Source organism: Paenibacillus ottowii, assembly GCF_050516475.1.
In the GTDB taxonomy this organism is placed as follows: domain Bacteria; phylum Bacillota; class Bacilli; order Paenibacillales; family Paenibacillaceae; genus Paenibacillus; species Paenibacillus ottowii.
In genome coordinates this window covers 478,452-709,137 of the sequence record NZ_CP191577.1, presented here as the reverse complement: position 1 = coordinate 709,137, position 230,686 = coordinate 478,452, and the positions used below count along the sequence as shown (strand labels likewise).

At 46.3% G+C, this 230,686-nt stretch carries 209 protein-coding genes, 5 tRNA genes, 2 rRNA genes, 1 pseudogene, 2 riboswitches and 1 other annotated feature (2 of these 220 only partly in view); of the genes and pseudogenes, 96 read left to right on the top strand and 121 right to left on the bottom strand.

What is annotated here, in order from left to right:
• From ACQQ6X_RS03215 to ACQQ6X_RS03185, 7 genes are all read right to left on the bottom strand, one after another.
• Nucleotides 1-87 carry the start of a Gfo/Idh/MocA family protein gene (locus ACQQ6X_RS03215; RefSeq protein WP_305168086.1) on the bottom strand. Its footprint begins 978 nt before the window's first position, so the window shows 87 of its 1,065 coding nt (coding positions 1-87); its start codon is at nt 85-87; the stop codon falls past the left edge of the window.
• A 539-nt stretch (nt 88-626) separates the two neighbouring features.
• Nucleotides 627-2,213: an alpha-amylase family glycosyl hydrolase gene (locus ACQQ6X_RS03210; RefSeq protein WP_305168085.1), complete on the bottom strand. Its 1,587-nt coding sequence runs from the start codon at nt 2,211-2,213 to the stop codon at nt 627-629.
• Between the two features lie 193 nt (nt 2,214-2,406).
• Nucleotides 2,407-3,249, bottom strand: coding sequence for a carbohydrate ABC transporter permease (locus ACQQ6X_RS03205; protein WP_305168084.1), 843 nt, complete (start codon nt 3,247-3,249; stop codon nt 2,407-2,409).
• A 28-nt stretch (nt 3,250-3,277) separates the two neighbouring features.
• Nucleotides 3,278-4,156, bottom strand: a complete 879-nt coding sequence (locus tag ACQQ6X_RS03200) for a carbohydrate ABC transporter permease (RefSeq protein ID WP_063211085.1) — start codon at nt 4,154-4,156, stop codon at nt 3,278-3,280.
• Nucleotides 4,157-4,235: 79 nt separating this feature from the next.
• Nucleotides 4,236-5,537, bottom strand: a complete 1,302-nt coding sequence (locus ACQQ6X_RS03195; protein ID WP_305168083.1) for an ABC transporter substrate-binding protein — start codon at nt 5,535-5,537, stop codon at nt 4,236-4,238.
• A 196-nt stretch (nt 5,538-5,733) separates the two neighbouring features.
• The gene (locus tag ACQQ6X_RS03190) at nt 5,734-6,840 is read right to left on the bottom strand and encodes a response regulator transcription factor (protein ID WP_305168082.1); all 1,107 of its coding nucleotides are present in this window, start codon (nt 6,838-6,840) and stop codon (nt 5,734-5,736) included.
• Nucleotides 6,833-8,641 (bottom strand): cache domain-containing sensor histidine kinase, encoded by a 1,809-nt coding sequence (locus ACQQ6X_RS03185; RefSeq protein WP_305168081.1) that lies wholly within the window; start codon nt 8,639-8,641, stop codon nt 6,833-6,835. The genes ACQQ6X_RS03190 and ACQQ6X_RS03185 overlap by 8 nt, the downstream gene beginning before the upstream one ends.
• 176 nt (nt 8,642-8,817) lie before the next feature.
• Here ACQQ6X_RS03185 and ACQQ6X_RS03180 point away from each other — a divergent pair, with 176 nt between their 5' ends.
• Nucleotides 8,818-9,816, top strand: a complete 999-nt coding sequence (locus ACQQ6X_RS03180; RefSeq protein ID WP_305168080.1) for a LacI family DNA-binding transcriptional regulator — start codon at nt 8,818-8,820, stop codon at nt 9,814-9,816.
• 70 nt (nt 9,817-9,886) lie between these two features.
• Nucleotides 9,887-12,160 carry an alpha-galactosidase gene (locus ACQQ6X_RS03175; protein ID WP_305168079.1) on the top strand — a complete coding sequence of 758 codons (2,274 nt, stop codon included), beginning with the start codon at nt 9,887-9,889 and terminating at the stop codon, nt 12,158-12,160.
• A gap of 192 nt (nt 12,161-12,352) precedes the next feature.
• Here the strand turns inward: ACQQ6X_RS03175 and ACQQ6X_RS03170 are convergent, their stop codons facing one another.
• The 3 genes from ACQQ6X_RS03170 to rrf (ACQQ6X_RS03160) form a co-directional block, all read right to left on the bottom strand.
• Complete coding sequence (locus ACQQ6X_RS03170) at nt 12,353-13,075, bottom strand: YjjG family noncanonical pyrimidine nucleotidase (protein WP_305168078.1); 723 nt, start codon at nt 13,073-13,075, stop codon at nt 12,353-12,355.
• A gap of 486 nt (nt 13,076-13,561) precedes the next feature.
• Nucleotides 13,562-14,413 (bottom strand): alpha/beta fold hydrolase, encoded by an 852-nt coding sequence (locus ACQQ6X_RS03165; protein ID WP_305168077.1) that lies wholly within the window; start codon nt 14,411-14,413, stop codon nt 13,562-13,564.
• Between the two features lie 278 nt (nt 14,414-14,691).
• Nucleotides 14,692-14,808: ribosomal RNA gene (rrf, locus tag ACQQ6X_RS03160) — 5S ribosomal RNA — on the bottom strand.
• A 58-nt stretch (nt 14,809-14,866) separates the two neighbouring features.
• On the opposite strand from rrf (ACQQ6X_RS03160), the gene ACQQ6X_RS03155 reads away from it, so the two are divergent.
• The 5 genes from ACQQ6X_RS03155 to ACQQ6X_RS03135 all read left to right on the top strand — a co-directional run bounded on the left by ACQQ6X_RS03155 (nt 14,867) and on the right by ACQQ6X_RS03135 (nt 17,337).
• Nucleotides 14,867-14,943, top strand: a tRNA-Arg gene (locus ACQQ6X_RS03155).
• A gap of 12 nt (nt 14,944-14,955) precedes the next feature.
• Nucleotides 14,956-15,035, top strand: a tRNA-Leu gene (locus ACQQ6X_RS03150).
• An 8-nt stretch (nt 15,036-15,043) separates the two neighbouring features.
• Nucleotides 15,044-15,120 (top strand) — tRNA-Pro (locus ACQQ6X_RS03145).
• Between the two features lie 8 nt (nt 15,121-15,128).
• A tRNA-Gly gene (locus tag ACQQ6X_RS03140) sits at nt 15,129-15,199 on the top strand.
• A gap of 1,175 nt (nt 15,200-16,374) precedes the next feature.
• Nucleotides 16,375-17,337, top strand: a complete 963-nt coding sequence (locus ACQQ6X_RS03135) for a glycoside hydrolase family 26 protein (RefSeq protein WP_305168075.1) — start codon at nt 16,375-16,377, stop codon at nt 17,335-17,337.
• Between the two features lie 356 nt (nt 17,338-17,693).
• Here the strand turns inward: ACQQ6X_RS03135 and ACQQ6X_RS03130 are convergent, their stop codons facing one another.
• Together ACQQ6X_RS03130 and ACQQ6X_RS03125 are read right to left on the bottom strand one after the other, a co-directional pair.
• Complete coding sequence (locus ACQQ6X_RS03130; RefSeq protein WP_305168074.1) at nt 17,694-18,191, bottom strand: CcdC family protein; 498 nt, start codon at nt 18,189-18,191, stop codon at nt 17,694-17,696.
• A 164-nt stretch (nt 18,192-18,355) separates the two neighbouring features.
• Nucleotides 18,356-18,832: a disulfide oxidoreductase gene (locus ACQQ6X_RS03125; RefSeq protein WP_149035194.1), complete on the bottom strand. Its 477-nt coding sequence runs from the start codon at nt 18,830-18,832 to the stop codon at nt 18,356-18,358.
• Nucleotides 18,833-19,061: 229 nt separating this feature from the next.
• Here ACQQ6X_RS03125 and ACQQ6X_RS03120 point away from each other — a divergent pair, with 229 nt between their 5' ends.
• On the top strand, nt 19,062-19,688 hold the full coding sequence (locus ACQQ6X_RS03120) for a nitroreductase family protein (protein WP_063213906.1): 627 nt from the start codon (nt 19,062-19,064) through the stop codon (nt 19,686-19,688).
• 106 nt (nt 19,689-19,794) lie between these two features.
• Here the strand turns inward: ACQQ6X_RS03120 and mprF are convergent, their stop codons facing one another.
• Nucleotides 19,795-22,437 (bottom strand): bifunctional lysylphosphatidylglycerol flippase/synthetase MprF, encoded by a 2,643-nt coding sequence (gene mprF / locus ACQQ6X_RS03115; RefSeq protein ID WP_305168073.1) that lies wholly within the window; start codon nt 22,435-22,437, stop codon nt 19,795-19,797.
• A 210-nt stretch (nt 22,438-22,647) separates the two neighbouring features.
• Here mprF and ACQQ6X_RS03110 point away from each other — a divergent pair, with 210 nt between their 5' ends.
• Together ACQQ6X_RS03110 and ACQQ6X_RS03105 are read left to right on the top strand one after the other, a co-directional pair.
• Entirely contained in the window at nt 22,648-23,409 is a 762-nt protein-coding gene (locus tag ACQQ6X_RS03110) for an AAA family ATPase (protein ID WP_149035197.1), read from the top strand.
• 413 nt (nt 23,410-23,822) lie between these two features.
• Complete coding sequence (locus ACQQ6X_RS03105; RefSeq protein WP_305168072.1) at nt 23,823-25,025, top strand: MFS transporter; 1,203 nt, start codon at nt 23,823-23,825, stop codon at nt 25,023-25,025.
• Between the two features lie 444 nt (nt 25,026-25,469).
• Here the strand turns inward: ACQQ6X_RS03105 and ACQQ6X_RS03100 are convergent, their stop codons facing one another.
• Together ACQQ6X_RS03100 and ACQQ6X_RS03095 are read right to left on the bottom strand one after the other, a co-directional pair.
• Nucleotides 25,470-26,426, bottom strand: coding sequence for an ArsR/SmtB family transcription factor (locus ACQQ6X_RS03100; protein ID WP_063213911.1), 957 nt, complete (start codon nt 26,424-26,426; stop codon nt 25,470-25,472).
• 273 nt (nt 26,427-26,699) lie between these two features.
• Nucleotides 26,700-27,668: a hypothetical protein gene (locus ACQQ6X_RS03095; protein WP_305168071.1), complete on the bottom strand. Its 969-nt coding sequence runs from the start codon at nt 27,666-27,668 to the stop codon at nt 26,700-26,702.
• A gap of 142 nt (nt 27,669-27,810) precedes the next feature.
• Between ACQQ6X_RS03095 and ACQQ6X_RS03090 the strand changes: the two genes are divergently transcribed.
• The 3 genes from ACQQ6X_RS03090 (at nt 27,811) to ACQQ6X_RS03080 (ending at nt 30,685) form a co-directional block, all read left to right on the top strand.
• Nucleotides 27,811-28,284, top strand: coding sequence for a GNAT family N-acetyltransferase (locus tag ACQQ6X_RS03090; RefSeq protein ID WP_305168070.1), 474 nt, complete (start codon nt 27,811-27,813; stop codon nt 28,282-28,284).
• 85 nt (nt 28,285-28,369) lie between these two features.
• On the top strand, nt 28,370-29,002 hold the full coding sequence (locus ACQQ6X_RS03085; protein WP_305168069.1) for an NAD(P)-dependent oxidoreductase: 633 nt from the start codon (nt 28,370-28,372) through the stop codon (nt 29,000-29,002).
• A gap of 36 nt (nt 29,003-29,038) precedes the next feature.
• Complete coding sequence (locus tag ACQQ6X_RS03080; RefSeq protein ID WP_305168068.1) at nt 29,039-30,685, top strand: NAD(P)H-hydrate dehydratase; 1,647 nt, start codon at nt 29,039-29,041, stop codon at nt 30,683-30,685.
• Here the strand turns inward: ACQQ6X_RS03080 and ACQQ6X_RS03075 are convergent.
• Nucleotides 30,669-31,163 (bottom strand): hypothetical protein, encoded by a 495-nt coding sequence (locus ACQQ6X_RS03075; protein ID WP_305168067.1) that lies wholly within the window; start codon nt 31,161-31,163, stop codon nt 30,669-30,671. The two genes, ACQQ6X_RS03080 and ACQQ6X_RS03075, sit on opposite strands and share 17 nt — an antisense overlap.
• 171 nt (nt 31,164-31,334) lie before the next feature.
• Between ACQQ6X_RS03075 and ACQQ6X_RS03070 the strand changes: the two genes are divergently transcribed.
• Nucleotides 31,335-32,177: an HAD hydrolase-like protein gene (locus ACQQ6X_RS03070; protein ID WP_305168066.1), complete on the top strand. Its 843-nt coding sequence runs from the start codon at nt 31,335-31,337 to the stop codon at nt 32,175-32,177.
• Between the two features lie 222 nt (nt 32,178-32,399).
• On the opposite strand, the gene ACQQ6X_RS03065 is transcribed toward ACQQ6X_RS03070, so the two are convergent.
• From ACQQ6X_RS03065 to ACQQ6X_RS03055, 3 genes are all read right to left on the bottom strand, one after another.
• Nucleotides 32,400-34,154, bottom strand: coding sequence for a methyl-accepting chemotaxis protein (locus tag ACQQ6X_RS03065; RefSeq protein ID WP_305168065.1), 1,755 nt, complete (start codon nt 34,152-34,154; stop codon nt 32,400-32,402).
• 169 nt (nt 34,155-34,323) lie between these two features.
• Nucleotides 34,324-35,355 carry a ribonucleotide-diphosphate reductase subunit beta gene (locus ACQQ6X_RS03060; RefSeq protein WP_305168064.1) on the bottom strand — a complete coding sequence of 344 codons (1,032 nt, stop codon included), beginning with the start codon at nt 35,353-35,355 and terminating at the stop codon, nt 34,324-34,326.
• Between the two features lie 20 nt (nt 35,356-35,375).
• Nucleotides 35,376-37,709, bottom strand: coding sequence for a ribonucleoside-diphosphate reductase subunit alpha (locus ACQQ6X_RS03055; protein WP_305168063.1), 2,334 nt, complete (start codon nt 37,707-37,709; stop codon nt 35,376-35,378).
• A 524-nt stretch (nt 37,710-38,233) separates the two neighbouring features.
• On the opposite strand from ACQQ6X_RS03055, the gene ACQQ6X_RS03050 reads away from it, so the two are divergent.
• Nucleotides 38,234-38,581, top strand: a complete 348-nt coding sequence (locus ACQQ6X_RS03050; protein WP_305168062.1) for an MTH1187 family thiamine-binding protein — start codon at nt 38,234-38,236, stop codon at nt 38,579-38,581.
• 74 nt (nt 38,582-38,655) lie between these two features.
• Nucleotides 38,656-38,727: transfer RNA gene (locus ACQQ6X_RS03045), tRNA-Thr, on the top strand.
• Between the two features lie 90 nt (nt 38,728-38,817).
• Here ACQQ6X_RS03045 and ACQQ6X_RS03040 read toward each other — a convergent pair.
• Nucleotides 38,818-39,969, bottom strand: a complete 1,152-nt coding sequence (locus ACQQ6X_RS03040; RefSeq protein ID WP_058830757.1) for a site-specific integrase — start codon at nt 39,967-39,969, stop codon at nt 38,818-38,820.
• A 141-nt stretch (nt 39,970-40,110) separates the two neighbouring features.
• The gene (locus tag ACQQ6X_RS03035; RefSeq protein ID WP_058830756.1) at nt 40,111-40,488 is read right to left on the bottom strand and encodes a helix-turn-helix domain-containing protein; all 378 of its coding nucleotides are present in this window, start codon (nt 40,486-40,488) and stop codon (nt 40,111-40,113) included.
• Between the two features lie 191 nt (nt 40,489-40,679).
• Between ACQQ6X_RS03035 and ACQQ6X_RS03030 the strand changes: the two genes are divergently transcribed.
• The 56 genes and pseudogenes from ACQQ6X_RS03030 (at nt 40,680) to ACQQ6X_RS02755 (ending at nt 77,398) form a co-directional block, all read left to right on the top strand.
• Complete coding sequence (locus ACQQ6X_RS03030; protein WP_305168061.1) at nt 40,680-40,889, top strand: helix-turn-helix domain-containing protein; 210 nt, start codon at nt 40,680-40,682, stop codon at nt 40,887-40,889.
• The gene (locus ACQQ6X_RS03025; protein WP_305168060.1) at nt 40,886-41,080 is read left to right on the top strand and encodes a helix-turn-helix transcriptional regulator; all 195 of its coding nucleotides are present in this window, start codon (nt 40,886-40,888) and stop codon (nt 41,078-41,080) included. Before ACQQ6X_RS03030 ends, ACQQ6X_RS03025 begins: the two co-directional genes overlap by 4 nt.
• Entirely contained in the window at nt 41,077-41,754 is a 678-nt protein-coding gene (locus ACQQ6X_RS03020; RefSeq protein WP_305168059.1) for a Rha family transcriptional regulator, read from the top strand. The genes ACQQ6X_RS03025 and ACQQ6X_RS03020 overlap by 4 nt, the downstream gene beginning before the upstream one ends.
• Before the next feature lie 2 nt (nt 41,755-41,756).
• A complete protein-coding gene (locus ACQQ6X_RS03015; RefSeq protein ID WP_305168058.1) occupies nt 41,757-42,023 on the top strand; it encodes a hypothetical protein in 267 nt (88 codons plus the stop codon).
• A gap of 2 nt (nt 42,024-42,025) precedes the next feature.
• Nucleotides 42,026-42,190 (top strand): hypothetical protein, encoded by a 165-nt coding sequence (locus ACQQ6X_RS03010; RefSeq protein ID WP_305168057.1) that lies wholly within the window; start codon nt 42,026-42,028, stop codon nt 42,188-42,190.
• A gap of 133 nt (nt 42,191-42,323) precedes the next feature.
• Nucleotides 42,324-42,515: a hypothetical protein gene (locus tag ACQQ6X_RS03005; protein WP_068505895.1), complete on the top strand. Its 192-nt coding sequence runs from the start codon at nt 42,324-42,326 to the stop codon at nt 42,513-42,515.
• A gap of 96 nt (nt 42,516-42,611) precedes the next feature.
• Nucleotides 42,612-43,298 (top strand): hypothetical protein, encoded by a 687-nt coding sequence (locus ACQQ6X_RS03000; RefSeq protein ID WP_305168056.1) that lies wholly within the window; start codon nt 42,612-42,614, stop codon nt 43,296-43,298.
• Between the two features lie 184 nt (nt 43,299-43,482).
• A complete protein-coding gene (locus tag ACQQ6X_RS02995) occupies nt 43,483-43,701 on the top strand; it encodes a hypothetical protein (RefSeq protein WP_305168055.1) in 219 nt (72 codons plus the stop codon).
• A gap of 42 nt (nt 43,702-43,743) precedes the next feature.
• Nucleotides 43,744-44,364: an ERF family protein gene (locus ACQQ6X_RS02990; protein ID WP_305168054.1), complete on the top strand. Its 621-nt coding sequence runs from the start codon at nt 43,744-43,746 to the stop codon at nt 44,362-44,364.
• Nucleotides 44,365-44,366: 2 nt separating this feature from the next.
• Nucleotides 44,367-44,798, top strand: a complete 432-nt coding sequence (locus ACQQ6X_RS02985; RefSeq protein ID WP_305168053.1) for a single-stranded DNA-binding protein — start codon at nt 44,367-44,369, stop codon at nt 44,796-44,798.
• 9 nt (nt 44,799-44,807) lie between these two features.
• Nucleotides 44,808-45,137: a hypothetical protein gene (locus ACQQ6X_RS02980; RefSeq protein ID WP_305168052.1), complete on the top strand. Its 330-nt coding sequence runs from the start codon at nt 44,808-44,810 to the stop codon at nt 45,135-45,137.
• Between the two features lie 13 nt (nt 45,138-45,150).
• Nucleotides 45,151-45,537, top strand: a complete 387-nt coding sequence (locus ACQQ6X_RS02975) for a hypothetical protein (RefSeq protein ID WP_305168051.1) — start codon at nt 45,151-45,153, stop codon at nt 45,535-45,537.
• On the top strand, nt 45,530-46,345 hold the full coding sequence (locus ACQQ6X_RS02970; protein WP_305168050.1) for a DnaD domain-containing protein: 816 nt from the start codon (nt 45,530-45,532) through the stop codon (nt 46,343-46,345). The genes ACQQ6X_RS02975 and ACQQ6X_RS02970 overlap by 8 nt, the downstream gene beginning before the upstream one ends.
• Nucleotides 46,254-47,033 (top strand): ATP-binding protein, encoded by a 780-nt coding sequence (locus ACQQ6X_RS02965; RefSeq protein ID WP_305168076.1) that lies wholly within the window; start codon nt 46,254-46,256, stop codon nt 47,031-47,033. Before ACQQ6X_RS02970 ends, ACQQ6X_RS02965 begins: the two co-directional genes overlap by 92 nt.
• Nucleotides 47,034-47,050: 17 nt before the next feature.
• On the top strand, nt 47,051-47,371 hold the full coding sequence (locus tag ACQQ6X_RS02960) for a hypothetical protein (protein WP_305168049.1): 321 nt from the start codon (nt 47,051-47,053) through the stop codon (nt 47,369-47,371).
• A gap of 161 nt (nt 47,372-47,532) precedes the next feature.
• Nucleotides 47,533-47,754, top strand: coding sequence for a hypothetical protein (locus ACQQ6X_RS02955; RefSeq protein ID WP_305168048.1), 222 nt, complete (start codon nt 47,533-47,535; stop codon nt 47,752-47,754).
• A gap of 3 nt (nt 47,755-47,757) precedes the next feature.
• Nucleotides 47,758-48,069: a hypothetical protein gene (locus ACQQ6X_RS02950; protein WP_305168047.1), complete on the top strand. Its 312-nt coding sequence runs from the start codon at nt 47,758-47,760 to the stop codon at nt 48,067-48,069.
• Nucleotides 48,062-48,400 (top strand): hypothetical protein, encoded by a 339-nt coding sequence (locus ACQQ6X_RS02945; RefSeq protein WP_305168046.1) that lies wholly within the window; start codon nt 48,062-48,064, stop codon nt 48,398-48,400. The genes ACQQ6X_RS02950 and ACQQ6X_RS02945 overlap by 8 nt, the downstream gene beginning before the upstream one ends.
• A 223-nt stretch (nt 48,401-48,623) precedes the next feature.
• The gene (locus ACQQ6X_RS02940) at nt 48,624-48,839 is read left to right on the top strand and encodes a helix-turn-helix domain containing protein (RefSeq protein WP_430493531.1); all 216 of its coding nucleotides are present in this window, start codon (nt 48,624-48,626) and stop codon (nt 48,837-48,839) included.
• Between the two features lie 34 nt (nt 48,840-48,873).
• Nucleotides 48,874-49,296, top strand: coding sequence for a RusA family crossover junction endodeoxyribonuclease (locus tag ACQQ6X_RS02935; protein WP_305168043.1), 423 nt, complete (start codon nt 48,874-48,876; stop codon nt 49,294-49,296).
• A gap of 36 nt (nt 49,297-49,332) precedes the next feature.
• Complete coding sequence (locus ACQQ6X_RS02930; protein ID WP_305168042.1) at nt 49,333-49,545, top strand: hypothetical protein; 213 nt, start codon at nt 49,333-49,335, stop codon at nt 49,543-49,545.
• 9 nt (nt 49,546-49,554) lie between these two features.
• Nucleotides 49,555-49,797, top strand: a complete 243-nt coding sequence (locus ACQQ6X_RS02925; RefSeq protein WP_305168041.1) for a DNA-entry nuclease — start codon at nt 49,555-49,557, stop codon at nt 49,795-49,797.
• Between the two features lie 26 nt (nt 49,798-49,823).
• Nucleotides 49,824-49,979 (top strand): hypothetical protein, encoded by a 156-nt coding sequence (locus ACQQ6X_RS02920; protein ID WP_305168040.1) that lies wholly within the window; start codon nt 49,824-49,826, stop codon nt 49,977-49,979.
• A gap of 44 nt (nt 49,980-50,023) precedes the next feature.
• Complete coding sequence (locus tag ACQQ6X_RS02915; RefSeq protein WP_305168039.1) at nt 50,024-50,269, top strand: ASCH/PUA domain-containing protein; 246 nt, start codon at nt 50,024-50,026, stop codon at nt 50,267-50,269.
• A gap of 38 nt (nt 50,270-50,307) precedes the next feature.
• Nucleotides 50,308-50,493, top strand: a complete 186-nt coding sequence (locus tag ACQQ6X_RS02910; RefSeq protein ID WP_305168038.1) for a hypothetical protein — start codon at nt 50,308-50,310, stop codon at nt 50,491-50,493.
• Nucleotides 50,494-50,537: 44 nt separating this feature from the next.
• Nucleotides 50,538-50,915, top strand: a complete 378-nt coding sequence (locus ACQQ6X_RS02905) for a hypothetical protein (protein ID WP_305168037.1) — start codon at nt 50,538-50,540, stop codon at nt 50,913-50,915.
• Nucleotides 50,916-50,966: 51 nt separating this feature from the next.
• The gene (locus ACQQ6X_RS02900; RefSeq protein ID WP_305168036.1) at nt 50,967-51,350 is read left to right on the top strand and encodes a YopX family protein; all 384 of its coding nucleotides are present in this window, start codon (nt 50,967-50,969) and stop codon (nt 51,348-51,350) included.
• Nucleotides 51,343-51,612 carry a hypothetical protein gene (locus ACQQ6X_RS02895; RefSeq protein ID WP_305168035.1) on the top strand — a complete coding sequence of 90 codons (270 nt, stop codon included), beginning with the start codon at nt 51,343-51,345 and terminating at the stop codon, nt 51,610-51,612. Before ACQQ6X_RS02900 ends, ACQQ6X_RS02895 begins: the two co-directional genes overlap by 8 nt.
• 54 nt (nt 51,613-51,666) lie before the next feature.
• Nucleotides 51,667-52,026: a hypothetical protein gene (locus tag ACQQ6X_RS02890; RefSeq protein ID WP_305168034.1), complete on the top strand. Its 360-nt coding sequence runs from the start codon at nt 51,667-51,669 to the stop codon at nt 52,024-52,026.
• 56 nt (nt 52,027-52,082) lie between these two features.
• Nucleotides 52,083-52,313: a hypothetical protein gene (locus ACQQ6X_RS02885; RefSeq protein WP_305168033.1), complete on the top strand. Its 231-nt coding sequence runs from the start codon at nt 52,083-52,085 to the stop codon at nt 52,311-52,313.
• Entirely contained in the window at nt 52,310-52,861 is a 552-nt protein-coding gene (locus ACQQ6X_RS02880; RefSeq protein ID WP_305168032.1) for a hypothetical protein, read from the top strand. Before ACQQ6X_RS02885 ends, ACQQ6X_RS02880 begins: the two co-directional genes overlap by 4 nt.
• Nucleotides 52,862-52,981: 120 nt before the next feature.
• On the top strand, nt 52,982-53,194 hold the full coding sequence (locus ACQQ6X_RS02875; protein WP_305168031.1) for a hypothetical protein: 213 nt from the start codon (nt 52,982-52,984) through the stop codon (nt 53,192-53,194).
• Nucleotides 53,195-53,256: 62 nt separating this feature from the next.
• Nucleotides 53,257-53,580, top strand: a complete 324-nt coding sequence (locus ACQQ6X_RS02870) for a hypothetical protein (RefSeq protein WP_430493530.1) — start codon at nt 53,257-53,259, stop codon at nt 53,578-53,580.
• A gap of 983 nt (nt 53,581-54,563) precedes the next feature.
• Nucleotides 54,564-54,812 carry a hypothetical protein gene (locus ACQQ6X_RS02865; RefSeq protein ID WP_305168029.1) on the top strand — a complete coding sequence of 83 codons (249 nt, stop codon included), beginning with the start codon at nt 54,564-54,566 and terminating at the stop codon, nt 54,810-54,812.
• 99 nt (nt 54,813-54,911) lie between these two features.
• Nucleotides 54,912-55,631, top strand: coding sequence for a terminase small subunit (locus ACQQ6X_RS02860; RefSeq protein WP_305168028.1), 720 nt, complete (start codon nt 54,912-54,914; stop codon nt 55,629-55,631).
• Complete coding sequence (locus ACQQ6X_RS02855) at nt 55,624-57,078, top strand: phage terminase large subunit (RefSeq protein WP_305168027.1); 1,455 nt, start codon at nt 55,624-55,626, stop codon at nt 57,076-57,078. Before ACQQ6X_RS02860 ends, ACQQ6X_RS02855 begins: the two co-directional genes overlap by 8 nt.
• Before the next feature lie 221 nt (nt 57,079-57,299).
• Nucleotides 57,300-57,533: a hypothetical protein gene (locus ACQQ6X_RS02850; protein WP_165144821.1), complete on the top strand. Its 234-nt coding sequence runs from the start codon at nt 57,300-57,302 to the stop codon at nt 57,531-57,533.
• Nucleotides 57,533-59,650, top strand: coding sequence for a hypothetical protein (locus tag ACQQ6X_RS02845; RefSeq protein WP_305168026.1), 2,118 nt, complete (start codon nt 57,533-57,535; stop codon nt 59,648-59,650). The genes ACQQ6X_RS02850 and ACQQ6X_RS02845 overlap by 1 nt, the downstream gene beginning before the upstream one ends.
• Before the next feature lie 58 nt (nt 59,651-59,708).
• Complete coding sequence (locus tag ACQQ6X_RS02840; protein WP_305168025.1) at nt 59,709-60,668, top strand: hypothetical protein; 960 nt, start codon at nt 59,709-59,711, stop codon at nt 60,666-60,668.
• Nucleotides 60,669-60,680: 12 nt separating this feature from the next.
• Nucleotides 60,681-61,100 carry a hypothetical protein gene (locus ACQQ6X_RS02835; RefSeq protein WP_305168024.1) on the top strand — a complete coding sequence of 140 codons (420 nt, stop codon included), beginning with the start codon at nt 60,681-60,683 and terminating at the stop codon, nt 61,098-61,100.
• 14 nt (nt 61,101-61,114) lie between these two features.
• Nucleotides 61,115-62,077 carry a Mu-like prophage major head subunit gpT family protein gene (locus ACQQ6X_RS02830; protein ID WP_305168023.1) on the top strand — a complete coding sequence of 321 codons (963 nt, stop codon included), beginning with the start codon at nt 61,115-61,117 and terminating at the stop codon, nt 62,075-62,077.
• 503 nt (nt 62,078-62,580) lie between these two features.
• Nucleotides 62,581-62,673: pseudogene (locus ACQQ6X_RS02825) on the top strand (head fiber protein); the annotation flags it as partial.
• A complete protein-coding gene (locus tag ACQQ6X_RS02820; RefSeq protein WP_305168021.1) occupies nt 62,673-63,254 on the top strand; it encodes a hypothetical protein in 582 nt (193 codons plus the stop codon). The pseudogene ACQQ6X_RS02825 and the gene ACQQ6X_RS02820, both read left to right, overlap by 1 nt.
• 3 nt (nt 63,255-63,257) lie before the next feature.
• The gene (locus ACQQ6X_RS02815; protein ID WP_305168020.1) at nt 63,258-64,913 is read left to right on the top strand and encodes a pyocin knob domain-containing protein; all 1,656 of its coding nucleotides are present in this window, start codon (nt 63,258-63,260) and stop codon (nt 64,911-64,913) included.
• Nucleotides 64,913-65,272 (top strand): XkdW family protein, encoded by a 360-nt coding sequence (locus tag ACQQ6X_RS02810; protein ID WP_305168019.1) that lies wholly within the window; start codon nt 64,913-64,915, stop codon nt 65,270-65,272. The genes ACQQ6X_RS02815 and ACQQ6X_RS02810 overlap by 1 nt, the downstream gene beginning before the upstream one ends.
• The gene (locus ACQQ6X_RS02805) at nt 65,269-65,409 is read left to right on the top strand and encodes an XkdX family protein (RefSeq protein ID WP_305168018.1); all 141 of its coding nucleotides are present in this window, start codon (nt 65,269-65,271) and stop codon (nt 65,407-65,409) included. The genes ACQQ6X_RS02810 and ACQQ6X_RS02805 overlap by 4 nt, the downstream gene beginning before the upstream one ends.
• Nucleotides 65,406-65,963, top strand: a complete 558-nt coding sequence (locus tag ACQQ6X_RS02800; protein ID WP_305168017.1) for a hypothetical protein — start codon at nt 65,406-65,408, stop codon at nt 65,961-65,963. The genes ACQQ6X_RS02805 and ACQQ6X_RS02800 overlap by 4 nt, the downstream gene beginning before the upstream one ends.
• Nucleotides 65,960-67,360: a hypothetical protein gene (locus tag ACQQ6X_RS02795; RefSeq protein WP_305168016.1), complete on the top strand. Its 1,401-nt coding sequence runs from the start codon at nt 65,960-65,962 to the stop codon at nt 67,358-67,360. Before ACQQ6X_RS02800 ends, ACQQ6X_RS02795 begins: the two co-directional genes overlap by 4 nt.
• Nucleotides 67,361-67,370: 10 nt before the next feature.
• Nucleotides 67,371-68,228: a hypothetical protein gene (locus tag ACQQ6X_RS02790; protein WP_305168015.1), complete on the top strand. Its 858-nt coding sequence runs from the start codon at nt 67,371-67,373 to the stop codon at nt 68,226-68,228.
• Nucleotides 68,229-68,292: 64 nt separating this feature from the next.
• Nucleotides 68,293-68,901 carry a 2,' 3'-cyclic nucleotide 2'-phosphodiesterase gene (locus ACQQ6X_RS02785; protein WP_305168014.1) on the top strand — a complete coding sequence of 203 codons (609 nt, stop codon included), beginning with the start codon at nt 68,293-68,295 and terminating at the stop codon, nt 68,899-68,901.
• A 61-nt stretch (nt 68,902-68,962) separates the two neighbouring features.
• Nucleotides 68,963-70,573, top strand: coding sequence for a hypothetical protein (locus ACQQ6X_RS02780; RefSeq protein ID WP_305168013.1), 1,611 nt, complete (start codon nt 68,963-68,965; stop codon nt 70,571-70,573).
• A gap of 32 nt (nt 70,574-70,605) precedes the next feature.
• A complete protein-coding gene (locus ACQQ6X_RS02775; RefSeq protein ID WP_305168012.1) occupies nt 70,606-70,986 on the top strand; it encodes a glucosaminidase domain-containing protein in 381 nt (126 codons plus the stop codon).
• Nucleotides 70,987-70,990: 4 nt separating this feature from the next.
• Nucleotides 70,991-75,538, top strand: coding sequence for an LPD38 domain-containing protein (locus ACQQ6X_RS02770; protein WP_305168011.1), 4,548 nt, complete (start codon nt 70,991-70,993; stop codon nt 75,536-75,538).
• Between the two features lie 111 nt (nt 75,539-75,649).
• Nucleotides 75,650-76,099: a phage holin family protein gene (locus tag ACQQ6X_RS02765; RefSeq protein WP_305168010.1), complete on the top strand. Its 450-nt coding sequence runs from the start codon at nt 75,650-75,652 to the stop codon at nt 76,097-76,099.
• Complete coding sequence (locus ACQQ6X_RS02760) at nt 76,068-76,841, top strand: M15 family metallopeptidase (protein ID WP_305168009.1); 774 nt, start codon at nt 76,068-76,070, stop codon at nt 76,839-76,841. The genes ACQQ6X_RS02765 and ACQQ6X_RS02760 overlap by 32 nt, the downstream gene beginning before the upstream one ends.
• 2 nt (nt 76,842-76,843) lie before the next feature.
• A complete protein-coding gene (locus tag ACQQ6X_RS02755) occupies nt 76,844-77,398 on the top strand; it encodes a phage holin, LLH family (RefSeq protein WP_305168008.1) in 555 nt (184 codons plus the stop codon).
• A 494-nt stretch (nt 77,399-77,892) separates the two neighbouring features.
• Here the strand turns inward: ACQQ6X_RS02755 and ACQQ6X_RS02750 are convergent, their stop codons facing one another.
• Nucleotides 77,893-78,300: a hypothetical protein gene (locus ACQQ6X_RS02750; RefSeq protein ID WP_305168007.1), complete on the bottom strand. Its 408-nt coding sequence runs from the start codon at nt 78,298-78,300 to the stop codon at nt 77,893-77,895.
• Nucleotides 78,301-78,466: 166 nt separating this feature from the next.
• Here ACQQ6X_RS02750 and ACQQ6X_RS02745 point away from each other — a divergent pair, with 166 nt between their 5' ends.
• The 5 genes from ACQQ6X_RS02745 (at nt 78,467) to ACQQ6X_RS02725 (ending at nt 80,581) form a co-directional block, all read left to right on the top strand.
• Nucleotides 78,467-78,799 carry a YolD-like family protein gene (locus ACQQ6X_RS02745; protein WP_305168006.1) on the top strand — a complete coding sequence of 111 codons (333 nt, stop codon included), beginning with the start codon at nt 78,467-78,469 and terminating at the stop codon, nt 78,797-78,799.
• Nucleotides 78,800-78,920: 121 nt separating this feature from the next.
• The gene (locus ACQQ6X_RS02740; protein WP_305168005.1) at nt 78,921-79,559 is read left to right on the top strand and encodes a hypothetical protein; all 639 of its coding nucleotides are present in this window, start codon (nt 78,921-78,923) and stop codon (nt 79,557-79,559) included.
• Nucleotides 79,552-80,067 (top strand): accessory gene regulator ArgB-like protein, encoded by a 516-nt coding sequence (locus tag ACQQ6X_RS02735; RefSeq protein WP_305168004.1) that lies wholly within the window; start codon nt 79,552-79,554, stop codon nt 80,065-80,067. Before ACQQ6X_RS02740 ends, ACQQ6X_RS02735 begins: the two co-directional genes overlap by 8 nt.
• Before the next feature lie 8 nt (nt 80,068-80,075).
• A complete protein-coding gene (locus ACQQ6X_RS02730) occupies nt 80,076-80,198 on the top strand; it encodes an AgrD family cyclic lactone autoinducer peptide (protein ID WP_155617185.1) in 123 nt (40 codons plus the stop codon).
• Nucleotides 80,199-80,209: 11 nt separating this feature from the next.
• Nucleotides 80,210-80,581 (top strand): LytTR family transcriptional regulator DNA-binding domain-containing protein, encoded by a 372-nt coding sequence (locus ACQQ6X_RS02725; RefSeq protein ID WP_305168003.1) that lies wholly within the window; start codon nt 80,210-80,212, stop codon nt 80,579-80,581.
• Nucleotides 80,582-80,917: 336 nt separating this feature from the next.
• On the opposite strand, the gene ACQQ6X_RS02720 is transcribed toward ACQQ6X_RS02725, so the two are convergent.
• Both ACQQ6X_RS02720 and ACQQ6X_RS02715 read right to left on the bottom strand, forming a co-directional pair.
• Entirely contained in the window at nt 80,918-81,139 is a 222-nt protein-coding gene (locus ACQQ6X_RS02720) for a helix-turn-helix transcriptional regulator (protein ID WP_058830676.1), read from the bottom strand.
• Nucleotides 81,140-81,638: 499 nt separating this feature from the next.
• Nucleotides 81,639-82,382 carry a site-specific integrase gene (locus tag ACQQ6X_RS02715; protein WP_430493529.1) on the bottom strand — a complete coding sequence of 248 codons (744 nt, stop codon included), beginning with the start codon at nt 82,380-82,382 and terminating at the stop codon, nt 81,639-81,641.
• A gap of 230 nt (nt 82,383-82,612) precedes the next feature.
• Here ACQQ6X_RS02715 and ACQQ6X_RS02710 point away from each other — a divergent pair, with 230 nt between their 5' ends.
• Nucleotides 82,613-83,746 (top strand): fibronectin type III domain-containing protein, encoded by a 1,134-nt coding sequence (locus ACQQ6X_RS02710; protein ID WP_305168001.1) that lies wholly within the window; start codon nt 82,613-82,615, stop codon nt 83,744-83,746.
• A gap of 283 nt (nt 83,747-84,029) precedes the next feature.
• On the opposite strand, the gene ACQQ6X_RS02705 is transcribed toward ACQQ6X_RS02710, so the two are convergent.
• Entirely contained in the window at nt 84,030-84,341 is a 312-nt protein-coding gene (locus tag ACQQ6X_RS02705; protein ID WP_326403672.1) for a GNAT family N-acetyltransferase, read from the bottom strand.
• A gap of 10 nt (nt 84,342-84,351) precedes the next feature.
• On the bottom strand, nt 84,352-84,474 hold the full coding sequence (locus ACQQ6X_RS02700; protein WP_305168000.1) for a hypothetical protein: 123 nt from the start codon (nt 84,472-84,474) through the stop codon (nt 84,352-84,354).
• A gap of 1,989 nt (nt 84,475-86,463) precedes the next feature.
• Between ACQQ6X_RS02700 and ACQQ6X_RS02695 the strand changes: the two genes are divergently transcribed.
• Complete coding sequence (locus ACQQ6X_RS02695; RefSeq protein WP_305167938.1) at nt 86,464-87,498, top strand: alpha/beta hydrolase; 1,035 nt, start codon at nt 86,464-86,466, stop codon at nt 87,496-87,498.
• A 115-nt stretch (nt 87,499-87,613) separates the two neighbouring features.
• Here the strand turns inward: ACQQ6X_RS02695 and ACQQ6X_RS02690 are convergent, their stop codons facing one another.
• The 44 genes from ACQQ6X_RS02690 to pth all read right to left on the bottom strand — a co-directional run bounded on the left by ACQQ6X_RS02690 (nt 87,614) and on the right by pth (nt 158,273).
• Entirely contained in the window at nt 87,614-111,343 is a 23,730-nt protein-coding gene (locus tag ACQQ6X_RS02690) for a non-ribosomal peptide synthase/polyketide synthase (protein ID WP_305167937.1), read from the bottom strand.
• A gap of 94 nt (nt 111,344-111,437) precedes the next feature.
• A complete protein-coding gene (locus tag ACQQ6X_RS02685; RefSeq protein WP_305167936.1) occupies nt 111,438-111,845 on the bottom strand; it encodes a 3-hydroxyacyl-ACP dehydratase FabZ family protein in 408 nt (135 codons plus the stop codon).
• A 4-nt stretch (nt 111,846-111,849) separates the two neighbouring features.
• On the bottom strand, nt 111,850-113,094 hold the full coding sequence (gene fabF / locus ACQQ6X_RS02680; protein ID WP_063208419.1) for a beta-ketoacyl-ACP synthase II: 1,245 nt from the start codon (nt 113,092-113,094) through the stop codon (nt 111,850-111,852).
• 20 nt (nt 113,095-113,114) lie between these two features.
• Nucleotides 113,115-114,815: a thiamine pyrophosphate-binding protein gene (locus tag ACQQ6X_RS02675; protein ID WP_305167935.1), complete on the bottom strand. Its 1,701-nt coding sequence runs from the start codon at nt 114,813-114,815 to the stop codon at nt 113,115-113,117.
• Nucleotides 114,812-116,035 carry an aldehyde dehydrogenase family protein gene (locus ACQQ6X_RS02670; protein WP_305167934.1) on the bottom strand — a complete coding sequence of 408 codons (1,224 nt, stop codon included), beginning with the start codon at nt 116,033-116,035 and terminating at the stop codon, nt 114,812-114,814. Before ACQQ6X_RS02670 ends, ACQQ6X_RS02675 begins: the two co-directional genes overlap by 4 nt.
• Nucleotides 116,036-116,079: 44 nt before the next feature.
• Nucleotides 116,080-117,537 carry a class I adenylate-forming enzyme family protein gene (locus ACQQ6X_RS02665; RefSeq protein ID WP_305167933.1) on the bottom strand — a complete coding sequence of 486 codons (1,458 nt, stop codon included), beginning with the start codon at nt 117,535-117,537 and terminating at the stop codon, nt 116,080-116,082.
• A gap of 12 nt (nt 117,538-117,549) precedes the next feature.
• Nucleotides 117,550-118,320 (bottom strand): enoyl-ACP reductase FabI, encoded by a 771-nt coding sequence (gene fabI / locus ACQQ6X_RS02660; RefSeq protein ID WP_305167932.1) that lies wholly within the window; start codon nt 118,318-118,320, stop codon nt 117,550-117,552.
• A gap of 418 nt (nt 118,321-118,738) precedes the next feature.
• Complete coding sequence (locus ACQQ6X_RS02655; RefSeq protein WP_305167931.1) at nt 118,739-119,272, bottom strand: hypothetical protein; 534 nt, start codon at nt 119,270-119,272, stop codon at nt 118,739-118,741.
• Between the two features lie 290 nt (nt 119,273-119,562).
• Entirely contained in the window at nt 119,563-120,900 is a 1,338-nt protein-coding gene (locus tag ACQQ6X_RS02650) for a TrkH family potassium uptake protein (protein WP_305167930.1), read from the bottom strand.
• 87 nt (nt 120,901-120,987) lie between these two features.
• Nucleotides 120,988-122,514, bottom strand: coding sequence for a lysine--tRNA ligase (gene lysS / locus ACQQ6X_RS02645; RefSeq protein WP_063208406.1), 1,527 nt, complete (start codon nt 122,512-122,514; stop codon nt 120,988-120,990).
• 110 nt (nt 122,515-122,624) lie between these two features.
• The gene (gene greA, locus ACQQ6X_RS02640) at nt 122,625-123,101 is read right to left on the bottom strand and encodes a transcription elongation factor GreA (RefSeq protein ID WP_007428055.1); all 477 of its coding nucleotides are present in this window, start codon (nt 123,099-123,101) and stop codon (nt 122,625-122,627) included.
• 214 nt (nt 123,102-123,315) lie between these two features.
• Entirely contained in the window at nt 123,316-124,344 is a 1,029-nt protein-coding gene (gene dusB / locus ACQQ6X_RS02635) for a tRNA dihydrouridine synthase DusB (protein WP_305167929.1), read from the bottom strand.
• A 44-nt stretch (nt 124,345-124,388) separates the two neighbouring features.
• Nucleotides 124,389-124,589: a helix-turn-helix domain-containing protein gene (locus tag ACQQ6X_RS02630; RefSeq protein WP_063208402.1), complete on the bottom strand. Its 201-nt coding sequence runs from the start codon at nt 124,587-124,589 to the stop codon at nt 124,389-124,391.
• Nucleotides 124,541-125,089 carry a 2-amino-4-hydroxy-6-hydroxymethyldihydropteridine diphosphokinase gene (gene folK / locus ACQQ6X_RS02625; protein ID WP_305167928.1) on the bottom strand — a complete coding sequence of 183 codons (549 nt, stop codon included), beginning with the start codon at nt 125,087-125,089 and terminating at the stop codon, nt 124,541-124,543. Before folK ends, ACQQ6X_RS02630 begins: the two co-directional genes overlap by 49 nt.
• Nucleotides 125,090-125,098: 9 nt before the next feature.
• The gene (gene folB / locus ACQQ6X_RS02620) at nt 125,099-125,461 is read right to left on the bottom strand and encodes a dihydroneopterin aldolase (protein ID WP_063208398.1); all 363 of its coding nucleotides are present in this window, start codon (nt 125,459-125,461) and stop codon (nt 125,099-125,101) included.
• 162 nt (nt 125,462-125,623) lie between these two features.
• On the bottom strand, nt 125,624-126,490 hold the full coding sequence (gene folP / locus ACQQ6X_RS02615) for a dihydropteroate synthase (protein ID WP_305167927.1): 867 nt from the start codon (nt 126,488-126,490) through the stop codon (nt 125,624-125,626).
• A complete protein-coding gene (locus ACQQ6X_RS02610; protein WP_305167926.1) occupies nt 126,487-127,383 on the bottom strand; it encodes an aminotransferase class IV in 897 nt (298 codons plus the stop codon). The genes folP and ACQQ6X_RS02610 overlap by 4 nt, the downstream gene beginning before the upstream one ends.
• A gap of 3 nt (nt 127,384-127,386) precedes the next feature.
• The gene (gene pabA / locus ACQQ6X_RS02605) at nt 127,387-127,962 is read right to left on the bottom strand and encodes an aminodeoxychorismate/anthranilate synthase component II (RefSeq protein ID WP_063208392.1); all 576 of its coding nucleotides are present in this window, start codon (nt 127,960-127,962) and stop codon (nt 127,387-127,389) included.
• Between the two features lie 5 nt (nt 127,963-127,967).
• Complete coding sequence (locus tag ACQQ6X_RS02600; protein WP_305167925.1) at nt 127,968-129,590, bottom strand: anthranilate synthase component I family protein; 1,623 nt, start codon at nt 129,588-129,590, stop codon at nt 127,968-127,970.
• A 127-nt stretch (nt 129,591-129,717) separates the two neighbouring features.
• Nucleotides 129,718-130,656, bottom strand: coding sequence for a cysteine synthase A (cysK, locus tag ACQQ6X_RS02595; RefSeq protein WP_063208388.1), 939 nt, complete (start codon nt 130,654-130,656; stop codon nt 129,718-129,720).
• Between the two features lie 240 nt (nt 130,657-130,896).
• Nucleotides 130,897-131,847, bottom strand: coding sequence for a peptidyl-prolyl cis-trans isomerase (locus ACQQ6X_RS02590; RefSeq protein ID WP_305167924.1), 951 nt, complete (start codon nt 131,845-131,847; stop codon nt 130,897-130,899).
• 20 nt (nt 131,848-131,867) lie between these two features.
• Nucleotides 131,868-132,752 carry an Hsp33 family molecular chaperone HslO gene (hslO, locus tag ACQQ6X_RS02585; RefSeq protein WP_305167923.1) on the bottom strand — a complete coding sequence of 295 codons (885 nt, stop codon included), beginning with the start codon at nt 132,750-132,752 and terminating at the stop codon, nt 131,868-131,870.
• A gap of 218 nt (nt 132,753-132,970) precedes the next feature.
• A complete protein-coding gene (locus tag ACQQ6X_RS02580) occupies nt 132,971-133,738 on the bottom strand; it encodes a type III pantothenate kinase (protein WP_063208382.1) in 768 nt (255 codons plus the stop codon).
• A 6-nt stretch (nt 133,739-133,744) separates the two neighbouring features.
• Nucleotides 133,745-134,635 carry a carboxylating nicotinate-nucleotide diphosphorylase gene (gene nadC / locus ACQQ6X_RS02575; protein ID WP_305167922.1) on the bottom strand — a complete coding sequence of 297 codons (891 nt, stop codon included), beginning with the start codon at nt 134,633-134,635 and terminating at the stop codon, nt 133,745-133,747.
• Entirely contained in the window at nt 134,625-136,238 is a 1,614-nt protein-coding gene (nadB, locus tag ACQQ6X_RS02570) for an L-aspartate oxidase (protein ID WP_305167921.1), read from the bottom strand. Before nadB ends, nadC begins: the two co-directional genes overlap by 11 nt.
• Before the next feature lie 277 nt (nt 136,239-136,515).
• Entirely contained in the window at nt 136,516-138,555 is a 2,040-nt protein-coding gene (gene ftsH / locus ACQQ6X_RS02565; protein WP_305167920.1) for an ATP-dependent zinc metalloprotease FtsH, read from the bottom strand.
• A gap of 97 nt (nt 138,556-138,652) precedes the next feature.
• Nucleotides 138,653-139,192 (bottom strand): hypoxanthine phosphoribosyltransferase, encoded by a 540-nt coding sequence (hpt, locus tag ACQQ6X_RS02560; RefSeq protein WP_305167919.1) that lies wholly within the window; start codon nt 139,190-139,192, stop codon nt 138,653-138,655.
• A 47-nt stretch (nt 139,193-139,239) separates the two neighbouring features.
• Nucleotides 139,240-140,688: a tRNA lysidine(34) synthetase TilS gene (gene tilS, locus ACQQ6X_RS02555; RefSeq protein WP_305167918.1), complete on the bottom strand. Its 1,449-nt coding sequence runs from the start codon at nt 140,686-140,688 to the stop codon at nt 139,240-139,242.
• A 65-nt stretch (nt 140,689-140,753) separates the two neighbouring features.
• Nucleotides 140,754-141,692 carry a protein kinase domain-containing protein gene (locus ACQQ6X_RS02550; RefSeq protein WP_305167940.1) on the bottom strand — a complete coding sequence of 313 codons (939 nt, stop codon included), beginning with the start codon at nt 141,690-141,692 and terminating at the stop codon, nt 140,754-140,756.
• Nucleotides 141,676-142,425: a vWA domain-containing protein gene (locus ACQQ6X_RS02545; protein WP_305167917.1), complete on the bottom strand. Its 750-nt coding sequence runs from the start codon at nt 142,423-142,425 to the stop codon at nt 141,676-141,678. The genes ACQQ6X_RS02550 and ACQQ6X_RS02545 overlap by 17 nt, the downstream gene beginning before the upstream one ends.
• A gap of 125 nt (nt 142,426-142,550) precedes the next feature.
• Nucleotides 142,551-145,058 (bottom strand): stage II sporulation protein E, encoded by a 2,508-nt coding sequence (spoIIE, locus tag ACQQ6X_RS02540; protein WP_305167916.1) that lies wholly within the window; start codon nt 145,056-145,058, stop codon nt 142,551-142,553.
• Nucleotides 145,059-145,565: 507 nt separating this feature from the next.
• Entirely contained in the window at nt 145,566-146,081 is a 516-nt protein-coding gene (locus tag ACQQ6X_RS02535) for a S1 domain-containing RNA-binding protein (RefSeq protein ID WP_063208367.1), read from the bottom strand.
• Between the two features lie 123 nt (nt 146,082-146,204).
• On the bottom strand, nt 146,205-146,534 hold the full coding sequence (locus tag ACQQ6X_RS02530) for an FtsB family cell division protein (protein ID WP_063208365.1): 330 nt from the start codon (nt 146,532-146,534) through the stop codon (nt 146,205-146,207).
• 4 nt (nt 146,535-146,538) lie between these two features.
• Nucleotides 146,539-147,117, bottom strand: coding sequence for a spore cortex biosynthesis protein YabQ (gene yabQ, locus ACQQ6X_RS02525; RefSeq protein ID WP_305167915.1), 579 nt, complete (start codon nt 147,115-147,117; stop codon nt 146,539-146,541).
• Nucleotides 147,114-147,398, bottom strand: coding sequence for a sporulation protein YabP (gene yabP, locus ACQQ6X_RS02520; protein ID WP_149034930.1), 285 nt, complete (start codon nt 147,396-147,398; stop codon nt 147,114-147,116). Before yabP ends, yabQ begins: the two co-directional genes overlap by 4 nt.
• A 179-nt stretch (nt 147,399-147,577) precedes the next feature.
• A complete protein-coding gene (locus ACQQ6X_RS02515; protein ID WP_016818913.1) occupies nt 147,578-147,856 on the bottom strand; it encodes an RNA-binding S4 domain-containing protein in 279 nt (92 codons plus the stop codon).
• Nucleotides 147,856-148,128 (bottom strand): HU family DNA-binding protein, encoded by a 273-nt coding sequence (locus tag ACQQ6X_RS02510; protein WP_007428028.1) that lies wholly within the window; start codon nt 148,126-148,128, stop codon nt 147,856-147,858. The genes ACQQ6X_RS02515 and ACQQ6X_RS02510 overlap by 1 nt, the downstream gene beginning before the upstream one ends.
• A gap of 334 nt (nt 148,129-148,462) precedes the next feature.
• The gene (gene mazG, locus ACQQ6X_RS02505; protein ID WP_305167914.1) at nt 148,463-149,962 is read right to left on the bottom strand and encodes a nucleoside triphosphate pyrophosphohydrolase; all 1,500 of its coding nucleotides are present in this window, start codon (nt 149,960-149,962) and stop codon (nt 148,463-148,465) included.
• Nucleotides 149,963-150,123: 161 nt separating this feature from the next.
• The gene (locus ACQQ6X_RS02500; protein ID WP_305167913.1) at nt 150,124-151,782 is read right to left on the bottom strand and encodes a putative polysaccharide biosynthesis protein; all 1,659 of its coding nucleotides are present in this window, start codon (nt 151,780-151,782) and stop codon (nt 150,124-150,126) included.
• A gap of 139 nt (nt 151,783-151,921) precedes the next feature.
• Nucleotides 151,922-152,464 (bottom strand): stage V sporulation protein T, encoded by a 543-nt coding sequence (gene spoVT, locus ACQQ6X_RS02495; RefSeq protein WP_305167912.1) that lies wholly within the window; start codon nt 152,462-152,464, stop codon nt 151,922-151,924.
• A gap of 167 nt (nt 152,465-152,631) precedes the next feature.
• Nucleotides 152,632-153,750: a peptidylprolyl isomerase gene (locus tag ACQQ6X_RS02490; RefSeq protein WP_305167911.1), complete on the bottom strand. Its 1,119-nt coding sequence runs from the start codon at nt 153,748-153,750 to the stop codon at nt 152,632-152,634.
• Nucleotides 153,734-157,261, bottom strand: coding sequence for a transcription-repair coupling factor (gene mfd, locus ACQQ6X_RS02485; RefSeq protein ID WP_064795718.1), 3,528 nt, complete (start codon nt 157,259-157,261; stop codon nt 153,734-153,736). Before mfd ends, ACQQ6X_RS02490 begins: the two co-directional genes overlap by 17 nt.
• Before the next feature lie 134 nt (nt 157,262-157,395).
• On the bottom strand, nt 157,396-157,626 hold the full coding sequence (locus tag ACQQ6X_RS02480) for an anti-sigma-F factor Fin family protein (RefSeq protein WP_007428020.1): 231 nt from the start codon (nt 157,624-157,626) through the stop codon (nt 157,396-157,398).
• Nucleotides 157,627-157,712: 86 nt separating this feature from the next.
• Nucleotides 157,713-158,273 (bottom strand): aminoacyl-tRNA hydrolase, encoded by a 561-nt coding sequence (gene pth, locus ACQQ6X_RS02475; protein ID WP_305167910.1) that lies wholly within the window; start codon nt 158,271-158,273, stop codon nt 157,713-157,715.
• 75 nt (nt 158,274-158,348) lie between these two features.
• Here pth and ACQQ6X_RS02470 point away from each other — a divergent pair, with 75 nt between their 5' ends.
• The gene (locus ACQQ6X_RS02470; protein WP_063208345.1) at nt 158,349-158,549 is read left to right on the top strand and encodes a hypothetical protein; all 201 of its coding nucleotides are present in this window, start codon (nt 158,349-158,351) and stop codon (nt 158,547-158,549) included.
• A gap of 69 nt (nt 158,550-158,618) precedes the next feature.
• Here the strand turns inward: ACQQ6X_RS02470 and ACQQ6X_RS02465 are convergent, their stop codons facing one another.
• From ACQQ6X_RS02465 to ACQQ6X_RS02405, 13 genes are all read right to left on the bottom strand, one after another.
• Nucleotides 158,619-159,572 (bottom strand): ribose-phosphate diphosphokinase, encoded by a 954-nt coding sequence (locus ACQQ6X_RS02465; RefSeq protein ID WP_010349537.1) that lies wholly within the window; start codon nt 159,570-159,572, stop codon nt 158,619-158,621.
• 59 nt (nt 159,573-159,631) lie between these two features.
• Entirely contained in the window at nt 159,632-161,029 is a 1,398-nt protein-coding gene (glmU, locus tag ACQQ6X_RS02460) for a bifunctional UDP-N-acetylglucosamine diphosphorylase/glucosamine-1-phosphate N-acetyltransferase GlmU (protein ID WP_305167909.1), read from the bottom strand.
• 345 nt (nt 161,030-161,374) lie between these two features.
• A complete protein-coding gene (spoVG, locus tag ACQQ6X_RS02455; protein ID WP_007428016.1) occupies nt 161,375-161,662 on the bottom strand; it encodes a septation regulator SpoVG in 288 nt (95 codons plus the stop codon).
• A gap of 163 nt (nt 161,663-161,825) precedes the next feature.
• Nucleotides 161,826-162,665, bottom strand: a complete 840-nt coding sequence (gene purR / locus ACQQ6X_RS02450; RefSeq protein WP_013368673.1) for a pur operon repressor — start codon at nt 162,663-162,665, stop codon at nt 161,826-161,828.
• Between the two features lie 181 nt (nt 162,666-162,846).
• A complete protein-coding gene (gene ispE, locus ACQQ6X_RS02445) occupies nt 162,847-163,701 on the bottom strand; it encodes a 4-(cytidine 5'-diphospho)-2-C-methyl-D-erythritol kinase (protein ID WP_149034923.1) in 855 nt (284 codons plus the stop codon).
• Nucleotides 163,702-163,845: 144 nt separating this feature from the next.
• The gene (locus ACQQ6X_RS02440; RefSeq protein WP_063208337.1) at nt 163,846-164,025 is read right to left on the bottom strand and encodes a small, acid-soluble spore protein, alpha/beta type; all 180 of its coding nucleotides are present in this window, start codon (nt 164,023-164,025) and stop codon (nt 163,846-163,848) included.
• 159 nt (nt 164,026-164,184) lie between these two features.
• Nucleotides 164,185-164,466 (bottom strand): biofilm formation stimulator Veg, encoded by a 282-nt coding sequence (veg, locus tag ACQQ6X_RS02435; protein WP_063208335.1) that lies wholly within the window; start codon nt 164,464-164,466, stop codon nt 164,185-164,187.
• Nucleotides 164,467-164,665: 199 nt separating this feature from the next.
• Complete coding sequence (gene yabG, locus ACQQ6X_RS02430; protein WP_063208429.1) at nt 164,666-165,562, bottom strand: sporulation peptidase YabG; 897 nt, start codon at nt 165,560-165,562, stop codon at nt 164,666-164,668.
• A 55-nt stretch (nt 165,563-165,617) separates the two neighbouring features.
• Nucleotides 165,618-166,502 carry a 16S rRNA (adenine(1518)-N(6)/adenine(1519)-N(6))-dimethyltransferase RsmA gene (gene rsmA / locus ACQQ6X_RS02425; RefSeq protein ID WP_305167939.1) on the bottom strand — a complete coding sequence of 295 codons (885 nt, stop codon included), beginning with the start codon at nt 166,500-166,502 and terminating at the stop codon, nt 165,618-165,620.
• Nucleotides 166,503-166,509: 7 nt separating this feature from the next.
• Nucleotides 166,510-167,055 carry a ribonuclease M5 gene (gene rnmV, locus ACQQ6X_RS02420; RefSeq protein WP_063208331.1) on the bottom strand — a complete coding sequence of 182 codons (546 nt, stop codon included), beginning with the start codon at nt 167,053-167,055 and terminating at the stop codon, nt 166,510-166,512.
• Nucleotides 167,056-167,201: 146 nt separating this feature from the next.
• On the bottom strand, nt 167,202-168,353 hold the full coding sequence (locus ACQQ6X_RS02415; RefSeq protein WP_305167908.1) for a 3D domain-containing protein: 1,152 nt from the start codon (nt 168,351-168,353) through the stop codon (nt 167,202-167,204).
• A 271-nt stretch (nt 168,354-168,624) separates the two neighbouring features.
• A riboswitch (cyclic di-AMP (ydaO/yuaA leader) is annotated at nt 168,625-168,905 on the bottom strand.
• Nucleotides 168,906-169,105: 200 nt separating this feature from the next.
• Nucleotides 169,106-169,876 (bottom strand): TatD family hydrolase, encoded by a 771-nt coding sequence (locus tag ACQQ6X_RS02410; protein WP_305167907.1) that lies wholly within the window; start codon nt 169,874-169,876, stop codon nt 169,106-169,108.
• A 42-nt stretch (nt 169,877-169,918) separates the two neighbouring features.
• Complete coding sequence (locus tag ACQQ6X_RS02405) at nt 169,919-171,202, bottom strand: HD domain-containing protein (RefSeq protein ID WP_305167906.1); 1,284 nt, start codon at nt 171,200-171,202, stop codon at nt 169,919-169,921.
• Nucleotides 171,203-171,533: 331 nt separating this feature from the next.
• On the opposite strand from ACQQ6X_RS02405, the gene ACQQ6X_RS02400 reads away from it, so the two are divergent.
• On the top strand, nt 171,534-171,788 hold the full coding sequence (locus ACQQ6X_RS02400; protein ID WP_007428005.1) for an AbrB/MazE/SpoVT family DNA-binding domain-containing protein: 255 nt from the start codon (nt 171,534-171,536) through the stop codon (nt 171,786-171,788).
• A gap of 124 nt (nt 171,789-171,912) precedes the next feature.
• Here ACQQ6X_RS02400 and rsmI read toward each other — a convergent pair whose 3' ends face one another.
• The 10 genes from rsmI to ACQQ6X_RS02350 all read right to left on the bottom strand — a co-directional run bounded on the left by rsmI (nt 171,913) and on the right by ACQQ6X_RS02350 (nt 179,934).
• Nucleotides 171,913-172,794 (bottom strand): 16S rRNA (cytidine(1402)-2'-O)-methyltransferase, encoded by an 882-nt coding sequence (gene rsmI, locus ACQQ6X_RS02395; protein WP_305167905.1) that lies wholly within the window; start codon nt 172,792-172,794, stop codon nt 171,913-171,915.
• The gene (locus tag ACQQ6X_RS02390; protein WP_305167904.1) at nt 172,791-173,549 is read right to left on the bottom strand and encodes a tRNA1(Val) (adenine(37)-N6)-methyltransferase; all 759 of its coding nucleotides are present in this window, start codon (nt 173,547-173,549) and stop codon (nt 172,791-172,793) included. Before ACQQ6X_RS02390 ends, rsmI begins: the two co-directional genes overlap by 4 nt.
• Nucleotides 173,550-173,637: 88 nt before the next feature.
• Nucleotides 173,638-174,012, bottom strand: coding sequence for a DNA replication initiation control protein YabA (yabA, locus tag ACQQ6X_RS02385; RefSeq protein WP_305167903.1), 375 nt, complete (start codon nt 174,010-174,012; stop codon nt 173,638-173,640).
• Nucleotides 174,013-174,039: 27 nt separating this feature from the next.
• Nucleotides 174,040-174,840, bottom strand: a complete 801-nt coding sequence (locus ACQQ6X_RS02380; protein WP_013368662.1) for a PSP1 domain-containing protein — start codon at nt 174,838-174,840, stop codon at nt 174,040-174,042.
• 138 nt (nt 174,841-174,978) lie between these two features.
• Entirely contained in the window at nt 174,979-175,974 is a 996-nt protein-coding gene (holB, locus tag ACQQ6X_RS02375; RefSeq protein ID WP_305167902.1) for a DNA polymerase III subunit delta', read from the bottom strand.
• Between the two features lie 249 nt (nt 175,975-176,223).
• A complete protein-coding gene (locus ACQQ6X_RS02370; protein ID WP_149034914.1) occupies nt 176,224-176,667 on the bottom strand; it encodes a YaaR family protein in 444 nt (147 codons plus the stop codon).
• Nucleotides 176,668-176,867: 200 nt separating this feature from the next.
• Nucleotides 176,868-177,197, bottom strand: a complete 330-nt coding sequence (locus ACQQ6X_RS02365) for a cyclic-di-AMP receptor (protein WP_007427998.1) — start codon at nt 177,195-177,197, stop codon at nt 176,868-176,870.
• A 73-nt stretch (nt 177,198-177,270) separates the two neighbouring features.
• On the bottom strand, nt 177,271-177,918 hold the full coding sequence (tmk, locus tag ACQQ6X_RS02360; RefSeq protein WP_305167901.1) for a dTMP kinase: 648 nt from the start codon (nt 177,916-177,918) through the stop codon (nt 177,271-177,273).
• Nucleotides 177,919-178,021: 103 nt separating this feature from the next.
• The gene (locus ACQQ6X_RS02355; protein ID WP_305167900.1) at nt 178,022-179,605 is read right to left on the bottom strand and encodes an aminotransferase class I/II-fold pyridoxal phosphate-dependent enzyme; all 1,584 of its coding nucleotides are present in this window, start codon (nt 179,603-179,605) and stop codon (nt 178,022-178,024) included.
• Between the two features lie 143 nt (nt 179,606-179,748).
• Complete coding sequence (locus ACQQ6X_RS02350; RefSeq protein WP_013368656.1) at nt 179,749-179,934, bottom strand: sigma factor G inhibitor Gin; 186 nt, start codon at nt 179,932-179,934, stop codon at nt 179,749-179,751.
• Nucleotides 179,935-180,335: 401 nt separating this feature from the next.
• Between ACQQ6X_RS02350 and ACQQ6X_RS02345 the strand changes: the two genes are divergently transcribed.
• Nucleotides 180,336-180,863: a hypothetical protein gene (locus tag ACQQ6X_RS02345; RefSeq protein WP_063208426.1), complete on the top strand. Its 528-nt coding sequence runs from the start codon at nt 180,336-180,338 to the stop codon at nt 180,861-180,863.
• Nucleotides 180,864-181,248: 385 nt separating this feature from the next.
• Here ACQQ6X_RS02345 and ACQQ6X_RS02340 read toward each other — a convergent pair whose 3' ends face one another.
• The 3 genes from ACQQ6X_RS02340 to map form a co-directional block, all read right to left on the bottom strand.
• A complete protein-coding gene (locus tag ACQQ6X_RS02340; RefSeq protein ID WP_305167899.1) occupies nt 181,249-181,668 on the bottom strand; it encodes a hypothetical protein in 420 nt (139 codons plus the stop codon).
• 232 nt (nt 181,669-181,900) lie between these two features.
• Nucleotides 181,901-182,017 (bottom strand): 5S ribosomal RNA (rrf, locus tag ACQQ6X_RS02335).
• A 91-nt stretch (nt 182,018-182,108) separates the two neighbouring features.
• Nucleotides 182,109-182,192 (bottom strand) — a sequence feature (23S ribosomal RNA rRNA prediction is too short).
• 990 nt (nt 182,193-183,182) lie between these two features.
• Entirely contained in the window at nt 183,183-183,929 is a 747-nt protein-coding gene (gene map, locus ACQQ6X_RS02330; RefSeq protein WP_013369117.1) for a type I methionyl aminopeptidase, read from the bottom strand.
• A 191-nt stretch (nt 183,930-184,120) separates the two neighbouring features.
• Here map and ACQQ6X_RS02325 point away from each other — a divergent pair, with 191 nt between their 5' ends.
• Together ACQQ6X_RS02325 and gntK are read left to right on the top strand one after the other, a co-directional pair.
• Nucleotides 184,121-184,810 (top strand): GntR family transcriptional regulator, encoded by a 690-nt coding sequence (locus ACQQ6X_RS02325; RefSeq protein ID WP_305167896.1) that lies wholly within the window; start codon nt 184,121-184,123, stop codon nt 184,808-184,810.
• Between the two features lie 258 nt (nt 184,811-185,068).
• Nucleotides 185,069-186,616: a gluconokinase gene (gene gntK, locus ACQQ6X_RS02320; protein ID WP_305167895.1), complete on the top strand. Its 1,548-nt coding sequence runs from the start codon at nt 185,069-185,071 to the stop codon at nt 186,614-186,616.
• Nucleotides 186,617-186,830: 214 nt separating this feature from the next.
• Here gntK and ACQQ6X_RS02315 read toward each other — a convergent pair whose 3' ends face one another.
• From ACQQ6X_RS02315 to ACQQ6X_RS02305, 3 genes are all read right to left on the bottom strand, one after another.
• Entirely contained in the window at nt 186,831-186,941 is a 111-nt protein-coding gene (locus ACQQ6X_RS02315) for a YjcZ family sporulation protein (protein ID WP_208738441.1), read from the bottom strand.
• A gap of 114 nt (nt 186,942-187,055) precedes the next feature.
• Nucleotides 187,056-187,637 carry an RNA 2'-phosphotransferase gene (locus tag ACQQ6X_RS02310; RefSeq protein WP_305167894.1) on the bottom strand — a complete coding sequence of 194 codons (582 nt, stop codon included), beginning with the start codon at nt 187,635-187,637 and terminating at the stop codon, nt 187,056-187,058.
• A 312-nt stretch (nt 187,638-187,949) separates the two neighbouring features.
• Nucleotides 187,950-188,765, bottom strand: a complete 816-nt coding sequence (locus ACQQ6X_RS02305) for a MerR family transcriptional regulator (protein ID WP_305167893.1) — start codon at nt 188,763-188,765, stop codon at nt 187,950-187,952.
• 538 nt (nt 188,766-189,303) lie between these two features.
• Between ACQQ6X_RS02305 and ACQQ6X_RS02300 the strand changes: the two genes are divergently transcribed.
• On the top strand, nt 189,304-190,260 hold the full coding sequence (locus ACQQ6X_RS02300) for an L-lactate dehydrogenase (protein WP_305167892.1): 957 nt from the start codon (nt 189,304-189,306) through the stop codon (nt 190,258-190,260).
• A gap of 107 nt (nt 190,261-190,367) precedes the next feature.
• On the opposite strand, the gene ACQQ6X_RS02295 is transcribed toward ACQQ6X_RS02300, so the two are convergent.
• From ACQQ6X_RS02295 to ACQQ6X_RS02275, 5 genes are read right to left on the bottom strand one after another with little or no spacing between them, the layout of a single operon-like run.
• Nucleotides 190,368-191,096 (bottom strand): ABC transporter permease, encoded by a 729-nt coding sequence (locus ACQQ6X_RS02295; protein WP_305167891.1) that lies wholly within the window; start codon nt 191,094-191,096, stop codon nt 190,368-190,370.
• Complete coding sequence (locus tag ACQQ6X_RS02290) at nt 191,096-191,812, bottom strand: ABC transporter permease (RefSeq protein WP_305167890.1); 717 nt, start codon at nt 191,810-191,812, stop codon at nt 191,096-191,098. The genes ACQQ6X_RS02295 and ACQQ6X_RS02290 overlap by 1 nt, the downstream gene beginning before the upstream one ends.
• Nucleotides 191,809-192,726 carry an ABC transporter ATP-binding protein gene (locus tag ACQQ6X_RS02285; RefSeq protein ID WP_305167889.1) on the bottom strand — a complete coding sequence of 306 codons (918 nt, stop codon included), beginning with the start codon at nt 192,724-192,726 and terminating at the stop codon, nt 191,809-191,811. Before ACQQ6X_RS02285 ends, ACQQ6X_RS02290 begins: the two co-directional genes overlap by 4 nt.
• A gap of 59 nt (nt 192,727-192,785) precedes the next feature.
• Nucleotides 192,786-194,216: a HAMP domain-containing sensor histidine kinase gene (locus ACQQ6X_RS02280; protein WP_305167888.1), complete on the bottom strand. Its 1,431-nt coding sequence runs from the start codon at nt 194,214-194,216 to the stop codon at nt 192,786-192,788.
• Nucleotides 194,216-194,890, bottom strand: a complete 675-nt coding sequence (locus tag ACQQ6X_RS02275) for a response regulator transcription factor (RefSeq protein WP_149036177.1) — start codon at nt 194,888-194,890, stop codon at nt 194,216-194,218. Before ACQQ6X_RS02275 ends, ACQQ6X_RS02280 begins: the two co-directional genes overlap by 1 nt.
• Before the next feature lie 148 nt (nt 194,891-195,038).
• Here ACQQ6X_RS02275 and ACQQ6X_RS02270 point away from each other — a divergent pair, with 148 nt between their 5' ends.
• Complete coding sequence (locus ACQQ6X_RS02270) at nt 195,039-196,841, top strand: alpha-glycosidase (RefSeq protein ID WP_305167887.1); 1,803 nt, start codon at nt 195,039-195,041, stop codon at nt 196,839-196,841.
• Nucleotides 196,842-196,972: 131 nt separating this feature from the next.
• On the opposite strand, the gene ACQQ6X_RS02265 is transcribed toward ACQQ6X_RS02270, so the two are convergent.
• From ACQQ6X_RS02265 to ACQQ6X_RS02240, 6 genes are all read right to left on the bottom strand, one after another.
• Nucleotides 196,973-197,125, bottom strand: coding sequence for a hypothetical protein (locus tag ACQQ6X_RS02265; RefSeq protein WP_305167898.1), 153 nt, complete (start codon nt 197,123-197,125; stop codon nt 196,973-196,975).
• Between the two features lie 233 nt (nt 197,126-197,358).
• Nucleotides 197,359-198,201 carry a PTS mannose transporter subunit IID gene (gene manZ / locus ACQQ6X_RS02260; RefSeq protein ID WP_305167886.1) on the bottom strand — a complete coding sequence of 281 codons (843 nt, stop codon included), beginning with the start codon at nt 198,199-198,201 and terminating at the stop codon, nt 197,359-197,361.
• An 11-nt stretch (nt 198,202-198,212) separates the two neighbouring features.
• On the bottom strand, nt 198,213-198,983 hold the full coding sequence (locus tag ACQQ6X_RS02255; RefSeq protein WP_305167885.1) for a PTS mannose/fructose/sorbose transporter subunit IIC: 771 nt from the start codon (nt 198,981-198,983) through the stop codon (nt 198,213-198,215).
• Nucleotides 198,984-199,014: 31 nt separating this feature from the next.
• On the bottom strand, nt 199,015-199,503 hold the full coding sequence (locus ACQQ6X_RS02250; RefSeq protein WP_013369100.1) for a mannose/fructose/sorbose PTS transporter subunit IIB: 489 nt from the start codon (nt 199,501-199,503) through the stop codon (nt 199,015-199,017).
• Nucleotides 199,504-199,505: 2 nt separating this feature from the next.
• Nucleotides 199,506-199,925: a PTS sugar transporter subunit IIA gene (locus ACQQ6X_RS02245; RefSeq protein ID WP_013369099.1), complete on the bottom strand. Its 420-nt coding sequence runs from the start codon at nt 199,923-199,925 to the stop codon at nt 199,506-199,508.
• A 200-nt stretch (nt 199,926-200,125) separates the two neighbouring features.
• Entirely contained in the window at nt 200,126-202,918 is a 2,793-nt protein-coding gene (locus ACQQ6X_RS02240) for a sigma-54-dependent transcriptional regulator (protein ID WP_305167884.1), read from the bottom strand.
• A 255-nt stretch (nt 202,919-203,173) separates the two neighbouring features.
• On the opposite strand from ACQQ6X_RS02240, the gene rpoN reads away from it, so the two are divergent.
• Nucleotides 203,174-204,511, top strand: coding sequence for an RNA polymerase factor sigma-54 (gene rpoN, locus ACQQ6X_RS02235; protein WP_305167897.1), 1,338 nt, complete (start codon nt 203,174-203,176; stop codon nt 204,509-204,511).
• A gap of 120 nt (nt 204,512-204,631) precedes the next feature.
• On the opposite strand, the gene ACQQ6X_RS02230 is transcribed toward rpoN, so the two are convergent.
• The 3 genes from ACQQ6X_RS02230 to ACQQ6X_RS02220 all read right to left on the bottom strand — a co-directional run bounded on the left by ACQQ6X_RS02230 (nt 204,632) and on the right by ACQQ6X_RS02220 (nt 212,710).
• Nucleotides 204,632-205,783 (bottom strand): response regulator, encoded by a 1,152-nt coding sequence (locus ACQQ6X_RS02230; protein WP_305167883.1) that lies wholly within the window; start codon nt 205,781-205,783, stop codon nt 204,632-204,634.
• A gap of 155 nt (nt 205,784-205,938) precedes the next feature.
• Complete coding sequence (locus tag ACQQ6X_RS02225; RefSeq protein ID WP_305167882.1) at nt 205,939-209,082, bottom strand: ATP-binding protein; 3,144 nt, start codon at nt 209,080-209,082, stop codon at nt 205,939-205,941.
• 157 nt (nt 209,083-209,239) lie between these two features.
• Nucleotides 209,240-212,710 carry an S-layer homology domain-containing protein gene (locus tag ACQQ6X_RS02220; protein WP_430493528.1) on the bottom strand — a complete coding sequence of 1,157 codons (3,471 nt, stop codon included), beginning with the start codon at nt 212,708-212,710 and terminating at the stop codon, nt 209,240-209,242.
• 276 nt (nt 212,711-212,986) lie between these two features.
• On the opposite strand from ACQQ6X_RS02220, the gene ACQQ6X_RS02215 reads away from it, so the two are divergent.
• The gene (locus ACQQ6X_RS02215; RefSeq protein WP_305167880.1) at nt 212,987-213,967 is read left to right on the top strand and encodes an aldo/keto reductase; all 981 of its coding nucleotides are present in this window, start codon (nt 212,987-212,989) and stop codon (nt 213,965-213,967) included.
• Between the two features lie 89 nt (nt 213,968-214,056).
• On the opposite strand, the gene ACQQ6X_RS02210 is transcribed toward ACQQ6X_RS02215, so the two are convergent.
• Nucleotides 214,057-214,722: a methionine ABC transporter permease gene (locus tag ACQQ6X_RS02210; RefSeq protein ID WP_063212335.1), complete on the bottom strand. Its 666-nt coding sequence runs from the start codon at nt 214,720-214,722 to the stop codon at nt 214,057-214,059.
• A complete protein-coding gene (locus ACQQ6X_RS02205) occupies nt 214,719-215,741 on the bottom strand; it encodes a methionine ABC transporter ATP-binding protein (protein ID WP_063212336.1) in 1,023 nt (340 codons plus the stop codon). Before ACQQ6X_RS02205 ends, ACQQ6X_RS02210 begins: the two co-directional genes overlap by 4 nt.
• Before the next feature lie 267 nt (nt 215,742-216,008).
• On the opposite strand from ACQQ6X_RS02205, the gene pdaA reads away from it, so the two are divergent.
• Both pdaA and ACQQ6X_RS02195 read left to right on the top strand, forming a co-directional pair.
• Entirely contained in the window at nt 216,009-216,806 is a 798-nt protein-coding gene (gene pdaA / locus ACQQ6X_RS02200) for a delta-lactam-biosynthetic de-N-acetylase (RefSeq protein WP_305167879.1), read from the top strand.
• A 162-nt stretch (nt 216,807-216,968) separates the two neighbouring features.
• On the top strand, nt 216,969-217,736 hold the full coding sequence (locus ACQQ6X_RS02195; RefSeq protein ID WP_305167878.1) for an HAD-IIB family hydrolase: 768 nt from the start codon (nt 216,969-216,971) through the stop codon (nt 217,734-217,736).
• A 74-nt stretch (nt 217,737-217,810) separates the two neighbouring features.
• Here ACQQ6X_RS02195 and ACQQ6X_RS02190 read toward each other — a convergent pair whose 3' ends face one another.
• Nucleotides 217,811-219,511, bottom strand: coding sequence for a glycoside hydrolase family 13 protein (locus ACQQ6X_RS02190; protein ID WP_305167877.1), 1,701 nt, complete (start codon nt 219,509-219,511; stop codon nt 217,811-217,813).
• Nucleotides 219,512-219,781: 270 nt separating this feature from the next.
• On the opposite strand from ACQQ6X_RS02190, the gene ACQQ6X_RS02185 reads away from it, so the two are divergent.
• Nucleotides 219,782-220,873: a hypothetical protein gene (locus tag ACQQ6X_RS02185; RefSeq protein WP_305167876.1), complete on the top strand. Its 1,092-nt coding sequence runs from the start codon at nt 219,782-219,784 to the stop codon at nt 220,871-220,873.
• 131 nt (nt 220,874-221,004) lie between these two features.
• Here the strand turns inward: ACQQ6X_RS02185 and ACQQ6X_RS02180 are convergent, their stop codons facing one another.
• The 3 genes from ACQQ6X_RS02180 to ACQQ6X_RS02170 all read right to left on the bottom strand — a co-directional run bounded on the left by ACQQ6X_RS02180 (nt 221,005) and on the right by ACQQ6X_RS02170 (nt 225,100).
• A complete protein-coding gene (locus tag ACQQ6X_RS02180; protein ID WP_305167875.1) occupies nt 221,005-222,066 on the bottom strand; it encodes an EAL domain-containing protein in 1,062 nt (353 codons plus the stop codon).
• A 278-nt stretch (nt 222,067-222,344) separates the two neighbouring features.
• Complete coding sequence (locus ACQQ6X_RS02175; protein ID WP_305167874.1) at nt 222,345-224,447, bottom strand: bifunctional 2',3'-cyclic-nucleotide 2'-phosphodiesterase/3'-nucleotidase; 2,103 nt, start codon at nt 224,445-224,447, stop codon at nt 222,345-222,347.
• A gap of 218 nt (nt 224,448-224,665) precedes the next feature.
• Nucleotides 224,666-225,100, bottom strand: a complete 435-nt coding sequence (locus ACQQ6X_RS02170; protein WP_305167873.1) for a pyridoxamine 5'-phosphate oxidase family protein — start codon at nt 225,098-225,100, stop codon at nt 224,666-224,668.
• A gap of 266 nt (nt 225,101-225,366) precedes the next feature.
• Nucleotides 225,367-225,476: riboswitch (TPP riboswitch) on the top strand.
• Between the two features lie 194 nt (nt 225,477-225,670).
• Between ACQQ6X_RS02170 and ACQQ6X_RS02165 the strand changes: the two genes are divergently transcribed.
• Nucleotides 225,671-226,714 (top strand): ABC transporter substrate-binding protein, encoded by a 1,044-nt coding sequence (locus ACQQ6X_RS02165; protein WP_305167872.1) that lies wholly within the window; start codon nt 225,671-225,673, stop codon nt 226,712-226,714.
• Between the two features lie 64 nt (nt 226,715-226,778).
• On the opposite strand, the gene ACQQ6X_RS02160 is transcribed toward ACQQ6X_RS02165, so the two are convergent.
• A complete protein-coding gene (locus ACQQ6X_RS02160) occupies nt 226,779-226,916 on the bottom strand; it encodes a hypothetical protein (protein WP_305167871.1) in 138 nt (45 codons plus the stop codon).
• A gap of 302 nt (nt 226,917-227,218) precedes the next feature.
• On the opposite strand from ACQQ6X_RS02160, the gene ACQQ6X_RS02155 reads away from it, so the two are divergent.
• Genes ACQQ6X_RS02155 through ACQQ6X_RS02140 form a run of 4 tightly spaced genes read left to right on the top strand, consistent with a single transcriptional unit; the run spans nt 227,219 to nt 230,121 of the window.
• Nucleotides 227,219-227,512 carry an MTH1187 family thiamine-binding protein gene (locus ACQQ6X_RS02155; RefSeq protein ID WP_064796898.1) on the top strand — a complete coding sequence of 98 codons (294 nt, stop codon included), beginning with the start codon at nt 227,219-227,221 and terminating at the stop codon, nt 227,510-227,512.
• On the top strand, nt 227,509-228,285 hold the full coding sequence (locus tag ACQQ6X_RS02150) for an ABC transporter permease (RefSeq protein ID WP_305167870.1): 777 nt from the start codon (nt 227,509-227,511) through the stop codon (nt 228,283-228,285). The genes ACQQ6X_RS02155 and ACQQ6X_RS02150 overlap by 4 nt, the downstream gene beginning before the upstream one ends.
• Nucleotides 228,286-228,329: 44 nt before the next feature.
• Nucleotides 228,330-229,283, top strand: a complete 954-nt coding sequence (locus tag ACQQ6X_RS02145) for an ABC transporter ATP-binding protein (RefSeq protein WP_305167869.1) — start codon at nt 228,330-228,332, stop codon at nt 229,281-229,283.
• Nucleotides 229,276-230,121: a TatD family hydrolase gene (locus ACQQ6X_RS02140; RefSeq protein ID WP_305167868.1), complete on the top strand. Its 846-nt coding sequence runs from the start codon at nt 229,276-229,278 to the stop codon at nt 230,119-230,121. The genes ACQQ6X_RS02145 and ACQQ6X_RS02140 overlap by 8 nt, the downstream gene beginning before the upstream one ends.
• Before the next feature lie 174 nt (nt 230,122-230,295).
• On the opposite strand, the gene nfsA is transcribed toward ACQQ6X_RS02140, so the two are convergent.
• A protein-coding gene (nfsA, locus tag ACQQ6X_RS02135) for an oxygen-insensitive NADPH nitroreductase (RefSeq protein WP_305167867.1) crosses the window boundary here: on the bottom strand, nt 230,296-230,686 show its 3' portion. The gene runs 353 nt beyond the window's last position; only the last 391 of its 744 coding nucleotides appear in the window; its start codon lies beyond the right edge, outside the window; the stop codon is at nt 230,296-230,298.

Here is a 230,686-nt window from a genome sequence, read left to right as displayed (position 1 = left end):
AATAGGTTCAATTAATTGAACATGGTAGCTTCCCATACCTCCATAACCGACAATAACTACATTATATTTCCGATTGTCCATTTCCATTTTCCTTCCACTCCTAAATTGAGCCACCACATATCAAACGGTTGCTCCTGGATCGAATTCAATTGTAAATCGGTTATTGCCAAGCAGGTCATCCGTAAGATGTTATCCTGCATACGCTTTCATTATAAAGCAAATCTCCCCCCAAAAAAAGGGGATATTATGATCTACGAGATTTAGCATTGGATAAATACTCACTCAAAATTTCCTGCATTGACTTTTTACAAAATTGGGGATCAAATTAAGGAAGTTGTATGTAACAACGAGCAATCTGAATCAAATAGTTTAGAAAGCAATTTTTATCTGCCTCCAACCAGGTATAATACCAACTAGCACTACTTTCGCAGAGGAATTGATGTATTCATTATGCGGGGAATAGAACATTTCAACGTCTCCCGAAGACTTTAATTTGGGAAATCATGAATCAGTAATTCGTGTTTAAGTTACTACCTCCTCACGAGGGGGGTCTCCACCCCCCACATGAACTCACCAATAAATATCCATCTTTATTGAGGCTGTAAGGCTGCGTATGCCCAGCTCTTCTATTTGGTAATTAGAGAGCTGAATGAGGGAATCGTCACCGTATCTTTCTTTATTTTTACACCCTTGGAGCTGGAAAAGACTACTTTCCTTTTCTGCTTATCCCCATCTTTCATCTGGAGCGTAACCGGCTCCCCTGACAAATTATGATATATATACAATGTTTCTTTGCCAGAAGAACGTTGGTATGCCGCCACGTTGTCAGAGCCTGCTTGGATTGGTTCTAGATTATCGCTACGAAGAGCTTCATGTTCTTCCCTCAGACGGATGAGCGTGCGGTAGCTTTGTAGCAGGGAATCATTGTCCCGCATCTGCACTTCTACCGATACTTCGCCTCGGTTATATTTGGGTACCTCCCACGTCGTTTGACCGCGGCCTTCTCCCTTGTACCAGCGCATAGGCTCTCGAAGATACTCATCGGGCTTCTCTCCCTTCATGCCGATTTCTTCTCCGTAATAGAGAAACGGCTGACCTGGCAGCGTCAAAAGAATGGATGCAGCCAGCTTGGCTTTTCGCACATCCCCGCCCAGCTCGCTCATAACACGGGTCTGGTCATGATTGCTTAGGAACGGAGCATCAAGTGCCGCCTTATTGTATGATTTGTACAGCTTCAGCGTTTTCTCAGCGAATGTTGCGATACCCTGATCCCGGCCGTTTTTCACAGAGTTCAATATCGTTCCGCCTAGGTCAAAATTAAACAGGGAGTGGAGTGATTCGTAATAAGGAGCTATGGTCTCCGGTTTATCCCATACCTCTCCAGCCAGATATACATTTGGATTTATCTTTTCCATCTCGGAACGAAACTCATTCCACCACGCAATGTTTTTATCGGCACCATCTTTCGTTTGCCCTTTAAAAATATGCATCGCCGCATCAAGCCGGAAGCCGTCTGCACCCTGTTGCAGCCAATACTTACCGACTTTAATCATTTCCTTACGGACTTCTGGATTGTCAAAGTTCAGATCTGGCATCCCCGACCAGAAGGTACCATAGAAATACCCTTCGCCATTCGGATTCTTATGCCATACCTGCTGGCCCCATGATCCCTTTTCATCCAGATTTGTCTTCTCATTTGCCCATACGTAATAGTCATGGTATTTGCTTTGTGGATTGGTGCTGGCCTCCTTGAACCAAGGGTGCTCGCTGCTCGAATGATTGATAACAAGGTCGATGATCACCTTGACACCCTTTCGTTTTGCTTCTTTCGTCAAGGTGCGAAAATCATCCAGATTCCCATACTGCGGGTCCACTTGATAATAGTCGGTAACATCATATTTATGGTAGCTTGGAGACGGATTCATGGGCATGAGCCAGAGGCCACTAACCTGCAAATCCTTGCCCGAACGGGAGTTGCCGTCGTTTAAGTAATCAAGCTTTTGTGTAATCCCTTTCAAATCACCGTGCCCGTCCCCATTCGAATCATAAAAAGAATTAATATAAATTTCGTAAAACACGCCGCTTCCAGCAGAATCCGGAGGCTTATGCCCATTCATTTCTTGCTCGGCCATTGCACCTGAGGCGAACATCGTGAGCATAGGCACCGTTAACAGGATCATGGACCAGTTTCTTAAGCGTTTGTTACGAATCAAAATATATCAGCTCCTTTAATTGTTATGGGTGCGCCTTCATTATAAAGAAAACCCATCCAAAAAAAGGGGATATTATTATCTATTATAGTGGAAAATATCGATTTTATTGTTTGATGTCTGTAACGAACAAACTGCCTGGGTCAGAGGATCTGTTGGTGATCCTTAACCCAGGCAGTTTGTCTCATATCCGTTCTTATCCTTTTACAGCGGACCCTACCGTCATCGCCCGTTCTACTTGTTCACTCAAGAACAGATAGACGAGCACCATTGGCAAGGAGGCCATGGTCATCACAGCACCCATAGCTCCCCAATCCGTGCTGTAAGAGCCTTGGAAGAAAAGCAATCCGAGTGGCAGTGTCTTCATATTTTCATCAGAAATGAGAATATAGGCCAAAGTGAACTCATTCCAGTTGTTCAAGAATTGAAAAATGGCTACAGTTGCAATGGCAGGTAATGCAAGTGGCAAAATGATCTTCAGGAACAGTCTATAAATATTAGCTCCATCCATGCATGCCGCCTCTTCGATCTCCTTAGGAATTCCTATAAGGAACCCGTAAAAAATCATTGAAGAGAAAGGAAGCCCAATTGCGATATAGGGAAGAATAAGAGCTCCGTACGTATTTGTAAGATGAAAATCGCGAACCAGAATCGCCAGCGGGATCATGATAACCTGCAGTGGCATAAACATTCCTATGATCATATAAGTCCGGACTGCAGAACGGAACCTCCATCTCATACGAGCTACTGCGAAGGCAAACATCAGAGCTAGCAAAAGAATGAACAGAGTCGAAATCGTGGATACGACCAGACTGTTCAAAAAGTAACGTGGAATATTAAACTGCGTCCATGCATTGATGTAATTTTCGTAGCGAAAATGCGTGGGCAGTCCAAATGGGTTAGAGACAAAGATCTCATCGTTATTCTTGAACGAATAAGAAACCATCCAGAACAACGGGTAGACCGAAATAATAAAATACAACCACAGCGGTATCTGCAGAACAGCTTGTCTGAATTTGCTCAAAGCGATTTTACTCATTTCGTTCTCCTTTTCAATACACGCCTTATCAGGCGGTTTGTCCGCGGTCGAACAGCTTATTGATAACTACAGTTGCCAATAGCGAGATTAGTACAAGCAGCACGGATACAGCACACGCATACCCATAATTGCTTTCCATAAAAGCATAGCGGTATATCATGAATGTCAATGTATAGTTTGTAGTTCCAGGCCCGCCGTTTGTCATAATCAGCATCTGCACAAAGGCCCCAATTCCAGAAGTAATCGCAATGATGAAGCAAAATTTGTATGTCTCTCTCATTAGAGGAAGCGTGACATGCCAGTGCGCTCTCCATTTGCTGCAGCCATCAATCGTGGCAGCTTCAAAGTAATCCTCGGGTACTGATTTCACTCCTGCATATAGCAACGCAAATTGGTATCCCATAAACTGCCAGGCATTAACGAAGGCGATGGCAATAATGGATGCTGTCGGGGAACTCAGCCAATTTTGCTGATAGGGAATATTTAAGAGATCAAACAGCCGATTAATTAATCCGTTGGTGGGATCATAGATTGCGATCCACAGCTGACACACCACGGTGACCGATAGGACAACTGGGATAAAATAAGACGTTTTCAGTATTTTTCGCCCGCGTGTGCGTGGATCGGCACAGATTAGCGCTAATAGCGTTCCCAGTCCGATCTGAAAGACCGCCAGCACAATGGCAAAGATTAATCCGTTCTTAAGCGAAGTAGCAAGTAAAGGATCGGAGAAGAGCTCTCTGTAATTACTCAATCCAGAGAAGGTCAGCGTGCTCAGGCCATCCCAATCATAAAAGCTGCGAATGACGGTTTGTAGCACAGGATATATCAAAATCACGCTATACAGTATCAAAGCAGGGAGGAGAAACAGTGCGAGCGCTGATTTGTTTCCCATATATTTGTTCATGTCTTGCTTCCACCCCTTATCTTTGGAACGTCATCCCCAGGCACCTTACGCTGCCAAGGGATGACGATTCCATGAATTCTCAGTTTTCTTTATTCAATGTGCTATTCAGATTGCTTACAAAATCGTTTTCAGAAAAGTTGTCTACCATCATATTCTGAGTATTGTCATTAATCGTGTTCTGAATTTTTGTATTACTCAGAAGTTGCGCATATTCCTGCGCATTTGGCAGCAACTCTTTGACAACTCGCTGCATCATTGCTGGAACGTTGGAGGCCATTGGCTTATCAACTTTCACTGGAACAATTGGACTTCCAAGTTGGGTATATCTGTACTCTGCTGACTTTGAGGCAAGGAATGCCGCTACCTTTACGGCGGTTTCCTTATTTTGGCTATTCGATGATACTGCGTAACCCTGTGGGGAACCTGAGCCGTCAATAAAATATTTGGACTTCTCATAGGTTGCTTCGTCCTTTGCAGGCCAGTACATCCAGTCGACTTGATCGCCCAGCTTTTCCTGGGAGCTGTAAATTTCCCATTGTCCATTCACGAACATAGCAGCTTTGCCCTGATAAAATAGGGACGATGCCTGATCATAATTGGTGTTCGTAGCGTTTGCATCAAACAATCCAGCTTTTTGCAGTTGCTTCATCTGCTGTGCCGCTGTTACGAATGCTTCTGGCAATGCTTTTACACCTTTTTCATCAAGTGCTCCGAATCCACGCGGCTGCTCCCTTGTCACCAGTCCATTATAAAAAGCAGTCGTAATCCATTTTTCTTTTGCAAAAATTGACATTGGTACATAACCAGCAGCTTTCAACTTTTTCGCTGCATCGGCCATCTGATCAATCGTCTTAAGCGGTGTCTTGATTCCTACCTTCTCAAAAATGGACTTATTATAATAAATCATTTGGAATTCTATACCAGTTTCAGGGTAGGCATACACATGATTATCAGGAGCTACCAAACGCGATTCAACACCCGGGTTAAGATTCTTCTTAAATTCGGCTGTTGTATCATAGTTGTCCAGCACCTCAACATTTTTCGATTTTGCAAAAGTTTGCAGAACTGACCAATCTGCTAAATAGACATCCGGCATGTTGCCTGTTGCTGCATATGTTTTAAGCTTCTGACCTCCGTCCTGCACGGCAGGATCCAGTTCAATTTCTACGTTTGGCATCTTCTTTTTGAGCTCTGCCACCGCATAATCAAACGGCTTTATGGTATCTTCATCGAAATGCTGCGCATACACCTTCAATTTGATCGTTCCGTCCCCTGATCCGTTTTTGGTAGAGGCTGAGTTATCTCCACCACAAGCGACCAATCCGACGGACATGGTGAGCACTAGCAAAGCTGCACTCCAAATTTTGAATTTTTTTTTCATTTGTTTATCCCCCTCTTGTAGAGTCTTTGATGATTGCGCTTTCATTTGTTTGACTACAGTATACTGCTGCTTCTTTTCTTCTTTAAGGAATAAAACGGGTATTATCAGTAAAAAACGGGACAAATAGAGCAGCGGTCCTCCAAAATAGGAAAACCGCCAGACTTAATCGGTGTGCTTGAACCCCGTAAGGAAGATGCTACCTTTTTTTGAGTTGCTCATATTCAGTTGGTGTCATACCAAAACGTTTCTTGAAACATTTGCTGAAATAATTAGGGTCACTGTATCCGACACTTTCAGCGATTTCTGACAGCTTCCGATTTCCATTCAGCAAAAGCTCCTTGGCCTTTTTCATCCGGATGTGTGTAATATGATCCACGATGGAGAAGCCAGACTCCTTGCGAAAAACACGCCGCAGATAGCTGGGATCGACGAATACTCCGCAGGAAACCTGCTCGGCAGATAACTCTGCGTCTGCATAATGTTCCTCAATATAGTTGATCGCCGCCGCAAACAAATTGGAAGCCTTTGTAGGGCGCATATTCTCCATCAACTGGATCAGCTTGCGGTACAGGGCGAGCATCCAACCTTCAGCAGCCATCCAGGAATCTAACTCCCGCAGCCGATCGTAAGGAGACTTGTCTCCTCCGTCATCCCATAGCCGGTCATAAGGAATGCCTCGTTCACTCGCAAAGGAAAGTGCCAGAGATACAATCCCCATAAGCATTGCATCTGCATATTCGTCTCCCCATTTATATATGCTAAGCTGACGAATTGCCTTACGGATCTCCTCTAACGTTTCACTGTCTTTCATTCGGAGGTCAAGCACAACCGCATCGCGTAGATGTCCCAAATCAGGCATACTCGCTCTGCTCTGCAGCGCTTCACCGCCATGTCCTCTTAGCTCTGCGTTTTCGCTCTCCTGTGGAAGCACTGGTAATTTCGGCTTAATACGCTCCAACATGGAGAGCATCTCTTCTGCATTGAATGGTTTTAGTAAATAATCCTGCACTCCAGTTCGAACGGCCTTCTGTAGATATTCAAACTCGTTATGTCCGGAAATGAATACAATCACGATTCGTTCGAACTTGACTTTCAACCTTTCGGCTAATTCAATTCCATCAATAAATGGCATATTGATATCAACGAGGGCGAGATGCGGCTGATGCCGATCGGCTTCCTGAAGTGCCTCCTGCCCGTTCCTGGCTTCGCAGCAAACCCGAAAGCCGTGACTTTCCCAGTCTATCTTTATACGCAGAAAGTCTCGGAACAGCGGCTCATCATCAACAATCATCACTTTATACATCTTGGTGTTCACTCCCCCTTGGCAGCATTGGTAGCGATAGGTCAACAATGGTTCCCTCTCCGAGAGCACTTTGTACGGATATCCCATACTCATCGCCAAAATACAGACTCAGCCGTTGCTGAACACTGTAGGTACCGATTGATCGTATTCCTTCTTTAGGTAAATGTCTGGACATAATGTTCTGAACTTGAATTTCATCCATCCCCACACCGTTGTCCTCCACCCGCACGATCACCCTATCATTCTGTTTAAAAGCAAATATACGGATAAATCCTTTTGTTCCTTTCTTCTTAAGTCCATGGTAAATTGAATTCTCAACAAGTGGTTGGAGTGAGAGTTTCGGGATCGGTGTACCCGCAAGTTCTGAAGGGATATCCACTTCATAGCGGAATACATCGGGATAACGAATTTGCAGAATTGTCAGGTAATCATCCGTAATCTGAGCTTCTTTCTCTAAAATAATGAGTTCCCGTCCCTTATTTAGCACCATTCGATAGAAATCTGCCAGTGCTTTCGTAGTATCGCGAGCCTCATCATTACGATCTAGCTCATTAAGTGCATAAATGGTATCTAAAGTGTTATACAGAAAATGCGGTTTTATTTGAGCCGTCATCAGCGCAAGTTCATATTCACGCTTGCGGTTCTGTTCCTGCCTTACTTCATCCAGCAGTTCCCGAATCCGTTTTATCATAAAGTTAAAAGCTTCAGCGATGGTACCGATTTCATCCTCTGTTCGGACTGTCGCAACCGATTGCAAGTCGCCGGCTACTACTTTCCGCATTGCTCTATTCAGTTGTTCGAGCGGGCTAACGACCATTTTGGACAAAAAGCTAGCGCCTAGCCAGGAAAAGGCAAGACACAATGCGCCGATTAAGAGCGTAAGCCTTACATTTTGCCGAACATCAGCTGTAAGTAGACTAAGAGAAACAATATTGACTAACTTCCAGCCCATTCGGTTATAATCATTGACCGTCACCAGGTTGCCATCATTCTCAAATGAGCACGTTTTTTGGGACACATTAGCCCCACAACGTTGGATCGCCTTCACCAATTGTGAATTCACTGGCTTCATCAGCATCCCATTGTCTTCTGCCACAGCCACACGCATTTTGTTATCTAAAAAATAATAAGATTTGGGTGCATCGGGATCGCTGGAACGAAAATAATCAGACAAAGCTTCTTCTTTCACTAACAGAAAAAGCGTTCCATACGGTTCGCCGGTGTCAATATTAATGACCATCTTTCCCAGTGTCAAAACCGGAGAGTTTGGATCTGGTGTCAGGAAATCTCTCTTCTCCATATCAAACCAGAGTGCCTGTCCATAACTTTCGGATTCCCTCACTCGCTTGAGCATGCTATCGACTTTTCTATCATCCCCACTTTCGGTATAAGAAGCGAAAATTGTCCCTTCATTATCAATAAATACCGCTGCATCCACCTCGCGAAAAATTGACAAATCAATAGATAGGCGGCTTTGCATCAGGTTTCTAAATTGAACACGATCCACGGCAGTATTGGGTCTAACACTGTAGGAATCATACATCCGGTTAATATTCGTGACCATAATATTGGCCGCTGTTTCCACACTACTGAATATGTAGTCTGTTCGGGACAAGATAAGCTGAGATTCGTCCACTACATTACTGGTAGTTTTCTCTATCAATGAACGGCTAAAAAGTTGGTTGGACAGAAGTCCAAGAATAAGCAGAGAAATAATAATGAGCGGGAGAAATACTGCGATAACCTTGCTTTTAAAACGAAGACGACCAAACCACTTGCGAGCTAGTGACAGAACTTCCACATAGAACCCCTCCGGCATCAAGAGAATATTCATCATGTTAACATAACTAATCTGAACAGTAATAGAACTAAATTAATGTTAAAAAAATTCAACAGCCCATCTTGAAAGTGCCAAAAGGATATGTTAGGATAAAGTCGATTTTTAGTAAAATTATTAACTAAAAAGGTGTGAGCTCTTTGGCAACCATTAAAGACATTGCCCGCGAAGCGGGTGTGTCTGCCGCAACCGTTTCAAGGGTTTTAAATAACGATCTGTCACTGTCCGTGAGCCCAGACACCAAAAACAGAATTTTTTTAATTGCTGAGCAGATTGGGTATAAGCCCTCCCGGCTGAGGCAGTTAAAGAGGAACACGGAGCGTGCCGGGAAAACGGTTTCACTCCTGCTGTGGTGTTCCATTGAGGAGGAAAGGGATGATCCGTATTATGCCTCAATCCGCCGTGGAATTGAATTACGCTGTGAAGAGCTTGGTTTGACATTGGGGCAGACGCTGCGAGGCCGCTCCTCTCTCGGCACCTTGCAGAAGGCAGACGGGCTGATTGTAGTGGGAGGCGTTGATCCTGAGGAGGTGTCCAAGCTATATCCAGATAAGAACACCATTGTCCTTGTTGATCAGTACCATGAGCAGCTGGAATACGATTCCGTGCGACTCCATTTCCGGCAAGCGGTCGATCAGGCGCTCGAACATCTGCTTGAGCTTGGCCACCGACAAATCGGATTTATCGGCGGCAAAAGCGATGGAGAACGAAGGGCGCATTATTTTGAACGGTTCATGCGGGAACGAGGACTGTACAATCCTCAGTTCGTCCGTATAGGTGCCTGGAGTACCGCGGATGGCTATCTCATGATGAACGAGCTCCTAGCCGAGCAGGAACGACCGACAGCCTGCTTCGCCGCAAGCGACCCGCTCGCCATCGGTGCCCTCCGCGCCCTTCATGGACATGGAGTCAAGGTACCGGAAGATATGGCTATTGTCGGCTTCGACGACATTGAGATGGCTGCCTTCGTGCAGCCTCCGCTAACTACTGTGCGTGCCTATCCTGAACAGATGGGAAAAGCTGCCGTGCAGCTGCTATCTGAACGGTTTGAAGGACGTGAACCACCTGCGTACAGCGTGATCGGGACTAAGCTTGTCATACGGGAAAGCTCATGCTTAAACAGTAAAACCAATACTTGAGAGTCATTTGTCATTGATAAGTATCCTTACGTAAAACAATCGAGATGATAACCCCTAAGGAGTGAATATCATGAACATTCATGTTAACGAGGCGCTTGGTTTGTTTCACCTGCAGTCCAAGGATTGCAGCTATATTATCCAACTTGTAGAAGGATATCCTGCACATGTCTATTGGGGAGCTCAACTTCATCATGACGAAAGCCTTGCAAGTATATTGGAGCTTAGAGAGCGCTGCTCCTTCTCCCCTACTCCCGATTCTTCCAGTCGTACGCTTTCTTTGGATACGCTTCCACAAGAATATCCACAGTATGGAACAAGCGACTTCCGTCAACCGGCTTATCAGGTTGCGCTTGCCGATGGAACTCGAACTACGGAGCTAAAATATAGTAGTTACCGTATTGAACCAGGTAAGCCCAAGCTCGAAGGACTTCCTTCCGTCTATACCGAATCGGATGATGAAGCAACAACTCTCTTGTTGTTCCTTGAGGACCAGCACTCTGGCCTTAAGACTACACTGCTTTATACTGTATTTGCGAACCACAGCGCTATTGCTAGGTCTACTCTTTTTGAATATAAGGGAAGCGCTGTCATGAATATTGAGCACGCAATGAGCGCTTCTGTCGATTTCGCCGATTCCAATTACCAAGCTCTCTATCTATCTGGTGCCTGGGTTCGGGAAAGACATATCCAACGCCGCGATCTCGGGCCTGGCGCCATTCGCTTGGAGAGCCGACGGGGCTCCAGCAGTCACCAAATGAATCCTTTTCTGGCACTGCTTCGTCCTGATGCAACTGAAGATCGTGGGGATGTGTACGGCTTCAGTCTGATTTACAGCAGCAACTTCGTCGCACAGGCAGAAGTAGAGCAGTTTGGTCAGACCCGCGTAAGTATCGGAATCAATCCTTTTGACTTTTCTTGGCGGCTTGAACCGGGTCAGTCATTCCAGACCCCTGAAGCTGTATTAGTCTTTTCTGAAGAAGGTCTTGGGGGCATGTCACGCACCTATCACAGACTCTACCGCACACGTCTGTGCCGTGGGGCTTACCGCGACAAAGAACGTCCGATTCTCGTGAACAATTGGGAAGCCACATATTTTGACTTCGACGCCGATAAAATCGAAGCAATTGCCAAAGAAGCGGGACCTCTTGGCATTGAGCTATTTGTTCTTGATGACGGTTGGTTTGGCAAGCGCGACAGCGACAACAGCTCGCTTGGGGATTGGTTTGAGGACCGTCGCAAGCTACCCGGCGGTCTTACCGACCTAGCCAAGCGGGTGAATGAACAAGGATTACAGTTTGGCTTGTGGGTTGAGCCAGAAATGATATCACCAGATAGTGAACTGTATCGCAGCCATCCCGACTGGTGCCTGCATGCGGAAGGACGGCGGCGGACGGAAGGTCGATCCCAACTGGTGCTCGATCTCTCCCGCAAGGAAGTGTGCGATTACTTGTACGAGACGCTTAGCTCCGTATTCTCGATCGCTCCAATTACTTATGTCAAGTGGGACATGAATCGTAATATGACAGAGATTGCTTCAGCTACCGCTACTAGCGAACGTCAAAAGGAAACTGCGCACCGTTATATGCTCGGACTTTATGATCTGCTGGAACGCCTGACCTCACGGTTCTCGGATATCTTGTTTGAAAGCTGTTCCGGCGGAGGCGGACGATTCGATCCGGGGATGCTCTACTATATGCCGCAGACATGGACCAGTGATGATACTGATGCTATTGAAAGATTAGCGATACAGTATGGCACCAGTATTGTATACCCAGCCAGTACTATGGGAGCACACGTATCGAATGTGCCAAACCACCAAGTGGGTCGAATCACCTCTCTCGCCATACGTGGCGACGTGGCAATGAGCGGAAATTTTGGCTACGAGCTTGACCTTACTGCATTTACGAATGAAGAAAAAGAGCTCGCTGCCAAACAAATTGCCCAGTATAAAGAAATCCGCTCCCTTGTACAGCAGGGAGATATGTATCGACTTCTTAGTCCGTTTGAAGGCAAAGGCGATACAGCCTGGATGTTTGTCAGCGAAGATCAGTCTGAAGCTTTTGTCGCTTATTTCCGTGTGCTGGCTGAGCCAAATGGACCTATTCGGCGATTAACTCTCAAAGGACTTGACCCAGCTAAAAAGTATACCATCGAAACTGGAGCTACTGGCAATGCTTCCAGCCCTATCAGTACCTTGGCCGAAGATGGCGTTTCTCCCTTCCGTCTGGCGTTTGACGGTGAAATTTTTGGAGGTGACCGTTTAATGAAAATTGGGCTTGTTGTCTCGGATCTTGCTGGGGATTTTGCCAGCTCTACGTTCCGCCTTAAAGCGATCCCCTGTTAATCAAAATCTGCCTTACGAAATTAATGGTCTCCCAATATCGTAATAGAAAATTAAAAGAGAAACGGATTCGTTGCAGAACGAATCCGTTTCTCTTTATTCAGACATCTAAGTTCATAACAGCCCTTGATTATCTTTTTCTATATCATACCCTACAATTTAACCTGCTAGAGTCTGATTTCAATTTCTTATTATCTAGTATTCTAGAGATTTGTGATTCAGCACAGGACGCATTGAAAGTACACTACTCAGTAGTTCCATCAAACTTTTTATTTCATAAGTGGGTTGAATGCCAGACGTATTTGTTTTTCTAGAAGGGTTGAACCAGCAGGTATCAATTCCGTACTTATTCCCTCCTTGAATATCCGAGGTTAAAGAATCGCCGACCATAAGGACCTTACTTTTATCTGAGATAGCTAGCTTGGTAAATGCGTAATCAAAAATTTCAGCCTGTGGCTTTTGATAACCCACTTCTTCTGAAATAATTACCTGTTCAAACACATGACGCAGCGGGGAAAGCTGAATTCTGGAGGTTTGAACCTCTTTTATTCCATTCGTAATAATCCCCAAACGGTACTCAGATAGTACGTCACATAATTCAACCGCTCCGTCCATCAAAAAAGCTCCTTCACCCAAATAACGTAAATAAGCAGTACTAAAGGCGTCTGGATTGAAGTCTAGCTTATGGACAGCAAACAATCGTTTAAATCTTTCCACCCGTAGCTGTGCTGAGGTAATAGATCCTTCCTCTGCCTCACGCCACAACGCACCGTTGATCTCATCATAGCTAGATTTATACTCAGTGGCCCCTTGCGGCAATCCAAATTGGGCAAACGTATTACGTAGCGCATGACTCTCTGCCATTTTAAAATCAAACAACGTATCATCAACATCAAACAAAATAATTTCGTATTTCATGACGACTTCCAACCTCCATGTCATAGCTTTTCTATATGGTTAAGTTCCATGAGCCATAGATTTGTTCCAGATAAGATATAAAAACGGAAAATAAACCATCAATGCAGTATGATCTCCCGGTAATTATACAGGACCTCATTGATCCGTCAAGTCATGACAAAAAGAATGGAGTAACATTTAATTCTTTAGAAATCCATGCCTCTATAACAGATTGATTGGAATTCACTAAGTATGTTAGTACTTTTTTCCAGGTTTGAGGGTAATCTTATCTCTTCTTCTTTAAGCATACTTATCAAAAGGTTTCGCCATTGAAATGAAGGACACAGTAGTGCCTAAATGCCTAATTTACAGTATCATAATTTTGTTCTCTGTCCAACAAAGTCATTGAACACGCTATAATTGAATCAATCTCGCCGATCTATCTTACTCCTTTCCAGACATTAGAAAAGTCGACTCCTTTTGATAGGAATCGACCGTTTTAATATCCTAGTGATTTTCATTAATCCATTCGGTTAATGTTTGATTAAAATAATGCGGTTCTTCAAACATCGGGTTATGCCCACTATGCTCAAAAACCACCTTTTTTACGTTCGTATAGCTACCATTGACCCGATCCCATGATGAAACAGGCGCGACCAGGTAATCAGTTCTTCCCAAACCAATCAATACAGGTTTACGGACATTCGCCAAAGACTGTATCAAATCCATGTTTCCGAAGGCTTCTCCCCATAAATAATCGATGATAGGCATGTTCGTGTACACATTATTCCACATGTAAGCTGCATCATAGGTATAATCATAAAAGCTTTGGGCTCCCATACGTATACACATGTGAACGAATCTTCTGTCGGGATCTCTTTTGATATCATTCTCTAATAAAACAATTTCCTTTTCAAAACGTTCTTTTCTGGCTGGACTGGCCGTTTCGTAAAAGTATGAAATGCTTTGCCGCTGTCTTTCTTGGCTGTTCGTAGGTGCTGAATTTAATAACACCACCTTTTCAATATAACCAGGGAATTGTTTAGCATATTCCAAAGCCATAAAGGCATGCCCAGAATGTCCTAATATGATAAATTGATCTAAATGAAGGCATTGTCTTGCTACTTCTATGTCATTGATGACTTTATCCAAAGTATAGTCTTCTGGTTTTAAAGCTCGAATCGGTTTTGCAAACCCTCTATGATCCAGAAAAATAAACTGAAAACTTTTATACAAATGGTTTGAGAATAAGCGAGGGTAATATATACTACTGCCAATCACTAATATCGGCTTCCCGCTACCTCTTATAGTATATTTCAGCTCAAATCCATCACTAATAATCGTTTGATAAGTGCTCATGTATAATCTCCTTTTCTTCTTTAAATCACTCCCTTTCCATTGTTTAAATCCCTCGTATTCTCCATAGATCGCTCCAGCACTACAACTCATCTCTGAAAGTACGTTCATTTTTATGAGAAAAGTTTAACATGGTTTTTTCAAAAACAAAACTGATTTACATTTTTTTTATTTGTCCTGATTTATAAAATTCACATTGAATTTTTGAGAAGCACATCTATTTGGAAATGAAAAAAACCGCGATAATCGCGGTTTACTATGTAGAGGTTATACTATGATTTGCTTGGCGGCGTCCTACTCTCCCAGGACCCTGCGGTCCAAGTACCATCGGCGCTGGAGGGCTTAACGGTCGTGTTCGGGATGGGTACGTGTGGAACCCCTCCGCTATCGCCACCAAACATGAATTTNNNCAAGGCGAGGGTCGCGGGTTCGATTCCCGTCGTCCGCTCCATATTTGCGCCCTTAGCTCAGCTGGATAGAGCGTTTGACTACGAATCAAAAGGCCGGGAGTTCGAATCTCTCAGGGCGCGCCATTAATTTCATAAGCCGGTGTGGCGGAATTGGCAGACGCGCGCGACTCAAAATCGTGAGGGAAACCGTGGAGGTTCGAGTCCTCTCACCGGCATTAATTTTCGGGATGTAGCTCAGCTTGGTAGAGCACCTGGTTTGGGACCAGGGGGTCGCATGTTCAAATCGTGTCATCCCGACCATTTTTTTTGCGGGTGTAGTTCAATGGTAGAACTCCAGCCTTCCAAGCTGGTAGCGTGGGTTCGATTCCCATCACCCGCTTTATATAGATGAAAGAAGAGATGGCTTAAGCCATCTCTTCTTTTTGTATTTTTAAAAAGCATTATCCTTAGTCAATGAAACTCAAGAGTTAGAACATTATATTCTAAATCGATGATGGCTCTGAGAAGCAATTGCTATTGTTACTACTTAAAGAATGGGCAGTGCGCAACCTAAATGTAACTCGCTTGACTCCAATGGCTCGCGGCGGACATTTTACCGCTATGGAAGCACCTGAGCTTTTAGCCCAGGACCTTAGCGCCTTCTACACGCCTTTTAGAGCGAAAAATAAATGAATCATGATTTAACTAGTGCATTGACTGGATGAAGAATAGGAAACTAGGGAATAATAGTTTCACCTCGGAAAACCGAATTTGGCCCAAAGGCCGAATATCGGTTTTTTTCGTTTTATGAGTGCCACGCCAACATTTTAAAAAATAAACGCTATGCCTTCAGAGTGGCAGTGTAGTCCTGATAGACGCTAATGATCCACCGTTGCTAACTATTCTGCACATGTGTTTATTTTCTAGACTACTGATAACAGGATACGTTAAGTGTGTGATTATGAACCTTCCATATAGTCCGAAAATAGCAATAATTTGAATCCAAATTCATAAGAGTGAAATAAGCAAATTCCATTTATTACATACTTAGTCCCTACCACACTTTACATGGGGCGTTTGTTTATTGTTATATGAACTAATTTTTGATCTAATAGAACTATTTCAACCTTTTTTCTTGATGCCGATATAATGGAGGGCCGCAAAAGCATAGTCCTATAGGCAGATGGAGATCGACTCGTTAAAACGGAAAACTTGAAGGTTGCGAATCAGAATTGTCTTACTGAAAAGGAGGGGGTTTACTAGAAAAAGACTCATTACGGAACTCAGAATTAAGGAAAAACGGAGGTTTTGTTATGGACAAAAAGAATGATAAAAGTTGATAAAAGTTGATAAAAGTTGCTTGATGAAGCGATTGACCATAAGCCACCGGAAGATTGAGGCCGATATGGGTCTCTCTAAAGATTGTACATCTAACTTATGATTGTGTCAGAATGTCAAAATTATTGTGGAAAATAAGAGAGCCCTGGGTTCTTGATAATTTCTTGTTTCCCGCATACAAATCTTACGTCTTGCGATTACAAGCGGCAAGATATAAGCATTAGGAGGAGAACCAATATGAATTCATTTAAGAAAACGAAGAGCTTGATCAGCGCCCTGACCGGGGCTGCACTATTATTCTCGCTACCACTGACGGCAGGCGCGGAGAGCAATATCAACTATACTGGCATGTTCCTGGGCTATGATGGAAGTGTAAACACCAGTCCTGTCTGGACCTACAACCCTGACATTGTCTCCTATGACCTGCTGAACTGGAACCAGGGGGGAGCCGATGCAGCCTCCATTACCTCAAATAACGCTTCCACCATCCAAGCCTTGGGGAAAATCGTCACCGTTTCCACCCACATGCCCAATCCACAGGGAGGAAATGTAAACGCCCCGATGTCTGATTCCGATTTTAATATTTTGGCCAATACAGACATTTCATCCATCAATTCGTCCAGCCCCGCATGGCTGCAAAATTATAAGGTTCAGGTTGACAATGTTGTGACCGGGCTGCAAAAGTTTAACTCATCCCCCGTGTACTACAGACCCTTTCATGAAATGAACGGAGGTTGGTTCTGGTGGGGAAACAAGAACACGGCAGACTATAAGAACCTGTACATCAATCTGTACAATTACATCGTGACGACCCGTGGCATGTCCAACGTCAATTTTGTCTATGCCCCAAATAAAGGAACCAACGCGGCTGCTTATTACCCCGGCTCTAGCTATGTCACATGGATTGGTATCGACGCTTACAGCGACGATCCGTCCAATGACAATGAAATCAAGATGGCTTACAATGACATCAAAGGACTTGGCAAAACGTATGGCTTCTGCGAAATTGGACCAGCCGTGGGCGGCGACCATGTGGATCGCAACAATAATCAGCTCAAGGAATTCGATTATTCGCTTTGGAACAACGCCCTGAATGAAGTCTACACTGGTGCAAGCTTCTTTATCACCTGGGATGGCGCTTATGCTCCGCAGAACAATACAAACGGCAGCACGCTGTTTACAAAGGAGAGCTCTCAGTAATTGCCTAGCTCCCAGCGTTCAGGCAGTACGGCATCAACGCGTTAGTCCCAGGCTGACCGTAGAGTCTTGGGAGAGTAAGATGTTTTCAAGAACGACAACAAAAGCACCACCTTAGTGAGTTGGCCCTGTCATATGGACAGTAATCAAAAAGCAATATTAAGCAACCTGAGTTCGATATTCATAAGGACTTAGGTTGCTTAGTTTTTGTCGAAAACGTTGAGGTAATCTCCTTTTCTAGCGAAGTGTAATTTAGACTCTGATAGACTAAAAAATCAAAAGACACGGCCTCCTGTTAGGAGAACGTGTCTTTTGGATCTACACAGCAATATGCAATACGCACGTTAAATATCTGTTGGTCAGATGCGGAGTTCCTTCTCGTCCGGAGCGAACTGACGATATTGAAAATACATACTAAGCCGCCAGTGTAACAAGGTCCCGAAGGCTAGTATGAAAAATAGCCCTGCTGTTTGCGGGATGGTAATGTAATGCTGAATAAATTCATGCAGCAGCAATCGGATGATCAGCAGGCTGATCAGGATAAAAAAGAAGGCGCGTGAGCGTTGCACGAAAACCAGCCCTTCTTGCAACTCAAACTTGGTGCTGCGGATCAACGGGTAGGAAAAAATAAACCAGCCGATCAGAAAAGCGCCCAGCGCCCAAGCCCAGGGAACCCGTACCTCTGGCACCACAAACATCATAAAACCAGTGCTCATGCCGAGCGGAGGAATGATGATTTTTTTGGCATTAATCGGGCGATGCCCTGTCTTCATACGGATGAAAATAGCCGATATAGCGATTAAAATCATGCCAAAAGTTGCGCCATATTGCAGCAATGGGGTGCTGATATGAAACATGGACTGGCCCCCTCTATAAGGAATATAAGCGTTATTGGACAGACTGCAAACCTTTTACATTATAGCACATATGCAATGGATATATTTAGTTACAGTCTGTCCTCCGGCAAGCGGATTATACGCCTCTGGGTGGTAACCGGCCCTATAATCGGGTCTCTTTTATCTTATGCGAGCTCTTGGGCTTGTACCTCACCTGCGGCTGATTTTTTCTCTTGGCGCATGATATAACCCATCGCTGCAATAATAAGGATAAAAGCAATGAGTGCGAGAAACGGAATGGTGATGAAATCCAACCAATTCAAGTAATCCTGCTCACAGGATACTCTGCCGCAGGCCGTTGAAGTTTGCGTGGCTGCTTTGGCGGCTGCATGGATACGCTGAATAATAAAATGATAGGCTGAAATTGCACCTCCGATAATAGCTAACGGCATAACGTAAATGCGTATTTTCGTATCGCCTCGAAAATATGCGATTCCAAGCAGAAGGGTCAGGGGGTACATCAGAATACGCTGGAACCAGCACAGCTTGCAAGGCTCATACCCCAGGATTTCGCTGAGATACAGACTGCCCAATGTGGCCACACAGGCTACAACCCAGGCGGCAAATAAAGCAATATCCGTTTTTTTAAACGATCCGATCATAGTAACGCTCCTTTTTAATTCAAATGAGAACAGGATGAACTCATTATGTCTTGTCCCATCGGCAGGCATGTACCGATATGCATGTCTTTATCCGTATTGTACTGTATTTTGAGTGTAGGGTCATACTTAAACATATTGACATCATTCACTATCATTTTTATAATTGCAGTAGTTTGGGAAGTGAATAAAGGTTCAAGATATATATTAAGAAATTAGGAGTGTGCCCAGAATGTCGAGCAGCCGTAAAAATGAAACCCTATCTGTTATTAGTGAAAGACATGCGGTAAAAAGTTATGTAAAAGATTTTAAAATGCCAGAGGAAGATCTGGAGGCTATTTTGACTGCCGCAGTGGAAGCTCCTTCCGCTTGGAACCTGCAACATTGGAAATTCCTTGTTATCGAGAGCGAAGCGGACAAACAGAAATTGCTGCCTATCGCCTACAACCAAGGTCAAGTAGCAGAGAGCTCTGTTACGATTGCCGTACTGGGTGATCTGGAAGCGAACCGCAATGCTGTCATTTATGATCAAGCCGTAGAAGCAGGCACACTGCCAGCGGAAATCCGTGACGCCTTGGTAGGCCAAATTAATGGCGCGTACCAAAACCCACAGGTGGCTCGTGATGCAGCAATCCTGAACTCTGCTCTTGCAGCACAAAACATTATGCTGGCTGCTAAATCTTTGGGCTACGATACTTGTGCAATGGGCGGCTTTATTCCAGCACAATTGATCGAGCAATTTAATATTCCGGCACGTTACCTGCCAACCATGCTTATTAGTGTAGGTAAGGCACAAGTGCCAGCACGTCCATCTGGACGCTTCCCACTGTCTGATGTTGTTGTAAAAGGCAGCTTCTAAGAAAAATAGCGAATATAAAAGGGTGTTCCCGCAATCATTTTGTGGTGGGGAACACCCTTTTTTACGTATTTTTACTGTCAAATTCCTTTTGATTTTTGTCTCTAATTTAGTCTGAGCGTTTGGACACGAGGTATACCAGTTCCAGCGTCAGGATCGGTAGAAAAACTGAAGCCGGATAGGCCAGATAGCGCGGCTCCCACTGCGGTTTGAACTTATCCTTAAAGCGTCGAAGTCCCTGAAAGCCGTAAAAATGTCCACCGTATTGAAAAACGAGTCGAGCCAGCTTTTCCTCTCGCAATGCCTTTTCGCTTTGTCCTACCTGAGATAACGGTGCCATGCCCAGATTAAAGGTCGTATATTCATTTTCCTTGGCCCACTCAATGACCCGTGTGAATAAGTAATCCATCGTTCCGTTTGGTGTGTCGGGCAGGTGACGCATGAGGTCGATAGAGACCGTCTGTCCATGATCATAAGCAGGGGCCATCGTGGCAAAAGCAATGACCTTCCCTTCAGAGTCCTTAAGCAATGCAATGGGAGCCAACTGAAGGTAAGATTCTTTGAACCAGCCAAGGGAATATCCCTTCTCCTTGCGCCCATCCAGCCAAATATCGGAGATATGACGCATCTCCTCAATCAACGCCGCGTCTAGAGGCGGCTGGATCATTTCGAACGAGTAGCCTTCGCGGTCAAAGCGGTTTTTGGCGCTGCGCAGCGCCTGATTGCTTTTGCCTGTCAGTGTAAAGGACTTCAGCGGCACGAGCGCTTCCTCTCCCAATTTAAAAAAGCGATAGCCGTTCTCGTGGTAGATGGACAAATACTCCGGTGATGCCTGATAAAATACAGCCGTCAACGCATATCGATCCGCAAACCGTTGGAATTCCTGAATGGCCTCACTTACACGTTCTTTCGGACCGAGGGGGTCTCCTAATACAATCAGTTTGTCCCGGCTGCGAGCATAGGGGAGAACCACCTGGTCGTCCTTGGTCCAATACAGGTATTTATCGCCCAGAAAAAGCATATGAGAAACGAGATTACCACCTTGCCGTTCCAGAAATTCTTTCAACTTAACCAGTTCCTGTGCGTCGGGGAGTTTGCCGATGCTACGCTGAGGACGAAGAAAGAAATACACTGTCAGGAATACCCATGCCAGAATCAAACTAAATACGGCCGTAACTCCGTAATCGCTGCGGTTCATAAAAAAGTCCAGGTGGACCTTGGCATGTATATGACGCATAAATGGAGTGTTGGAGCCTGCCCCAATCATAAAATAAGCTCCGGTTACGAGTAGAGATAATCCGCCCCATATTAAAATGTTGTGTCGATTCAGCGGCGCACTGACCCGGTAAAACCGTGAACGTGAAATCCACAGCATTAACGCCACGAACAGCAGGAATAAGGCTTCTTCAAAATCCAGACCTTTAGTGAAGGTGAAAATGGCGCCTGTCAGCAGCAGTATCAATGTCAGCCGCAATGCTCTGCGAATACGCAGAGAAATTCCGTGAGACAGGACGACCAGCATAATTCCGATGATGACCGAGATTTCATGCGATAAGCGCATAACGGGCAGGCTGAGCAAATGTTCAGCAAAACGGAGCCGATACAATAGACCGGGCGTAGCGGCTGACAATAGAAGCACCACGCCGGAGATGAGTACTAGCTTCCCGAGCGCCCACACTCCCAGATCGGCCAAGAACCGAAATTGACCAGGCCAGCTCCATACTTTCTGCCAGGCATTCAGGGAGTAATCCCAGCCTGTCTCCGCGAGCTGGCTCAGGCGCTCGTTACGCGGAATCATTTCCAGTGCAGCTAATACCAAGCCGATGAGCCACGGGATAATGAAATAAAAGACGCGAAAGACCAGCAGCACAGCCAGCGCCCGGTCCGAGTTGGCCCCTGCCATTTGCAGCCCAAGCAGAGCAATAATATCAAATGCGCCCACGCCTCCGGGTGCAAGACTGATTAACCCGGCAATTGCGGCTATCACATAAATACCGAACACAGCATGGAGCGGCAGTTCATGGAGCAAGTGTGTGCCGATCCATGCAAAGGTAAGACCGGCCAGCAGCCATTCCAGCAGAGAGGCGCCAATGGAGGCAGAGATGGTGAACCAGGAGAGTTGTCCTTCTCCCTTGTTGAACCAGGTGGCATACCTTTTGGAGCGCTGCATGATCAGAAATAGAGGCAGGTATAGTGCCATTCCCCACAGCGCCCAATGAAGCCATGGATGAGCATCCAGCACAGGCTGCACCGGATACAGATGGACAATAGCTCCCCAAGCCAGCAAAGATAGTCCGGTAATCACGACAGGCGAAAGAAATACGACTGCCGAGGTGATGACACCCAATGGCACACCGCTCTTTTTATACAGCACTGTGCGTAGTCCAGCGCCTGTAAAACCTGCAAAGCCGAATACATTATTGAAGGTATTGGAGATCCATGCGTACCGGAACGTCGCTCCAGGCTTGACTTGAAGCTTAAAATGATGCCTGATTACATAATCGTATGCACTCATAGCTGCCACCGCTGCCAGTGAGAACAAGCCGATTTCAATGAGAAACATGGCATCCATTCGCCGCAGCTCATGAAGCATCCTTGCCAGATTAAAGTTTTTTAGCTCTCGTCCAGCCTCCCATATAATAAAAGCCAGTACAGCCAGCGGTAGCAAAATACGTGTCAATCGCTGCCTGTAGATGGTCATTAAGTACTGTACGATTTTAAAGGATTGGATCGGTTTGTGATTTGACTTCATAGATTCACCTGCTTGAAAAGAATGAGATATACATGGAATGAAGAGCTTGGATGTCATGACTGATGAACATTACTATATATTATACCTATAATAATGGCTTGAATAACAACAGAAGGGTTACGAAATGGGAGTTTAGATTGATTGCTGTAAATAATTCCAATATAATGATGGAATACCTAGTAAATTGCTTGGCAATGGAGCTGACTGGATATGAGTATATGGGATCGCAATCTTTTTATACGTCGATTGGAGCTTTTGTGGCCTCCAGATGCTGACAGGAGCCAATACCCTTTTAACCTAAAGGCCCTTCATCAGTGGAATGAACTCAAATTTCATCCCTCCGTTACCTATATTATTGGCGAAAACGGCGTAGGCAAATCGACGCTGATGGAGGCAATCGCGGTTGCGTGGGGATTTAATCCAGAAGGTGGCACTAAAAACTTTAATTTTTCTACACAAGCCACGCATTCCTCGCTGCATGAGCATATCCGGCTGGTGAGAGGGATCGAAAAGCCGAGAGATGGCTTCTTTTTTCGAGCGGAAAGCTACTACAATGTAGCGACCCATATCGACGAGCTGGATCGCGAGGGGGGAGGTCGACCCATTCGAGATTCTTACGGAGGGAAGTCGCTGCATGAGCAGTCGCATGGCGAGTCTTTTTTTGCGGCATTTGTACATCGATTTGGAGGTCACGGATTGTATATTTTGGATGAACCCGAGGCAGCACTATCGCCCTTACGTCAGATGGCCATGCTTGCACGGATTCATGAGCTTGTGCAGCAGGGATCACAGTTTATCATTTCTACCCATTCCCCCATCTTGATGTCTTATCCAGATTCGATCCTGTATCATCTGACACATGAAGGGATCGACACACGGACGCTGGAGGAAACCGACCATTTTATCATCACCAAACAATTTCTGAATAACAAGGAAAGGTTATTGCAGGAACTATTCGAAGATTCACAATAAGGATTAGGGAGTTGGCAGAATCCACTTTGATGAGGAGAAAAACCGTATGAGTTAAAAACTCGATGTAATTATTCAGCGGATATCGGCTTTCAAGGTAGCAGCGCTGACTGCGCAAGCCCCTTGAAGTCCGTGAATCCTTTTGATATTCCATCTGCAGAAATTTGATTACGATATTGCGATAGCAATTGTACGAAAATAAAAGGGTGGTGAATCGTAGAAGGGGGACAACCTCATTATTTATGGTTGTTCCTTTTTGCTACCTCTGTCCAAGGAAAAATTCAGAGGTGTCGGAAGTATTTTATGATTGTTATTTGCCGCCCGCTCTATTAATATAATGAAGAGTTTTGCTAAAATGGTTGCAAAATAAGTATTTCGTATACGAAATAAAGAACCTGAGGAGGACAAAACGCAACATGTCGGATTCACAACAGTTGAAAATGGGCCCGCTCGTCATTTTGATGGTTAATATGTTTATTGCCATGCTGGGAATTGGACTCATTATTCCAATCCTCCCCAAGTTCATGGGTTCCTTGGGCGGCAGTGGTGAAACGGGAGGTTATCTGGTTGCCGTGTTTGGCTTAACCCAGTTTATGTTCTCACCGTTAGCTGGGGAATGGTCCGATAAATACGGACGTAAAAAAATGATTATTATCGGTTTGATCATCATGACAGTGTCTTCTGCGTTGTTTGCGATTGGAAACTCGTTGACCATGCTGTATATTTCCCGTTTGCTCGGAGGCGCGGGCGCGGCATTTATGATCCCTCCAATGATGGCTTATATTGCTGACATTACAACAGTCCATAACCGAGGCAGAGGAATGGGGCTGCTGGGGGCCGCTATGTCGCTTGGCTTTGTGATTGGTCCTGGGTTGGGCGGCTTTTTGGCACATACCTCGATGCGCACGCCCTTATATGTTTCGGCGGGGGTATCGGCCGTGGCTGCGCTAATCTCTTTGATTTTACTGCCTGAAACCTTGTCGTTGGAGAAACAGTTGAAATTTCGGAATGTTAAGGTGAAACGGGACAATGTGATTAAACAGTTTGCCCTTTCTTTCCGCAAGCCTTACTTTTTGCTACTGATTATGATATTCACGTTAACCTTTGGCCTGACGCATTTTGAAACGATGTTTCCTTTCTTTGTAACAGGCAAGTTTCACTATAATGAGGGTGATATTGCCACCATCATTACGGTAGGCGCGTTAGTCGGAACTATAATTCAAGCGGTGGTTATTAGTCCGATGTTGAACCGTTTTGGTGAAAAAGGTGTGATTATCGGTTCTTTCCTCTTTTCCGCAATTTCTCTTGTGCTAATGTTGCTCTCTGGTAACTTTTATTATGTACTCGGAGTATCGCTTGTTTTCTTTACCGCGACGTCGTTGCTGCGACCAGCCATTAATACTGCTTTATCCAAAATGGCAGGCGATGAGCAGGGAGTTGCAGCCGGGATGAACAATGCTTATATGAGTATTGGTAATATTCTGGGACCTGCGCTTGCTGGTACATTATTTGAGGTGCATATCAATTTGCCGTACATTTTTGGAGCGGTCATTCTCATGCTTAGTTTGGGGCTGGCGGTAAAATGGAAAAGCAGAGATACGCAATCCACAGCGGTTTAATGTAATTTCCACTGTAAAATAGTCTCTTTTGGTGTGAACTGTGACGTTCTTCTTATGAACCACAGATTGCAGCGGAAGAGGCTATTTTTTTATATACATAGCCATACGTTAATGAAACGACAAAATCCTGGGTAATAATGCATGATGAGTTTACAACCAGACAAAAAGTAGAAGTACAAAGCCAGATAATTTGTGAGTAATACGCTAAAAGGAGCTGGGATTAGATGGAAGAGCAGAAAGAGCAGTTATTTTATATAGGAACTTATGCGGCTCGTGAGGAAAGAGGAATTTACCTTCACCGGTGTGTATTGAACCTGCACGTTAATTACACAGCGTATGGCAAAAAGGGGTCAAAAAAGACGATGCGAAAGTAAAACACGGCGCTTTGTCCCACAATAAAGGCGTGGGCAAAACGCCGTGTTCAGATTTTGAAGGGGCTCATGATTACTTGCTGCTATCGCCAGCTTCTACCGTTGCTGTTTTGGTATGGTTTTCGGCAGGTTTGTAGTACAACCGGAACAGGATATCCTGATTGTAGTTACCGAACCCGGTACCGAACAGAGTTACCCCTCCAATATGCTGGGCATCATCCAAAATGGCGATACGGAATTTCCATTGCTTCTGATCAATCAGCACATCGTTTAGAGTCACATCGGATATCTGCTTCCCATCCATAAAGGTACCTTCGGACGTCACGCGAAGTCTCTTCAGTAGACCGTATTGATTGATAAAATCAGGCCACCATGAAGGTGTATATTTACCACGGTTATCACCAAAATCTCCCGGGCTGGTCCATGTGCCCAAGTTCACATCATTTAAGAAAAATGTGATGTCTGAAGGCCAATTATCATTGGTAAAAGGGGCTTCCGATGATAATTCCATCGAAATCTCCAGTTCCTCAGCTTTTTGACTGGACAATAGGAAATTCGGTACTTTATAATCCATATACCCTTGACTAAACCACAGAATTTTGGAATTGAAGCGCTCAGGGTCCAGAAACGAACGAGGCTCATCGAATTCTCCAATAATCTTTTCGACGGTGGCCAGGCCGCAGGTTGGCTGAATCTCAAAATCTGTAAAGTGCCCGACAGAAATTTCTGTCTGATGAAACTGCCGTACATCCTGCTGGTAGCGTGGCATGGCAATTTCAATTTTGTCCGTGGCCAATGAGCATACCTTCTGAACCCCGCCTCGTCCTGGCAGCATTTTAGTCGAAATAATGGATGCTCTCTCCAGTTTCTTGACATGCATCGTCATAATCGCACTACTGAGTCCCAGCGCTTCCGCCAGCTCACGTATATTCATAGGCTTCTCCGCAAGCAGAACAATCATGTTCAGCCGAACCTCACTGGCCAGCGCTTCATAAACGGGAAGTGATTTTTCAGAAATGTCCAGTTGCATAGTTCCTCCAATTCTAACGCACATCATAAATTGATGGTAGTTTAACATATATGGATTTTTTTCAATATTCATACATATAAAACGATATGATTTACATTTATATAAACAATATACCCTTTCCTTGATCGTTGGCACAAGCCTAACCCTGCAAAAAGGCAAAAATTGTTCAAAAAACAGGACATCCCATGAAATCTTTCTTTGTTTGTTGGGATGTCCTGTGATGGTATGTGTTTTACGGGATGTATACGGGAGCTATTCCAGGTGTAACTGATATTAGGACCGCATATGTTCGTCAGCTAAAGAAGAATCTGCGGTTGTATCTTTGTCAGGTGTGTATAATTCCTGGTGCTGTGAAGCATCGACCCTCATCAAGCCGGGATGACCCACATAAGGGCGATCACTTCGCGAGCGGCCTCGAGTAAGCCGGAAGCCGATCAGGAACAGCACAAGCTGTGCAGCCAGTATGTAGGGGGACGCTTCTGGTCCGAGCCACTGAAACAGGGAGACCACGGCAATGACCATGCACAACAGGCTTGTTGGGAAATGAGATGCTGTCACGTCCAAATCATTTTGTCTACGCAGGGTCATTAGACGATAGACATACAGCAGGGCGATCAAGCCGGAAACGAACCTTATCCATGCATACCCTATAAGCCATGAGGCAGATTGGGTAGTGTCGGGTAGACTAACATTGACATTGCTATAGGTTATCAGTTCCACAACGAGTCTTGAGATCAACCAGACGATTCCTGCCAGTGCCAGCGGTCCAGCTGCTGGGCGCAATAGTTTCCATAATGCCGTTCCCCAGCCTGGAGCATGGGATTCCAGCAGAACAAGTCGCCGTTCCTCAATAAGTTTGTTCATTTCACGCTCCAGTGATTTGAGAAGCAACTCCCGGCGGAACGTATCACATTCCCGGAGGGATGCTTGAACCTGCTCCTGAAGGTGAGGGGTCAAATAGGGAGCGGCTTTAGCCTCCTGAAGAGCATGGATTAGTCCCTTCTGGTGCTGCTGCTTATCGCTGTTGCTAAGAGCGTTCTGGGTAGCTGTCTGGAGATAACCAGCTAGCCGGCCATAGATACGGAGTGATTCCTGTAATTCTTCCAGCCGCTGCTGACGCGAATTTCGGAGCTGGGCTGCACTGTGAACATACAGCCATACCAGCAAGGACAACGCCAGCAGGCAGGCGATCAGACCGGGTGAGATATATGCGGCTAATGCCGCAAAGTCCGTTGGGGACACCCGCAATCCCTCCTTCCATTGTTCTTTCTACACTATTGCACAGACTACACAGGCATTTCAAGGGCTTGTATATCTCTAACCAAGAACTATAAAGTATTTTTTGGTAAAATAGATAAGATTACAGCAAGAAGGGGAGTCCGGCATGAATAAAAATATAAAAATTGTAACAGAACATCATGAGACATCGAATCAACCGAACGAGCTGCTTCGCGTAGATTACGTCATCCCAACCGTCGAGGAATATCGGGCTTTACGCAAAGAGGCCGGTTTGTCGCAAATTACGGAAGAAGCGGCAGCCAAGGGCCTGGCGAACAGCCTATTTGCTGTAACGCTACGGCTTGGACAGGAATTGGTCGGGATGGGCCGGGTGAGCGGTGATGGCGGTGTGTTTTTTCTGGTTACGGATATTGCAGTCAAGCCTTCGCATCAGGGGAAGGGCTATGGGCGTAAGCTTATGGAAGAGATTATGGAGTATTTGAGACGGGAGGTTCCGGCGGGCAGCTTTGCAACACTGATTGCGGATAAGCCAGCCGACCGATTATATGGGCAGTTTGGCTTCCAACTGGTCGGTCCAGGGTCAGAAGGGATGTACTGGCGACAGCCGGGGGGACTGTAAGCTGAAATCCTGCACGAGTTTGAGCTGGTTATAAAACGGATAAATAACAGTAAGAAAATTATAGATAGGAAGAAGGCACGTTAATATGAAGGTTATTATTTTCGGAGCAACAGGAACAATTGGTAAAGCGTTAGTAAAGGAAGCAATCAAACGTAAGTATGAGGTGACGGCAGCAGTGCGCGATCCGCAACGTGTGACAGAACAAAGTGAATATCTGACGGTGGTTCAGGCAGATATTCTAAACCCGAACTCCGTTACGGAGGTAGCCAAAGGGCACGATGCAATCATTAGCGCATATGGTCCCAAGTTTGGTGCTGAGGAGGAACTGCTAGAAGCGACTCGGTCTTTGCTGGAAGGAACCCGACGGTCTGGCGCAGAGCGCATCCTTGTGGTTGGCGGAGCGGGCAGTCTGAAAACAGAAAACGGTGAACGCCTCATGGATACCGCTGAGTTCCCGGAGGAACTCAAGCCACTGGCTGCTGCGCACGCTGATGCACTGGAACTGTACCGTGCTACGGATGTAGACTGGACATATTGTAGCCCTGCCGCAATTATTGAACCGGGAAAACGTACAGGACAGTTCCGTATTGGTTTGGATCACTTGGTGGTTGATGAGTTAGGTCATAGTCGTATCTCCGTTGAGGATTATGCGGTAGCCCTGATAGATGAATTAGTGGAAGGGGAATTTGTCAATTCCCGCTTTACCGTCGGATATTAAATCAAGAGGGATTGGCTATAGGGGAGGCGAAAAAGCATGTATATGGTGACCGCAGAACAAATGCGGCAACTGGATCGGTACACGATTGACAAGCTGGGCATCCCGGCCCTTACCTTGATGGAAAATGCCGGACGTGCAGTAGCGGACGAGGTTCTGAAGCTTGGTGCAGAGGGAGATAGGAAGAGCGGTGTCATAAAAAAGGTCACACACACAGGGTCGGGAGATGTACCAGGTCATGGTGGTGTTATACGGACGGATACATGGAGTCGAGAGCAGCATGACGTACGTGAACGAGCACACTGGTATATTCTCGTAGGTAAAGGCAACAACGGTGGTGACGGACTGGTAGCAGCGCGCCATTTGACCGATGCAGGTCTGCGCGTCACCGTTGTGTATGCCGAGCCGCCTGAAGCGCTGCGCGGTGAAGCGGCTGCCCAGCCCGACATCATCGCAGCGCTGGATATCCCGGTTATCCTTTATGGTCAGGATAACCTCGACCTGCGCGGTGCCTCCGGCATCGTCGATGCCCTGCTGGGCACAGGTACGCAAGGACCACCGCGCGAACCTTACGCCTCGCTGATCCGCGAGGCCAATGCCAGTGGCGCGCCGCTCGTGTCGGTAGACGTGCCTAGCGGTCTTGACGCCGACACAGGTGCGCTGCACGAGCCGTGCATTCGTGCGAGTGTCACCGTATGCCTCGCCTACTTGAAGGGTGGGCTCGTCCAATATCCGGGCGCCGGAACCGCTGGTGATGTGGTGGTACGCTACATCGGTATCCCGCCTGGTCTCGCCCGTGAGTGCGGCGTGCAGGTGCAGCTCCTGACCGGCGATACGCTGCACGATGCGCTGGGCGTAGATGTCAGCCGCAGCCGTGAGCCGGACGGGCACAAGGGCACCTATGGCCACGTTCTGGTCGCGGCCGGCAGCCTGCGCATGAGCGGTGCCGGTCTGCTGGCCGCACGTGCCGCCTTGCGCATCGGCAGCGGCCTTGTGACGTGGGCCGTGCCCGAGGCGCTGCTTCCGCACGTCATTGGCGCCGCGCCGGAGTTGATGCTCGCTGCCGCAGCAACAGGCGAAGACGGCGAATGGAACGCCGACTCCGCAGACGAGCTGCTCCAGCTTGCGCAGGCGCGCGATGTGCTGGCCGTCGGGCCCGGTCTCGGCCGCTTCGCAGGAGACACTGGCTGGCTGCGCCGCCTGTGGGAGGAATACAGCGGTCCGCTTGTGCTTGATGCGGACGCCTTGAACATCCTCGCCTCGGTGGGGCCTGAGCTTGAGGCCTGGAAGCCGAGGAATGCGGCGGTCGTGCTGACGCCGCACCCCGGTGAAATGGCTCGTCTGCTGGGCATACCGACAGCAGAGGTGCAGCGTGACCGAATCAGCCATGCACGGGATTATGCCCGGACACGCGGAGTCACGCTGGTGCTCAAAGGAGCCCGCACGGTCATCGCGTGTCCTGACGGAACGGCCTACGTCAATACCACAGGTCACGCCGGGATGGCGACAGGCGGTGCGGGCGATGTGCTGACAGGCATCATCGCAGGTTTGTTGGCTCAAGGCTTGAACGCTTCCCAGGCAGCAGCCTTTGGTGTGTATTTGCATGGGGCGGCTGGAGAAACGGCCGCGCGCCATCGTCAGCATCCCGCCTCAGTGGTAGCTGGCGACATTATTGAAGCCCTATAATCCATAGCAGTAGTGGCAGGAGGAAGGCCAGTATGATCTGTACTCCATATTCACGGTTCAGCCAGTGCCTTCCCCCATAATACAGCAGTGTAATCCCTGCACCTGCCATGCCGTTGCTCCATAATATGCCTGTTCCCGCAGACGACATCAAAGATCCTAGCAGAAGAAAGACACTGAATCCTACGGCAAGGTATAGTGTGAATTGCTCAGGCTTGCGAAGCCAGGGTAAAAGATCATATAGCGCATCAGCGGCAAGAGCTGCCGGTAGGGCAAAGCCATAGGCCCACAATTGTGCGGTCAGTTCACCGCTATTACCTGCTATAGTTACCGGCAGTCCCGTGATTTCCTCTGTCAGATAGCAGTAAAGCCATAAGAGACCAAAAACCAATCCTCCACAGGCTAGCTTATTCAGGGCATAACATCCAAGCTCCATACGCCAAGGCATTTTGGAATTGAATTCATTCCAAGGCTGTCTCATATTGGCGATTCCCTCCTCATTCGATTTGGTGAATCAAAACCATTCCAGGGATTTATTATCAATTACAATCCGCTTACCGTTTATGACATTTCTGTTTACGTTAGCTGTGTATCATGTTCCTAAGCGAAATAAAGATTGCGGATAGCCGCGGAACGGAAAGGCGGGGATTGCATGATACAGGCGGTTATTTTTAATCTGGAAAGTACTTTGCTAGACCCCGGAGGACGGGGCTTGATTCAGGGAATGCGCGATATTTTCAGGTGGAAGGGTATACAGCTAACTGAAGAACAGGTATCTCATGGACGGGGACTGCCCATCCGGGATCATATTGCAAATGTGCTGGGGCTTGCAGAGGTTCGTAGAAAATGGCTGGAGTGCTTTGGTGCGCATCCTGGCAGAGTGGATATCGAGCATATTTATCTTGAGCTTGTCCCTGTTCTTCGCTCTTTGATCCAGGGGGCTGAGACTGCTGCTGGTATAGATAGGGCGCTGCAGGAGTTGCAAGATCGCAATATTCAGTCAGGCGCTACTGCCTCCTGCCCGATGGAAATGCTGAGTCATGTGTTCACGCCTGTACAGTCACCCTATACGCTGGATTGTATGGTAGCCCCTTGTGAAGTTTCGCAGGGGAGGCCTTATCCGTGGATGATCTATGAAATTGCACATCGCTTACAGGTATTCCCGCTTAGCGATATTGTGAAGGTAGGAGATACAGCAGCCGATATGCAAGAAGGACGAAATGCTGGCGTTTGGACGATTGGTGTGTTGAACCATAACGTGGGCGATCTGAATACAGATCACACAACCAGTACAAGCTGTGAAACGGACGACAGAGTGGCTGAGGAACGACGCAGACAGAATATATATGGTTTGAAAAGGGCAGGGGCCCACCTTGTGATGAACTCGGTCGCTGATCTGCCGCGTATTTTGCGTGAAATTGAAATGCTCCAGCATACGGGAGGCTATCCTTCGTATATGAAACCGAAGAAAACAGCTGCGATTCCCCCATCATGAGAATAACGGCGTAACTTTTAAGTACTTGATAGACCTTCTATGTTATATATGTATGCATCTAGCTGGGTAACGGTGTACACCTGGTTATCTACACTGAAAAGGAGCATTCGCTACGTTAGCGGATGCTCCTTTTCAATATACTCCTTTTCGTCTATAAAATGACCCGTAGAAGGACACTTTGAATCAAGTGTCCTTCTTACGGATCACAGTTCACCGACATTATTACTGGGCTGCACTTTTCACTCGGAACTGATCAGCATGACGCTGTAGATTGTTTGATAGTGTGGTCAGATTACGGGCTATATCGGATAGTTCTTTTACCGCTTGAGCCTGCTTCTGTGCGCTGGCGGATACATCTTCCGTCATTCCGGCCGTCTGCTGCGCCGCGCTGGCTGTGTGATTCAGATGCTGATCTACGCTGTGACGTACCTCCTGCATTTCTGTCGTCAGTTGGGCCAGATGTGCAGCTAATTCCTCAACTTCCTCTGATACCTGAGAGACCTTGTCAACAGACTGTAGGCATAACGCGATTTGTTTTTCTTGTTCATTGACGGTGTTTATATTTTCATCAAATTGATCGCCCATTTGCTCAATTTGCTCGACAAAACTACTTAGAATTTCATCGATTTCACGAATAGAAATAGCAGATTGTTGGGCAAGTTGCCCCATTTCGTTAGCTACGACGGAAAACCCTTTGCCGGCTTCGCCTGCACGCGAGGCTTCAATCGAGGCATTAAAGGATAAAATTTGCGTCTGCTTTACGATGCCCTGTACCTGCTGCCCGATGTTAGCTGCTTCGCGCGATTTTTCGGTTAGTGCATGTGACATCTGCTGCATCTGCTTGATCCGCAGGGCGCTTTCTCGTCCCTTCTCCAATAGCAGTTCATGTTCACTGGCTACCTGATTACGGACCTCATTAAGATGACGCGCCGTATCCGCAAATTGATGTACATGGCTTCCAACCTCATCCAGTGTTTTTCCTAAGCGGTCAGATTGCTGAACCGATTCTACCGTTTGAGCCGCTTGACTTGTAGATACATCGGCAATTTGCTGGAGTGTACGGGACAATTCCTCCGTTTGGTGGAGTGTTTCTTCTGTTGTCACGACGATATTCTCCGATGCTTGCTGAAGCGTACCTGAACTGCTCTGAATATCCACAATCATATTGGACATGGCTTTCACCATCCGGTTCGTCAAGCCGCTGATTTCACCTAGCTGATCATATGTAACTTGCTGCGATGTAACTGTAAGATTGCCGTCAGCTACATGCTCCAGTGTATCTTTAATGAAGCGCACCTGACGCAGTATTCGACGGGTTACCAACATCATTACCGCAATGGAGATGATCAGAATGATGGAGACCACAGGGATAACTAGCCGGTAGGCCTCAGGCAGTGTTTTCTCGTATACTTCAGTTACAGAGGCGAGGGATCTATCAATTCCCAGATAACCTATGATGGTTCCATCTGTATCCTTAATGGGTGTAAAGGAAGAAAACATCGTTCCCCAATCAGGGTCAACTGTGATATCTGTAGTTACCGTCTCCCCTTGTTTCAATCTATCTGCCGTTTCTTGGCGGGTGAAACTTACAGGGCTTCCGAAAGGGCTGTATTCTTTGTCGTCCCAATCTGCTCCGTCCACCGTAAGCTTCCACTCATCGCCAGCACGATTGAACATATACATATACAGGACTCCGCTTTGCAGCCTAAGCGTATTTAACTCGTTCCGAAGTTCTTTATACTCGCTGCTCTGCTCGGATGGATTCGTGTTTAAGCTTTTGACGGCTGATTTGTCCAGTAGCTTGGCTGTATTCACCGCCAACGTTTCATTGTTGAGCTGCATGGTTGATAGAGAAGCATTCTGAATCGATTGTTTGGTCGTCCACAGGATCATGACGCCAATCACAACTAAAGGAATGAGCAAGATTAAGTAGAGTTTTGATTGTAATCCCATTCTTTTTTTGACTTTGCTTTTCATAATATGCTCCTTACTATATGATTTCACCTTCATATATATCGTGTTTAAATAGGAATATATGAATAGTAATTCAAATGTTTCATGAATTTTTTGCACATTTACGCAAATTTCATCCCATGGAAAAAAGCCTTAGCTCAGTAATAACTGAGTTAAGGCTTTAGTGTATAACTTATAAATCATCAAATCCGTTGTCGTCTCCGACCTTGCCGTAATTGCGTGATTTTGCTTCAAAAAAGTCTGTTTTTGTTGCATTCAAGGCTTCATCCGAAAATGGCTTGATCCAAGGCATACTATTTACATCTACACCCTCATAGGCTTTGTCCATACCCAGAAGTCTTAGACGCATATTTGCCATGTATTTGATATAATCGCTCAGCTCGCTCAAATCAATGCCGCGAACCTCTTTGAGCGTATAGTGCGCCCAATTCGTTTCCAGCTCCACAGCGCGGTCGATCATACGATAGACATAGTCCATGTTCTCTTTCGTGTTGAGCTCAGGGAAATCAGCCAAAAGCTGCTTGAACACTTCGGCAAAGAAATAGCAATGCTGATTTTCGTCGCGCTGAATATACGAGATCATCTGGCTGGTAGCCATCATTTTTTGGTCACGGGCCAAGTTGTAAAAGAAAGCAAATGTACTATAAAAGAAAATACCTTCCAGAATCAAATCGGCTACCATTGCTTGGAAAAAGGTTTGCGGATTCTGCTTATCGCGGAATTCCTGATAGATCGCCGAGATGAATGTGTTGCGCTCCAGCAGGACGGGATCGTTTTTCCAATATTCAAAAATTTCCTTCTGCTCCTGATCCGATACTAGGGAAGATAGCACGTAAGAGTAGGACTGGTTATGCACGACTTCCTGTTGTCCGATAATGGCCGAAATGGCTTCCAGCGAGGAATCGGTAAAATATCGTTTTACATCTCCGACAAACATGGTTTGCATGGAATCCAGCACGGCCAGTAGACCGATATTAATTTTAAAGGTGCGCTGTTCTTCGGCATCCAGCATAGGGAACTGGGACGCATCCTTGGACATTGGAATTTCATCCGGAATCCAGTGATTCAGCAATAACACTTTATATAGCTTGTACATATGTGGCATCCGAATATCATTCCAGTTCAGAATACCGGAGTTTTCGCCTTCAATAATACGGGTAGAGCGGTTAGGCGCTTCTGTGTTAAAAATCTTTTGTAACTGCATGAGAGCCTCTCTCCTTTAGTTTAGGATGCGCAGCTTTCGCATTCTTCAATCGTCAGCGCGCGGCTGCGTACATAATAGGTCGACTTCATACCCGATTTCCAGGCATGGATGTGCAACGCTAAAAATTCGGTAGCTTTGATATCTGGACGTACATACAGGTTAAAGCTTTGACCTTGGTCAATATGACGCTGACGTGCAGAAGCCATATTGATCGAAGCATGCTGATCCAGCAAGAAAGCCGTTTTGTAGTACCAGATGGTTTTTTCATTCAAGTCTGGTGCAGGGTTTGCGATCTTGTAAGTTGTTTTCTCTTCATAGGAAAGCAATTCATACAATGGATCGATGCTAGCAGTAGAGCCTGCGATGATGGATGTGGAACCGTTAGGCGCGATGGCGAACAACCATGCGTTGCGGACTCCGTTTTGTTTGACTTCTTCCGCAAGCTCGCTCCACTCAGACGTAGTGACGAATTTGCCTTCACGTGTACCGTCTGTATAGCCACGGGAAGTGAAATAATGTCCAGTCGACCAGTCAGAACCCTCGAATTTGGCATAACGGCCTTTTTCCTTCGCTAGCTCCATGCTGGATTTAACAGCCAGGTAGTTGATTTTTTCATATAAATGATCGTTATACGTTACCGCTTCATCGGACTCCCAACGGATGCCTTCAAGTGCAAGCAGATGATGCAGTCCAAATGTACCCAGACCAACTGCACGATACTGGCTGTTCGTGTATTGTGCTTGCAGCACTTCAATGTTGTTGATATCAATAACATTATCCAGCATACGTACCTGAATCGGCACGAGACGATCCAGCACACCAGCCGGAACGGCACGAGCCAGATGAATGGAGTTCAGGTTGCATACAACAAAGTCGCCAGGAATTTTGGAAATAACAATGCGTGTTTGTCCGTCCTTGGTGACCAGTTCTTCTTTCTCCACTACCGTAGCAGATTGATTTTGCATAATTTCCGTGCACAGGTTGGAGGAATACACCATACCATGAGCGCGGTTCGGGTTAGCCCGGTTTACTGTATCGCGGTAGAACATGTACGGCGTACCCGTTTCCAGCTGCGACTTCATCAAACGCTTCATGATGTCAATGGCAGGCACTGTAATACGAGAGAGAATCGGATGCTGTGACGCTTCCTCATATTTCTCGCGGAAGGAGCCTGAACCAAAGGATTCATCATAAAAATCTTCCAGTCCCAGTGGACGACCCTTGTCATCTTTCCAGCCCATGACCTTCTTCACTTCATGTGGACAGAACAGATTCCATTCGCCCCGTGCTTCGACCCGCTCCATGAACAAATCGGGCAGACATACGCCGTGGAACACATCATGTGCACGCATCCGCTCGTCACCGTTGTTCAGCTTCAGGTCAAGGAATGCCAGAATGTCTTTGTGGAATACGTCCAGATAAACGGCAATTGCCCCTTTGCGTGTACCCAACTGGTCTACGCTAACCGCTGTATTGTTCAACTGGCGAATCCAAGGAATAACACCAGAGCTTGTATTTTTATGTCCGCGGATATCGGAGCCGCGCGCCCGTACTTTACCGAGGTATACGCCGATGCCGCCGCCCATTTTACTAAGACGGGCTACATCGGTATTGGAATCGAAAATACCTTCCAATGAGTCATCTACAGTGTCAATAAAGCAGCTGGAGAGCTGTCCGGCCACCTTTTTTCCTGCATTAGACATGGTTGGTGTAGCTGCTGTCATGTACATGTTGCTCATCGCCCAGTATGCCTCTTTGACCAGCTCCATACGCTTGTCGGCAGGCTCTTGATGCATCAGGTACATTGCAATAATCATGTAGCGTTCCTGTGGAAGTTCCATTACGCGTCCGTCAAAATCATTGGCCAAATAGCGCTCAGACAGCGTCAACAGTCCGATATAGTCGAACAGCAGGTCATTCTGAGGCATAATGGAATCGCCGAGCTCATCAATCTGCTCCTTGGTGTAGCAATCAAGCAGTTCTTGACGGTAGATTCCTTTTTGAACTAAATCGGTGATCAGTGGATAAAAGGCACCGTAAGGCTCGTCTGCATACGATTTGTAACGGCGGTGAGTAGCTGCTTTTTTATATAAAGAAGTGAGCAAAGCACGCGCAGCGGCAAATTTCCAGTCGGGTTCTTCCTTGCTAACCAGTTCTAGGGCAGCCATTGCAAATGCATTGCTAATTTCATCCCCCGTGACTTCATCGCGGCGCAGCTTACTGGTTACACCTCGAATGAGTCGCTCTTTATCCAGCTTGTCCAGCCCGCTGAGTACACGGTCAGCGTATACAGATATACGTATTTCATCAAAAGCCAACTGGCGATTGTTAGGTTTGGTTACGAGTTGTGGCATAGGATTAATTCCTCGCTTTCTTGAATTGAAATTCATACTTAGGGATAGGCATGAAAATGATCTGAGAAAAGAAAATGGTGAAAAAAAAGCGATGATCAGACAGCATTTTGGGGCTGTATGTAATCCAATAACATAGAAATAGCGATGCGTCTGCCAATGAAGGGGAAGAGGATGGTTCCCGTAGAGTTTATCGGCTACATCACTATATTTAGAGGTGTTATGAATATTTAACCCAACATATTGTATATATAAACTTAAAATTTCAAATAAGTGCAAGGAGTATTATAGCAACATTCGAAGCCATACGTAAAGGAAAAGGAATGGAAAATTAAAATTTAAAGAGAAGTCGCGGACTGTATTTGAATTGAGACGGAGTGAACGGTACAATAAATGATATAGATGTTTTATACAGAAACAAGCAGTATACATATGATGCTTTTTTCGCAAAACAGGGTTGCTTTATGGACCTGAGTTTTAAAATTAAATAAAAGACTATTTTTCTTAATTAAAGGAGGAACTTGGTGATGGCCATTGCAGAAGTGACAGTGATCCCGATTGGGACGGGGAGTACGAGCCTGAGCGACTATGTTGCTCAAATGCAAAAAGTGTTGAAGACACAAAAGGGAATTACCTATGAGCTTACCTCCATGAGTACGATTATTGAAGGTTCGTTGGACGATGTGTTCACCGCGATTGCTGCGCTGCACGAAGCGCCATTCCTGGCAGGAGCCAAGCGTGTGTCCACCTCGGTCAAAATTGATGATCGCCGTGACAAGCCTTCCTCCAGTCGTCAAAAGCTCAGATCCGTCGCAGAGAAGCTATCTGGAGTTACGGCAGGGAATGTTACAGAATTAAATCCAAATCCTAGTTGATAAAGTTGATGTAAGTGATTGATTTTTATGTAACTAAGAGTATAATAGTTTTTGTTGTCAGATCACACTGGCCTGCTGGTGTAGCTCAGGGGTAGAGCAACGCACTCGTAATGCGTAGGTCGGGGGTTCAATTCCCTTCACCAGCATAGCTAAAAATCCTTTAGTGGCGCGGTTTTCCGGTCGGACGGTAACCGCGTCTTTTTATGACTGCAAACCAATTGCAAACATTCGTTGAGTTAAAGCGTTGAATCATCATCGAAAATATCCTTCCCCAGACCTTTCAAAGCGGCCTCTTGCAATCCAGGTAAAACATGAGAATAAGTGTCTAAGGTTATTGTTATAGACGAATGACCTAACCTCTCTTGAACGATTTTAGCGTGTATTCCTCTCTTTAATAGGAGAGTGGCGTGAGTATGTCTAAGATCATGAAACCTTATTCGTGGAAAGTTCTGAATATTTTCATCCTCGTCAATTTTGTCTAGTATCTTATAATATGATCTAGATAAATTTCTCGGACTTAATGGAGTCCCGATGTGTGTTTGTATAACTAATCCATGATCGTTGTAAAAATCCTTGTTGGACTCTTTCTCCATTTCCTGCTCTACATAATGATCTCTTAACATAGTTACCGTAGATGGGAATAAGGCTACTGACCTTTCCCCGCTGGCTGTTTTAGGTTCATGAAATTCATATCCAGAATCTGCTTTAGTGTACGCTTGCCGAACAGATAACTTTGAGCCCTCTAAATCAACATCCTTCCAACGTAACCCTAGTATTTCACCAATTCTCATTCCGGTAGATGCAGCCAATTCAAAAGCTACATAGAATCGATCCTTTCTTGCGAAATCAAGGAAGATTTTCAATTGGTTCTCATTCCAAACTTCAAATTTGACCTTTTTAACCCGTGGCGGAGTAACTGCTTGAGCTATATTCCTTGGTATATCTCCATAGCCAACTCCTTCTTCGAGTGCATCTTTTATAAGGCTGTGGAGTTTCTTTATGCTGTTTGCAGATATTTTAGATAGAAGTTTTTTGTTGTATAGGTCACTCAAATGTCGTGGTTTTAGTTCGAATATCTCTAGTTTCCCGAGATGTGGGATTAGGTGGGTTTTAATAAGCCAAGAGTATGCCTTGAATGTTCCGGGCCGAACTTGGTTTTTTTTATTTTCCAACCAACGAGTCATGAACTGCTCAACTGTTTCGTCTGTTTCTTCAATGTATGTTCCGTCATTTATCTCCTTGATTTTTTCTATCATGGCTCGTTCAGCATCTCTCTCTTTGTCATAGCCGGAGAACCATTTTTGTATTCTCTCTCCCGTTATTCTATCCTTGCCGATAGTTACAACGAAACACCACTTATTTCCTCTTTTTCTAACATGACCTTTCATTTTTACCATCCTTTCTCTATTTAAATGAGTACCAGTATTAAAATCACATAAAAACCACCCCTTTCACTGAAATTTCAGGCATGACTAAACAGGCCCGCTCGAATACAAAAGTGGGCCTCAATTTTTTTATGTATTTAATTCTTATTTTCTTCTTTTTTCTTCAAGGCGTTTCCAAAACAAACCTGTAAGCATGTCGTTGACAGACTTCTTATCTTCGTCTGTCAAAACAACTCCATTATATGTTACTTCTTCTTCTTTCAAAAGCAGATCACTTAGGTCATTCTTGTCCGTTTCATCAGCCCACTCTGGTGTTTCAACTTCACTTTTACCCCGTAATTCATCAACTGTTGTATTTAAGTAATCAGCAATCAAACTCAATGAATCTATTTGTGGGTTTTTCGTCTTGCCATTAAGTATTTTATTGAGTGTTGTATATGGGATGTTTGTATCTTTGGCTAGTCTATACGCAGTAATATCCTTCTTGCTCATTAAGTCCTTTATTTTCTCAGAAATATCCAACGTTCTAACCTCCAAAGTATAACTGAATAGGGTTATAACCTAATACGGTTATAATAAATCACAATTAGGAGATATGTCAAGTTAAACGGCGATAAATAAAGGAAATAGTGGATTATATGACCTTAAAGGGTTATAACCGTAGTTTACTATAGTCGTAAAGGGTTATATTATGTGTTCAGGAGGTGAACAACATGGGATTGAAGATTGAAGAAAATGTGAACCAACTTCTTGAAGTAAAAGACTGGACGATTTATCGGCTTTCTAAAGAAAGCGGCGTTTCGCTTACAGTGCTTTACTCTCTTGGTTCTAAAAAACGGGGACCGAATGCTGAAACACTTTTAAAAATTTCTGATGCACTTGATGTAACTGTAGATTGGTTGCTGAAAGGAGAAGCGAAATGAATCCTGATTTAATAACTGTACCTCAAATGGCGAAACGATTGCAAATCAGCAAGAGCAAAGCGTACAGATTGATTGGCAGGACGGATTTTCCATCCTACAACTTTGGTGAGAGACAGACACGAGTCTTCTGGCCTGAAGTTGAAAAATGGGTTAAATCAAAACACACACATAAGAAAGGAGAAACAGTATGACTCAATTAGTATTCATTGAAAATGGAAAGATGGTAACGGACAGCTTGACGGTAGCAGAGGTATTTGGAAAAGAGCATCGGCGTGTTATGCAGGATATCCGGACATTGGAATGTAGCGAGGAGTTTAATCTGCACAATTTCGTGCAGGTTGATTATACCGACTCACGGGGCAGGACTTATCCGAAATACATCATCACCCAAGATGGATTCTCTTTCTTAGCCATGAGCTACACGGGAAAAGAGGCTGCACGCTTCAAAGAAATGTACATCACAGAGTTTAATCGTATGAAAGATGAAATCTCCAAGCCACCTGTACTCACAGAACGACAAGCAATCATACAATCTCTCAAACTCACGGCTGAGGTAGCGGAAGAAGTTGAAGTGGTGAAAGCCACTACAGCAGAACACGGCACTAAACTGGTGGAGATTGAACAGAAGTTGGACAAGCAGATCACTTTAAACAGCGGTCAACAACGAACGCTGCAAAGAGCAATTTCCAAAAAGGTGTACGCCATTGAGCCAGATAAGGATGCACGAGGCGAATTATTCCAACAACTTCACCGAGAAATCAAAGATCGCTGGCAAGTTACATCTTATAAGGATGTGCTTCGGAAAGAACTGGAGAACGTCTTGAACTACATTACCTACTGGCGTCCTATTAAGAAAGGAGAATGAACATGGAACTAACCAAACAAGAAAGTGAACTTATCGAATTCATCCGCACATTAGATTTTGACGACATGCTGAACGTGCTTGACGGTATTAAAGCCGTAGCAGAAGACTTGTCTAATAAATCTGTGGTGTATGCAAACAACGGAATTAACAGTGCTGCACAAGGATTTAAGAGCCAAGCTGAAAACATGGACAAGCTTGAGCAGTTACTTGGTGAAGCAAATGAAGAATACCGTAAGGAAATCTATTCTGGATTAGAAGAAGGAGAATGAACATGAAACACAAACTCGCACTCATAGAAGCTTTTGACGATTGCCTGAGACGTAATGTGAGTAAGGAACAATTACTAGGGTTTGTAGACCGGGCGCGTCTTTATTGGAATGGTAATGCTGAAATGCTGGCTGTTGTAGAAGGACTGGTTGAAGGGGTGAGGGTATGAATCCAATGTTCAGCGGTTTCCGCGGAGGTAAGCGAGTAAACGGTATGCTGCTGATAAAACGTGACGGTACATGGTTCCAGCTTAAGACTATGGCAAGGTTGCAAGCTGACTCTATCAAAGGGAGTTGATAGGTATGTGGCGGTGGTGGCGTAAACGTCCTGTAGTGGTCACCAAGGACCTTAGTGGGCTAAGTGTACTAACGGATGAACATCTGGAATACTTGGGCCGATTGTACGAGCAGGAGCCTGAATATGGTCTTATCAAAAATCGTATTACCTTTGGTCGTTATGTTGAATTGGCGCAAAAGATTCAGTGGGAGGTTTGATATGGTGATCAGATGCGGATGCGGAGCTGAGGCAAAGTATCTGGTATACGAACATGAGGAACCGCATTGTGAATTTTGTTTTAGGGAGGCGATAGAGTGCGACGTGCCAATCCTTGTAAGAAAAATAAACGAATTAAAGATCAAACAGGAAAAAAGTATGGGAGGTTAATGGTTGTTGGTTATGCAGGAACTAACAAACACAATTCTGCATTGTGGCTTTGCCAATGTGATTGTGGGGAAGAACACGTTACAACAACCCGTCAACTTACTAGTGGGAAAAGCAAAAGTTGCGGATGCTTGAATCGAGAACTTGCAGCTAATAGGATACGAAAAAATCACAAGGTTACTCATAGAATGTCAGGCACAAGATTCTACCACATCTGGAAAGGCATGATCGCTCGTTGTGAAAAGCCAAAAACTAACGGATATAAAAATTATGGAGGTAGAGGAATTAAAGTTTGCGAAAAGTGGCATGTGTTCGAAAATTTCATGAATGACATGCATTCCAAATATTTAGATCATGCGAAGTTACACGGAGAGGACAACACTAGCATTGACAGAATAGACGTTAACGGAGATTACCATAAAGATAATTGTCGGTGGGAAACAATGTCATCACAATGTTCAAATCGCAGGAAAACAAAGAAATACTTGATTGACAATCGACTTTTATCTGCTGTTCAAGTTTCACGGGAATACAACATAGGGATTACCACCTTTATAAAAAGAGTTGAAAGAGGTTGGTCCCACGAAGAAGCAGCCAAAAAGAGTGTAGGAGGTTAAATTAACTTGCATATGCAAACTCGTGTCAAGGGAAGCAATAGTTACTCCGATCTACAGGCATTGATGCAAGTTGGTGGACAAGCCGTCGAGAAAGAAAATGGAAAAGTGATGTTTATATTCAGCAGTGACATTGCTTATCGGGAATATCGCCGTATTCGACGGGAGCAAAAGGAGGGAATGAAACGTGAAAACGCCGTTAGAACAAGCTATCCAAACGCTGGAGGAACTTCAAGCTGATACGGAGATACGTGGTAAATCGCTCAATAACATCGTAGAGCCATTGTTAATTTTTCGGGATGGAAAGTTGCAATATGTGCTCGAAGCGCTATATGACGTACGTAATGCGTTAGAAAGTGAAACGACCCTGGCGGCAACCAGAGTCGAATCAAAAACTTTTAAATAAACATTTGTGGTCACTATATCAAAATTTTAGGAGGCTGTAAAGATGTCCGAAGAGATCAAGCTTAATTTGTACCAAAAAATCAGCGCTGTCATGAAGGATGTTGAGTACTTGTCCAAAGACGATGAAGTTGAATTTGGAAAGACCAAATACAGAGCCATTACAGAAGAAAAAGTAACCGCTACGGTACGCGCAAGTCTCATTAAACAAGGACTTGTGGTGCTCCCGATAAAACAGGTCCATACAAGGGACGGAAACCTGTCTACTGTCGATGTTGATTACAAAATCGTGGACATTGACACTGGTGAGCATGAAATCATCGTTTCCTCCGGTACGGGGGCCGACACGCAAGATAAAGGCGTGGGCAAGGCTATGACCTATTCATATAAATATTTGTTCTTACGTACGTTCGCTATCCCTACAGGCGAGGACCCAGACAAGATAAGCAGCGCGGAACTGGACGAAAAACAGCGTATTGAGCGCGAGAAAAAAGAGGCTGCTGAAGCAAAATTGCTCAAGGATATTGAAATGAAATGGAAAGTTTTATCCGGCAGTACGGATGGCATGGAAGCATGGGTAGAGGGATTGAAACAAAAGGGTCATACGTTGCAGCAAATGCATGAACTGTTAGCTAAGAGACTTATAGACAAGCAAAAGGAGGAATAAAAATGTCAATTAATCGCGTGGTACTAGTGGGTCGTTTAACCAAAGACCCGGAATTACGCTATCTTCCGAATGGGACTGGAACAGCGAGTTTCACACTTGCTGTAGATAGACCATTCACAAACGGAAACGGGCAGCGAGAAACAGATTTTATTCCTATTGTGGTATGGCGACAACTTGCAGAGACCGTGGCTAACTATCTTAAGAAAGGTCGTTTGACCGCTGTGGAAGGCAGAATACAGATACGCAAATGGGAGTCTGACAACGGTACTCGTTATATTACGGAAGTTGTAGCGGATAATGTGCGGTTTCTGGAGGGTAACCGTGATAGCCAACGAGATCCAAACGAACCGGATCATCGCCGCCATCCTGATAACGATCCATTTGCAGACGATGGAAAGCCAATTGATATAGATGATGATTCGTTACCCTTTTAAGGAGGATATATGGACGTAATAAGTGTAACCACAGAGATTCACGAGGCGTCTAAGCGGCTTAGTAAGTCCGCTGACGCACTCTTTAAACTAGGACGGGAAAAGGCTGAGGCAGAGCGGGATTACCGCTCTAGACTAGCACAGGAAATGCTGCGGCTGAAAGTGGAGGAAGGTTTGGCGGCTACTCTTATACCGGATATCGCAAAAGGAAACGTCGCTGAATACTTATTCCAACGGGATTTTACAGAGGCACAGTTTAAAGCCGGCATTGAGGCGGCAGACGCAATTAAGGTACAGGTGTCAGCTCTCCAAACTATCTTGAAATACCAGACGGATGTATAAGGAGGCATGTAGCATGATACAGTACGGATTTCATCCAGCTCCTAAACCCGGTAAGGGAAAGCGCGTGAAGCTCACACAGCGTCAAAAGGGAGATATCAGCCAACAGGTAGATAAGCAGCTTAAAGCGCGGTCACATGGGCTCTGTGAGCTTTGTGACAACGCACTAGCTACCGAACGGGCTCACCTGATCAGTAGGAAGCATATTAACCATAAAACGAGAGTAACGGACTTATTACATTTATGTACGGCATGCCACGACTGGCTTGATGAAACCCCGGAAGGAATACGGGCACGGAAATGCATGGCTATGCTTGTTCACAACACTTCCGAGAAATTCCCGGAAATTCCCGGAACTTCTGAGAAACACACGGAACCGAAGGGAAGCGTTAGAGATGGCTGAAAAGCGAATGATTTCAAAAGTGATATCAATATCAGAAAAAGTAAACATGTTGCCTGAACTTTTCGACATGCTGCTGTTTACATGGATGATTCCACATACAGACGATTTCGGTCGTCTGGCGGGATCGCCTGCAAAAGTGAAAGCTTTGGTAGTGCCCATGTTAGATAAGACACTGGCTGAAATTGCTGATTCTCTAAGGAGATTAGACGAAAACGGGCTGATTGTTTGGTATGAAACGGAAGGCGAAAAGGTTGTTCAGGTGATCAATTTTGAAAAGCATCAACAGGGATTACACAAACGAACGAAGTCTAAGTTCCCGGACATTCCGGGAAATTCCGGGAACTTCCCAAAAATTCCTCCTGAAGGGAAGGGAACTGAACTGAAGGGAACTGAAGAGAATAGAACTGAAGAGAAGGGAAGGGAGCAGATTTCGCCTGATGGCGACAGCAGCCTTAATCCTTATCGGTATTATGAAAATGGTTTTGGGATTATGAGTCCAGTTGTTCGAGACAACATAGACGACTTATCAAAAGAATACGGTGATCGTTGGCTTTGTGAAGCTATGAAAATAGCAATTTTAAGAGGCAAACGAAATATGGCTTATGTCCATGGCATTTTAAAAAGCTGGCATGCTGACGGAATAGACGAGCCTTGGAAGGAGGAACAAACGAATGAAAAGTCTGAAGGATCAATTAAAGGGTCTCAGTCCCGAAGAAATGGCGGCAGAACTGCTGAAACGGCTGAGAGCGAGTTCGCCTTCCTCGACCGACAAAACCGAACTGGAGCCACCGAAGAACCACCGATGTGAAAAATGCCGGGATGAAGAAGGTTTTCTGATCCGTGTTAAAACCGGAGACGGACCATTTGATTACCGGGACGACTGGCGAGATTGCGAGTGCAAAAAGGAAAGGGTGGCAGAACGAATGATGAAGTCAAGCCGGATTACACCAGAGTTCCAAAAGAAAACATTTGGGAACTTTGTACAGGAGGGCAGACCGCATACGGTTGTGGAAGCCTACAACGCGGCGTACAACTGCGTTAGAGATTTGGATGACCAAGGAGTACCCAATAGCAGTATAGCGCTCCTAGGGCGTCCCGGATGCGGCAAAACGCATCTGCTTATGGCAGTGTCAAACAATCTATTAGCCAAAGGAATACAGGTGCTATATTTTCCTTTTGTTGAGGGATTCAACGAGATTAAAGCCAACCTGGACACGTTGGAAGAACGCATACATCAAATGCAACAGGCAGATGTGCTTTATATAGACGATTTGTTCAAGGGCCGGGAGAAGGCAACAGACTTTGTAATTGAGCAAATGTTCGCCATCATCAATTATCGCTACCTCGAACGGAAACCAATCCTTATCAGCTCTGAAAAAACAATAGCTGGCTTATGCGAAATTGACGAGGGCATAGGCAGCCGGATTAACGAGATGTGCCGTAACTATAAAGTGGTGCTACAAGGCGGGATCGAACTAAACTACCGTCTCCAATAAGAAGGGAAGAAGATAGGATGCGAAATGTAATTTTTGATGTAAGCAAGGAAAGTGTAGGAATTTTGATAGATCAAATCAAAGGGCAAAATGAGGATAGTTTGATTGCACTGGCCCCACTATCTAACGGCGTTACAGTCCATGCACCGAATAAAAAAGGCAAATACAAGGGGTACCATCGCTTAGAGCTCCAAGTAATGATACCGGAAGATGCCATTAAGGGTGAGGGTGCTTTAACAGATTTCGGTGCATTCGTGATGCTCAGACTACCAAGAAAAAGGGTGCAAGACCATCTTAAACACCCGTCGTACGTAACCCAAGGAGAGGGGATAGAGGAATGATCCAATGGATCAAACGTCTGATCTGTAGATACAGAGGGCATAAGTGGGAGACATATACAGTCAGCACAGGTTACGGGAGCAATGAAATAGAACAAGCAGGCTATTGTGTTCGGTGTGGTTGGGACACTCACGGAGAATATCAGTGATGGAGGGATAGAGGAATGAAAGAAGTAGAAATGACACTCGAAGAATATATCAACCGTCAGATTGCGGATGGATACATTGCTGAGAATGGATACCCTTTAAAATGCCATCATTGTGACTCCACAAAAATAAATATTGAGGATTTCTACGATGAACATGTCGTAGTTGAAAAGGAAGCTACTTGTGTGGATTGCGGCGGTCGCGTGGGTTATTGGGGATATGGAAATTGGGAGGTCTAAACCATGGATAAGAAGAGATATGACAATAAGCATTGGAAATACATTGATAAACATATGCATGGTGTGAAACCTATTTCCCGCAAAACCAAAAAGGCTTTAAAAAAGCATATGGATGAAATTATAGAGGAATATGAACAGACAGAGGACTTTAGACTTTCTGAATTGCCTGACTGCCCTTATTGTGACGGTGGCACGTGTAGAGAACATGAATTTGATGGTGGATATACTTGCCCTGATTGCGAAGGCACAGGTAAAACAGGCTGGATATACAAAGACGGGCAACGTGTCCCGGGAAAGCAGGTTAACCATGGATAAGAAGATACAAGAGATAAGATCAGCACTGGCAGAAATACCAGATAACGTCGATTTCCTGATAGATTTTTGGACTGAGGGCGAAGTAGCTGGAGAACCCTTGCCTAACCCTGTAAAAAACGACATACTATCCTACTTGAAATGGGTTAAGGCATTGAAAACGGTGATAGAGATTAAGGATAAGGCACTGAAATGGTATGCCGCAATTGAAAATTACGAGATTGGCAATTTCACGGTTGATCAAAACGGAGAGCTAGATGAATGGGAATCAAGAGTCCAACAGGATGCAGGTGAAAAGGCACGTACAGCACTAAAAGGAGAGGATACCCAATGAATCCAATAGACGACTATGACCTCATAGATTTAGATTTTGAAGAGTTTATACGCAGGGGTAGGGAAACGTATGGAATTGCTGAAAAGGAGTCTGAAAACGAACGTGAGACTGTTTGAAAGCATGACCAATTCTGAACTGGTCATAGCAGCTTATGACGAAACTAAAGATTATGATTATCGAATACTTGCACATGAAGAAATCTACCGGAGGGCAGGTGTAACGGATGGCACGAGAAGAATACAACAAGTTGAAAAACAAGCGTAGGAGCATTTATCTGGCGTGTGAAGAAATGGACTTTACATGGGATCAGCATCAAGTACAACAATTTGACGAAATGTGGTCATCGGGAATTAGTTTGCAGCAAATCGGCGAAGAACTTGGGCGTGATCCAGACGAAGTAATGATGTTAGCAGTAGACCGTATTAAAAACGCTGTATAGGTAAACGCCCTGGTGGAGCATTGGGGGCGATGGCATGATTACTTTCGTGATAAACGAACCTCCTATGGGAGCTGTTCGGATGACACGACGCGGCAAATGGACAAGCGAAAGCGCACAGAGGTATCTAGCTTACAAAACGAGGGTCGGATACTCAGCGAGAAAACAGTTCACAGAGCCGCTAGAAGGACCCGTGGCGGTCGAAATAGGATTCAGATACCCATTTCCTAAGTCATGGACTAAAAAGCGTTTAAGAGAGGCGCTAGAGTCTCAAGAACTGCCGACTATTAAACCGGATATCGACAACTGTGTAAAAGGTATATTCGATGCCTTAAATAAGATAGCTTGGAAGGACGATTCTCAGGTAGTGGCGCTGGTAACACGCAAGTATTATTCAGACCACCCAGAGATTGAGGTAAAGGTATGGCAGATTGGTGAGGAAGCGCAAGGAATAATATAAATAATTCATATAACAACGTATAAAGGAGTTTTGAAAATGGAGAACAAGACCCTTAAATATATCCCTGGCTATTATCCATATCGGATCGACGAAGACGGAAAAGTATTTGCTCCACATGCGAAAACAGGCTTTCCGGTTTTGGTAAAAGAGAGCAATCGGATGGTAAATGTCCGTCAAGATGGGCGAGCAAAGAGAGTAAAAGTAGCTGAATTATACCGTAGAGCATTTAACAAGCTGCTTCCGGAATGAGGAAGGGAAATGGAAATTGAATACGATCAATTCGGAAAAATGAAGTTTCATCCAGACTTCCATTTTGCTCATGGTAAAGCATTCAGCCTAGAGGATTTAGAGTATTTATGCACGTTTTACGAATACGACGGACCTAGGAGTATATCTTTGGCGCTTGGTAAAACTGAGCGAACTTGTGCATCTAAATATAACGCTTTAAAAAAACGAGGGCTGTTGGAATACTACAAAAAATTATATGAACGCAGATTTTAGCCCCCAAGGGCAGAGAGGACAAACACATGAAACTTTCAAAGAAACGGATAGAGAAAATGATTCTTGAGTTTGGACGCGGGCGAATTTTTACGGATTATACTGACGAGGAAATTTTCCAACTTGGCATGTGTAAAGCTCTTGAAATTTTGAACATTGAAATCGAGGAAATCAAGGAACCGTAAGGGGGATACACCCCCTACTACCTAAACCAAAGGAGAGATATACCGTGACTCACGATCTGAAAATATTACCGAAATACTTTGATGCGGTGTGTGATGAATGGAAGCCGTTCGAGGTACGGAAAAATGACCGTAATTATCAGGTGGGCGACCTACTGAATCTAAAAGAGTGGACACCGGATATAGGATACACAGGTGGCAGCTTAATCCGTAGAGTGTCATATATCCTTGATGACCCGGACTATGTAAAAGAAGGTTTTGTCATATTGGGTCTTTGTCACCCTGAGGCATAACAGCCTCTTACCCTACCCAGCAGAAAGGAGAAAGAAACATGGAACGGATATACAGAACTTATGCTGATACCGAAGTCACTCAATTATCTACATCTGTAAAATGCCCTTATTGCGGTGAAGAGTGGATGGAGCCAGATACGAACGAATGCGGAACAACTTATAAATTGAGATGTGAAAATGAGGACTGTGAACGGGAATTTGAGATGCACTTTGATGCTTCATAGCCTCTTACCCTATACCCAATACAAATATTAAGGAGCGATTATAAATGGAAAACGTTAAATTGTCTGAACTGCCAAATGAAACAATGTTGAGCTATGAGGATTCTAATTGCACACTTACGCCTGATCAACTACGTGAACAAGCAAAAGAGGATGGAGACCTGATGCTGCATACATGGTATGTCGCCAATGAGCATCGCTGGCATCCAGACGCAAAGACCATGCTCCGTCAGTACATCGAAACACAATATGACGAAATGTACGAAGATTGGGATGACAGGGCGCTTGATTGCTTGAAGCAAGAACATTATGACCGGATTCAGGCTGTGCTTAACGAAGCCTTCAGCAGCGACCACGCAACAAAATACTGGATGTTAGACGGGCCAGAAGTAATTATCGACACACTGGATCAACCGAGCGCTTAAACAGGGGCCTTCTGGCCTCTTACCCTATACCCCCTATAAGGAGCGATAAGCATGAGAGATAGTAAATTCCGTGGTAAACGAGTAGATAACGGTGAATGGGTTCATGGTTATCTGATAGGCGAGGACGTAATTGTCGGTGAGATAATGGAATGGGATAGTGAATATTTCTGCACAGAGTTTTGGCAAAAGGTAGACCCTGAAACAGTAGGTCAGTTTATAGGGCTACCAGATCGTACTAAAACAGATATTTATGAATATGACCTGTGCAAATACCGTAATTTAATCGGGGTTGTAAGGTACAGCGATGGATGTTTTCATATCACAGATGGGCGGCATAGTGCTTACTTTATAAGTTCTGATTGTAAAGAAGTTATTGTAATAGGCAACATACACGATAACCCGGAGCTGCTACAAGGAGGTAGTAAAGGTGAGTGAACGGACAGTAGATTTAATCTGTGCAGATGTGCAGCAGGCTAAAAACGAAGCGAAGAAAAATATCCTGTTACCAGTTAGAGAGGTAGAAGACGTGCTTGCCCTGGTAGACTCACTCCAGCAGCAGGTAGCAGAGTTAAAGCGCCAGCTACGCAGGTCTGACAGAGAGTGGGCCAGTGCAACAAATGAGGTTGTCAGGCTTCAGGAGCAACTGGGAGAGAAGGACCGCAAAATAGCGTGGCTTACTAACGAGTTAGGGGAGTAACCACCAATACAATACGCTCCTGCACTCTGACGGAGCGTTGGAAGGATGATAGATATGGAGCCAAATTTAAAAAGATTAGTTGAAACAGTTAAGCCGTTTGATGAAGAAACAGCTAAGAAATTAGAGCGGCTAGAGAATGATTTTCATATAGGGTTGGTGTGGCTTAAGGCCGCCAATTTAATCAAAGAACTACCGATTAGAATTTTTTCAGAAGTATTGAAAGAGTTAGCGGGGGGAACTTCATTCACGGATGCCGAAAAGCGAGAAATCCAAAAGTCGTTAAGCAGCCACTTGAATAAAATCAATCGTGCAAGGACCTCAGATAAAATGGGACCAGAAGATAAAGATGCGCTGAATGCATGGGAAAGTAGTACTCTAAGCGCACAAGCAAAGCTCAAGATAGAACATGATTAAGCCTATATAGGGTACAGGGTGTAGGACCTACACCCACTAAGGGAGGATATATAGATATGGCAAGAGTTTGCTACAACTGCAAAACAGACATGCCGCCAGAAACGGAACATTATGAAATTAATGATGAAGTATACTGCACGGATTGCGTCAAAGCCCATCCATACACATCGTACAGCTATTACATTAACGACGAGTATGTAGGCGGTTCGGAAGATGATCATACACGGTATGTAGAGTCTTTGGATGATGAATACGAAGGTGAAGAGGATGGGGAGGAACAACAATGACAGATAAACAACGTAACTGGCAAGAGGATATTAAATTCCTGATTGAACTACAGAAAGAACTTAACAGTCAAGCGAACGATTGCCAAGCTTCGCCGCGCTTTTGGACAGTTGGTGACTATAAATGGGTCGAATGCCTTGAAGACAATGCAGAGCGTTATTATGTTTATTTACCAAGTGCAGGCGAATCTTATGAAATTGATAGCTATTTACTGGATATCAAAGAGGATGAAGAATTCGAAGCCGATGAGCAAACAGAGTTCAATGAAATAGATTGCGAAATTTCTGCAATAGAGTGGATACAGAAATATCGGGATGAGGAGGCATACCTTATACCTACGAAAAAAGAACATTTTATAAGGGAAAATACCATGTTCTTAACAAAGGCAGAAGCTAAACAACATATTGAAGTGAACCATTACCACTATACGGATGAAGCTCACACCTATGCTATGACAGCATGGAGAGCGCCAAAGGTAGAGCACTTGGTAAAAATCCTGAACGAATTTGATTTTCAAGCTCTCCTGCAAGATAAAGGAAATACCCCATGATAAGAGCCTATACCTATATATTATGCGCATTACTGTTATATGTGGGTGTAGTCAGTATAGATAGGTATATGATTATCACGCCGATTGAACCGAATACTTTAAGCGAAGGAATGAATGTTAGTGTCAGTTAACAACGATAAAGTGACCGCCACTACACACTGGGTATGGACAGCTAAGGCGGAAAAAACCAATCCAAGTCGGTCTGTTGAAGGACAACCAATCTGGCCGCATTATCAGCAGCAGGCACCGCGTAAGTGGCTTGAGGATGGTCTTATACAGGATTCCGCAGAGTTTACGGGTAAAGGGCAAATGGATCTGTACGAATTGATATAAAAAGGAGTGGTCAGGTGGAGGCGATGCAAATGGAATTATTCCCGACAGCAAATAGGTCAGACATGCAACTGGCTCGAAGCCTTTTGAATCGGTACACCAGGATGCGTAAAACCGTTGATAGCCTATCCGCCAGGAATGCAATTGGTGAGAAAGAACGACTGGTTATGGAGGAATACAGACGGAAAACAGAGGCTGTAGAAATGGCTGTGAGCCTTATTATGGATGACAACGTTCGCCGGGTAATGGAGTTCCGATTTATTCGGGGCAATACGCGCTGGGGTACTGTGAGCCGGTTCAGTAGTATTACAGACCGATCGGTTGATAGACGTATTGTTAGAGGAATTGAGTCTGTGGCTGAAACTCTCAAACTAGTTGGAATCATATGAATACAAAGCGAGGGGCGTCCCCCTCGCTTCATGCACCACGGCTATGTAGTAGTTATAATTTCCGATAAACGTAAATTAACAGTATCCAGCATAGCATTGTCCACGTGTTTCCAAGCAAAGGTCCATAAAGACCTAATATGAAAACAGCGAATTCCAGATAAAGGTTGGTAGTATTATTCCAGTTTCTCATCATTAAAACCTCCAATTCATAATTCAAGGGCCGTAGCCCAAGTCTGGGGAGAAGCTGTCAGCCATCCCCAGAAACAGGAGGAGTATGATAGAATACGGAATAACACTTGGCCCCTTTACCTTCGTGGTTAGTGAGGTGACAAATCAAGGAAGCATAACAAGGAGAAACTGGCGGTTTACCCTACCAAAAGTAAACCCTTTTCACGATACAAAAAATAGGCTTTACAGTTGTTCCAATTGCGCAATAATACATTGCGTTTGAACTTGGACACTCTGTTTATTAAAACAATATTTGATCTTCATGGTATCGCCTCCTTTGCTTATTTTCACTTGATTGGCCTCACGAATTTAATTATATAATTAGAAAATATTTTTATCAAGTAATTGGAATTCAATGAAAAATAACCCTCAGTAGAATGATAGGTAGACTGGTGTCTGTGGTGTGTCTGTAGTGTGTCTGTAGCGAGTCTGCACGGTGTCTGTGGTTTGGATTTACAGTAGGGACATAGGGTTTAACGCCCGGGTGTCCCTGCTGTCCCTTACCACGGCAGGACTCGTCCACGCTTAAAGGCACCGCTTTGAACACAGGGTGATAGAGCACTGAGTTGCGGTGGTGTGGAAGCGGGGAAGGAATAGGTTAGACTCCTTTCCAGGCGCTCCGCCCGGGCGCGGTAGAACTACGGGCAACAAATCAAATAATCACTCATGACCTTCATGGTGGAAGTATTGAGTGAAAATAAGACGAAAAGCGACGGGAAACCGCCGTTTTTTCGTTATGTACAGGAGGAAACGACATGAGCTATGCATATTTGGACAACACAGGTATTCTTCATCTGCATCCGCTGGAGCGGGAAGCGCAGAAACACGGTAAATACGTGGAAACCAACCTGGAGTATGACGACAGCGGCTTTCCGATCATCGGTGACGAAGGCGTGGTGTACTACCCAAATGAGGGTACAGCCTACATCAAAGGTAACAAAGCCAAAGGTCAAAGCATTGCAGTACCGAACGTGCTCAAGCAGCTAGCCGATCAACTCAAGTAACACCTTTTTCCCGGCTTAGTCCGGGGATATGACACATACAGGATTATAGCGGTTCGATTCCGCTGTGTGTCCTTAGTTTTTTGAAAGGAGCTGAACTGTGTGGCATTGTCGCGCATGCAGAAATTATTTGTTAAGGAGTACCTGGTTGACCTCAATGCCACACAGGCAGCAATCAGGGCTGGATACAGCGCAAAAACGGCTGAACAGCAGGCTAGTAGACTGTTAACAAATGTTAAGGTTCAAGCTGAAATTGATGAGGCCATTAGCAAGCGTTCTAAGCGCACGGAGATTACAGCCGATATGGTGTTACAGCGATGGTGGGATATCGCCACTGCCGACCCTAACGATATCATCCATTTACGCCGTACGTGCTGTCGTTATTGCTTTGGTAAGGAACACCAGTACCAGTGGCGTGATGAATCAGAGTATGAACAGGCGGTACAGCGTGCCGTTAATGACGCTAAACAAAAAAGTCTTGAGGATGGAAAAGAGGTTCAGCCTATTATCCCTTCTAACGATGGCGGGTATGGATTTGATAAGTTAGAACGGCCGCACCCTAAATGTCCTAACTGCTTAGGTGAGGGTAGGGAAGGCGTTCACATTGAGGATACCCGGCACCTAGCGGGTAAGGCCAAGCTACTCTATGCAGGGCTCAAGACAACCAATGCCGGAATCGAAATCAAAATGCAAGATCAGGGCAAGGCGTTAGAGAATGTGGCACGGCACCTGGGGATGTTCAAAGATAAAGTTGAATTGACTGGCAATGAAGGCGGCCCCCTGCAGGTCATTTTTGATAAGGGGATGACCAAGGATGCCTAAAGTCGTTATTCCGTATAAACCTCAACCCAGACAGGAAGTCTACCACCAGACTGAAGCTGACGAAATACTTTATGGCGGTGCGGCAGGTGGAGGTAAGTCAGAAGCTACAATATGGGACGCCTTGAAATACGCCATGCAATATCCCGGTAGCAGGCAGATCATATTCCGGCGTACTCACCCCGATTTGCAACGTTCCATCGTAACAAGGACATTGCAGGTTTACCCCAAGGAGCTTGGCAAGTACAACGCATCCAAGCATGAATGGGTATTTGTAAATGGTTCTGTTATCGAACTTGCCTACTGGGATAACGATGCAAACTATAAGAACTATCAAGGCGCGGAGTATGATGTCATCCGGTGGGAGGAATTAACACAGTTTGAGGAAAAGTGGTACACCTACATGTTTTCTCGTTTACGTGGTAGTAAGCCATATCCACGTAGCGTGAAGAGCACAACGAACCCCGGTGGTGTAGGTCATACATGGGTAAAAAAGCGTTTTGTTTCTCTTGGACCTCCTGAAACAGTGTATCATGTCACGGAAACCGATGATGAGGGCAATACTCTCTATTGGCCCGATGGAACACCACAGGCTGGTAAGCCTATCATCCGCAGCCGAATATTCATTCCGGCAAATGTACACGACAATCAAGCCCTGGTGCAGTCTGATCCGGGCTATTTGGCGCGTCTTTTGGCGTTACCTGATATCGAACGAAAGCAGTTGCTTGAAGGGGATTGGGATGTATTCGCAGGACAGTATTTCAGCGAGTTCAGCCGTGCGGTGCATGTCGTTGAGCCTTTCGAGATACCACGCGACTGGAAGAAATATCGGGCACTGGACGAAGGCTATACGGACCCATTCGTCTGTCTCTGGATTGCATTGGCTCCAGACGGCACTGGCTACCTGTATCGCGAACTAGTACAGACTAAGCTGCTCACCAGTCAGCAAGTTGAACTTGTCAGGCTTAATAGCCCTGTTACTGAGCGCTACGATTATAATGTAGCTGATACTTCATTCTGGAATAAGGCCAAGACGGAGAATATTACTCCAGCTGAGATATTCGCACAGAAAGATGTACCTTTGATCCAGGCTAAAAAGGAAAGGGTTAACGGTTGGAAGCGGCTGCGTGAGTGGTTGCATGTAGAAGATGCAATCGATCATGTAACTGGATCATCCTATAAGACGGCCAAACTAAAAATATTCAGTACTTGTATTAAGGCTATAGAGGCCATCCCAGCAATGATGCATGATGAGCGCAACGTTGAGGACGCAGCAGCTCATCCGTTGGATCACGTCCCGGATGCTTTGCGCTATTGGGTTATGAGTCAACCGACACCCGGTAAAGGTGAGGGAGCTTGGAGCGCTGATCCTGAATCGCTTTTGGATAAACCTAAAACCTTTGAGGATGATGAAGATGACGACCAACCACAAGTCGAGGGTTTTTGGTAATTATATATGCAGTGATTATGCAAGACATGTGTACAAAAGACATGATTTTGTGAACAAGTCTGCAACCTGAAACCCTTGGTACATAAGGGTTTATTTGTTTTTGTACTAAAACACTTTATGCATAGAGTATGCAAAAAGACAAAAACCGCGTAACTACAGGATTTTGCTTTCAGGCTGAATCGCTAAAATATACAGTCTTTATACATTGAGGGGTGAAGAAATTGGAAATTGTATTCGGTGTGATGGGGATAGCAGTAATCGTTTCTTTGTACCTGAGACTGCGCGACCAAGACCGTACAATAAAGGACTTGGTTGACCGTCTGTCTGCCCGTAATTATAGCGAATACGTGGCAGCTAAAGGTTATGAAGAACGCTCGCCAGATCCATCATTTCGCAAGCCTATGAGTTGGCATGACGACCCAACGATTGATGATGTTGAGGAGCGTGACTACTGATGGCTAAGGTGTTGGACAAGATCAAGGGCATATTTGGTGAGGTGAGCGGGGAAAAGCAGGACTCTACAAACCATAATACGCCTGAGCAACAGCAGATGTGGGATACAGTCAATGAGGATTATCAGGTATTCAAGGCAGCACGGCAACCCGTAGAACGACACTGGCGTAAGGAACAGCGTTTTTATATGGGTGATCATTGGCACGGTTTGCGTACGGAAGCAGTATCCAAACGCCGGCCTGATGCCGTAGAGAACGTAGCGTTTAGCCAGATTGAGGCTATTGTCGGTAAGCTTGCAGGCTGGATGCCGTACCCAGATTACAGCGCACCAGAGCCAGGAGACGAACAAAAAGCGCGGGATTTGAATGATTATATGCCTTATGAGCTGCGGAAGATCAACTTCAAGCAGAAACATCTTAGAGCAGTTCGTCGTATGGTTATCCATGGTCCACTGGTGTACAAGACTATATTTGATCCTACAGTAGAAGGCGGACGGGGCCAGAACAGATATACGGGACGCAATGACATTCTGCCCGTGGATTTAGCAACATTCTTTCCAGATCCGCGCATAAATGATTTTATCTATTTGCAACAGATGTCGGCTGTAATCATTCATACACGCCAACCGTTGGAATATTTCCGTAAACGCTGGCCCGAGCAAGGAAGAAAGGTACAGCCGGATAACGGTTCATCCGACGTGGATATTTTCAACAACGATGTGCAGGATAGCAGGTCATTCAACCACGATACGTCCATCGGTAGCAACCACGTGACTGATAAAACATCAGGCTTGATTGAGTATTGGTACCGTGGGTTGCCAAAAGTGGTGACGGATGAGGATAAAGAAATCTTTTCAGAGCAAGCCGATGAGATGTTGCAACGTGGTGCTGATCCGTCCGAACTAGTAGCGAAAGCTGCTGGACAGATGGAGGGAGTGCATTGCATCTACATTTCTACATCCGGCGTGTTTCTTGAGCATAAATCCTATGTGTATGATCATGGTCAGTACCCATTTGTAGCCCGAACCCTGTACCCAGAGGAAGGATCAGCGTGGGGTAAAGGGTTCATGCGCGACATGATTAAACCACAGATCATGAAAAACAAATATGCAGAGATTGCGGTGGAAACTTCCGCTAAACAAGGTGGTTCTGCAATCATGTATGAGGAAGGTGTTATAACCAAACCCCGTACATGGCAAGAACAACGTGGCTTAGCCGGCGCTATGCTGCCTGTAGCTCCTGGGAGGCTGAACGGTGTTAAGGAATTACAAGGAGTCAATGCTCCAGCTACTGTGTTCAACGCGCTGGACTATTATGACAAGATGCTTCAAAAGATCCCTGGGCAGTTTGATAGTGCAAACGGGCAGGCCAACAGCAATGTAACCAGCGGCGAACAAGCAAAGGCACTTATGGCAGCAGCGGGTACACGGCTGAATACAGCGTCTGACATGATACAGGAAGCATTGGAAGAGGTATTCGCACAGTATGTGGAACTGATTGTCCAGTTTTACACCACGGAGCGTATTGCTCGTGTGACTGGACGCAAAGTTTCTATCAGCCGTGAGGCAATCGTTTCGCGTGTACCATCTGAGTTCCAGACGGGCAACGTTATAACCGACCCGGAGACAGGGGGAGAGTCACCTGAAATGCTGCCGGTTGAAGAAGAGTTTACGCCTGAGTTTGACATACTGGTGAATATTTCAGTAGACAAGCCGCAGGATCGTGAATACTGGCTCCAGTTGGTGTTTAACTTGATGAACATGCGTGACCCAATCACGCAACTACCCATGGTAGATGCTGAGGCTGTCCGCTTTGTTATCCAAACAGGCCGTATGGAGTCTATGGACGTTATTAAGCGTCGCATCGAGGAAGCAGCAGGGATGCAACAGCAATTCGCACAGGCTCAGCAACAAGCGCAGGAAGCGCAAGCCCAGGTACAGCAGTTGAGTCAGCAGAATCAGGCTATGGAGCAGCAGCTTCAGCAGTTTGGTGGAGAGCAAGCGCAGCGCGAGCAGCGTGATAGGGAGTTCGAGCAGGGGATGAAACAACAGAAGATGAATCTGGATGCTGCCAAGGTTGCCCATCAACTGATGCAGCCGCAACGATCAGGCCAAGGGTGAGAATCCTTTGGCCTATTTATATTTCCGCCAGCCATAGCGGATAAGGAGGAACAACGACATGACTAACCCTAACGCCAGCCAAAGCGAAGAGGTTCAGCAACAGCAACAAGTCAGTAATGATGATGAGGTGCGCGCCTACTATGAGGCTTTCGGTATTCAGTATCCCGAAACGCAGACTGGAGGTGACGATCATGAGGAAGAAGCGGACCAGGACCCGACAGGGCAGGATGTTCTCGCCATAGATGTTCCAGAAGCCGAGCAGAAGGGGTTGCAAGTCAAGTACAACGGCCAGGAAACCGTGGTGCCCGATGACGAGGTACGTGGTTACGTAGAAAAAGGCATGAATTACGACAAGATCAAAGACCGTAGTCAACAGTATGAGGTGGCCTTGAATCGCCTTGCACGCCAGCAGGGATACAAGGATCACGCCGAGTTGTTAGAAAACTTGGATCGCATCGAGCAGGAGGCGGCACAACAGAAGCTTAATGACTTCGAGCAGCTAAAGACTTCATTGCGCGAGGATGCCGAAAACGCAGGCATTGATCCTGATTTGTTGGATAGGTATCTGGACAACCATCCGTTACTGCAACAGGCACAGGAAACCGTACAGCGCAGTCAGCAAGAACAGGAGTACCGGAAGCAGGAAGAGTTGCAGCAGAAGCAGCTTGCAGGCTGGCAGATGCTGTTTGACAAGTATCCTGATCTGGCCGAGCAAGTGGACGCGGAGACAGGAACTGCCGCCTGGATGACTCCAGACATGCACGCACGACTGGAACGAGGTTATGACCCTATTGACGCTTACGAGCTGGTACACCGTGATGCGTTGACGGCTCAAACCCGCAAGCAGGCAGAGCAGGCTGTCATTAAGGCACAGCGGCTTAATAGGCGAGCTCAGGTGGAGACGAACCCGGGCGGTAGTCTGGAGCCGCAAGCACCGGAGGAATTAACTGCCGCATTTTCTCTATTCGGTATCGACCCGAAAAACGCGCAGAAATATGCGAAAAACTTCAATAAATAGGAGGTATGTGCGATGGCACAAGGATTTAAGTATGTATACAACGATTACGGTAAGGATCCAACACGTATCACAGAACTACTTATGACTGACAATGAGGCAGGGTTGGCGGGTGAAGCTATTAAGGTAGTTAATGGTCGCATCACGAAAGCCGGCCCGACAGATGCTATTGCAGGCTTTCTGACGGTCAACGTTACGGCGGGGACGAACAAGGAGACTGAGTTTATCCAGGCTCGTGAAGGCGATTGGTACGAAGCTCCATACACTGGCACGGCGGTCGTCGGGTTCACCACAGGAGCCAATGCAATTACGTTGGCGGCTGATGGTCTATCTGCTAATGCTGCAACTGTTACAGGTGGCCCGCTGGCGGTATTCGATATCAATACTAATAAAAAGACAGCACGGTTCAAAGTCAAGAACCGCCAAATGTCCTAAGGGGGAAATAAAATATGCAAACAGCACTAAGATGGGACCCACGGGTAATGGAGCCTATTTTCAAAGAACTTTATTCGCTTGCCATGAAAAATAAGAAAGACTTCATTCCACTTATGTACAATGTTACAAGCTCTTCCAAGCCTATCGAGTCATACAACGGTATTGGCGGCGAGGGCCTCATGGAAGAATGGGGCAAGTCGAATAACCAAGTTTACTATGAAGACATTGATGAATTGTGGCAGAAGATCATCAAGAACCGTAAATTCTCTGACGGCCGAATCATTGATCGTGATTTTATTGACGATCTTCAGCTCACAGAAATCAAACGTCGGATTACATCCCTTGCAGATGCGGTTTATAAGACTCAACAGTTACAAGCTGTAGAGTTTCTCAATAATGGATTTTCTACAACAGGACCGAACTGGAGAGGTCGGATTGATAACTATACTGGTCCAGACGGCAAGCCTTTGTTCGCGGCTGACCATCCATATAGTCCGACAAATAGCACAGACGTTCAGTCCAACTTGGGGAATAGCCCACTGACACTGGATGCGTGGGACGATACAGCAGTAGCAATGCAGGAATGGAAGGATGACAAGGGTAATCCAATGGCCGTTATCCCAGACACCCTGATCGTAGCTCCTTACAATGCGCGTGCTGCGTTCAAAATTGCAGGTCTTCCCGATGCAGAACTACCCAAATATGAGCCGGGTTCAAATCATTTTGACGCGAATATGTATATGGGGAATATCAAGGTTATCGTCAATCCGTTCATTGACCCATCGAAGCGCAAGAACTGGTTTGCCGCTGATTCATCTCGATTGCAACAATTTAACATCTGGCAATGGAGACGCAAAGTAGAGAATGGAACAATGACCGACTTCGATACAGAAGCTACTAAATACAAAGCCATCGGTCGTTGGGCTTACGGTTTCACAAATTACTCCTTCATCTATGGACACAACGTAACAACTTAATGGGGGCTTCGGCTCCCTTTTCTATTTTTGGAGGTGCAGAATGTATCGTGATGAATTAGACGCACTGAACGCTATTCATAATCTGTTAGGTAATATATTGAAACCAAAACGGCATGTATCTCGAACAGTTGTTAGAAAACACCCACCCAAAAGGGTGCAAGTTAAACCAGTAAAGAATGGAGGTAGAAACAATGCTGTCAGAAAAAAGGAGTCCTAATTACGTAACTGTTATTCCGGCCGCCAATGCTACCAAGCTTCCTGAGAAACGACAACAGGATTACGTGGTGTTTGTGGATGATACCGGAAAGCCGGTTGATATCGGCGGTGGTGGATCATCTTCTGTAGCGTGGGCTGACATTACAGGCAAACCAGCTACTTTCTCCCCTACAATCGGAACAACAGCAACCACAGCGGCCGCAGGCAACCACACTCATACCATCGCTAATGTAACCGGGTTGCAGTCTTCGTTAGATGCCAAGCTGACCGCAACCAAGGCAGCTACTCAAGCGAATAGTACGGCTACAGATGTTGCGGGCGTAGTAAGTGATTTGAACGCTCTGCTTGCTAAGTTAAAAGCGGCGGGGCTGATGTCGTAATGAAGGTAAGTGATGTAGTCGAGGAAATCGTTGAGAAGTCGCCGCACACGCTATCTCCTGCATCCATATTGCGGAAGATCACCCAGGTACGTGACCGACTATTACGCAATCTTGGCTCGGCACAGCAGCAGTCAGAAACTCTATGTACAGCTATTGATCTTATCGAGGGTCAAGCATCATATACTTTGCCTTGCCCGCCAAGCGCGGTTACAGAGGTTACGATGTTGTACGGTGACCAGTACATTCGATTACCGCTGAGGCAGTTTCACAATGCATCAGTCAAACCTTATCACTACTTTCAAGCTGGACAGATTGGCATCGTACCAACACCGGATGTTGACGTGCCCTATGGCATAAAGATTTTTCATTCTCCTGTGCTTTATCCTCTACGGTTTGAGGACATGAATCGCGACACAGGATTTGATCCCGACTATGATATGTTGCTGGTGTATGGTGTACTGCGAGAGATCACAACAGGCAATGAATCACAGGAATACAACAATAAATACGAACAATTGTATACAGAGTACCAATCTGCTTCTAATGGGTACGAGCGGTATTCTGTAGATGAAAGGTGGTAAGCTATGCGGTTTCCATGGAGAGATACCAGTTCGGACATTGCTGGTGGACAACCACCACAATGGGAAACACCGGGCGGAGCGCAGGCAAAAGCGGACAAAGCAGAGGAAGAATCCAAAAAATATACGGATGAAAAGAACGCCGACTTCACTGCACATGTTCAGAACACCGTTATCCATGTTACTCAATCGGATAAGGACAACTGGAATAGTAAGGCTCCAGGTAGCCACACGCATCCAAATGCGACGCCTACAACTCCAGGATTTGAGTCTGCGGAGGATAAAGCCAAGCTGGATGGTATCGAAGAAAAGGCTAACAATTACGTTCATCCGACCACACATCCACCGTCAATCATTGCTCAAGATGCATCAAATCGCTTTGTAACTGATGCCGAAAAAGCAGCATGGAATGCCAAAGCTGAAACAACAACAGCAACACCAGATACTAAAGGCCTGATGTCTGCTACGGATAAAAAGAAATTAGATGGTATCGAGTCAGCTGCAGAGGTGAACCAAAATGCATTTGCTACAATTACGGCGCCTGGACAGGCTGATGTGACTGCGGGTTCCAAGCAGGAGACAATTAACTTCGCTGGTGGTACAGGGATTACCGTTACGACTGATCCTGCTGCCAAGAAGGTTATGATCACGGCGACAGGCGAAGCTACACCGGGGCCGCATGCTTCATCTCATATCACGGGTGGTACGGATGTCATCCCTGATGCTGTTGTAAATGGTTCATCCGGGCTTATGAGTGGTACAGATGCAGATTTTGTACGCAATACTGGCGAAACCAAAGCAGGAGCACAGGCTAAGGCTGATGCAGCCAGGGACGGTGCCATTGCATCAGCGAAGACGTATACCGATACGGAAGTGCAAGCGTTAAGTGCAACTGTAGCGGAGAAGACTCAGGATGCTTCTCTAACTAAAAAGGGTGTCACCCAACTATCCAAGGCTGTTGATGGAACGCGGGATGATATAGCGGCTACAGAGAGTGCAGTAAGTTCTGCATATGGCCTGGCAAATAGCGGAGTACATCCCTACCCTGCACCAGCAAATGGAACTAATATAAACGATTTAATCTATACGGGGATATATAGACTCACAGAGGCAGTGAATTACACAAATATGCCTTCTCCATCAGCAGCCTACGGAGTATTAGTAGTGCATGCGGAACCTGGAGGATACGTCACACAAACTTATATGACAGTTATTGGATTGAGGTTTTTCTTCCGGTCCAGAACAGAATCAGCAGTGTGGACGAGTTGGAAAGAGATATTTACAACATCTGGAGGGCAGACCGATGCTCTCACGGTATCGGCTAATGCACCAGTCTTGAGGCTAGTAGGGGAGGATCAAGTGTATCAAGAGTTCTACCCGCAAGGACTTCCGGCTGGGCGAAAGGGATACCTTGGCTATGGCGATCCAAGTCTATTGAATTTTGCCATCTCTAACTCAGCAGGAGAAGTGTTCTTCTCAGATACTAATGGGACCGTATATACGAAAGATCTTGTGGGGCTGTATAGGGGTCTTGGAAGTCCAGAGGGTTCATTATCTGCTTCCGTAGGGGCTCTTTATCGCAGGTTGGACGGAGCAGCTAATGTTACGCTCTACATTAAAGAATCAGGTGGTGGAGGCAACACAGGATGGAGGGCGCTGTAATGAAAAAAGAATGTGTCGTTTTAAACAGTGAGGTAATTAATATTGGACCTTGGGACTACCAGAAGCGACAACTCCAGAATGGTGTAGACAAGGATGGAAAACCAATTTATGAGGAACAAGTCACGAACCCGTTACCTGAAGGCGCGACTTTCGAAGAACGGGAGATTGAAGTTGCACCGGATGGCGGTCTGATCGTAAAGGGTTCTGCACAACCGACCAATGATGCATTTCTTGGGCAGGAGCTTGCACAAATTAAACTCCAGTCGATGCAGCAGCAGGAATTACTCAGCAATATGGGCGCGGAGTTGGCAGCGGCGCGGTTAGAAATTATTTCATTGAAGGGAGAGAGTGGATCATGAGATTTTGGACGCTTGCATTTAATCAACGTTGGGTGACTGCGGAACAACTCAAAGGTGCCGTGAAGACGGAAACCAATCGCTTTGGAGAAATCACACCAGAAGAATACAAGACCATCACCAGGAATGAGTTTACATGAATCTAGCGCAGATTATAGCCGAAGCAGATCTTCTTGTTCCTAACGAGGTTCCGCAAGCCGATAAGGTTGTTTGGCTGAATGCAGTCAATCAGGACTTTTTCAATGTGGTAAAGATTCCAAAGGTAGCGCGTTTTACCTGTGTTGCTGCTCAAGCGGATTATGTTTTACCTACTGACGTACGCCAGAAGAACATTGATTCGGTACTGATCGGTATGTTCCAGTACAAAAGCTATGATCGTGAGGATGTAACACCAGCACAAAACGCCTACTACTTTACGGACGATACTCATAAACTCACTTTATACCCTGCTCCTTATACGGATGCGCAGGGATTTTTGCGTTACCGACGAATTGCGACCAGCACCTTTACAACAGAAAATTTGGGGAGCCAGCCTGACGCACCAGAAGAATACCATTGGACGTATATCCCAGCGTTGGCAGCTTATATCGCTAACAGTCAGGACGACAGCGTTAAAGCTGCTAACTATGAGGGGCAATATAAGTCCGCATGGAATGTAGCCGCTCAGAACTATCAGGCAGGTGATGTGCAGTGAAACCTATCCAATATGGTAGTCCAAGCTATCAGCCTTTGCCTGGCATCCTTCCACCTGTTTCTATCCGTGAGTTTCGAGGGTTGAATACTTACGACTCGCTTTCCATTGATGACCGTTTCTTGACAGATATGCAAAACATGACGACCAGTGATTATCCTGCTATCACAACGCGTCCAGGTTATGCGGTCATTGGACAAGCTGGTAGCCGTGTCTTGGGTATGGGTATATGGGAAGGTCGAGAGCTTCATGTCGTATTCAACGATGGTACATGGCGGCGCTGGAACGGTTCAGATTGGGCTACACTTGCAAGCGGCCTGAATACATCGGCTGAATGGACGTTTACGAACTTCCAAGGCAACCTTGACCGGGTAAACCTGATCGGATGCAATGGAGTAGATGCCATGCGACGATACGACGGTGGCAGCGTGCAGGGTCTTGGCGGTTCGTCTCCTGCCAGTGGAAAATACATTACGACGTACCAGAACCGTTTATGGTGTGCAGTAGGCAAGGAGTTGTGGGCTTCCAAGCTGGATAACCCTACGGTATGGGATAGCTTCCTGACCGAAGAAGGTAGCTACCGCAGGCAAATGGAGTCTTCACGCGGGGAACAAATTAGTATGCTTACGGGCAGCCTGACTAAGCTCACCATCGGAATGCCAAATAGCTTGCACGAGTTGTATGGTGGACTGCCTTCCGACTTCAACACAAAGCTGATTACGGAGGATATGGGGCCAGTAGCTAATAAAGCTACGGTGACTCAAGAGGGATTCTTACGTTTCATGCACAAAACTGGCATATATGATTACGGCGGCGGTACGCTACCAAGTAAAAGCTTTTCGGATATAGTCGGCACTTATTTAGACGGTGTAACCGATCAAAGTGCGGCAGGGACAGACGGAACACGGATGCTTTTTAATATACCGGGAGACAAGTTGCTGGTGTATGATCCGCGTCCAGGTATTCAGGCGTGGAGTTTATGGCGCGGCATTCCGGCTGTCCATTTTATCCAGATGCAGAACAAGCTTTACGTGGGCGATGCGCAGGGCCGCGTATTGCGTTTAGAAGGGCAAACCGATGCCGGGAATGCTATTGCATGGAGTGCAACAACAAAGCCGTTTAATGGCGGTACAATCGCTCAGAAACAACGCTGGTACAAGCTTTGGGTGGTAGTGGAGTTGTCTGGCAGCATGAATATTCACGTTTCCCCGTCGATCACTGGGGAAGATTGGACGTTGGTCAACTCAATCAGCGGAAGTGGGTCACCGCAGGTAAGGTGTGTCATTATACCGGTGGCAAAGTTCACGCGAGAAAACTGGATTCGTGTTCGCTTTTCAGGAACCGGATGGGCACGGATACACGAGTTTACCAGACAAGTGCGGCAGTTGCCGCTTTATTAGGAGGTTCAACATGGCACAATGGAGTGATAGTCCACGGTTGAGTGGACCACCTGATTCACAGGACTTAGGCCAGTTGCTACTGTATGTAAAGGACTTAGCCAACACGGTTGCGAAGATGGCAAAAGACTTGGAATTCATCATCAATGGCAATTTGGATGCCAATAACATTCGGGCAAATAGTATACAGGCCAAGAATCTACAAGCTGGATCGGTGTCGGCTGATAAGATTCAGGCCGGAGCAATAAGCGCTGACAAAATCCAAGCAGGCGCGATTACCTCGGAAAAGATTCAAGCCAACGCGGTGACAGCTGATAAGATCCAAGTCAGGCAGTTATCTGCGATTTCAGCCGATATGGGTAAAATTACAGCAGGGGAAATATATGGGGCATACATTGCTACATCGGAAGACCAATACCCAATGGTCACCTTAACACCTGATGGACTCACAGGCTATAATTCGCGTGGAGGAGAAGCTTTATCGCTTGGACAGTCTAGTGATGGTGGGGCACTTTTGTTTATGGATAACGGCTCGCCGCGAGGCTCAATCTTTGGTGATGCTGAAGGTTTACATGTGGGTAATATGGCTAGTGTTCATATTAAATCTACCGATGATAAGACTTATATCGACGGTGCATGTAGTTTTGAAAATGCAACGGAAGTAAGTGGATTGAAGATGGAATATATAGAAGGGCTGAGAGAGAAAATTTCTGATTTGGAAAATTCCATTGGAGAATTTCGTGGAGAACTAGTGAATGGATTAATCGTGAATGCAGCATTTGACCCGGCAAGTCGTAACCTGAAGTTATTTAGTCAGACAAGAACAGTTGCTACAGTAAACATTCCTGCTGGTACTAGTTCGACAACATAATGTTTACTGCACCTCCTACCGATGGTAATATTAGGACATATATACTATGTAGGGGGTATGATTCTTGAAAAAATGGTCGTATTTACTTAGTGGCATATTGATAGGTATAGTTGTTGCTACAGCTGGTAGCTCATTTGCAGATCAAGTCAAATCTTTAATCGGAGAAAAGGTAGCAGGGGAATATGCGGTCAAGGTGAATGGTAATTCGCTCGTTGAAAATGCCATCGTGGTTGACGGTAAAGCGCATGTACCTTTGAGAGCTGTAACCGACTCCTTGGGAGCAAGTTTAAAAGTGGAAGGAAAAACTGTTGAAATAACTGCGGGAAATACTACTGAAATACCTAAATCAACGAATAGTAGTGATATAGCGCCGACCCAATTAAATGAAAAAAGCAAATCCGAAAAACTTATTATCTACTCTGAATCCGATAAATCTTTTTGGGAAAGATCGCTGAGTGACGTAGAAGACAGTCAAGTTAAACTCAAAAAAAGAATTGATGAACTATCAAATTTACCAGCCAGTAATGACCCTATTACTCAAGAATCAAGAAAAAAATCTTTAGTACACACGCAGGGACTTATAGAGGAAAATAACAAAAAAATAGATGAGTACAAAGCGAAAATAGCTGAGATTGAGGAAAATCTCGCTAAATATAAAAACTATCGTAAATAAATAATTACCAAGGACCCTCAATTGAGAGTCCTTTTTTCATGCTCAGAAACGGAGGTGCGAAATGGCAACCACCAATAATTACGGTGTTCGGCAGGCTCTTAACAATAAGGGGGTTAATAACAGCCGAATTGGATACAGCAATGGATATGTAACTGTAGATGGGAAGAACTTTTTGAAGGCTGGTTCTGTTAACAATGGATCTGCCATGACGACACAACAGGGATTTAATAATGCATGGAACAGCTTAAAGCCTACCAGCGCACCAGTAAAGGTTCCTAATCAGCCTACATCCTCTCCAAGCCCAATGGTGCAGGCTGCTACCAGTGTACAGAGCTCACCACAGGCCACGTATACACCAATACAACGACAAACGGAACAGACGTTACAACGGATGAATGACATGATAAACAACCAGCCAGCGTTTCAGTATAAAGCTCCTGACCCGTGGAGTTATAATCCACAGGATGATCCATCGTATACATCCAGTTTGGCGGAGGCTAAGCGGAACATAGAAACGGAACAAGCCGACACGAACGCTCGCTTGAGGGCAAATGGTCAAGGCAAGTCCTCTTATAGCGAACTGGTATCAAATCAAGTGGCTGACAACACCATGTCGAGCCTAGCGAATACACTGGTACCGCAACTCATGCAGCAGTCATATGCACGGTATCAGGATGCGGCCAATCGTGATTTGCAGCTTCAGCAGCTTAATTATGGAGTTCAGCGAGATAAAATGGGCGACCTTACTAATTTGTATGGCTTGCAAAACCAGGAGTATTTCCAGAACCCGATCACAGAAGCGCAGCTTACGGGCAACTATCTGCCGGCAGAAGGCCGACAGGCAATTGATCAGTTATTGTCACTCAAGCAACAGGCAGAAGTTAAAGGTGTTACAGCAGAGCAACGTGCCAGCCTGACGAAACAAGCAGACGGTATCCGGGCGCAGTTGTCAGCCTTGGGTATCGACCCAAGTAAATATGGAGCGAATATTAGTTATAACAATGCCCGTCAAACGAATCCGGGCATACGCACGCTTCAAGGGCAACAGATGGATCTGCAAAACCGCCAAGCGAATCAGCAGGCAGCTAATACAGTTAGTGAGATGAGTGGAAAACTGGTTACACCGCAGAGTGATTGGCAGGGTCTGTATCGACAAGCAGCTAATCCGAATGCACCACAAACATTCCAAGCCCAACAGTTTGCGTATCAGAAGGCAAGGGACGCGATTACTGATCAACAATGGAAGATGAAGTTTGACCAAGACGTTCAGCAGTTCGGTATGACTTACGCTTTGCAAAGCTTACAAGAACAAAACCAAGTTGCATACCGTCAAGCTACACTTGCGCTTCAAGCGGACGATAATGATCGTCAATGGGCTGATTTGGATTATCGTCAATCCAATCCATCAGGTGCTAAGGGAGGCCTAACAGCTAACCAAGTGCTGGAGAGCATGAAGGGCCTGTATTCGGTTCCTGTGTATGGTAAAAACGCTGATGGAGATAGCGTAAAAGAAGGAACAAAGATAACCACAGATTCAAAACAACGTCAACAAATGTTCCAAAATGTTGTTGATGCCGGGTTGCCCGATGCCGAAACGCGCCAGGTGCTTTCCTCATTGGGCATGAGCAAGAAAGAAATAGACGACTACAAGAAGCTATACCAGGGAAACTGACTAGCCCCACGGCTACGGCTAGTGGGGCATCGTTGAATAAAAACTTGGGCGGATCATTGAAAGGGTATGGAGATGTCTTTGTACAGGCTGGACAAAAGTATGGAATTGATCCAGCTTTGTTGGCGGCTATAGCCGTCCACGAAACAGGTAATGGTACTAGTAAAGCTGTAAAAAACCGCAATAACGTTGGCGGCATGATGGGTAAAAATGGCCTTATGTCATTCAATAGCTTACAAGATGGAATCGACAAAATGGCATCCAATCTGAAACGTAATTATATTGATCAAGGGCTTACCACCATTCCGCAAATTCAACGTAAATACGCACCCGTAGGTGCAGGTAATGATCCGACTAACCTTAATAGCAATTGGGTAGGTGGGGTATCAAAATATTACAGTATGTTCAAGAGGTGATTAAATGGCAAGCGAATTTGATGCAGTGCGAAATCGAAGAAAGCAAGGAGCAGATGCCAAAGCTAGGGTGTTGGCTCGTGCCAGTAATCCCAATGTAGGTGGTGTTAATGCTGAAAGTGAATTCGCGGCTGTGCGAAATCGTACTGCCGATATTTCACCTCCTACGTTATTAGACAATGTTAAGAGCGCTCTAACAAGTCCGGGTGTACAGGACTTTGTTAATAGAGGATTGAATTATGCAGGCCAAGAGATGCAACGACAGGCGGCTGAACGTGAGAAAAATCGTCTCAAGCTGCCTCCATCCCTGATAATTGGTCCTGGCTTCATTGAAAACTCCACGTTTACACAGGCGACCCAAGGAAATAGAGATGCTATAGGCACTTATAGAGCTGCTACGGGTAAAACGATCAAACCATTGAGTGCATATGAACAATGGATGGACGGTTTAGACCAAGACATAAAAAGGTTTCCTCCAATTGCACCTGTAAGACCGATATCCGGCGCAATTGCAAAACTCTTTTTGGATACGAAGCCAGGACAGTTTAACTCGCGTATTTTTGGGCAAGCGGGTAGTTTTGTAACAGGTGACAAGCCTTACTATGACGTTACAACTGGCAATGCTACAGCCGATAAGGTAGCAGATTTTACTGGCTCTCTTGCTGGTCTTGCTGCTTCAGGGATTAATCCTGGTGCCCCAGGTGTTCAAGGACAGAACCTAATAACTGCCCCGCTAGAAGCTGCAGAAGGCGTACTTGCTACACGCGCTGGTAACGCCCTTACAAATACTATTAGCAGACAAGCCACAAGAATTCCGGGAGTAAGTGCCGGGACTGCGGATAAGTTAACTCGTGGAGTGTTGAGCGGGGCTGCTGCTGGCGCTGTTGGAAATACAGCAATGGGCATCAACCGTGATGAGACTACAGGCAGAGAAATGGTTCATAATGCCGGTATGGGTGCAGCATTTGGAGCTGGTGGGGAAGTAGTGGCTAGAGGTGTCGGAGCTGGCTGGCGTTCGCTGTTTAAGAAAAATGGCATCCCTGACAGTGAAGTGTCTGAAATTCTCAGCCTGCCTGTGGGTAGAAAGGACGCTCGTATTAATTCTGCAACAGCCCGATCTGTCCAGCAAGCAGGTGACGAAGCAATTGCTAATCCATTTACATTCGATTTGCCTGAGGGCTTGCCACAGACACGCCGGAACATGGCGAATGCTGCTGAAGGTCGTGGAGAGATACAGCAGATTAACTCACGTCTTCAAGAGCTGGAAAGTCAGTATGGACAAAGAGTGATTGACGAGTATAAATACCTCAAACACTCTCGTGACAGTCGCGGTGGGGTGTCGCAAGGCCAGCTTCAGCGGACTCCAGATGGTGATGTTATTGGACGCACTGGACGCACGTCACAAAATCCGTTGTGGTACCAAGATTTCTATCAAGCTAATGGTCGGGTTCCAAGCAATAAGGATTTATATAACTTGGCGAAAGAACGTGTCGATAACGGCTTTATGGATGAATCAGGTCGCGTGCCATCATGGAAGCAAACAAGCGGGTTCGATGAACAAGTAGCAGCCTATACAGCAGCTCGGGATAATTTGCGCGCTGGTGTGCAGGAGTTTGATCCAGCTTTACGCGTTACGAATGAGCCGCTTGTATCGAGCCGGTTAAGACAAGAGGGATCAGCATCAGGGCCCCGTATTAACGATAAGTCCATTAACAAGCAGGAAACTTTCAATATTAACGATCCAGCAGTTCCAGAGTTCATGCGGGCAAGACAAGCTAGACAAGAAGCAGCAAGGGCAAGACAGGAGACTGTCGCGCCTGAGAATTCGCCTGTTCAGCCCGATGAAAGCTATGTATTGCCAAAACAGTACGAAGATCATAGCGGAGGCTTGGGTATCTCGGCGTTCAGCCGTACAAAGCCGTATGACTCGTTATCAACTTCCACCCGTTCGCAATTGGTTACCCGTCAGATGCGTGAACCTCGGAGCCTGAAAGGTTCGGCTGACCGTTTGTATACTGCGCTGGTTGACGATCTGCACTCTATGAATAAGTTTGACAAGATGGTTGAAGACGTACTGGGTAGGAAATTGTCAGCAACGGAGAGCACACATAAACTTGGTCTGGCTGCGCGTGGTTCGGATATGGTTGCCCGACAAATTGTTACGGACAAGATGGTGAATAGCGCGGGGGAAGTGGTTGGGGATTCGTTACAAGATGTTTTGTCTACTTTGCCTGGTGGGAAAAATGCGACTCGGGTAAATAGTGGAACGCGTGGAGAACTACGGTCACGTACCAGCAAGAATATTTATGTCGACTTTGAAGACTATCTTATCAACAAACATGCTATTACTCGGTGGGACCGTGGCGAAAAGGTGTTTTCCGATAAACTAGAGTGGACACCCGAAAAGGGACAAAAAATCGTGAGTGAATATGAACGAGTGTTTCCTGAGTTTGCTGAGACGGCTGATAAGCTGTATGAATTTAACCGCAACTTGGTCAATACGTGGCTGGTGGATACAGGTGTTATCAGCAAAGAAATGGCAGAAGCTTGGTTCCGTGAGAATCCGTACTACGTACCAAACAAGCGTTATTTTACATCTCTTGAGAAACGCAATGGTGCAGGCGGCAAGGCTAAGCAAGGATACGGTAATCAGTCCAATCCGGTCAAAGGCTACAGCAAGGGTGGATCTCAGCGGAAAATCATTTCGCCTATTGAGGCAACGATAGAAAACGTCGATGCCTATGTAAAAACGGCTAAGCGTAATCAGGTCATGCAGCAGTTTGTAAAAAACCTTAATCAAGATGCCGAGGCATTTAAGGATATCGCCACAGTAGTTGTGTCTCGGGACAAGGCAAAGGAACAAGTAGCACGGGAGATACTCGAAGCAAACGGACTTGATAAATTCATGCAATCACTTGACGAGGACTACGCGAGACTGCACCGGAACCGATTGGATACTGACGACACTGTGCGCGTGCTCATGAATGGTGAGCCAGTACGTGTAAAAGTCCACGATGCTCAGATTCTTGATGCGGTAACGTCACTCGGGCCGCAGGGTGCTAATGCTGTTATGGATGCAATCGGCTGGCTGACCAATAAAATGAAGACATTAACTACTGGAGCAAACCCTGTTTTTTCTCTGACACGTAACTTGTTTCGAGATATTCCGCAGGCTTATGTAGCTTCCAAAACAACGAACAACCCTGTTAGATTTATCGTAGATCTGGCTGACGCTTCTGTACAGATACTTCGTAATGGTGAATTGTATAAACAGTACAAGCGGCTAGGTGGTGGCCATAGCTCTCCAATTGCTGCCGACCGGAATTTGCTTAAACAAAGCAAGACAGCGGTCCTGCCTAAGAGCTTAAAAAAAGATTTTCTCCCGCGTATGTATTACGCCTATGAAAACGCACTGAATGCTGTAGAGTCTGCACCACGTTTGGCAGAGTTTAAGCGTGTAGCTAAAGGTGGCGCGCCGGAGGATCTTCAAAAAGCTCTTTTTGCTGCCCAAGATGTAACAGTTAACTTCAAGCGCCGGGGGAAACTGGTCCGCGATTTAGATAAGGCATTCCCTTATATGAACGCAGCTTTACAAGGTTTAGATCAATTCTTCCGAGTTTACAAGGACAATCCTGCGAAAGCAACTGTGAAAGCTGTGTTGGCCCTTACAATCCCAAGCGTTCTAACTTATATGTGGAACCATGATGATCCGAATTACCAGAAGTTAAGTAACCGGGTAAAGGATTCATTCATCTTGATTCCTAAGGGAGATGGCACGTTTATTAAGATAGCCAAACCGCAAGAACTTGGTACTCTATTTTCAGATCTTCCAGAACGCCTGCTTCGCAGTTTTAAGGATGATGATCCGGCAGCCTTTAGGGATTTTGCCGACCGTATCCGTACCACATTTACCCCGCCCGGGGTACAAGGTGCACTGAAAGAGGGCGGTATAATTGATCGACTTCAGGGGGTGGGTGGTGAAACAATTCTCGGCCCTGTCTCAGACCTAGCTGCAAACAAAACCTTTTCCGGCTCGCCAATTGTTCCAGGCTATCTGCAAAACCTATCGCCTGAGTTACAGACTGATGCTAAAACGACCAAGATCGCTACTTGGCTGGGAGAGAAAACAGGCACAAGCCCTAAGCAACTGGATTACCTGGCTCGTCAATATACAGGCTTCGTTGGTCAGTTTGGGCAACCGCTTTTATCACCGGGTGGTGACTTTGGCGATGCTCTGACACAACAAGTAACCGCAGACCCGGTTTTCTCAAACGATATCAGCACAGAGTTTTACAAATACAAGGGTAAGCTAGACCAGATAAATACTGATTCTGATTTGCGGAAGCCTCCCGCTTGGTATGATGATTCGCTGCGTAAAAAGTTGAACAAGATTAGCAAGAAAATGAGTGCGATTCGTAAGGATGTTAGAGCTGTACAGGACGATGAATCTATAAACAATATGGAGAAGCGCGCAAGATTACGGGCGCTGCAACAACAAATTAACGATCTGGCTGAGGGCGGAAATGAACTGGCCCGCGGCAAAGTCCCTTACTAAGTGGGGGGAGGTGATACTGGGCGCGTATATGACGCGCTCTTTTTGTTGTCTAAATGATTTTGACAAAGCTCAGGAAAAGTTTCCTGAACTAAGAGAGACGGGGGAAGCAAGGTGGATAAGTGGGAGGTTTTTAAGTTCAGTACTGCTTTAGGAAGCAGCGCTGTGACGTATTTTTACGGTGGGTGGTCGGGAGTATTGGGGGTGTTACTTGCTCTGGTCATTATTGATTATGTGACCGGACTATTTGCCGCTGGCGCAGAAGGTAAGAAGGGTACCGGACCCGGGTTAAAAAGCAAGATTGGTCTCATTGGTATCGCTCGAAAGGTATTTATTTTTACAATGGTAGCAGTATCCCATCTAATTGATGGAGTCTTAGGCGATTCGCACCTATTCAGGGATGCGGTCGCTTATTTTTATATGGCAAATGAGTTGCTTTCGATTCTTGAGAATGGAGGCAGGCTTGGAGCGCCAATACCACCAGTGATCCGGCAGGCGGTTGAGGTATTGAAAGGTAAAGGGGGAAACGGTAGTGACGATAACACTGGAGTTGGTAAAGAGTAAATCTGCCACGCGTTTACAGGGACTTTTACCTGTCGTCCGCACAGCCACGGAGCGCCTTATAGAGCGCTCCTTTGCTTTAGGTATACCTATCGTAATCACACAGGGTCTACGGACCATAGCGGAGCAAAATGAGCTTTACGCACAGGGACGGACCAAGCCGGGGCCAAAAGTAACGAACGCCAAAGGCGGGACCAGCTATCACAATTTTGGTGTGGCTATTGATTTTTCCTTACTGCTGCCTGACGGACGATCTGTAAGCTGGGATACCCAAAGGGATGGTAATGCAGACCATAAAGCGGACTGGATGCAGGTTGTGACTATTGCTAAGGAACTGGGCTTTGAGTGGGGAGGCGATTGGAAAACGTTCACCGACTTGCCGCATCTACAAATAGTATTTGGCCTGAGCACAGCACAGTATCGAGCAGGTAAGTGGCCTACGCAGGCACAGATTGATGCAGTTTTATCCAGGATTAACAAAACAGGAGATGATGAACCCATGACAATAGAAGAAAAAGCAACGTTGAAGGAACTACAAAAAACAGTGCAGGCGCAGGCTGACCGCATCAAGACACTGGAGACAGCGGCCAAACAGCCCAAAATACCCACGTGGGCTGAACAAGCCTGCATCAACGCCAAGGCCGCAGGTGTTCTAGATACAGCTAATGATGGATCTTATGACTTTTACCGCATGGTCACGATGCTTGATCGATCCGGGATTTTCAAAACGAAAGGGGATAAATAATCATGCAAACAATTATCGAAACTGTACAGCCTTATGTAAATACCATCGTCACAGCCGCTGCGGGTGTGCTTACAGCGTTTGTCTTAGGAGGTCTGAATAAGCTTAAAGCTAAGGTTAACGTGTGGCTAGAAGCGCGTACAACGGCGGCACAGAGGGAAGTAATCTATAAAATTGCTGGGGAGGGATTTGCTTTTGCTCAAACAGCATTTAAAGAAGCTGGAGGAGAACGTAAGCTTCAGGAGGCATTGCAGTATACTACATTGCGCTTGGCAGAACAGGGCATTACTGTATCGGCTGTAGAGATTCGATCCGCCGTTGAGAAAGCATATCTGGAGTATAAGGCCAAAACAAAATCGCTACTCGCTACTGAAGCACAGCCAAATGAGGAGGCAGCAAAGGTAGCAGCTAAGGAAGCTGTATCTGGTCTGGCTGCAAAGCTTAATGATTTCTTGGCACAGGCTACGGCAGAGGTATCCAATACTGTTCCTGTTCAGGTGCAGTCTGAGCCTATTCTGGCACCAGCAGAATCAGCACAAACACCTGTTACTACTGAATAAGATTAACGCGAATACAGTCAGTAAGTAAAACCAAAGCCCAGCTACCTCGATTGGTTGGCTGGGCTGATATAAAAAACACCTCATAATAGAGAAGTTGTGGTATAATCTGGATTGGACAACGGGTGGGGGTCACGGCGCAGCTTCCCGAAAGGGGGTGACGCCATGACTGCATTTGCTGCGCTTTACTTGGTCTTGAAAGTAATTGCCACGCTACTGAGCCTTTGGTTTAGTGGACGTAAGCTTTATCGATGGATCAGGTTGAGACGCAACAAACGCAAAACCCACCGCTAAAGGTTGACCGCCTACGGTGGGTTTTGGTACCAGTTTATCAAATGCGCGCTGTGAAGGCACATTTCGTTGTTCTAGGGGAGGGTTGCGCCTCCCTTATTTATATTCTTATGTTATCATACTGAAACTATACAGGCAATGGGATTGCCTTTCTTGACTATATCCAAATGTTCAAACCCCGGGGATTGTTCTGGGGATTTTTTTATTTAATACAATTTTGTTTTGAGTAAATCAAAAAGAAGATCTACCAAATCCTCTTTCTTATTGGTTTCATAAAATTCTCCATCATAAATAATAAGCCAACCGCCTCCCCAATATCTCATTTCAAAGCTTGCATCAAATGTAACAAGGTCTAAAAGCTGGCTGACGGTAAATAAAGGCAAGCAAGATTCGAAGTCATAACAGACCCCATTTTCATGTACCAAAGCAAATTCACCATTTTCATCGGTATCGGAAGTCAATGTGTGAATTGAATCGGTTTTAAAATTGTAAAATACTTCGCCAGGTTGCGGATCACCCCAAAATACCATTTCATGAAATGATTCTACTTGTTTTGGAGTGAGCGTTTTGATACTTTCTATCGTGATTCTGGGTTTTATAAATTTCAAATTCATTCACCTGCCTACTTATTCTGTAGATGAATAAGATTATTAAGTATTTTAGGTTAATTGTAAATGAGTTTTGTATTTTTTAAAGGATTGATTCCCCAACAAACAAAGTGTTTTAAGGAACATATGTTCGTGTTATAATTGCTACATAATACATCAGGAGGCTACATACATGTCTAAAAAACTCGAAGAGAACGGCTTATGGGAAAGTTCACGCATTATCATACCGGAACACAAGGAAGCATACCTGAAGCTCATGAAGGACCGTCAACGGCGCGGTAAACCAGAATTGGATGACCAGCAAGTGCAATTGATTGAGCAGGCTTTAATAGACTCTTACAACTCACGCAACGCCGTCACGGTGACCGTATTTAGCCCGTTTGACGATACGGTTATGACTGGTGTAGTTACGTCAATTAACACCGCGCGTAGGGAAGTAAAACTGATTCGTGGGGAAGATGATTTTAGTTGGATTAAGCTGGAGGATATTATATCCGCAGGCTGAAAATAATTACCTCACATAATACATAAAAATTACCAAATAGATTGGTAATTACATTGCCTATAACAGATAACAAATATAGAATAAAAGCATATTTGTTACCAATTGTGAAGGAGCATATGTAATGTGGGAAGCGGTGAGGTTTTTATTATTTTCAAGCGTGGAATCGTTTGCGGCATTTTCTTTAATGTTATCAATATATAGGCTTAAACCTCTTGAATTTTTATGGCCGGGCTTGTTTTCTTTTTTGATTATGAACCTCATTAGTTTTTTTCTGAGAGAACAAATGTCTCTATCCTTCATGGTTCCTGCAATAAGTACGATAATATTTATATTACTTATTACAACTGTGGTTAGAGTGCCTATATTGTGGGCAGCGATTATGGCTATGACAGGAATGTTTATCTACACTGCGTTTCAGGCTCTTGTTATTTTGTCTCTTTTCGGTAGTTTCACAGAGGATATGCAGTATTCGTCAGCCGGGACAGTCGTTCAAATAGTCACAAGCGCGTGGACTTTCTTTTTTGTCTGGATACTACTTAAATTCAAAATTGGATTCACAGCAGAATTTGAACGGTTACGATTCGCATGGGAGCATATAGCAGTAATTGCTTTGATAATAGTTGGGCTTATCGCTTCTGCAACTGTTATGTTTTACAACAACCTTCTGTTTATTATATTGGTTCTCGCGCTTGTAGCGGGATTGTTTCTGTATTATGCAGTGGTAAAAGAAAGAGAGGAGCTGTCTTCTAAAGATGATTGAGCCACTAGCCTTGCGGATGGCGCAGCATATAAAGAGTGTGGTACCAGATCACCCGGCCTCTGTGCCAGTTTTGAAACATGCAGTAGCAGCGATTCTTAATATAGTCTTTATAACTGTGGCAACGATCATAATAGCCTTGCTAACAGGTAAAGCAGGGGAAGTATTCACTATAATGATCACCTTTGCTATCTTGAGACAAATGACAGGAGGGGTACACCTTAAAAGCGGTATGGGTTGCGTAGTTGTTTCCACGCTTCTGTTTACTGGATTATCGTTCATAACTTTGGACCACAAATGGACTATGATTGCAACAGGAATCAGTATGATTCTAATTTTATTTTTTGCTCCAGCGGGGATAGAAAAACAGACCCGTATACCGCCAAAGTATTTTCCTGCTCTAAAAGTAGCTGCGTTTATTCTTGTAGGATTTAATCTTTGGTTTACTGATCCATTTATAGCAATAAGCATCCTAGCACAATCTTTGACGCTGATTAACTTAAGGAGGTGATTAAGGACATGACCCAAAATATATATTCTAAGTTGGCGACAGTATTATCTTCAATCGCGGTTTTAACTGTAAGTGTCGCAAGCATCGCTTTTATTTACAGCCCGGAACCGCCATCAGAATTGTTTGAATAGGGGGCGTTTTTGTGGTAAGCGTAACATCTGATGCCGAAGGATTATCAGGGTATATTGATTTGCCGGTTGACTCAATATGGTTTATAAGTTACAAACGTATCATCGATCGTCTTGTAGTACATACCGAAGATAACAAATACTACATGACAGGTCCATTAAAATACTGCATGAATGCTTTAAACAAAAGTAGTAATTTTGTATATGCAGATAGAAGCAATATTTTTAATGCAGACAATGTTGTTAAAATCAACACTTTATTTAAAGAGGTATATTTCGAAGAAGAAATTACAAAGAAATCTAAAAGGTGTGAAATCGCTCATAACAGATATGATGAAGCGATTAGCAGACTTGAGGTGTTGAATCCAAATGTCGTATTTTTCTAGACCGCAGGTAAAAGCGGTCTTTTTTTGTCGATAATCAAGCTATGTCATGTCGAATAAAGTCGTTAAATGGCAGGAGTTCAGCGGGACGAATTTATGTTGCCAAACCACCTAATATTGGGATTTAATATAGGTGAAAGGTTTTGAATTAAAATTAAAAAAAAGGAGGGAATTGCGATGATTAAATCCATTGAGTCGATTGGTAACATGAGGTATAATGAGAACAAGTGTTTCTATTCATTTGGAGATGAAACAAAATTCCGTTTATAAAAAGATAAAAAAATTGACTTTAAGTAAATTTCTATGGCAGCGGGAGGGGATACCCCACAACCGTTTGCCCTAACACAAGTCCCATTCATGCAATTCTTCCATTGTGCATCCAAGTTTAAATGCTGCTCTAGCTGCCAATGGATAAGAAAAAAGACGTTCCCCAGCAATTATTCGCGAGATAAGAGCTGGAGACACGCCCAAGTAATTAGCAAGATCTACTTGCTTCATTCTATTTGCTTTTAGCAACTCAGGCAAACGGCTTCTCCCTGGTTCAGGTTGAGGAGCCGCCATGTTTCACCTCATTGAGAATGATTCACAAGAGAGTATACAGGAAAAATGACTGATAGTAAACAATACTTCAACGGAGTTGATCGAATGGATCACGACACAATTATAATAAAAAAAGATATTAAAGACGAGTACATTTCCCTGATAGCGGAAGCGATCTTTAAAACAAAGGGAACAGGAGAAACGTCTAAAGTCAGAGTTGTTTCTGAAAACTTGATCTCAGACGTTTGTCTTTAAAAATGCAAACGAAATTGCAAACATACTTAGGAAAACACAGTGTTACTTAATGATACTTAAAAGACCCAAAATCCTAATGTATCAAGAATTTTGGGTCTTATTAATACTTGCTAAACCTTGTCGCTACAAACTCGTAATGCGTAGGTCGGGGGTTCAATTCCCTTCACCAGCATCTTATAAAACTCAAGCACAGCGCGGCTTCCAAGCTTTTTGGAGGTCGCGCTTTTTTGTTAAACTGAGGATTCTTCTACCATTTTTCTACCCTTTAGTCTAGTAAAGTGGGTTCTTCGGTGCTAATGCTCTCTCCTGTGATTGAATCGCCAATGTTTTTTAACACTGCTTCTTGGAGATTCGGAAGAACATGTGAATAGGTATCCAGAGTTACATTGATAGACGAATGTCCAAGTCGCTCTTGAACGATCTTTGGATGGATACCAGCTTTGAGAAGTAGTGTTGCATGAGTGTGTCGCAGATCGTGGAAACGAATCCGAGGAAAGTCGGGATGTTCCTTTACAATTCTGTCCAAAATACGATAGTAATGTCTCATAAGATTGCGGGGGCCGAGAGGCGTTCCCACACTTGTTTGAATTACTAAGCCTGAATCATTGTATAGCTTATTTCTGGCTTGCTCATATTTTTGCTTTCTAAAGTGATTTTGCAAAAAATTAGCGGTATTAGCAAACAGTGCGATGGAGCGAACGCTGCTATCATTCTTAGTATCATCAAGATCATGTCCTATTTCAGAAATGGTATAAGCTTGTCGAACCGAGGCCGTTTTCCTCTTTAAATCTACCTCAGATCGGGGTAGCGCAAGTATTTCACTTTGACGCATGCCAGTAGAGGCGGCGAGCTCGAAGGCCATGAAGTATTGATCTTCCGATGCAGCATCGAGGAAAATCTTTAATTGATGTTCATTCCAGACTTCAAATTTTTTCTTTTTTCCTTGAGGTAGGGCAACAGAAGAATCCACGTTTTGAGTTAAAATCCCCCGAGTCACTGCTCGATTCAATGCGTCTATAATTAAAACATGGGCTTTCTTTATTGACCCAACAGACAATTTGGGTAACAGAGTTCTATGGTATAGATCATGAAATGTTGTGGTCTTTTTAATGCCCAATAAAAAATAAATATGCAAATATTTAGATTATATTTATAGATAAGCAAGTTTATGTTTAGACAATATGTGAGTGTCAATCTATCTTTATAGATATACAAGATATTCATAGGGGGCTAATAATCATGTCAAAGAAATTTTTGACTACCGTTCTAACTTTTTTTCTAATTAACATCATGTTACTACCATCAGCAACACATGCAGCAACACTAAACAAAACAGTTGAGGGAATGCTAGGGTTCTCGCCTCCAACAGGCACTACAGCAAAAGGAAGTACCACCTATTACAATTTAGTGGCAAGCAATGCGATAGACGGAAGTATTAAAACAACATGGAATGCCGGAGGGGAAAATGGGAATATTGAGTTAAGATTCCCTAGCCCAGTCGAAATAAATTTTATTCATATCTCTACTAATGCTACGCCACCACGAGATATAAAATATACAATTTACGGACTCGTTGAAGGAGAATGGAAAAAAATAAGCGAACAAGTTACTCAATCTTTATCTGCTACAAATACAATAACGCCGCCTATTAAAGTTCAACAGGGTACATATGATGGTATCAAAGTTGACGCTTTGGGAGGTGCGTCTTGGTTGGCAATTAACGAGATAACTCTTGGCATCAATGAACCAATCGATCTCAAAGGTCAACCACTTGATTCATCAGCAAAGTTGAATTGGAATCCGATTAAAGATGCTGCTAAGTATAAGATCAATTACGGTACGCAATCGGGTAAATATTCAGAGTCTATTACAGTAACCAAGGATGTGGATGGCAATTATGTGGTCCCGAATCTGACTAATGGAACAGTATATTATTTTCAGGTTATAGCTATTATTAACGGAGCTGAGATGGTTATCTCTAATGAAGTTGCAGTTACACCAAATGAACCTAAAACAACTGAGCCGACAACTCCTGACAATCCTTCTACAGGAGAGCCAAGTAATCCGAGCGAACCTGGTACAACAAATCCTGGTGAACCATCGACTGGTGAGCCTACTAATCCTCAATCACCATCAGGCAACCGCGCAATCCTTGTAGTTACTATGACAACTGGCTTAGAGAAGGAATTCGACCTAAGCATGAAAGAGGTCAATGACTTTATCTCATGGTATGAGGGCAAGCAAGGTGGTTCTGGATCGGCTTCATATGCCATTAATAAACATGATAACAACAAAGGTCCATTCAGCAGCCGGAAGGATTATATGCTGTATGATCGTATCCTAACGTTTGAAGTAAGTGAATACTCTAAATAAATTAAAAAGCTCTGCTAACCTTAAGGTCGGCAGAGCTTTTTAGTTGAAAAATTGCTTACAGATGTGCATTCAAGGTGCTCTGAGTCCACTTTTTAAATGTTCGCAGAAAATAAAGTTTTGATAACTACAATAAAAGAAACAACGGTAGGCCAGGACGAGAAAATATGCCCTAGACTGTCGCTGCTTCATCTGTTTCATTGAACTAACGCTTCCCGTTAGTTCAATTATTTCCGTGCGCTTCTCTTGCCATTTATATCTTCTTATCGTCTGACAAATTTATTTTCTAGCGAGTGTTTGATCCGTAGTTGTCTAACCTTTTCGAAAAGTACTTAGGAGCCTCTTTGTAACCTTGACGCTCATAAAATCGGTGAGCATCTATTCTTCTGGAATGACAATGAACTTGGATGCTCTCACATCCCCTTTTTCTAGCAGAAGCAGTGGCAAATTCCTTTAACTTTTTTCCAATTCCTTTACTTCTAATTGTGGAATCAACAACAAGATAACTAATCAATGCGGTATCTCTTCTTATCCCTAATTGTGGGATAAAATGTATCGAAATACAGGCAACGATACACCCTTCATCTTCATAGACCATTAATTCTTCGTCAGGATGAGTAAGAAGCCGTTCCCATATTATCTTTAATAAAAAATTCGGTATCTGGGTAACCTAATTGTGTTAATAGTCTGGATATACCTTTCCCATCTTCCATTTTAGCAGCTCTAATCATGATCTTTACCTCCAATCGATTGTGGAAATTCATTAAGTATTGTCGAAGGGTATCAACGCCCTAGTATATACTGGATACTGACTTTATAGAGGCTGATTCCATAAAATCGTATTTTGGTATATAAATTCAGACGACAATCCGCAAATTCTTTTATCTCTTCATCCTGATTATGACATTATTTTAGCGAGATCACTATAACCACGGTGTGACCGTCAAAGTGGATGTGATTGATTATTGTTAGGCTATGACACCCGTTAGCTTAACGTCGCCGTTCATTCTACATGCTTTCAGCAGGCCGCGAAGATGCCAGCTATTAAGGGCTGGAGATAAAGATGGGAAAGTGCACAGAGGACATAAAGGTTATGTTGCTTGTTTTAGAGCAGATACCTAAATTTATGGGGGCGGATAATTCTACACTACGGGATATCGTCCTCTGGAGGGCTAGGATCGCAATCAAAAGATATCATGCTCGCAGGAGACGGAGAAGGGTGCTTTAGAGAGCATTAGACATCAGTCTCGTCTTGTTGCTCAATTATTTTCTTCTACCAAATCTTCTACCGAAATACGGATATCTGTAATACCTGGCGGAACCCTATTTATTGTTGGGTAGGCTATAGGAGCTTTGTAAAACCCATCAAAACTCTATTTCGACGCACTCGTAATGCGTAGGCCAGGGGTTCAATTCCCTTCACCAGTATTCTATAAAACTCAAGCACAGCGCGGCTTCCAAGCTTTTTGGAGGTCGCGCTTTTTCGTTTGAAGCGAGCATTCTTCTACCCTTTAGTCTAGTAAAGTAGGTTCTTCAGTGCTAATGCTCTCTCCTGTAATTGAATCGCCAATGTTTTTTAACACCGCTTCTTGGAAATTCGGAAGAACATGTTGTTCTATTTCAGAAATGGTATAAGCTTGTCGAACTGAGGCCGTTTACCTCTGTAAATCTACCTCTGCTCGGGGAAGTGCAAGTATCTCACTTTGAGGCTTCTCCTTTTTTCCTTGGAGCAAGTCTACATACGAAGCAACATTCTGTGTGATAACTCCCCAGGCTACTGCCCGGTTTAACCTTCTTGATAGAGCTTACAGATAATTTGGGTAGAAGTAATTCATGATAATGATGTGCGTGTTTACTAACCACTCATAAGACTTCCATGTACCATGTTTAACCGAGTTTTTTGTCTTTGAGCCAGTTCTCTATAATTTCACCGAAAGTATTCTTGGTCGGTTCTACAAAGGTTCCTTTATTAAAAGGAATGGAAACGTATGTTCCGTTTTTGTGTTAAAAGAAAAGCCCGCAAAGGGATCGGGCTTATATTGTACCGAAATTTCATGCGTATGGAAATTTTACTTTGTTCCTATTATACGGAATGTAGTCATATCATTATTCTTAACCGAAGCTGGTTTATCGAAAGAGCGATTAGCTCATTTTGAAACTGACGAGATAAAATATCTCATGTTTGATTTTGCGAACAAAATCAGTTTACTCACTCGTTGTTCAGTTTTCAAAGATCAAACTTTTTTTTGAATCAGCTCATCGCCTCATCAACTCTTATATCATATCATGTCCGAACCAACTTTGCAAGCATTTTTTTCAAATCTTTTTTTGTTCATTCGCTCGCAACCTTTATATTTCTTGGCCGGAATTAGAGTATATCATTCTACAATTTTAAATGCAAGTGTTTTTTTAATATATTGCTTTTGCAATGTTTATGTTTTTAACTACGCCCTAGCCTTTTGTTCAATTGGTTCTTAAATGTACATTCATTTTTTCTTTAATATTGATGTTTTGACAAAGAAAGGATGGGTATAAAAGATAAGAAACACTCGAGCCACTCCTCCCAGCAGCTTTTAATAATTGAATAGGTAGATATCACGGAACTCCAATTGAATGGTTATATGATATTTTCATCAAGCCCAATCCCACCAAGGAAAATACTTCATATGAAATAGTTGTTGATTAACTGAATAATGACATTGCAAAGGAGTAGATGCTAAATGAAACAACGAAGGCGAACCTGGACGAAGGTTGTATTTGGGACTATCTCTTGCTTACTGCTTATCGTTATCTCTGGGTTTGTATATGAGGGGATTGCATCCAAATATGATAAATCGCAATATCCTCCTCTGGGGAGAATGGTCGATGCTGGAGGCTATCGTCTGCATATTCGTAAAATAGGTGCTGGCTCTCCGACGATCGTGCTTGAATCAGGAAGCGGGGAAAGTAGCCTGTCTTGGAGGGATATTCCCGAGAAGCTGTCATCCTTCGCTACCGTTGTATCTTATGATCGGGCAGGCTATGCATGGAGCGAGGAGGCAAATACACCACGCACCGGGGAAAACATCGTTCGGGAGCTTCATACTGCTCTAAAGAATGCAGACATCCAACCTCCTTATATCCTTGTAGGTCATTCTCTCGGGGGGATGTACTCAAGGCTTTATGCACAGACATACCGAAACGAAGTAGCAGGACTGGTTCTAGTGGATGCTAGGCCTGAGAATGATGCTCGCCGGACCAACAAGATTTATGCCAAAGAACGACCTAAGGGCAATCCCTCGCCGCTCATATCCATTCTCCTAGAAAAAGCAGGGGCTTTCCGTCTGTTTCCCAATTTTATGCTAAACGGACGGGTGGAGTATCGAGATAGAAAATCTTTTGTGAATATTGTTGCTTCCCCCAAGTACTTCCGCTCTGTTGCCGAGGAGGGTGATCTGGCGAGCACTACCGAAGATGCCATACGCGGCCAGCATTTGGGTAACCTTCCTGTGCGTGTGATTGCCCGGGGCATTCAGCAAGATTTGACTCAGTTTGGTATTAGTAAGCGTGGAAATGATCAGATCGAACAAAGCTGGCAAATAGGGCAGCGCGAGATGCTCCGCATCTCTACCAACAGCAAATTTATTATTGCCAAAAAAAGCGAGCATATGATTATCCACGATCAACCAGAGCTTGTCATTCAAGTCATCCGTGAGCTCATCTCTAATATTCATTATTCCCGGTCAACCGTTGCTAAAACAAGCAGCGATCATTAGAGGCACTACTCTCTATATGTTGAGGATTGTATAAATAAAAGAAAACGCCAGGGTCCCTCCTATTTAAAGGAACCCTGGCGTCTTTATTGCCCACTATTATTCACGTTGATTGATCTTAGGACAAAATAGGCTTGTTTTTAGATGAGGCTTCTGCAATTTTACCAAGTATTTGTCTCAGTACTTTAGCATTTTCCCCGACAAAACCGGAATCAAGCAGCACATCATGCGTTCCGATGACCCCGTATTCTTTGTATTGGCCAAGTGTTGCCTGTTGCCATAACAATTTATCTAATGATGTATCCGGACCAACACTATCATCCTCTGCAATCATAGCATGGATATTCGCATGAACTTCACCTGCGTTAATAAGCTCATCGCGGTAGCTGGAGTAAACCAACATTTTGTCCATGACTCGCTCCCTGTCGGCTGGATCAGCCAGGAATGCTTTGTACTGCTCTCTAATGCTGTCCAGCACCGTTTCGACAATCTCTTCAAGCTCCTCTGGTGTCGATTCATCCTTGGACATCTTTCTCATAGCATCTACCATAATAATGTCGCCAACATGGTACCCTCGGATTTCCATGGCTTTAGCTACCTCAAAGGCCAGATTTCCTCCAAGTGAGTACCCCAAGAATATATATGGGCCCTCTGCTTGAATATCCACGATGGCATCGATGTATCGATCCAGCATATCTTGACCTTGGAAACGGTCGCCGATAAATTCCATCCCGTACACCTCGCAAAGCCCATCCAGCTCCTTGGCCATCTCATAGTACCCCAGAGAGTGACCTACCCGTGGAGGGAAGCAAAATACTTTAAGCGTTCCTTTCCCTGGGAAGTGGATAATTTCCATTTCTTGTTCATCGGCAGCAGTTGTTGCCTGCAGCTTGAAAATTTCATGTGCCATTTCTTCCACTGTCGGCAGATTAAACACGGCCTGGAGCGGGAGATGGACGCCCATATTAGACGAGATCCTTTGAATCAAGCCCAATACTTTCAGGGAATGGCCCCCAAGCTCGAAGAAATGATCCCTGATTCCGATTTCCTGTACGCCGAGCACCTCGGACCAAATCTGAGCGAGCTCTACTTCTGTCTGCGTACGCGGCGCGATATACTCCGCTGTGCTCCGCAGAAGGGTTTCCGGTGCCGGTAGTGCTTTGCGATCCAATTTGCCATTCGGATTCAGCGGCATTTGCCCCAGCTGCACGAAAGCAGATGGAATCATGTAGCTTGGCAGCTCGCTGGCCAGTGCCTCTCGTAGTATGCCCGCTGTGAGCCCTTCCTCGGCCACAAAGTATGCGCAAAGCTGAGTACTTCCGCTGGAATCAGCTAGTGCTAGAACAACTGCCTCCTGCACCGACGGCACCTTCAGGATTTGTGCTTCCACTTCTCCCAGTTCAATGCGGTAACCGCGGATTTTTACCTGGTGGTCAATCCGTCCCAAGTACTCAATATTCCCGTCTGGCAACCACCGAGCCAAATCGCCTGTTCGGTAAATCCGTTCTCCCGGCTTGTACGGATGAGGAATGAACTTCTCTGCCGTCAGGTCCGGCTGATTGAAGTACCCTCTCGCTACCCCTTCGCCTGCAATGCATAGTTCTCCCGGTACACCTACTGGTGATACCTGAGAGGCGCCGTCTATCATCCATACTTGGACGTTAGCGTACGGTTTGCCGATAGGCACATGCGTTAGAGCTGCGGTCTCAGGACTCGTTGTATATCGAGTCGCATATACAGCTGCTTCCGTAGGACCGTAGATGTTTTCCAGTACTGCGTAAGGAGACACTTTATAGTACTCTTCTACAAGTTTGGCAGGCAGCGTCTCGCCGCAGGCAAACAGGTATTTCAAAGTAAGGAATCCTTGGGTACTGCTTTCTTTCAAATATTGAACGAGCACACTGAGCATCGAAGGTACCAAATTAAGATGCGTAATTTGGTTCGCATCCACAGCCTCCAGCAGGGCGACCGGATCTTTGTCCACGCCCGGCGGCAGGATCACGAGCGTCCCCTGTCCAAAGAACCAGCAGAACAGCTCCGGCACGGAGAAGTCAAAGGTGAATGTCGTTTTGAGCAGGAATCGATCGCCTGCCACCATCGGATATTCAGCTTCCAACTGACTCAGTGTATGGACGGCAGAGCGGTGCTCAATCATTACACCCTTCGGCTTGCCAGTTGAGCCTGACGTATAAATGATATACGCCAGATGCTCTGGTCCCGCGATTGGCTCCAGATTAGAGTCATCGGCATGATACGCCTGCGGATCATCAAGTGACAGAATCGTACCAGTGAATGGGAAACGATCTTTGAGATGGCTCTTCGTCAGTAGAAGCTTCGCTCCCGAATCATCCAGCATGTGACGAATACGATCCTCAGGGAATCCCGGATCAATCGGTACATAGGCGCCACCCGCTTTTAGAATGGCATGGATACCAATGATCATCTCAAGCGAACGCTCGACCATAATGCCGACCGGCTGATCTGGTCTGACCCCTTGAGCACGCAGCGTACGCGCCAGGCGGTTGGCCTGTTGATGAAGCTCTCCGTAGGTAAGCACCGTTTCACCGTAAATAAGTGCTGTACGATCCGGTGTGAGCGCAGCCTTTTCCTCAAATATGCCGTGAAGGGTCTTCTCACGCGGATAAGGGGCTGCTGTATCTCCCCATACCTCTATAATTTGTGATTTCTCTTCTGGCGTAATCAGCTCCAGCTCATCAATACGGATAGCAGGTTGTACAGATACGCTTGTCAGAATTCTCGTCAAGTGTCCTTGAATCCGTTCCACGCTCTCCCGATCGTAGACACGAGCATTATAACGATACAAGAACTCCAGACTACGTCCCGGCAGCACAATGAGGTTAAAGTCATAATTCGTCTGTTCAAACATCTGAACATCCGTTATTTTGTATTCAGCCTCATCATTGGCAATTTTCTCTTCCAGATGCTCTTCTACCGGATAATTCTCAAATACCATAATATGCGAAATTAGATCTTGCTTTTGCTCACTCTGTGCTTGAATCTCATAGAGCGGATAGGAATCATAAGCATGTCCTGCTAAATATAATTCCTGCTGTCTCTTCATCACTTGAGAGAACGAATCGCTTCCCTCAGCTTGAACCCGAACTGGAACTGTATTAATGAAGAGACCGATCATGCTTTCGATACCCGGAATCTCGGCAGGTCTGCCCGATACCACACTTCCGAAGACGACATCCTGGCTTCTATTGTAGCGTTGCAACACGATTCCCCAGGCTGCTTGCATCAGCGTGTTCATCGTCACCTGGTGCTGCTTGGCCACTTGTTCCAGGCGCTCGGTCAATTCAGCATCCAACGTGAACACCAGCTTCTCTGACAAGTAGGCTTCGGCTTTGGCCGATGGTTGTGTGACGGCCTGTGGCAGCTTCGTTTGCTGCTCGTATCCTTCCAGATACCCTCTCCAATAAGAGGCTGCCTCTTCCTCGCCTTGTTTTTCCAACCATTGAATGTACTGGCTGTACGATGCTGCTGCAGGAAGCTCAGGTTCCCTTTGCTCACGTAGAGCTCCGTATGTTTCAAACACTTCCTGGAGCACAAGCGGCATACACCAGCCATCCAAAATGATGTGATGAGAGCTCCACAACAGATGGTAATGCTCTTTTGCAGTCCGTAGGATAGCAACACGCAGCAAGGCTTCATTCGCAAGATCAAAGCCTCTCGCTTTGTCTTGTTCCATGTAAGCTGCAAGACGCGCTTCTATTTCACCGGATTCCAGCTCATGCAAATCCTCATATACGAAATCGCATGCTCTTTCTTTGAACACAATCTGTATAGGGAAATCGCCCCATCCAGCATGGAAATTCGTTCTCAATATGGCATGCCGTTTCATCAGATGCTGTAAGCTGCGTTTGAAATCCTCAGGATAAAACACTCCCTGAATTTCAAATGTGGCCTGCTCAAAGTAGACCTCTGAATGAGGCTCCAGCAAGCTGTGGAACAACATTCCCTTTTGCATTGGTGTCAGTTTATACACATTTTCAATGCTGCCGATGTGCCGTGTCTGCTCTTCCAGCTCCTCGATTTCCTCCAAGCTGATATCTTTGAGGAGTACATCGCTTGGTGTAAGTTCGGTTCTTTCCTTTCGCACACAGTGACCAATAACTTCACTGAGACGCTCCTTCAGGATACCGACAAACTTCTCTATCGAATCTGCATGGAACTGCTGATGGTTGTAGCTGACCGAAAGTTGAAGTTGTCCTTCGGTAATCAGTCCATTGATGTTCAAGGCCTGATGCTGTACCATCTGCTCACTGACCTCAGATCCTGCCGAGTAAGGTGATACCTCCATCGTTCCCTCTGCAAGATCCTGGTCAAACTGCCCCAGATAGTTGAAGGTAATCTCCGGTTCTGTTGAGAAGGAGGAGCCAGCGGATACGTCGCTCAAATATTTCAAGATACCGTATCCTACACCTTTGTTCGGGATACGACGCAGATCTTCCTTGACACGCTTGATTCTAGCGCCGATCTCCAATTCGCCTCCCATCTCAAGGGCGACAGGATACTGACTTGTAAACCAGCCTATCGTACGAGTGATATCTAATTCCGGTACAACAGGCTCCCGCCCATGTCCTTCCAGCAGGATGCCTACACGTTCGATCCCTGTCCACTCATGAACCGCAATACCAAGGGCTGTCAAGAGCAGATCGTTAACTTCCGTATTGTAAGTGCGATTTGCCTCCTTCAAGAACTGCTCTGTCTCTTCTGGCGACCATGTTACCGTAACAGCCTTGCTATCTTTTATGAGAAGAGCACCGTCTACCTTGTCTTTTGGAAGAAGAGCAAATCCCTCTCCTTCCACCTCTGCCCAAAAGCTGCGTTCTTGTTCAGCCGCCGGGCTGTTGGCGTATTGCGTAATCCCATCAACCCATGCACGGTACGAATCTGTCTTATGTGGAAGCTTGACCGCTTCTCCACGTGCTGCCTGCTCGTAGCCTTCCTGTAGATCCTCAAAGAGAATACGCCAGGATACGCCATCCACAGCCAAGTGATGAATAACGATCAACAAATGTTCGCCTTCTTTGCAGCGGAATAGACCCAGTCTAAAGAGAGGCCCATCTTCCAGAGAGATGCTGCGCTGAATAGCTTCCGCACCTGCTTCTATTGCCATGGCCGGATCTTTTTCATCCTGCAGATCGTGGATTTGGAGGCTATACAGCTCACCTTCACCCAAGCTGCGGTTCCAGGCTTCTACTCCTTGCTCTCCTTGGCGGAACACCAGTCGCAGCGCATCATGGTGCTCTGCAATTTTCTGCATTACCTCAGCGAGTGCATCGGTATTAAAGCCTTCACGTCGGTACAGCATAACCGACTGATTAAAGTGATGCAGATCCGTTGACTGCTCTTCGAAAAATCTGCGTTGGGCAGGCCCCAGTTTTACGGTTCCGTGTACTTCGCGCTGATCTGCAATTCGGCTGACTGTGCTAACGCGCTGAGCCAGTTCCGCAATTGTTGGATAGCTGAACAAATCCTTCATTTCCAGTTTGTAGCCTGCATGGAGAAGTCTTGATGAGACTTGAATCGATTTGATCGAGTCGCCTCCAAGTTCAAAGAAATTATCATGTATGCCAACAAGCGGCACGCCGAGCACACCTTGCCAAATCGAAGCCAAAATGTTTTCCACATCCGTCTGCGGAGCAGCAAAGGCAGCTCCTGCTTTCACACCCAAGTTTGGTTCAGGCAGTGCCTTGCGATCCAGCTTGCCATTTGGTGTCAAAGGCATTGCGTCCATTTGGACAAAGTAAGACGGAATCATATATGCAGGCAGTTCGGCAGACAGTTCATTTCTCAGCTCGCTGACAGACATTTCCCGATCCGCTACAAAGTAAGCGCACAGAGACTTCTGTCCATTGGCGTCTGCCCACGCAACAACGAGAGCTTCCTCGACAAGCGGCATATCCAGCAACTTGGCCTCAATCTCACCAAGCTCAATACGATAGCCCCGGATTTTAACTTGATGGTCAATACGCCCAATGTACTCAATGTCTCCATTAGGAAGGCGACGGGCCAAATCCCCGGTCCGATACATATTTCCTTCCGCAGCGAACGGATTTCTAATGAATTTTTCTGCGGTAAGATCCGGACGATTCAGGTATCCACGGGCTACTCCGTCTCCGGCGATGTACATTTCGCCCTCCACACCTAACGGTACAAGACGAAGCTGTTCATCCAGGATATGAATGTATATGTTGTCGGACGGCAAACCAATCGGTACGGACTCATGTGTATCCTTCGCAGGATCGTACAGGTGAATCATGCAGCCGACGACGGTTTCGGTTGGACCGTACTCATTGTAGATTTTGATATTGCCGCCAAAGAGGTCGGTAATCGTTTTGGACAAATGTGTGGTCAGATTCTCTCCACCTACAATGAGCTGCTGAATGCGACTTTCCGCTGGAATGGTCATGTCTTTTATGAGACTGAGATGCGTCGGCGTCAGCTTGAGAATATCGACCGCATTTTCGCGCAAAATATGCTGTACAACCTCTGCCTTATCTATACCATCATAAATCCGTACTATTCCTCCATTTATTAATGGAGTAAACATTGATGTCATCGTCAAGTCAAACGAAATGGATGAATACAGCGGGAAGTCCGTTGGTTGCCCTGCACAATAGACTTTATTGGCCCACCAGATGTAGTTCACAATTCCTTTATGGTTAATCATGGTTCCCTTCGGATTTCCTGTTGTACCCGAAGTATAGATTAGATACACCAGATCGTTCCCTCTCACAGGAATATTAGGATTATTCACTTCAGTTCCGTAGATGTGTGGAGAATCCAATTCCATAACCATTCCCTCAAAGGACGCTAGCTTCGTCAGGTGGCTCTGTGTGAGCAGAATCTCAGCGCCAGAGTCCTTCAGAATATACTGAATCCGCTCCTGCGGATATTCAGGATCAATCGGTACATAAGCTCCGCCCGCTTTGAGTACGCCCATAATGGCAACCAGCAGTTCCACTGATCGATCCGCCAACAGACCCACTACTTGTTCGCTCCGCAGTCCTTGGGCTATCAAGGTCGAAGCCAGTCTGTTCGCCTGCTCGTTCAGCTCCCGATATGTGATCTGGATGTCGCCGCTTATTGCCGCGATCTTATCCGGCGTACGGGCCACCTGTTCCTCAAACAAGGTATGCAAGCCCTGATCACTTGGATAAGCATGAGCCTTGCCACCCCAGTCGAGCAGGTTTGTCCGTTCCTCTGGTGTTACAATCTCCAGCTCCTGTACCGTCGCTTGCGGACGAGTAGCTACCTGATCGAGCATTTGCAGTAAATGTCCTCCGATTCGCGCAATACTTTCTTGCTCGTAGACCGAAGCATTGTAGCGAATGCAGACCTTAATGTTCTCGCCTGGAATGACGACCAGGTTAAAGTCATAGTTGGTTTGCTCAAACATGGCGAAGTTGGCGACTTCGAGATTGTCCTCTGTTTGATTGCCCGACTGTTCTACCTGTTCGTCAAGCGGATAATTTTCAAAGATCATAATATGAGAAATCAGGTCTTGCTTTTGGCTTGTTTTCCCCTGAATCTCATACAGCGGATAGGTGTCGTAGGCACGACCAGCCAACGAATGTGCCTGTGTACGTTTCATGACCTCGACGAAGGCCTCGTCTTTGGATGACTGTACACGAATAGGTACTGTATTAATAAACAGACCCACCATATTCTCGATCCCTGCAATCTCAGCAGGTCTACCCGATACAACACCGCCGAAAACCACATCCGAGCTGGCATTGTAACGCTGGAGAATCAGTCCCCAGGCTGTCTGCATGAGTGTGTTGACCGTCACATGATTGCGCTTGGCGACAACATCCATTTTATGGGTCAAGGCTGTACCCAAATGGAGAACATGCTCATTCAGAACGTAGCCCTCTTCTTTGGCTTGAGATTTCGTTTTAGCTTCCGGCAATACGGTATTGCCGTCATAGTCTTCGAGATATTGGCTCCAATATGTTGAAGCCTCTTGTTCATCCTGTGCATCAAGCCACTCAATATAACGACTATAAGGCTGAGCCGGCGGCAGTACAGGCTGTACTTGCTGACGCAGGGCAGAATAATAATCGAACAGCTCCTGTGTAATGATCGGAATGCACCAGCCGTCCATGACAATATGATGGAAGCTCCACAATACAAGGTAGCTTTGTTCCTTTTGCAAGACAGTCACTCGCATCAGCGGATCTTCTGACAAACTGAATCCCTTAGCCATATCTTCAGTTGTGTAAGCCTCGATCCGAGCCTCTTGCTCCTGCAACGTAGCGGCACGCAAATCTACGTAGCTCAGAGGGATTGGCCGTTGCTTAAAGACAACCTGCAGCGGTACATCCGCGATATTGTTGTAAAAGCCCGTACGCAGTATGGCATGTCGTTGCGCCAAAGCCTGGAAGCTCTCGAAGAAGGTATCTACATCGAAGCTGCCACGCAGCTCAAACGTTGCCTGCTCAAAGTATGAAGAAGAGTCTGGCTCCAGCAAGCTATGGAAGAGCATGCCCTTCTGCATTGCCGTTAGCCTGTACACATCCTCAATCTCTCCAATATGGGCCGTCTGGGCTGTGAGTCGATCAAGCTGCTCCAGGGTCAGACCTTGGAACAGAACGTCACTTGGCGTAAGCTGTGCATACTCCTGAGCCACACAATGCCGGATAACCTCGCTAAGGCTTGACTGTAATAATTCAGCAAAATGGCTTACCGTCTCCTTACGATACTGCCTGTTGCTGTACGTAATCGTCAGTGATAACTGGCCTTCGGCAATCATGCCATTCACATCCAGAGCATATTGCTGTGGTGTATGATTGCTGAGCGCCTTACCGACTGAATGTGTAGACAAGCTAAGAGCATTGCCCTCCAAGTCCTGGTCAAACTGTCCAAGGTAGTTGAAGGAAACTTCCGGTTCTACGCTGAATCGAGTACCTTTTTCCGGTGCCATATATTTCAGCAGACCGTAGCCGATACCTTTGTGCGGAACCTCTCGCAAATTCTCCTTGATGCGCTTGATCCGGGTAGATACTTCCTGCCCATCTTGCAGGTTCAGCAGAACAGGGTATTGGGTGGTGAACCAGCCCACGGTACGGGTAATATCCAGATCTGGTATGATCATTTCCCGTCCATGTCCTTCAAGGTTAACCAGAACCTGCTCCATGCCTGTCCAGCGCTGAATAGCTGCTCCCAGAGCAGTCAAGAGCAAATCATTCGTCTCCGTATGATAAGCCCGGTTTGCTTGTCGCAACAGCAGGTCGGTTTCTTCAGCAGACCAAGTTACCGTAACCGACTCGGTATCCCGAATGGTGCCTGGCTCCTGATCCTGATCCTTTGGCAGTGGAGCCAGAACCATTTCCTCAATCTGCTGCCAGTATGAACGTTCCTTGTCCAGAGCAGGGCCCGCTGCATACTTCGCCGCTTGCTCGGACCATACAAGATACGAATCGGTCTTTTGCGGAAGAACAATCGCTTGTCCATTCAACGCCTGCTCGTATCCTGTTGCAATGTCCTCAAACAGGATGCGCCAGGACACGCCGTCAACCAAGAGGTGATGAATGACAATCAACAAATGATCGCCATCCTTACAATGGAACAAGCCTAGCTTGAACAAAGGGCCGTCTTCCAAGTGGAAGCTCGCCTGAATGGCATCAGCTTGGGCTTGAACAGCTGCTGCCTCGTCATCTGCCTGCCGCATATCGGCGATGTCCAATGTGTAGAGTTCGCCTTCGTCAATTCCCCGATTCCAGGCCGCGTATCCAGCTTCTGTAGGCCGGAAAACCATACGCAGCGCGTCATGATGGATCGCAATTTGGTCCATTGCCAACCGGAGTGCAGTCTCATCAAAGCCGTCTTTCCGATGAAGCATGACAGCATGATTGTAATGATGCGGCTCTGCTGTGTGGCGTTCAAAGAACCAACGCTGAATTGGCATTAACTCCGCTGTACCTTTGATTTCACCCTGCTCTGCTGTGCGTCCGGCTACCTGAAGATACGGGCTTAGCTCGGCAATTGTCGGATATTTGAAGAGATCCTTCATCTCTAATTTGTATCCAGACTGGAACAATCTGGAGGATACCTGAATCGCCTTAATGGAGTCACCGCCCAGATCGAAGAAATGATCATGGATACCGATCTGCTGTGCTCCCAGCACACCTTGCCATACGGAAGCCAAAGCTTCCTCAGCTGCGTTTCTCGGCGCTTCATATACAGCTCCAGTCTGCACATTGACCTCTGGAGCCGGAAGCGCTTTGCGATCCAGCTTACCATTTGGCGTCAACGGCATCTGTTCCAATTGCATAAAGTAAGACGGAATCATATAAGCCGGCAGTTCAGCAGCCAAGGCTTTTCTCAATTCGCTTACCGTCAGCATCTGATCAGCAGTGAAATAGCCGACCAGCACTTTTTGCCCACTTCCATCCTCCCGGGCAAGCACAACGGCCTCTCTGACAGACGGAGCATGGAGCAGCTTCGCCTCCACTTCGCCCAGCTCAATGCGGTAACCCCGAATTTTAACCTGATGGTCGATCCGTCCAAGATACTCCATGCTGCCATCCGGCAGCCAGCGTGCCAAGTCACCTGAGCGGTACATACGCTCACCCGCTTCAAACGGATGAGCTACAAACTTCTCTTCCGTCAATTCCGGTCGGTTCAGGTAGCCACGCGCCAGCCCTTCGCCCGCCACATAGAGTTCACCCGGGATACCAATCGGTTGTGGACGGCGTTGCTCATCCAGAATGTACGCACGCAGTGTCGGAATCGGGATACCGATATTGCTGCGGCCCTGTTCAATTTCCAGTTCTGTAATTTCCTTATACGTCACATGGACGGTCGTTTCCGTGATGCCATACATGTTGATGAGCTGCACTTGCGGATATTTCGCTCTCCAGTCCTTGAGCAAGGCCGGGCTTAATGCCTCTCCACCAAAGATAATCATGCGGAGGCTCAATTCTGCCGCGCGATGACTAAGTTCTTCTTGTAGTAGCTGGTAGAAGTAGGTCGGCGTCTGATTCAACACGGTGACCTTTTGGTCCTTCAGCAATTGCAAGAAACGCTCTGGGCTCTTCGCGGTCAGCGATGGAACGATGACCAGACGACCTCCGTTCAGCAATGCCCCGTACATTTCCCATACAGAGAAGTCGAAACAGAACGAATGGAACAGCGTCCACGTATCCTGAGCATCGAAGTCAAACATATTTTTATCATTAAAGAGCAAGCGAACTACATTTTTGTGCTCGATCAGTGTTCCTTTTGGCTTGCCTGTCGTACCCGATGTGTAGATGACGTAGGCAAGATGATTCGGTCCAGCCGCAGGCTCCAGATTTGAGACATCTCCCTTGTAGGAAGCCGTCTCATCCAGTTTGATGACGTCCCCGGTGAAGGAGACACGTGTCTCCAGATGCGCTTGGGTCAGCAGCAGCTTGGCTCCCGAATCCTCAAGCATAAAGCGAATACGGTCCTCTGGATATTCAGGGTCCACAGGGACGTAGGCTCCGCCCGCCTTCAAAATGGCCAAAATCCCAACGACCATTTCAAGGGAACGTTCCGCCATGATTCCAACCAGACCGTCTGGATGCAGACCGCGCTCGCGCAGTGTTCTGGCGAGTCCGTTAGCCCGCTCATTCAGCTCGCTGTAGGACAGGGTTGCCTCTTCACATACGACTGCTGTTGCATCCGGATTACGGACAGCCTGTTCCTCGAACAGTGCATGAATCGTTTTGTCACGAGGATAATCTGCTTTGGCTTCTTCCGCATCTTTCATCAGCATCGACTTTTCCTGTGGTGTCACGATATCCAGAGACGACAGCGACATACCCGGATTGGCGGTAACTTCCTGAATAAGCTGTACAAAGTGGCCTGTCATCCGTTCAGCGGTCTCCCGCTTGTAGATTGCAGTCGCGTACTCCAGCGTGCAGTTCAATGCCCCATCCGCTTCACTCACCGTCAGCGTGAGGTCGAACTTGGCAGCAGGATGTACATGATCGTAAGGAGTGAAACGCAATCCTTCTATTTCTTGTTCTCCCTGCTCGATATTTTGCAGGACAAACATGGTATCAAATAGTGGGTTGCGACTCAGGTCACGCTGAAGCTCCAGCTTCTCTACCAGCTCCTCGAACGGATAATCCTGATTTTCATAGGCCCGCAGGGCTGTTTCCTTCACTTCCTGCAGGTAAGCCTCGAAGGGCTTCTCCCCTTCAGGATAAGTACGCAGTGCCACTGTGCCTACGAACATACCGATGAGGCCTTCGAGTGTGGCATGCGATCTTCCCGCCACCGGCGAACCGACAATGACATCTTCCTGACCCGTGTACTTGTGCAAGAGCGCTGTATAGGTGGCCAGTAGCACCATGAACAGGGTAGAACCTGTTCGGGTAGCCAGCTCCTGGAGTGAAGCACTCAGAGAAGCATCAATCTGGAAGTCAATCCGATCTCCCGCAAAGCTTCGTACCGCAGGGCGAACTTCGTCTACTGGCAAATCCAGCACTGGCAAGCTTCCGCGGAATGCATCCAGCCAGTAAGCCTCTTGGGCTTTGAGACCCTCGCTTCGGAGCTGCTCTTGCTGCCATACCGCATAGTCTGTGTACTGGATTTGCAGCGCAGGCAATACGTCCTCTCCTTGGTAGAAACGGAGAAATTCTTCTATGAGAATATTCATAGAAACCCCATCTGAGACAATATGATGCATGTCAAACAACAGTAAATGGCGCTCATGTGCAATTCGAATCAGACCCACTCGTAGCAATGGAGCCTCACCAAGATCGAAAGGACGGACAAATTGCTGAAGGGTAGCTTCTGCTTCTGATTCGCTCAACTCCGCATATTCCACAGCAAACGGAACATCCGGTAGGATCTGTTGTACAGGTTCACCGTTAACGGTCACAAAACGAGTGCGCAGCGAACCATGACGACGAATCAGACGACGGAATGCCTGCTCCAGCCGTTCCCGATTCAGGTCTCCCTCAACCGTAAGGATGCCTGGCATATTGTAGCTCAGCTCTCCGCCTTCCAGCTGACTAAGGATAAACAGCCGTTTTTGGGCTGAGGACAATGGGTAGTGCTCTCGTGCTCCCGCTGTAGGAATTTCTTCGAAATTAAGCGTCATATGGCCCTCAATGGCACGAGCCAATCCTTCAATGGTAGGCGACTCGAACACTTCTCTTAGGCTAATCTCACGATTCATCTCCTTACGGATTCGTGACACTAGCAGAGCCGCACGCAGTGAATGACCTCCAAAATGGAAGAAATTATCCTTCACTCCCGCGCTCTCTACACCCAGCACCTCTTGCCAGATTTCGGCTAATTGGATTTCTACAGGTGTCTTTGGAGCCTCAGATGAAGCAATTGCCCATCCTCGCTCGCCTTGCAGCGCTTTTCGATCTATTTTTCCGTTCGACGTTAGTGGCATGTCCTCCAGTTGTATGAAGCGAGAAGGGATCATATATCCAGGCAACATCTCCGATAGAACTGCTCGGAGCTCGGATACCTCAAGCTTCTGAGCAGCTACGAAGTAAGCGACCAGATCCTTGTAGCCGTCATCGCCCTCCACAGCCAAGGCCACGACTTCCTGAACGGACGGTACTCTGAGCATGTGTGCTTCGACCTCGCCCAGCTCGATACGATAGCCACGAATTTTGACTTGGTGGTCTATTCGACCTAAGTACTCGATGGTTCCATTCGGTAGCCAGCGAACCAGGTCGCCCGTCCGATACATACGCTCTCCTGGAGCATACGGATTGTCTACAAATTTCTCGTCCATTAATTCAGGCCGGTTGTGGTAGCCCCGTGCTAACCCGATACCCGAAATGCACAGCTCTCCAGCTACGCCAACAGGCAGCAATCTGAAATAATCATCCAAGATATACACACGATGGTTGGCAATGGGTTGGCCAATGGATACGATTCCTGCAATTTCTTCACTGTTCTGGGCATTCCATATGGTAGTGCATACGGAGTCCTCAGTTGGACCATATGCATTGAAGTATTGTACATGCTTTCTCCATTTTTCGATCAACTCGACCGACGTAGCCGATCCGGCGGTTAACAGGCATCGCAGTGTTGGCAGACGCTCTGGATCAAGGTGGATAGCGTAGGCTGGCGGCAAAGTCGCTACCGTTATCCCCTTATCGTTCATGAACTGCTCGAACAGGGTATGATCCAAAATCTCTTGTGTAGAAGGAATGCACAGAGTAGCACCGTGGCTCAGTGTCGTTAAAATTTCCGAAACCGATGCATCGAACGACAGGCTTGCAAACTGAACAATCCGATCCTGCGGTGTAACTTCGAAGAGTCCACGGTATACGTCCGACAGATTGCATAAACCCCGGTGCTCTACTAATACGCCCTTAGGCTGACCCGTCGTGCCAGAGGTATAGATCACGTAAGCCAGATCATCAGAGCCGGCCGTATCCTTCAAATTCGAAGTATCGGCATCATAGGTCGACGGTTCATCCAGCAACAGAACATTTCCCGTCCAGCCTATATGCTCCAGCAGATGAGCTTGGGCAAGGATCATCTTCGTCCCCGAATCCTCAAGCATGTAGTTGATCCGCTCTTTCGGATACTCTGGATCAATTGGAACGTAGGCGCCTCCGGCTTTCATAATGCCGTACATCCCAACGATCATATCGGTTGACCGTTCAACAATCAGTCCCACCAGGTCTCCCGTTTTGATTCCCTCAGCGCGCAGTCTTCTCGCCAATCCATTGGCTTTTGCGTTCAGCTCGGCATAGGTCAGCGCCTCGTCCTCAAATAGAATGGCAGTCGCATCCGGTGTTCGATCCGCCTGCTCCTCCAGCAGCCCGTGAAACGTGGTACGGTGTGTGGAACTGGCTTCCGTGTCTCCCCATACGTTCAGAATCTGCTCTCTCTCCTGTGGTGTAACCAATTCCAGAGCATCCACGGAAATTGCAGGATTCTCCACAATTTGTTCCATCAGGTGGAACAAATGGCCCTTGATTTGTTCAATCGTGGCTGGATCATAGACGAGCGCATTGTATTGGAACAACAATCTCATCTCTTTGCCCGGTAGAACAATTAAGTTAAAATCGTAATTCGTTTGTTCAAGAAGCTCCGCTTCCTCAATCTCAAAGGCAGCCTCGCCACCTCCCAGACGCTCTACTTCCTCTTCCACAGGATAATTCTCAAACACCATAATATGAGAGATGAGATCCTGCTTTTGGTCCGTCTGAGCCTGAATTTCAAACAACGGGTAGGTGTCGTACATATGAGAAGCCATATACTGCTCCTGCTGTTGCTTCATCAGGACTGTGAAAGGGAGATGTTCCTCCGTCTTCACACGAACTGGAATTGTATTAATAAACAAACCGATCATCCGGTCAATACCTGGGATTTCTGCTGGTCTACCTGATACTACACTTCCGTATACAACATCCCGACTACCGTTATAGCGTTGGAGCGCAACGCCCCAGATGGACTGCAGCAAAATATTCATCGTGACATGAGCATCTCTGGCCACCTTTTCCAGGCGTTCAGTCAATTCTCTGCTTACAGGATAATCCAGCTTCTCTGCTACGTAACCTTCTCCCTTAGCTGCTCCACCGACTTGAGGTAAAAGCGTCTGTTGTTCGTAACCGGCCAGATATCGGCTCCAATAGTCGGCCGCAGCCGCTTCATCCTGCTGTTCGAGCCATTCAATATATCGGCTATACGGCTGAACCTCTGCCAGCTGAGGTTCTCTTCCCTCCAGGAGGGCAAAATAGTGTTCAAAGACCTCCTGTGTAATTAATGGAACACACCAACCATCCATAACAATGTGGTGAAAGCTCCACAAGAGACGGAAGCTCTCTTCATCTGTGTGCAAAATCGATACACGCAGAAGCTCATCTTCAGCCAGGTTGAAGCCCTGCGCTTTATCCTTGGCCGCAAAAGTCTTCAGGTAAGCTTCACGCTGCGATGCATCCATCTCACGCAAGTCTTCATACACCAATTTGGCGCCTCTATGCCGGAATACGACCTGTAAAGGCTCACCGCCCCATCCGCTGTAAAAGTTCGTACGCAGGATGGCATGGCGTTCCACTACTGCATCCAGACTTTGCCCGAAGGCGGTCGGATCAAAGCTGCCCTTAAAGTCAAAGGCGGCCTGCTCAAAATAAGCCCCTGTATGCGGCTCAAACATATCATGAAACAGCATGCCCTTCTGCATCGGCGTCAGACTGTACACATTCTCAATATCACCTATGTGGCTGGTCTGCTTCGAAAGCTCCTCCAGATCAGCAATACTCAGTCCTTTGGCAAGTACGTCGCTTGGCGTCAATACAGTTCTTTCCTGGGTTACACAATGCTGAAGAAGCTGCCGTAGGCTTTCTTCGATATATCCAGCAAGCTGTTTCATGGTAGATGACTTATACTGTTTTCCGTTGTAAGTCATCGTCAAAGTCAAGGCTCCGTCTGTCACCATACCATTGATATCAAGCGCATAGGCTGGCTCTCCCGACAGACTTTGGGCGCTTCCGGTCGGATAAGGAGAAATCTGCAACGAGCTTCCTTGCAAATCCTGATCAAACTGCCCCAGATAGTTAAAAGAAATCTCAGGTTGCAAGTTGAAACTGTCTGCGTCTTCCTGACTGGCCATCGTTTTAAGCAACCCATACCCGATACCTTTATTCGGAATACGGCGCAGCCCTTCTTTCACAGATTTGATCAAGGCTGACAATTCAAGATTATTTCCCAAGTCTAAAATGACTGGGTATTGACTTGTAAACCAGCCAACAGTACGGGTAATATCGATATTCGGTACGATTGGCTCACGACCATGCCCTTCAAGGTTGACAGCGATCTTGCCAATGCCAGACCACCTGGATACCGCCATGCCGAGAGCGGCCAATAGCAGATCGTTCGTCTCGGTTTGGTAAGCACGATGGGCTTTTCTCAATAGTTGATCGGTTTCTTCCACAGTCCATTGCGCGGTCACCACTTCGCTATCCTTTAGTAAAAGGCTTTCCACAGCCTCATCCTTCGGCAACTGCTCGAGCGGCTGAGCCCCCAATTCTCTCCAATACGCCCGATGAATCCCGATTTCTGGGCTTTCCGAATAACGAGCAAGGGCGTCTCCCCAAGCACGGAAGGAATCCGTCTTCTGCGGGAATGTCAGTGCTTGTCCTTGAATCACCTGCTCATAGCCTGCTGCGAAGTCTTCAAACAAAATCCGCCAGGATACTCCGTCCACCACTAAATGATGGATCACGATCAGCAGGTGGTCTCCATCCTGACAATGGAAAAGCCCTAACTTCATCAGCGGACCTTCTGCCAGATTGATGCTGCGCTGGATGTCGTCCGACAGCGTTGTAATGGCTGCAACCGGGTTGGATTCGTTCCGTAAATCAGCAGTGAACAGGCTATACAGCTCTCCTTCTTCAAGATCACGGTTCCAAGCCTCGTAGCCATGCTCAGTCTGACGGAAAACCATGCGAAGGGCGTCATGATGCTCAGCGAGTTTTTTCAACACCTGATGCACAGCCGTTTCCTCAAATCCCTGTTCACGATACAGCATGACTGCTTGATTGAAGTGATGGGGCTCTGCCTGCTTCCGCCCAAAGAACCACTGCTGGACTGGAGTCAAGCGAGCCGCTCCACGCACAACTCCCTGTTCAGCCATATGCACAGCTGTTTGTATTTCTGCACCTAGCTCGGCAATAGTTGGAGATTTGAACAGTTGCTTCATCTCTAACCGATAACCAGCTTGCAGTAACCGTGACGACACCTGAATGGCCTTGATAGAGTCTCCGCCCAATTCAAAGAAATTGTCATGGATCCCCACCTGTTCGGCACCCAGCACTCCTTGCCAGACAGATGCCAAAGCTTCCTCAGCCGGTGTACGAGGAGCTGTATACTTCCGTCCTGTAGGCGCACCTACCTGCGGCGCTGGCAGAGACCTGCGGTCCACTTTTCCGTTCGACGTTAACGGCATACGATCCATCTGGATAAAGTAGGATGGCATCATATAACCCGGAAGTACCTGCGATAGGGCAAGACGTACTTCGCCTGCCGTGAGCGTACGATCCGCCACATAATAAGCGCAAAGCTGCTTCTCTCCAAGCTCATCCGCGCGAACGACGACTACGGCTTCAACTACTGACTCCACCTTGGCTAATTGAGCCTCGATTTCGGGGAGTTCGATACGGTAACCGCGTATTTTGACCTGCTCATCAATTCTTCCTTTAAACTCCAGGTTCCCATCTGGAAGCCAGCGTACCAAATCGCCAGTTCGGTAGCAGCGTTCCCCGTCCTTAACAGGGCTAGGGACAAATTTTTCTGCTGTGAGGTCAGGACGATTGAGGTATCCGCGAGCTACACCTTCACCGCCGACAATCAGCTCGCCCCAAGCACCAATAGGCTGTAATTGAAGCGATCCATTGACCACATAAGCGGTCGAGTTACTAATCGGGCGACCAATCGGCACGCCCCCTTCAGCACGACCCAGAATCTTGTAGGTGGTGGAGAAGGTCGTATTCTCTGTCGGACCATAGCCATTGATAGGGACAAGATCAGGATTAGCCTCGATAACACGGTTTATATGGGATATGGACAGTACGTCACCGCCTACCAACAATGCTTTCAATCCTCTGAACAGATACTCATCCTGCAGTGAAAGCTGATTGAAAAGCGGTGAAGTAAGCCACATGGTTGTAATCCCGTACTTCGTAATAGCTGCTTTGAGCCGGTCGGCAATCAGGATGTCGTCGTTCTCCACAAAATAAAGCTGTCCGCCGTTAAGCAACGCTCCCCATATTTCAAAGGTCGAGGCATCGAAGGCCACGGCTCCCGTCTGCAAAATTCGCGTGGATTCGTTCAGCTCCACATAATTGGTTTCTTTGACCAGACGGACCACGTTCCGGTGTTCAACCATAACGCCCTTCGGTCTACCCGTCGTACCCGAGGTATAGATAACATAAGCGAGTCCCTCTGGCCCCTGGCCTGCTTCCTCAGCTTGACCAAGGTCAGACGCATAAGCCTCTTCACTACTGAGGTCAACAATCGGTAGACCGTAGTCTACATTTATAAGCTCGCCCTTTTGTATCAGTAGTAGCTTGGCCCCGGAATCTTCGAGCATATAACGAACCCGGTCTTCCGGATAATCAGGATCGATCGGCACATAGGCTCCACCTGCCTGAAGCACTGCGAGCATACCAACCACCATCTCGATACTTCGTCCGCCCATAATAGCTACCGGTTGCTCCCTGAGCGTCCCCAAACGACGCAATGTTTGGGCCAATCGGCTCGCTTTGTCTTCCAATTCAAGGTACGTTAATCGGACATTGCCGAATACCAGTGCCGTCTGCTCCGGCGTACGCTTGACTTGTTCCGCAAACAGCTCGTGAATCGTCTTATCCCTTGGATAAGGAGTAGCTGTCGCATTGAATACTTCAATGATCTGTACTTTCTCCTCTGGTGTAATCATATCAATCTCGGCCAGTTGCACCTGAGGATTGGCCGCGGCTGCATGCAGTACCCGGAGCAGGTGCGTTGCCAGTCGCTCTACAGTCTCCCGCCGATACAAAGCCGTACTATACTCAAGGCCAAAGGCTAGTTCAGCGCCCTTTTCCTCTATGTTAAGGGACAAATCAAACTTGGCTGTGACGGTGTCCATTGGGTAAGGAGTAAAGCGCACTCCATCCATGTCCTGCTCTTCCTGTTCGGTATTTTGTAATACCAACAGGGTGTCAAAGAGCGGATTGCGGCTGACATCACGTCCTACGCCCAGTTTTTCAACCAATTTTTCAAAAGGATAATCCTGATGCTCGAACGCCTTGAGTGCCGTTTCCTTGACCTCCAGAAGATAATCCTGAAAGGTTTTTTCTCCTGTCGGGTAACTACGCAAGGCCAATGTATTGACAAACATCCCGATAATGCCCTCTAGCTCTGCCTGTGGTCTGCCAGCTACTGGAGAACCTACGACAATGTCCTCCTGCCCCGTATATTTGTGCAGCAATACCGAATAAGCCGCCAGCAACACCATGTATAGTGTAGTACCTGTACGGGATGCAAGCTCTTGTATCGCTTTATTGCCAGACTCATCCAATGTGAAATCAATTCGGCTACCCTCAAAGCTCCGAACCGAAGGGCGCTGGAAGTCCGTAGGCAACTCCAATACTGGCAACTCCCCTTCAAAGGCTTGCAGCCAATACGCTTCAAGGTCTTGCCATTCTCTTTCCGACTGTTCCCGTTGCCATACTGCATAATCCTTGTATTGAATATGCAGTGCTGGTAGTTGTTCTCCTTGATATAATTGCGTGAGTTCCTCCACTAGTATTTGAATGGAAACCCCATCTGAAATGATGTGGTGCATATCAAACAGCAATAGATGACGCTCCTCCTGGAGCTTGACCAAGCCAACACGCAATAATGGAGCCTGGCTCAGATCAAAGGCACGGATAAAGTTATGAATGAGCGTATCTGTTTCCTCCGCCGAGGCCTCTGTGTAGTCCAATGCGAACGAAACATTCTTATGCACACGTTGGACAAGCTCCCTATCCTGCATATAAAAGCTGGTTCTCAGGGATTCATGACGCTCGATCAATGCCTTGAACGCAGACTCCAGCCGCACGCGATCCAACGGCCCGTCCACTGTGAAGACGCCCGGCATATTGTAGCTGAGCTCTCCCCCATCCATCTGTCTCAGCACGTATAACCGCTTTTGCGCTGAGGACACCGGGTATGCTTCGCTTTTTTCAGCCTGTGGAATAGACTCGTACACGGTTGGAATGCGTTCTTTCACCAGTCGCGCCAAGGATTCAACCGTAGGCGATTGAAATACTTCACGCAGTGAAATGCTGCATCCCAGTTCTTTGCGAATCCGCGTAACGAGCAACGTTGCCCGTAGAGAATGACCACCGATCTCAAAGAAATTATCGCGGACGCCCACGCGGGCAACTCCCAGGATATCCTGCCAGATGAGCACCAGCTGTGCTTCCACTGCAGTTCTTGGGGCCAGATAATCCTCACCGGATTGTACGCTGCCCTCAGGAGCCGGCAACGCACGGCGATCCAGCTTGCCATTGGGTGTAAGCGGCATTTGCTCCAGCCGGACAAAATAAGTGGGAATCATGTATGCTGGTAATTCCGTTGCCAGCTGAGACCGCAATTCCCCTGGCGAAAGATCGCTGGAGGCTACATAGTAGGCACACAGCAATTTTTGTCCCTGTTCGTCGTCTCGCGCGAGGACAATCGTTTCCCGTACGTTCGGAGCCTTGAGAATTTGGGCTTCGACCTCGCCCAGCTCAATCCGGTAGCCGCGAATTTTAACCTGATGGTCGATCCGGCCCAAATACTCAATATTGCCGTCAGGCAACCAGCGAGCCAAATCTCCAGTTCGATACAAGCGCTCTCCCGCCCGATACGGATGTTCTACAAATTTTTCAGCCGTCAAATCCGGACGGTTCAAATACCCACGGGCCAGACCGTCCCCGGCAATGTATAGCTCCCCTGGAACTCCGACAGGCTGCAGACGTCTATGTTCATCAAAGATATAAGCGCTAAGCGTTGGAATGGTTCTACCAATATTGCTTTTGCCCGCTTCGATTTCATGTTCAGTGATTTCCTTGTAAGTGACATGGACCGTCGTTTCCGTAATTCCGTACATATTAATCAGTTGCACACCGGGATACTTTGCCCGCCAGTTTTTAAGAAGAGACGGACTCAAGGCCTCTCCGCCAAAAATAATTTTTCTAAGACTGAGCTCTGTGGATGAGTGTGCTAACTCTTCTTGTATCACCTGATAAAAATAAGTCGGCGTTTGATTCAAAATAGTAACTTGATTGTCTTTCAACAGCTCCAGAAAAGCTGCCGGACTCTTGGCTGTAAGGGATGGAACAATGACCAGTTTGCCTCCGTAAAGAAGCGCTCCATACATCTCCCATACAGAGAAATCGAAGCAGAACGAATGGAACAGCGTCCATGTATCCTGGGAACTGAAATCAAATAAATTGTTATCATTAAAGAGCAGACGAACTACATTTTTATGCTCGATCAGCGTTCCCTTTGGTTTGCCAGTTGTACCCGATGTGTAGATAACATAGGCCAAATGGCTTGGTCCCGAAATGCTCTCCAGATTGGAAGCATCTCCTGTATACGTTGCGGCTTCGTCCAGACTCACAAGCTTCCCGTCAAACGTGGTACTCTCCCATAGATGGCTTTGGGTGAGCAACAGAAGGACTCCTGAATCTTCGAGCATGTAACGAATACGTTCTTCAGGATAGTCAGGATCAATCGGCACGTAGGCCCCTCCTGCCTTCAAAATCGCCAATATGCCGATGACCATCTCCAGGGAACGATCAGCCATAATCCCCACGAGTACATCTGCACCCACGCCTTCGGTGCGTAAATATCTCGCAAGCTGGTTAGCCTGCTCATTTAGAGCTAGGTATGTAATGCTCTGCTCGCCCATCTGAACAGCTACGTGATCCGGGGTGCGCGCGGCTTGTTCCTCGAATAAGCCATGAATCGTCTTCTCACGCGGGTAATCAACTACAGCGCCTTCCGAAAGAGCCAGAATGGATTGCTCCTCTGCTTCTCCCAAGAGGTTTACCTCTGCGATAGTTAGCTGCGGTGTATGAATGATTTGCTCGGCGATCGTAAGCAGCTGGGATACCATGTCCGTTACTTCACTGCGTTCGAACAGCTTCGTCCGATAATCGATATCCAGTACCAGCTCGCCTTCATCCAAGATCTCCACGATATGAAGCACAAAGTCATTCACTTCATCGCCGCAAAAATCGTAATCCGTCAAAATACGCACGTCATCCAAGTCAACCCAGTTGATAAGACGGTATTCCATGGAAACACCAAAAAGCCGCTGAATATCCTTGTTGCCGTGCACTTCTCTAAGATCCTGAATTAACTGATTGTATGGATATTTCTGATGCCGCAAGACTGACATTTGATCCCTGGCTACGTCCTGCAGGAAGCTCAACACTTCTACATCTTTGTCAACGTATGTTCTGGCTGCAGCCGTGCTGACAAACATACCGATCTTTTGCTTCTCTTTCTTGTTCCCCCGGTTAGCGAACGAGGTGCCGATCACCACATCCGGCTGATTCGTCACTTTGTGTATGTAGATATACATCGCACCCATGAAGAATTGGAACAGAGAAATTCTGTTTTGCTGACAAAATGCCTGTAGCTCGCGATATAAAGCCTCTGGCACAGTAAAATGCTCCCGAACAGCTTGGGTACTTAGCGATAACGGATTATATGACTTCCAACCTGTCAGTTCAGGCAAATCAGAAAATTTGTCCAGCCAGTATGCTTTATCCTTTTGGTATCTGTCAGAAAGCTCATATGCGTTCTCATCTGCAATATATTCAATATAAGAGCAATCATCGCTCAGCTTAGGTTCATTTCCTTGAATTAAATCCATATAAAAGGCTGTCAGTTGATTGCCATAGACCACCATAGAGATCCCGTCAGAAATGATATGGTGCATTTTTATATTGATCCAATACTCTTCCTCGCTAATCTTTACAATTAAAAACTGGAAGAGTTCAGAATCCAATAATGGCAAGGGTTTGCTTTTGTGCTGCTCAAGTAAGGCTTCGACCTCGGAAATGCTTTCGATGTGAGCAAGATCCAGACACTCCAACTGTCTCTCTTCATAAGGAACGACATACTGCTTAGGTACTCCATCCACTGAGGTAATACGAATGCGGAACGCATCATATTGTTTGATAATCAAATTGATGGACTGCATGAAGGCAGCGATATTAATATGACCCTTCATCTTGGCTGTTCCAGATAGCTGTGACACGGATGTATCCGGATAAAGTAATTCGGTATACCATATACGCTTTTGCGCATTCGTTAAATCATATAACTGCATGTCATTCATCTCATTCACTCCTATTTCCGTGATGTGAAATCCTCCCGCTGCACCTTGGCAGTCAGGAGGACAAAAAGACAGTTTAATGCGCGCTTCCACTCCGTCATTGATCAAGTGAAACAATTTCCTCCGCCTCAGCCACCAGTCGATCGCCTACGGTAGCCCGACCACTTCCGAGAATATAACCACGCCGACGCTTGACCACTTCAAAATAAAGGTCAATTCGGTCCCCAGGCTTCGCGAAGCTATGGAAACGAACGCCATTGAGGTTGGTCAGATATGAAATACCTCTTTTGTCAATCGCAGCGAATGCCGCTAATTGTGCGAGCGACTCCACGATCAGCATAGGAGGCATGTATGGATGAGCCTCTGTAATAAACCACTCACTCCGGGTCACAAGCTTGTACCCCTTCGCCCATTGCGACGTTTCGTACCCGGTCACGCCGTCGAGCAGAAGAAATGGGTACCTGTGCGGAAGCACATCCTCAATACGGATTAGCTCTTCGCTCACAGGCTTATACCCCCTCCCACTTACGAACGGCAAGACAGACGTTGTGCCCTCCAAAGCCAAAGGAGTTACTAATCGCCGCACGGACTTCACGTTCCTGATATACATGCGGTACAAAATTCAGTTCAGGGGCTTCGGGATTGTCGCAATTGAGTGTCGGTGGTACTTTACTGTGGATCATGCTCTGTACCGTTGCAATTAATTCGACTGCCCCTGCACCGCCCATTAAATGGCCTGTCATGGATTTAATAGACGATATCGCCAAACGGGGAGCATGCTCTCCAAATACTTTTTGAATAGCGTTAATCTCCATTCGGTCATTAAATGGCGTACTCGTACCGTGGGCATTGACATAGTCAATCTCCTGCGGTGTCAAGCCCCCATCTTGCAGTGCTATATTAATCGCTTCTGCCGGGCCAGAGCCTGAGGGATCTGGAGCCGTGATATGATATGCATCTGTTGTGCATCCATAACCTGCCACTTCAGCCAAAATGGTAGCCCCCCGGTTCAAGGCATGTTCCAACTCCTCCAGCACCAGAACTCCTGCTCCTCCACCGATGACAAAGCCGTCGCGATCCGTATCAAACGGGCGACTGGCCTTCTGTGGCTCTTCATTACGTCTGGAGAGAGCATGAATATTCGCAAAAGATGCCAGATCAAGCTGACTAAAGTTGGCCTCTGCTCCTCCAGCCACTACAACATCAGCCGTGCCATATTGGATCGTACGTAATGCTTCGCCGATGGCATTGCTTCCTGTAGCACAAGCTGTCACTACGGCAAACGAGGGTCCCTTTGCTCCAATAGCAATAGAGATTTCGCCAGGAGCAGAATTAATCATCATTGAGGAAACAAAATAAGGAGAAACCCTTTTAGGACCCAGCTCTGTTAGTTTCCGGTAGTTCTCCTCTATGACATCAAGACCGCCTGCACCAGAACCGACGATAACACCCACACGACCTGCATTCCGTTCATCAATGACTAACTTCGATTGCTCGACTGCCTGACGGGCAGCCGCCAAGGCGAATTGAGTGAACTGTGCAACCTTTTGCGCTTCCTTTTTGCTCATATACTCCAACGGGTCAAAGCCCGTAACTTGTGCACCAATTTTTGTTGGTATATTTGCTGTATCGAAAACAGTGACAGGTCCGATTCCACTTTTTCCTTCCAGCAGTGAATTCCAGAAATCTGTAAGATGAAGCCCGATCGGCGTTACGACTCCCTGTCCTGTCACTACAACACGTCTTCTCACCATACCCACGTCCTTTGCTGAAATTAATTCTTGGAAGCCTGTTGCTCGTAGAGAGGAAAGTCGCCATATACATGACTAATTTTCTCATGCACATCTGCAAGATCAGCAAATACCTCGACGACCACAAGCTTGTTCTCCTTGTACATTTGCCAAGCAAGCTGAAGCTGCTCCCGAGCCTCCCCTTTGCTGCGGATCGTCAGACTTTCGACAAACTCATACTGGGGAATTTGGATTCCTGTCTTGGCCGCCTCCGAAACAAATGGGAAGGCCTGTCCTGAGATATGCTTATAATTCATCTGATTTTGCAGCCAACCGTAGCCGCCATTATTAAGTACAAGATAAATTACTGGTATTTGATACTGTACCGCCGTCATAAAATCTGAAAAAAATAGATTGAATGCACCATCACCTACAAGCGCTACTACCGGGCGTTCTGTCGCCACACTTGCCCCGAGAGCAGCGGCCGCACCGAATCCAAGACTCGTTTGGTCACTAGGAACAATCGAAAGTGAGCCTGAGGTAAAACGGAAATATGGGTAAAAGTAGGACCACATATCCTGCAATCCGTTCTCTTGTAAAAGCACCAGGTCTTCAGGGAACTCCGTCTGAATCATGTCCAACAGTTCTGGAACGTGGATGCCGGGGGCCTTTTTCAGCTCTTCCAGATAATTGGCCCTCTCTGAAAAAGCCTTCTGTTTACATCTCCCGATCGTTTCAAGCCACGCTCCATCGGGCTCTTGCCCGCGCCGTTCAAGCCATTGCTCCACTGCCGCATATCCATCACCAAGCACCTTGATGCCCCTGAATTCGTGCGCGAAATCTCCCAGCTCTACATTGACTTGAATCAAAGGCGTATCCTGCAGCAAAATATCCCACTCGAACGTAGCCGTTTCTTCCAATCGGCTGCCCAGCGTAATGACCACATCGGATTCCTGCCAGATTTGTCTCAGACTAAGATCGGTATAGAGCCCAGCAACACCACAGAAAAGTTCATGATCTTCATTCACTACACTCCGTCCCGAAGCAGTTGCGAATACAGCTGCTCCATGTTGGTTAGCGAACCGCTCAATCACATCGCTTGTCCCTGACTTCATTCCGCCGCCGACCAAAACGAGTGGCCTGCGGGCATTCTTAATGATGCTCCATGCCGCATCCAGTTCCCGCATAGACGGAGCGCACGACAGCTTTTCTAGCGGGGCAAACTGAATGTCTGCTGGCACAGACTGGTCCATCAGGTTTTCAGGTAGCTCGATATAGACAGGGCCCGGTGCTCCATTGATAGCCAAAAAGGCAGCCCGTTCCATCGCCCATACAAGCCGATCCACATGCTCGACACGATAAGCCCATTTGACGAGCGGCTTCACGAGTGAGATTTGATCGGCTTCCTGAAAGGATCGGGTACCCAGCTTGTCTCCTCCGGTGCCAAGCGCCAGGAGCAAGAGCGGAGCGCCCAGGTTCTTAGCTTCCAGCAGCCCCGTAAGTGTATTGCTGAGCGCAGGACCTTTTCCCACAACACATACAGACATCTGGTTAGTTGTGAGCGCATAGCCTGCGGCCATAAACACAGCATTACGCTGGTCTTTGCACAAAATAAAATCCATACCGGATGAGGGGAGTGACGCTACAATATTGAGATCATCACTTGGCAATCCAAAGAGGTGCTGGGCCCCAGCCGATTTTAAGTAGCCAATGATGGCATCCCAGGGGGATATGCTCGCGGTCATACCAAACTCCTCTTTTCTGACAAATATTCTGCGACAATTTCCGAGATCAAGATTGGCTTCGAAACGAGCTTATAATCGTAAAAAATATAGTTCGACATCGTGCCATAGCCGCCAAAAGGCTTATTGCCTTGATCCACGTCTTCAAGTGTTTGATTAATGGTCAATGTGTGCTTCTTTCGTAGAACATCACTCAAATGCTCTGACCCGTATAAGCTGCAACCCATTGCACGTTCACTGAAATAACTGGAGGAAATGCGCTTGATCAATTGCTCGTCATCTTGGTAGCTAACTACATTGAAAACTGGCGAAAAATACTCAATAATCTCCAGATTCTGCTCCAATTCACTGTATACAACCGTTGGCTCCATCTTTTTCGTACGGAAATCAATGCCACCGCCGTAAATAATAAACTTATCGTTCGTATTAAAATATTCAGAGACCGAATAGAGTGTATCTTTATAGAATATAGGGGAGTAGTTCGCATTCGGGTCATTGTTGGCCCCAAATACGAGTTCATCAAGCCGTTGAATCAGCAAGTCTTTGAATGGCTCACTCACCTCTTGATGTACCAGGATGATGTCAGGTCCTAGGCAATCCTGCCCGGAGTTGAACAATCTCATGCGAATCACGTCGGTAACCGCCAGCTCCAGATCGGCATCTGGTCCAATGATGAAAGGATTTATCCCTTGTCCATAAAAAATGTAGAGCTGATCTTTGCGGATCTGCTTTTTGATCTTCTCCGCATTGGTGTAGCTTCCGGTAAACACCACAATATCAGCCGGCATCACAGAGTTCTCCATGAACACCTTCTGGCTAACTTTACGAATATAGATAGGTAATTCGTGTACAGCTTGGAGCTTTTCATGCAGCATGTTGACGTACTCGTTTACGTGAGAAGAAGGGCGAAAGTCTATATTTTCAACGTACAGGGACGGAATCAAGAGGTATAATGCATAGGAGTACAAAATGACGTTGGAAGGCATAAATACAGCCATAGATCGTTGCCAGCTTGGCTGATGGGTCTGCACTTCTTGTAATGCACCTTGAAGTGTGAGGATCGTGGAGTCGATTTCTGCGTTAGCGGCCCGATAGGATGAAAATTGTGTGAGAATATCCATCACTTCCTGCCGATTTTCAATCAAATAATGGAGGCATTTCAGAATAGATTCATGCCTTTTCAGAAACAGTGTGTTTTCTGCCAGTTCTGGATTTATACTCATGGCACATTCTCCCTTTCCTATATGCAGTTTTAGTAAATATCTTGTTATGCCTTGCGAGAAGCAGCTTTCTCAAGAGCGACGCGCTCCATCTCCAGACGATCTACTTTTCCATTGCGATTTAGGGGAAAATGATCGAGCGGAAGCAAAAGATCAGGAAACATGTAAGAAGGGAGCACCTGATTCATCTCTTTGCGGAGCACAGGCACGACCTGTGAGGATTCATTTTCGATGAATGCAACAAGCAATGTCCCTTTAGCCTCATCCTCCAAGGTGATCACGCAGGAACGGTAGCCTAGCGAACCAATCCGATCCTCGATATAGACGGGAGAGACCATGTAGCCCATCCGATTGACCGTCTTACCGCTGCGACCAATAACATACAGCATTCCGTCATCCAGATAGCCTAGATCTCCTGTCTTGAACCAGCCATCCTGTAGAACGGATTGTGTCAGGTCCGGACGATTCAGGTAACCTTCCATGCATCCGGCACTTCGTATCCACACTTCGCCTACACCATCTGCCTGCTGGTTGCCTGTAGAATCTAGTATTTTCAAATCCACGCCGGGTAATGGTTTGCCACAACCCTTCGGACAATCCAGCGTTCCCAGCGTAACATTGCCCAGTTCAGATAGGCCGTAACCATTCAGCAGGGGCTGTCCAAATATGTTGTAAAATTTCTCTTCGAGGTCTTGAGTAAGTGGAGAGCCGCCTACGCACCACATGCGGACTGGAGATTGCTTGATCATTTCCAGTTGTTCGGGTTTTCGGCTTAGCATACGCAACAAGGTGTAAAAAGCAGAGGGGTTAGCGTCTACGACCGTCGCCCGGTCTTTCGTAATACTTGCAATGACGCTCCAGAGGTTTTTAGGATTGCAGATGATGAGAGAACATGAGGTTAACCACCAGGAGAAGATAAGTGAAATTCCATAAAAATGAGAGAAAGGCACCACAGGGAGCATATGGTCAGACGGTATGTAGTCCATCGCGTGTATGGAATGCCTGATATTGTCCATAAAAGCTGCACCAGCTTTCACGATTCCCTTGGGTTTTCCCGTCGTACCTGAAGAATACAGAATAAGCGCATCCGATCTCTCGCACCACTTGTTAAAATCGAGGGATTCGGGCTTTGGCTCTCCCACCCAATGCGGGTGTACTGCTTCTTCCTGAATGAGATCTTGAATCAGAATAACGAGAGCCTGAGGAAGTTCTAAAGCAGAATCGGTCAGGATGCAACAGGCACCTGCCTCATCATAGATTTGGGCCACCTCATCAATTACTGTCTGCTCGTCCACCACAGTTACCGAAACTGCGAGATGGCACAGGGAGAACAGAGATACAACAAACCAATAGGAATTGGCCGCTTTCAGAATGACTCTACCGTCATCGGGAATTCCTCTGAGAGCCAACATCCGTGAGAAGATCATCACGTCCCGCTCCAGACGCTCCCTGCTCATTATCCCTTCAGGCGAGATAATACGGCAATCCGTATGCGTAATAAGCACAACGTTCCCCCCTTACATCCCCGTAATGTGGTATCCAGCATCTACATGGATCACTTCACCCGTAATGCCTCTCGATAAATGGGAAAATAGGAATAACGCCGTATCTCCGACTTCGGACGTATCGACCGTCTTGCGTAGGGGCGTGGTTTCTTCAATATGCTTTAGCATTGTGTTAAAATCTTTAATGCCATAGGCGGCCAAGGTACGTATAGGACCCGCCGAAATTGCATTTACACGAATGCCATAGGTACCCAGATCATTCGACAGATAGCGCATGCTCGCTTCCAGTGAAGCTTTCGCTACGCCCATAATGTTGTAATTCTTGATCGCTCGTTCTGCACCGATATACGTCATGGTGACAATACTTCCACCCTCCGTCATCAGCGGGTATACTCGGCGGGATACAGCAGCCAGAGAATAGGCACTGATTTCTTGAGCCACTGCGAATCCCCCGCGAGAAGTGTCGACGAACAAGCCTTCCAAATCCTCAGCCTTAGCAAACGCAACACTGTGGAAATAACCGTGTAAGACGCCTACCTTCTCCTTAAGGAAATCCGTCAGGGCGTCCAATTCTTCATCGCTCTGTACATTGCAAGGACAGACAATGGACCCCGGAATGGTTTCAGCGAGCTTTAGCACCCGTTCTGCAACCCTCTCATTTTCATAAGTAAAAATGAGATTTGCTCCTTCCGCAGCTAAAGACTGGGCTGTCCCCCAGGCAATACTCCTGTTATTCGCCACACCCATAATCAAAATGTTCTTACCACTCAGTAGTACTGCCACAGAAACCACCTTTCTTTTTTACATTTTTAAACATAATAACAACTTAATTGCGTTTGTCTACATTTATAGACATATATAATCTTTCCTGGAATATTATCGCGTCAGTTGCCAAACATATATAGTCAACGTTTTAGGCAGATGACAAGAATATTCTAAAAATTGTGAACCTTGTTTTTATTGGTCTGTGTTCAAATCGGAAGGAATCCATGCGTGTGAAAAGGTAGAGAGGAACAATAAGGTGATTTTCAAAGCGAGTTCCATATAAAAATATCATACTATTGTAAATATTTCCATTGTAACGATAGACTCACCCCACGATCGGAAGGAACTACATCATTTCCACCATCCATGATCCTCCGATTTGAACATCCTGAGCAACCAGTCTGACCTATCTAACCTTGAAGCTTTTTATCTAAGGCTAAGCCTTATGTTTATGTTTTTTAGGAGCTAACGTATAGCTAAAGGAGACAACAAAGTCGATTGCCAGAACGATTGCCCATGTTTGCATAATGCCCTCTAATGCCGCTGTACGCTGCGGATCACCTACATATACAATAATGGCGAGCAATAAAGCGTTGCCTATAGCCCAGCCCAAGAGGTGAAGCAACCAGCCTATCCGTTCCTCTTTTGCATGAGCAGCACCATATTTGCGTTCTGGCTTAGGTCCCTTGCCAAACCAATGAGAGAAACGCACATCTGCCCACTTAATTAGCCTGTGACCAAATGCCACCGTAATACCAAAGTAACAGGCCGCCAGACCAGTAGCAGTCGTAATCTCCATGCCACTTCTCACCGTGATGAACACCGCAATCAGTAACAGGATATCAATAATTGGGGTAAATAGTAAAAGAAGGCCTCCTAACTTCTTTAACCCAAACATATACCTTGCGGCTAACCCTGCAACTACAAAAACCCAAAATAAAACCTCAGCACTAATAATAAATAAATACATAATTAGACGATTCCTTTCAATTTTGAAATTGGTGTTCCCCTAAGTTCCCCCCCTTCATGCCCACTATCATACAATATTATACATAAAATTCCTAGTATTTTGTCTATAATTACATAAAAGGAAACAAATAGCCGTTTTTTTACAAAAGATTTACGTTTGTTTAATGTATTTCCTCTTACTCTCAAATTGGGCATTTTTCATGATATGCTGCAAATAAAGGATTATGATATGTGCAATAAAAAAAGATGCAACCCTGTCATCAGCACAGGTGCATCTTTTACATAGATAAGCTATCCAATTACAACATGTCCTTCGGGACGACGGTACAACGTCTTGGTCGAACGTGGGCGAATGGCATAAGCAATCGTAAGAGGACCGATTCGGCCAATAAACATGGTCACACAAATAATCAGCTTGCCTGCGTCGGATAATCCTGGCGTCACTCCTAAAGACAATCCTACCGTTCCGATTGCAGAAGATGCCTCAAATGCAAGCGAGAGAAATGAGGCATCCTCTGTCATCAAGAGCAGTATAACCACAATCGAGAATATAAATAGTCCCAACACAATGATGGTCAACGCTCGCATCATAATATCTTGGGGAACCCTATGGCGGAAAAACACAATCTCCTTCTGTCCTCGCATAACGGCGATTAATGCCCCTACCATCAGCAGAAACGTAGTCGTTTTAATTCCTCCTCCAGTAGAGCCTGGAGAAGCACCGATAATCATCAGCAGCATAATAAAAAACTGACTGGCCTGCCTTAACCCACTGACATCAATTGTACTTGTGCCCGATGATCTCGTGGAGATGGATTGAAAGACAGCAGCATATACTTTTCCTTCCCAGTTCAGTGCACCCAGGGTCCGTGCATTGGTAAACTCAAAAATAAATAGAACCAGCGCACCAATTACAATGAGCGCTCCCGATACGCTTAGTACCATTTTAGAGTGTAAAGTTAGTCTTCGGGTACGACGGAAATCGAACAAGTCACTGAGGACAAGGAAACCCAATCCTCCCGAAATCACAAGCACAGATGCAATCATATTGAAAACAAAATCCCCAGCATATTGCTGAAAGCTAGTCCCGAACAGATCGAAGCCACCGTTATTAAAGAGAGATACGGAATGAAATATCCCATAATATATGGCCTGTCCGACAGGCATTTCTCGCATCCAGCGCAAAGCCAAGACGATAGCTGCAATCGCTTCAATGGTAAAAGAAAAGATCAGCACCTTGCGAATAATGCGCACAATCCCTTCCATACTCTCGGCGTTAATCGCCTCCTTAAGCAGCAACCGATCCTTCAACGATAGTCGTCGCCCCATTAACAGCGCAAATAAGGTCGCTAGGGTCATAAAACCCAGTCCGCCCAGCTGCATTAACACCAAAATGACAGTTTCTCCAAATACGGTATAGGTCGAATTAACGTCAACAACGACTAATCCTGTGACACAAGCAGCAGAGACGGACGTAAAAAGCGAATCAATCCAATGCGGAGCATGTCCACCATGATTGGCAACAGGAAGCATCAGTAGTAAAGTCCCCGATGCGATAATCAATAGATATCCGATGACCAATATAAAAGGGGGCGATGCGAACCGACTAAGCTTGACGCTGCGTTTCATCAGAAGTATTCCTCTCCATCCGTTCTTATGAAAAAGAGGAACAAGACACGGGAACCCCGGCTGATCCTCTATATTCATAATGTTATGTTATTCTACTGTACGGTTACGCATATGTGGGAAAAGCAGCACATCGCGAATGGAAGGCGCATCTGTCAACAACATAACCAAACGGTCGATGCCGATGCCCAGCCCACCTGTTGGCGGCATACCGTATTCCAAGGCGCGGATAAAGTCATCATCCATTTCATGAGCCTCATCATTGCCATGCTCACGTTCCAGTAATTGTGCTTCAAAACGTTGGCGCTGGTCAATTGGATCATTCAGCTCAGTGAACGCATTCGCATGCTCGCGAGCGACCACGAACAGCTCGAAGCGATCCGTAAAACGCGGATCTTGCTCATTTTTCTTGGCCAACGGCGAAATTTCAACCGGGTGTCCAGTAATAAAGGTTGGCTGAATGAGCGTTTCCTCTACAAAATGCTCAAAGAATGCATTCAAGATATGGCCAAATGTCATGTGCGGTTCAACCGGAACTTTATGCTCTTTTGCAAGGCGATGAGCTTCTTCATTACTCATTTGCACACTAAAGTCTACGCCTGTCACTTCTTTAACAGCATCGACCATGGAAACTCTGCGCCATTGTGGCGTCAGATCCACTTCCTGCCCTTGATACTGAATGTGCTGTGTGCCCAGTACTTCCTGCGCAATATGTGCAATCAAGTTTTCTGTCAATTGCATGATATCTTTATAATCAGCATACGCCTCATATAGCTCGATCAACGTAAACTCAGGGTTATGACGGGTCGATACACCTTCGTTACGGTATACACGCCCGATCTCATATACTTTCTCCATTCCGCCAACAATTAGTCGTTTTAAATGAAGCTCAATAGCAATACGCATATAAAGCTGCGTGTCCAATGCATTGTGGTGTGTAATAAATGGCTTCGCCGCTGCTCCACCAGCAATGGCGTGCAACGTTGGAGTTTCAACTTCCAAGTAACCGAGCGAATCCAGATAACGACGCATGGATTGAATGATACGAGACCGTGTGATGAACGTTTTTTGTACTTCTGGGTTCATAATCAGATCTACGTAACGCTGACGATAACGCAATTCAACGTCTTTCAGACCATGGTATTTCTCCGGTAATGGGTACAAGGATTTGGACAAGACCTCAATATCCAATACTTTGATCGTCGTTTCACCTGTCTTGGTCTTAAAGAGTACGCCCTTAACACCAACAATATCGCCGAGATCCAAAATACCAAATGCTTTATAATTGGCTTCAGGTACAGTGTCTTGACGAACATAAATTTGAATACGTCCGCTAAGGTCCTGTATATGAGCAAAGCTGGCTTTCCCCATCACTCGTTTGGCCATGATACGGCCTGCTATGCTAACTTCAATATTTTTTTCTTCCAGTTCTTCCTTGGTCAAGCTGTCATACTTGCTCAGTAGTACGCCCGCTTCATCCGTGCGTATGTATTTGCGTCCAAAAGGATCGATACCCAATGAGCGAAGCTCGTCCAATTTGGCACGACGAATTTGCAATAGTTCACTTAATTCCTCGCGATTTTCTTGTAGTTCCTGGTTAGTAGTTTCATCCGACATGGTGCTAAATCAGCTCCTTCATATGAATAGACGGGCCGGGGTCCGTCTCGGGTGTAGAGAAAAAAAGCTTCCACAAGGAAGCTTTTACATTAAATTCCAAAGTCCGTGTTTTATTTCTTGATATCCACGATTTTATATTGAATAACACCTGCTGGAACGGTTACATCTACAACAGTTCCTTTTTTCTTACCGAGAATTGCCTTGCCAACCGGACTTTCATTGGAGATCTTGTTTTGGAGCGGGTCAGATTCGGCAGAACCTACGATAGCATACTCTGTAATATCCCCGAATTCCAAGTCTTCAACAGTTACCGTTGCCCCTACTCCCACAACATCGGTGTCAATTTCATCGCTATTGATAATACGGGCATTGCGCAGCATTTTTTCCAACGTAATTATACGGCCTTCAATAAAGGCCTGTTCATTTTTCGCATCCTCATATTCGGAGTTTTCACTAATATCTCCGTATCCGATGGCTACCTTAATCCGTTCAGCCACTTCGCGGCGTTTGACAGACTTTAAGTTCTCAAGCTCATCTTCGAGCTTTCTAAGGCCTTCCTGTGTCAGAATGACTTCTTTATCGCTCATCTCAACCGATTCTCCTGTCATGGGAAAAGTTTAAAAGTGCATCGGAATGCACGCTTTCAAAACATAATATGCCACTCTGAGGGAATGAGAACATTTCCTGCTGTTGTCTTGAGAGCTGCATACAAAATGTAGTATACATCAAGATTTTATACTGAACGATTATAGGGCAAGCAATTGGAAAAGTCAATCGCGGCCACAAGTCAGAACAGATTCCTTATTGCGCAACAGCTGCAGGAGAAGCAGGGTCTGTTGAAAGCCCTTCATTTTCCACCATGTGCAATTGCGATACAAACTGTTCCAAAATACGTACCATATCGTCGCGCTTTGTTTCTTCCATAATTACATCCTTAATGCGTGCAGAATCTTTGAGCCCCTTAAGGTACCAAGCCAGATGCTTACGCATTTCACGAACAGCTACTGCTTCGCCTTTTAGCGCCACCAGACGATCCATATGCAGAATGGCAATACGGATTTTTTCCTCTGGTGATGGATCGGGCAACAGCTTACCTGTCTGCAAATACTCGATCGTACGGTACAGCATCCATGGATTCCCCAGCGCGCCGCGTCCAATCATAACGCCATCACAATGGGTCAAATCCAGCATACGGCGGGCATCTTCCGGTGTTACCACATCACCATTTCCAATTACAGGAATAGATACCGCTTCTTTAACTTCCTTTATAATATCCCAATTCGCATGCCCCGTATACAGTTGCTCCCGTGTACGACCATGTACGCTGACAGCCTTGCCTCCGGCACGTTCAACAGCGCGGGCATTCTCTACTGCGTAAATATGCTCGCTATCCCAACCGATACGCATTTTCACGGTAACTGGCTTGCTCACCGATTCTACTACTGCCGATACCATCTCATAAATCTTGTTTGGATCAAGCAGCCACCGAGCGCCTGCATCACATTTGGTCACTTTGGGAACCGGGCAGCCCATATTGATGTCAATAATATCTGCATTCGTCTCCTGGTCTACGACTTTCGCTGCCTTCACCAAAGATTCGCGGTCGCCTCCGAAAATTTGCAAGCTAAGCGGCTTCTCGCGCTCATCTACAAACAGCATCTCACGTGTACGCTTGTTGCCGTGAATGATGGCTTTATCACTAACCATCTCTGCACATACCAAACCTGTACCAAATTCCTTGGCAATCAAGCGAAAAGCAGGGTTGCACACGCCTGCCATGGGTGCCAGGACAACTTGGTTTTTCATTTCAATATCGCCGATTTTCAACATATCTGTTCCCCCCTTTGTTCCTTCTTTTATATCGATACTTATCGTTAATCCGTCAATTCCCGGACTTCAATCTCTAGAGTTTGGGCGATGATGTTCAGCATGTCTGCGTCTACTGTACGATTACCTCGCTCCACAGCACCTAATACAGTCAAAGATATGCCGGTTCGGTTTGCCAACTCCTGCTGGGTAAACCCTTTTAGCTTCCGAAAGGCGCGGAGTCGTTGCGCCAGCTGCAAGTTTTCCAAAGCTGTATGCCGTCCTTTCCATCCACAGAATTCAATGCTGTATGCACGATACTGTACAGACCGGACGAATCTTGGCTCGGAACAATGTCAGCCAAAGGAACCAGCACAAAAGCACGCTCCAACATACGAGGATGAGGAAGTTCCAAATCTGGCGTAGCCAATTGTGCCGCTTCCATCCACAACAAGTCCAGATCAATGGTTCGTGGACCGTTAGGAATATGCCTTACCCTCCCCAGACGACTCTCCACCTCCAGCATATAAACCAAAAGCTCCTCTGGAGCAAGTGTTGTAGAGACGGCTACCGTCATGTTCAAAAAAGAAGGCTGATCCAGATAGCCAACAGGGTCTGTTTCATATAGGCTGGAGCAGCGCAGCACTCGTATCGCTGGATGTTCGTCCAGTGCGGTAATGGCTTCATACAGGGTATGCTCACGCTCCCCCAAATTAGCCCCTAAAGCAATATAAGCCTCTGATGCCTCAGAGGTCGAATGTGCATTCATGTATCGTTCCTACTTTCTTGCGCGATAAAGCTCAACCGTCACACCCTGAAAATGAATATCAAACGGCGGATGCGGCTTCGTCACTTTGACAGTCAGTGCATTGACACTAGTATAAGTGTCCAGTAGGGAAGATGCAATACGTTCGCCCAAAGCTTCAATCAATTGGTAAGATTCCTTTTCTACGATATCCTTCACGGTGTAATGCACCTCAGCATAATTAACCGTTTTGTCCAAAGCATCCTGCTCACCCGCCTCACGCAGATCAAGCTCCAGCTCCAAGTCTATATAAAAACGTTGTCCCAGCTTACGCTCCTCCGGGAAAACGCCATGATATCCGTAATACTCCATGCGATGCAATTTCATTTTATCCACTTGGATAGCCCCCTGTTTTTTGATTTTCTCTAAATAAGCTCAACTAAAGATGTACATAGCGCTCGCCTTTGCAACGGGATTCTTACAGATATACATTTTATCAATTCAAAAGAATCCCGTTGCAACAGCGATCGCAGGATCAAATCGTTTATGAAGCGTCTTCTAACCACCATAACTCAATGCTTTTTTAGACCCGTACACCATCGCATCACACATACGCACAGTGCGCTTGATCTGTGCCACATCGTGCACACGCACAATCTGACACCCTTGGGCAATACCAAAGGCGACGGTGGCCGCAGTGCCCTCCACCACATCATTCACAGGCAAGTCCAGTGCTGTACGGATAAACCTTTTGCGCGATGTAGCCAATAACAGCGGAAACCCCAGTTGACTCAATGTATCAAGAGAAGTCATGGCATGAATATTTTCATCATAATCTTTGGCGAAACCGATGCCTGGGTCTAAAATGATCTGCTCCTTACGTACCCCTGCGTCCAGTGCTAACTGAATACTTTCCTTTAAATCGGACAGCATATCAGAAACCAAATCGGTATAGTTACGGTCGTGACGGTTATGCATCAAAATGACCGGACAATCAAATTCCGCTGCTACACGTGCCATATCAGGATCTGCCTTAAACCCCCACACATCATTGATGATGTGTGCGCCTGCTTCAAGCGCCTGTCTAGCTACTTCGGCTTTGTAAGTATCCACAGATAACGGGATGTGCGGTGCAATTCGATGGATCGCCTGGACAACCGGAATGACCCGAGCCAGTTCCTCTTCCACACCTACTGGTTCATGACCCGGACGAGTGGACTCCCCGCCAATATCAATGATATTCGCTCCATCCTCCACGAGCTTCAACGCATGCAAAACAGCAATCTCTGAATTATAATGCAATCCTCCATCAGAAAATGAATCCGGGGTCACGTTGAGGATACCCATAATCTGGGTAGAATGTCCGAGTGTAAGCTCGGCCTCCCCCATTTGATAGCTGCGTTCATAAAGAGTTGGTATATTCACTTCATCCCTGCTTTCTGCCTATAATCGTGCAACAGCAAAGCCGTTATAGACTCGGTCTCTGCCAAGGGAGCCGATAAATGGCTCGCTGCTCCTCCCGGCTCCAATAATAAATCCACGGGTCGTATTTCTTGTATAGAGTTGGTCATAAAAATTTCATCAGCCTGTTTCAGCTCGTCCCAACGGTATAGCCCTTGCTCACATGGAATACCTCGCAGATGCGCCAGCTCCAAAATAAACTCACGAGTAATACCTGGCAAAATTCCAGTAGACAAGTCAGGAGTATACAGCGTATTGTTTCGCACAAAAAACAGATTACTGACTATTCCCTCTGCCAGAAAACCACTGGCCGTAAGCATCATTCCTTCAGCCTTATAACGAACAGCTTCGACATACTGCTGAAGTTCCCGCTTCGCAAAAATATTATTCATATAATGGAGCGACTTTAATCGAACCTCACCCTCCGGAGTGTTTCTAGGGGTTCGCAGCAACTGAAGCGCCGACGGTGCTGAGGATTGCCCGGTTTGAGTATTTGTAGAAGGCAGCGGCTTGGCGAACAAAATATGGTTGGGCCGCGTATAGTCACCGGATGGCAAACCCAGAGCCTCTTCACCCGCTGATACGGTGTAGCGGATGTAGGCTTCATCCAGCCCATTTGCCGCCATCAGATGCTGGATGTATTTTGTAAGCTGCTCTTCATCCGGTTGAAAAGGAATGCCCAGCATTCGGCAGCCTTCCTTCAGTCGATGCAGATGCCGATCCAGCAAAAATGGAGCACCCTTATAGGTACGGAATGTTTCAAACAAGCCCATACCGTATAAAAAGCCGTGATCACTAACGTGAATCACGGCTTTTGCGGCTTCCGTGAGGACGCCGTTAACTCCGATATATTTCATAAATCAGACGCCTACCTTGCGTTTAAGAAAATTGCGCAACAATTGATGCCCGTAATCGGTAATAATGGATTCGGGATGGAACTGAACTCCCTCAACAGCAAACTCTTTGTGCCGCAAACCCATAATTTCGCCCTCTGCGGTTTCAGCGGTAATCTCTAGACATTCAGGCAGACTCTCGCGCTCTACCAGCAATGAGTGATACCGGGTTGCTGTGAACGGAGAAGGCAAGCCCTCAAATACTGAAGTATTGTGATGGAGAATCGGTGATGTTTTGCCATGCATGAGCCGATCAGCGCGGATAACCTTACCGCCAAATGCCTGTCCGATGGCCTGGTGACCGAGACACACGCCGAAAATCGGAATCCGGCCTTTAAAATGGTTGATCACATCCAGCGATATTCCCGCCTCATTCGGCGTGCATGGACCTGGCGAGATCAAAATATGCTCTGGTGCAAGCTCTTCTATGCCTTTCACATCAATCTCATCGTTCCGTTTCACGGTCACTTCTTCCCCAAGTTCACCCAGATATTGCACAAGATTGTACGTAAACGAATCATAATTATCAATCACCAAAATCATACGACTCACCCTCCTGTGATACCGCTCCTGCTCAAAGCGGCTTCTTCTTCGCCACATTGTACCGCCTTCATGACAGCTCTGGCCTTGTTCCAACACTCCCGATATTCCCTGTACGGGTCTGAATCAATGACGATACCCGCACCTGTCTGTAAGTAGGCAGTGTTGCCCTTAACAGCTAGTGTTCTTATTATAATATTTAATTCCATATTACCATTATAGTCAATCCATCCAAGGGACCCCGTGTAAGGCCCCCGTCGGACAGGCTCTAATTCTTCAATGATTTCCATGGTGCGCACCTTCGGCGCTCCTGTGATAGTTCCGCCAGGAAAGGTAGCGGCAATTACGTCTACAGCTGTACGACCCGGTGCTAACTTTCCCTCGACCTGAGAAACCAAATGCATAACGTGCGAATAGTATTCGACAGTCAGCAATTCAGGGACATGCACCGATCCGTATTCAGCAATCCGTCCGATATCGTTACGCTCCAGATCGACGAGCATAATATGTTCGGCACGTTCTTTTTCGCTGGATAGAAGCTCTGCTGCCATAGCGGCATCTTCATCCGGTGTCAGCCCCCTTCTTCTCGTACCTGCTATAGGTCGGGCGCTCACACGTCCATCCTCCAGCTTCACCAGCAATTCCGGTGAGCCACTGACGATCCGTAAATCTGACATACGCAGCATCCCCATATAAGGGGATGGATTCAATAAACGAAGCCATTCATATATATTCTCAGGAAGGGCTGAAAGCGTACGCTGCTGGCGAATCGACAAGTTCACCTGAAATACATCCCCTTGGGCAATATATTCCTGCACACGTTTCACGGCATGTTCAAAGTCCTGTTGGCTGAAAGCTGTTTTCCAGCCTTCAGATTCTTGATGAACAGCCTCTAATCCTGCATCGGATAGTCGAGCACAACGATGAGGATAAGCTGGATCAGTCTCTCCTGCGTGCATGATGTTCATCCACTGAGTCAGCATGTGTTCTGCACGTTGGACCGCTTCCGCATAATACTCGGAAAGTATAGACGTAGTCTCATCCAACATAACGTTATTATCCAGATCAGTCTGACTGCTGAGGTTACTAGAGTGGGCAGGATTAGGCATATGAACAGCACAATATAGGCATGAGGCTTCGTGATCATAAATCCACAACTCATTCACCCTCATCCATACATAATCAGGTATATCTGTATCGTCTGCAGCTTGATTGGGCAAACGCTCCAACGAGCGGGCTACATCGTAGCCTAGGTAACCCGCAAATCCCCCAGAGAAAAAAGGCATGCCAGGTACACGTGGCGCACGGTAAGAGGCGATCCAATCGTTCATGACTGTCAAAGGTTGTCCATGTATATCAACATGCTCCCCACTTTGCAGGTCATTCCAGACTGCATGCTCCCCCTTGCCTTCCAATACAGCAACCGGATTTAAGGACAGATAGGTATACCTTCCACCCTTGGCGCTCTCCAGTAAGAAGGCATATGGTGACGCATCCTCCCAAGCCTTCCGCCACGATGACGGTAAGCCGCTAACGGGTAATGAGTACTCAGCAATATAGGGCAGCATGCTCCAGTCTTCCTCCTGCCAAGCCTGCCACTGCGCTTCCGTCACTCTAGCTGTCCATTTCATCTGTGTGTGCTGCCCCTTCCCTTACTTTGCCAAAAGTCTGCATTCTTTTCCTTACAAAGAAACCCCCACCCCCCGGTTACAGGGAATGAGGGACTCCTTACGTATAGTATACACAATTACGACATAATTACAGCTCGAAATTGTATAGTGGTGTACTCAGGTAGCGTTCGCCATTACTTGGAATAATGACAACAATCCGTTTGCCCTTGCCCAATTGCTTAGCAAGTTTCAAAGCTGCGTGAACAGCTGCACCGGATGAAATACCGGACAAAATGCCCTCTTCCTTGGCTACTCTACGTGCTACCTCGAAAGCTTCATCGTTTTCTACATGGAAAATTTCATCATAGATGTCGCGGTTTAAAATTTCAGGAATAAAGTTGGCACCCAGTCCTTGAATTTTGTGAGGTCCTGGCTTGCCGCCTGCTAGCAATGGTGAAGAAGCGGGCTCCACAGCCACAATTTTGATATCAGGGAATTCCTTCTTAAGCACTTCTCCGGCACCAGAAATGGTTCCGCCAGTACCTATGCCTGCTACAAAGGCGTCCAGAGTACCGCCAATGGAACGAATCGCTTCTACGATCTCAGGACCCGTTGTTTCACGGTGAATTTTGATATTGGCTTTATTCTTGAACTGCTCGGCAGCGAAATATTCCGGATTCTCGCTCAACAGCTCTTCCATTTTCTTAACAGATCCGTTCATACCTTCTGAGCCTGGTGTTAACACAAGCTCGGCTCCGTAAGCACGCAACAAATTACGACGCTCTATACTCATCGTTTCTGGCATAACAATTACAGCTTTATACCCCTTCGCAGCAGCAACCATTGCCAAGCCGATTCCTGTGTTACCGCTAGTTGCTTCAATAATGGTACCACCCGGTTTAAGCAGCCCCTCACGCTCAGCTTCTTCCACCATACTAATTGCAATACGGTCCTTTACACTGGAGCCTGGGTTCTGATATTCCAGCTTCAGATAAATCTCAGCGCTATCCTCCGGTACGATCCGGTTGAGGCGAACGAGGGGCGTTTCTCCGATAAGGTCGGTGATGTTATTAACAACTTTAGCCATGATAATTCCTCCCTGACTGTAGATGATATATTAAAAATTGCGAAATCATATTGCAGATGATTCTAGGTAAATCATTGTTCGTTTTATGCCGTTCATTTGATTTCCGATAAAAATAGTTGGTTTTATACGCTAATCATAACAATCTTCAATTCCAATGTCAATACAAGTAAATAAGCTGGAATGCTGTTTACCCACGTTATCCGCACCTGTTTCCTTTAAAATCAAGCTTCTTCTACGATGTTAGAGAGAAGCAGAAGATGCCTCTTTCCCAGATAAAATACGCGCTCCATATTTATCACGCAGACTCTTCTCGACCTCTTCCAAAGGAGCGGCTTGTGCTAGCGCAAGAGATCGGCGAATCTGCTGACGAATCTGCTGCTTGTCTGGAGAGTTCTTGAGTCTGACATCCTGTACATAAATGACCGCATAGCCATTGTTCACGGAGATGGGACCTGCAACGTCTCCGGAGCTTAGTTCTCTCGCCGCCTTCATGACCACCTCCGGTTGAAATGGGTCATATTCATCCACCCATCCCAGTTGTCCGCTATGATCCTCGCCCAGAGGGTTACCTGAACCTGAATGCTCCCGAAGCAGCGTGTCGAAACTTTCACCTTGCTTGACCCGATCCAGCAACGCCTCTGCTTCCTCCGCTTTAGCCACATAAAGGGCTGCCAGTTTGATCTCCTTACCAGCGGCAAATTCCTCAGGGTGCTGTTCCCAATACTCGTCAATCTGGGATTCCTCAACTTGAATACCTTCGGTAGCTATTTTCTCCAAGCCGATCCGGTATTCGGCTTCATTCCGCAAATCAACCGGATCTAAGCCAAACTGTTGCTGCATCTCCTCAAAGTAGGTTTGTTCTGAGTCGTACCCTTTACTATCCTGCTCCAGCACCTGCTGTAAATCCTCTTGGGTGATCTTGATACCGAGACGCTTGGTTTCAGCCTGCACGGCTTTACGATTCAACATTTGCAACAGCGTATTCGTTCCATATCGCTTTTTCAGTTCCGCTACCCACTGTTCCTCCGATATGCCTTCCTGACCCATCTCCGCCACAATATGATCGCCGTCATCCTTGCTTACATCACCCGGCTTTAACAGCCCCCGAAGCATGATAAGACCACCCAAGGCGGCGACGCTAACGGTCAGAATAATGACAGCTGTCCATAATCCTTTTTCCCGTGTAGTCATCGCTTGCACCGCCCATCCGGTTAGGCCTTGGCTTGATCTAACAGACTTTGCAATTCATCCTTATTAAACTGATAAGCCTCATTACAAAAGTGACACACGACCTCAGCCTGTCCTTCTTCCTCAATTAATTGCTTTAATTCACTTTCTCCCAAGCTGATCAATGTTTTCTCCACGCGCTCGCGTGAGCACTCACATTGGAAATGAATATCCATTTCATCAAGAACACGAACGTCCGGCAGCATCCAACGCAGCATTTCTTCTAGCTCCAACCCTTGATCCAGCAGAGCAGTAACAGGTGGAATGGAGCCGACTGCATTTTCAATGGCAGTAATCTCATCATCACTCAGGCCTGGAAGCAACTGAATAATAAACCCGCCAGCCACAATAACGGAGTTATCCGTATCTACCAGCACACCCAGACCGACCGCTGAGGGGGTCTGTTCGGATTTGGCAAAATAATAGGTAAAATCCTCACCGAGTTCGCCAGAAATAATCGGAATACTACCGCGGTACGGTTCTTTTAGCCCCAGATCCTTGATAATATGAATGAATCCCTCTGTACCTACGGCACCCGCTACATCCAGTTTGCCCATACTATTGCTTGGCAAATGCACATGTGGTTCGGTAACATAACCTCGCACTTCTCCTACAGCGTTGGCATCAACGACAATTTGTCCAATCGGCCCATCACCTTTGACTTGAATGGTCAGTCGTTCTTTGCCTTTTAGCATAGAACCCATAATTGCACCCGCTGTGAGGGTTCGTCCCAATGCAGCGGTTGCTGTAGGATAAGTATCGTGTCTTCTCCGCAGTTCCTCTACCAATTGAGTTGTCCGAACCGCAAAGGCTCTAACCCTTCCATCCATGGCTGTGCCGCGAATAAGTCGATCCTGCTTATTTTCCATAATTGTTATCCTCCCTATAGTCCAAGGCAGCCATGCTGCTTATTTTCATTAGTATTTCCTCATCCTTGAAGCATCATTTCCTAACTATATAAACAACCTGCATTAACAGATCACGCGAATGTCCAAAAACGTAACATATTTCAGTATAGACGAAAAACGCCGCTAATCCAAACCGATAAAATCATCGGTTCGACTCAGCGGCAGCCTGGTTCTACTTTTTATTCAGCGTTACGTTGGTAAATGATGCGTAATCCTTCGAGCGTCAACATCGGCAGCACTTCCTGAATGCTTTCCGTCTCTGATGCAATCAGCTCTGCAAGGCCTCCGGTAGCAATAACTGTGGGTTCCGCTTGCATTTCTTCCTTAATGCGCCTCACAATGCCATCGACTTGTCCAGCATAACCGAAAATAATCCCGGCCTGCATTGCATGGACCGTATTCCGGCCAATAACCTTTTTGGGTTTCTCCAGCTCGATACGAGGGAGCTTGGAGGCCCGTTGATACAGTGCCTCCGTCGAAATGCCGATACCCGGCACAATGACTCCACCCAGATAGTTTCCCTTGTCATCAATACAATCAAACGTCGTTGCTGTTCCAAAATCCACCACAACAAGCGGCCCGCCGAACCGTTCTACAGCCGCAACAGCGTTCACGATCCGATCCGCACCTACTTCACGCGGATTTTCGTAACGCAGGTTAAGACCGGTCTTGATTCCCGGTCCGACAATTAACGGCGTTTTGCCAATATATTTATCGCACATTTCCTCTAATACCCGGACCAACGGCGGAACGACAGAGGAAATAATAACTCCCTGGATGTCATCCATTAATACGCCGCCCATACTAAAAAGATTATGTATGAGTACGCCGTATTCATCTGCGGTTGCCTGTCTAGAAGTGCTGATCCGGTAGTGGTGTAACAGCTCGCGCCCTTCATACATCCCCAGAACAATATTGGTATTACCTACATCCACTACAAGAATCAATGGGTGTCACCTATCTTTCTTTGCGTTAAGGTCAAGGCTGATATCCAGGTTATGAAATGAGTATGTCAGCCTGCCTACAGAAATCACATCTACGCCACTCTCAGCCATCCCACGCACTGTATCCAGCGATACATTGCCTGAGGCTTCTGTTTTGACGTGTGGGGCCTGTTCACGAATGAAGCGAACAGCTTTCTTCATATCTGGGACAGACATGTTATCCAGCATAATAATATCTGCCCCAGCTTCCAGCGCTTCCTGGACTTGCGTCATGTTTTCCGTCTCTACTTCAATCGTCATCGTATGCGGGATGTGCGCGCGCGCTCGGCTCACCGCTTGTGCAATCCCACCCGCGCCCTTAATATGATTATCCTTAATCATAACAGCATCGTACAGACCAAAACGATGATTCGAGCCGCCGCCTACACGCACAGCATACTTCTCCAACAGTCGATGTCCCGGTGTTGTTTTACGCGTGTCCACCAAGCGTGTGGAAAGTCCCTGCAATTGATCTATAAAACTCCGCGTCCGTGTGGCAATTCCGGACATCCGCTGGAGTAAATTTAACGCCAATCGCTCCCCGGTCAAAATGGCATGAGTACTCCCATTCACCTCTGCCAGAACGCTTCCCTTTTCAATCCACTGGCCATCGGTCGCTAGCGGAGTGAACGACAAGGAAGGGTCCACTACTCGAAATACAAGTTCAGCGACGGGTAAACCGGCAATCACGCCACTCTCCTTGGCATGAATGACAGCCTTGGACTGGTGGCCCGGCTCAATCGTCCAGCGTGTGGTCACATCACCGGAACCTGTATCTTCTCGCAGCCAGCTGCGAATTTGTGCTGTCAGTTCTTCCTGATATCCGCTAAACTCTCCATAAAGCTCGCTGTTAGATGTCATGAACGCTCTCCTCCGTTATCCCTTGCTCACGTCGCTGCTGAACATGCTTACGCCACACGCGATCATCTGTCTCAGGGAAGTCCTCACGATAGTGCGCCCCGCGACTCTCCTCGCGCAGCAGTGCACCATCTACTACTAATAAAGCACAGGTGAGCAAATTGGCAAATTCGATCTCTTCCTGACTGGCGATCACAGTCTGAAACACAGGAACTTGCCTGTTCAGCTCTTCTAAAGCTGCTTGCAGGCCGTCTCTATGCCGACGAACTCCAGCATATTGCACCATCGTTTCTTGCAGCTTATGCCGCCGTTCCACGACGGTTGAAGCCTGATACTCTGCACGGTTATCGCTATAAGATATCAAAGTATGTCCGACCAGCGGCGGCAATGATGGCAGCCGCTCGATAATCCTGCTGGCGAACACAATAGCCTCAGATAACGAATTGCTCGCCAGACGATTAGCGCCGTGGACACCTGTGGAAGAAGTCTCGCCACAGGCGAACAAACGCCTGATGGAGCTTTCCCCGTATAGATTGGTCTGGACACCACCCATCATATAATGGGCCGCAGGAGCAATGGGAAGCCAGCCTGTCGTCATATCCAAGCCGTATGACAGACATGTCTGATAAATCGTTGGAAAACGTTGCTTTACCCGCTCCGGCGGCTCGTGTGTAATATCCAGGTATACAAACGCAGATTGGGTGCGTTCCATCTCATGGATGATTGCACGAGCTACGATATCTCTGGGGGCAAGCTCCTGCCGAGAATCATATTTGTCCATGAAGCGTTCTCCATGAATGTTGCGTAACACGGCCCCTTCTCCCCGTACAGCTTCGGAAATAAGAAACCTTGGAGCCCCTGGATGGCATAACGCCGTAGGATGAAACTGTATGAATTCCATATCCCGTACAATCGCGCCAGCGCGATATGCCATAGCAATACCGTCCCCAGTTGCGATCTCCGGGTTAGTCGTATAACGGTATAATTGTCCGCTACCTCCTGAGCACAAAATTGTTGCATTTGCAGTAATATACGACCTCTCTCCATCTGGCATTTGGACGAGGGCCCCAATACACTCCCCATGCTCAGTCAGCAGGTCGATGACCATACACTCTTCCCACACCTCAATACCGGGATGAGCAGCAACCTGCTGTGACAAGGCACGCACGACTTCATAACCGGTGGCATCTCCATTCGCATGCAAGATGCGACGATGACTATGCGCCCCTTCTCGTGTCAGCGCTAGTTCAACACCCGCGCGATCAAAGGCCGTTCCCAATCGTATTAACTCTTGAATACCGCCTGGACCTTCGTGCACAAGTGCTCTGACCGCCTCGGGTTCACACAGACCTGCACCAGCAATCAGAGTATCTTCCATATGATAAGCCGGTGAGTCCTCGTCCGATGTGACAGCAGCAATGCCTCCTTGAGCATAACGAGTGTTGCTTTCCATTAAACTTTTCTTGGTAATCAGCAATACTTTCCGATTCTCCGCAGCCTTAATCGCCGTATATAAGCCTGCAATGCCAGAGCCGATAATTAAGACGTCGGCTTCCAATTGGGTCAATTTCGCTACATCAAAATCAACTAGATACCTTGGAATCATGCCTTCACCTGATTTCACAGAAGAATAGCGCACACCATAGATGTACAGTATGCGCTCACGGAATATGTTCAAAATGATAGAAAGTCGATTGCAGCGGCTGTTGTCCTTTTAAGCCAAGTATGTGACAGCCGTTTATTTAACAATAAATGTACACAACGTTCCTGTGTCTGTCAAATCACGTTAGCAATAATCTTCCATCTAAAAAAGCTTCGGAAAACCAATAGGATATGGTTTCCCGAAGCTTACATATATGCTTTTTCAGCTATCCATCCGATGATCAGGTTGTTGTCGGTGGAGTACCGCCCGAATTGCCTGAATTGTTATCATCCTCAGGTTTTTGCAGATTAGGGATATCGTTCGGTTGATCCGTTGTATTCTTAGGCTCGTCATCCTTGCCTTGAATACGTACACGGACATCTCCGATGTTGTCGATTATAGGCTCACCGTTTTCTGGTGTTCCTTCTCCCTCATTCGTATTGCCGTCCAAAGAACCTGTCTCGATCAAACGTTTGATTTGTTCAAGCTCCAGAGTTTCTTCTTCCAGCAAGGTTTGAGCGATCAAGTGAACCTCTTTGGAATACTTCGTCAGGAGTTCTTTAGCACGCTCATAAGAGTCAGTGATGAAGCGATTCATCTCCTGGTCAATCTGATAAGCGATCTGGTCACTGTAGTTCTGCTCATGACCGATATCCCGTCCAAGGAATACTTGACCTTGGGAAGTTCCGAACTGCATTGGACCGAGCTTCTCACTCATACCGTATTCTACGATCATGCTGCGCGCAATGCTTGTCGCTTGTTGGAAGTCACTATAGGCTCCCGTTCCGATCTCACCAATAAATAGCTCCTCGGAAACACGTCCACCCAGTAATCCAGTGATTTTATCCAGCAATTCCTGCTTTGTTGTCAGCATGCGGTCTTCCTTCGGAAGCATGATGACATATCCGCCTGCACGTCCACGTGGAATAATGGTTACCTTGTGAACCATATCGGCATTTTCCAGGAAGTAACCGATAATCGTATGACCTGCTTCATGATAAGCAACAATTCGTTTCTCGCGGTCACTGATTACGCGGCTGCGTTTTTCAGTACCTACGATAACACGGTCGATCGCTTCATCTACTTCTCGCATCGAAATATCTCTGCGGTTACGGCGAGCCGCCAGCAAGGCAGCTTCGTTCAACAGATTTTCCAGATCAGCGCCCGTAAAGCCTGTTGTACGCTTCGCAATAACGTCCAATTTAACATCCTTCGTTAATGGTTTGTTGCGTGCATGTACATGCAATACCGCTTCGCGACCTTTAACATCTGGACGGTCAACCGTAATTTGACGGTCAAAACGTCCCGGACGAAGCAAGGCCGGATCGAGAATATCCGGACGGTTAGTAGCAGCAACGATGATGATGCCTTCGTTTGCGCCGAATCCATCCATCTCTACGAGCAATTGGTTGAGCGTTTGCTCACGTTCATCATGTCCGCCACCCAATCCGGCGCCACGTTGACGTCCAACCGCATCAATTTCATCAATGAAAATGATACAAGGTGCGTTCTTCTTCGCATTTTCGAACAAATCGCGAACACGGGAAGCACCGACCCCGACGAACATTTCTACAAAGTCAGAACCCGAGATGCTGAAAAACGGCACTCCGGCCTCACCTGCAACAGCTCTCGCCAAGAGTGTTTTACCTGTACCCGGAGGGCCCACTAACAGGACACCTTTTGGAATACGAGCGCCCACAGCTGCGAACTTACGTGGGTCCTTCAAGAATTCTACGACTTCGACAAGCTCTTGCTTCTCTTCGTCAGCCCCTGCTACGTCTTCGAAGGTAACCTTCTTCTTCTCTTCGTTATACAGACGGGCTTTGCTCTTGCCGAAGTTCATTACTTTGCCGCCACCGCCCTGTGCCTGATTAAACAGGAAGAAAAACAACAGGAACATGATCACCAAAGGAATAATAGAAGTCAAAAATGTCAGCCAAATGCTTTCGCCTTCCATTTTCTTCTGTACGTATTCAAACCCGTTCGCTTCGCTGGCATTCACCAGTTCACTTAGTGCTTGATCCGTTGGCGGAACGTATACGGAAAAATTGGTTGATTTAGCATTAGCCGGCTGCTTCTTATATGCACCGGTTACAAGATAGGCGTAACCGTCAAATTGGACCGTTACTTTAGAGATGTTATTAGCTTTAACCTCTTGCCGTAATTGGTCATATCTAGGGAGATCGGAGGCTTCGTTACTGTTGCTAACAAACTGAACGATACCCACCACAACTAAAAAAAGAATCAAATAAAAACCAGAATTCCGGATGAACCGATTCATCCCCTACCTCCTCTCGAGACACTTAAGTTATTTTACCATAGCCTGTAAGCCCTTCTCAACAAAGGACCCTATTTAGTCCTAGGACTGGAGGCTGAGATTAGCTGGTGTAGATTTCCGGCTTCAAAATCCCTATGTATGGGAGGTTCCGGTAATGCTCGGCATAGTCCAGACCATAGCCGACAACAAACGCATCCGGAAGTGTAAATCCGGTATAGTCAGCTTCAAGATTAACGGTCCGGCGCGCAGGCTTGTCGAACAAAGTTACGACACATACCGAATTGGCATTACGATTCTTGAGCAATTCAATCAAATGTGTCAGCGTCAGACCACTGTCGATAATATCTTCGACAATCAGAACATCGCGTCCTTCTACTGAAGCATCCAAATCTTTGATGATTTTAACGACGCCTGATGATTTGGTGGATGCTCCATAGCTAGATACAGCCATGAAATCAAGTTCCAACGGCACCGTAATAGCTTTAACCAAATCTGCCATAAAAATAAACGCACCCTTCAGCACGCAAATCACCAATGGATTTTTCCCTTCATATTTCACGCTAAGCTGTGCGCCCAATTCCTTGATTTTACTCTGGATTTCTTCTTCACTGATCAATACTTCCTGAATATCATTTTGCAACGGTGTAAACCTCCTAAGTTTATACTATGAAAGCCGTTCCTGTGCAATTACCGGTGCCCCGGACTCTCTCGTCTTTGCCATGACATATATATAACCGAAGACGTGTGCTTTTGCACCGCAGCATGTACAGAACGCCGTACGCCCGGAATCCAGAGAACAGCTCCAGAGTGGTCGCAGACGATGGGAATAACGGAACGCATTGAAGGAGGTATTTTTTCATCAATAAAAATATCTTTAACCTTTTTTCTTCCCTTTAATCCCATTACATGTATGGTATCTCCAGGTAATCGCGAACGTACAGTCAACGGCAGAATTAATTGATCTGCGTCGAACCACGCTTCTTCCTCATTCGCCGGACGGTTTCCGTCCCAATAGGAAGCTCTTCGCCACCGGAGTATACCCCCTGCTTCAGGCAACTCAAGCTCACCGGAAATAGGCAATACGCTCAGTCCATAGCTCCATTCACCCATAACGACTTGCGTACGGTCAAACAAAACCGCCTGGTCATATTCGCGGACTCCAACCGCACCGCCGCCCAAGTCCAAGCTCCATGTAGAGGATGTCTCTTGGAGAAGTCTTAGTCGAACGGTCTCAATTTTACGAAAATCAAAATTCCCACTGTCCGAAGGCAGATAATTTAATATTAGTTTAATCAACCTCCGTTGTAAAGCAACGGATAGCTGGCGGTATGAAGCGATGGAAAACATGTACCTGCCATTATTGAAACGCACCATTTTCTCGTATGCCGACAGTGTAGCTGCCTCCATAAAATCATTTTCGTCAGCCATCGTTTCGGCCAACCGATTCAGGGACGGTGTCAGTTGCTCATTATATTGCCCCAAAAAAGGGAGCACATCCATCCGGATAGCATTGCGACGATATTTAGATGATAAATTAGTGCTGTCTGTCACATAGGAAAGACCATAAAAGTTGCAATATGCAATCAAGTCAGCCTTGTACATACGAAGTAGCGGGCGAATGAGTTGCACATTTTTTTCCTTCCGTGCCAAACGCATACCCGCCAAACCCGCAGGTCCGCTACCGCGCAGCAAGTGCAAGAGAACTGTTTCAGCTTGATCATCGCCATGGTGAGCCATTGCAATATGCTGTGCCTCCCACTTCGTAGCCGTCTCATGTAAGAAGCTGTACCGCAGTTCACGAGCTGCCTCTTGGGGACCCTTGCCGCTCTGCTTCATATAAGCTGGTGCATCAACTCGAATCATCTCAAATGGAAGATTGAGCTTTCGGGCAAATTTGTGTACCTCTTCAGCCTCCGCATCCGATTCCTCTGGTCTGAAGCCATGATGGACATGTGCGCAGACGAGTTGTAATGACATATGTATAACGGATATTTCATGTAAAATGTGCAAAAGGGCCACCGAATCCGGCCCACCGGATACAGCAACCACAATGCGGTCTCCGGGGCTCCACAGTGAATGTTCTCGCGCCAAAGCGAGCACTTCCTGTACAACACCGGTCGGTTTTGTTGTTTCCATTCACGACCCTCTTTTCTCCCGACCGTAAAAATGATAATCCTCTGTATCTTATGTAAGTCATGCTGCTACCTTAACGCAATCCAGAGCGCTCCGGCAAGCAGCAAAAGCGATACCGTAAAAGCATATCCCAGCCAGCGTGGATTTCCTCTGTTGATAGACGATTGCCTGACATGTGCGGAAGCCAGACGCGACCATGCTCGGGCCGCCACACGAGTATCGGAATATTCGCCACGAACAGCACCCAGCAGCCATTCGGCGTAGGGGCGCAATATACGGCTGCGACGGATAATGACCGTCAATTCTGCCGTATTACGTAGCTGTGGCAGCCTGCTCGCAGCTGCCTTTAGCGATTCGCTCTCCAATATATGAATAGTCAGGAGAGCAAAGGCAAACAGGTCGTACTGGGGATCAGCATTTCGACTACCCGCATTCCAGAATCCCCTGTCGTACCATTCTGTAAATTGTTTAACACTCCGACCTGCAAGGGACACTCCACCATAATCAATCAACTCAGCCTCTCCATAGGCATTGACCAATATATTCTGAGGTTTCAGGTCGCCAAACACCCATCCAGCCTGATGGAGATCGGCCAAACGATTCAGTATGCCAGTTCCAGCCACACCATACCATTCCGACCCTTTGGCTGCCACAAATTTATGAAGCGGATCTCCCTTAACATACCGCATAACATAAAAGGGAATCTCCCCATTGCGTAACACTACATCATCCACCTCAAACAAAAAGGAAGGATTTCCATTCCGCTGGAGGGCAGCCTGTGTCCCTTGAGACTGTAATGTGGTCAGCACATTAATCTCCGATTGCAAATCTAGCGTGTTTCTTCCCATTTTGAGAGCAAATTGCCGATCGGCCTGTGCTTCTTTTACCAAATATACAGTTCCGTTCGCTCCCCGGCCCAGCAAGCGCTGGATGACATAGCTGCTCCGCTTCCATTTGCCCTTGATGACCGTTCCGGGTGCAAGAACGGGATCAGACGACGTAGTCACCGAGCATCCCTTCTCCTTTGCCATAGGATTCTTCCAGATCTTTCTGTTCCCCTAGTGTAACATATCGGTAATAATCAATCACTTGTAAAATGGCTGGTCCTGTAGGTGTCGCTCCTTTCATCCGCAAGCGTCCGAATATCGACTTGATCTGATCCAGCTCAGAAGTCCATCCGATATCCATGACTGCGTCTTCTCCCATTCGTCCGCCCGGGAAATGAAATACAGATATGCGACTGAGTCCGCTTCTGGACTGTAAGCTGAGCATTAAATCGCGGATACTGTCCTCTACAGCAGGCAGCTTAGGCTTCATGCTTGCACTTGCATCAATGAGCAAAGCAACTTCCAGAGGGCTTGTTTCCGTCAGTTCATCCATTACCTCTACCACCTGAGCTCGTTTGGCTGGAGGCAGTTCGCCGATATGCCGGGCACCGCCCTCACCTAAAATGTGCGTTAACTCTCTATTAACCGCCTGCTGAATCGTTTGAACCACCGTTTTGCGCGTCATCATTTGCATGGTTTGCGCTAACTGCTTCGTACCAACGATTTGGCTAAACCCACCCCCTGCTTTAGCAATCTCTTGAATCTCTGCGCTCCCAAGCTCGCCGATCGTTCCATAGTCTATAACTCCGGCGACGTTCACTGTAATTCCCTCCCGCAAAGCCTGGGCAGCCGCCATAACCGGACTAACACCTACGTTAGAGCATCCATCTGTAATGATCAAAATTTGCTTCATCGTTTTTGGCCTCCGCTTCCTCTTAATCTATTCCGATAGATTCTATCTTTGCCTAATCCGGAACGATTCAAACGAAGGATGCGGATTTTTAAAACCGAATAAGGAATTTCCCGGGCAATGTCGGTCTAGCTCACCGTCCGTGGACGTTCCAACCATCTCATACCAGGTACATGGAGTGTGGCCCACTCGGGGTGAAAGTGATCTATTTTACTAACGACGACAGTCATATCATCATAAATTTGATTTTGTTGGTATCGAATAACCCGTTCTAGCAAACAGTCAGCCAGTTCCTGTGGATCCTCACTTTCAATCTCCTGAATCATGCGCTTCATCCATATTTCTTTATTAACTGCATAACCCGGTGAATCGTATATGCCGTCTGTAATCATAATAAGAATATCTCCCGGTTGGAGTTGTAGCGACACCAAATCAACTTCGATATCCTGTATAATACCAATTGGTAAATTACTAGCAGATACAGGAATGACCTCCTCCCCTCTTTTAATAAAGCTCGGCGTAGATCCAATCTTCATAAAGGTTGTCTTAGCCGTGTACTGATCAATGAGCGCCATATCCACCGTAGCATACATTTCCTCAGGTGATCGGAGCATCAGGACAGAGTTAACCGACTTGATTGCCAATTTTTCGTCCATCCCCGATTGCAGTAGTTCCTCCAAAATGTTCAGTGCTGCACTGCTCTCTTGCTGCGCACGTTCTCCGTTCCCCATACCATCGCTTAAAGAGACTGCAAAAGTTCCATTCCCTAGCTCCATCATGCTGTAGCTGTCTCCTGAAAAGAAATCGCCTCCTTTGGCAGCACTAGCTACTCCTGTAGCAATCTCATATGTTTTAGCAGAACCAAACATAACTGTAGCCAAGCCTTGGTGGCGATCTGCCGCCGTTTCGCGCATGACGGCTATATGCTCGTCCAGTATGTCCGATAGCAGTGGAGCAATGATTTTCCGGCATTCATCAAATCCCCTTGTATAGGCGTGGACAATCTCAATTTCAACCTGACCTGCATCCAGACTAATAATTTCGATGGATTGGATGGATAAGCCCAGTCTATCAAGGGCCTCTCGGATTTGCTCCTCCTGCCGATGCATGGTCTGCCCTTCCCGCTGAATTTCCCGCGCTAAATCCTCCATAATTTGCGATACACCTGAGAGCTGGTCAGCAACAAGCTGACGACTATCGTATACTTGGCGCTTCCACTGCATATTATGTTGATAGAGACTATACTGCTGTTTCATGACCTGCAGGACAGCGCCCGTTTTGGCACATGCCTTGCTCCATTGCGGCGGCATCTGCTCCGGCTCCAAATCAGGATTTTCCTCAATGGCACTCATCATTTCCGTCATATACTGATGGGTTTGCATAAACTTGCCGTCCCAGCATTGCTCGCACTTAAAGCAAGAGGCACATGTTCCTTCCGCCACCGCATTCATAAAGTGTTCAATTTCTCCGTCCGGTTTTGCCCCCTCACTCGCAGATATTTGATGAAAGCTGCGGGATAGCTGGCTGAATACACGGGAAAATTTCGTCACCCGCTCGGCAGTGAGATCACGAACCCTTTTGGCATACTCATGCTGGGACTTGGCGTGGTCCTGCGTACCCGGGACGTAGGTAGAAACCGCTTTAAAGAAACTTTTTGGAGTCATTAAAAATAATAGGATTGCCGCGCAGCTCTCCCAGGTTGATGTCAGCACGTCTCCAGTCCCATCCAGATAGATCGTCAAGATGGAGGAGCCTAGCAGCATACCAAGGGCCACTGCACCTTTCCTCCCTTCACGCAGCATCCCTGCCAGCAAACCGGCAAAAGCAAGTAGGCTCATCTGCACAATGGCGGACATATTGGCCAGGCTTAATATTAAACCGGTAATCACACCGACTGAGGCACCCAGTGAAGCACCTCCCACCAGAGCAAACACCAAGACCAAATATCGTGAAAGCACATGATCTATAGACAGTGAATGAACGGTCCATCCTACTGCTCCCGTCATCACAGAGGCTAACAGAATAATAAGACACAAAATTTCTTCGTTTTTGAGCTGGCTTGCCTTCTTACGATACGTAAATAGCGGTATGGCCTGTGTGAACACCAGGGTAAGCATAAAACTGAGCACCGCATCCGTTCCCACAATGACAAGCTCATACCATGTAAAAGTGGGAGCCATCACGGCATTAAATAGGTTGACCATAAATACAGACAAGAAGACCATAAGCGGGGCATAAGATAATTCCAGACGATCGAAGGTGCGTAGCCCGCGATACAGGAGATAAAATACGATTAGCTCACCACTAATCATGAATAACGATGGGTAAGGAGCTAATAGGCTGCCTAGCACAACGGATACAGCTACAGGCAGCATCAGATCACGCCGAAGGAATGTAATGACCGCAAAATAAGCGAGGGCAAAAGGAGAAAGCTCGTCCAAAATAGTGGCGCGTCCCAGTAGAACTCCCATAGCTGACAATAGCAGCATCCATCTTTGCGCGGTTACCCATTGCACCACTTTATGTGAATCGAGCCGTTTCTTGAGTCTGGAAGACCAACCTTCCGTACGCTCTTTGGATTTGGACTTTCTAGATTTTAACCCCGGAAAATGTACCACGTTCCATTTCTCCATCATGCGTCAGGCACCCCATTCATCAATTTGATGTTCCCATCTTAAACCGGAACGATTGAGAAAGTTTGTCAGAACCTCACGGCTTATTCCAAGAAATTTCCGACAAAAAAACGTTCTGCGCGAAAGGACAGACCATATCCCTGTACCCCAAGCTACGCACGTATGGAAGCAGATGGAAGTTGTGTCTTTCTACGCTTTGGACGATCTCTCTATGTCGGTCATCCTGATACCAAATCTAGCGATTTGCACGGAAGATAGACGGAAAACCGTTGGAGTTTGTCGGACGATTATGTCCACACGACAAAAAAAACATCCAACATTCCAGCAGGATGCTTCTTCCCTTTTTCATGAAACTACTAATTTTTAAAAATGTGTCCATACAACGTCATCCGAATGTATTGTCCGCAGTCATGGCTTGCCGTATCTTTTGTCGGTAGAACGCAAAAAAACCGTAGCAGTCTTTCGACTGTACGGTTTTCCGTGTATGGTTGATACGGTTGTCAAAGTGAATTAAACACGCTTCGCGCCGCGTCCTCCGCGTTTACCTTCGGTGTTCTTTTTCAGCGACGAAATGCGTTCCTCACTATCTTTCAGGAAGCGTGACATTTTATCCTCAAATGAAGGTTTACCCGGTGCAGGCTTGAAAGATCGGCCTCCACGATCGCGGTTGAAACCACCACCGCGTCCCTGACTTGGACCAGAACCTCCGCCGCCAAAACGGTCTCCTCCACCTGTTCCTCCTGTACGCTCCGGTCTTGGAGCTCTTGGTGGACGGGCTTCACTTGCCGGCTTATCAATCGTTTGCTTAATGGAAAGTCCGATTTTGCCGTCTTTGTCAACATTAATGACTTTCACCGTCACAACATCATTAATCTTCAGGTGGTCGTTAACATCCTTAACATAGTTATCGGCGATTTCCGAGATGTGAACGAGACCCGTGACACCTCCAGACAAATCCACAAATGCTCCAAAATGCGTGATGCCTGTCACTTTGCCCTCTAACTTGGTGCCCACTTCAATTGCCATAGAATAAAATGATCCTCCCTTAAAATATACAACCGATTTTTTTGCAAAAAAATCCCGCTGTGGTGATTTGATTATACAAAATGGCGGAACCAAGGTCAACTAAGCATTGGCCCGATAATGCTCCTATTTTTGATCTCCGATGATGGGTGTCTCTTCTGGTTTGTAAAGACCGTACTTGCTTCTGGCAATTTCTCCGATGTATTCAGGGTCCTTGAGACGATTTACTTCGGTTTGAAGCTGTTGTTCCGTTTGTGTAGCAGCTTGCTTCTGTTTTTCCTTCTGGATGAGCTGTTCATTCCGATCGGCCATAATCATGCCTTGAGAAAAAAAGGTGAATATAGCCCAACTACCAAAGGCGGCAAGCGATAGCAACCAAATCATGATTCGCCTGCGTCCGCCCGCATTGGACTTGGACGTAGGAGATGAATGGCGATCTACAGACGAATTACGCATGATACTACCCCCTTCCAAACCATCTTTTTGCTGTATTTTTCAGACTGATACCCAGCTTTATGAGCGAATCTGGAGTTTTCCAGCGCGCTATAAGTGGACCAACCAACCATAAGATCGGTTTCCAAATCGGCATCAGGATGTATATCAGCATCCTTCCTAGGAGCACAATAAGTGCCCATGTCCATCCGACCAGCTTGCGTAACAGCCGATACAGCGCTAACACCGGAAGAACAATCAGGATGCGCAGTATGCTGTTCACGATTAACGTCAGTCTGCGAACGATCTCTATTAACATTACCACAAAACGTTGGGTTGTAACACTAAAGGCCCAAAAATAGAGCCAAACCCCCAAAAGTAGTCCTAAAAAGACATAAAACCGCAGCTCACCGCGATTACTCGCGTACAGCACACGGAAAATAAACAAAGCCGAGGCCACCCAATACAGCACGTCCAACATATGAACACTCCAACGGGCAAAGTGAAAGCGGATTGACAGCACCCGGTAGCTGTCAAATACCACTCCCATAGCTATGCCCGACAACAGCATCCACGTTAATGTCAGCCATTGTGTGTAAGGGTTCATTTGAAGAGCTTGCCGAATAGGCTTTTTCCGTTTTTGGCCGGGGCCCCAGGCTCTAGGTAGACGAGGGAATTGATCAGACCTTCAATGGACAGGAGCCCCTCTTCCAGACTGAGGTTTTTGATATGTAAATGTTGTCCGCGAATGGTGAGATGGCCCAGCTCGGTCTGAAGCAAAAACTCTTCACTGTCAAAGCTCTCCACATTGCTGACGCCTGAAATGTCGAGCTGCTTTCGGCTTTGCATGCGCAAATCATGGTGCTTGGACTTCCCTTGTTCAATCATGGCATGTACCCCTCCTTCTGTTCTTAGCTTATGAAGGGGAGGGCATGATTTAGAACTGCTTTGGCTCTTCACGAGCATATATTAAACGCTAGCTCATCATTTAAAAGAAAAAAGCATCCCTTCATAAAATATGAAGGAATGCTTCTATGTACAACATTATGAGAAGATCAGATGCCTGCTTACCAGTTCAAACCGTTGTCCCTGGCAATAGGCTCTTCCTTTACCAAAGTGTACATACTTGCAGCCTCGTCCTTGCGTGTAGTGTCGGCGAGCCGTTCCACTCGCACGGTCACCAGCTTCTGGCCAAATTGGACGGTAATTTCATCGCCTACTTTGACCGCACTGCTCGGCTTGGCCTCACGTCCATTCACCAGCACTCTCCCTTGTTCGGAGACGTCTTTGGCTACTGTACGACGCTTAATCAGCCGCGAGACTTTCAAGAATTTATCAAGACGCATTAGTTAACGGCTTCTTTAAGCTTATTACCGGCTTTAAAAGCAGGAACGGTCGATTCTGGAATTTCAATCGTGTTGCCGGTTTGTGGATTGCGGCCTGTACGGCTGGAACGCTTGCGCGTTTCGAAAGTACCAAATCCGATCAGTTGTACTTTGTCGCCACTAGCAAGTGCATCTGTAATTTCACCAAGAACGCCATTCAATACAGCTTCAACGTCACGTTTGCTCAAACCGCTTTTGCTGGAAATATTGTTGATCAGATCTGTCTTGTTCATAAGATAAAAGCCTCCTAAATGTCAAAAAATAATCATCACGCTACATATCCATAGATGGAGCAGACGTGAGGTCCAACTGTGGCCGAAGCCTTCCTGAATACCACTGTAACAAGTTCAACTACAAGATACAGTTATTTTCAGAATTACTACAAGTTATTCTGGCTTGTCCTTAAAAATCCTGCAATAACAGGCGTTTTTTTATTCGACCCCCAGTTAAGCCAACATCCTACTACAAAACTCTGCCCATTGGCAAGTCTGCTCAAGTTGGGCGTGTTTTGAGCCCTGCATATGTCCATTTTACTGGCCTATACAGCCAAAGATCAAATCTAAGGAATCAATCTCTGTCAAAATGCTTTTTCGCTTCCTGCCAGTAGGTCTCCATCTCGTCTACGCTGCTGTCTTCAGGACGACGTCCCTGCTCGCGTAATTTCTGCTCAATATACTGGAAACGGCTTACAAATTTGCGGTTAGTGGCTGACAGCGCCTCCTCCGGATCTACGTCCATGAACCGGGCTGCATTCACAGCAACAAACAACACATCGCCCAACTCCAGCAACTGAGCTTCCATGGAATGCCCTTCACGAACCGCTTCCTTCAGCTCAGCTACTTCCTCGTCCAGTTTATCAAATACGCCTTCAATGCTATCCCAGTTAAAGCCTACTTTAGCTGCTTTCTTCTGGAGCTTGTACGATTTCATAAGAGCAGGCAGATCACGTGGAACCCCATCTAGTACGGAAGGGTGGGCTGCCGTCGTACCTTTAAGCCGTTTTTCCTCTGCCTTCATTTGTTCCCAGTTTTGCAGCGCCTCTTCGGCATCATTGGCTTGATTGTCACCGAATACATGCGGATGACGGAAAATAAGCTTATCGTTCAGTCCCTGGATCACATCATACACATTGAAGGTTCCAACTTCCTCCTCCATTTGTGAATGCAGCAAAATTTGCAACAACAGATCGCCAAGCTCTTCCTTCATATGCTCAGGATCATCCTTATCTATGGTTTCAATGACCTCATACGTTTCCTCGATCAGATTTTTGCGGATCGATTGATGTGTCTGTTCACGATCCCATGGACAGCCTTCCGGACTGCGCAAAATATCGACAATCTCGTGCAGACGGTCAAAAGAACGCCGTTTCAGCGCCTCATCTTCACTGCGAGGTATGTATACCAAGGATAGGTTGCCGTAGCCCTCTACTCGATCCAGCTCGTATAGCGGCACCTTGTGGACCGCCTCCTCACCTTCTACCCCAAGCGCGTGGCCGACATACACCTCATAATCGTCAGGATACCGTTCCATCAAGCATAGCTTCACATCGGAAGCCGTAAAGGTGTCATATACCTGTCCGATCAGCGTATGCAACTGAGGCTGGAGCCAGCTTGCATCCAGTGTACCTGCATCCAACAGTTGAAAGCCCTCAATCGGATCAAAACCAAGACGCACAAAAGCTTCATCCAAGAAACTTTCGCCGCCCAAGATGTTTAGTTCAATCCCTTGCGCAGGACACCGCTCCTTGAGCAACTGCACCGCTGCTTCCGCCACCATCGGGTGACCGGGGACCGCATAGACGATTTCGCTTCCGTCTGCCGCCTTAGCAGCCTTTTCCATCAATTGACTGGTAATTTCCTCATACACCTCTGGAAAAGAATCCTTTGTCTCATACACCGCATCAAACGACTCAAAAGCCACTTCAAACTCATTCAGCACTCGAACCGCCGGATGTTCCTTGGTTCGCAGATAGAGCGCTGAAGCCCCCCTCATTTTGTTCAATATCCCTATTGTAAGCTGATCGGGATCTCCCGAGCCCAGACCTACGACCGTTAATGTTACGCTCATATCCAATCCTCCGTTCCGCAAAAGCAGGATTCAGGCTCAGAAAAAACACCCGGCACTGTCCAGCTCCCGCTTCCTTTGCTTTGGCATTTACTATACCACAAAGTGGTATAGGCTCATAAAATGGCTTGTGGCGTCTTCACGTGGCAAGCTGCCAACCCAGGCTAAGCCAGTACACGCAGTCTGTGCAGCACGGCTGCTAGCGGGCGTCCGAGCTTGGGCACCGCTACAAGCTCGGCTTCTGTGATCAACCTCAAACGTGCGAGGCCGATCATGAACACGACGGCTCCTGCTGCTACACCCAGCAGGCTCTCCGCTGCTGCCGTGGCACGACCCCCGGCAGCCCAGCCCAGGGCACCCAGCACAGCGCTGGTGCCCCACATCGCCGCCCCGGCTGCAACAGCCAAGGCGACAAGCAATACCGCCGGTTTGAGCACACTGGCGGACCAGCTCGCGCGCAGCCCCACCAAGCGGGCTAGCAGCGCGATGTTGATCACAGCCGCCAGCAGATAGGCGACTGCCCCCGCAATGGCGGCGCCAGCCGTGCCTAGCTGCGGCACGAGCAGCCAGTTTAGCAGCGCCTTGGCCGCTGCGGCGGCGAGCATCGCTAGAGCCGGCGCGCGAACCGCGCCAAGCCCTTGCAGCAGCGCAGCCGAGATGATGCTGAGCGTACCGCCTACGGCGGTCAGCGCCATCCAGCGCATCACCGTGCTGCCAGTGTCGTCTGCATACAGCATCACATTGACGGGCACGGCCAGTACGATCAGACCTGTCGCGGCGGCTAGTCCCAGCAGCCAAAACCAGCGCAGCGATTGCTCGCACTGACGACGTGCCAGCTCCGTACCACCGGTCACCCGAGCCTCAGCCAGCGAGGGTATGAACAGTGCCGACAATGTGGTGGCCAACATCATGACCAGCTGTACTAGCGGAAGCCCTCGGTTATACACGCCGAATGCCACCATAACCGCAGTATCGTCCAAACCCTCCTGCTTTAACAAGCGAGGGACGGTAAATGTATCTACCAGATTAATTAGCGGTACGGCTAGCGCTCCAAGGCACACAGGCAAGGCATAACGCAGCAGTGCCTTTAGCAAAGCACCGTTGCTTTCTGCAAGTTGAAGCTCATCAGTCTGTGCCTGCACTGTCGCCACGATCATTCCTTGCCGTTCAAGCCTCCTTCGGTGCCCTCGCCAATACAATAGCATGACAATCAGCCCTGCTGCTCCACCTGCTGCTGAACCAAACACTGCTCCAGCGGCAATCATATCCGCCCCTGCCCCTTGTGACAGCATAAACAGCAGCAATACGATCATCACGCTTACCCTTATCGCCTGCTCCGTCACTTGGGAGACAGCTGTCGGGATCATATTTTGTAAGCCTTGAAAATAGCCTCTGAGTCCCGCCATCACCGGCACGAATAAAAAGGCAACTGCCGCCGCCCTCACCGAAGGAATGACATGGGCATTGTCAATCCACTGGCCGATTAGTGGTGCACACGTATACATTAGCAGCCCTAGAATTAATCCAAAAACGCCCAATACAAGCGAAGACAGCCGGGCAACACGTTGCCCCGCTGTCCGGTTTCCTACGGCCTCGTACTCAGCTACAAATTTGGATACGGCCGCCGGGAAACCAGCCGCTGCAATGGTAATGAACAGCGTATAAAAAGGATACACCGTATTATAAATGCCAAACACGCCGTCGCCGCCAATATTTTGCAGCGGGATTTTTTGCAATGTACCGATCAGCTTGCTCACTACTGCTGCCAGTGTCAAAATGACAGCGCCCCGTAGCAGCCGCGAAGCGGCGCGATTCTCTTGCATTCTCCGTCTCCACTCCCACCTGGAATAAGCATTTTTACGAGTCCTATTATACCGTCTCTTCTTCCGGAAAGAAAAAAACCCTGTACAACGTTGAACGGCTTTGACCATTCTTTACGTCATACAGGGGTGAAACGGAGTGTTACTGTTCCATTTGTTTGCCCAGGAAGCCAGCGGCTGTTTCAGCCATCTTGACCTCCATTTCGGACATTTTTACACTTTCATCCTTGTTCAACAATATAACAGCACCAATGGGATCACCACCCGAAACAATGGGAGCCGTCACAAAGGACGAGAGTGTTTCTTCGTGGTCTCGCGTTAGCTCATAAGAGCCACTGGCTGTCTCCAGCACAGTTTTGCGATTATCCATGCTACTTTCGATAATGCTGCCGATCTGCTTGTCCAGAAACTCTTTTTTCGAGCCTCCAGCCACCGTAATAATGGTATCACGATCGGTAATCATCGTAATATGGCCTGTGCTTTCAAACAGGGACTCAGCATATTCTTTGGCGAAATCACCAAGTTCACCAATAGGTGAATACTTTTTCAAAATGACTTCTCCGTCACGATCCACAAAAATCTCAAGCGGATCTCCTTCACGAATTCTCAAGGTGCGGCGAATTTCCTTTGGAATAACTACCCGCCCAAGGTCATCAATACGGCGAACTATACCAGTAGCTTTCATTTCACATGTTGCCCCACTTTCTCAAGAAGAATTTAGTAAACTACTGACGGTATCGAAAGACGCTTCCACTCCCCCAGAAGCGGTCACGAAGAACGTCGCGGTCATGGTGTTTATGGTGATATCTGACCATAGTATTCATCTGTTCCCAATTCCTTATGCATGTTCAGTTATTTACCTTCGCTTGCAGCTCCATCTTTGGCTGTTCCAGCTTTACTATCGCTCGTACCGCTTGTTGTTCCGCTCGGTGTAGTTGTACTGCCTGCACCGGATGTTGCACCACTGTTTTCTTTCGTAGCAGGTGCCTTCGGCAAATTGATTTTCAGGTCAAGCTTCGTTAAATCATTTTCGGAAAAGTTTTGAATACTTTCCCCAGCCAGTTTATTTTTCAGGGCAGCCTTTTCGTTGTCCTTCAATTTATCAAATGTTGGCTCATTCCGGGACTCCACTTTGATGATGTGATATCCGTATTCTGTTTCCACAGGGTCACCAATTTTGTTAATCGGTTGAGTCTCGGCAGCCTGTTTAAAAGCAGGTACCCATTGTGCTACGGATGCATTCTCATACAGCCCCCCATTAGATGCGGAACCTGGGTCTTCCGAATACTTCTTGGCAATCGTTGCAAAATCCGCTCCAGCGTCCAGCTTTGCCTTTACTTCTTTGGCCAGCTTGAGAGTAGCCTCTTTTGTGCGCTGTTTCTTTGCTTTTGGATCTTCGAAATTAATCAATACATGACGCACAGTTGCTGTCGTGAACTGATCTTTATTTTTCTCAAATTCCTGTTTCAGCTGCTCATCCGTTACTTTGTTGGTCTCGCTGTTAATTACCGTCATTACGCGCGTGAAGTAATCTTTCACACCTTGTTCAGTCAGCTTCTGATCACTTAGAAATTTCTTGAACTTATCTTCACCGACTGACTTTTTATACTGCTCCAACTGCTCGTTTCCTTGTTTGGCGCCCTCTTCCTTGGCCTTGTCGTCCGCCTTGGCTGCCAATAGCTTGTACACTACTTCCTGCTTTACAATTTGCTCCCGTACCTGATCAGAAGCTAAAGCAGCCTCATATTCCGGGTACAGGAATTTCATCATGCTGATTTCTTGGTTGAACTCATTTTCGGTAATCGTTCCACCCTTATAGGTCACGACAACCTTGCTGTTGTCCTTCGGCTCGTCCTTGACCTTACTTTCATCTGCTTGCTTCGTACATGCTGCCAGCACCGATATAGCCAGCAACGCTGCCATGCCCAAGGAGAGCATTCTCCAAGGCTTTCTTTTATTTAGTTGTGGCATTTTGCAGTTCCTCCTTCAATGTGAATGCTTCCTTCAATGCACTCAAAAATTGCTCCAGCAGTTCTAACAACTGTGGATCATCTAGACCTTTGCCCTTTATGCGTGCGCTCATAGATGTGCCCTGTTCAAATTGTACACGTCTTTCAAAGCGATTGCCAATCTCGGCAAGTTTGGCAGTCTGAACCGCCTGCTGGCGTCCTTCATGGAATTTCAGCACGATATTGTCATCCCGCTGTACAATGGACTCGATTCCATACATCCGTCCATATACTTTAAGACGAGCCACAGCAAGCAAATGACGAACCGCCTCTGGCAGATCGCCAAATCGATCGACCAGTTCGTCCTCCAGTTCGGAAGCCTCGTCAAAGGTGCTGACCGCTGCAACCTTTTTATAAATCTCAATCTTCTGGATGCTGTCATAGATATAGTCTCCAGGGAGGTAAGCATCGACACCCAAATCAATCGATGTACTCCAATTCCGATTGGATTGGTCCTCTTCTCCAAGCACACTGACTTTACGCTTATTGATTTCCTCAGCAAGCATTTGCGAGTAAAGATCAAAACCGACGGATGCGATGAATCCATGCTGCTCGGCGCCAAGTAAGTTCCCCGCCCCGCGGATGGACAAATCGCGCATCGCAATCTTGAACCCGGAGCCCAACTCCGTAAATTCTTTGATAGACTGAAGCCGTTTCTCCGCCACCTCTGTAAGCACCTTATCTCGCTGGTACGTGAAATAAGCATAGGCAATCCGATTGGAACGACCTACACGCCCGCGCAGCTGATACAGCTGGGATAGCCCCATTTTATCGGCATCATGCACGATGAGTGTATTCACATTGGGGATATCCACACCAGTTTCGATAATGCTTGTGCTCACCAGCACATCATATTCACCATCCAGGAAATCCAAAATGGTCTTTTCCAGTTCCGTTTCAGACATCTGTCCGTGACCTACGCCTACCTTGGCGTCTGGGACAAGCGCATTGATCTCGGCGGCCATCTCCTGAATGCCCTGCACGCGATTATACAGATAGTACACCTGTCCTCCGCGTGCCATTTCACGTTCAATCGCCTCACGAACGAGAGTCTGGCTATGCTCAACGACATACGTCTGCACTGGAAAACGATTTTCCGGTGGCGTCTCAATGACTGACAAATCACGTACCCCCAGCATGGACATATGCAGCGTACGCGGAATAGGCGTTGCCGTTAGTGTCAACACGTCTACATTCGTTTTCAGTTTTTTCAGCTTTTCTTTGTGCGTTACACCAAAACGTTGCTCTTCATCAACAATGAGCAGCCCCAGATCCTTAAACACCAGATCCTGCGAAAGTAGACGGTGAGTACCAATGACAATATCAACCGTACCTTGTCGAACCCCCTTGGTCGTCTCATTCTGCTCTTTGCGCGAGCGGAAACGGCTCAATACCTGAATATTGAACGGATACCCGGAAAAACGCTCACGGAATGTCTCATAATGCTGTTGTGCCAAAATCGTCGTCGGTACCAGTACAGCCACTTGTTTGCCCTCAATGGCAGACTTAAAGGCAGCACGAATAGCCACTTCCGTCTTGCCGTAGCCTACATCGCCGCACAGCAAACGATCCATCGGACGACTCTGCTCCATGTCCTTCTTAATTTCTTCAATGGCCCGAATCTGGTCACGTGTCTCATCATACGGGAACATATCTTCAAATTCCTGCTGCTCCGGCGAATCCTTTTCAAAGGCAAACCCTGGTGCTGACTGTCTTTCCGCATATAGCTTGATCAAATCATCCGCAATGTCCTGAACCGAGCTGCGGACCTTGCTTTTAACACGCGTCCACTCATTGCCACCCAGTTTGTAAATCTTGGGTTCCTTATCCTCTGAGCCCACATACTTCTGAATCAGATCAATTTGTTCAATCGGTACAGACAGCTTATCCCCGCCCGCATAGAGGACATGCATGTAATCCTTATGGATACCGCCAACCTCCAGCGTGCCGATTCCCATGTACTTCCCGATCCCGTGATTTTGGTGTACGACATAATCGCCCACCTTCAGCTCGCTATAGCTCTTAATCCGCTCTGCGTTGTCTACATGTCGGCCCTGCTTACGTGCCTTCCGCTGTTTCTGGGAGAACATCTCACCCTCGGTAATCACCGCCAGGTGAATGGACGGCATCTCAAAACCACTTTGCAAATTACCAATTGCCATGGTTGGCTCATCAATACCGTAGTCTTGAAGCACTCGCCGCATCCGGTCCAGACGTTCGTCTCCACTCGCCAGCATCATAACCTGTGTGCCTGCCTTGCGCCAGCGATCCATCTCTGCCTTGAGTACATTCATTTGACCGTGAAAATCCTGCATGCCCCGGCAGATGAAATTCAAAATGTTTTGCGGCTGGGTATGCGGAACCTGGCGAAGGAAGATCGACAGAAACAGCGTTTGAAATCTCCGGTTATACAACAGGTTATCCGAGTCATCCGATAGCTCCAGTTGTGGTAGAGTTTTACCGTTTTGAAGCAAATGCAGATTCCACTCAGACTCATCCCGCTCCAGCTGTCTGGCTGTTTCCAGCATCCGCGCTGGCTCATCAATGATCAGAATCGTATCTTCCGGCATATAATCTGCCAAGGTTTTACGTTCAGGATACAGCAAGGAGATATATTTATAGATTTCGTCAAAATACACATGCTCCCGCAGCAGCTCAATTTCGCGATGAATTTCCTCTTTCAAATGCTGCTTAGCCTGACGATCTGTCATTTTGTCCAGTTGTTCCCCCAACAATATAGCAGCGGCATCTGCAGCCTGGTCCATACGCTGGTGGTTTGCAATAATTTCCTTACATGGCGTTACAGTAACTTCCTGTACCTTTTCAATGGAACGCTGGTCTTGCGGATCAAACATACGGATGGAGTCAATTTCATCGTCAAACAACTCCACACGATAGCCCCAACGGGTCGTCATTGGATAAAAATCAACAATTCCCCCGCGTACACTCATCTCCCCACGAGATTCCACACGCTCTACACGCTGATATCCCATCTCAACCATATGCAGCAAAAACGCTTCTAGCTGAATCGTTTCTCCCTCTTTTAGATCAATACGAGCCTCACGCCATGTTTCCGGGATTGGTAATAGACGCCGTACTCCAGAAAACGGCACGACAACAATCCCACGAAAACCCTGGGCGCATCGGATCAATACATCAATTCGTTGAGATAATGTCTCTGGACTGGATATGGCTGCTTCAGCAGCTACCAACTCGTTAGCAGGATACAATAACACTTGATCAGGAGAAAGCGCTTCCTGCAAATCATCTGCTATTTTTTGAGCGGCAAACATATTGTGTGTCATGACCATTAACGGTCGTCCGGTATCTGCAGCAAGTGCGGCCATCAGTACCTGTCTTGAAGAGCCTGACAAGCCTGATATCAGCTGTTCCTTCATGCCTGAGGATATACCTGCCGCAATGGATGCATAATCAGCATCCTTCGTAAAAGCCTGAATAAGTGCTTGTAACAAAAAAGGCACCCCTTTATGCTTATAAATAGTAACATGTAAACCGAAAAAGAAGCCTCAGCAATGCTGCCAAGGCTCCATAAGCGGAATTACCGCTTCACCTCTCAATCTGGTACATCAGACCAGTTGAATACCTGTTATTGGAGCGGGTTTACGAGCAGACTCAGCTCTGGATTATTTTCCAGTGCCTGACTGCAGTGCTCGCAAATGACCTTAACGGTCACTTCACCACCCGAATTATACGCTATTATATCTCTACGTTCAGCAGGGGTCAAGGAATGGAAGCCCAACCTTTCTTCGGTTATTGCTGCGGAGTCAATTCGCCCCAAGAAAGTTCGACAATGTCTGCATACATAATTAACAACCATGTAATGTATATGCCTCCTGAAAGTTTTCTATACCTTTCAGTATGTCCAACAATCTTCCATTTAAGCCCGTCTACCTACATCAGAGCTTACTTGTTGAATTCAGCCATCGTCCGCTCAAACGGATGATTCAGACTGTATTCTAAAGCGTTGCACGTATCTTCTATCATTCCAGTCAACAGTTCCTTTTCCTTCTTAGGAAAGGTGCCCAGAACATAATCGACAATAGCATATCCAGGCTCTGGGCGAGAAATGCCCATACGAATCCGATTAAAGGACTGCGTCCCTGTATGCTGAATGATCGATTTAATGCCATTATGACCGCCTGCGCTACCTTGATAACGCAGTCTTATTTTACCGACCTCTGTATCCAGATCATCGTATACGACGATCAGATCTTCCATATTGGCCTTATAGTAGTCCATATAAGCACGCAGAGACTCGCCTGAGAGATTCATATATGTCATAGGCTTAATCAATACCGTTTTTACGCCACCAATGTGGCCTTCACCAATCAAAGCCTTACATTTACTTTGGGTAATCTGAATATTATGACGCGAGGCCAGAGCATCTAAGGCCATAAATCCGACATTATGTCTCGTTTTCTCGTATTGGGGACCAGGGTTGCCCAATCCTACAATCCACTTCATTAACCTTGACACCCTCTTTCGAAGTCTTGATTTTTTGGTAAAATAGTTGTATTGAACAGGAAGGTGCGTGCCGATATGCTCAATCAAGGTGATATCCTCTTATATGACAGCCATTTTCTATATCATTTAAAACATTCCGTTCCTGTCCAAATTTATGACGGGAATGAACATGTCCAAATTGGCATCATTGCACGTTTTAATGAGCATTTCGTCGAAATAGAGGACACACTATACAATCGTCAACGCTTTACATTCATATCTCGCCCAGGCTTTTAGCCTGACATGCTGATAGGGGTTACCTTTTCCATATGGAAAAAGCAACCCCTTTTTTAAATGAGCCAGCGCTTATTCGATTTCAAACAGTTTGCTGATCGACAATTCTTCATGCACACGGATGATGGCTTCTCCCATTAATGGAGCCACAGACAGTACCTTCAGCTTGCTTGTCGGATTTGGGTGAACGATCGGGATTGTATCCGTCACAACCACCTCTTTTAATGGCGAATTCTCCAGTCTTTCCATCGCAGGACCAGACAGCACGGCATGTGTACAACATGCATACACATCTTTTACGCCGCCTTCTTTAAGTGCATTTGCACCCAATACAATCGTTCCGGCTGTATCAATGATATCATCAATTAAAATAGCCGTTTTCCCCTCAATGTTCCCGATGATATTCATCACTTCACTGACATTTGGCTCTGGACGACGCTTATCAATAATAGCGAGCGGCGCACTCAGGAAGTCCGCCAGCTTGCGCGCACGAACCACCCCGCCATGATCGGGTGAAACGACAATCGGGTTCTCAATTTGCTTGGAACGGAAATATTGGGCCAGAATTGGCGCTCCCAGCATATGATCGACTGGAATATCGAAGAATCCCTGAATCTGCATCGCATGCAAATCCATACTGATTACGCGGTGAGCCCCCGCCTTTTCAATCAGATTAGCAACAAGCTTCGCTGTGATCGGATCACGTGAACGAGCCTTACGATCCTGGCGAGCATAACCGTAATATGGCATAACAACATTGATACTTTTGGCAGAAGCGCGTTTAAGTGCATCAATCATAACCAATAATTCCATCAAGTTGTCATTAACTGGCAGACAAGTGGACTGTACGACATACACATGGCAGCCGCGAACACTTTCCGACAGCTTAACCTGAATTTCACCGTCACTAAACGATGTGGTATGGGATTCCCCCATTGGGATTCCGATGTAGTCCGCAATCTGGTGGGCTAACTTCGGATTGGAGTTACAAGTAAATATTTTGAGTTTGGAATCGCAATAAGTCATTAATAGAAACCCTCCGTGCTGGTTCATTCATTACAGATTCAACAGCTTGCTGATTAAGGTCATTCCGATCTTTTTTTCTTCGCTTTGGCACGCGCGCGGATCTTGTCCGCATATCCGGCTTTATTCTCTTGACGTGGTCTGGCAATGGCCAGGTCGTTATCAGGGACGGCATGTGTTACAGTGGAGCCTGCGACAACATAAGCACCTTTTCCAATCTTAATCGGGGCGATCAGATTCACATTGCTGCCAATAAAGGCATCGTCTTCAATTTCTGTAATGGATTTATTATATCCATCGTAATTGACCGTTATTGCCCCGCAGCCAATATTTACGTTTGTACCTACCTTGGCATCACCGACATAGCTCAGATGAGACACCTTGGAATGATCTCCAATGGTCGCATTTTTCACCTCTACAAAATCACCAATCTTCACATGCTCGCCAAGCTTCGCGCCTGGACGCAGGTAAGCAAACGGCCCTACAGATGTACTGCTACCCACTTCCGCTTCGTTCAACACCGAATGTTTCACTGTTGCTCCTGAGTGGATAATCGTATTCTGAATCTCTGCCTGCGGACCAATCACACAATCTTCACCGATTTGTGTTTGACCATGTAGCCATGTGTTCGGGTACAATACTGTATCGGAACCAATGACAACATCACTCCCGATGTAGGTTGAAGACGGATCAATGACAGTGACACCATTCAGCATATGTTTGCGAACGATGCGCTCGCGCATATAACCTTCAGCAACCGACAAAGCAACTCTGTCGTTTACACCAATAGATTCCGACACGTCATCTGTCAAATACGCCTCAACCTGCTCACCTTCACCATGCAAAATACCAATGACATCTGTCAGGTAGTATTCCTGCTGCGCATTAGTATTCGTCACCTTGTCCAGCGCTGCAAATAACTTTGCATTGTCAAAGCAATAGGTGCCTGTGTTAATCTCACGGACAGCATCTTCCTCTGGAGAACAATCCTTCTGTTCCACAATCTTAAGCACGGCCCCGGAAGTATCACGGATAACTCGTCCGTATCCTTTGGGGTCGTCCAACTCAGCGGTCAGAATCGTTGCAGCCGCTCTGCGGCTTTCGTGCAGTTGCACCAAACCTTCCAGCGTTTCTGCTGTGATCAACGGGGTATCCCCGCAAATGACAATTGTGGTGCCCTGTTCCTGACCCAGCAGATCCTTGGCTTGCTTGACAGCATGGCCCGTTCCCAGTTGCTCTGCCTGAAGCGCATATTCTGCCGACGGTCCCAGATAAGACTGTACCGCCTCTGCACCGTGACCCACGACGACTACACTTCGGGACACACCGATTTCACGAACCGTGTCGAGCACATGTCCGACCATCGGTTTTCCGCACACCGGATGCAGAACTTTATATAATTTGGATTTCATACGTTTTCCCTGCCCTGCGGCAAGAATGACTGCCAACCTTTCCAACAAGTCCAACCTCCTATCCTGAAAATAACAGTTACCCCTTGGCTAAAACGTTAATTCCCAGATCAGATTTTGCTTAACTTTTCACAATCCTCCTGAAAAATAACGGTGAACCTTTGGTTAATGGCTATTTTTTCAGGCCAGCTTGTGCTGGACGTTCATCCCCGGGACACATCGCTACCCAGTCCCTGTCTTATGAAAAAGCCGCTTCGGCAGCCCGGATGGCTCCAAGTTGCCTTAAAACTGACTGTTAACTCACTAAAGAATATATCTCATTCCAGGCAAAAAGAAAAGAGAGCCACAGTTAGTGGCTCTCTTTTTCTTTTGTACCCCAATCCTGCTTTAGGCGGATTAAGCGCCTTCTTCAATAGCAACTTCTTCATCCACAGCTGCACGTTCGTACTCAGTCAATACAGCAGCTTGGATCTTTTCACGAGTTCCTGAGGATATCGGGTGAGCGATATCGCGAAACTCTCCGTCAGGGGTCCGTTTGCTTGGCATAGCTACGAACATCCCATTATTACCGTCGATAACTCGGATGTCATGAACAACAAACTCGTTATCAATTGTAATGGATGCAATCGCCTTCATTCTGCCTTCTGAGTTCACTCGGCGGAGTCTAACATCCGTAATCTGCATGTGTGTTTCACCACCTTTTTCCAAATAGGACTTGGTGTATACATTCCACACAGCATTTCGAATTCCTTCTTTTTTCGGACAATTCGTATCCTAAATTCAGGTAATTTTTTTGAAAAGATTTCTTTTCGACATATTTAGGTATTTTATGATGAATTGTGACAATTTACTGCCCTGTTAACTCATCAAAATAATTCCCTAGCTTGACTGTAATTTGTTTGCTTCGAGAATCGACTGCGGTCAGGTTTGCCAGTGAAATATAATCGTGCAACAGACGCTCTTCGTTCTCCACCTCGCCCGACTCTACCAATACCCCGACACCGGCTACCTCAGCATCAAACTCAGCTAACAAATCGACCATTCCTTGTATCGTGCCGCCGGCCTTCATAAAATCATCTACGATGAGCACACGTGATTTCTCACGCATCGCACGTCTGGATAAAGACATGGTATGCAGGCTCTTTTGTGATCCAGAAACATAATTAATACTTACAGCTGAGCCTTCTGTCACCTGATGGTCACGCCGTACAAGCACGACTGGCAAATTGAGCTGTGCTCCGGTTGCATATGCAAGCGGAATGCCCTTTGTCTCCACAGTCATAACCACATCAATCTGACGATCGGCAAAAGCCGTCGCAAATATTTTACCCGCTTCGTTCATCATTGCTGGTTGGCCCAGCAAGTCGGACAGATACAGGTATCCTCCTGGCAATATGCGATCAGGCTGCTCCAGTTGCGCGCACAAGTCGTTCGCAAACGCGAGCGCATGCTGCTTGGAGAGCCTTGGAATCAGTTTGACGCCACCTGCCGCTCCCGCCAGTGTCAGTAGCTCGCCAGTACCCTCATCCTCAAATACTTCTTTGATAATAGCTAAATCCTCGCTGATAGACGACTTAGCTGCCCCGTATCGATCTGCAAAATGAGTAAGAGGCACCAATGTATGCGGCCGTGACAACAAAAACTGCGTCATTTCCACCAATCGTGAGCTTCTTTTAAGTTTTTTCACAACAATTCCTCGCGATCTATTTTCCTGCCGCCCGCTTCGTACAATAAAGCACCGGCGGACTGGCCGGTTGCTGGCGGAATGTAAGTGATATAGTAAAATCCGAATATTTAATAGTAAATATATCATCTTCGTACGTATTTGTACAACAATTGCCACTATAATATGAAAAAAATAATTAAAATCAGGTCAAAAGTCGTACTGCATATACATCTTTGCAAAAACCTCTTAGTCCGTTATAGATGCGTGGCACTTTGGCTTCCTTAGACACCAGTCCGAACACTGTTGGTCCACTGCCTGACATCAGCACGCCATCCGCACCCAAACGGATCATGGAGTTTTTAAGATGCTCCACTTCCGGATACAGCTTTAATGTCACATCCTCCAGTACATTCCCCAGAGCGTTGCATACATCAGCAAAAGAAGCATTACGAATCGCCTGCTCCATCTGCCGGGCAGACGGGTGGTGTGTAATCTGATCCGCTTTGACACGACCATACACTTCAGCAGTCGAAACATTAATCGGCGGCTTGGCAAGTATCACCCAGCATTGTGGCGGATTCGGCAGCGGCTGGAGCAGTTCTCCGCGTCCGCTCGCTAAAGCTGTCCCCCCTGTAATACAGAAAGGTACGTCTGAACCCAATTCAGCACCCAGCACCCGTAATTCCGCATCCGAGATACCGAGCTTCCACAGCTTGTTCAGTCCACGCAATGCTGCGGCAGCATCGCTGCTTCCGCCTGCTAACCCTGCCGCCACCGGAATATGCTTATCCAGATGAATGTGGACGCCTGTAGAGACGTTATAACGTTCTTTGATCAGACGCGCAGCCTGAAAAGCCAAGTTCTTTTCATCTAGCGGTATGTACCCAGCTTGACTTGAAATAATAATCGTATCACGCGGTAACTCGGACATCGTCAACCGGTCCGATAGATCGACCATCGTCATAATCATTTCGACCTCGTGATAACCATCGTCACGCTTACGTAGAACATCAAGCATTAAATTAATTTTCGCCGGTGCTTTTTCATATATTTTCAAGGCGTTCACCCACCTTCAACTTTTCCCTCAAGACAGCTTAACATATTATATCAGACTCAGCCTGTCAAGTCATGAGGTTCAAAAAAGCGGAGATGCCCTGGTTTGACCCCGGATATCCCCGCTTTTTATCAGCACCACCGATGGCTACGATTTGCGAGAAGCCGCCTGCTCTGCGAGTTGAATGGCCCGCTTGACCATATTGCCTGCATCCTTGGCTTTGATGCCTCCCCAGCCCTCTTCCTTGACCGTGTCGTAAAACCCAAGATCCTTGGCCAGTTCGTACTTTAGCTCTTCCGACATGATACTCCGTCTTCTTCGGCTCATGCTACGCCTCCTTCGGCAATGGAATAAGGAAGATCATTCCCGGCTTAGTATGTGCAGAGATGTCATGCTTCATGCTTCTTTGTATATACAAAACGACCCCGCCATTTAAAAATGACGAGGTCGCCGTTAAACCTGCAAAGCTGGTATAAATCACGTAAATTAAGGTGCTTCAAAATATTCGACTACGCTTGTATGCGAGTCGGGATCATATACACTGACTTCCACCGACTCGGTAAGAATGTCAGCATAACTATAGGAGACACGTTTAAACGTCTGTTGCTCCTGATCCAGCTTGACAATAAAAACAGAAGGGTACGTTTCTTCCAAGACACCAGTTCGTTCGACGGTCTTACGGCGCCCGCCGTTAGCCCGCAGCAAAATTTTTTGCCCTACATGTGCGTCGAGACTGCGTTTGATTTCCAACAGCGTATTTTTTGCCATTGCCTAACGACCACCTCTTTCCTTGTCCATTATAACGAATTTTAGAGGGATTGTCAAATCAAGCTAAATATTATAACAACACAAAAAATAAGTTGTCAATTTAATTTTTTGCGAACAGGAATAATATACATAAAAAATGACAAAAAGCCTCTAAAAAGAGGCTTTCGTTTAGATAAAATCGTATCAGGCCATTTAAATCTCAGATTGCTGAAGGCGTTACTTTTAGCGTTGATAAATTTTCAAGCTTTGGCAAACCGATGCGGTAACTTCCCCTTGTTTCGATTCCACCCACTCCGCGGCTGCCACTGATGGTTTGGTGAAACAAGTCTCCCATATTGACCGTTTCACGGATCGATGTAAAAGCGGCCTTGGCAGCCACGTAAACGGGGTCTAGAGCGTGAATCAGGATGCGCCCCGGTGAGCTGGCAAAGTTGGCTCCTGCACGTAGCAGCGCTTCAAAATGGGACTGGCACGCCCCTGCTACAATTGTCAGTGAATCCAGATGACGTTCATATTGTCTGGCTACCTGAATCGCTGCCACAAAATTTTGCGAATTTTTATAGCTTTTCAAGCTATACAAATCGTAAGGCTGTGGTTGCTTCAACACACCATCATGTCCGGTGATGACTACAATATCAGGACGAATGCGGGGAAGCAGTCGATATAACGTATCCGCCATTGCCGATTCGTGAACGTGATGTCCCTCTGCGGGAACACGGAGCTGTTCATATAGACTAAGACATTTTCTTAAATAGCCGGGATCTCCATCCAGATGAAGAACCTTTCCCGGCATTTCAAAATACGTTGACTCCACCGGATCACTCCACTCTCCAATCAGAGCCGCCTGACTACGGGCAGCTTGCTGCTGGCGTGCCCGTTGCAAAAGATTAAGAGACTCCCCAGCCTTGATGTGGGCCTGTTGAGTCTTACCGCTAATCTGGTCTGCAGGCACTCTGACCAGATCGTTCACCGGGGAATCAGCCAGTAGCCTAAATTCCGTCCCCTTAATGATCGCTTTATCCCGCTGGATGTCTTCAACGCGAAACGTGACATCACCGCCGTACGATTTCCGAACGACCAAGTCTCCTAAACTCATCACACTGTATCACCCCTCCTATATCGTATGGGTGAATGCACAGTTTGGTTCCAGTTTAGGATATTCCGGCCTCCAGCAGCACGGCGCTGAGACGCGCAAATTCCTCGATACTCAGCGTTTCCCCTCGACGGGAAGGTTCAATACCCGCTTGTTGCAAAAGTGGTTCCAGCGTGTCCCTGTTCTCTTTGGTGAAGAAGCGGCTTTTTAAATTATTGGAAATCGTTTTACGACGCTGGGCAAACGCGGCATGAACCACTTCAAAGAAATGCTTCTCGTCCACTACTTCCACCGGAGGGACTTCTCGTACACGCAACCGAATAACCGCCGATTCAACATTCGGCTGGGGAATAAATACGGTATTCGGCACCGTGCAGACTAACTCAGGCTCGCTGTAATATTGCACGGCTATGCTCAAGCTGCCGTAATCCTTTGTACCAGGGGACGCAGCCATACGCTCAGCTACCTCTTTTTGAATCATAACGACGATATTCTCCAGAGGAAGCTTGTCCTCTAGCAACCGCATCAGAATAGGCGTGGTGACGTAATATGGCAGATTAGCCACGACACTCACCTTACTCACGTCTGCAAAATCGGCTGCAAACACCTCACGTAGATCCAGCTTCAATACGTCTCCGTGACGAACCTTTACATGCTCGTAAGGGGATAGCACCTCTTCAAGAATGGGCAGCAATCGCTGATCAATCTCAACAGCAGTAACTACCTTAGCAGATTGCGCCAATTTCTCGGTCAACGCTCCAATCCCTGGACCAATCTCAAGGGCGCCCTTCGTATCATCCAATCCAGCAGCATTTACAATCTTGCTCAGAATATTTTGGTCAATCAGGAAGTTTTGTCCCAAGCTTTTTTTGAACGAAAAACCGTGCCTTTGAATAATTTCCTTCGTACGCCGCGGTGTTGCTATATCTTGAATCCCTGTCATACGGATATCACAATCCTTCACTTTCAATTTGTGCCAGCGCACTGGCAAATTCCTCACGGCTGATCTGAAATACAGAGAGCCGTTTATGCAGCTGCTTTCCGTTACAATAGCCAATACCCAGTATATTCCCCAAGGCCATTCGGCGTGCAGCAGCATTTGGGTGGGTGATAAGTCCAGCGTCAATCAGGTCTGCCCATTCAATCAGTGGTTCGGCGTCCTCTACTGTCGTATGTACCCGCGCGAGGGCATGTCTGATGGCTTCTGGCGAGGCATTCTCCACACCAATATCCCCTTTGCGCGTGGCCTCTGCCTCAGGTATAAAAGCCTGCTTGCAGCCGGGGACCTTGGAGGCGATGATTTTACGGATACGCTCCCCTGCATGATCGGGGTCAGTTAAAATAATGACCCCCCGCCGTTCCTGCGCCAATGCAATTTTGCGCAGCGTCATTTTATTAATGGCTGAACCGCCAGTTTCTATCGTATCTGCCTCGACAGCACGGCGAATGGCTACCGTGTCATCCCGGCCTTCTACCACGATCACTTCCTTGATCATCTTCATTTACCTCCACTGCTACACAGCAACATATATTTATCTTTCCCTGTTTTTGAAAACAAAATAAGAAGAGGATATCCTCTTCTTAGCATGGCATAACTATGTTGTTAATACTATCGCATTGCCCTCAACATACACAACCTGTTTTAGTTGATTTCTGGCTTTACAGGTCCGATAACATATACGGTTTTACCGTGCTTGCGACCAAATTGGTTGGCCCGGCCTAAACTCTCATAATACACATCGATTTTGTGGCCTTTAATGGCGCCACCGGTATCCTCCGCACGGCGGAAGCCCACCCCTTCAATATACACCCACCAGCCGATTGGAATTATACTCGGATCGACAGCGATGGTACGTCCTTCCGTGACACGCGTGCCGGAGGCCGTACGTGTACCAATACCTGACTCCTGTGAGGAGTACGCCGTCATGGAGACGTTTTGTAAAACCTTGCTATATTTAAAATTAATTCCCGCTTTACGGACAGCATTGCCCGAACTAACCGTTGTCGCCTTAACCGCATCTCTAGGGCCGACGGAAGCAGCCAGAACGACCGGTTTTTTCTTCGTTCCTACTGCAATTACCTTATCCACGCGATTCTGTGTGACTTCCTTGTTGATCAGCTGTTTGGATACCAGCTTTCCATCATGGTATACCTTTTGAACGTGCTGGACCACCACACCCGATTTGCCACTTTGAATGACTCGATTATCGCCTTTATAGAGACTTGGATCCGCCGTTTTGATGACCTGATAAGGCACCTGTTTTTTCTGTGCAACCTGCTGTTTCTTCACACGGACGATTTTTATGTCCATGTTAGCCGAAACAGAGGCATCCAATGCAGGGTAAACTTTATCGATTGATGATAATTTATAGCCCGATGTGCGAATCGCACCCTCTACTGTATTTTCTGTTGTGTACAGCTTTTTCGTCTTATTGCCTGAGGACACTTTAACCTGATTGGCACGTTTAATAACTACGCGGTCCCCATCCTGTACTGCTCCGTTTAGCGGCATGGATATTGTATCATGCGGCTGAAGTGAAATAGAATGCTCATTGAGCAAATCTTGGAGCTTGGATTCCCGGGTTTCTACCGCCGATGCCTTACCATCAATGACAAAAAAGACTTGTTTTTTAGATTGCGTGTACATCAGAATTGAAATCATAATCGTTAGTGCGATTAGAAAAATAGCAACCAAAACCGCCTGGCGCACATTCTCTTGCTTCCAACGCAATACGTAAGACATGCTGGATGAGCGTGACTCATGGGTGGTCTCCCCTTTTCGGAAAATGCCCATTTCCTCCGTCCTCCTTACATAGCCCGCCGTCTGGAGTAAGACATAGTTGATCGTTGACGTGACTATAACAGATTTTCTACAAGACAAGCCCGTACTGCGACTGTCCTGCACCATGTACCCGTCTTCGCGGCATGCTGTCCTCCCCTGTTTAACCACAGTATGATGACAGATTTTCTTTTATTCACAACAAAAAAAGCCAAAGAAAGAGATTAGAGAGCTCTTTCGTGGCTTCCGGCATGTGTGAATATGCGGGAAAACTCATGCACGAGATGGCTTCTCTCTTGTTACGCTTACGGGGTTAGCTGTCGGGTTCGGACGTAGAGAGTCGCCCTAGCTTAGGTCAACCGCTCATGGCGGTCGCCCTCACATTCACCCCGAAGACCCAGAAAGAAATCGAAATACGGCTTCTCTACCTGTTCAATCCCATCCGGGATTTGAATTTCGGTCGAGCCGGCTGCTGAAGACACATTCTCTCCTGCACATACGCCGGACGTACTGTAAGCCATATCGGTTCCCCCGTTCCCTGTAAAAGGGACTCAGCGAGACTGGTTCATGAAATGAGTTGTTGATGTTTACACTCAACAACAATTCACTGAAAAGATGATATCCTGTTTCCATGCATGTTGTAAAGCAGGTTTCAAGTACATTTTTTAAAAAATTCGGTTAAAAGTTTGTAATATTCCTGAGTTTACTGCAACAAAATCATAATTAGCTCCGTCTAACTCTTTATTTTGATTGATTTCTTCGCCTTTTCACTTAATGTCAAATCGTTCCAAGGCATTTTGAGTAGTAATGGATACCAATTCCTCCACCGTAATTCCCTTAATTTGGGCGGCTGCCTCTGCCACCAGTCTCACATGTGCTGACTCATTTCGCTTCCCGCGAAACGGATGGGGTGTCAGGTAAGGTGCGTCCGTTTCAATAAGCAGACGGTCCAGTGGAACCTGGGCCAGTACCTCTTTCGGCTGCTTGGCATTTTTGAACGTTATAGGCCCACCAAATGAAAGGTGGAAACCCATATCCAGCACCATTTTGGCTGTCTCCCAACTCCCTGAAAAGGAGTGCATGACTCCGCCAATCTCGCTCGCCTTTTCCTCTCGTAAAATCCTCACAATATCTTCATGTGCATCTCGATTATGGATAACAATTGGCATGTTGAGCTCACGTGCCAGGCCAATTTGATTTCGAAGTACCCGCTGCTGCACATCCTTTGGTGACGTATCCCAATAATAATCCAGACCGATCTCTCCGATCGCTACAACCTTTTGATGACTGCATAACGATGCAATCCATTCTAAATCCGCTTCCTGCATTGTAATGGCATCCTGGGGATGCCACCCAACAGCCGCATAAATAAAATCATACGTTTCAGCCAGCTTCATGGTGGATGGAATGGTCTCACGATTGAATCCGATATTGATCATCCGTGTTACTCCTGATTCGACAGCACGTGCTATAACTTCTTCACGATCCTCGTCAAATTGTGGTGCATCCAAGTGAGTATGAGTGTCGAATAAATCCAAGGTTTTCATCTCCTCTTTTTACTTACATTTCTATATGTTTGTCTATTGTTTGACAAAATAATTCCTTATTTCGGCAGGAAGCCTGTGTTTTACCCCGTTCAGTTTATTCTGGGGAAAATACATATGATATTTTCCACGGTGAATACCACTTATTGAACGTACGATTTCCGAAACTTCAGATATTTCCCGCACCTCGCCCTGACGTCCGAGCAGCAAAATTTGGTTGTCCGTTGAACCGCCCTTTCGAAACACATCATAAGGAAGATCTGTCGGAAAATCAATTTCAAGATCATATTCCGGGTTCAATCCAGCCTTTTCCAATGCCTCTCGAATATGGTTAACAGTATCTGTATCCATATTTTCAATCTCTACATATTTATACAATCTACGGTCCATAAACCGACTGCTCAAATCACTTAAAATTTCGTCCTTTTCTCGTTTCCATTGGCTAAACACTGTCTGAATCAAAGACTCATCGAGCATCAAATACTGCTCCACGGTAAGCTCTCCTTTGAACAGATCAGGCAGCGGATCAAGCAGAAAACCAAACTCATATCCATTTTTGAACAATTCCTTTGCTCTCTTGAAAATTTTACGCAACAGGATTTCCGAACTGCGTGTTACAGGATGGAAATAAATTTGCCAGTACATCTGGTAGCGTGACATTAGATAATCTTCAACTGCATGCATACCCGACTCCTTCACAACAATTCGCCCGTTATGTGGACGCAGCAGACGTAAAATACGATCCAAATCAATCGTCCCGTAGTTAACACCTGTCGAATGAGCATCCCGCAACAAATAATCCATACGGTCAGCATCGAGCGGACTTGTTACCAGATTGACTACGATCGGCTTATCATACGTTTTGGCAATAACCGCAGCCACCTGTTGTGGCAGCTTCTCATCGACTTGCCGTAGCACTGCGTTGATCTTCGTGTCGCCCAGTACGATGCGACATGTCCAATCCTCGTGGTTCATATGAAAGGCTTCTTCAATCGAATGAGAAAATGGCCCATGCCCCACATCGTGCAACAGAGCGGCACACAGAGCGACCAGTCTCTCTTCCTTCGGCCAGTCGGGGAAATCTCCACGTTCAAATTGAGAAATAATACGTCTCGTAATCTCGTACACGCCCAATGAATGTGAAAACCGGCTGTGCTCCGCTCCATGAAACGTAAGATAAGATGTGCCTAACTGCCGAATGCGTCGTAAGCGTTGGAACTCCGGCGTATTGATCAACCGCCATATCACTGTATCCTGAACATGGATGTAATTATGTACCGGGTCCTTAAAAACCTTTTCTTCACTGAGTGGCTGGTGCAAGATATCAACTCCTTTAATATTCGGAATAATGGATTAAAATACAATAAAATCCTAAACGCTCTCCCTTATTCGACATCGTTTGTCGTATTTTGTCGAATTATCGTTTTTCGACATTTCCAAATCGACAAATAAGACAAATCATCTGTAAAATAAGGTAATCCACATGAATAAAGCTCTTTGTTCTAAATATTTTTGCATAATTAGGCTGTTACTACTTTTTTAAGGTTGACTGTTTTGGGAATCGTTGGTATAGTAAATATCAGAAAAGAGAAAATTTTGTCGAATCATGACACTTATATTATTTTAAACGGCGAGAGGAGCCTGATTTATTATGATGAAATCCACTGGTATTGTAAGAAAAGTTGACGAGCTCGGACGTGTAGTTATTCCAATCGAATTGCGCCGTACCCTGGGAATCGGAGAGAAAGACGCTTTGGAAATTTACGTTGATGGCGAGCGCATCATGCTTAAAAAATACGAGCCTGCTTGTATCTTCTGCGGCAATGCTGAGAACGTAATTTACTTCAAAGGGAAAATTGTTTGCCAAGATTGCATTTCTGAAATCCCAACACCTGTGACAAACTGAGAATTTTAGTATATAATAGACTTATCAGAGATTGTTAATTCTAACCTTTTTCATATATACTCCTTGTTGCCTTCCACGGTTTGAACCCAACCGTTGGAAGGCCCTTTTTTGTTTATACATGTACTCATAAGAGTGCGTTGTACACATCCCTTTTGGAAATTGAACGGTCCGTGGCTGTACGCTTCATGGCATCCTTGCGGGAAAGCCCCTCTGACTCGTAATGCGCGACATGAGACTCCAAAGATAAGTCTTGCCACCATGCCTGACGTTCCTGTTCCTCTTCCGCTTCGTTTTTCCCCTCAACGACCAGACAGTATTCACCAATCGGCGGGTTTTCCTCTAGTTTTGCAAGACACTGCTCCACCGTTCCCCGCACCCATTCCTCATGCAGCTTGGTCAGTTCACGAGCAAGCACCACTTTGCGTGATCCTAATGTTTCCTTTAATACCGTCAACGTCTTAACAATTCGATGAGGCGATTCATAAAAAAGAATCGTGCCATGGGATACCTGAAATGATTGCAACAACTTCTCTAAATCCTTTTTCTCCCTTGGTGGAAAACCAGCGAAGGTAAACCTCTCCGTATTCAGACCTGAAGCGATTAAAGCCGATAGTGCCGCATTTGCCCCGGGAATAGGAATAACGCTGATATCTGCTGCAAGTGCCAGCTTGACCAGATCTGAACCAGGATCGGAGATGGCTGGTAGACCAGCATCGCTAACCAGTGCCAAATTTTTTCCTTCTATTATATAACGTATCAGCTCAGGCCCACTGGCAGTCTTATTATGTTCATGATAACTGAAGAGCATTTCCGGCGTGATGTCGAAATGTGTGAGCAGTTTGCGTGTTTGCCGCGTATCCTCGGCAGCGATAATACTGCATGACTTTAGAGTGTTAATCGCCCTAAAGGTCATATCTTCCAGATTGCCAATCGGTGTGGCAACGAGGTATAACTTTCCCCGTTCCTCTTCACGGTTACTAAAGCTTTTTTGTACAGCTGCCGTCACACGGAATCCCCCTTGCTGACTTCTCCATAGATTTCTCTTATTTCCTGAGTATAGTTCCCATCTTCCTGATATACAATGAGTGGGGGTAACAGACGAACCTCCGGTTTACCGTCACGCATTGCTTCAACAAGTACCATATTTGCTTCCATATGAACCCGTGGGTGAACAAAACGTATCCGCTTGGGTTCCAGACTATAGCTGCGCATCAAGGTTATAATCTCACCTAGCCGCTGTGGGCGATGAACCATTGATACTTTCCCTCCATTACGGACAAGCTGAGTACATGCCTGAATGACTTCTTCCAGTGTACAGTTCACCTCATGGCGGGCAATGGCTTGATGAGGATTCAGCTTGATATCGCTACCATTTAGCGGCATGTAGGGAGGATTCACAGTAATCGCATCATAAACGCCATGTCCCGTAATTTGAACCAGCTCACGCAGGTCTCCTTCCCGGATCTGAATCGCTGCTTCTAATCCGTTCAAACTGACACTCCGTCTTGCCATATCTGCCAAGCGTGGTTGAATCTCAATTCCTTCAATAGATGCTTTGGTACGTGTCGTCAACAGTAGGGGAACAACTCCGTTACCTGTGCACAAATCGAGAATCTTCCCACGCTGATATGGAATACCAGCAAATCGTGCCAGCAAGACTGCATCCATCGAAAAGCTGAACACTTCATCACTTTGGATAATACGCAGATTATGTGAAAGCAGATCATCAATTCGTTCAGACTTATTTTCATTTTCGTACATAATGTTCTCCTGTCCTATAACCAAAATCGCTTTATACTCATACTTTCTTACAAAAAAGCCGTAGGCATCTTACTCCTACGGCTTGTTTTTATTTATTCAAAAATGACAGACAGAAGAGGCAATCGCCTTCCGTTCGCAAATGTCCGTAATACACGTTGCATATATGAAATCCTTCATGATACAGCCTTGCCAGATTGTCGTAGCCTTCGCCCACGACCTCACCCGTCTCCTCTTCATCCTTAACAACGATCGGAGGAGAAATCTCAGGCTTACTCGCCGTCTTTTCTTCTCCAGAGGCTTCACGTTTGAGCATCTTGCGCACCTGTTCGTTTTCAATCGTTAGTCGTTGATTTTCCTCCAGCAGCTCTTTTACTGCCAGTTTCAATTCACCCAGATCGCTATGCAACTGTCCCATTTGGGTTTCCATTTCGTGAATACGCGCAAAAACATTTAATTTATCCAAGTTTCCACCCCGAAGCAACCTAATGGTTTACTTGACGACTACATCGTCCATTGGAAGTTCCTTGACCTTACTGATCTCAAACAGTTGAACATGTACCGTACGATGGCCTGCATTGACGCCTACGACTTTACCTTCTCCCAGAGAGGTGATAACCATCTTACCTACCTGAGGTAGCTCTTCTCGCATGCTTTCGTAGTTATCATGTTCAAATTTGAGACAGCACATCAATCTTCCGCACAACCCGGAAATCTTCGTCGGATTCAGCGACAAGCTCTGATCCTTCGCCATCTTAATAGATACCGGGTCAAAATCTCCCAGCCATGAGGAACAACACAGAATACGTCCGCAAGGTCCGATTCCACCAAGCATTTTAGCCTCATCCCGTACTCCGATCTGCCGCAGCTCAATTCGTGTACGAAAAATGCTGGCCAAATCCTTTACAAGCTCTCGAAAATCAACCCGACCCTCTGCCGTAAAATAAAAAATGATCTTATTGCGGTCAAATGTAAATTCCACATCTACCAGCTTCATTTTAAGGTTATGGTCTTTAATTTTATTTAAACACGTACCGAATGCATCCTTGGCCGCCAATTTATTCTCTTCTACAACAAGAGCGTCATCATCTCCGGCAATACGAATGACTTTTTTTAAGGGTAGGACAACATCTGAATCATTTACTTCTTTTTTGCCCACCACAACCTTGCCATATTCAATCCCGCGTGCGGTCTCTACTATGACGCAGTTTTCTTTCTCCACTGGAAGATCCAGCGGATCAAAATAATAAGTCTTGCCCGCCTTCTTGAAACGGACACCCACTACACTATACAAAAATTAACCCCCTTGTATGCCACTAAACCTCATTTGTAGCCGACATTGTACGAATGGCCGCAATTGAAGTCTCACTGTCGCACAAACCGGGAACCTGGCGTCGCGGATTGTGCAGAGTGGAACAAGCGCGCCTTTCTGTTAGCCGGTGATAAAACCGCTTGTATCGGACAATCCAATCAGAAGCTGCTCCACGCATAATTGTCCGTTGACGTGAAAACGGAGCTTCTTCCTGCAATTCGCGGCCAAATCCATATAAGAGACCCATTGTTCCGTGCTGCGGGTGATTGCCAATTTGGAGACGGACTCCAAATGATCTATGAAAACAATGCTTTCGTGCCTTCCGTAACGGAAATGAAGCATATCCTTGAACCACAAATGAAACAGATGAAACAGAATATCCAGGTGTTCAGAAAGTCCAGTTTTAAAAATCTTCTGTTGAGCCAGAATAATCGACGAACTCCCCCGGCTCATGGACTCCTTCACTAATTGTAACACTACGTTTCTAATTTCTGCAAACCAATTCTGCTGGAGAATTTCTCTACATGATTCCAGTCCTGAAGCCATATGAACCACTGACCGGACAAGTCCTGCCGTATAGCCTTCCCCAATTAACGCCTGCATCATCACTTCAGGCTGTAAAGCGTGGAAAGGTACCTGCTGTGTCCGCGATTGAATTGTAGGCAGCAATGCCTGTCCATTTTCAGAAATGAGTATACCGACCACAGGAACCTGCGGCTCCTCCAAAAATTTAAGCAGGCTATTAGCAGCTTGCACTGTCATGGTATCCGCCTGCCGAATGATATATACCTTCGGATTGGAGCTTTCGGATTTATATGAAAATATCCGTTGAAGACCGCGAATCTGATCAATTTTAATCGTTGCCCCCTCGGGCTCTACAATGTGCAAATCCGGATGATTCCCGTGTTCTACCTTGCGGCATGACAAGCACTCTCCACATGCATCATCCGTCTGCCGCTCACAAAATAAAGCCTTGGCAAAGGTCTGTGCCATGTTCATCTGCCCGCTTCCCTGCGGCCCGCTAAAAACATAAGCATGGCTGACTGTGTGATTCCGTAATGCACTTTGCAGCATTTTTTTGGCTACATCCTGTCCCAATATATGTTGGAAAGACATGTTCCCTCACTTTCTCCACTGAAAACAACGATGAACCATCAGCTAATCGCTGTTTTCCTGGGCGAGTTGGTTGCTGTTCCGATGATCTCACCTTCAAATCACTATTCTTCAGTATAACTATACTGCTGTTTGCATATTACGTTTGCCCACATGCATATAGTCAAAAATAATCTGCCAGCATGATCAGCAAGCAGATTATTCCATCGTGGCAACAGCCCGTCTGTATTCATTTATAATCTAAGACTGCCTTTAAAATGAAAGATTAATCAGCAAGCCTCTAATCTCACCGACTCCTTGTAAAAGCTCAATCTTCCCTTGCTCCGTTTCGAGCAGCTCATCTGCCATTTTGAGCAATATGTCATCCACTTCATCAATCAGCTTATAACGCTTACTACGTCCCCGGCGATCCCAGCCCTTTGTGTCCTTCATAGACACACCTCGCCGAACTGTATCTTCCAGAAACCGTTTGACCAGCATCTTATAGGCCTTCAACTCACGAATCGTCATTGAGCGAGCAAGCCGGTCTCCCTGCATTTGGATTTCCTTAAAGCGCCGGTTCAATTCCTCCTTCGAGGCCTGCTCCCCATTTTGCTGCATAACATCGGAGAAACTTTTCGGCTGAATTGGCTTGGCACTCGTTTCATTTGTAGACAATGTGCTACGTAAAGGGCGGTAGCCCGGATTTATTTTCATATAAACCTGCTTTCTCCCCGGACGCCTTCCGTCTTCCTCTTCACGAACAGTTCAATAGAGAACTCAGGAGCTCTTCGGCTTTTCCGGGGGCTGCGCTGTAGCGCTGCCGTATTAGTGGACCTACCCCTCATTCCCATCATATGAGCGAGAAACAGGTGTTTCCCCTATCTTATCGGCAGAATAGGTTCTATTGTGTAGCTTCAGAAATGCTCGAAACGGTCTACAGGCATCACGAAAACGGTCGCTCCACCCACCTGCACTTCAACAGGTAACGGCAGATAGGAGTCCGTCGTCCCACTCATAGGGGTAACGGGTGTGACCAGCTGTTCACGTACCTTGCAACTGCTGCGAATGACATTCATCAACGAGTCTACCTGATTGTCATCGACACCAATCATAAATGTCGTATTGCCTGCACGCAGAAATCCCCCTGTACTGGCTAATTTGGTAGCACGGAAGTTAGCCTTCACCAGTCCGCTGGATAATCTATTACTGTCCTTATCCTGTACAATCGCAATAATCAGCTTCATCCTGTATTCCTCCTTCAAGTCATACTAGGGACACCTTGTCCCTAGCTCAATTTTACCGTATATCCTTCGACATTTATACGGTAAAATTCTGAATAAACCGCTTTTTCAGCAAAGCCCTCAATACTTGCTCTACCTGCTCTGGTGCGGGAGATGCATCCACAACCGTAATTCGTTCTGGGTATTTGCGAGCCAGCTCCAGATAAGCCTCTCTCACCTTATGATGGAATGATATGCTCTCCATATCAAGGCGATCCATTTCCTCTCCCCGTGACGCATTAATCCTTGCCAATCCTAATTCGGGTTCTATATCCAGATAAAACGTGGCATCCGGCTCCCAATCATCTACCGCAAAGCGATTAATCGAAGCTACCTCTTCAATGCCAATCCCTCTTGCAAACCCTTGGTAGACCAGACTACTGTCCACAAAACGATCACATAATACGATAGCTCCTTGTTCAATAGCCGGCTTCACCTTCTCCACCAAATGCTGACGCCGCGCCGCCGCATATAAAAGCGCCTCTGTTCTGGCATCCATACTGGTATGAGCAGGGTCCAGAATGATAGAACGAATCTTTTCAGAAATTTCGATGCCGCCCGGTTCCCTCGTCGTAACGACTGGATGTCCCTCTTCCTCCATAAACTTCGCTAGCCGTTGGATCATGGTTGTCTTACCGGAGCCGTCTCCCCCCTCCAGCGTAATAAAAATACCTTTGCGATTCATGTTACTCCCTGCTTTCCTGACTGAAAAATAAAAGTCACCTACAGGCTGCGTATGCTTCTTTTATCCAGTCTTCTGTATTTGTTCATTCTCTAGCATCTAATCTTTATTGTAAACGGAATACCCGAATTGTAAGCATACTTTCATCTGCTACCCCTTGCCATTTAGCTCCTAGCTCACGTAAACGGGCCATCCGTAGAGCAATCACTTCTGTGATCGTTTCCCCTGCATACAGCAGCGGGATACCTGGAGGATATGGGATAATCATTTCAGCAGCTATCCTGCCAGCCGATTCCTCCACAGGCACGATTTCCATCTGATCCGGATGAATCGGTTGAAGCCCAAACTGCACCGGACTGGAGTAAGCCTTCATTTCATCATTGTTCCACGTGGAAAAATCTAATTCTAGTCTCTGCTGCTCTTTCCCTGTTAACTCCTGCTCACAAGCCGTCTCCCTAAATCTTATATCATTATTTATATGCACAAGAGCCTGCAACAGGTGACTCGCATCCCTAGCTGTAGAGCTTAATGTAAACAATAAAACAACATGCTTTTCGTCACTCATCTCCGGAATACATCCGTAAGTCTCCAGCTCACGCCTTAACCCAAAGCCATCTAGTACACCCCATGTATCATACAGCACCATTTTAAAAGGGTCCTGAGTTGAGTAGCCTCTTCTCCTCTTCACAGCACTTTCCAAGGCCTCTGAGATCCCTTTCCGCGCTTCACACTCTTCATTTGCCTGTTGTGTAGGCTCTACCAAGCGAAAGCGTGGAAGCTGCTCCATCCCCTTTCTAAAGGCGTCTGCAGCCGCTAAGCCCTCAGTAAAAGCATCCGTGCCATAAGCATCGATATACCATCTTGCCAAATCCAGCGAGGCCATTAATGGATACGAAGGACTGGAGCTTTGCACCATAGCCAGCCGCTGACGGAGCAGTTCTCGATGAATTCTCGGCCCTTGAACATGTAACATTGCTCCCATAGTCATAGCAGAAAGCATTTTATGTGTCGATTGGACGACTACATCAGCCCCACAGGAAAGAGCAGAGACTGGCAGACGAGGATGTAGCCCATAATGAGCACCATGTGCTTCATCTATCATTAAAGGAACCTGGGCTGCATGGCAGGCTTTAGCTGTATCCATCAGATCATGCCCCATCCCATAATAGTTGGGCAGCGAGAGTAACACCCCTTTAGCCAATGGATAGGCCTTAAGTGCAGCCTTGATCGTGTCTGTCGATGGAGCAACTGCTAGCCCACTTAGTGTATCTACTTCCGGTTCTAAGAATACGGCCTTGGCCCCTGATAACATGAGACCGTTCAGAACAGATTTGTGTACATTTCTCTGTACCAGTAGTACATCTCCCGGCTCCGTACATACGGTCAAAATCATAGCCAAATTGCCGACCGTACTGCCTCCAATAAGCCAAAAGCTCTCTTCTGCACCAAAGCACTTCGCAGCCAGCTCCTGTCCCTCACGGATCACGTCTTCTGGGTGATGCAAATCATCCAGTCCGGTAATCTCCGTTGCATCAATAGACATCACCTCTTGCAACAGAGCTGCCAATTCCTCATGCCTATAGACTTGTCCATTTTTATGGCCGGGTACATGGAAAGAAACATTTCCCTGAGATCTGTAACGTATTAGAGCTTCCACTAATGGTGCTTGGACCGTCTTTTTCCCCATCATTCTGCAATCCTTCCAAACAAAGCTTTATATCTACCCTATTTTATCGTAAAATCAAGCGGAATCCTACTTTTACTCACAGAAAAAAAGGCCCGTATCGACAGACCTTAGATTGCAACCCTTCAAACACTAGCTAGCGAAGGTTATTATGCATTTTTCTGTACCCAAATTTGCTTTAGTTGATCAATAAAAAAATGATATTTGGCATCAGTTGCATCCGTGTGCACCATTTCGGCTTCACACGTATCACAGATAAACTCGGAAACGATAAAAATGCCTTCATGTTTGTGTTGTCCGCATATGATGCAGCGGTGGTCACCTTGATCATGCATATCCATCCCACCTTGTTTCTTTTACTATTAGTATGGGTCACTTTCTACTATTTTAAACCTTTTCATAGCCCAGTTTGACGATATACCCTATATATATTCTCCTTGGGCTTTTATGGTGTTTGTACCCCGTATGTTTAAAAAAACAGCCGCATATGCCGATATAATAAGAAAAGCTTCTATGTCTGGATACCCTTTCATCGAAGCCTTGTGCCCCCTTCATCCGTGAGAGCTTTTCCTGTACTTATAGAATAGGTTGGCTAACGCTAGATGATGTCGTTTCTACACATTTATAAAAAACAATTGATGCTTATTAAAGCGGCATGAGCGAAAGTACCGTCCCTTTTTCCGGCTGTGGACGGGAAGCACTTGTGATGCAGCAGATTAATGAAAGGACTGTTCGCATGATAGAAGAAACCGGAACCAAAGCTACCTACTATCACTACAAGCTCATCAAGAAAATCAATATACCGCGTCAGCTGATATGGAGTCACCTCACACTGCCTGTTATTATGCTTCTCTTTCTGCTTCTGGCCTTTTCCTGGACGAGTGTATTTTTGTTTGCTCTTGCCTTTTTACTAACCTTATGGGTACACTTCGTAATCTCGCGATCTGTCCTATACATAGGTAAGGGGACAGCCTTTCGCAAACGCTGGACGTTTCATCGCAGGCTGCCATGGCTAGGCTATATGACAGACCAGTACATAGGCTATAGTATTTTTCGTCGTGTACACATACATACACTCTGGATTGGTATTTGCTTGTCAGCCGTGTTCATTCTCTGGTCTCCACCAGCCTTTACCGTATCCTTACTCTTTTGGCACCTTTGGCTCATTGCACCGCGTTTGTACGTCTTGGGTCGGCTTACAGGGGAGAGAAAAGACGGCATGTTGAAGTTCACTGATGAAGAAGCCTCCTACTATCAACAGTAAAAATCAGTTCACTTAGTATCTGTACAGATCGGAACTTCAACTCATATATTCCCCCAACCATCAATTCAGTCTAAAACATAAAAAGGAGCAACCCAAGCCGGTTGCTCCTTTTCTTATATTTTATCCTCTATAATTGCTTTATTCTATTATTAAATAGGGCTTTACTTACAGTTCTACTTCATTATTATGTAGATAATTCGATCGATACACAAATATATAAATCGATATACAAATATATAAAAGGAAGCCACTTTCTACACAACGGCAGTTTCAAGTGCTTCCCCATCTATCATTCATCATTATACACATAGCAAACAATACGCTATGAGTTAACTCTGACCCTACAATACATCTTATGTTGCGTACCTTTTTGAAAACCTTAAGCTTAATTAAGGTCTACACTTTTACTCTTCACAGCGGCTTTTCTGTCTTTTGGAACCAATACGGTAAAAGAACCATCATGCACAGACAAATGCACCATGTGTTTATTTTTCTGGAACACCTTCTGATTGGAAGTAGATAAACTCGGTTCCTCAGTCCAGCCCCAAGCTGCAATCTCCTCCAAATAAGGAACAGGTAGACTATCGCTTTCCTTCAACGCTGGCAATGCATAGCGTACATAGTCCATGTCCGAATTGCTGCTTGCCCGATCGGTTTTACTAGCTTCTTTGGGAACCGGAAACGTCTTCTCGTTAGCAGCGCCCTCAAACGATGTCCAAGAAGGCTCCTCCTCCACGCACCCGGTAAGAATCGCGACAGCGACACTGAATAGCACCAATAGAGCAAGCCATTTATTTCGCCGCATGATCTTCCCTCCTTACCAGCCTGATTGACTATACAAAATCCTATAATGGAGTTTGCATAATTCTGCAATATAGCAGCGTATGTGTATGGGATTCAATACCTATATTATACAGGGTTTGCTCTTGCATTCCGTAACAAAAATGTTACCTTACTTTTGTAAGGATGTTTCTAAATTACACCTAAATACAAAAAAAGAACCATAATCTTAATAAGATCATGGTTCTCTACTCGTTGCTTGGCAACGTCCTACTCTCCCAGGACCCTGCGGTCCAAGTACCATCGGCGCTGGAGGGCTTAACGGTCGTGTTCGGGATGGGTACGTGTGGAACCCCTCCGCTATCGCCACCAAACATGAATTTACAGTGTAAATTCTACCTTCAAGGTGTTACACCCTGAAAACTGGATCCGAAACTTCATTGCGTCTTATCTTAGGATAAGCCCTCGACCGATTAGTATTGGTCAGCTCCATGCATTACTGCACTTCCACCCCCAACCTATCTACCTCGTCGTCTTCAAGGGGTCTTACATACTGGGAAATCTCATCTTGAGGACCCATGCAGGAAAAGGATGTATCGGGTATTAGCTACCGTTTCCGGTAGTTATCCCTGTCTTGTGGGCAGGTTGCCTACGTGTTACTCACCCGTCCGCCGCTAGGTTATTTAGAAGCAAGCTTCTAAGTAACCCCGCTCGACTTGCATGTATTAGGCACGCCGCCAGCGTTCGTCCTGAGCCAGGATCAAACTCTCCATTAAAGACCAACCGAAGTTGGTTTATTGAAAGAGCGATTAGCTCATTTGAAACTGACGAGATAAAATATCTCTTGTTTGATTTTGCGAACAAAATCAGTTTACTCACTCGTTGTTCAGTTTTCAAAGATCAAACTTTTTCTTCGCTGCGTTTTTCAGCAGCTATAAGATCATATCATGTTCGCTTCAAAAATGCAAGGGTTATTTTTTTCTTCTTTTTACGAAGATTATTTGGCCCTATTTATCATCTTGTGAAACGGCTGTTTTGTTGTCAGCTCAATTAATATACCATTTTGTTTTGTTGATTACAACATGAAAATAATCCCAGTTAATAATAAACAATTGACTTAAAAATATCAGTTCTACTATTATGTCCATCAATTTTTGAATTTGTTTTCTTCATTATAACCCACGCGAGTATTTGAACAGATCTATTGCATCTAAAAAATGCTTTTCATGCATAGTGGCTTGATGACATTGCGGACGCCTAGAATGGGCGGTCAATAATGTAGGCGTTGCTTTAGAGTATGCACCATTAACTGAGTCAGAAAATGACCTTGTTTTTGAATACCATGAAAACCTTCATGTGTTTTAGAGTACGAAAAGTGAAATCCAACAATTGTTTAAAAATGGCGGTGGATCAGCACCAAAAAATTCTTAATAGAATGTACGTAGCAAAAAGGGGCTGCCCCACTGGACACCCCCCTTTTCCGTAATATGTCTAACTCATTTTGTTCGCTCATCTGTAAACTACTATTGGATGCTGCTTTTATTGCTGCGTCAAAATAATTGGACCGTCTGCTGTAATTGCCAGCGTATGCTCATATTGTGCCGACAAACCGCCGTCCAACGTACGTGCGGTCCAGCCGTCTGCATCAATTTTACTGCGGTATGTGCCTGTGTTGAGCATCGGCTCAATTGTAATGACCATACCCTCTTTCAAGCGTGGTCCACGGTGCGGAGGTCCGTAATGTGGCACCTGCGGTTGCTCATGCATTTCTTCCCCGATGCCATGCCCAATAAATTCGCGTACGACTGAGAAGCCTTCGGCTTCCGCGTAAGTTTGGATTGCATGGGAAATATCGCCGATCCGATTACCAACAACGGCTTGCTCAATTCCTTTATACAAAGACTCTTTGGTAACGTCCAACAGTTTTTGTGCCTGCTCAGACACATTCCCTACCGCATACGACCAAGCAGAATCCGCCAGCCAGCCATTCAAGTTCACAACCATGTCGATCGTCACGATGTCGCCGTCCTTCAACGGTGTTTTGTTCGGAAAGCCGTGGCAAATTACATCATTAGGTGAACCACAAGTTGCAAACTGGTAGCCATTATATCCCTTTTGCTCCGGTGTTGCCCCATGCTTCTTCATAAATGATTCCGCAAAGGCGTCAATTTCCAGTGTCGTAATACCTGGCTTAATCATTTTGGCAATTTCCCGGTGGCAGGCAGCCAAAATTTCGCCAGCTTTTTTCATATTTTCAATTTGTTCTTTGGTTTTAATGATAATCATTAAACGTTCTCCTTCTTATCCGTGTTCGTTCCACTTTTCACTGTTTCTTTTTCTGCTTCTATTGTAACGCTAAAAGCAGTGAAATGGAACCGATGTCAATTGATACCGTTTACAAGGGCCTAAACGGGATATATAATACTCCATAATTTGTATACAAGTATGCAAAATTATTTGCAGGATAGGAGTATTCTATGAAATATCCAACAACCTGGTTACAAGGCGCATCACTCGGAGAAAGGATTACTTGTATGCTCCGGCTTCAGATTATACGCGGTATGCAGACGCCCGGCACTGTTCTATCTGAAAATCAGATTGCTACTGATTTTGGTACCAGTCGTTCTCCTGTGCGTGAAGCCATGAAAGTACTCTCGGGCGAAGGACTTATCCGCTTGGAGCGTATGGGGGCGGTTGTGATCGGCATGACACCCGCTGATATGGAGGAGCTATTCGACGTACGAATGCTAATCGAGCATTTTGTTGTTCAAAGGTATGTACATAAGGATAACACCATATTGGTAACCACTTTAAATCAGATGATCGACAAAATGGAAGTCGCTCTCAAGCACAGAGATATCGCTGAATTTTCTCTTCAAGATTTTAATTTTCATGAAGCTCTGGTTCTGGGAGCAGGCCATACCCGTATTCTCCATACCTGGAATGGCATGAGACAGTTGATCCTGACGGTTATGCTGGCCGCGACGGAACAACGATTTGCGTCCAACATCGAAGAATCTCAAGTCACGATTCACAAGCACCGCACCTTCGCAAATGCTTTAAAACAAGGGAATGATCAAGAGTTATCCCGACTCATTGAGGAACATTACCGGGACACTCGCAACGCGGTTAACGATAGCGTATTGTCCTCCTATAAAAAGACATGATCCTAGCCGGAACATACCTGACAAAGGCCAAATGTATCGCGTCCTTTATGGGGCCAGTCCCATGCGCACTCCAACTGACGCGGTTCTCTTTTTAGACTAGATTGTCGACAAGTATACATTTATCTATACATATTATTGCCTTCATTTTTTTGAATGTTATGAACCATCCTCTCCCTGGTCGCATTCGGTTTGATTATGCTGCTGAATGTGTTAATTTAACGATAATAGCTAATAAGGTAAGTGAGGAGGAGATTGAACATGACCAACACCCGATATATGATCGGCGTCGATATCGGCACGACCAGTACCAAGGCAGTGCTTTTCGAAGAAAGCGGCAATATTGCTGCGCAGCATCATGTGGAATATCCACTCCATACACCCGAGCCGGATGCAGCAGAACAGGACCCTGAAGATATTTTTAAAGCTGTCGTAACGACAGTGCAAGAGGTCATGACACAAAGCGGAGTACCCGCCGAACATGTACTGTTCGTCTCCTTCAGTTCGGCTATGCACAGCGTTCTGGCGGTGGACAAGAATGGTAAGCCACTGACTGGCTCCATCACTTGGGCAGATAACCGTAGTGCCAAATGGGCTGAAGCGCTCAAGCATAAATACAACGGACACGATATTTATTTACGCACTGGAACACCTATTCATCCTATGTCGCCACTGACGAAATTGATGTGGATTACACGGGATTTACCGGATGTTGCAGCCCAGACGTACAAATTTATTTCTATAAAAGAATATGTCTTTGCCCGTCTATTCCACCAATATGTTGTGGATCATTCGATCGCCTCCGCTACCGGACTCATGAATTTGAAGCAGCTGGATTGGGACGAGGAAGCGCTCACCATTGCAGGGGTGAGGAAGGAGCAACTGTCTGAGTTGGTGCCGACAACTCATGTGCTGAAAGGACTGGATGCGACCTATGCACATGACATGGGCTTATCGGAGACGACCCCTTTTGTGATCGGAGCCAGCGACGGTGTCTTGTCCAACCTCGGTGTGAATGCAATCAAGCCTGGAGTTGTCGCTGTTACCATCGGCACCAGCGGAGCCATCCGGACTGTAATTGATAAGCCTCTCACCGATAATAAAGGACGCTTTTTCTGTTATGCCCTGACCGAAAAGCTGTGGGTTATCGGCGGCCCGGTAAACAATGGCGGTATCGTGTTCCGCTGGATACGGGATGAATTTGCAGCCTCTGAGGTGGAAACTGCCAAACGCCTAGGAATTGATCCGTATCATGTACTGACCCAAATCGCGGAACAGGTGCGTCCTGGCTCGGACGGTCTGCTTTTCCTTCCGTACTTATCCGGCGAACGCGCTCCTCTGTGGGACCCTAATGCGCGCGGCTCCTTTTTCGGCCTGTCCCTCCGTCACAAAAAAGAGCATATGATTCGTGCCGCACTGGAGGGCGTACTGTTCAATCTGTACACAGTCATGCTCGCCATGGAGGAGGTCATCGACAGACCGTCAGTCATTCACGCCACGGGTGGATTTGCACGTTCCGAGCTATGGAGGCAGCTCATGGCGGATATTTTTGATCAAGAAGTCATTATTCCAGAAAGTCTGGAAAGCTCATGCCTGGGTGCAGCTATTCTAGGCTTGTATGCGTTGGGGCGAATTGATTCGCTAGATGCAGTATCTAGTATGATCGGCACCACTCATCAGCATAAACCTGCGCCAGAGCATGTAGATATCTATCGCGATTTACTGCCGATCTATATTCGTATTTCGCGTAAATTTGAAGAAGAGTTCAAGGATATTGCAGAATTTCAGGCCAAGTCCCTACAGTCTTGAGTTACAAGAATAAATATCGTCATTACACCAATTCCTATCCACACCATAGAAAACAGTGACGAAATATAATGTAAACCAAGCAGCGAAGCCACAGGCTCCTTAAACTTATAAAGCGAAGACCCTTCTCATCAAGGGTCTTCGCTTTATTGTTGTGCGCCCTTTGTCATGTAGAGCAACATCAGTGTATTTTACAGGAAATCGGCTATGACCGAAGTTATAGAAACAGGGTCTTGGAGATAATCACCAGCAATATAAATAGTACCAGAATCGCTCCTACAGATGTCCAGGCTCCCATACCGTGACCCCAACCGCCTACTCCACTCATGTGCAGCACTCCTTTCGCTCATTTACAGAATCATTGTATGTAGACCTGGTCTAATGTGTAAGGGGGCATTCCCCCATTTTTGCGGCGAATGCCTGTTTATTTTGGGTACTAGCATTATGTATTAATCTCTCCACTGCTGCTCTCTTCATCATCAATACTGCACAATTCCCAAGGAATCCACTCGGCAAGCCATACCTCATGCCCTGCATAATAAAAGGCGATCCCCTCTTCTCTTGCTTTAATCGCGTTTACCTTGAGCATGACCAATTCACCTCTTCGGCTCCCTGCCAATGCTGCAAAGTTAGTGCTTTCGGATAAATGTACATACTGTCTACCAACAGGATCTAAACCATCTGCCATAATAAATGGCAATGCTTGCTTATTCGTACCATGGTATAGTACATCTGGTGGATTCCCAGGAGTATACTCTATCTTTTGATAGCTATGCCCATATCTAGCTCTGATTCGACCGTTAAGGATTTCAAAACGCTGCTTATCTGAATTGCGCACGATCCGCTCAATATCAATCTGCTTTATACCTGACCAGCCTGGCAAGCTTTGAATGATTTGAATTAAGTGTTCTACAGTACAGGAGCCATCTGTAATGTCTAACTTAAGCCCGGATTCCTCAGGCTTGTGTCGCAGCATTTTGCTCATTATTTTACTTAGCTTCATATCTTCCTTTTGTTTCTTCATCGAATTTCTCCTGCCTTTAATCCATAATTCCCATCATGATCCTGATAATTCTGAACGACCGCTTCTAATTGTTTTTTACTGTGATTTCGAAGAATACGCCGTTGAACCTTGTAGATTTAAAAGATATTTCTACATAAAATTAAAGATTCCTCTTATCTCTTCTTTATACTTTTCCATATTAAATCAGGAATTATTAATCTTCGAAGAAGTCAGATCCTAACACCTCATACCTCAAAGCGAACAAACACAATGCACTAAAAGACCATCAGAACCAAAAAGGTCTGATGGTCTTATTAGACAAAATAATGATCGTTATGCCTCTCTACGGCTACGCGGTGTCAGACCGAGCCAGGACAGCAGCGAACTGCGCGTTTTGCGTTGTCGGCCCTGGTAGGTACGTAAATTGGTGATTAACTGACGATCCCGTTCTTCCTCGACTCTTTCTTTCATCCAACGTTTATGGTCCTCCAGCTGGTTAGATAAGCTAACATTTTTCTCCACCAAACGGCTATGCTCTGCCTCCAGCTCTTCCAAACGGCTCCGCATTTCTAACAAAGCGGTTTGCACCATATCCTGCATCTGCGCCAGCTCTGGTTGCTCTACGGACTCCTGCGTTTGTTCGGATACAGATGTTTGCGTCAATCTATATTCAATGGTTGGTGTCAAAGCCTGAAACTGCTCCTGCGGTTCCATGGGTTCCTCCGGCAATTCCTGAATACTCATTTCATCTTCTAACTCTGTCAGTTCAACCGTAGCAGCAGCTTCCTTCTGAATGGTCGTTTCTTCTCTGCTCTCAGCCGCCGCCATTATTTCTTGCCAGGTTGCGGTCAGTGACTCAGCATCCGAGACGGGTGGCAAGCGGAATTCTTCATCCTCCTGTTGGAAGGGAGCGGTTATTCTCTCAAGTACCACCTGAACGGATTGCTCCATCGTCATATGCTGCTCACGCAGCGCCCTCCGCATCACCTTCAAGCACTCAACATCCTCAGCGCTGAACATTCTAGACTGATTAGCGGAACGCTGAAACACATACCCCTGTTCCTCCAGCGCCGCTGCATATTTACGAAGGGTGCTCGCCCCGATTCCCAGTTGCTTTGCTGCTTCCGTCGTCGACTTGCTTTCTTCCATTTAATCATTACCTCCCCGGATGGTATGGAAAGAAATAAGCTTGTATATGTAGGATTCGCGGAAACCATTGGAAATCCTTTGGCAAAAATGTTCTAATATTGCAGACTACTAAGAACCTTTGTCACAAACGAATAATTTAAAAAAATACAAGAAGCGACATTGCTGAGAATGACTCTGTACTATATACACACAAGGCTCTTTAAGAACGTCACATAAATGTCATACTTCTAATGCTGTCATGGCAACATTTCTTCCATGGATATAGTGCATGTTATAATTCATACAAAAATAATTTATAAATAAATGGATACATTACATCCTGTCTTCCAAATAAAAGTATTGATATTTCATGCTTATTCTTTTAATTAACCCTAAATTACTCCCCCTCTATTCTTCGTTCGTTTTTAATTTATCAAAATGAAGACAAAAAAATGGATATTTCCAAAAGATCAGCAATATGTTATGTTATGTAACGTAAAATGGATTTCCGGCATAATTTGTAGCATATTAACGTTCGCTGGAACGAGGAGGAACATAAATGAAGGGTAAGGCAAGGAAAGTAGCGATTGTCGGCGCGGGAATGGTCGGTTCGAGCTGTGCCTACTCAATGGTCAATCAGTCCATTTGTGATGAAATCATGATGATTGACCGCACATATGATCGAGCTTTGGCCCACGCACTGGATCTGTCTCATTGTATGGATTTTACGTCTACACGCACCAAGGTCCGTGCAGGCACATATGCAGACTGTACGGATATGGATGTTGTGATTATAACAGCTGGATCCAACCCTAAACCGGGTCAAGACCGCCTATCTGTATTGGACGACGCCGTGCGTATCACCAGAGAGATTGTGACAGCTATTATGGAGGGCGGTTTCGACGGTATTTTCGTTATCGCCGCTAATCCTGTCGACATTGTCACTTATCTGGTGCAGAGTATTTCCGGTCTGCCACGCAATAAGGTAATCGGCACGGGCACCTCTATTGACTCATCCCGACTTAAGACGCTGCTTTCTGAGGTGTTTTCCATTGATCCACGCAGTGTACAGGGGTATGCCTTGGGCGAGCACGGCGAATCCCAATTCGTGGCCTGGTCACACGTCACGATTGGCGGCAAGCCGCTCTTGCACATTTTGCGTCAACATAAAGAACGATTCAGGCACGTTGATCTGGATGACATTGCCCGAAAAACAAGGGATGCCGGTTGGGAGATTTTCACCCGCAAAGGCGCCACTTATTTCGGTATTGCCAATGCGCTAGCGTACATTACCCGTTCCATCTTGAATGACGATGGTAAAATTATAGCGATTTCTGCGGTATTGGATGGCGAGTACGGACACACGGATGTCTGTACAGGCGTTCCTGCAATCATCGGCAGTAGAGGAATTCAGGAGATTATCGAGCTTGAGCTAAATCCAGAAGAACAAGCCAAGTTCGACGCCTCTTGCCGCCTGATCAGCGAAAATATTCGTGCCATTTCAGACTTAGTGTAATCCAATAGAGCAAGTACCTTAATTCAGCACACGAACCTGTAGTACAGCAAAAAAGCTCTTTACCCTCATTTAGGGTAAAGAGCTTTTTTGCAGTTCCTACATTCGTTTTATATCTCTTTATAACGAAATAACGTCAGGCCGGCCAACGAAAACACGACAAAGCTACCCAGTACCACCGTCAAGAGTGTATCCGTTGGCACCATGAACGCCCCGAAGTTGTCTCCCCCACTCGGCATCATCGCCAATAGAGGCTGGGTCCATGGATAGTACGGACCATAGGTCTGAGAGTTGGCAACCAGCATATTGGGCACGGTGAAGACGAAATTCAAAGCAAGCGGTGCAGCAAAGCTGGACCACAAAAAGGACACCAACAGTTGCAAGGCAGCCAGCGGCAAACATGCAACCCAGCCTGCAAGCAGGCTTTGGGCGATTACGGCCCAAGGAATCGGCCCGTTCATCCCCTGTGCAGCTCCAACACCCAGCAGCGCTACTCCGAACAGGAGTTGGGTCAAACCGACCATAGCCATAATGATGGTCAGCTTGGCTACGTACAGACCTGTGCGGGATAACGGCAACGACAACAGCTGCTTCCAGCCGCCGCCCCCATGCTCGAAACGACAGACTAGAGACCCAAACACGGCTGTCAGCATCGGCAGAAACAGCATTGCATGTATTGTAAGCATGGCCGCCAACAGCAACAGCCAGTTTCCTCCCGGATTGGCCAGCAAACCAATCAGTACGGCAATCGCTGGACTGACGAGCGCAAGCAGCCAGACGGGCGATTTTGCTATTTTCATGCGTTCGACAGAAAGTAGCCGTACGTATCCTCCGAACATTACGCCACATCCTTTCGGCTAAAATGAGCTGCGGTCAGCAGGCTGAGAATTATACCTGTTGCGCATCCGATAGACGCGAATATCCACGCTTGTGGCGCAACCCATGCGAATTGCGGCCAAGCCAGCGGAAACCATTCGGACAGTTGGGAAGCAAACAAGCTGCCGATACCTAACGTAATGCCCAGTGTTACAGGCAGCGCTTGATTATGGAACGTGACTGTTAGCCACAACAACAATACGAGTATAGGCAGCGTACCACCCAAAGGCCAAAATCCGAGCCGCAGTAGCTCCCCAATCGGTGTGGGCTCTCCCCCAAAGCCAAGAAGCATCCCCAATGTCCAAATCCCTACCGTCAAGAGTAGACAGGACACGCACAGCATTCCAATGGCCAGTGTTAGCTTTGCCATATAAACACTAAATTTGGAAATAGGCAAAGCCAGCAGCTGCTTCCATGAGTTTGATGTATGCTCCACATTCGCCAACATGGAAGCAACCATCGTGGCTCCTAGCACCAGCGCAAGGGGAACAAACAGCGCGATGTTATCCATCAAGCTTTCCCATAAGCGGCCCTTGTATCGCGGAATCAGATAGTCATAGCGGAGCCCAAAGTTCAGTCCCTGCATGGCCACCAGTCCAAGAGGACCGAGGAATACCAGGAACCAGATTCCCTTTCTGCGTGCTTTGAGCAGATCCGCTGTCAACGCTCGCAGCATCATAGGGAGCCCCCTCCTTTGCCCACCACCTGCATGAACATATCCTCCAGCGATTTGCGGCGTTCCTCCACACGATATACAGCATGTGTGTTTTCGACCAATCTTCTGACCAGCAGCGCAACAGCGGCATCATTCATGTTGTCAAAATTCAGTGCTGACCCGTCCTTCACTGAATGGTAGCCCTGTTCACGTGCAATCAATTGGGCTGCTTCCGGCTCCGATACTACAATCCGAATTCCCCCGGCGGACTCCTGGCGGAGATTGTGAATCGTATTTTGGAAGACCAGTTGTCCTTCACGAATAATGCCGACGGTATTTGCCATATGCTCTACCTCACTCAGCAGATGACTGGATACCAGCACAGTGATTCCCCGCTGTTTAGGCATCGCCTGGATCAATTCGCGCATTTCCTGAATGCCCTCGGGGTCCAAACCATTCGTTGGCTCGTCCAAAATAAGCAATTCGGGATTGCCGAGCAGGGCTGCTGCAATACCAAGTCTCTGCTTCATTCCCAGCGAGTAGCCTTTTACCGGGCGTTTGGCGTGCTTGGTCAGCCGAACGACCTCCAATACTTCTGTAATGTTATCTTTAGGCACATTCAAAATACGACGAATAGCCTCCAGATTTTCGACGGCGTTTAAATGACCATAATATGAAGGATACTCTACCAACGAACCAACTTTACGCAAAATATCGAGTCTATGTCTGCAAATATCCTTGCCGAATATACGAATCGTTCCCCGAGTTGGGCGAATAAGCCCGAGCAGCATGCGGATCGTTGTCGTTTTCCCTGCTCCATTGGGTCCAAGAAATCCGTAAATATCCCCCCGCGCTATTTTCAGGTCCAGCTGATTAACCGCAGCGCGGCCTTTGTATATTTTGCTGAGACTGTTCGTTTCAATAATTAATTCGTTCAAGTTTCTCACCTCGACACCTATCGTAACGTGCCAAGTTTAAAGCCAAGGGAACTTTGAGTTTAAGTTTTGTTTAAAAAACGGATTCGTGTCCCGACTGATGAACTGAAAATCTCCCTCTCCAAATTCATTTCGCGGGCCAATAGTTCTGTAATTGCCAAGCCAATTCCAGCTCCTTTTTCACTGGATTGCTGTTCCATTCCGGGGCCTTTATCCGCAATGACCAATGCCTCTCTCCCGTTATCCTTCTGAACTTGAATACCAATATATCGGCCTGAGGCAGCATGACGAACTACATTTTGAAAGAGATTGTCCAGCAGACGGCGGAAGCCTTGCTCATCGACATTCCACACCAGACTTTGCTCAGGCAAATCGATATCCACTTCAAAGCCTTCTTTTTCCCACACCGGGTACCAACTGGCCGCACACTCACGCACCAGCCGCAATATATCACGCGGTTCGTTATTCATGGTGTATTTGCCACTGGATAGTAGATTATAGGTCAGCAAGTTGTCGATCAGACTCCCAAGGTCGTTTAGCTTATTTTCCATCAATGTAACCGACTGCTTCCCTCTACTGCTCAGATTCTCCGCATCCAAGGTATACAGATGGCTACGCACAACTGTAAGTGGCGTTCGAATATCGTGTGATAGATCGGCGACCAGTCTTTTCCGCAGCTCCTCCTCCTGACGCTCACGTCCTCGACTTTCTGCCAACTGCTCAACCATCCGATTAAACGCCTCCTCCAGTTTGCCGATTTCATCCGGTCGTCCTGTGGCAACAAGGATGGGCATTCCATCCTCTCCTCGCTGCGACATGGCGGCCTGAAGCTGCAACAGCCTCCGTCGTATGCCTCCAAAAAACAGAAGCGATACGAATATAAAAGCTCCCAAAACCAATAGAATAAAAAGGAGATAGTACATCAACATGCCATTGTCACTAGTCGGATGTTCAAAGAACGAACGGGGCACTTTTAATACCATATAGCCCTGGTTCATATCTTCCTTGCCCCCACCAATAAAGGCCACAACTGTAAACGGCCCCTCAGAGCTGGCTTGCTTCATAAAAGCTATAGCCTGCGCCGCGCTCCATTGTTTTGGAATGTTAGGTTGGGTTGGCAGATCTAATCTGGTTAATCCTGCGGTATCGACCCAAAATATTTGTGAATCCGGGAACATATCCTGCTGTATTTTGCATAGACGGGCTGAAACTTGCTCTGGACTAGCTCCCTTCAAGGCGATAGCTTCTCGATGCCAGCTATGTTCAGTTTGGGTCGTAGAGGGATAGTAAGGATTCTTAGGCTTGACATCTGTCTGCAAGTTCAACAGTATGCTATATATCAAGGTTGTAACAGGCAATACAATGGGCAACAGCATCATAGCAAACACAATAATGACCAGATAGCGGAACAACAGTGAATTACGAAACCGCCCCTTCTGACCTGAACGGGAGTTGCGATGCAATCCTACCCACCTCTTACGCATACCGCTCATTATGCTTTCACCCGATAACCTACACCGCGGATCGTCTCAATGATACGAGGTGCCGCCGGATCAATCTCCAACTTTTCCCGCAAGTGCCGGATGTGGACCATTAAGGTTTTGTCTCCATCGATATATGGATCTCCCCACACCGCCTCATACATTTGTTCCTTTGTCATAATCTGGCCCAAATGCCGTAGCAAATAAGCAAAAATATGATATTGCTTGCCTGTTAGCGTAATTTCCTCCCCGGTATCACGATTTACAATACGGTTATCTGGAGGAAACACAGACAGATGCCCTAGTTGTAGAGATTCTTCGGACACGCTTCCTGATCGCCGCAGCAAAATCTCCATACGTGCTATGAGTTCGTCAGGGTGAAAGGGCTTTGTCACATAATCGTCTGCGAAATCCAGTCCTTGCAGCTTGTCGTCAATGGATGTACGGGCAGACAACATAAGAATGGGAAGCTCCGGGTACTCTTTCTTGAGCCTCTTCCCAATAGTAAACCCATCCAGACCGGGTAACATCACATCCAGAATCACGAGTTGGCACGTATGAGCTGCTTCCACAGCCCCCTCCCCGCTGCGAAGCCAGGTTACAGCGTAATTCCGCTCTTCCAAATACTGATGTGTCCAAGCACCAATATCTTGGTCATCCTCGATGTAGAGCACATTTGTTTTCATAATAGACACCTACTTATCGTTTTTCTTTTATGTAATGGGCATTATAGCATTTATGGTACATAACCCACTTAAAAAGGTTAATAACTACCTTATACGACATACGCTTCACATTTTCAATTTGATGCACATAAAAAAGGAGGCCTATCTGATGCTGCTGGAAGCGATTTACCACCACCCGAAACGTAATTGGGCTTTTGGTTATGATGATGAGACGATATTTTTACGGCTTCGTACAAAGAAAAATGATGTGACCGCTGTTTACGCCCTAGCCGTAGATAAGTACGACTGGGACCGCACTCGACAGCTCATTCCGATGTCCAAATTCGCTACCGATGACAGATTTGATTACTATGAATGCGTCGTAAAACCAACTCATCGCCGCCTGAAATATGGATTTTTGCTGGAAGATGGCGAGGAGCGAATTTGGATGAACGAGGATGACTTTACCACTCAAGAACCTCAAAATGCAGATAAACTGTTCCAATATCCATTTTTGAATCCGATTGATATCTTAATGCCTCCCGCATGGGTCAAAGATGCTGTATTTTATCAGATTTTCCCGGAACGGTTTGCCAACGGCAACCCCTCTATTAGCCCGAAAGGTGCTGAGGCTTGGGGTGGCACACCGCAAAAAGACAATTTTTTCGGTGGCGATTTACAAGGGATTCTGGACCATCTGGATCATCTGAGCGAGTTGGGAATCAACGCTATTTATATGACTCCTGTCTTCAAGGCGACAACCAATCATAAATATGATACCGAGGATTATATGGAGGTAGATTCACACTTTGGGGACAAGGAAACATTAAAAAAACTGGTGGAGACCTGCCATGACCGAGGGATCCGGGTGCTGCTGGATGCAGTGTTCAACCATTCGGGGCGTACTTTTAAGCCATTCGTTGACGTACTGGAAAAAGGTGAGGCCTCACCTTATAGGGACTGGTTCCATGTACATAGCTTTCCACTGGAAGTGAACGATGGGACACCGACCTATGATACATTCGGGCTGGAACCGATGATGCCCAAGCTGAACACAGAACATCCTGAGGTAAAAAAGTACCTGCTGAATGTGGCAAAGCATTGGATCGAAGAGATCGGCATCGACGGTTGGCGACTGGATGTGGCTGACGAAGTGGATCACGCCTTTTGGCGAGAATTCCGCACGACGGTCAAGCAAGCTAATCCGGAGGCGTACATTTTGGGCGAAATGTGGAACGAATCTTCAGAATGGCTTCAGGGTGACCAGTTTGACGCGACGATGAATTATCCGTTCACCTATGCGGTGAATGATTTTTTCGTCAAAAAAGTGACCGATGCCCAGAGCTTCGCCTTTGCCATTGGGCGACAGCTTGCCCGCTATCCGCTGCAGGCATCTGAGGTTGCCTTCAATCTGCTGGATAGCCATGATACACCGCGCTTGCTGACACTGTGCGGGGGCGACAAGCGACTGATGCGGCTGGCTGCATTGTTCCAGTTCACATATATGGGCGCTCCCTGCATTTTTTACGGCGATGAGATCGGCCTGGATGGAGATGCCGATCCAGGCTGCCGCCAGTGCATGGAGTGGGACACCGATAAGCAGGACCACGAGCTGTTCGACTTTTATCGTGAGCTGATCACTCTTCGCAAGGCGCACCCTGTCCTTCGTGATCAAGGAAGCATCACTTTCCTGGAGGCACAGCCGGATGGCGCTTCACTCGCCTACGAGCGCCGCAGCGACGAAGAAGTGCTGCTTGTGCTATTCAACCGTTCCGATGAGGATCACACTTTTGAATTGTCTATTCCAGAGCAGGAATGGGAGGTAGCCTTTGGCGAAAGCCAGTGGTCCGTAGAAACCAGAGGGCTGCATGTCGAGCTTCCGCCTTACGGATATGCTGTGCTGAAGGCTACGCCTGCACGGTCAGTCAACCCTGCAAAGAAAGGCAACAACAAGACGAAAAGTAAGGCATAGGCTATGTAGACGTGGATACTAGTGAAAGTACCTGCCGACTGTGGAAAAAAACAAGATCGCCGGGAACAAGTTATCTAACTTATTCCCGGCGATCTTTTTACGTTGAGGACATAGCCCTTTGTACAAGCTGACTATTTATTTTGGACATCTGTTCTTACTACTCCCACGTCCGAAGCATTGATCGAAATGGGGTTGCCGCCTTGCCCTGTTTGAGCTGAAGAAGATTGTCTAACGTCCACCCTAATTCTTTTGCCCTTAAAGCCAGTTCGTCTCCTCTTTCCCAATGCCATGGCCTCCTTAAGTCTTCGTGGCTTCATAAACCTCTCAATATGACCTAACTGTGGAGAGATATGCTATATGCATATGCCGCTGAAGAAAACAGGTCTCGGCGAATATCAGATCATAGAGGAAAGAGGCTGTTAGTACCCGAGCTCCGTAAAATTTAAAGCGTTTACAAGTTAAGCGGCAGGCTACCGGTCAGAGACGGCTGCTTGACCGGATCACTTTACAAATTGGCTTAAGCCAATACACCAAGAGCGTATCCAATAATTCCTATTGCGAATAAAGCAAAGATCAGAGCTATAGCATTCACTTTCTTTTTGAGCAGTCTCATGCACAAAAAAGTCAACAAGAGAGGTAACAGACCAGGCATCAATTGATCCAGAATCATCTGGATCGTCGTAACCACCTCTACTCCATCCGAACGGGTGTATCTTGATACTTCCAGTGGCACATTCAGAGTAGTCCATTTGGATACGAGCGCGCCCATGACAAAAAGTCCCAGGATGGAGGCCGATTCCGTAAGCTTTTGTAGCCGGTTTCCGGACATGTCGGACACAATCTCCGTCCCTTTTTGATAGCCGTATTTAAGTCCGTACCACTTGGTGGCCAGGCGAATAACATTAAAAAGCAAGAAAAATAGGACAGGCCCGATGACGCTTCCGGACAACGCAATGGAAGCTCCTAATGCAGCCAGAACGGGGCGTAACGTTCCCCAGAAAATAGGGTCCCCTACTCCAGCCAAAGGTCCCATTAAGCCAACTTTCACGCCACTTATGGTAGCATTATCAATCGGCTGGCCATTGGCTTTCTGCTCCTCCATAGCGGCCGTTACCCCCATAATCGGTGCAGAGATAAACGGTTGAGTATTAAAAAACTCCAAATGCCGCTTTAGTGCTTCTTTTTGGTCTTCTTTCTTGCTGTATAGCCGCTTGATTGCCGGAATCAAGGTGACACAAAAACCAATCGACTGCATACGCTCAAAGTTAAACGAGCCCAGCAGGAACCATGAACGGAAAAACATTTTGTTTAAATCGCTTTTGGTCAACTTTTTTTCTTCCATAGTACCCCACTCTTTCATTAAGAATTTCTTTAGAGCTCTTCAATTTCACCCACTTGATCTTTGCGCTGGCTATATTTAGGATTGAGCTGGATATACAGCAGAGCCAGAACCGCTCCCATGATTCCAAAGCCAACCAGATTGATGCTTGTAAATGCCGCGATGACAAAGCCCAAGAAAAAGAAAGGCATCAGATATTTGGCTGCCATCATGTTAATAACCATGGCATACCCTACAACGACGATGAATCCCCCAGCAATTTGCAGCCCTTTTGTAATGACCTCCGGGATCGCGTCCAGCAAAGTCGTAACTAGACCGGTTTCTGCTGCAATAGCCACCAATACGGCAGGCAAAGCGACACGTAATCCCTGAAGAAGAAGGGCTATGAAGTGACATAATTCAATTCCTTTGAAATTTGAAGATTCGGCATATTTATCTGCCAGGTGCTGAAAGAACACGGTAATCGTTCTAACAAAAATGGTTAACACTTGTCCGCCAGCCGCAATCGGAATCGCAACGGCAATTCCGGCACCGATCGATTGGTGCCCGACAATAACCAATATGGTTGAGACTACACTGGCCAAAGCCGCATCCGGAGCCATGGACGCCCCCACATTCATCCAGCCCAAAGCCATCAATTCCAGCGTACCGCCTAGAATGATTCCGGTTTTGAGATCTCCCAGGACCAGACCGATCAGTGTACACGCAACTATAGGACGATGAGTCTGTCCTTCATCCAAAACACTGCCCATTCCGCAAATGGCTGCAACCAGCGTGACCATTACGATTTCAAAAACACTCATGTTTGACCCCCTCTCTTATACGTACGTGTTGTTAAAACTGGACATTTTGGAGCTTGTTAATCAAATTAATTTTAGGATCACTGGCCACTTTTCTAATTTCCAGTTCTATCCCCTTTTCGTGCAATTTATAAAATGCCTCTACATCCTGCTTGTCTACGGACACTGCTCCGGTAATTTGTGTTTTGCCTTCTTTGAAGCACATTCCACCTACATTTACCGATGTAAACGGTACCCCGCCTTCTACAACCCGCAGTACATCCGTGGGATTGGTAAACAGGAACAAGGTCTTGAAATCGTTATATTTAGGATTGTTGTAAGCTTCAATCGCTTTCGCAATCGTGACAACATAAGCTTTAATCCCTGGCGGCGCCACCTGTAACAGTAAGGTTTTGCGCAGCGTATCCGCAGCGACCTCATTGCTGACAGCGATAATTTTGTTACACTTCGTTTCCTTCACCCACACCGTAGCTACCTGACCATGAATCAGACGGTCATCAATACGAACAAATGATATTTCCATACCTATAATTCCTCCTCTGTTTGTATGTCCCGGATGACACGAAAAGACTTCATTGAATCCTGACCCGCACGGATGGCCAGATCACTCAGATTCTCCACGTTCTCCAGCCCTCTATTGGTCAGCAGGTCTACGATCATTGGCAGGTTTACCCCTGTTACAATGTCCATTTTTTCATACCTGGCCACAATCCTACTGGCCGCATTATAGGGACTGCCACCAAACAAATCGACGAGAAAAATCAATCCGTCCGTCCAATCAATTGTTTCCAGGGCCGCTTTGTACTTCTCAACAAGTCCGTTAACACTTTCACCTGGTTCAAACGTTACACCCACCACATTTTCCAGATGGCCGAAAATCATTTCCGTGGATCTTAGGATCTCTTCAGAAAATTTTCCATGAGTGCCAACAATAACACCTATCATTTGTTTCACCCCCTCCTTGCATCCTTCGCCTATACTTATATGCAAGTCTCATGCCAAGATTCTGTATGATGCGATTAACTATCAAAAAAAAAGACCAAACCCTCGGCTGATCCGGGAATTTGGTCTTTTCTCACCACCTGCTTATTATCCTTATCCGCATGATTAATACACATCCAGCATCGTTTTATACACTTACGCCACTACTTAGGGATACAGTTATATACTTCGCTTAGGATTTCGCAAATATAATATTTTTCATCATTAGTCAGCTTAATGTTAATACTGGAGGCAAATATATTGCAGGAACGGTTCACCACATCGAGCAATCGTTGGTCAAGCAAGGATACATCCTCCTGATACACTAGCCCTTCTCCAATGACCATTCGTTCCAGCGCATGAGCCGTATGAACAGCAAGCTGAACCTTTTTTGCATAATGGAAATCAGCCTCCAGTTCCTGTTCCAGCTGCTCGATAAATTTCATCAAAATCCCCAAAATTTTGTGAGGATTCAAATAAGTCATAAACTCCTTTAGCGTATCCTCACATAGATCTCTTACGACCACGCTTCCGTGTTCATGCATAACAGGCAACTGATTGTTCAGCAACAATTCTCTTAATGCCTGCTCACCGCTTGCCTCGATCAGTTTCTCCAAAGGGATAAACGGTACATTCAGCTCGCTTGGACGCTTAACTCCAATCACCGCAAGAAGCGTATGCTTGGCCCGTAAATCCTTCACCACTTTGTCCAATTCCCTGACTTTTGCCGGTACAACAACTATTTTCTCTTCGGTTAAGTCATAAACAACCTTCTCTACAAACTCCTTTAGCTTGGCGGCGGCGCCTTTGCCAGAGGAACAGACCGTCACGATTACCTTATTACTGGTCTTTTCCGCTTTCACTCCAGCATTTCCATTGTTATATCCACGAAAATCCTTCAAAGATTGATAAATTTCCTCTATATTCATATCAAAAATACTAGCCTTTCGCACAGCCTCCAACACAAGCGGGGTTGAAACCATATCAATAGTCTTCACCTTAATCCCGACACGTTCCATAATGGTTGCTTCAAGATTGAGCAAGGAGCCCATATCAACCAGCAGCAATACGCCTCTGCCATTGTCAATGTCCTTAACCTTATCCACAATAACTTCCAGGATTTCTCTAGGACTAACATCCAAAGGCATGTCTACTGCGCAAATATTCGAGCTTCCCAGCAGGCTGTCGACAACGCTAACGACACTGCTTGCCGTACTGTTGCCATGGGCAGCTACGATGATTCCCACATTTCCCTGGTGCTCCTCTTCTACCGATTTCAAAAGAATCGCCACATAGGTAGTCTCGGCATCGGGTACGCTGACTTCAAACTTGGATTCGATCAAATCCTTGATCATAAGTGCCAGTCTGTATTCTTCATCCTGATCATTCATCGGATCATAGATTTGTTTACTGACATATTTTTTCTCCCGGATTCGCTTTAAGAAGGCACTCAAATGAAGACTGAAGGCATAAACAAACCTGTCGCTGTAATTTCTATTCAATTCTTTTTGAGCCATCTCTTGCACCTGTTCAGCGAACTCCAGAATATTTCTGCCTACGATCTTAAGAATCCGTTCCCGTCCCCCTTTGATGTTATAAAATCGGTTATAGAAGCTTTTGATGTGAATATTGACATCTGTAGTTATAAACTTATTGATAAAACTGTCATCGAGTCCTTCTTCTTTGAGCATCCCTATCTTGTCTTCAATCAATTTGTACAGGTTGAACGGCAGTTCAGAAGCGTCTGCTTCACCCATTCCTTTGCTGCCTTCAGGAGTAATATACAGCGAGGAGTTGACCATCTCCATTTCGGCAATCTCCTTGCGGTTCTTCCCCATATTAAATAGACCTTCCTTGATATTTCCGGGCAAAATTTTAAAATCAAGTTCAATCTCTTCCTTATTTTCATGTATGCTGTTCAAAAATCCTTTGGCACACACAAGCTGAATATTCGATTTCAACTGACCGATATTGCCATAGGTTACGCTGCCAATCAGTGCTTTTACAGTTTCCAATTCAACCCTAATGGGCTTGTTCACACGATGGGCTTCGTTTGCAAAGAGATGCTTTAGGATCAAAAACCGCTCTTCAACGGTTCGCTCTTGCAAGGAAGGAATGTTGATCGTAATCGGTATCCGTCTAATAAAGGTTTTCAGCATGGAAGAACCGGGATCTTCAGTCGTAGCGCCGATGAGCAGCACATTCGCTTCCCGCTTGCGCTCCGACTCGCCCAATTTGTTGTAGCTGTTCGTGTCCATGAAATAAAATATCATTTCTTGGCCTTCTGGGGGCAGCCGATGAATCTCATCCAAAAACAGGATGCCCCCATCCGCTTTCTCGACCAGCCCCTCTTTCTCCCGATCAGCCCCGGTAAATGCTCCTTTTACATGACCAAAAATGTGGGAAAGTAGCAGTTGAGGGTTATTGTAATAATCGGCGCAGTTAAATACGATAAACGGTGCTTGCTCTGAAAAGCGCTTCATATATTTACCATAATTATACATTAACCTAGCGAACATTGTTTTCCCAACGCCAGTCTGCCCCACAATCAGCGTATGTAAGCCCTTCGGCGGGTATAATATTGCCGCTTTTCCCTGCTCAACCTGGTTTCTCATACTCCCCATGAAACCGATTAAGGCGTGAAACGGATCCACTTGCTCTCCAGGCAGCAATATTTCATGAATGCTGTTGACTTGGATTTGTTTCTCTTTAAGCTGAACCCGAAAGGTCTCCTCGATCACCTGCTTGTGCAAAAACTTGACGGGTCTCCCCTTGATTTTAATAATCAAGTCGGCGCGAAGTAGGCTATTAAGCTCCTTGCTTACATTATTTCTTAACATATTCTGTTGATCAGCTATTTCCGCAGCCGTAATTCCACCGCCGTCCTGCAAGGCCTCTACCGACAGTTTCTTTGTACCATTGGCAATGTACTCTAAGATCTCATCAATTCGTTTCACGGTATTCCCCCATGCTGACTAGTTCTTATTTAATTAGTATATAAAAAAAGAAATAATCCTCTACAAGAAAATAAACTGACAAGTTACTCATTAATCTGATACCCTTTTTATTGAATCTATCCAAAACTTAAACTTAACCCGTTCCATTCACTTCTTTTCCAAGATCAGAGGTTAGCAGTATAATTGCATAAGCTTCACGAATAAGCTGCATAAAAAGTTATATTTTGTTGCCCAGTAAGGAGCTGAGATAAAATGATGCACTACGGATTACAGCAAGAGCAAACATTCAGGCTGGCTATGACTCCAGAATTACGACAGGCCATCACGATCCTTCAATATTCTTCGGTCGATCTAATGTCATATCTTCATGAGCAAGCAAATGAAAATCCGATCATTGACTTGGCAGAGATCGATATGTCCATCGAAAGAATCAATACAGGAGAAGAATATTCGCCACGAACAAATGATAATCCGGTAGACCTTCTGGACTTTGTCTCTAATCCCGCAGATAATTTATATAGACATCTCAAAGCGCAGCTTGGGATGGTCCGCGGGCTATCCAAACTACAACAGATGATTGGCATGTTTCTGATTGGGAATTTAAATGAAAAAGGCTACCTTGAGCTGGATGTAAATACAGCTGCCGAAATACTCGACGTCCCCACCGATGAGGTTGAAAATATACTTGCCCTGATCCAAGGCTTTGAACCGGCAGGAATCGCTGCCCGCAGTCTAGAGGAATGTCTTCTTTTGCAGCTGCGATATGCCGGGAATGATGATGTTCACCTGGAACAAATCGTGCGACATCACATGGTCAATCTTTCGTGTAACCGCATACAAAAAATTGCGGATGCTTTGGGTATCGACATTCACATGGTACAACAAATGACCGATCAGATACGCAAGCTGAATCCTTATCCGGGAGCGGCATTTGCTCCATATGAACGCCAGCATCATATAGCAGATATCTCAGTGGAGAAATTCAAAAACGACTACATTGTAACAGTTAATGATATCACAGTCCCACGCGTCGGGATTAATCCTTTTTACCAAAGTATGCTTCGAAAGCCGGCGATGGAGGAAGAGAAACGATTTCTTCGTGAGAAGATGAATACAGCATTATGGCTTATTCATAGCCTTGAGCAGCGCCGCCTGACCCTGATGCGTGTGGCCCAGGCTATTGTTGATAAGCAGCGGGAATTTTTTGAGCATGGCGTTTATCATCTGAAATCGATGACCCAAAAGGAGATTGCTGGAATAACGGGCCTGCATGAATCCACGATCAGCCGGGCGGTCAGTAATAAATACATGCAGACGCCCCGTGGATTGTTTGAACTCAAATATTTCTTCACCTCCGCCCTAGGATCGAAAGACGGAGACGCTACTTCATCAGAGAGCGCAAAAATGCGTATAAAGCAGATCATCGACGGTGAAGAGAAGCAAAAACCATTTTCAGATCAGGCAATCACAGAGCTGATGGCAAAGGAAGGACTAGAACTGTCACGCAGAACGGTAGCCAAATACCGTGAAGAATTGGGGTATTTATCCTCTGCTAGGAGAAAAGTGCATCAAAGCTTCAGCAAGCGGTTGTAAAAACTAAAAAGCAGCGCTATCACATTCTCCCGGCTGCCTCCCTCGTAAAATCTCCAATAGAATAGGCCAACCAGTAATCTCTGGTTGACCTATTCATATGACCTGAGCCAGTACAGCAGTCTACGCAGGTCGCGTCTGTGTTTTCAATTGCACGTACAACTGGTGTGTCACCTGCTGTGGCTCAATACCCAACTCGTCTTCCAGTAAGCTGACGAAGCTTTCATAATGCTTTTGAGCAGCTGTATATTCGCCCAGTTGGGCATAGGCTGTCAGCAGCAGACCGCAGATATCATCTGAGTAGGGCTCCCTCTGCTGTAGGCTGAGCAAGCGCTGGACAGACTGCCGGGCACGACCTGAACGAAGCTCTTCCTTAGCCAGTTCTGAGGCACATGCCAGATACATATTGCGTAGTTTTTCTCTTTTTGCATACGCCCATGGGTAATCGTGCTCCTCCAGATAATTACCACGGTATAGAGCCAACAGGTTCTCGATACGCGGTGTACCGCCGTTGCCAGATGCCGCCCACTCGGAAATGCCACGCTCGAATAGCTCTACATCTGTAACCCAGCCATTACGGTTCAAACGGTAGCGATCCAGATTGTATTCCAACTTCGTATCCTGCATCCGCTCTTTCAACGCTTTGCGGATCTGGTATATGGACGTGTGTAGATGAACAACCGCCTTGTCCAAATGATATTCGGGCCACAGCGCATCCAGCAATTGCTCCTTGCTAACCCATTCCCCTTCATGATGCAGTAAAAAGGAGAATAGCTCCTGCGACTTTAATGTACGCCATTTGAATGGCTTCGCTCCTACGACTCCTTGTCCAGCCTCCAAAATTTCAAGCTTTTGAAAACAACGCACTTTGGGTAATTGCTCTGCTGCAACGACCGAACTGGAAGGACGGGAATCCGCCAGCGTGGCTACAATCCGATCTAACGTTTTATTTAGCCTTCGGGCATGAACAGGTTTTAACAAGTAATCCAGTGCTTGCAGTTCGAATGCTTCAATAGCATATTCCGAATACGCAGTCACAAAGACGATATGAATATGCGAGTCCAGCTGTTGAATCCACTCGGCGGCCTCCAGTCCGTTCATCTCAGGCATTCCGATATCTATAAAAACAATATCCACACGCTCAGCCGCCAGATGATCCAACCCGGCTTGTGCAGACGTATATTTGCCCATAACCGTTAATCGTCCGTCCGCCTCCAGCAACCGTTCCAGGTAGGTTAATGCCGACCTCTCATCATCAATCAATATCGCCTTCATCTGTGTCCGCGCTCCCTTCCTGCTGCAACCATCCATCACAAAAGCTCTATGACCAAGCTATCTGTTTTATCATCCGATTTTTAATTTCTTATATTTTATATATCGTATCCATACGGGCGTGACATTAGCTTTTCCGGCAGATATGCTGTATTTTTTTATTCATCAGCGATGTGAGATAAGGCCGTCTCCGGCACACGGAAGCTTACCGTCGTCCCTTGCATAAGATTGCTCTCAATCCGCAATCCTTCTCCATACATATGGATCAGACGGCGATGGATATTACGCAGTCCCACACTGGAGGATACATGCTCCTCCGACAGTAGCTGTTGCAGTCGCTCTGGTGGCATCCCTACCCCATCATCGGTCACACTGACCACAAAATCGGCACCATCCTCTTGTATAACAACGCGCACCGTTCCACCTGTGGCCCGCTGCATCACACCATGCCGTATCGCATTCTCCACAATGGGCTGAATGCTTAACGGCGGGATCAGCGACCGGATGTTTCTCCCTACCTCTACAGTCACCTGCAACCGTTCTTCAAATCGGGCTTTTTCCAATGCCACATACGATTCTACCAATTCCAGCTCCTTGGATAGCGGCACGGTATTCTCCCTGTTTTGAAAATCAAAGCTTCCCCGCAAGTACTGACTCAGCTCCATGAGCAGCTCCGCTGCTTTGTCCGGGTCTACTGCTACGGTCGAAACAATAACATTTAATGCATTGTACAGAAAGTGCGGCTTGATTTGTGCCTGTAAAAAAGCCATTTCCGAACGCACCGCTTCCTCTGCCGAATGACGCATGTTCAACAAGGTGCGTACACGTGCCTTTAATTCCTCCGCATCAACAGGCTTACGCAGAAAATCATTTGCTCCGGCCATAAAGCCTGCATGGATATCGCCGGGCAGGTCGCGTGCCGTCAGCAGCAATACGGGTAGCTCGGAGAGAGAATACCGTTCGCGAATTCGTCGGCACAACTCAATACCGGATATTTCTGGCATCATCCAGTCCGTGATAACTAGATCAAATCGGGCGCGACCATTCAGCAGCTGAAGCGCCTCCTCGGCCCGATCCACAGCCACCACGCTACAGCCTGTGGTGTATAACAGCTCCTCCAATACCCGAAGGTTCACCTCATCATCATCTACAGCCAGCACTCTGTAGGGAACATTCCCTACTTGCTCCACATCATGCTCTTCAAGCGAATACACATCCTGACTTGAGGTCACACCAGGCTGCAATATGACCTCAGACAAAACCTCTTTTTGAGCTTCATGTGCCGGCGTCCCAGTTTCCGCTAAGGGCAGAGTAAAATAAAAGGTCGAACCCTTACCCAATCTGGATTCTACTCGGATATGACCACCATGCAGCTCCACCAGACGACGGGTGATGCCTAACCCAAGTCCAGTCCCACTATATCCTTTGTCCTCCGCATTCACTCCTCGGTTAAAAGGTTCAAATATGTGCGAAAGATAGTCTGGGGCAATACCTGGTCCGGTATCCTTTACACTGATTTCCATTTCACGGTTTCTCACCTTGGCAGAGATTACGATTTCGCCTTCCTCTGTAAATTTCATCGCATTCCCCAATAAGTTGTATAGGATCTGGTTCAGCCGATCCCCATCTGCATCCACCTTGGGCAACGAATTGGGCCATTCTTTGACGAATTGGAGCTTTTTCTTACCTACGTTATGACCCAATACCTCCAGTACAGAATTCACAGCAGCCTGTACATTTACGGACCGGCGGTTTAAGGCTAATCTTCCATTTTTCAAATTAGAAAAATCTAAAATATCGTTAATTAAATAGGAAAGTCTACGCCCTACATTTACAATCAAGGCCAAGTTGTGCTTTTGTGGCTCATTGAATTGTGTCCCATAGCGGTCTAGCATGGACTGAGCGATATTAATAATGCCATGTAGAGGAGTACGCAACTCATGTGACGTGTTTGCCAGAAATTCATCCTTTAACCCATCCAGTGTCAGCAACCGTCGTGACAGATTCTCAACCTCCATGAACGAATGTACAAAACGTTTGGCCAGCAGCAGCGTTTGAGCCAATACGAATATAAGCATTTCATAGGCTGTCACCCCACGCACGTCTCCCCAGCCCAGAATATACACAAAACTAGTCACCACAATCATGAGAATGCTCATGATACTAATGACTAACAGTGCAGCGTCATCCGTTCGTTGAAGAAGTGCACGAATTAAGATCAGTAATACATATCCCACACTGACTATCCCAAAAAGAAGAATAAATGCTTCAAAGGATGAGAGTATCAGTGTAGGCAATAACAGTCCCATACCCAGCATCAATACAGTGGTCAAATTATAGAGACGCAATACGATCCGGTTCATAACAATCTGCGTCGAAAGATGAACATAGCGGATTAAAAAATAATAGAACAGCGTTGAAGAGAATAACTGTATTTTCAATACCCATTCATAAGAGAAGTCCGGCAATCCCCAAACCAGCAGTTTTTCCCCATGTGTCAAAATGTAAAATAAAGCCGCAATGCAACAGCATCCTAAGTAAAGCAGAGCTTTCTCTTTTTTACGTAAAAGGTACAACATGATAAAAAATACAGCAGGGATAAAAAAACCTGCGACCAGTACAGTATCCTCCGCCATCGCTACTTCCCGGCTATGCGTAATACTGGCATAATCACCAAACAGCAGCGGATAAATAATCCCCCCGGAGGAATAGCTATAATTAGCCACTTGCACGGTAATATCGGCCGAATGTCCATCTACTGCAGCAAATCCAACATAGGGTGCGTTGCCCTGCTCGCCCTTGTCGGGCGAAACAGAGGGACTACCACTCGCACCCACCTCTGCTTCGTTAATCCATACTCGGCTGGAACTGCGAATATTTTGCATATGGATGCCGTACAGATTTTCCATTTTTGCAGGTAACAGTATACGAACATGGTAAGTTCCATATCCAGTCGCCTGACCCCCAGGCATCCACTGATTCCATTTGCCAGGCACATCTACAATTTTGGCAGAAGACTCAGTGCCTAATCCCAATTTCTGCGAATATTGACGATTTCCCCAATCCTGATCTCGTATTTCCTGAAAAGATGAGGGCTGTAAAAGCTGATTAGAGTAAAACTCCCACTCTCCCCCCAACTGTACAGCACCTTCTCTTTCGGGATCCCAATTACGCAAATCAATAACACCATTGTGAGCTTTCCAATGATTGTTTCCGGATAATACACCCGACACTAATGGATACACCGGCAACGCAACCGCAAGCAGAAGTATAATAAAAAATAAAACACCCTGTTTTTTCATAAATCCTCCGCTCTTTTCAATAACATCTCTTTTGTATCGGTTATTCTATTCAGCTACATTAGAAGCGTTGTCCATACAAAAAAGGACGCCCACCGCAGATAAAATCTGTGCGGAATCGTCCCCTTCTATACATACTTGTAGTTTCTAGCCCTTCCTATTAAGGAATCATACTGTCATCATTACCGCCGCCAGGAATCGATCCTGCACCGTCACCAGTGCTGTCGCCGCTTCCTGTTCCGCTGTTATCGCTTGGTGGCGTTGCTCCACCACTGCTATCGCTGCTTCCTGTTCCGCTGCTATCGCTTGGTGGCGTTGCTCCACCACTGCTATCGCTGCTTCCTGTTCCGCTGCTATCGCTCGGCGGTGTTGCTCCACCACTGCTGTCGCTGCTTCCTGTTCCGCTGCTATCGCTTGGCGGCGTTGCTCCACCACTGCTGTCGCTGCTTCCTGTTCCGCTGCTATCGCTCGGCGGTGTCGCTCCACCATTGCTGTCGCCGCTTCCTGTTCCGCTGTTATCGCTCGGGGGCGTTGCTCCACCGCTGCTTTGTTGCTGGCTGGCTACAAAATCTTTATACTCCTGAATCGCGTCTTCCAGATCCATGTAATTTTTCTTAAGTTCCGGCATAGGCAAATATTGGTCCAGACGATTGAATGCATCCACTACTCTCTGATATTGGATCGTCGTATAATCTGTACTATTTACTGTAAGTAGATTGTTCGCAATGTTCTTGAGCTCATTGATATCAAGATCAGTTACGATCCATTTGAATTGGTAGTTCGCAAACGCTGTAATCAGGTCCGTGTTAGCTTGGTCTACCTGTAGCTGTGTGCTATCCGGATTATTAAGCACAAGGTTTGCCAGATTAATTTGCCCTTGAAGTTCTTCGTTATCTTGATCGGTATAATGACGTCCGAATGTCTGAACTTCATTATTAGCCAAATTGATATTGAAATTCAACAACGTAGTATCCACCGTTATAGGTGCAGCATACCGGCTCTGTACCTGTTGCAACTCCTCGTAGACAGGAACAACGTCTTGTAATTCAAAACTGGACAAATCTAAGAAGATAGAGGCATGCTCTGAAGCAGAAGACAAGGCTTGCTGAGCCTCAGCGCTTAATGTGCCTGAATTTTGCAGCAAAATTCCATTGATCGAAGTCTGCATTTCAATGACTTTGTCTCTCAATTGTAGTCTTTTCTCATTATATTTTTCAAGATAGGTCCCTTTAGCCTGACTTAATTGATTATAAGAGATGACCAATTGCTCCTCAGGAGTAATTGGCATAATGAGTGCAAAGTTGGCTTGTCCTGTTTGTTGCTCTAAAGACAGCATTTCCGTATTCAAGTAATTACGAGCCACAGGGTTAGACAGCAGTTTTAGTTGAATATCATGAACCATCTGCTGCAGTTTTTCCCGAGTTGTAGCAGGCAATGGTGCAGTGAACTCCGTAAGCCTTTGACTCAGCTCCATGTTCAAGTTCAATACGTCCTGCTGGGTCATAGCAGTGTGCATCTTCTCTGTATATTCCTGAATCAGGTTGTCTAGTTCAGCATTTTGAGAACCATTCTGATCGTAGATAACCTGCGCTTCTTGCAAAGTATTTTTAAGCACCGAGAAGTCCGCTGTTTGCAGTGCCAAGAATGAGTCTGTGGCAAGTTCTATTTTTTGTGTCCATTCTTCCAACTGCTCAGTTGTAGCCAATGGATTCACATATAATTTGGATCCTTCCCTCACTAAGGACTTATAACGCGCTTTATCTGTTTTCAAATTATCCACACGATCCGTTACATCGATAAAGTGCAGATAGGCATCTCTGAGTTTTACTGATGCTTTGTATACCTTTATTACTCGACGCAAGCTTTCTGCTTCCCGATCCACAATATTTTGAGGTGCATTCCCCTCCAACACATTGTTGCCAAACTGAATAGCTTGACTTAGTGAGTTATCCCAAAGAGGCGGAAATTCGTCACCAACCATTCGGTTTTGTTCAAGGGTAGTCGAAGCTAACTGAATCAGTCTAGTTAATTCCTGTGTTCCAATCACCGGCTCTGTGGCTGAGGTTGTGTACACAGAAACATCCTGTTTCAATGTGCTGAGCGCTTGATCTACTTCTGCCTGCGTGGCTGCCGTATTGTTCAGTATCAGCATAGCTTGATTGATTGCTATAGACAGGCTTTCCTTCGCTGCGGCTGGGTAAAGCGCCTGATCTGCTCCACCCTCATCTGCACGCTCCAGCAGTTCTTTGGCTGCATTGATTTCTGTCTCCAACTGACTGCGGTCTACGCTGATAATGTCACTGTCGTGTTTTTTCTTATCTTTGCTGTCTGTATCCGTGATAACCGATCCAGCAGAGGATGAGTTCTTTGTACCATTCACGAGACCAATAGCTTCTTTCACCGCATCATAGTTAATGATAACATCCCGCGGCTGTTTTTGTTCCGGCAGGTTAAGCTGGCTGATTGCCGCTCCCTTAGCCAACGTAATTAAGGGAACGCCCACATATTGAGATGCATCCAGCAAACCAATACTACCGTTAACCAACAGCTTGCCGAGTCCCTGTTGCAATGAAACACGGCTAATCGCAGCATTTCCTTCGGTCACGATCGAAGCATCGTTTTTCAGCGTCAGGTTGTCAATCTTTGTCGTCCCGGTTGCGGTCAGCTTGGCATCCTTGGAGCCCAGTTCCACACCGGACCATGTCGTATTTTCCAAAATGGCCGATACAGGCTGAGTCCCTGAACCCTTGATTTCTAATACGCCTGTGGAAGACATGTTCTTCAAGGTTACTGAACCATTGACGATCAGGCGTCCCTCAAAGGACACACCCTTTCCGTCAAATACGCCGCCGTCAGCGTTAATTTCCAGCTTATTTACACCTGTGAGCGTACGCAAATTACGGTTAAGATCGATTTTTGCCCCTTTTAATACCGCTTTGTTATTTTCACCGAATAAACCTTGCAAAGACCCTTCCAGTTGATAAGGGATATTTCCGATTCGAACCGTATTACCCTCTGATTTCACTTCTCCTACTGGATGATCCAGCAGGCTGACGAATACTTCTGCACTACTTTCCCGGTTCAATGGATTTTTCAAATCCGTTGCAGAAGCATCCGCTGATAACAGACCATAATTGTGAGCTACTTGAACTGCATTTTGCTGTGCATCCGCATTACTTGTATCTTGCAAGTCCATTGCACGCACTAGCGATACGATCAGTTCTTCCTTGGTAATGGCATCCCCCGGACGGAACAGTTCTCCGGTGCCTGTCATATACCCGGCTGCACGTACAGCCTCAATATAGGGAGCACCCCATGCATCCGAGGACACATCCATAAAAGAAGTCTTTGACTGATTGTTAACTTCCAGCTGGAACAGACTGCACAAAATTTTAGCCGCTTCTGCGCGGGTCAAATTCTTTTGTGCCATAAAATCGCCCTGGTTTCCCCCTGTCATCAAACCCAAAGTCCGAGCTTGTGCTACAAATCCAGTTTCGCTTTGTGCATCTGCTGTCGCAGCATAAGCAGTCTGAGCGCTCCCCAGCCAAGGCAGAGATACAATAGAACCTGAAGCAATTCCCAATACCATGGCAGATGCAATCCATTTATTTCGATTTACAAGTTTCAACATTTTCGCTCCTAAATATCATTTATTGGTATATATCCTATTTCATCAAAGTCTTTAGTCATGTTTAGTTCTACGATTTATGCAACCAAGGAACTATGCTAAGAGAATTATATGAAACCTCACTGAACCAATTCTGAACAATTAGACCTATACAAATGAATTCACACAGCATAATCGCTTGACTTAGAGTGAACTCCAAGTGTAATAATATCCGGTGTAAGCAGCAAGAATAGACTACCTTTGGATAAAACAATTGCTAGGAAAGCGAGGTATGATCAAATGGACTATGTCAAACTTGGTAATACCGGTCTGGATGTATCCCGGCTTTGTTTGGGGTGCATGGGCTTTGGGGTGGCAGAGCGATGGATTCATCCATGGATACTAGATGAAGAGCGCAGTCGTCCAATTATCAAAAAAGCTCTGGAGCTAGGTATCAATTTCTTTGATACCGCAAATGTATATTCAGATGGAACTAGCGAAGAAATTGTCGGTCGGGCTTTAAAGGATTATGCAAATCGAGATGAAATTGTCCTAGCAACGAAGGTCCATTTTCGTATGCATCAAGGACCCAATGGTGCGGGCCTTTCTCGAAAAGCTATTATGAGCGAAATTGATAAGAGTCTTAAGCGACTGGGAACAGATTATGTCGATCTGTACCAAATCCATCGGTGGGATTACAATACCCCTATTGAAGAGACGATGGAGGCATTACATGATGTTGTGAAGGCTGGGAAGGCCAGATATATTGGTGCTTCTGCCATGTACGCATGGCAGTTTCTAAAGGCTTTACATGTCGCCGAGAAAAATGGATGGACCCGATTTATATCGATGCAGAATCATTTGAACCTCTTATATCGTGAAGAGGAAAGAGAGATGCTGCCGCTTTGCAAGGAAGAAAAAATCGGTGTAATTCCATACAGCCCACTCGCAGGTGGAAGACTGACACGCGATGTGCAGGAAAAAACCCATCGCTCCGAAACCGACCAAGTTGCGAAATCTAAATACGATGCGACTGCAGATACTGACCGATTGATCGTGGAGCAGGTTGCGGCTATCGCAGAACAACGTAAAGTCCCCCGCGTTCAGATCGCACTTGCTTGGTTGCTGCAAAAAGAACCAGTCACAGCTCCCATTATCGGTGCTACGAAAACGTCTCATCTTGAGGATGCCGCAGCTGCTCTTTCTATTACATTAACACCTGAAGAAATTGCATTGCTGGAAAAATCGTATGTTCCTCATCCGGTCATTGGCGCTCAGTAAATGACATTATCAATATATGAAACGACAAGAAACGCCCTATCCATTACTTAGGGCGTTTCTTGATCAGAAATTGTAAATTAAAACATTCATTAACCCCTGCGAACTTTGCGGGAGAGCAGATTGCCCAAAGACTGAACACCTTGTACAAACACGACTAGAATGATAACGGTAATCAGCATAACCAGCGTATCAAAACGTTGATAGCCATACGCTATCGCCAGGTCGCCAATTCCTCCGCCGCCGACCGCACCAGCCATAGCAGTTGCACCAATCAGTCCAATGGCAGCTGTCGTTAACGATAAAATCAGAGAGCTGAATGCCTCGGGCAGCAAAAAGTAGCGAATGACCTGGAACGGGGTCGCTCCCATCGCATCTGCTGCCTCTAGTATCCCCGGATTGACCTCCAAGAGCGAATTTTCAACCAGCCTGCCGATATAGGGTGCTATATATATAATCAAGGGGACAATCGCTGCACTAGTCCCAATGGATGTGTGCACAATCAGACGGGTTAATGGAATGATCGCGATCAGCAAAATAATAAACGGAAGGGAACGAACAATGTTAATGATCGGATTCAAAAGATTGTACAGCCATTTGTTCTCCAAAATTCCGCCTGGACGGGTGACGACGAGTAAAATACCGATAGGGATACCAATCAGAGCACCGATAAATAATGATATGCTGACCATGAGCACGGATTCATACAGTGCCTCCCACAGTTGATCCCAAGTTATCGTTGTTCCTGTAATCATCATAGACTCTCCACCTCCTGAATATGAACTCCTTTGCTCTTGATAAAATCAACAGCCTGCTGAACGGCATGCTGCTCACCGCGCAGTTGAAGTGTCATATAGCCAATCGTCGTTTCTTGAATCTCCGTCATGTTGGCAAATAAAATGTTCACATGGATGTCGTGCTTCCGAATCAATTCATGAACCACTGGGTCGGAAGCTGCCTGCCCGATAAATTCCAGTTTGTAGATGCGTTGCGACTCTTGCTGCTCGAACGTTTGCAGTACACTGTCTGGCACTTGATCGTGAATAACTGTGCGTACAAAGCTTTGCGTCGTTGGGTGCTTAGGCTGCCCGAATACCTCCAGCACATTGCCCTGCTCAATGATTTCTCCCTTTTCCATGACGGCCACCTTATTGCAAATCCGCTGGATTACCGACATCTCGTGGGTAATGATCAATATGGTGATCTTGTACTCCTTATTGATTTTGCGAAGCAAATCAAGAATAGACTGCGTGGTCTGCGGATCAAGTGCCGAAGTTGCCTCATCACAGAGCAAAATGGATGGGTTGCTCGCAAGCGCCCGCGCAATCCCGACACGCTGCTTTTGTCCACCGGAAAGCTCGCTGGGATAGCTGTTTGCCTTGTCCGACAAGCCTGTGAATGCCAGCAGCTCTGTTACGCGTCTCTCAATTTCCCGCTTGTTGCGCTTGAGCAGCACCAACGGAATGGCAATATTTTGGAATACGGTTTTCGATTCCAGCAGATTAAAATGCTGAAAAATCATTCCGATCTTCTTTCTTACTTTACGAAGGCCAGAGGTCGAGTAAGCATTTAACTGTTCCCCCTCAATAAGAACCTCACCTGTCGTTACTTCCTCCAGACGATTGACCAAACGGATGAGCGTACTTTTCCCTGCACCACTGAATCCGATAAAACCAAAGATATCTCCTTTATCCACTGTGATATTTATATTTTTTAACGCTTGGATGCTTAAGCCTTTTCTTACATAGGTTTTGGATACATTCCTAAGTTCAATCATAGCTCCTAATTCCTCCGCTCCATCAATGATGTAAAATCCCTCTGAGTTGATTGATTTTCTTTTGTATGAACACCTGAATTAAATCCGAGTATTTTAGTAAGTTTTATAGAGTATACTACTTCGATTTTATATTGCTGTCAATATTGAGTTTTAAGTTTGATGAAAGCATTTTTTTCTGTGCATAAATGAACATGATATTGCAGATGGTATGAAATATGCGAAGAATACACATCTTACCCGAATCGGGACGAAAACGGAGGAGCATAGATGAAACGAATATTTACCTTGTGGCTATGCATTGCAATGATGGGGATGTCCACATTTATCGGAGAATCGGCATCAGCTGCCCAAGCTTTGGATGGACAACCGTACCATTTTGGGTTTAAAAAAAGTAAGGGAGGCGAGCTGCCTTCCATTGCACAAGAAGGCTTTATGCACCTGATCGAAAAACAAGGTGGCATTTTTTTAGGAGATACAACTAAAAAAGAATTGTTTCTCACTTTCGATAACGGTTACGAGAATGGATATACCTCCAAGGTACTGGATGTATTAAAGGCCAAGAAAGTTCCAGCCGCCTTCTTTGTAACCGGGCATTTTGTAAAAGACCAGCCAGCTTTGATGCGCCGCATGGCAAGTGAAGGCCATATTATCGGAAACCATTCATGGAGCCATCCTGATATGAGCACCATTTCTTCGGCTGAGATTCGGTCTGAGCTTGATCGGGTACGAACTGCGTCTGCAGACTTGACTGGGCAAAAGGAAATGAAATATGTCCGACCGCCGCGCGGCATTTTTAATGAAAAAGCATTGGCATCCTGTCGAGAAGCCGGATATACGAGTGTATTCTGGTCGGTGGCCTACAAGGACTGGGATACGAATATTCAGCGAGGAACGGACTATGCATATCGCCAAGTTATGGAGCAGCTCCACCCTGGCGCAGTCATTTTGCTTCATTCTGTATCCAAGGATAATGCCGAGGCACTTGGCTCGATCATTGACGAGGCTCGCAAGCAAGGCTACGAGTTCAAAAGTCTAGATGACCTTAAAGTTAAGCATTATCACTAAAAAAGTATCTAACTTAATGAGTCAAAATCCTCATCAGCCCGATCCACATGTGTCATGGCAGACAGTGTGAATCGGGCTTTTTCGTTTACGAATAAGGAAGGTCTTGGATATAATGACTGTAGAAACGATCTGAAAAGCACTTTTATTGGAGGTACATACATCATGCACTTTGTATTTGATCTGGATGGGACGATCTGCTTCAAGGGGCAATGCGTGTCGGATAAGATCGCAGGCTGTTTGGAACAATTAACCCAGGCAGGACATGAAGTTATTTTTGCCTCGGCACGCCCGATCCGCGATATGCTGCCCGTACTTCCTGAACGGTTGCACAACTATACCCTGATTGGTGGCAATGGCTCAATGATTTCGCAAAAAGGCAGTGTAAATTTCGTAGAGTCCTTTCTTCCGGAAGTAAAGAATGCGCTGCTCGCACTGCTAGAGGAACATCAAGCTACCTATCTGATTGACAGTGAGTGGGATTATGCATATACAGGCGCAGCTGATCATCCCATACTCAACAATGTGGATGTCAGCAAGTTGGCGCAAAAGCTGCCTTTGGCTTCCCTGAAATCAATTGTAAAAATACTCATTTTAACTGCTGACGATATGGAAGGATTGGCTGCTAAGCTCCTGCCGCTGGATGTGGTCATCCATCAACACCGCAATGAACAGGTACTGGACATTAGTCCTCAAAATATCCATAAATGGAACGCGCTTCAAAGGCTTGGTGTGCAGCCCCGTCAATTTATCACCTTTGGTAACGATGCGAATGATATTCCAATGTTTAAAGAGGCACACCATGCCGTCATGATTCACCACCATGCTGAACTGGCTGCCTACGCAACAGAATCTATCCCCAATGAGGGAGAAAATCAAGAAGACCGGATTATCGCCAAAATACGTGAGTTGGCTGAAACCGTAGCTATTTAGGCCAACGCTAAGGAAGGGGAGACTCGTGTATCGGAGCCTCCCCTTTCCTTTTACCATCCAAAGAATAACAACGCCTATTTCAAGGTTACCTTATACACTCTGGCTTCATAAGGGCGCAGCTTCAAGGCATGCAGGTTTTCTCCTTTTATTGGTTCGTAGTTGGAGAGAAGCAGTTCAGCCTTGGCGGCAGAGAGCTCCTCATCTTCGGGCCAGTGAAACACTGGATCACGATCAAAGAAATTCAAAATGACCAGCAAACGCTCTTGCCCCAGCGTTCGCGTAAATACATACAGCTCTGTATCCAGCGGCAACAACAGCTTGTATTCGCCATAAACTATAACCTCATGTTGTTTGCGCAGAGCAATCAGCTTGCGATAATAGTGGAAAATTGAGTTTGGATTATTTCTTTCTGCCTCTGCGTTAATGTGCGTGTAGTTATCATTAATTTTCATCCACGGTTCTCCCTCAGTGAATCCGGCTGCAGGTCCGTCATGCCACTGCATGGGCGTGCGCGCATTATCCCGACTTTTTCGCCAGATTTCGGCCATAATCTGCTCCTCTGGCTCACCGAGTTTCCGTTGCTGCTCATAATAATTCAATGTTTCTACGTCCCGGTAATCATCAATCGACGGGAAGGCAATATTCGTCATCCCAATTTCCTCACCTTGATAAATGTAAGGCGTTCCCTCAAGCATATGTGTGAAGGTTGCCAGCATTTTGGCGGATTCCACACGATATTGTCTATCATTCGCAAATCGGGAAAGAGCCCGCGGTTGGTCGTGATTGTTAAGATAATTGGCATTCCAGCCTTCCTGATGAAGCACCGTCTGCCAACTACTCATTATTTTTTTCAGCTCTACCAGCGTCCACGACTTGTACTTCCATTTTTCCGTTCCCAACCCCTGTGCATCAATAAACATATGCTCAAATTGGAACACCATATTCAACTCATGCCGCTGATCCCCCACATAATCCAGTGCCTGCTCCGGTCCTAAGCCGGAAGTTTCACCAACCGTCATTAAGGGATAACGTTCCAGTACCTTTTCGTTCAGCATCCGTAGAAGTACATGTACCTGTTCCAGATTGGAAAAGAGCTGGTAGGCGCGCACTAAGGTTTGTTTGTCGGGATTATGGGCATCCGGCAGCCCTTCGGCTTTCACAATATGGGCAATGGCATCAAAACGGAAGCCGTCGACTCCCTTTTTTAACCACCATTCCACCATTCGATAGAGTTCATCCACCATCTCTTCATTTTCCCAGTTCAAATCCGGCTGATGCTCGGAATACAAATGCATGTAATATTCGTCTGTAAGCTTGTCATATTTCCACACAGAACCGGAGAAGTACGACTCCCAATTATTCGGATATCCGCCATTTTTGCCTGTTCGCCATATGTAGTAGTCCCGCTTCGGATTATCCTTCGACGAGCGTGACTCCGTGAACCACGGATGCTCATCCGACGTATGGTTTAATACCAAATCCATCATAATTTTAATGCCTCGTTCATGTGCCTGATGGAGAAGCTCATCAAAGTCCTCCATTGTCCCAAACTCATCCATAATGGCATAATAATCACTAATATCATATCCATTATCATGATTGGGCGACTTATATATTGGGCAAATCCAGATGACATCAATACCCAACTCAGACAGGTAATCCAGCCGAGACAAAATACCGCGCAAGTCCCCTTTTCCGTCTCCGTCAGAATCCTGAAAACTGATTGGGTATATCTGATAAACAACAGCTTCCTTCCACCATATTTTTTTAGGCATGGTTCCCTCCTGTGTCTTCTCTGTACATCCAATAGCTTATGCTTTTAACATACACGCAATACCTGTATGCGAATCGTTATTGCAGGGAAGCGAGATACTTGTATGCTTGTTTCAGCGCATGAGCAGAGCTGCTATAGATAGACTAAGATATATTTTTAATTTTTTTGAAAAACAGATTGTATACATAGATCTGGCGTTACCTATATTTATGAACTGCCCATATACATGAACCAAAAGCGGTGCCATTCTTGAATTTAGGGAGGAATTTATATGAACCTTCGACCCAAGGAGCCAAAGGATCTGATTGTAGAATCAGCTGTGATCCCACCCAACATCCATGTGGATGTGGAGTCAGCCACTGAGGGGGGAACACGCCGCCTAATGCTTAGCGATAACCCGGAGACGCTTACCCACGTGACGGTACCTACCGAGCAAGCCACTCTGTGGCATGATGTGGTTCGCACCACCACCCGAACAGTCAAACACCGGATTTTCGGCTGGCATTATAATAAAATCGGCAGACCTGTTAAGCTGGGCATCACTGTAGAGAACAAAAGTAGGGCCCGTCTGGAAGTACGCCATATTGAGCGTGCCCTTGAGATAGTACCTGAGGACGGCAACTGGATCATTGATGTTGGGCAATCTATTGCCAAAAGCTGTTTGGCAGGTACGATGAAACGTCTGAAGCCAGCAGACCGCCACAAATTCGGCAAAGGCACCGCCTTGCTGGAGGAATTTGAGCTGCCCGAAGGATCATTGGCGGGATTCATCTATGACCTCACAGTAGAATACGCCGAAGGCCACGGGACGTTGGATTACGTGATTCGCACGGTAGTCAGCAAAGATACGAAGACCGATCTGCGCGACATTCATATGGACGCGCTCCCTCCCGTGCCCCCGCCGCAGGCGCATCCGCGGGGAGTATGGTCCTTTTCTGAAACAAATGCGCGCATGCCGGAGTATGTAGTAGGGCAAAGCGCCGACTACCGAGCATGTGCTACTAAGAAGCTGAACGGTGAAACTCCTGTCGATCTGCTGTTTACCGGGGCACGCAGCGAGTTGGGACCTGCCCTTGATAATCGCGGACAATTCGGAACGATATATAACGCAACCATTCCTATCGTTAATCACAGTAGTGAGAGACGTACTGTACGAGTCTATGCCAATCCACGTGGAGGTGCGTTCGCCGGGTCTGTACGCGTGGATGGTCATGTATATGGTATCCCCTTGCTCCAAGATAATACCAAGGTATGCCGACTGGCTGACATCAGCGTTCCTCCTGGCAAGTCGAGCTATTCTTTTAGCTTCATGGTTGCAGGTAGTGCGACCACACCGCTGGGGTTATACGTCATCACGTTATAATCGTAATCACATGAGCTAGCTTAATCATGCATAAAAAAACTTGATTGCTCTAAAAATGTGGAATAACCCGGTGATCTTAGATCACCGGGTTATTTATATCAATGTTATTATATAGAATATGCTATTTCTGATTACACTACTCTGCTAAGTATAAAGTTCGAAGGCGGAGCAGGCTCGGGCTTACCAAACAAATAGCCCTGGGCCAGTGACACACCTGCATCACGGCAAAATTCAAAATCCTCCAATTGCTCTACGCCTTCAGCCAACACTTGACCTCCAAAACGAAAAGCAGATTCCACGATCCCTGTAATTTGCCGTTTCTGATCACTGTTACGATGACAACCATCAATTATACTGCGATCAATTTTAACATAATCCGGCTGGAGGCAATTCATTAGCTCTGTCGTAGAATAGCCTGCCCCTACATCGTCCAATGCTACCGAAACTCCCCGTGTACGATATTGTTCAAAGATTTGATGCAAAAAATTGAGGTCATCTATTTCTTCCGTCTCTACAACCTCAAACACAAAATCCTCTGTATTCATGGATAACCGTTCAATCGTCTCAAAAGTATGATGCAAGCAATAAGCCGGATTATAAATGGTTGAAGGGAGAAAGTTAATAAATCGTTTAATTCCCGCCGGAAGGCATGTCGCACTTTTTTCAATAGCGGAAATACGAGCCGAGCGATCCAAATGAGCATGCAAGCCAGCTTCACGGGCCACTTCAAACAGTCGGAAAGGCTGAAAAGATTTATCTGGCTGTGACGGACGCAGCAAAAACTCAAATCCGATAATATTCAGCTTGTAGTTAACGATGGGCTGCATATGGCTGGTAAAGCTTTGATTGTTAATAATACTCACCAGATCCGGATGTTGCATTCGGGCTTGCAACTGGCTAAATAAAAGCCAGTCCTCAAATCCCTCAACATGATGCAAGCCAGTCACCACCACTTGCATGCGGTCCAAGCATTCCTGTGGCAGACGAGCCAGTCCGTTCACCAGCCGCTCCAACTCTGAACGACTGTCATAGCGAAACACAATGGTATCCTCACACCATTGTTCTTGTTTCACTTGTTCCGAAAGCAAACCCAAGCCGTCTAATGCTGGAGTAAGCAACACCCTAGAATGCCTAATTTTCAGCAATCCTTGATCCTTAATAGGTAAAATGATGCTGCAATTGCTGCAAGTCATAATGGTCCTCCTCGGAACAATTTTCCGGTTTTTTTATCATTATATCACAAACAATTAGAACAAAAGTACTATATAATTACGTGTTATTACAAAAAATCTGCCTTTTTTCAATGATAAACTAGGACTTAAGTACATATTCAACAAAAACAAAACTTTTTTTATCACTCAAGATAAATTCGGGATGTGTTGTCTTTGACATCAAAAAAAGCAGCAAATCTCTTGGTTAAAGAGATTGCTGCTTCATTTTTTGGTGCTCAGCGGAAGTTAAAATCCATAAGTTATTTGGATGTCTTTGGCTTCGTTGTTGTAACTGGTTTTGCAGCCGCAGGTTTGGCCGTTTTAACAGCTGGCTTCGCAGTCGCCTTCGCGGGAGCTACAGCTTCCTTTACAGGAGTTGTTGCTGTACTAGGCTTCGCTCCAGCTTTTAAGCTATACTTGGCAAACCCGTCTGCCGCACTGCTCAAGTACGAAATTTGTTGATTTCCGGCCAGTACGTCTTTGGCGTCAGGAGAGGACTCGAAGGTTACCTTAGCCTGACCAAAAGGAGCAATAGACCAGTTGCCGTCCGCTGACGGGTTGATCGTTCCGTTCGTCCGGATATAATCAATAACGACTTGACGACTTTCATCCGGTGCTGCCATCACAATTCGCTTGCCATCTGGATTGGCCAGCTTGGAAGAGGAAGCACGATAGTTATTGGTCGCGACGATAAATTTCTGGGCAGGATCAATAGCCTTCCCATTATATTGCAAATCTTTGATACGATGGGCTGAAGAATCAATAAGAGTTCCCTTCGCATCGTAACGTGCAGGCTGAGTTACATCAATCTGATAATTCACACCGTCAATCACATCAAAATTGTAGGTCGGGAAATCTTTGTTGATCAGCGATTGTTCCTCAGTTTTGCTAGGATCAATACGGTTGAACTGACCCGCAGACCATTCCAGCCACTCCTGAATTTCAGCACCCGTAACTTCTACGGCATTGACCGTGTTCGGGTATACGTATAGATCGGATACGTTTTTGATCGCTATTGTACCTTCAGGAATGTTGGTATAATACTCGGCACCGTTGCGACCACCGGCCTTGAATGGAGCGCCTGCCGACAATACAGGAAGATTTTCATATTCTGTTCCTTTAAGATGGTTCTGAACGTACCATTTCTGTGCATTGGTCACAATTTGAATGGACGGATCATCCTGCACTAATGCAAAATAGCTGGTAATTGGCGCAGTCGTTGTACCGACAGGTTGACGAACATAATTCAGCGTTCCTTGGTGCTCTTCTTTAATCGCTTCAACCAGTTTAAATTCAGGAATAAACTGCGCAGCCTGATTAGTGGTACTCACAACCGGACGCACTTGAGACTGAGAGTCGATTACGTGCCACTCGCGATTTTTCTTTTCCAGGCTCAGATCAATAATACCTAGATCCTTGCCCCACGATGAAGCTTCTACTGCTGGTACGCCGTTAATGGTTCCTTTATCCAGATCTACCCCGTTCATATTTTTAAAATCTGGACCTGGGAAAGATTTGTGAGCATGCCCAAACAGAATCGCGTTAATTCCGTCTATCTTGCTCAAATATTTAACGGCATTTTCCATCATTGGCGTTTGCGGCACATCCTCATAGCCTGTATGTGCAAGCACGACAATAATGTCAGCCCCTTCTGTTTTCATTTGAGGAATAAACTTTTTGGCTGTTTCCACAATATCCTTCGTAACAACCTTATCCTTCAAATTAGCTTCATCCCACTGCATAATTTGAGGTGTTACCAGACCGATTACACCCACTTTGAGTGTATGCTGTTCACCTTTCTCATCCGTTACTGTTTTATCAAGAATCTGATAAGGGGTAAAATAGTTTTTAGTAGCTTGGCCCTCTTTATCAACATAGACGTTCGCATTTACGTAAGGAAAGTCAGCTCCCTTGAGCGATTTGTCCAGGAAGTCGAGACCGTAGTTGAATTCGTGGTTTCCGACAGTGGCAGCATCATAGCCCATCAGGTTCATCATCTTATAAACCGGATGGACACCGCCTTCTTTCTCAAAGGTTTTGTTACGAGCCATATAATCGTCTAATGGGTTGCCCTGAAGCAAATCGCCGTTATCGAACAGCATACTGTTTCTTGTTTCACTACGTGCCTTCTGGATCAAACTAGCTGTACTAACCAAGCCATATTCGTTGGTTTCTTTGTCTGAATAGTAGTCATAATTCATCAGTGCCCCATGAATATCCGTGGTTTCCATGATCCGCAGATTCACCGTACCGCTATCGCGAGAATCGCTAGCTGCCCAGGATGGAGCGGCCGAAAACACCAACAGGCTACAAGCTACAACTGCTGCTGTAAACCCTTTAAACCATTTTTTACGAAATAACAAAATATACCCCTCCTTATTAAGGTGTATGCCTCATATACATACTTTTGCACATATATGTAAGCTTTGAACCCACCATTCCTATTTTAATCCAATGTAGGACAAAAGAGTAGTCATTTGCTTAAATATTTATGAAAAAATAATTAGTTTTCGAATAAAATAAAAGCCAGTAAATCTCCTGAAAAGATTGGAAATTTGCTGGCTTGTTCTTTATATCATTTCTATTTTGTCCACACCTGGCGCTCCATTTGTTGACCCAAGTATTCAATACGAGTCGGATTCACGTCTAAAATGACATAATCAGGATCATCAGGTCCAGAAAACCACTCTTTCAGAGAATCATTCCATACTTGTTTACGTAACCCCTCATCAGCTGTAACCTGGACGGTAGCCTCCACTTCCAAAACTTCCTTTGTACCCCTCACTTCATACCCTAGCAGCAGATAAGCATTCGGATTGTCCTTTAGCTCATCCACTTTATGTGTTTTACGATCCGTTGCTAGATGAATGTTCATTCCATCGTTAAAAAGGGCCATATAGCGTACTTTCGGTTTTCCGCCCTCTACCGTACCTAACGAGCAAAATTTGTTGTTATCCAAAGCCTTCACAATGGCTTGTTCCAGCTGACTGCGATCCAATGTCTCCGTTTTACCCACAGCACAACAACTCCTTTTTACGAATTAGAATTCTATACGGCTATGCCATCTGGCACCAGCTCTTCTGAACATACTGTGCGGCTGTTCTGAAAATAACATGGCCGGATCAGAATAATGATTCATGTTCATTTTCTGATCAAGCTCACAGTAAAAGTGTACCCTGTCGTTCGGCAAATGAACCGTAAGCCCTCCCTCAAGGCTGGACAGACCCGCGATCAAGGCATATAATCGTCGTAGTAAACCCGAATAAACAAACCCATTAAACCATACAATGCCAGGGGTGCTGGAATCGGCCGGCTGAGAGTGTGTCCCAAGACACTGACCCTTACAACCTGATCTGGGTAATGCCAGCGTAGGAATGCTTGAGCAAGATGTGCCTTTTTAAATACAGGACATCCCTTACTTTGGTATATACAAGCGCAAGCGTCCCGGAACTCGGGACGCTTTTTTTGTTGAAGATGAGGTTGTTGGAAAGATTGCATTCCGGCAGATGTTATTTTTGTGAAAATGGGGAACTTAAGCTGTCTGATTGGACGGATAACGGGTAATTAAAAGGAGAGAACACAACGAATGAAGCGCATGAACATGTTAAGCCTGGGTCTGATCACTCTGTGGCTCATGGCTCTGACTCTGACCGCTTGCGGCGGCAATTCCCCTGCATCTCAACAGGCGGCTCCTGCTGCCGGCACTTCAACGTCTACCCCGGCAAAGGGGCTTAAAGATGTTAAAATCGTGCTCGATTGGACACCCAATACGAATCACACGGGGCTCTATGTCGCCAAGGACAAGGGATTTTACGAAAAAGCGGGCTTGAATGTCCAAATTGTTCAACCAGGTTCAGGCGGAGCTGATCAGATGGTTGCTTCGAATGCCGCACCTTTTGGGATCAGTTATCAGGAAGGCGTTACTCAGGCTCGCATCCAAGGCGTGCCGCTCGTGTCCATCGCTGCGGTGATTCAACATAATACCTCTGGCTTCGCAGCCCCGATAGACCGCGGAATTAAAAGCCCGAAAGATTTCGAGGGTAAAAGCTACGGCGGCTGGGGTTCACCTGTAGAAGAAGCGGTCATGAAATCCATCATGGATTCAGACCAAGGTGATGTGAGCAAAGTGAAGATCGTCAACATGGGCAATGCAGACTATTTTACAGCTGTGAAGCGGGATATTGACTTTGCTTGGATTTTCTACGCATGGACCGGAATTGAGGCCAAGCTTCGAGGTGAGCCATTGGATATGCTGTATGTAAAAGATTATTCCAAAAGCCTCGATTACTATACACCTGTAATTGTGAGCAATGAGCAGACGATAAAAAATGATCCTGACCTGGTCAAAGCGTTCATGAACGCTACTGCACAAGGCTATGAATACACTATCGCTCATCCGGAAGAAGCGGCAGATATCTTAAGTAAAGCTGTGCCGGAGCTGGACAAAAAACTGGTACTCGCTAGTCAAAAATGGCTAAGCCCGCGTTATCAGGACGATGCCACGCAATGGGGCGTACAAAAAGCAGAGGTATGGAAAAACTACTCGGACTGGATGTATGAACGCAAGCTGCTCAGCAAACCTTTGGAAGTCGATAAAGCTTTCACAAACAACTTCTTGCCCAAGCGTTGATCATTTGTAGAAACGCTAAATTACCAACTAAAAAGACTGAACTAAAGAAGTGAACAAAGCGCCACTACGCGGACGGATGGTGCTTACCATCGCCACCGCCCCCGGATTTCCCAAATAAAGCCTCAACAGGATAGAAATCCGGGGACAAAAGCGACCGCTTCGCTTGTACAGCACCATTCCGCCCACTTCGTTTTCGTTCCACTTGGTTTATTCTTTAGTCTCATAGTATCTAAGCGCAAAAGCAGGTGCGCTTATGTGTAAAAATGCCATCCAATCTATCAAAAAACTAAAGTGCTTTTAAGGCGGTTGGCAGCGGAGCGGTTCATTTGAATCTGGAGAAACGAAGTGGTCGCCTTTGCTGTTGGATTCTTACCTTTAAAGTTAATTCAAAGAATCCCACGGCAACAGCGATCGTAAGATCAAATGAAACGCGAAGTGGTCTCAACCACCTTAACCAATCTTATTTTCCTATAACTTAAACAATAAAGGACAGGTGAATTTCGCATGGCTAACACATTGCTCAGTATTCAAGTCATCCCTAAAACTCCTAATAACGAAGATTCCTACCCATATGTAGACAAGGCGATTGAGGTGATTCAGCGTTCTGGCGTCAAGCATCAGGTGAACCCACTGGATACGACAATGGAGGGCGAATTGGACGAATTGCTGAAAGTCGTCAAAGACATGCATGAGGCCTTGACAGAAGCCGGAAGTCCCAGCGTTATTTCACAGATCAAAATAGCACATAACCCACAGGGCATCAGCATGAGCAAGCTGACCGAGAAGTATCGCCCATGAATCCGAAAGGCAAGCACGTATCCTGGTGGAAAAGCGTATGGCCGCCCGTTGTGGCGGTCCTCTTCTTTTTAGCGGCTTGGCAGGGGGCGGTTTCCTATTTACATATTGAATCCTGGCTGCTGCCAGCTCCTTCCCTAATCGTTCAAGAGGGTATAGCGCAATCAGCGTTGCTTGGTGCCCATACTTGGGCTACGATTCGCCTGACGCTTGCGGGATTCGCTATAGGGACTGCAACGGGACTGCTGATCGCCATCGTTCTTCATATCATTCCTTTTCTCAAATCTGCTCTGTATCCGCTCTTGATCCTTAGTCAAAACATTCCGATCATCGCTCTCGGTCCGTTGCTCATGGTATGGTTCGGTTTTGGCGTGCTGCCCAAGCTTATGGTCATTACTTTAGTATGCTTTTTTCCCGTGGCCGTAGCGGCTATGGACGGGTTGACACGGACAGACCGTGTGATGATGAACTATATGCGAATGTCGGGTGCAAGCCGCAGGGCTATTTTTATGAAGCTAGAGCTACCTCACTCCTTGCCGCAAGTATTCTCCGGCATCAAGATCGCTGCTACCTATAGTGTGATGGGTGCGATCATTGCCGAATGGATTGGGGCCAGTGAAGGAATTGGGTATTATATGTTGCTGCAAAAATCTGCCTATCGCACGGATCTCATTTTTGCCGCTATCGGTATTATTGTTACACTCAGCTTACTGATGTTTGTGATTATTCTACTACTGGAAAAATGGTTGGTTCGCTGGAAACCAAATCAAGAATAGCATCCATATTGAATTAAAAGCCTCAACGAAAGGACGTGGCACATATGAGTCTGCATCCGACGGATTTGACATTACCACACATGGCTGATGAACAGCAACGAGCCGGAGCAGTGCAGGTAATGACGCCTGCTCCTCCTGCTTTGGAATTGGACGGGATCAGGCTCGCCTTCCGGGAAAAGCGAAGCTCACTGCCTGTATTGCAGGATATATCTCTTACCGTCAAGCCGGGAGAATTTGTCTCCCTCATCGGTCCGTCAGGCAGTGGCAAAAGCACCCTGTTTCACATTATCGGCGGGCTGCTACAGCCGCAGCAGGGACGTATTCGTATGCATGGACGGGACATAACTGGTGAACGCGGGCATATCAGCTATATGCCGCAGCAACCCGCTCTTTTCCCGTGGCGCACTACACTGGACAACATACTGCTCGGGCAGGAAAACGCACCGCGAAAAGATGCAGCAGCGAACTGCCGATCCGTCAGCGAACGTGAACGCCGCAAAGAAGCCTTGCAATGGCTTGAGCAGGTTGGACTGGGCAAGTTTGCGAAGGCATACCCGCATACGCTGTCTGGTGGCATGCAGCAGCGAGCGGCCTTTCTTCGCGCCCTGCTTAGCCCGCAGGAGCTAATGCTGCTGGATGAGCCGTTCAGCGCACTCGATGCGCTAACACGCGCAGATATGCAGCAATGGTTATTGCAGATGTGGGAGAAGAACCGGCGCTCTGTGCTGTTCATCACTCACAGCATCGAAGAAGCACTGCTGCTCTCCGACCGCATCTATGTGCTGTCAGCGCGACCTGCTTCAGTGGTGCATGTCGTAGACGTTCCTTTTCCCCGCCCGCGCAGGGAAGAAATCGCCCTCGATCCACGCTTTATGGAATGGAAGCGGACAATGACTGCCTGGATGCGTGAGGAAAAGTACAAATTGGACGATGACATAAACAACGCTGAAGGTGTACATAAAAACACCTCTGACGACGGGGTAAATCATTATGAATGATTGGAACCTCCACTCTGCAAATAGCTCGAACGCGGCAGCAACCGTTCCCTTAATCGACGCGCATATTCATGTAGACAGCTACCCGCCGGAACAACAGGAGCAATTGCTCGCTTCGCTTGCCGATAACCATGTCGAATCCATCATAGCCGTGTCCATGCATCTTGCCTCCAGTCAAGCCAACTTGCGCCTAGCAGAGCGTTGGCCCGGGCTGGTACGACCAGCCTTCGGCTTTCATCCCGAACAGGCTCTACCGCCACAAACCGAGCTTGACCTGTTATTTGACTGGATGGACGAACATGTACAGCAGATGGTCGCGGTGGGTGAAGTCGGCTTGCCCTATTACAATCGGCTGGAGGCTACACGCAGTGGAGATGCTTTTGACCTCGCTCCCTATATTGCGTTGCTGGAGCGTTTTGTCCAGTTTGCAAGCAAGCATAACAAGCCTATCGTACTGCACGCCGTTTACGAGGACGCAGATATCGCCTGCGACCTGTTGGAGCGTCACGACGTTACGCAGGCGCATTTTCACTGGTTCAAGGGCTCGGTCGCCACGACTGAACGTATGGCCCGGAACGGCTATTATGTGTCCTTCACACCGGATCTTCTGTACGAAGAAGAGATCGGCAGTTTGGCAAGACAATATCCATCTAATCAGGTTATGGCAGAGACAGACGGCCCATGGTCATTTGAGGGTCCTTTTACCGGACAACAGACGCATCCATGGATGACTGCCGAGGTCATTCGCGCGTATAGCAAGCTGACCCGTCAAGATGAGGTTGCTGTCCGTCAATTATTTTATGATAATACGAGACGCTTCTACTCCCTGCCTAATTCCTAAAGGCCTATCAGCTATTTGCGAAAAGGCTCACAATCACAGGCTTCTAGGCAAAGCAAAGAACCTCCTTATGTACGCGAAACTTCATGCGTAATTAAGGAGGTTCTTGTAATTTTAAATATACATGTTACTCAAACGCCACTTTACATTGAAGCGTTTTTTGTCGCTATTCCACTTTTATTGCTTCAAGAAACCCTTCTGTTCCAAAAACGGCTTTAACTGCAAGCGCGCTGGTTCGGTCAATCTCGTGGCCATTTGCTCAGACCAAGGTGTAGAGCGTTGACCACCCGTACGTTCCTTCAAATATTCGGCTGATGTGTGGTCGTATGCCTCTACAGCTTTCATCGTCTGATTTTTGTCGTAGCCGTTCATATGCAACACACCGGACAGTGGAAGACGTGGACGCAAGCCCGTTTCCTGATCCGGTACACCAATACACATCCCGAACACTGGATATACCAGCTCTGGCAATCCTAACAACTCGGCTACCTCTGCTATTTTAGTACGAATACCTCCGATGTAAACGATGCCCAGGCCCAGTGATTCAGCGGCTACCGCTGCATTTTGT

What these genes read in the sequence shown, in the direction of transcription:
- ACQQ6X_RS03060 (WP_305168064.1), bottom strand. Translation starts at nt 35,355, where the DNA reads ATGCAGTTACAAAAGATTTTTAACACAGAAGCGCCTAACCGCTCTACC.
- ACQQ6X_RS02510 (WP_007428028.1), bottom strand. Translation starts at nt 148,128, where the DNA reads ATGAACAAGACAGATCTGATCAACAATATTTCCAGCAAAAGCGGTTTG.
- ACQQ6X_RS03195 (WP_305168083.1), bottom strand. Translation starts at nt 5,537, where the DNA reads ATGAAAAAAAAATTCAAAATTTGGAGTGCAGCTTTGCTAGTGCTCACC.
- ACQQ6X_RS03100 (WP_063213911.1), bottom strand. Translation starts at nt 26,426, where the DNA reads ATGCAACTGGACATTTCTGAAAAATCACTTCCCGTTTATGAAGCGCTG.
- ACQQ6X_RS02275 (WP_149036177.1), bottom strand. Translation starts at nt 194,890, where the DNA reads ATGAAAACAAATGTGCTCTACATCGAGGATGACCAAGATATTGGTGCT.
- ACQQ6X_RS02280 (WP_305167888.1), bottom strand. Translation starts at nt 194,216, where the DNA reads ATGAGCGGTATGCGTAAGAGGTGGGTAGGATTGCATCGCAACTCCCGT.
- ACQQ6X_RS02830 (WP_305168023.1), top strand. Translation starts at nt 61,115, where the DNA reads ATGCAAACAGCACTAAGATGGGACCCACGGGTAATGGAGCCTATTTTC.
- spoIIE (WP_305167916.1), bottom strand. Translation starts at nt 145,058, where the DNA reads ATGATGGAGAAATGGAACGTGGTACATTTTCCGGGGTTAAAATCTAGA.
- ACQQ6X_RS02215 (WP_305167880.1), top strand. Translation starts at nt 212,987, where the DNA reads ATGGACTATGTCAAACTTGGTAATACCGGTCTGGATGTATCCCGGCTT.
- ACQQ6X_RS02835 (WP_305168024.1), top strand. Translation starts at nt 60,681, where the DNA reads ATGGCACAAGGATTTAAGTATGTATACAACGATTACGGTAAGGATCCA.
- ACQQ6X_RS03090 (WP_305168070.1), top strand. Translation starts at nt 27,811, where the DNA reads ATGAATAAAAATATAAAAATTGTAACAGAACATCATGAGACATCGAAT.
- ACQQ6X_RS03030 (WP_305168061.1), top strand. Translation starts at nt 40,680, where the DNA reads ATGGGATTGAAGATTGAAGAAAATGTGAACCAACTTCTTGAAGTAAAA.
- greA (WP_007428055.1), bottom strand. Translation starts at nt 123,101, where the DNA reads ATGAGCGATAAAGAAGTCATTCTGACACAGGAAGGCCTTAGAAAGCTC.
- map (WP_013369117.1), bottom strand. Translation starts at nt 183,929, where the DNA reads ATGATTATCATTAAAACCAAAGAACAAATTGAAAATATGAAAAAAGCT.
- ACQQ6X_RS02250 (WP_013369100.1), bottom strand. Translation starts at nt 199,503, where the DNA reads ATGGAAATATCATTTGTTCGTATTGATGACCGTCTGATTCATGGTCAG.
- ACQQ6X_RS02165 (WP_305167872.1), top strand. Translation starts at nt 225,671, where the DNA reads ATGAAGCGCATGAACATGTTAAGCCTGGGTCTGATCACTCTGTGGCTC.
- ACQQ6X_RS02755 (WP_305168008.1), top strand. Translation starts at nt 76,844, where the DNA reads ATGCAAACAATTATCGAAACTGTACAGCCTTATGTAAATACCATCGTC.
- ACQQ6X_RS02295 (WP_305167891.1), bottom strand. Translation starts at nt 191,096, where the DNA reads ATGTTCGGAGGATACGTACGGCTACTTTCTGTCGAACGCATGAAAATA.
- ACQQ6X_RS02225 (WP_305167882.1), bottom strand. Translation starts at nt 209,082, where the DNA reads ATGAAAAAACAGGGTGTTTTATTTTTTATTATACTTCTGCTTGCGGTT.
- ACQQ6X_RS02840 (WP_305168025.1), top strand. Translation starts at nt 59,709, where the DNA reads ATGACTAACCCTAACGCCAGCCAAAGCGAAGAGGTTCAGCAACAGCAA.
- ACQQ6X_RS02365 (WP_007427998.1), bottom strand. Translation starts at nt 177,197, where the DNA reads ATGAAGCTGATTATTGCGATTGTACAGGATAAGGACAGTAATAGATTA.
- ACQQ6X_RS02400 (WP_007428005.1), top strand. Translation starts at nt 171,534, where the DNA reads ATGATGAAATCCACTGGTATTGTAAGAAAAGTTGACGAGCTCGGACGT.
- ACQQ6X_RS02325 (WP_305167896.1), top strand. Translation starts at nt 184,121, where the DNA reads ATGAAATATCCAACAACCTGGTTACAAGGCGCATCACTCGGAGAAAGG.
- ACQQ6X_RS02650 (WP_305167930.1), bottom strand. Translation starts at nt 120,900, where the DNA reads ATGAAACGCAGCGTCAAGCTTAGTCGGTTCGCATCGCCCCCTTTTATA.
- holB (WP_305167902.1), bottom strand. Translation starts at nt 175,974, where the DNA reads ATGTCTTTCCAACATATATTGGGACAGGATGTAGCCAAAAAAATGCTG.
- ftsH (WP_305167920.1), bottom strand. Translation starts at nt 138,555, where the DNA reads ATGAATCGGTTCATCCGGAATTCTGGTTTTTATTTGATTCTTTTTTTA.
- ACQQ6X_RS02735 (WP_305168004.1), top strand. Translation starts at nt 79,552, where the DNA reads ATGATTGAGCCACTAGCCTTGCGGATGGCGCAGCATATAAAGAGTGTG.
- pdaA (WP_305167879.1), top strand. Translation starts at nt 216,009, where the DNA reads ATGAAACGAATATTTACCTTGTGGCTATGCATTGCAATGATGGGGATG.
- mazG (WP_305167914.1), bottom strand. Translation starts at nt 149,962, where the DNA reads ATGAGCGTAACATTAACGGTCGTAGGTCTGGGCTCGGGAGATCCCGAT.
- ACQQ6X_RS02845 (WP_305168026.1), top strand. Translation starts at nt 57,533, where the DNA reads ATGGCTAAGGTGTTGGACAAGATCAAGGGCATATTTGGTGAGGTGAGC.
- ACQQ6X_RS03205 (WP_305168084.1), bottom strand. Translation starts at nt 3,249, where the DNA reads ATGAGTAAAATCGCTTTGAGCAAATTCAGACAAGCTGTTCTGCAGATA.
- ACQQ6X_RS02310 (WP_305167894.1), bottom strand. Translation starts at nt 187,637, where the DNA reads ATGAAGAAACAAAAGGAAGATATGAAGCTAAGTAAAATAATGAGCAAA.
- ACQQ6X_RS02885 (WP_305168033.1), top strand. Translation starts at nt 52,083, where the DNA reads ATGGCAAGAGTTTGCTACAACTGCAAAACAGACATGCCGCCAGAAACG.
- yabG (WP_063208429.1), bottom strand. Translation starts at nt 165,562, where the DNA reads ATGAGTTTAGGAGACTTGGTCGTTCGGAAATCGTACGGCGGTGATGTC.
- ACQQ6X_RS02390 (WP_305167904.1), bottom strand. Translation starts at nt 173,549, where the DNA reads ATGTACGAAAATGAAAATAAGTCTGAACGAATTGATGATCTGCTTTCA.
- ACQQ6X_RS02855 (WP_305168027.1), top strand. Translation starts at nt 55,624, where the DNA reads ATGCCTAAAGTCGTTATTCCGTATAAACCTCAACCCAGACAGGAAGTC.
- ACQQ6X_RS03190 (WP_305168082.1), bottom strand. Translation starts at nt 6,840, where the DNA reads ATGTATAAAGTGATGATTGTTGATGATGAGCCGCTGTTCCGAGACTTT.
- ACQQ6X_RS02720 (WP_058830676.1), bottom strand. Translation starts at nt 81,139, where the DNA reads ATGGCGGCTCCTCAACCTGAACCAGGGAGAAGCCGTTTGCCTGAGTTG.
- ACQQ6X_RS02740 (WP_305168005.1), top strand. Translation starts at nt 78,921, where the DNA reads ATGTGGGAAGCGGTGAGGTTTTTATTATTTTCAAGCGTGGAATCGTTT.
- ACQQ6X_RS03020 (WP_305168059.1), top strand. Translation starts at nt 41,077, where the DNA reads ATGACTCAATTAGTATTCATTGAAAATGGAAAGATGGTAACGGACAGC.
- ACQQ6X_RS03110 (WP_149035197.1), top strand. Translation starts at nt 22,648, where the DNA reads ATGAGTATATGGGATCGCAATCTTTTTATACGTCGATTGGAGCTTTTG.
- cysK (WP_063208388.1), bottom strand. Translation starts at nt 130,656, where the DNA reads ATGGCTAAAGTTGTTAATAACATCACCGACCTTATCGGAGAAACGCCC.
- ACQQ6X_RS02695 (WP_305167938.1), top strand. Translation starts at nt 86,464, where the DNA reads ATGAAACAACGAAGGCGAACCTGGACGAAGGTTGTATTTGGGACTATC.
- ACQQ6X_RS02905 (WP_305168037.1), top strand. Translation starts at nt 50,538, where the DNA reads ATGGAAAACGTTAAATTGTCTGAACTGCCAAATGAAACAATGTTGAGC.
- ACQQ6X_RS02670 (WP_305167934.1), bottom strand. Translation starts at nt 116,035, where the DNA reads ATGAGTATAAATCCAGAACTGGCAGAAAACACACTGTTTCTGAAAAGG.
- ACQQ6X_RS02945 (WP_305168046.1), top strand. Translation starts at nt 48,062, where the DNA reads ATGGATAAGAAGATACAAGAGATAAGATCAGCACTGGCAGAAATACCA.
- ACQQ6X_RS02245 (WP_013369099.1), bottom strand. Translation starts at nt 199,925, where the DNA reads ATGATAGGTGTTATTGTTGGCACTCATGGAAAATTTTCTGAAGAGATC.
- rnmV (WP_063208331.1), bottom strand. Translation starts at nt 167,055, where the DNA reads ATGATCAAGGAAGTGATCGTGGTAGAAGGCCGGGATGACACGGTAGCC.
- ACQQ6X_RS02950 (WP_305168047.1), top strand. Translation starts at nt 47,758, where the DNA reads ATGGATAAGAAGAGATATGACAATAAGCATTGGAAATACATTGATAAA.
- ACQQ6X_RS02350 (WP_013368656.1), bottom strand. Translation starts at nt 179,934, where the DNA reads ATGCATGATCAAGGTGACCACCGCTGCATCATATGCGGACAACACAAA.
- ACQQ6X_RS03065 (WP_305168065.1), bottom strand. Translation starts at nt 34,154, where the DNA reads ATGAAAAGCAAAGTCAAAAAAAGAATGGGATTACAATCAAAACTCTAC.
- tmk (WP_305167901.1), bottom strand. Translation starts at nt 177,918, where the DNA reads ATGAATCGCAAAGGTATTTTTATTACGCTGGAGGGGGGAGACGGCTCC.
- ACQQ6X_RS02745 (WP_305168006.1), top strand. Translation starts at nt 78,467, where the DNA reads ATGTCTAAAAAACTCGAAGAGAACGGCTTATGGGAAAGTTCACGCATT.
- rsmA (WP_305167939.1), bottom strand. Translation starts at nt 166,502, where the DNA reads ATGACAGGGATTCAAGATATAGCAACACCGCGGCGTACGAAGGAAATT.
- ACQQ6X_RS02415 (WP_305167908.1), bottom strand. Translation starts at nt 168,353, where the DNA reads ATGGGCATTTTCCGAAAAGGGGAGACCACCCATGAGTCACGCTCATCC.
- ACQQ6X_RS03135 (WP_305168075.1), top strand. Translation starts at nt 16,375, where the DNA reads ATGAATTCATTTAAGAAAACGAAGAGCTTGATCAGCGCCCTGACCGGG.
- ACQQ6X_RS02900 (WP_305168036.1), top strand. Translation starts at nt 50,967, where the DNA reads ATGAGAGATAGTAAATTCCGTGGTAAACGAGTAGATAACGGTGAATGG.
- ACQQ6X_RS02990 (WP_305168054.1), top strand. Translation starts at nt 43,744, where the DNA reads ATGTCCGAAGAGATCAAGCTTAATTTGTACCAAAAAATCAGCGCTGTC.
- hslO (WP_305167923.1), bottom strand. Translation starts at nt 132,752, where the DNA reads ATGGAAAATAAGCAGGATCGACTTATTCGCGGCACAGCCATGGATGGA.
- ACQQ6X_RS03165 (WP_305168077.1), bottom strand. Translation starts at nt 14,413, where the DNA reads ATGAGCACTTATCAAACGATTATTAGTGATGGATTTGAGCTGAAATAT.
- ACQQ6X_RS02975 (WP_305168051.1), top strand. Translation starts at nt 45,151, where the DNA reads ATGATACAGTACGGATTTCATCCAGCTCCTAAACCCGGTAAGGGAAAG.
- ACQQ6X_RS02935 (WP_305168043.1), top strand. Translation starts at nt 48,874, where the DNA reads ATGATTACTTTCGTGATAAACGAACCTCCTATGGGAGCTGTTCGGATG.
- ACQQ6X_RS02965 (WP_305168076.1), top strand. Translation starts at nt 46,254, where the DNA reads ATGGCGGCAGAACTGCTGAAACGGCTGAGAGCGAGTTCGCCTTCCTCG.
- ACQQ6X_RS02955 (WP_305168048.1), top strand. Translation starts at nt 47,533, where the DNA reads ATGAAAGAAGTAGAAATGACACTCGAAGAATATATCAACCGTCAGATT.
- ACQQ6X_RS02925 (WP_305168041.1), top strand. Translation starts at nt 49,555, where the DNA reads ATGGAAATTGAATACGATCAATTCGGAAAAATGAAGTTTCATCCAGAC.
- yabQ (WP_305167915.1), bottom strand. Translation starts at nt 147,117, where the DNA reads ATGAACCCTTACACACAATGGCTGACATTAACGTGGATGCTGTTGTCG.
- spoVG (WP_007428016.1), bottom strand. Translation starts at nt 161,662, where the DNA reads ATGCAGATTACGGATGTTAGACTCCGCCGAGTGAACTCAGAAGGCAGA.
- veg (WP_063208335.1), bottom strand. Translation starts at nt 164,466, where the DNA reads ATGGCAAAAAATACGCTGTTGGAAATCAAACGCAGTCTCGACGCACAT.
- ACQQ6X_RS02500 (WP_305167913.1), bottom strand. Translation starts at nt 151,782, where the DNA reads ATGCAAGAGAATCGCGCCGCTTCGCGGCTGCTACGGGGCGCTGTCATT.
- gntK (WP_305167895.1), top strand. Translation starts at nt 185,069, where the DNA reads ATGACCAACACCCGATATATGATCGGCGTCGATATCGGCACGACCAGT.
- ACQQ6X_RS02515 (WP_016818913.1), bottom strand. Translation starts at nt 147,856, where the DNA reads ATGCGTCTTGATAAATTCTTGAAAGTCTCGCGGCTGATTAAGCGTCGT.
- ACQQ6X_RS02255 (WP_305167885.1), bottom strand. Translation starts at nt 198,983, where the DNA reads ATGAGTGTTTTTGAAATCGTAATGGTCACGCTGGTTGCAGCCATTTGC.
- ACQQ6X_RS02220 (WP_430493528.1), bottom strand. Translation starts at nt 212,710, where the DNA reads ATGTTGAAACTTGTAAATCGAAATAAATGGATTGCATCTGCCATGGTA.
- ACQQ6X_RS02970 (WP_305168050.1), top strand. Translation starts at nt 45,530, where the DNA reads ATGGCTGAAAAGCGAATGATTTCAAAAGTGATATCAATATCAGAAAAA.
- ACQQ6X_RS02300 (WP_305167892.1), top strand. Translation starts at nt 189,304, where the DNA reads ATGAAGGGTAAGGCAAGGAAAGTAGCGATTGTCGGCGCGGGAATGGTC.
- ACQQ6X_RS02140 (WP_305167868.1), top strand. Translation starts at nt 229,276, where the DNA reads ATGAATGATTGGAACCTCCACTCTGCAAATAGCTCGAACGCGGCAGCA.
- ACQQ6X_RS03075 (WP_305168067.1), bottom strand. Translation starts at nt 31,163, where the DNA reads ATGAGACAGCCTTGGAATGAATTCAATTCCAAAATGCCTTGGCGTATG.
- rpoN (WP_305167897.1), top strand. Translation starts at nt 203,174, where the DNA reads ATGCACTACGGATTACAGCAAGAGCAAACATTCAGGCTGGCTATGACT.
- pth (WP_305167910.1), bottom strand. Translation starts at nt 158,273, where the DNA reads ATGAAGTGGATTGTAGGATTGGGCAACCCTGGTCCCCAATACGAGAAA.
- ACQQ6X_RS02150 (WP_305167870.1), top strand. Translation starts at nt 227,509, where the DNA reads ATGAATCCGAAAGGCAAGCACGTATCCTGGTGGAAAAGCGTATGGCCG.
- ACQQ6X_RS02600 (WP_305167925.1), bottom strand. Translation starts at nt 129,590, where the DNA reads ATGAAATGGACAGCTAGAGTGACGGAAGCGCAGTGGCAGGCTTGGCAG.
- ACQQ6X_RS02930 (WP_305168042.1), top strand. Translation starts at nt 49,333, where the DNA reads ATGGAGAACAAGACCCTTAAATATATCCCTGGCTATTATCCATATCGG.
- ACQQ6X_RS03105 (WP_305168072.1), top strand. Translation starts at nt 23,823, where the DNA reads ATGTCGGATTCACAACAGTTGAAAATGGGCCCGCTCGTCATTTTGATG.
- ACQQ6X_RS02800 (WP_305168017.1), top strand. Translation starts at nt 65,406, where the DNA reads ATGAATCTAGCGCAGATTATAGCCGAAGCAGATCTTCTTGTTCCTAAC.
- ACQQ6X_RS02230 (WP_305167883.1), bottom strand. Translation starts at nt 205,783, where the DNA reads ATGAAGGCGATATTGATTGATGATGAGAGGTCGGCATTAACCTACCTG.
- ACQQ6X_RS02675 (WP_305167935.1), bottom strand. Translation starts at nt 114,815, where the DNA reads ATGACCGCGAGCATATCCCCCTGGGATGCCATCATTGGCTACTTAAAA.
- ACQQ6X_RS03010 (WP_305168057.1), top strand. Translation starts at nt 42,026, where the DNA reads ATGAAACACAAACTCGCACTCATAGAAGCTTTTGACGATTGCCTGAGA.
- ACQQ6X_RS02940 (WP_430493531.1), top strand. Translation starts at nt 48,624, where the DNA reads ATGGCACGAGAAGAATACAACAAGTTGAAAAACAAGCGTAGGAGCATT.
- ACQQ6X_RS03120 (WP_063213906.1), top strand. Translation starts at nt 19,062, where the DNA reads ATGTCGAGCAGCCGTAAAAATGAAACCCTATCTGTTATTAGTGAAAGA.
- ACQQ6X_RS03055 (WP_305168063.1), bottom strand. Translation starts at nt 37,709, where the DNA reads ATGCCACAACTCGTAACCAAACCTAACAATCGCCAGTTGGCTTTTGAT.
- ACQQ6X_RS03200 (WP_063211085.1), bottom strand. Translation starts at nt 4,156, where the DNA reads ATGAACAAATATATGGGAAACAAATCAGCGCTCGCACTGTTTCTCCTC.
- ACQQ6X_RS03070 (WP_305168066.1), top strand. Translation starts at nt 31,335, where the DNA reads ATGATACAGGCGGTTATTTTTAATCTGGAAAGTACTTTGCTAGACCCC.
- ACQQ6X_RS02805 (WP_305168018.1), top strand. Translation starts at nt 65,269, where the DNA reads ATGAGATTTTGGACGCTTGCATTTAATCAACGTTGGGTGACTGCGGAA.
- yabP (WP_149034930.1), bottom strand. Translation starts at nt 147,398, where the DNA reads ATGATTGAACAAGGGAAGTCCAAGCACCATGATTTGCGCATGCAAAGC.
- ACQQ6X_RS02490 (WP_305167911.1), bottom strand. Translation starts at nt 153,750, where the DNA reads ATGCCACAACTAAATAAAAGAAAGCCTTGGAGAATGCTCTCCTTGGGC.
- ACQQ6X_RS02180 (WP_305167875.1), bottom strand. Translation starts at nt 222,066, where the DNA reads ATGACTTGCAGCAATTGCAGCATCATTTTACCTATTAAGGATCAAGGA.
- ACQQ6X_RS03050 (WP_305168062.1), top strand. Translation starts at nt 38,234, where the DNA reads ATGGCCATTGCAGAAGTGACAGTGATCCCGATTGGGACGGGGAGTACG.
- ACQQ6X_RS02205 (WP_063212336.1), bottom strand. Translation starts at nt 215,741, where the DNA reads ATGATTGAACTTAGGAATGTATCCAAAACCTATGTAAGAAAAGGCTTA.
- ACQQ6X_RS02750 (WP_305168007.1), bottom strand. Translation starts at nt 78,300, where the DNA reads ATGAATTTGAAATTTATAAAACCCAGAATCACGATAGAAAGTATCAAA.
- ACQQ6X_RS02480 (WP_007428020.1), bottom strand. Translation starts at nt 157,626, where the DNA reads ATGGTTGTTAATTATGTATGCAGACATTGTCGAACTTTCTTGGGGCGA.
- ACQQ6X_RS02340 (WP_305167899.1), bottom strand. Translation starts at nt 181,668, where the DNA reads ATGCGGCGAAATAAATGGCTTGCTCTATTGGTGCTATTCAGTGTCGCT.
- ACQQ6X_RS03125 (WP_149035194.1), bottom strand. Translation starts at nt 18,832, where the DNA reads ATGATCGGATCGTTTAAAAAAACGGATATTGCTTTATTTGCCGCCTGG.
- ACQQ6X_RS02655 (WP_305167931.1), bottom strand. Translation starts at nt 119,272, where the DNA reads ATGTATTTATTTATTATTAGTGCTGAGGTTTTATTTTGGGTTTTTGTA.
- ACQQ6X_RS02315 (WP_208738441.1), bottom strand. Translation starts at nt 186,941, where the DNA reads ATGAGTGGAGTAGGCGGTTGGGGTCACGGTATGGGAGCCTGGACATCT.
- ACQQ6X_RS02700 (WP_305168000.1), bottom strand. Translation starts at nt 84,474, where the DNA reads ATGATTAGAGCTGCTAAAATGGAAGATGGGAAAGGTATATCCAGACTA.
- ACQQ6X_RS02780 (WP_305168013.1), top strand. Translation starts at nt 68,963, where the DNA reads ATGGCAACCACCAATAATTACGGTGTTCGGCAGGCTCTTAACAATAAG.
- ACQQ6X_RS02710 (WP_305168001.1), top strand. Translation starts at nt 82,613, where the DNA reads ATGTCAAAGAAATTTTTGACTACCGTTCTAACTTTTTTTCTAATTAAC.
- ACQQ6X_RS02155 (WP_064796898.1), top strand. Translation starts at nt 227,219, where the DNA reads ATGGCTAACACATTGCTCAGTATTCAAGTCATCCCTAAAACTCCTAAT.
- ACQQ6X_RS03080 (WP_305168068.1), top strand. Translation starts at nt 29,039, where the DNA reads ATGTATATGGTGACCGCAGAACAAATGCGGCAACTGGATCGGTACACG.
- ACQQ6X_RS02210 (WP_063212335.1), bottom strand. Translation starts at nt 214,722, where the DNA reads ATGATGATTACAGGAACAACGATAACTTGGGATCAACTGTGGGAGGCA.
- ACQQ6X_RS02870 (WP_430493530.1), top strand. Translation starts at nt 53,257, where the DNA reads ATGCAACTGGCTCGAAGCCTTTTGAATCGGTACACCAGGATGCGTAAA.
- ACQQ6X_RS03085 (WP_305168069.1), top strand. Translation starts at nt 28,370, where the DNA reads ATGAAGGTTATTATTTTCGGAGCAACAGGAACAATTGGTAAAGCGTTA.
- ACQQ6X_RS02355 (WP_305167900.1), bottom strand. Translation starts at nt 179,605, where the DNA reads ATGATGGGGAAAAAGACGGTCCAAGCACCATTAGTGGAAGCTCTAATA.
- ACQQ6X_RS02790 (WP_305168015.1), top strand. Translation starts at nt 67,371, where the DNA reads ATGGCACAATGGAGTGATAGTCCACGGTTGAGTGGACCACCTGATTCA.
- ACQQ6X_RS02880 (WP_305168032.1), top strand. Translation starts at nt 52,310, where the DNA reads ATGACAGATAAACAACGTAACTGGCAAGAGGATATTAAATTCCTGATT.
- ACQQ6X_RS02290 (WP_305167890.1), bottom strand. Translation starts at nt 191,812, where the DNA reads ATGATGCTGCGAGCGTTGACAGCGGATCTGCTCAAAGCACGCAGAAAG.
- ACQQ6X_RS02610 (WP_305167926.1), bottom strand. Translation starts at nt 127,383, where the DNA reads ATGAAATATATCGGAGTTAACGGCGTCCTCACGGAAGCCGCAAAAGCC.
- nadC (WP_305167922.1), bottom strand. Translation starts at nt 134,635, where the DNA reads ATGACATCTAACAGCGAGCTTTATGGAGAGTTTAGCGGATATCAGGAA.
- ACQQ6X_RS02690 (WP_305167937.1), bottom strand. Translation starts at nt 111,343, where the DNA reads ATGAATGACATGCAGTTATATGATTTAACGAATGCGCAAAAGCGTATA.
- nadB (WP_305167921.1), bottom strand. Translation starts at nt 136,238, where the DNA reads ATGATTCCAAGGTATCTAGTTGATTTTGATGTAGCGAAATTGACCCAA.
- dusB (WP_305167929.1), bottom strand. Translation starts at nt 124,344, where the DNA reads ATGTTGAAAATCGGCGATATTGAAATGAAAAACCAAGTTGTCCTGGCA.
- ACQQ6X_RS02705 (WP_326403672.1), bottom strand. Translation starts at nt 84,341, where the DNA reads ATGGTCTATGAAGATGAAGGGTGTATCGTTGCCTGTATTTCGATACAT.
- fabF (WP_063208419.1), bottom strand. Translation starts at nt 113,094, where the DNA reads ATGGTGAGAAGACGTGTTGTAGTGACAGGACAGGGAGTCGTAACGCCG.
- lysS (WP_063208406.1), bottom strand. Translation starts at nt 122,514, where the DNA reads ATGTCGGATGAAACTACTAACCAGGAACTACAAGAAAATCGCGAGGAA.
- ACQQ6X_RS02980 (WP_305168052.1), top strand. Translation starts at nt 44,808, where the DNA reads ATGGACGTAATAAGTGTAACCACAGAGATTCACGAGGCGTCTAAGCGG.
- manZ (WP_305167886.1), bottom strand. Translation starts at nt 198,201, where the DNA reads ATGAAAGAGTGGGGTACTATGGAAGAAAAAAAGTTGACCAAAAGCGAT.
- ACQQ6X_RS02815 (WP_305168020.1), top strand. Translation starts at nt 63,258, where the DNA reads ATGCGGTTTCCATGGAGAGATACCAGTTCGGACATTGCTGGTGGACAA.
- ACQQ6X_RS02890 (WP_305168034.1), top strand. Translation starts at nt 51,667, where the DNA reads ATGGAGCCAAATTTAAAAAGATTAGTTGAAACAGTTAAGCCGTTTGAT.
- ACQQ6X_RS02590 (WP_305167924.1), bottom strand. Translation starts at nt 131,847, where the DNA reads ATGACTACACGGGAAAAAGGATTATGGACAGCTGTCATTATTCTGACC.
- ACQQ6X_RS02470 (WP_063208345.1), top strand. Translation starts at nt 158,349, where the DNA reads ATGCTCAATCAAGGTGATATCCTCTTATATGACAGCCATTTTCTATAT.
- ACQQ6X_RS03040 (WP_058830757.1), bottom strand. Translation starts at nt 39,969, where the DNA reads ATGAAAGGTCATGTTAGAAAAAGAGGAAATAAGTGGTGTTTCGTTGTA.
- ACQQ6X_RS02820 (WP_305168021.1), top strand. Translation starts at nt 62,673, where the DNA reads ATGAAGGTAAGTGATGTAGTCGAGGAAATCGTTGAGAAGTCGCCGCAC.
- ACQQ6X_RS03025 (WP_305168060.1), top strand. Translation starts at nt 40,886, where the DNA reads ATGAATCCTGATTTAATAACTGTACCTCAAATGGCGAAACGATTGCAA.
- ACQQ6X_RS03005 (WP_068505895.1), top strand. Translation starts at nt 42,324, where the DNA reads ATGTGGCGGTGGTGGCGTAAACGTCCTGTAGTGGTCACCAAGGACCTT.
- ACQQ6X_RS02730 (WP_155617185.1), top strand. Translation starts at nt 80,076, where the DNA reads ATGACCCAAAATATATATTCTAAGTTGGCGACAGTATTATCTTCAATC.
- ACQQ6X_RS02960 (WP_305168049.1), top strand. Translation starts at nt 47,051, where the DNA reads ATGCGAAATGTAATTTTTGATGTAAGCAAGGAAAGTGTAGGAATTTTG.
- ACQQ6X_RS02535 (WP_063208367.1), bottom strand. Translation starts at nt 146,081, where the DNA reads ATGGCAATTGAAGTGGGCACCAAGTTAGAGGGCAAAGTGACAGGCATC.
- ACQQ6X_RS02195 (WP_305167878.1), top strand. Translation starts at nt 216,969, where the DNA reads ATGCACTTTGTATTTGATCTGGATGGGACGATCTGCTTCAAGGGGCAA.
- ACQQ6X_RS02190 (WP_305167877.1), bottom strand. Translation starts at nt 219,511, where the DNA reads ATGCCTAAAAAAATATGGTGGAAGGAAGCTGTTGTTTATCAGATATAC.
- ACQQ6X_RS02145 (WP_305167869.1), top strand. Translation starts at nt 228,330, where the DNA reads ATGAGTCTGCATCCGACGGATTTGACATTACCACACATGGCTGATGAA.
- mprF (WP_305168073.1), bottom strand. Translation starts at nt 22,437, where the DNA reads ATGAAGTCAAATCACAAACCGATCCAATCCTTTAAAATCGTACAGTAC.
- tilS (WP_305167918.1), bottom strand. Translation starts at nt 140,688, where the DNA reads ATGGAAACAACAAAACCGACCGGTGTTGTACAGGAAGTGCTCGCTTTG.
- ACQQ6X_RS02920 (WP_305168040.1), top strand. Translation starts at nt 49,824, where the DNA reads ATGAAACTTTCAAAGAAACGGATAGAGAAAATGATTCTTGAGTTTGGA.
- ACQQ6X_RS02440 (WP_063208337.1), bottom strand. Translation starts at nt 164,025, where the DNA reads ATGAGCCGAAGAAGACGGAGTATCATGTCGGAAGAGCTAAAGTACGAA.
- ACQQ6X_RS02985 (WP_305168053.1), top strand. Translation starts at nt 44,367, where the DNA reads ATGTCAATTAATCGCGTGGTACTAGTGGGTCGTTTAACCAAAGACCCG.
- ACQQ6X_RS02545 (WP_305167917.1), bottom strand. Translation starts at nt 142,425, where the DNA reads ATGAAGCAAATTTTGATCATTACAGATGGATGCTCTAACGTAGGTGTT.
- ACQQ6X_RS02185 (WP_305167876.1), top strand. Translation starts at nt 219,782, where the DNA reads ATGAACCTTCGACCCAAGGAGCCAAAGGATCTGATTGTAGAATCAGCT.
- spoVT (WP_305167912.1), bottom strand. Translation starts at nt 152,464, where the DNA reads ATGAAAGCTACTGGTATAGTTCGCCGTATTGATGACCTTGGGCGGGTA.
- ACQQ6X_RS02465 (WP_010349537.1), bottom strand. Translation starts at nt 159,572, where the DNA reads ATGACTTATTGCGATTCCAAACTCAAAATATTTACTTGTAACTCCAAT.
- pabA (WP_063208392.1), bottom strand. Translation starts at nt 127,962, where the DNA reads ATGATTTTGGTGATTGATAATTATGATTCGTTTACGTACAATCTTGTG.
- ACQQ6X_RS02810 (WP_305168019.1), top strand. Translation starts at nt 64,913, where the DNA reads ATGAAAAAAGAATGTGTCGTTTTAAACAGTGAGGTAATTAATATTGGA.
- ACQQ6X_RS03170 (WP_305168078.1), bottom strand. Translation starts at nt 13,075, where the DNA reads ATGAAATACGAAATTATTTTGTTTGATGTTGATGATACGTTGTTTGAT.
- ACQQ6X_RS02530 (WP_063208365.1), bottom strand. Translation starts at nt 146,534, where the DNA reads ATGCGTAATTCGTCTGTAGATCGCCATTCATCTCCTACGTCCAAGTCC.
- ACQQ6X_RS02305 (WP_305167893.1), bottom strand. Translation starts at nt 188,765, where the DNA reads ATGGAAGAAAGCAAGTCGACGACGGAAGCAGCAAAGCAACTGGGAATC.
- ACQQ6X_RS02910 (WP_305168038.1), top strand. Translation starts at nt 50,308, where the DNA reads ATGGAACGGATATACAGAACTTATGCTGATACCGAAGTCACTCAATTA.
- ACQQ6X_RS02345 (WP_063208426.1), top strand. Translation starts at nt 180,336, where the DNA reads ATGATAGAAGAAACCGGAACCAAAGCTACCTACTATCACTACAAGCTC.
- ACQQ6X_RS03130 (WP_305168074.1), bottom strand. Translation starts at nt 18,191, where the DNA reads ATGTTTCATATCAGCACCCCATTGCTGCAATATGGCGCAACTTTTGGC.
- ACQQ6X_RS02770 (WP_305168011.1), top strand. Translation starts at nt 70,991, where the DNA reads ATGGCAAGCGAATTTGATGCAGTGCGAAATCGAAGAAAGCAAGGAGCA.
- ACQQ6X_RS03015 (WP_305168058.1), top strand. Translation starts at nt 41,757, where the DNA reads ATGGAACTAACCAAACAAGAAAGTGAACTTATCGAATTCATCCGCACA.
- ACQQ6X_RS03175 (WP_305168079.1), top strand. Translation starts at nt 9,887, where the DNA reads ATGAACATTCATGTTAACGAGGCGCTTGGTTTGTTTCACCTGCAGTCC.
- folK (WP_305167928.1), bottom strand. Translation starts at nt 125,089, where the DNA reads ATGAATGCACATTCGACCTCTGAGGCATCAGAGGCTTATATTGCTTTA.
- ACQQ6X_RS02270 (WP_305167887.1), top strand. Translation starts at nt 195,039, where the DNA reads ATGCTGCTGGAAGCGATTTACCACCACCCGAAACGTAATTGGGCTTTT.
- ACQQ6X_RS02370 (WP_149034914.1), bottom strand. Translation starts at nt 176,667, where the DNA reads ATGAAAATAAATCCGGGCTACCGCCCTTTACGTAGCACATTGTCTACA.
- ACQQ6X_RS02865 (WP_305168029.1), top strand. Translation starts at nt 54,564, where the DNA reads ATGAGCTATGCATATTTGGACAACACAGGTATTCTTCATCTGCATCCG.